We start from the raw sequence: 230,686 nt of genomic DNA, 5'->3' as shown, positions 1-230,686 counted from the left end.
AATTTTTACCATCGGTCAGAACAAATACGCTAAGTTCAATACCGTCCAAAAACTCTTCGATCACCACTTTTTCCGAAGCTTTTCCAAACTTATTTTTGGTTAGCATATGTTCCAACTCCTGCTGAGCTTCTTCAATATCACTTAAGATCAATACTCCTTTTCCTCCTGCAAGACCATCTGCCTTAAGAACATAGGGAGGAGTCATCGTTTTTAAAAAGGTTTTACCTTCTTCTAAGCTTGCTTGATCAAAACTTTGATAAGCAGCTGTAGGCACCTTGTGAGCTTTCATAAACTCTTTTGCGCGTTCTTTGCTCCCTTCAAGTTCAGCGCCTCTTTTAGATGGGCCAATTATCTTAAGGTCTGAGAATTCTGTAAGACTGTCGAAATAATCTTTTATGCCCTCCACAAGAGGAGCCTCAGGTCCCACAACCATCATGTCGATGTCATGTGTTTTGATGCAGTCTGCAACCTCTTGAAAGTTGAGAATGTCCAGCTGTAAGTTTTTAGCACAATGCAGTGTCCCCGCATTTCCTGGAGCCACGTATAAATTGTTACACTTTGTACTTTCTGAAATCTTTTGGGCTAAAGTATGTTCGCGTCCACCGCTACCTAGTATCAAAACGTTCATGAGATTGTAAGCTTAGATTAGGTGTCAAAAGTAAATGTTTGTAAATTGCTTCGCCAATGAAAGCACTGAAATTTCTGTGAATCGATTCAAAAAAATTTTAAGCCTCAAAGGATTTCCTATTCGTAAAGCTGAAAGAGAATTCAAATCTCTTTTAGCTATTCCAGATGAAGACATGGAGATGCATTTGAGATCGAGACGAAATGAAATTGTCAATTATCATTTAACTCATAATCCGAGTTACGCTGCTTTTGCCCAGTTAGAGTCCTTTGAGGACTGGAACCAATTGCCAATCATGACCAAAGCCGATCTGCAGAAACCCCTTAAAGACCGCCTAAGTAAGGACTTTAAAACGTCTAAGGTTTTTATTAATAAAACTTCAGGATCCAGTGGGAATCCCTTCATTTTTGCAAAAGACAAGTATGCACATGCTTTAACCTGGGCTCATATTATGTGGTTATACCAGCAACATGGAATAGATATGAATGCATCGCTTGAAGCTAGATTTTACGGGATTCCCAAAGGTTTTGTGGGTCACCAAAAAGAACGACTCAAGGATCTGCTTGCTAACAGGCATCGTCTAGATATTTTTGATTTATCTGTTGAAAACCTCCATAATTTTTTACAACTATTTAAAACAAAGCCCTTTGATTATATCAACGGCTATACCAGCTCTATTGTTTTGTTTGCTAAGTTCTTACGCGACCAAAATATCATTTTAAAAGACGTATGTCCCAGTCTAAAACTTTGTATAACTACCAGTGAAATGCTGTTTGATGATGATCGAGCGCTATTAGAACAACAACTTGGAGTGATGATTGTCAACGAATACGGTGCCAGTGAACTAGATGTGATTGCTTTCGAAAATACCACAGGAGAGTGGCTCCTCAATACTAAGACTCTTTACGTTGAAGTAGTAGACAACAGTGGTAAGGCTTTGCCCTATGGAGAAGAAGGTAATATTGTCATCACCTCACTTTACAACAAGGCTCACCCCTTTATTCGCTATAACATCGGTGATAGGGGAGTAATAGATGAAAAGTCTGCTCCTGGAAAATTGATTTTAAAATCGCTAACGGGTAGAACCAATGAGTTTGCTGTCTTACCAAGTGGAAAAAAAGTACCTGCATTAAGTTTTTACTATGTTACGAAATCGGTTATTGAAGATTCAGGAATAGTCAAAGAAATTAAAATAATTCAAACAGACTTGTCTAAATTTGTAATTCAATATAAGGCTGAAGTTGAATTAAGTTCACATCAAAAAGAAAATATTACTAAGGCCATAGAAACTTATCTAGAAAAAGGACTTGGTGTGTTTTTCGAAAAAAAGGACGAGCTGGAACGCTCAGAAAGTGGAAAGCTAAAGCAATTTACTTCCCGAGTGAATAGTTAATTCAAAAGTTATATTTCAAGTTTAATCCATTTAATACACTAATTTGAAACTCAACTACGGAGATCAAGAATTTATAATGCATTCAAGCGGTTGCTTATACTGGCCATCTCGAGAAGCCCTATTAATCGCTGATGTTCATTTTGGTAAAGTGGATCACTTTAGGAAAAACGGAAGTGCTTTACCAAGTCGGGTAGGGCTAGAAAATTTCAAAAAATTAAATATAGTTCTTAAAGAATTTGATCCCAAAGCCTTAATTTTTTTGGGAGATTTATTTCATTCTACCCAAAACAAAGACTGGGAACGCTTTAAAAATTGGGTTGAACATCAAACTGTAGATATGACTTTAATTGTTGGCAATCATGATATTATACCTCACTACCAGTTTGAAGATATCGGTTTTAAAGTTGTAAAAGAATTGTTTGTTGATGCCATATTCTTAACCCATCATCCTGAAGAAAAGCCAAATTTTTATAACATTTGCGGGCATTTACACCCTGGCTACAGGCTGGTAGGCATGGGCCGACAGCACCTTAAATTATCCTGCTTTTACAAGCGTAAATACCAATTGATTTTACCAGCCTTTGGGGCCTTCACCGGTCTTTTTCTCATCGAACCTGAGGAAGAGGAGAAGGTCTATGTTTTGTCTGAAGATGTTGTTCATTCTGTTAATTAAGTTACAAATGACCATCCCATTCTGCATAAAACTGCTCTAGATAATCCTCCATAAAGGCATGTCGTTTTTCAGCAATTTTCAGCGCAGATTTGGTGTTTATTTTATCTTTTAGGAGAAGGAGTTTCTCGTAAAAATGATTGATAGTTGGAGAATTTGATTTTTTGTACTCTTTTTTAGATTGATTTGACTTAGGCGGTACATCAGGGTCGTAAATAGGGTTGTTTTTAAAACCACCAAAATTGAAAGTTCTTGCAATTCCTATGGCTCCAATAGCATCCAGACGATCTGCATCCTGGACGATATCCAATTCTACAGAATGAAAACTAGAGGTATTATGGCCTCCTTTGTAAGAAACATTTTTAATGATGTTGATAACATGGTCGATAATATTAGGCTTTACCGACTGGCTTTCTAAAAAGTTTTGGGCGACACGTGGTCCAATACTCTCATCGCCATCGTGAAACTTAGAGTCTGCGATATCGTGAAGCAGACTGCTTAGCTGAACAATTAGAGCGTCTGCCTCTTCAGATTTTAAAATATGTAAAGCATTGTTGTAAACCCTCAAAATATGAAACCAATCGTGACCGCCTTCTGCATTTTTCAGTTTATCCTGTACAAATGATTTAGTATTCAATATGATCTGGTCTGTATCCATATATTAGTCGATTTTAACCTTAGAAACGATGCTTTTTTCAATTTTTGGGATAAGTTCCTCTACTTTGTAATGTTTTACCTCCAAGGGCTGTAAAACTTCGAGGTTTAAGAAAGCACCCATTCCCAGAGGGAACATACCAAAACGCTGGAGTTTCCAGGAACTATTCACACACACCGGTACAACAACAGCCTCTGGACAAGCCTCAAATAAAGTTTTTAGTCCGTTAAAAGCAAAACTTTTAGGAACTCCTGTTCTGCTTCTCGTGCCCTCAGGAAAGATGACAGCAGCGCGTTTGGTTTCTGAAATATACTGTCCCAATTTTTGAATTTGCCCAATAGCCTGTTCTGGATTCTTCCTGTCGATTAAGACTGATCCTCCGTGCCTCAGATTATAAGAAATGCCCGGGATCCCTTTTGCTAGCTCTTTCTTACTTATAAACTTGGGGTGCAATGCTCTCATGTACCAAATTATAGGGGGAATGTCGAACATGCTCTGGTGATTAGACACTATAATATGTGGCCTATTAAGGTCAAACTGATAGGTATTCTGATACTTGAATCTAGTTCCTACCAGATTAAGACATCTAAGGAGAAAGAAATTGAAAATATCGACGCTTTTCTTATGAGCTTGATATCCAAATAAGTTGAACGACAACCATTGTAAGATATGAAACACAACAAGAGTTAATCCAAAAAACAAGTAGAAAATTACCGAGAAAGGATATGACAGAATCTTTTTCATTTGTTTCAATTCAAAATTATTTGGAGGAGCAATTTACTTATTATTTTAATCCTTTTTTCAGTAGACTTAGGCAAAAAAAAACCGCTTTAGTTTAAAGCGGTTTTTTTTAAGTTTTCGTTCTGTTAGCAATGCTCATTATAAGCATCCATCAAGTTGTCTGCAATCATTTCAGCAGGTCTTCCTTCAATGTGGTGTCTTTCTAACATGTGGACCAATTCTCCGTCTTTAAAAAGTGCCATAGATGGCGAACTTGGAGGGAAAGGTACCATTCTGGCTCTAGCTTCATCGGTAGCTTCCTTATCTACGCCTGCAAACACAGTTACCATATGGTCTGGTTTCTTTGCATTTTCAAGAGATTTTATAGCTCCAGGTCTAGCATTAGCTGCAGCACATCCACAAACTGAATTTACTACGACCAATGTCGTTCCTTCCTTAGCTAAAGCAACATCAACATCAGCTTTGCTTTTTAATTCATCAAAACCAACAGCGGTTAATTCCTGCTGCATAGGTTTTACTAATTCTGGTGGGTACATATATTATAATTTTATTATTTAAACTGAATTTAAATACAAATGTATAAAAATGTCTTTTATCTGCTTTGCTCTTAACATAATGATTTCAATTCTGTTGGCTATCGTTTAATCTATCTTAAAAAGACATCGTTTTGTAAATTTTAAATAATGATGCCTTTATATTTGCAATTAAAATTATTGAATTTGAAGTGGATTGGTGCCATTATTGGCTTTTTTTATATGCGTTTTGGTGGAGCTATTTTAGGCTTTCTTTTAGGGTCCATTTTAGATCGAATTTTCAGGGGATCTACCTCAAGTTCAGGAGGTGGTTTTGGGCAAATTTTTCAGGAGCAAAAAAGTGAAGTTTCGCCTGGCGACTTTGAGCTCAACCTATTATCTCTGTCCTCCCTTGTCATCAAAGCCGATGGAAAGGTGACTCAACAAGAAATGGATTATGTGAGGATGTATTTCGTACAGGCCTATGGTAAGGAAAGAGCCAACGCAACATTTAGAACTTTTAATGATGTCATCAAAAATCGAGAGATATCTGTTGTTCGTATTTGCGCCTACCTAAGGCCAAGAGTTCGTTATGAAGTCAGGTTACAAATTTTACATTTTCTATTTAATATTTCTAACGCAGATGGTCATGTTTCCGAAGCAGAACTTCGGGTTTTACACACTATTTCTCAAAACCTTAGAGTTGGACATTCTGATTTTGAAAGCATAAAAGCCATGTTCTTAAAATCTGCAGATAATGCCTATAAAATTCTTGAAATTGACAAGTCCGCTTCAGATGCTGAAGTTAAAAAAGCTTATAGAACTATGGCTAAAAAATTTCATCCCGATAAGCTGCAACATATGGATGAAGTTTATCGAAAAGGGGCTCAGGAAAAATTCAATAAAGTGCAGGAGGCCTATGAACGCATTCAGAAAGAAAGAGGTCTCTAGGTACTCAAAAAATTTGTTGTAGGATTTCCAATGATTTTGGCTTTTTAAAGCCCTGCATATGCAATTCATAGTACAACATCATAAAGTCAAGAAAATTCTTTCTCCTCTCTTGATTGAGTTTTATTTGGTTGACTTCTTCAAAACCTGAGACGTTTAAAAGCTTTTTTAATAGACCTGAATTTGAATCGTTGAAGGAATAAGAATTGTATTCTTTGAGCTGGAAAACTCCATTCAGCATATCAAAAACAGGAAAATCTATACTTTGTTGATCAGGATAGAATCCTAAAAACTCAGTGAGTCTTACAATAAATAAGAGATGAAAATTTTTAAAAGTCTCCGACTGATCCAGATATAAAAAACTATCTTTTAAAAAATGAAATAAGGCTTGATTTTTTTCTTCCTCTTGTATACTTCCTTTTAAAACTTCAGCAAGAAACATAACCATTGTTGATTTGTAAACATTGGATTGAAGAGTTTGATAAGGATGAAAACTTCTTACTTCCTTCATATATTGAAGTTTCTTATTTTCTTTGTGAAACGCTTCAATTTCTAAAAGGGATAACTGTTGGAACATGGATACCCTCAACTTTCCACGCTTGGATTTTCTAATACCTTTTAGCATATAAGAAACGAGTCCTTTATCTAGAGTAAAACATTTCGCGATGAGGTCTGCTTCACCATATTTTAGGGTGGATATGACAATGGCTTTTGTTTTAAGTTGCATCAGCGAATAATCATTATTTTACCCACCTTTGTTTCGATTTGGTCTTCACCAGTAACTACTATAAAATACACACCAGAGGCTACTTTATGTTTTCCAAAAGCTCTGGTATCCCAAAGCAGCGTTCCGCCGCTTGCAAATTCTTCAAAAACAAGATTACCAGTCACATCGGTTATTTTAACATTGGCACCATCAATCAATCCATCAATAGTAACTAGCCCATTATAATTGGGTCTAACTGGATTTGGGAATGCCCTTAAGTTTTCCAAGGTGTCGTTTCCAGAAGTAATTCTGCTGGAATAGGATAATAAGCCAGCTGTAGTTCCTAAAAACACTTCTCCAGTGGTTGGGTTTATAGCAATAGTTCGCACACTGTTTGTGGGAAGCGGTGAGTTATTGACATTAAAAATATTTAGAATTTCTCTGCCATTTGGTGACACCTGAAAGACTCCAGAATCAGCAGTAGCAATCCATTTATTATTGGCACCATCAGTAGCGATATCAGTAATAAATTGTTCAAAAAGCAGTTCCTGAGGCAAACCGTCTACATCTTCGATAATAATAGGAAACACGTTGACATTTGCATTTTCATCAAATATAGCCGCAGGATTAGACATGACTCTTAGACCAGCCTGGGTACCAATCCATAAACGGGAATTCAAGTCGATTTCTAAGGCCGTTATATTTGGGTTTTCATTGAAAGTATCCGGGAAATCGACACCTTGAACATTACTAGAAATTAGGGCTGACTCACCGGTATTTGGATTGTAAGCCGGGATGCCTTCTCTTGTTGTAGCCACATAAATATTGTCATTATTGTCTGCTATAATTTTTGCTGAAGATGTTTCTGTAGGGTTTAAAAATCCATCAGAAGCCTCTACATTTTCAAAACTACCATTTGCATTAAGTCGCTTTAGCTGATTTTCAGAAAGTGAGTTGGTGAAATATAAATTTCCTTGAGAATCAAATACACTGGCACCAATTCTGTTGTCATTGACATTGCTTGGAACACCCTCAATTAAGCTATTTGAGGAATCATACTGCTGAATCAGCTCATTGTTTTCTATCTCTAATAACCCATCGAAAAAGCTACTGACAAAAACCCGCTCTGGATTATTAGGATCTATTGAAACATCCGATAATTCGGCTGCATTGTTCAGTTCATCTACATTAATATTGATCCAGTTTTCAAGTGTTAATCTGCTTAAGCCCCTTCTATCCAAAGGAAAGGGATTTAAAAACTGGTCGTATTCTCCAAAGGTGACCCAAAGGTCTGTTGAGGTGGCTTCCAGGCTAAATATTCTATTTAAAAGAGGTCCAGCTGGACTTAATTCAGAAAAATTCAGGTTACTATCAGATTCAAAGCCCAATAAACCCAAACTGGCGTGGCCCAGAAAGTATCCATCATTACTGGCTACAGAAGTGTTAATATTAAAATCTTCGTCCTGAATCTAGTTAAAAAATGCTTCTAAATTCAAATCCGTATTGTAAGCTAAAACTTGATTTGCTGCAGTGACTACTAATTGATTTCCACTTACATTGAAACCTGTAACATTGGAGCCTATTGATTCGAATAGACTTGCTACTCCATTTTCGAGCCTGTTGATGGTATTATTATTCCTAAGGCCAAATACTAAATTTGAAAAAGAAAGCACTCCATTCCAGTTACCAGGATATTCGGTTTGCCAATTCTGAAAATCAATCAGGTTGGGGTTATTAAAATCTGCTGTTTTGATGCCTTCTACACTAGTGGCCGCATAAATTTTACCTTCAGCTATTGTGATTTGGTTAATTTGGATTTGACTTCCATTATTACCGATAAAAAATGATTCTTCAAATTCTAAATTCTCAAGATTATACTGAGCTATCCCAAAATCTGTTGAGATATAAAGTATCCCTTCAAACTCAAAAAAATCATTGATGCGTTTATTCTCTGGTGAAATCGATACCTTATCTCTTATGTCTACAATCGTAAATACATTTTGATTGTTATCCATGACTATTTGAAGTAGTCCGTTTTCATAGCCTACACAAGTTAGTCCAAAGGCCTCTGAGTGGTAAATTTTAGAAATGGGGTCTCCAGAAAGTCCTTGAATTGAAGTGATGGTTTCTGTGGTCTGTGTCGCTATATCGTGGATAAAATAGGCGTTCTCTGATGCAGCATACACTTTGTTTTCGCTTTCATCTAAATCGGTAATATTATTGTAGGAGAAGTAGCCTTGCCAACGTTGAGAAAAGTCTTGTCCAATGAGCAAACTTGGATACAAAAGAATGAGGAAAACAAGAAATCTCATAGGTAGTTTTTATAAACTTAAAACTATTTTGACGTGAATTTATTATAAAATAAGTTCCTACAATCAAAAAAGTCAGTTGAAATATTTTCAACTGACTTTAATAAATTATGGTTATCGTTATTTATACAGCACCCTGAGCAATCATAGCATCTGCTACTTTTACAAATCCTGCGATATTAGCACCTTTAACGTAATCGACATAGCCTGTTTCATCTTTACCATAGGTAACGCAGGCTTCATGAATATCGGTCATGATTTGTTTAAGTTTATTGTCAACTTCTTCTGCAGTCCAGCTGTATCTCAATGAGTTTTGAGACATTTCTAATCCAGAAGTCGCAACACCACCAGCATTAGATGCTTTTCCAGGTGAAAACAATATTTTGTTGTTATGGAATACTTCGATGGCTTCTGGAGAACATGGCATATTAGCTCCTTCACCTACCAAAATACAGCCATTGTCCACTAGTTTTTTAGCATCATCTTCCAGCAATTCGTTTTGAGTAGCACAAGGCATAGCAATATGTCCTTTTTCACTCCATGGTGTTTTACCATCTACATATTTTGCGTCCGGGTATTGGTCCAGATATTCTTTTATTCTCCCTCTTTTCTCATTCTTCAACTCCATGATAAAGCTTAACTTATCGCTATCAATTCCGTCTTCATCGTAAATATACCCACTAGAATCTGACATAGTTAAAATTTTAGCCCCTAATTCAATAGCTTTTTCTGCAGCATACTGAGCGACATTCCCCGAGCCAGATATCAATATAGTTTTACCTTCTAAGCTTTCGCCTTGAGTTTCCAGCATGCTTTTGGTAAAGTATACATTTCCATATCCCGTTGCTTCTGGTCTTATAAGAGAGCCTCCGTAAGATTGTCCTTTACCAGTTAAAATACCGGTAAATTCATTTTGAATACGTTTATACTGTCCAAACATATATCCTACTTCTCTACCACCTACACCTATATCCCCAGCAGGAACATCAGTGTCATTTCCAATATGTCTGTAAAGCTCTGTCATAAAACTCTGGCAAAAGCGCATGACCTCATTATCTGATTTACCTTTAGGATCGAAATCAGACCCTCCTTTGCCACCACCCATTGGAAGTGTTGTTAGGCTGTTTTTGAAAACCTGCTCAAAGGCTAAAAATTTCAGGATACTTAAGTTTACTGAAGGATGAAATCTAAGCCCACCTTTATATGGCCCAATAGCAGAGTTCATTTGTACTCTATACCCTCGATTAACTTGGATCTCTCCATTGTCATCTAGCCAGGTAACTCTGAACATGACAACTCGCTCTGGCTCAACCATGCGCTCTAATAACTTGTAGTTTTTATATTTAGAATTTTCCTCCATAAATGGAATGATAGCTTCTGCTACTTCCTCCACAGCTTGTAAAAATTCTGGTTGATTTGGGTTTCTATCTGAAACGTAATCTAAAAATTCTTTTACCTCTTTATTCATTTGGTTATTCTTATTTATTAGACGTTTTTTTAAAACTTTCGCAAAGATATAATTTCAATTTTACAGATAACTTAAAAATTGATTAATATTTGTTTGAGTGCTAATCCCTTAGAAATCAAATTTTATTTTTTATAGTCGATTTATTTTTTTGTTTTTCTATATTTGTTCTGTTAACTTCTGTTTATGAAATTCAAGCACCTTCCTATTATAGCAACTTTGTTGTTTTCTTTAGGATTTCAAACTAGCGTCTCTGCTCAGATTTACCATGAGGTCAGTGTAATGGGTGGTTATATTTCATTTAGAGGTGACTATGGCCTTAGAGGCGACAGTGAAACTATAAGAAACAATTCAGGTATTGGTTTTGGGGTTAATCATTACCTTAACTTTGCTTATACTGATTTCATCTCTCGATATACAAGTCAACATTTCAAAGTCCGTTCAAGTTTAGTATATCATTCTACTGAACTTGGTCACTTCGGGGCTTTAGCTGATAAAGATAATCAAGCTGGATTACAACTTAGGTCCATGACCGGAGAAGCAAATGTTTTAGAGATTGGTTCGGGTATAGAATATTACTTGATGCGTATTAGAGATTACGAGAGGAATCCTGGCAGTTTTACGCCTTACGCAGGACTAGGACTTAACTTTGTATATTATTCTCCAGTTGCTCAAACGTCATTAGAAGGTGGACTAGGTTTACCTGAAACTACCTTTCCTACTTTTTTAGCTGACCCTGGAGAAGAACCAGCGTTTACTAATGAATCAAATATCACTCTATCAGCAAATTTTCAAGGAGGACTGAAGTATAAAATATCTCGAAAAACAGATGTCTTTGCTGAGATCCGCTGGCATTACTACCTTTCCGATTTTGTAGATGGGCTAGAACCTATCGGACCTCAAAATAAAAATAATGATTGGATGTTTTGGCTGGCCTTCGGATTTAATTATATCATAGATTAGGACTTTCAATTCCATCCCTTTATTTCCTGAAAGCGTTCTGTAAATCCTCGATTAAATCTTCAATATCTTCAATACCAACACTCAATCTTATTAGCGAATCTACTACCCCAGATTTTTCTCTTTCCTCTTTAGGAATACTACCATGAGTCATGCTTGCAGGATGACCTGCCAAGGACTCAACTCCTCCTAGTGATTCAGCAAGTGTAAATATGCATAATTTTTTTAGAAAGCTCATGGCTTCCTCGTATGAGTTTCCTTTCATAGAAAACGACACCATACCTCCAAAACCCTTCATCTGTTTTTTAGCGATCTCATGGTTTGGATGATCTTCAAAACCAGGCCAGTACACCTGTTGAACTTTTGGGTGCTTTCTTAAATATTGAGCTATAGCTTTGCCATTCTCACAATGGCGCTGCATCCTGAGGTGAAGTGTTTTAATTCCCCTTGAAACCAAAAAACAGTCCATTGGGCCAGGTACTGCACCACACGCCTTTTGTATAAAATACAATCGTTCAGCTAAAGAGTCGTCATTCACAACTACAGAACCCATAATCACATCACTATGCCCTCCTAAGTATTTTGTTGCGCTGTGCATGACAAGGTCTGCACCTAGTTCTAATGGTTGCTGCAAATAGGGAGTTGCAAATGTATTATCTACAGCCAGCAATATTTTGTGTTGTTTTGAAAGCATACTAATACTTTCAATATCGATAATACTCATCATTGGATTGGTTGGCGTTTCGACCCAGATCAATTTGGTTTTATCATTGATATACTTTTCAATAGACTTAGTAGTTTGCATATTAACAAAATGAAATCGTATTCCCATATCTTTAAAAACTCCATCGAAAAGCCTAAAGCTTCCTCCGTAAAGATCGCTTGTGGATATAACTTCATCTCCTGGTTTGAGCAATCTAAATATGGCATCTATTGCTGCCAAACCAGATCCAAAAGCTAACCCATATTTACCATTTTCTAAGGAGGCAATCGATTTTTCTAATGCTGTTCTTGTCGGATTTCCACTTCTGGCATAAGCATATCCTTTGTCTTTTCCCGGGCTAATCTGTTTAAAGGTCGAGGATTGATAGATTGGAGGCATTACAGCGCCATAAGCTGGATCTATATCCTCTTGTCCTCCGTGTATGGTTTTTGTATCAAATTTCATCTATTTATTTTTTAAACGAATTTATATCAAGATAGGCTTATGCTATCATCAGTCTTTTCAGTTTATCCTATTCTTAACAGGGATAAACTTTTTGGATTTCAAAAAGCTTTATTTTTGTATCTAAATAATTCACAATGAAAGATAAGTTTTATAACTATATCCAAAAACTTCAAGATCAGATTACTTCTAAATTAGAGTCTATTGATGGTTCGGCATCATTTTCTGAAGATATCTGGGAAAGAAAAGAGGGTGGTGGTGGAAGAACACGAGTCATAGAAAACGGGAATGTTTTTGAAAAAGGGGGAGTTAATATTTCAGCAGTTCATGGAGACCTGCCCGAGGCCATGCAAAATTACTTTAATGTACAAGACTGCGATTTCTTTGCTTGTGGTATCAGCTTAGTCCTTCATCCAAGCAATCCAATGGTGCCTACTGTGCATGCTAATTTCAGGTATTTTGAAATGTATAACAGACAAGGAAAAATTATAGACCAATGGTTTGGTGGAGGTCAAGACCTAACTCCTTATTACTTATTTGAGGAGGACGTTACTCATTTTCACCAGGTATCGAAAGAGGCATGCGATCCTTTTGGAGAGCAGTTGTACAATGATTATAAAGCCAACTGCGACCGTTACTTTTGGAATTCACATAGAGATGAAGCCAGAGGGGTAGGTGGATTGTTTTTTGATTACTTGAAACCAACTTCAGAAAGAAATCTAGAGGACATTTACAATTTTGTGACTCATGTTGGGGATAGTTTTCTAAAGGCTTATGTACCTATTGTTGAAAAACGAAAATCTATGGATTACACTTCAAAACATAGAGATTGGCAGGAAATAAGGAGGGGAAGGTATGTAGAATTTAACCTCGTTCATGACAAAGGAACTTTATTTGGTTTAAAAACAAACGGTAGGATTGAAAGTATATTGATGAGTCTACCGCCACATGTACAGTGGCAATACAATTATCATCCCAAAGACGGGTCTCAAGAGGAAAAGCTTATAAATGCTTTGAAAAGTCCTAAAGAGTGGGTATAAACAAAAATGGCTGCTTTAAGGCAGCCATTTTTGTTTTATAAAAAAGCATTTGTTTTAATCTTCGTCTTCTTCATCAATGATATCTTCTAATACAAAATCCTCCATGAACTTTGTAGTGTAATTTCCTTCCATATAATCTGGATGCTCCATGAGTTGCGCATGGAAAGGAATAGTAGTTTTGATGCCTTCAATCACAAATTCACTTAAAGCTCTCCTCATTTTATTGATAGCTTCTTCTCTCGTTTGAGCAGTAGCGATTAATTTAGCAATCATAGAATCATAATTAGGAGGAATGATATATCCACTATAGACATGGGTGTCTACGCGAATACCATGCCCGCCCGGTAAGTGTAAGGTTTCAATTCTGCCAGGTGAAGGCCTGAAATTATTAAAAGGATCTTCCGCATTGATTCTACACTCAATAGAATGTAATTTTGGATAGTAGTTCTTTCCGGAAATAGGGACACCTGCGGCTACTAAAATCTGTTCTCTAATCAAGTCATGATCTACCACTTCATCTGTAATAGGGTGCTCGACCTGAATTCGAGTATTCATTTCCATAAAATAGAAGTTTCTGTGCTTATCGACTAAGAATTCAATAGTACCAGCACCTTCATATTTGATATATTCAGCTGCTTTTACTGCGGCATTACCCATCTTTTCACGAAGCTCATCTGTCATAAACGGAGAAGGAACCTCCTCGGTAAGTTTCTGATGTCTTCTCTGGATTGAGCAGTCTCTTTCAGAAAGGTGACATGCTTTTCCAGTTTGGTCACCAACGATTTGTATCTCAATATGGCGGGGCTCTTCTATGAGCTTTTCCATGTACATGTCGTCATTTCCAAACCCTGCTTTTGCTTCTTGCCTGGCAGACTCCCAAGCGCCTTCCAGCTTGTCTTCACTATTTACAGCACGCATACCTTTACCGCCTCCACCAGCTGTAGCTTTAAGCATGACCGGATATCCGATTTTTTTGGCTGTCTTTTTGCATTCTTCAAAATCCTTCAAAATACCTTCAGATCCTGGAACACAAGGAACTCCAGCTGCTTTCATAGTAGCTTTAGCACTTGCCTTATCTCCCATTCTGTCGATCATTTCTGGCCTGGCTCCAATAAATTTAATGTCATGCTCTTCGCAAATTTTAGAAAAGGCAGCATTTTCAGAGAGGAATCCATATCCTGGATGGATAGCGTCTGCATTTGTTATTTCTGCTGCAGAAATTATGTTCGGAATTTTAAGATAGGATTCGCTACTCTGTGCGGGACCAATACAAACAGCTTCATCTGCAAATCTTACATGAAGGCTTTCCTTATCTGCCGTAGAATAAACCGCAACAGTTTTTATTCCCATTTCTTTACATGTACGAATAATTCGTAATGCAATTTCTCCGCGGTTGGCGATTAGAATTTTTTTAAACATGGTTGTTTATTTAAGTTAAAGAAACATCTAAAGTAAATAGATGTTTAAGAAGGATCCACTAAGAAAAGAGGCTGGTCGAACTCCACTGGTGAGGAGTCATCTACCAATACTTTTACAATTTTCCCAGAGACTTCACTCTCTATTTCATTGAATAGTTTCATTGCTTCAATCGTACATAGAACATCACCTTCTTTCACCTCACTACCAACTTCCACAAAAGCTTTTTTGTCTGGGGAAGGTTTTCTATAAAAGGTTCCAATAATAGGTGACTTGATGGTCACATATTTGCTATCCTCATTAGTTTTTGGAGCAGAATTTTCTTCTTGTGTAGCAGGCTGTTGAGCGGGCTGGCTTTGAACTGGAGCTTGCTGCATTTGTTGTTGAGGCATGTTCATAGGTACTTGTTGAACATAAGTTTTTCCATCATCTTCACTACCGGTTTTGATGGTGATTTTGACATCGTCCATTTCAAGTTTTACTTCACTTGCCCCAGATTTAGCAACAAACTTAATTAAGTTTTGAATTTCCTTTAAATCCATAATGTTTTGTTTTTAAGGAGGTTAAGAATTATAAGCCCATTTCAGATAAATAGATCCCCAAGAGAATCCACCACCAAAAGCAGCAAAAATAAGATTATCTCCTTTTTTTAGTTGTTTTTCGTAATCGCTTAATAATAAAGGTAATGTTGCGGAAGTGGTATTTCCGTAACGGTGAATATTCATCAGTACTTTTTCTGAATCCAAATTCATACGCTTATAGGTCGCATCGATAATTCGCTTGTTAGCCTGATGCGCTACAAGCCAATCAACATCTTTTCCTGTAAGATTATTCTTTTGCATTATTTCTTCACTTACTCCTGCCATATTGGATACTGCAAACTTAAACACAGTCTTACCATCTTGAAACACAAAATGTTGTTTATTTTTTACAGTTTCTTCAGATGCTGGTAATTGAGAACCTCCTGCATCAATTTTTAGAAATTGTCTACCAGTTCCATCAGTTTTTAAAATTTCATCCTGCAAACCGAGTCCTTCTTGATTTGGTGAAAATAAAACAGCACCGCCTCCATCACCAAAAATAATACAGGTACTTCGGTCTGTATAATCTATAATAGAAGACATTTTGTCTGCACCAACCAATAAAACATTTTCGTACTTACCAGATTCTATATAAGAAGAAGCCATTGACATCCCGTAGAGGAAACTTGAACAGGCCGATTGTAGATCAAATGAAAAAGCATTTACTGCTCCAATCTCAGTAGCAAGATAGGCCGCAGATGAGGCTACGGGCATATCTGGGGTTGCAGTTGCAAAAACCACTAAGTCTATTTGTTCTGGTTTTACTGATGTTTTATTGAATAAATCTTCGCAGGCTTTAATACCTAAATAAGAAGATCCAAGGCCTGGTTCTTTCAAAAGACGTCTCTCTTTGATTCCTGTCCTGGCTGTGATCCACTCATCATTGGTGTCTACCATAGTTTCAAGAACTTGATTGCTTAAAACATAGTCAGGCACATAACCGCCAACTGCAGTAATCGCCGCCTTTATATCACTCATATAATCGATATTATAGTCCTATTTTGAAAGTTTGACTTTCAAAATAGGTGTACATATAATTGCAAATTAAGTTGTTTTTTTGATGCTACCAAAAGCCAAACAAGTTTTAAAACACAAAATTCTTCCTTTACAAACAATGTATAGAGTTTTGTTTAAGCCTTATGGTTTTAGTATTAAACAAACTCACAAAAGGTAGTTAGGCTCCTCTTGTGAGTTTGCTTGTGGACTTTATAAATCGAATTTTATACCCTGAGCTAAAGGAAGGTCTTTGGTATAATTGATTGTATTTGTTTGTCTTCTCATATACACTTTCCAGGCATCTGAACCAGATTCTCTTCCTCCTCCTGTTTCTTTTTCACCTCCAAAGGCTCCTCCAATTTCTGCACCGGATGTACCAATATTAACATTGGCAATTCCACAGTCTGAACCCTCAGCAGAGAGGAATCGTTCTGCCTCTCTTAAATTATTGGTCATAATCGCGGAAGACAGTCCCTGTACCACACCGTTTTGAAGTTCTAAGGCGTTATCTACTTCCCCAGAATATTTCATGATGTAAAGAACTGGCGCAAAGGTTTCATGCTGGACGATATCAAAATGGTTTTCTGCTTCTGCAATAGCAGGTTTTACATAGCATCCGCTTTCATAGCCTTCACCTTCCAAAACACCACCTTCTACCAAAATTGTTCCGCCTTCTTTCTTCACTTCTTCTAAGGCATGTAAATAATTCTTTACTGCATCCTGGTCGATGAGTGGCCCTACGTGATTATTTTCATCCAAAGGATTTCCAATACGAATTTGCTGGTAAGCATCTACAATGGCATCTTTTACTTTATCATATATAGACTCGTGTATGATTATTCTACGAGTAGAGGTGCAGCGTTGTCCGCATGTTCCCACAGCTCCAAACACAGCTCCGATGACCGTGTTTTTGATATCAGCATCTGGTGTCACAATTATCGCATTATTTCCCCCTAATTCTAGCAAAGATTTACCGAGTCTTTTGGCGACTTCTTGCGCAACAATTTTACCCATTCTAATGGATCCAGTGGCAGAGATTAACGGAACACGTTTGTCTTGTGTCATGTATTCACCAACTTTGTAGTCTCCTGTAATCAACGACGAAATTCCTTCTGGTACTTTATTTTCAGCAAAAACTCTGGCAGCTATTTTTTGACAAGCCACAGAAGTAAGTGGAGTTTTTTCTGATCCTTTCCAGATACAGGCATCTCCACAGACCCAAGCTAATGCTGTATTCCAGGACCACACGGCTACAGGGAAATTAAAGGCAGAGATAATACCAACAACTCCAAGGGGATGCCACTGCTCATACATGCGATGTCCGGGACGTTCAGAATGCATAGTTAAACCGTGAAGTTGTCTAGATAAACCAACCGCAAAATCACATATGTCTATCATTTCTTGGACCTCACCTAGACCTTCCTGATAGGATTTTCCCATCTCATAAGAAACAAGTTTACCAAGCGGAGCTTTAAGTCTTCTCAATTCATCATTGAACTGTCGTACCACTTCGCCTCTAGCTGGTGCTGGCCATGTACGCCATTCTTTAAACCCCTCGTGAGCAGTACTGGCTACTTTATCATAATTTTTTTGAGTTGTCGCTTTTACTTTTCCAATTAAAGCCCCATCTACAGGAGAATAAGATTCAATCCAATCCCCGTCTGCAAAAAAATGTTCACCAACAGAAGTACCTTTGTTTTCAAATTCAATGTCTAGCTCTTTTAAAGCTTTATCTATTCCGAATTCTTTAGAAATATCACTCATAAATTTTATTTTTCTTGATTTTGAACGAATTTAGTAAAATTAAGTCAGTCCAATAATTAAGCTGTGAAACGTTCATCAACAGGCATAATTTCACCACAGTTTTTGCAAGTTCTCAGTTCTTTGCTGTTGTAAAAAGTTTTAAAATGCTTTAAAAAATCTTTTTCTATATCGTTTAGTGGAAAGTAGACTTCATGTAATTTATGATTACAGTGATCACAATACCATAATAAGCCATCTTTTCCTTCTAAGTTCTGCCGTTTCCTTTCAACAACAAGACCTATAGATCCATTTTTCCTAACTGGAGAGTGTGGAACTTTTGCAGGGTGTAAATACATATCACCTGGACCTAGAGCCATTGTTTTTTTCTCGCCCTCTTCTTGAATGTGAACTTCAATTTCTCCTTCCAGTTGAAAGAACAACTCTTCAGTCTCATTATAATGATAGTCTTTTCGTGCGTTGGGACCTCCAACAATCATCACTATATAATCTCCAGAATGCTTATATAAATTCTTGTTGCCCACAGGAGGTTTTAATAAGTCCCTGTTTTGTTCTATCCATTGGTTAAGGTTAAACGGTTTTGAAATGCTCATATAAATGTTTTGATCTAAAGTTAATACATAGAAAAGTAACGGCTATATCCTTAAGTTTAGATTAGCATTTTACTTCCATGTAGCTTTACCACCTTTAGCAGAATCTACTTCAATTTTATAATTTCTTCCACCAGATACAATCCATCTTACCTTAACTGTTTCCATTCCAGGAATATTAGACACACGAAGAGTTTCTGGGTTTTCCACCTGCTCATTAACCTTATTGAAATCTTCGTCCTCAACAACCATTCCTGCTACAACATTGGCGTTTGAAATACTGATTAAGTCGGGTCTTTCAATGTTGAATTTAAGATCCTGACTACTATGAGTAGGCATCAGGCGCTCGTTATAAATGGTAGCTGTAATTTCCTTAAGACCATTCCCTAAGCTTTTTTCTGACACATCTAGGATATTCAATTTTGGAGTCTGATACGCGTGATAAATAGTAAAAGCCATATTTCTATGAGCATCCTGTTCCAGTAAAAACCCGGGATGTGCACGGCTGAAGTTTTTCTTAAATCCTCCAATTTCAATTTTTCCATACTGAGGATGATCATATTCTTTCCAATCCACAAAAGCATCTCCAAAAGTGAGGTATTTATCTACTTTTAATTCTTCTTCTTGGTTTGCTCTGCCTTCATTTTTATGAAAATACAAATAAGACACCATCAACTCATTGGTGTAAGTGTAAATCCCTCTACCCCCATAAAACCAATCTAATTCACCTCCAAAAACAGAATATAAATCTTTGTAGACCGTGAGATATCTATAGCCAGGTATCATTTCTTCTCCTTTCTTTGCAATAGCATCATAAATGCGAACATCTTCCCTGTTGTAGGTGTCTTTATCTTCTTCTGCTCCTGGCCCCCTTAAAATCATACCTCCATAATTATGATAGCTTTGAGCTCCTGCAATATTTGGGTGCTTCAATACGAAATCTGCTACAGCCCTGGTTTCTGGTAAGCTGAAAGGATACTTATAAGCTCCTCTTTGGACGTAATCTGGTTGCCACTTCCAGCCCCAATCTCGATTGGGGTCATAATAACCTATACCGTCTTCGTTTACATTTCCGTCTCCATCTCTATCTATCCCCTCAAAACCCAGCATTTCATATTCGCCTTGTTCTTCTTCAGCTACTTGTATAAGTCTTCTATTATCTTGAGGGTCTTTTATGTATTGACCCGTTGGAGATTTTCTTATCATATAAGTGATATGATTATCCTCATTGAGATCATCATACCCGTCTTCTCCTGCTTTTCCGTCTCCATCGTTATCTAAGACCAGCATTCCAGATCTAGGAGAATGAGGGGTGTTGGGCTCTTTCATGTAATTGTCTCTAGCATCCGGATTGATTGTTGGAACGATATAGAACGTTTTATCCTTTAGCAGCTGATTGATAAAATCTAGCTCATTAAACATCTCTGTGAGGTACCAGGCCGTGTATAGAGAAAACTCAGCGCCTTGTATTTCGTTGGAATGAATATTCCCGTCGATGTACATCGCTGGTTTTTCATCTGGGTTTCCTGTATTAAAATCTGAAACGGTCAACATATAAATGTCACGATTTTCTACAGATTTCCCTATACTCTCCAGACGGGTTAACTTAGGATAAGCATCTGCAATTTGTTGCATTAGGTCTACGATACCATCATAAGTGTTATATCGATTCCAGCTAGCTTCAACTTTAGGCTGATGAGGCGTTCCAATAGCTCTGAAGAATTTTTCCTGTGCCTGAGTTACACTACTTAGAAGTAATAGAACAGCTGCACAAATAAAGGAGGTATATCTAAAATGTTTCATGACTTATAAGTTTATAATTATTTCTGCAAAACCCGAATGAGGAGCTCCAGCTTTCAAGGTGAGTTTACCATTTTCTTTAACTATCCAGGAAAACGATTTCGTTTCATAGGCATCCATTTTAGAAACCAGCTCGATTTTGTTGCCGGCTAAAATATTTTCCTTCGAAGTATTCAACTCTATTCTGATTTTCTGTAGCCAGCGTGATCGTTCTCCAAGCTGAGAGTGAGTAGGTAGGTTGGCGTTATTCAGCAGATCAACCGTAACTCTCTTTAAATTACCTTTCAGTTGTTCAACTTTAAGGTTATGGAATTCAAGTTTGGGTTGATTCTTAGCCAATTTCAAAATGAAATCAGTGTGCTCAATGGCGATACTATCCACTTTAGAAAATGGTGGATTTTCCATTACAAATGGTTTAACTCCACCTACTTCTACTGTTTTATTTTCAAAGTCTGGATGATTCACTTGCTGCCATTCTAAAAATACATCGTTTAAATTTTCTTGTTTCGCCCATTTTAAGAAATTTGATGCTTTGGTCTCCTCTAATGGAGATGTTGAGGTAGAATCTTTTTTAGCCTCTGGCACCCACCATCCAGGCGTACTAAAGCTTAATCTGCCAAAATGAAAATAAGCCCATTGAAAGAAGTCTCCGTCGCTACCTTGATTATCCTGCATAAAAGCCTTCTGTGAAATGCTTTCATTATAAAGGTCTGAAACCATTTTATTGATAGCAACATCTTGTTCTAGCGGGGATGCTACAATTCTTTTTTTAGCTTGTTGTGCATTGTATTTAAGTGGAGAAGATAAATTATTGGCAGGTCCAAAGCTAACAAATGCATAAATATTCCATTGCTGAAATAAATAATCTAATAAAGCTCTGCTTTCCTTTTGAGAAACTGCATAATCTCCAGCCAGAGGTTCAAACGCTGGAAATTGGTAGGTGAGACTTTTATTAAAAGCAACTCCTTCCAATAAGTCTTCGTTATACTTCCCATCCTTATCGTTATCTATACCTTCTGAATAGAGCATATACCGCTTTGCATTGGCCGAGGAAGTATCAGCTTCTATCATAAGCCTAGCATCGTCTGGATGAGCCATGTATGTTCCCAAAGGACTTTCGATACGGATTTGAGTGATAAACCCGTCTTTGTTTAAATCCTCATAAGGATCTTCATTAAGTTTTCCATCACGATCATGATCAATATCAGCAGAGTTTCCTCTTCGATTATACTTCAGCTTACTGTGGTATTGAACATAGGCGTCTGGAGCCATATTTGGAAACACGTAGAAGGTGGTCGTTTCCAGAATTTCAGAATGATTTTTTATTATCCGCTCAGAGATCTGTAAAGCGAGTTCTACGCCAAGGACATGATAACCTTCAACGCCCCCTACTATGGCTATGGCAGGTTTTTGGTCAAGGTCTCCAGTTCCCAGTTTTAAAGCATAAACCTCTTCACCACCTACAGTGGTGGTAAGAGTGGTTAAGCTAGCTTTTGAGTCTTTGTCTAATGCCTGTAGACGCTTTGATATTTCATTCAATTTTGGATAGTCTGCTTGAGCTAAAGCTGTGTATTGAGCCAAAATCAACAGCAAAAAAGGTATAAGTTGCTTCATTTTTAAAAAATTTTCATAAAAATAACTTTATTTATCTCTTAAAAAAATGAAAATTTGAATTGTTATTTATCTCAGTGTAACAGAAAGCAGAAAAACTTGACTAATCCATAAACCTCCTTATTATGACAACATCTCAGTTTTTGAGTTTAGAGTGGAAGCAATTCCGCAGGTCTTCTTTTTTTGAAAAAGGTCTGGCTATCAAAATATTGATGATTCTGGCAGCCTTATATTTCGCAGCTATAGCTATTTTCGCTGGAATTGGAGTGTTTTTCATTTTCAAAAAAGCACTTCCAGATCAAGATCCTTTCTCGATGATCAATAATTACATGATTTACTGGGTGCTTGGTGATTTGGGCCTTCGGTATTTTATGCAACAGTTGCCGGTCATGAATATAAAACCTATGCTTTTGCTACCGGTTCGCAGAAAATCTGTGATCCAATTTTTGCTATTAAAAACCTCCTTTTCTTTTTTTAACATACTTCCACTTTTATTTTTCATACCGCTTTCTATTGTATTGATAGTTCAAGGTTACAATCCTGTCATGATTGTAGGGTGGTTTGTAGGTGTACTTTCCATAAGTTTCTCAATTAATTTTTTAAACTTTATTTTAAATAAAAACAGTAAAGCCTTTTATGTTGTTATATCCATATTAGCTTTGTCTGTTGGACTACAATACTATGGCATCTTTGACATTACACCTTTTACAGGAGTGTTTTTCAATTCGCTTTATGAGCTTGGTTACACTATACTCATACCTCTATTTACGGTTGTTTTTTTATTTAAAATGAACTATAGATTACTAAGAAATAATTTTTACATCGATGGGGCTGTTAAGGCGAAAAAGGAAAAATTCAGAAACTATAATTTGGAGTTCTTAAATCGTTTTGGAACTCTGGCTACCTTTTTAAAAAATGATGTTAAAATGATTACTCGGAATGCAAGGCCAAAACAAGTATTGATGATGTCCTTTTTGTTTTTATTTTACGGATTGATTTTTTACACCCAAGATACTTATAAGAATATGCCTGTGTTTTTAGCCTTTGCGTCAATTTTTGTCACAGGTGGATTTCTTATCACATTTGGTCAATTGGTACCATCTTGGGATAGTGAGTATTACAAGCTCATGATGAGTCAAAACGTATCTTATAAAAAATATCTGGAATCCAAATGGTTGTTGATGGCACTGGCTTGCGTGGTTTCATTTATATTGAGTACTCCTTACATCTATTTTGGTTGGGATATCTATGCGATGATAGCTGCTGGAGCTTCATTTAATATTGGGTTAAATTCTTTCATCACTTTGTACGGTGGTGCTCTTAATCGCGTTCCGGTAGAATTAAATCAAAAAGCTAAAGCGTTTAGTAACACACAGGGTTTTAACCCTACCCAACTGCTTATAAGTTTACCCAAGATTTTAGGTCCAATGCTTATTTTCTATGTGCCCTACAAGTTAATTAGCTTCAATGCCGGGATCATCGCCTTGACTTTAAGCGGAATATTAGGTCTGACCTTTAAGTCGTATTTTTTAAGTTTTATAGAAAAAACCTACCAAAAAACAAAGTATAAAACAATCGCTGCTTTTTCAGAAAAAAAATAATCACATCGTATGGAATCAATCATAGACGTTCAAAACCTGTCCAAAAGTTATAATGGAGATAAAGTGCTAAATATAGAACACTTAACCATACCTAAAGGTCAGAGTTTTGGCCTTGTTGGAAATAATGGAGCAGGAAAAACTACCTTCTTTAGTTTACTGCTGGACCTGATACTCCCTACGAAAGGGCATATTGAAAACAAGGGCATTGTTGTAAGTCAAAGTGAAGATTGGAAACCCTACACCTCTTCATTTATTGACGAAAGCTTTTTGATTGGGTATCTCACTGCCGAAGAGTATTTTTATTTTATAGGCGACTTGAGAAATACTTCCAAAGCAGAGGTTGATGAACTTTTAGCAGAGTTTCAAGACTTTTTTTATGGCGAAATTTTGAATCAAAAAAAGTATTTAAGGGATCTCTCTAAAGGAAATCAGAAAAAGGCAGGTATAGTTGCAGCACTTATCGGAAACCCCGAGGTTGTTATTTTAGATGAGCCCTTTGCGAATCTTGATCCCACTACTCAGATTCGTTTAAAAAAAATCATTAAAGAACTATCTGTTAAAAAAAATGTAACCATTCTCGTCTCCAGTCATGATTTGATGCATGTTACAGAGGTTTGTGAGCGTGTAGTGGTCTTAGACAAGGGAGAGCTTGTAAAGGATATTCATACCAGTGAAGCTACTTTGAAAGAGCTTGAGTTGTATTTCGAAAGATGATTTAGCTTTAAGGCACCAAGTCAACTTTTTTTTGTTTAAAAACAACTATTTTTACAATGAAATACTTTTCTATACTTTTTTAAGTTATACATTTTAGATTCTACTTCATGCGTATAAATTATATTCTCTTAACTCTATTAAGCCTTGTCCTATTTTCGTCATGTTCCCGAAAAAAGGATAAGTTTCTGAATAAGAATTTCCACGCGATGACTGCCTACTATAACATTATTTATAATGGAAATCTAGAGTTGGAAAAAGGTAAAAGAGAAGTGGAAGCTGCTTATACAGAAGATTACTGGGCCATATTACCTATTGAAAGAATGGCTGTTGAAGAGAAAGAGAATCCCTTAAGTATTAGAAGGGATAGAAAAAATAAACCTTCCAATTCTTCAGAAAACAGCATATCCAGCTTTGAAGCAGCTGAAGAAAAAGCTACTAAGGCTATACAGAAACACTCCATGTTTATGGGAGGGAGAGAATATAATCCGCAAATAGATGAAGCCTTTTTATTATTAGGAAAGGCTAGATATTTAGATCAACGTTTTATTCCTGCCAAAGATGCCTTTAGCTTTATTTTAAATCATTACCCTGAAAGTTCTACCATCAATGAAGCTAAAATTTGGTTACAGAAGACCAATTTGAGATTAGAATATTACGACATGGTTATAAAAAATCTGCTTGAGTTGATTAACACTTCAGAGTTATCGACAGCAGAGCAGTACGAAGCCAGTTCAACATTAGCTCAGGCTTATATATATGAAGATCTAAAAAGGCAGGCAATCTCAACCCTTCAAACAGCAATTGCTTTTGCTCCAGATGAAGAGAAGAAAGGACGCTTACTCTACATAAAGGGCCAATTGCACTCTTTATTGAACGAAAAAGACTCAGCGCGAGTCAGTTTTAATAGAGTAATTGCCCTGAACCGAAAAACACCCCGACGGTATTTGATTCATTCAGAATTGGAAAAACTTCGTCTTAAGGGATATGAGGAATTGCAATGGTTTACCACAGAATTAGCCTTCAAGGAGATGGCTGAAAACCGAGAAAATCGACCGTTTCTTGACTTTATATATTACGATAATGCTGTCTTTAGGCGTGCTCAAGATTCTATTACTCTAGCTATTCAGTCCTTTAATAAATCGCTTAGAGAAAATCCCCGAGATCGATATTTGAAAAGTCAGAATTACCTCAATTTAGGTGAAATTTATTTTGATAAAGCTTCTTATGAAACAGCTGGAAAATATTACGATAGTACGTTAACCAATTTGGCTAAGCAAACCAGAGAGTTTAGACAAATTAAAAGAAAAAGAGATAATCTGGAGGATGTTATTAAGTTTGAAAGAATTGCCAAGACAAACGACAGTATTATTAATCTGGTAAATGCTTCAGAAGAAGAGCGTCTCAGGATTTTTAAGGATTATACAGAAAAACTAAAAGAAGAACAGAAAAGTGTGTTTGCCAAATCTCCCGCTTCTACATTAGGTAACTCAAGATTTGGAGCTCAGCGGAGTCAGATTGGAGGAAGGCAAAACAGCAGCTCTAAGTTTTATTTTTATGATCTTACCCAAAAGCAAAGAGGCGAAGAATCCTTTAGAAAGTTATGGGGCGATCTCGAGTTAACAGATGATTGGAGAGCAAATCCACAATTTGCTTCAGGTATCGATGAAGATGCTTCTGTAGCAAACGAAGATCAACCACTCAAGCCTGAGTACGATCCTGAGACTTACATCGCTCAAATTCCTACCGATGAAAAATTGATAGATAGTATCTATGATGAAAGAAATTTCGCTTACTATCAGTTAGGCATTATTTATAAAGAGAAATTCAGAGAAATGCAGCTTGCTATAGATAAACTCACTTCTCTTTTAAAAAGCAATCCTGAAAAGAGGCTCATTTTACCGTCTAAATACTACTTGTATAAAATATATCTGGAACTTGAAGATCAACAAAAAGCGAATTATTGGAAGAATGAGATTCTGAATCAACATTCTGACTCTAGGTACGCAAGTATTTTGAGAAATCCAGAGGCTTATAAATCGAATGCTAATAATCCACAAAATGTCTATAAAAGGCTTTACAATGAATACAAATCTGGTCAATACCAGGCTGTTTTAAGTGAAATTGAGCTTCATACTCAGGTCTTTATCGGCAACTCTATTGTTCCTAAATTGGAACTTCTTAAAGCCAGAGTACTTGCAAAACTTGAGGGGGCGGATGCTTATAAAGAAGCTTTAAATTATGTAGCCTTGACCTATCCACAATCAGAGGAAGGCAAATATGCTCAAAACCGCTACAGAGAGCTTGAAAGAAATCCGCTTTCCTCCCAATTCGATATGAAGCCAGACCAACAAGCCGATTACTTGTTGGTATTCGATTTTCATCAAGATAGCATAGCAGCAAATAAAATTCAAGAGGTCAAAGAAAACTTATCACAAGCTCTGCAAGAAGAAGAGGGGCTGGAGCTCAATTTAAATGAAGATATTTACGACCAAAATCAAACCTTATTAACTATTAATGGTCTTAAAAGTAAATTAGGAGCAGAAGGCCTAGCAGAAAAGTTTATCAAAAATGCTATTATTGATAAAAATTTGACTTATTTTGTGATATCACAGAAGAATTATAGGATTGCTCAAATCAATAAAAACCTTGATGACTACTTAGACAAAATCAAATAACATGTTTACAGAAAAAAATAAACCAGTGAATTCAGATTTAACAAAAGAGCAAAACAAAATAGCTCAAGGCACCGTTTTTAAAGGAGAGATTCAATCGCAAGGCAGCTTTAGAATTGAAGGGAAAGTGATTGGGGATATCAAAACTCCAGGAAAAATTGTCGTAGGAAAAACAGGCTACATCGAGGGCCTTATTGAATGTGAAAATGCTGATTTTGAGGGAGAATTTAAAGGAGAATTAAAAGTGTCTAAACTTTTAACTTTAAGAGCAACCTCCAAAATTGAAGGAGACGTTTTTACAGATAAACTTTCTATAGAACCTGGCGCTATTTTTAATGCGACATGTAGTATGAAAGGAGCTGTGAAATCTTTACCTGCAGATGCCAAAAAAGAAAAAACAGCCTAAACCCTGGTTATATTTTTCTGGTATCGCTCTTCAAATGGCCATTATAATTGCCGCTTCTGTTTTTTTAGGTAGGTGGCTAGATGCCAATTATACCGACTCTTCCAAAGTCTTTACTATAGTGTTATCTTTAGGGGGTATTTTTGTGGCCTTAGCTCACGTGATTCTTTCGTTAAAAAATTTTCAGGATTAAATTCAATATGAATTCTAAACTATTAAAGTCATATATCTCAATTTTATTATTTTCTGCAGTAGTTCTTTTGATTCATTGGCTACTGGACTATTTCTATGAGATCATCACTTACTATAGTTTGGGTTCTATCTACGCATTCCATATTCTATCTGCGCTAGTCGTTGCAGGAATTGTGTTTTGGGTGCAGTCTAATTCCAAAGACCACACTGGATTTGCTTTTATGGGGACCAGTTTATTAAAAATGCTTGCTGCTATTCTTTTTCTGCTGCCAGGTATGCTTTCAGAAGATAAACCTAACTTTAGTAATATTCTCAATTTTTTTATCCCTTATTTTCTCTATTTGATTTTTGAAGCTGTTCAGGTCATTAAATTAATCAACGCTCAAGAGCCTACTAAGACAGAATAGAGTTACAAAAATTCAGAGCTCCATCATATTAAATTATGGATTAAATATTTTTTCAAAGCTTTCATTTAAAATTAGAAAGGAAAAACTTACATTTGCACGAAATTTCTGAATTGATATTAAGTCAACTTTCTATGTCTACACAAAAATCTTTTAAGATTACAGTGGCTTTAATGCTTGTCCTTTTTTTGAATTCCTTTAATTCTGTTGCCAAAACTGATACTGATGAGGAATTAACAGAAGAATTTAATCCTACCGAAATGATCATGCACCACATTAGTGATTCTCATGGGTGGCATTTTTTTGGAGAAGGAGAAGATGCTTTTACGCTACCGCTTCCTGTTATTTTGTGGACAGATGAAGGTTTAACCACTTTTATGTCGAGTGCATTTCATCATGATGTCGAGGGAGAGCATGTCGTAGAGTCTAATGGACAAAAATTCGTGAATTATCATGAAAAAATTTATGTATTAGATGAGGGAGAAGAAGCTTTGAAGTTTGATGAAAAAACTCATGCAGCCCTAAATGCTAACAGGCCTTTTGATTTATCGATTACCAAGAACGTCGCTTCTATGTTGCTGTCTGCTTTGCTGTTGATTTTGTTATTCGTAGGATTGGCTAAGCATTATAAGAAGTCTAAAAACGCTCCGAAAGGATTTAAAAATATATTGGAAACTTTGGTTGTTTTCGTTAGAGATGAAATCGCAAAACCACAGATTGGTGAAAAGAAATATTTGAAGTATATGCCTTTTTTACTCACCGTGTTTTTCTTTATTTGGATTTCCAACTTAATGGGTCTATTGCCTGGGGCGGCCAACGTTACTGGTAATATTTCTATTACTATTGCTCTTGGTCTATTTACTTTGGTTTTGATTTTGGTCAACGCCAATAAAGACTACTGGCAACACGTTGTTTGGATGCCTGGTATCCCAACTTTTGTAAAACCAATTTTGGCTATTGTTGAAATATTAGGGGTCTTCATTAAACCTATCGCCCTTATGATTCGTTTGTTTGCCAATATCACTGCGGGTCACATTATAATTTTGAGTTTAATCGGGTTGATATTTATTTTAGAAACTGCAGGAGTAGCTGCTATATCTGTTCCTTTTGCTTTATTCATTACAGTTTTAGAATTATTAGTTGCATTTTTGCAAGCCTTTATATTTACAATGTTGTCCGCCTTATTTATTGGCATGGCAGTACAAGAACATGAACATCATTAATCTTTAATTTTTAATATTTATTTACTATGGAATTATTACACGTAGGTATCGCAGCATTAGGAGCTGGTTTGGCAGTTTTAGGAGCTGGAATTGGTGTCGGTAAAATCGGTGGCTCTGCCATGGAAGCTATCGCTCGTCAACCAGAAGCTTCTGGAAAAATCCAAACGGCAATGATTATTGCTGCTGCACTTGTAGAGGGTGTTGCTCTTTTCGGAGTTGTTGCTGCTCTATTAGGTGTATTGACCGCTTAAAATGATGAAAACCCTCACAGCCAACGGTTGGTTGGGTGAGGGTTTTATTTTTTGAATTAAAAACACAATTATAAATGGATTTAATTACTCCAGAATACGGTTTATTTGTTTGGCAAGTCGTTGTCCTTATCATTTTGATTTTTTTGCTAACTAAGTTCGCCTGGAAACCGGTGATGAAAGCAGTTGGTGAAAGAGAAGCTTCGATTAATGATGCTTTAGCTTCTGCAGAAAAAGCCAAAGAAGAAATGGCAAACTTGAAAGCAGATAATGAAAAAATGCTTCAACAAGCCAGAGCCGAACGTGACGAAATGTTGAAAGAGGCACAGGAAATGAAGAAATCTATCATTTCTGAAGCTACTGAAGATGCTAATGACAAAGCCGAAAGAATTTTAGAAAAAGCTCAAATCACTATAGAAAGTGAAAAAAAACAAGCTTTATCTGAAATTAAATCTCAAGTTGCAGAATTGTCTGTTCAAATTGCTGAATCTGTTGTTAAGAAACAACTTGATGATAAAAAAGAGCAAATGAACTTGGTCAATAAAATGCTTGATGACGTTAAACTTAATTAAGATTACCTCTTATGGGAAGTAGAGCAGGAAGACGATATGCAAAGGCGGTTATTGAGCTAGCTCAAGCTGAAAAGCTTGACGAGAAAGTGCTTAATGATTTTACTACGATTCGTTCTACAATTTCAGAACACAAGGATTTGAAATTGATGATGACAAGTCCTTTAGTGGAAGTAAGTAAAAAAGAAGCGGTGCTTTTAGAGGTTTTTAATGGGGCTCACGATCTGGTCAAAAAACTGATCAAAACGCTAGCTGCCAATAATAGAGTCGAAATACTAGACGAAGTTTCTGAAGCTTATATTTCACTTTACAATTCTCAGCATCATATTCAATCTGCAACTGTCATTACAGCTGTAGAGATGACTAAAGACATAGAAGAAAAAGTTCAAACTAAAATTAAAGAAATTACTGGCTTCACAGCAAATCTTACCAACCAAGTTGATGAATCTATTCTTGGGGGATTTATACTCAGATTGAAAGATCTTCAATTTGACGCTAGTGTGTCAGGAAGTCTTAACCGATTCAAAAGACAATTATCATAATACTAAACGGTATGTATATACCATTTAATGCACAATAAATTATGGCTGAAGTAAACTCTGCTGAAGTTTCAGCAATCTTAAAAAAGCAAATTTCTGGTTTCGAATCTGAAACCTCACTAGATGAAGTAGGAACAGTTCTTCGCGTCGGAGATGGTATTGCCAATGTTTATGGTCTTACCAACGCTCAGTTAGGAGAGCTTGTAGAATTTGAAGGAGGACTCAATGGTATGGTTCTTAACCTGGAAGAAGATACAGTAGGTGTTGTACTTCTTGGTAAATCTACCGATATCAATGAAGGGGATTCTGTAAAACGAACCAAAAAAATATCTTCAATTCAAGTTGGAGAAGGGATTGTAGGACGTGTTGTTAATACCCTTGGTGAAACTATCGATGGAAAAGGCGATATCGAAGGGGAAACCTTCTTGATGCCTATCGAAAGAAAAGCACCAGGTGTTATTTATAGAGAGCCTGTTACCGAGCCAATGCAAACCGGTATCAAGTCGATTGATGCGATGGTTCCGGTAGGAAGAGGACAAAGAGAGTTAGTGATTGGTGATAGACAGACTGGTAAAACTTCAGTTTGTATTGATACCATCCTGAACCAGAAAGAATTTTACGATAAAGGTGAACCAGTATACTGTATTTATGTTGCCGTAGGTCAAAAGGCCTCTACTGTTGCAGGTATTGCTAATCTTTTAGAAGAAAGAGGAGCACTTGCTTACACTACAATTGTTGCAGCTAATGCTTCAGACCCCGCAGCAATGCAGGTTTATGCTCCATTAGCTGGGGCGGCTATCGGTGAATATTTTAGAGATACGGGAAGACCGGCTCTTATTATCTATGATGATTTATCTAAACAAGCGGTAGCTTACCGTGAGGTGTCGTTATTGTTAAGAAGACCTCCAGGCCGTGAAGCTTATCCTGGTGATGTATTTTACCTTCACTCAAGATTATTAGAACGTTCTGCCAAAATCATTAATGACGATGGTATTGCCAGTCAGATGAACGATTTACCAGAAGCTCTAAAAGATAAAGTAAAAGGGGGCGGCTCTTTAACAGCGCTTCCAATTATTGAAACTCAGGCTGGTGATGTTTCTGCCTATATTCCTACAAACGTCATCTCCATTACAGATGGACAGATATTTCTTACTTCAGACTTATTTAACTCTGGTGTAAGACCTGCAATTGACGTTGGTATCTCTGTTTCTCGTGTGGGAGGTTCTGCTCAGATTAAATCCATGAAGAAAGTGGCTGGTACTCTTAAATTAGACCAGGCACAATATAGAGAACTTGAAGCCTTCGCCAAGTTTGGATCAGATTTGGATGCTTCTACTCAAAATACCATTGAGAAAGGTAAGCGTAACGTTGAGATTCTAAAACAGGCAGAGGCAAGTCCTTATGCAGTTGAAGATCAAATCGCGATTGTTTACGCAGGAACTAAAAACTTGATGAGGGAAGTTCCTGTTGAAAAGATTAAAGAATTTGAAAAAGATTATCTAAACTTTTTAAATGCTAAGCATAGAGAAACTTTAGATCAATTAAAAGCAGGTAAGCTTACAGATGAAATTACAGATGCGCTTACAAGTGCAGCCAAAGAAATATCTGCGAAATACAAAGCATAACCATTAACTTATGGCTAATTTAAAGGAATTAAGAAGTAGAATCACATCGGTATCATCTACCATGCAGATTACCAGTGCCATGAAAATGGTCTCTGCTGCAAAGTTGAACCGAGCTCAAAATGCAATCGAGGACATGCGTCCTTATGCAGAAAAGCTTACTGAGCTTTTGCAGAGTTTAAGTGCTTCTCTAGAAAATGATACGAATAGCCCTTATTCAGATCAAAGAGATGTGAATTCAGTTTTGATTGTTGCTATATCTTCCAATCGAGGACTTGCTGGTGCTTTCAATACCAACATAGTTAAGCGAGTAAGAAGCCTTGCGACAGAAACATACGCTGGTAAAGAGGTGAAAATTCTCAATATTGGTAAAAAAGCTGGTGATGTATTGAACAAATCACACGATGCTGTTGGAAACCATAATGAGATTTATGATGACCTCACCTATGAAGTTGTAGCTGAAATAGCTGAAGAGCTTATGACTCAATTTAAATCACATACTTTCGACAAAATAGAATTGGTTTATAATAGCTTTAAAAATGCAGCTACCCAAATTGTAACTACAGAGCAATTTTTACCGATCAAGCCAGCTAGCCAAAAAGAGGAAGGAAATTTATCTTCAGACTATATTTTTGAACCTAACAAGGAAGAGATTGTTGAAGAGTTGATTCCGAAGTCTTTAAAAATTCAATTGTTCAAAGCCATAAGAGACTCTGTTGCTTCAGAACATGGAGCACGTATGACGGCCATGCACAAAGCCACAGATAACGCCACAGAGTTGAGAGATGATTTAAAATTATCTTATAACAAAGCCAGACAAGCTTCGATTACTAATGAAATTTTAGAAATTGTTGCCGGAGCTGAAGCTTTAGCGGATAGTTAGATACTACCAAACCTATCAAAAAAACCTCTTTTTAGAGGTTTTTTTGATTACAAGCTTTCGCCAATTAAATTTGTTTTATTTTTTATACTAATATAATTTTTTGACGTTTTCAATTAAAACCTCCATGCAAAGACCCTTCAAGTTTCATTTCCTCTTAATAATACTAAGCTTTTTTATTTACTCTTGTCAGGATGATGTGAAACAAACTGTTCCGGAAAACGAACAAGTAAAGACCATTAAGCTTGAAACTAAGCCTAAAGTGTTTGGTTTCGACTTAAGTAATTTTGAGGTGGTTTTCGACACGGTAAGACGAGGAGAAACTTTTGGGACTATTATGGATAGTCACGGAGTGAGTCCAGCCAAAGTATATCAAATTACAGAAGGCATTCCAGATTCTATAATGAATTTTAGAAGAATTAACTCAGGTAAGCCTTATGTGCTTTTTAAAAGTAAAGATTCTACTCAGCGAGTTCAGCATTTTGTATACCAAAAGTCTTTAATTGACTATGCAGTTATTAGTTTGGATAGTTTGAAGGGTCAGGCTAAGTCTAAACCAGTAACGATTAAGCAAAAATCTACATCGGGTGTAATTTCTTCATCGCTTTCAGCAGCTATAGATGAAGCAGGCTTAGATTACTTGTTGACCAACAGATTTGCAGATATCTATCAATGGAGTGTGGACTTTTTTAGACTTCAGAAAGGGGATCAGTTCAAGCTGATCTACAAAGAAAAGTATATTGACGATACTATTTACGCTGGCTTAGAATCTATAGATGCAGCTGTACTGAAACACAGAGGGCGTGAATTTTATGCTTTTGAATTTGAGGTAGATTCCACAACCGGTCGTACTGATTATTTTGATGAAAACGCCAAAACCTTGAGAAAATTCTTTCTAAAAGCCCCATTAAAATTTAATAGAATCTCATCTAGATATACCAGACGACGTTTCCATCCCGTACAAAAACGATGGAAAGCTCATAAAGGGACTGACTATGCTGCAGGAACAGGAACACCTATCTGGTCTACTGCAGACGGAGTTGTCACTAAGTCTAGTTATACCAGAGGAAATGGTAAGTATGTAAAAATTAGACATACCAACAAATACTCTACGCAATACCTTCACATGTCCAGACGAGCGGTGAAGGTTGGTCAATATGTCAAACAAGGTGAAATCATAGGTTATGTAGGTCAGACTGGTTTAGCTACCGGTCCTCACGTTTGTTACCGATTCTGGGTTAATGGCAGGCAAGTTGATCCCTATAAGCAAGAACTTCCTGATGCAGAACCCATGAAGGAAGAATTAAAGCCTGTTTATTTCGACTTTATTGAACCCTTAAAGGTTAAAATAGACCAGGTGGACTACAAGTCTATTTTATAATAATAGCTGTTAATTTTTATCCGTTGCTTTAAGGTGTCAAGCCAAACCACAACTGGCTTGGCTTAAAAGTTTTTACTCTTTTTCTGACTCACCAAACTCCTTATGTAGATTAGTTTCATATTACTTTTTTAACAAGGTTTCTTAACCTTAGCTTAATATTAGAACTTTCAATCTGAGTTTACTTTGCAGCAAATTATAAACAAAAACATTTTCAAATGAAAAAATTGCTACTTGGCTTATTCTTAATGATGGGAGTAGGTTTATTTGCACAAGGGGTAACAACTTCCTCTATTAACGGTCAGATCACAGACAACAACGACCAGCCTCTTCCGGGAGCTAATGTTATTGCTGTGCATACACCAACTGGAACTCAGTACGGTGTTGTAACCGATTTTGATGGATTCTACAGAATACCCAACATGCGTGTTGGCGGACCTTACACTGTAAAAATTACTTATGTAGGTTTTGAAGATATTCTGTTAGAAGGAGTTTTTTTAAGACTTGGTGATGCTGAAAAAATTAGCAGACAAATGGCGGAGTCGAACAATGCATTAGATGAAGTCATCATTTCAGCGTCTAAGAATGGCATTTTTGATTCTGGCCAAACTGGATCCAATACTAATATTTCAAATAGAGAAATCTTAAATTTACCATCTGCTACAAGATCATTAGGAGACTTCATTAGAAAAACTCCGGAAGCTCAAGTTGGAGAGAGCGGAAGTATTTCACTAGGAGGGCAAAACAACCGTTACAATGCGATCTATATTGATGGTGCTGTAAACAATGATGCTTTTGGACTCTCTCCAACAGGAACTAATGGAGGGCAAACCGGTGTAAGCCCAATTTCTATTGATGCGATTGAGTCATTCCAGGTAAACCTTTCTCCATTTGATGTGAGACAATCCGGTTTTGCTGGAGGTTCTATAAACGCAATTACACGTTCGGGAACAAATAATACAGAAGGTTCGGCTTACTATTATTTAAGAAATCAAGATTTAGCAGGGAAAACTCCTACAGCCATAAGTGAAGAGAATAGAGAAAGGCTTGATGATTTTACTGCTGAGCTTTTTGGAGCAAGAGTTGGTGGAGCAATTGTAAAAGATAAATTATTTTACTTCATCAACTATGAAAGACAAGATGAGCAAACCCCTCAGCCTTTTAATGTTGCTCTTTATCAAGGAGCTTCTACACCATCAGACCTCGCAGCCCTTAGGCAAGGGTTAATTAACACATACGGTTATGATCCTGGTAGTTTTGATAGTAATACTAGTAGTCTGGTTAGTGATAAGATTACTACACGTCTTGACTGGAACATAAACAACAATAATAGCTTGACATTTAGAAATAACTATGTTGAAGCTGAACAAAGAGATCCTAGGTCTAGTACAATTTCGAATATCAATTATAATAATAGAGGGGTACTTTTCCCTTCACGATCAAATTCTTCAACTTTAGAGTGGAAATACACAAATGGTTCTGATATTTCAAATAACTTGATTGTGGCCTATACTGATGTTGTAGATGATAGAAGCCCAATAGGAAATCCATTCCCAGCAGTTAGAATTCAGGATAATAGACAAATTGGTGATGAATTCTTCTCTGGTAATATATTTTTCGGTTCTGAACCGTTTTCTACGGCTAACTTATTAGAACAAAAAGTGTTGAACATCACTAATAACTTTGAAGTGTATAGTGGTCGTCACAAGTTAACTTTTGGTGCAAACTTCGAATACTTTGATTCTAAGAATGTTTTCTTTAGACAGAATTTTGGAGATTACACGTTTAGATCATTAGCTGATTTCAACACTTATTTAGACGGTGTTGATGGAAATGAAGCACCAGCAAGATTTTTTAGAAGAGGTTATTCTTTATTAGGTGGTGTTGGTGACAATTCACAAGGAGCTGCAGAGTTTTCTTATTCTCAATTAGGATTCTATGTTCAGGACGACGTAGATGTTAGTGATGATTTTCGAGTTAGTTTAGGACTTCGTATTGATGTACCATTTTTTGAAGATGGAATTGATAATCCAGACTTTAATACAAGAACAGTTGCTCTTTTAGAAGCAAACGGAAAGGACCTTCAAGGAGCGAGAGTAGGAAAACCGATTGATGCTCAGATTCACTTTTCTCCAAGACTTGGTTTTTCCTGGGATGTAGGTGGAAACAAAACTACACAAGTAAGAGGTGGTGTAGGTGTATTTACCTCGAGAATTCCCTTAGTATGGCCTGGAGGCGCCTACAACAATACAGGTACTGTAGTTGGTGAAGTTAGAGATTTCCAATTACCTGGAGATGTTTTCTTTAGTGGCGATATAAATAATCAACCCGTACAGCCAGGCGCTGAACCTGGAACTGGAGGAGTAGGTGGTCAAATCGATTTATTTGCACCTGACATAAAATTACCTCAAGTGGCGAAATATAATATTGCTGTAGATCAAAAATTACCAGTATGGGGTTTAATTGCTTCTGGAGAGTTCCTTTACAATGATGTTCTGAATGCGGTATTTTATGAAAACCTTAATGTTAAAGGACCAATTGGACGCTTAAATGGAGCAGATGGTAGACCTTTTTATGATAGAACAGATGTAATAGATGATACTTATTCTGGTATTTATTTAGGAACCAATACAAATGAAGGCTACTCTTATAACGCGACGTTCAAATTAACAAAACCATTTGAAAACGGGTTTGCTGGTCAAGTAGCTTATACTTATGGAGATGCTTACAGTATTTTTGATGGAACATCCTCCCAAAATTCTTCTCAGTGGAACACACTTACAACTGTAAATGGAAAGAATGCAAATCCTGGTATACAGCGTTCAGGCTTCGCTTCAGGGTCCAGAATTGCAGCTAATGTTTCTTATGAGTACGAGTGGAATGATAACGTGAAAAGTACATTATCTTTATTTTATACTGGTCAGCAGGGTACTCCATACAGTTTTATTTATAATAATGAAGAGAATTTACTTAATGACGATGATAGAGATAATGCTTTAATTTATATTCCTAGAAACGCGAATGAAATAACTTTCATTGGTACTCCAGAGCAGCAACAAACACAATGGGAAAACTTTAATAGTTTTATTGAAAATAATGAATATTTAAGAGAAAGAAGAGGGCAATATGCTGAACGAAATGGTGATTTCGGTCCATGGAGTCATATATTGGATTTAAAATTTCTACAGGATTTTTCAATTCAAGCTTTTAATAAGAAGCACACTTTACAAGCATCTTTTGACATTTTTAATTTTACTAATCTAATCAATAAAGATTGGGGACGTAGGCCATTTATTTCTGGAGATGTGGAAGTATTAACTACTGAAGTAGCTGGTCCAAACCCAGAATTTTCTTTCAACAATCGTCTTAACGAAGAAGGTATACAAAACTTCGATGACTCAGGTATTTTATCTTCTAGATGGCAAATGCAAGTTGGTTTAAGATATATCTTTAACTAACAGTAGATAAGTTATAAATGCTCTAGACCTCACAGTCCCAAATTTTCGGGACTGTGAGGTCTTTTTTTTGTACTCATTTCAAACTGTGATCAAGACCAATTAAGATTTTTCTTGTAATTTTAGACAAGTCTATGATTAACAAGCGTCTACTTATTAAAAATCTGCTAGCTCACAATGGAGAAAATAGCTTCTATGATAAGAAGCTGCGAGTCGATATAGGTACCAAGGAAGGGAAAGCCAAATTTCTAAAGCATGTGTGTTCGCTTTCTAATACCAATCCAGATAACAACTCTTATATTGTCATCGGCATTCAAGATGAAAATAATGAAATTGTTGGGGTAGACTTTTTTGATGATAGTAAAATCCAGAATTTAATCAACGCCTATTTGGATCATCCTCCCGTGGTCTCCTATGAAAATGTTCAGTTTCCTCATTTACCAGAGGATAAAGTAGTAGGCCTGGTGAGTATTCGGCCTAAACGAGATAACAGCATCTGCTCATTGCGGAAAAATATCTGGAAGTACTGGGGAGGGACTGTATTTATGCGGGAAGGTAGCATCAGCAAGCCAAAGGTATTTGATATTGAAATCAAGGATATCAATTCAGAAATAGTTTCTGCGATAGAACAGAACTCCCAAAATAATATTGAACTCACCCTAGATGGCTTTCACGACTTTATATTAAAGAGTAAAGATTTTAACCCTCAATATAAAGTTTTTAAAGAGTATTTTGTCCTCTGTTGGGCGGCTAAACCCAAAACAGTTGGAGATAAAACCTTTTATTCCCGAGTCAACATTCAACTAATCAATGAACAGGTCAAATTGTTTTATTCTGATTTAGATGAAGTTGAAATTCAATTTGATGAGGACAAGTTTGAAATTTTGGAATATGTTCAGCTCGGTCTTCAGAATAAATTTAAATACTATCCCTTGGAAAAGGTGAGTATCAATTTTAGAGACAATATGAATTATGATATAGAATCCAAATTGGTATTTGAAGCCCCTCAGTTTGACCAAAAGACCTTAAGACATTATCTAAATCATAACGATAGTTTATTGCATAAGCTCAAAAAGAAATTGAATCTTAGCAATGCTGAACAAAGCGAAATGGTGAATCTCTCAACAATTTATCTTATTGCTTACCTCAATGGTTTCGAAAATTCATTAGGCAAGCTGGAAGAGGCAAAGCCTTTACTAAATCAAAGTCATCAAAAAGCTTATCAGAGGTTAAAAGACAATATGAGAATTTTACGAAAAATTAAATACAATTAAGATGAGCAGAACGCTGGTGATTGGTGATATACATGGAGGGTATAATGCTTTGGAGCAGGTGATGAAACGAGCAAAAGTAGAGAAAGAAGATCAATTAATCTTTTTAGGTGATTATGTCGACGGATGGAGTGGTACACCGGAATTACTATCTTATTTAATACAGCTGAAAGAGGAGCAGGATTGTATTTTTATAAGAGGGAATCATGATGCATTGGTGCTTAACTGGTTTAGAACGGCAGAATCTATCCCTAAATGGTTACAACACGGAGGAGATAGCACGATGAAAGCTTATCAGGATGTGAGTTCTACCATCAAAGACCTGCACCGTTTATTCCTTGAAAATCTAACTGATTACTATATAGATGAACAGAATAGGCTATTTCTTCATGCGGGTTTTGCCAACATGCATGGACCGACTTCAGAATTCTACTCGAATACGGTGTATTGGGATAGAACCCTTTGGGAAATGGTTTTGGCTATGGATAAATCTTTACAACCAGAGGATGATTTTTATCCTAGCAGACTAAAACTGTTTAAAGAGATTTATATCGGTCATACGCCTACCACTCGCATAGGAAAAACAGAGCCAGTTAATCTAGCCAATGTTTGGAATATAGATACGGGGGCAGCGTTTAAAGGGCCCATCAGTATTCTAGATATCGATACTAAAGAGTTTTGGCAAAGCGATCCAGTGTATGAATTGTATCCTAATGAAACGGGTAGAAATTAAGATCAACTTAGGATCGAAAGGATCTTCTCTTTGATTTGTCCTAAAGATATCCCAGCGATTTCATAGAGTTCATCAGTATCTCCGTGTTCTATAAATTGATCGGGTATTCCCAGTTTATGAATATCACCTTTATAGAGTTCAGCTTGAGCCAATTCCAGAACCGCATCTCCAAAACCACCTTTCACAGTGCCATCCTCGATTGTGAGTATATGGTCAAATTTTTCAAAAACAGAGTTTAGCAGGTCTTCATCCAAAGGCTTTAAAAACCGTAAATCGTAATGGGCTATGCTGAACCTGCCAGCGATAGCTTCAATACTTTTAGAGACATGGCTTGATATGCTTCCTAAGCTTAATACAGCCAGTTCTGAGCCTTCTCGTAAACATCTGCCCTTTCCTATGTCTAAAGCTTTAAAATTGGCTTTCCAGTCCAAAATTTCACCTCGTCCTCTCGGGTAGCGAATCGCCATGGGCTGTTGTAAATCTTGAGTAGCGGTATATAGAAGTAGTCTCAGCTCAATTGCATCGGCTGGCGCAGCGATGATCAGATTGGGGATACAGCGTAAATAGGCCAAATCGAAAACTCCATGATGAGTCGCGCCGTCGTTGCCCACCAATCCAGCTCTGTCTATACAAAAGATCACTGGAAGGCTCTGCAGAGCCACATCGTGAATCACCTGATCGTAAGCCCTTTGTAAAAAGGTGGAGTAGATCGCACAAAATACTTTATGGCCCTGAGTAGCCATCCCCGCGGCTAGCGTCACTGCATGTTGTTCGGCAATGCCCACATCAAACGCGCGATCTGGAAATGCTTCCATCATGTATTTTAAGGAGCTTCCTGTGGGCATCGCTGGGGTAATACCAACGATAGACTCATCCTGTTCTGCTAACTCCAAAAGCGTTAAGCCAAACACATCCTGGAATTTTGGGGGCAGGCCTTCATTGTTTTTAGGCAATACTTCACCAGTGGTTTTATCAAATTTTCCTGGGGCATGGTATTTTACCTGGTCTTCTTCCGCCTGCTTTAATCCTTTACCCTTTTTGGTGATCACGTGCAGAAGTTTAGGGCCTTTGATGCTTCTCAGCTTTTCAAAAGCTTTTAAAAGTTCTGGCAAGTCATGGCCGTCCACAGGACCTTCGTAATGAAAATTAAGGGCTTCAATAATATTATCATTCGGAGGTTTTTGACCGATTTTAGCTTTGGTTAAATAACTTTTGAGAGCCCCCACACTAGGATCGATGCCAATGGCATTGTCGTTGAGAACGATCAACAAATTAGCTTTGGTGACTCCGGCATGATTGAGGCCTTCAAACGCCATTCCTGAGGCAATGGAGGCATCACCGATGACCGCAACGTGTTGCTTATCATAATCCCCTTTCAGCTGTGAGGAAATAGCCATTCCTAAGGCAGCAGAAATCGAGGTGGAGCTATGTCCAACCCCAAAGGTATCGTAAGGACTTTCTTCCCGTTTAGGGAAGCCCGAAATACCGTTGAGTTTTCGGTTGGTTTCAAATATGTCTCGACGCCCAGTCAGTATTTTATGTCCGTAAGCCTGATGCCCCACGTCCCAAACCAAAAGATCGTCAGGCGTGTTAAAACAATAATGCAAAGCAATGGTTAATTCTACGACGCCCAGACTCGCTCCTAAATGCCCTTCTTTGGTCGCGATCACGTCAATGATAAAGGCTCTCAGCTCTTGAGCGACCTGGGTTAATTGATTCTCATTCAACTGTCTGAGATCTGCAGGGGAGTTAATCGTTGAAAGTAAAGTATTACTCATGACACAAAGTTAGCAATAGTCTTTGAGTTTGTTAGTTCTTTAGTTTTTTAGTTTTAGGAGTGAATAGTTGATGAGCCGCTTGGAAATAGGAGTTAGGTAGTAGGATTTTCTTTGTGTACTCTGTGACTTTGTGGTAATTGGGACACAGCTGAAGTTTTTATAATAGAGTTGACATATCAATAATTGATTACTTCCCATAGAGACTCAATATTAGCAGAGCTTTTCTCTGTGTTCTCTGTGGCTTTGTTGTTATTTTTTGTAAACTGAATATTTCTAACTTAGAAATTTTATTTTTGAGAATGCTGAACCCTTTCGACGATACTTACTTTATGAAAAAAGCCCTGGAAGAAGCCCATTTGGCTTTTGATAAGGGAGAAGTGCCAGTGGGAGCAATCATCACCCATAAGAATCAAATTATAGCCAGAAGTCATAACCTGACTGAAATCCTGGTCGATGTCACTGCTCACGCCGAAATGCAGGCGATTACAGCGGCAGCCAACTTTATCGGGGGAAAATACTTAAGAGATTGCACCATGTACGTGACTTTGGAACCCTGCCAGATGTGTGCCGGGGCTTTGTACTGGAGTCAGTTGTCGCGGCTGGTCTTCGCTGCCGAAGATGACGTGCGTGGTTACAGAGCTATGAATACGAAGCTGCATCCCAAAACCAAAGTAAAATCTGGAATTCTTAAAGAAGAAGCCTCCAAATTATTGAAGGCGTTTTTTATCCAAAAGCGGAATTTGAATTGATAATTCATAAAAAAATTCATCTTTATTACAGATCATTATGCTTTAACCGTAAATTTAGTTATATCATTTAAAATTTAACAGTTAGGTATGTAATAATTGATTTTTTTTTTCTAATTTAAAGCAAAATTAAAAACTATGAAAACACTTATAAAATTAAATAATGTCGTTGTTTTACTTCTAATTCTTTTCACATCCTGTGTAAAAGAAAAGAATGAAATTAAGAAAGATGAAGTTGGTAATGAAATCCTAGCTCTTGAAGAGGCAAGTTTTTATTCACTTTCTAATGATGATAAAGTGAATATGAAACTAAATGATATAAAAGAAAAGTGGGAAAGACGCTTTTTAGAAGAAGAAAATAAAAAAGTTGATTTGGCAGAATTTGAATTGATTAAATCTTACGATACTTTGAAAGATACTTATTACTATTTTCTTAAAGCAAAGGATAAAAAAGGGTTAGTCTCAACAGGTGAATTTCTTGAAAAAGATGATGAAGACCTAACTTTCAAAATAAATAGCAAATAATATTTTTTCATAGATCAACGCTAATCTATAATCTCAGGCTCTTGCTTGAGATTATTCTTTAAGTAGCTCCGCTAGGAATCCCCGCCCGCTTTCACGATCGGGCAGGGAACTTAGATCTAAAGTTTAGGAAACTTTTGTCTATCCATTGAACTAGGGAGCCTGAGTCTAATCGTCGTTGGGTTCTGGTCGATCTTCGTACCAATCTTTAAAGGTCTTTTCAGTCTGGTAATCATCAGTCAGAACTTTATAAACAGCGAATACAAGAGTAGCTTGCCCTGATACCGTCAGGTAAAACACCCAGGAAAAGGCAAGTCCTAAAGAGGCAAATATGGTAACTAGAATTAAAATTAAAGTGGTTAAAATCAGTAGAGGTATTCCTGGATTTTTCATTTTTTGATTAAAACTAACTAGATCCACTGGGAATGCCTGTCAAATAAATATTAAAATTAACTGAAGGTCAGCTCAATAGCTGCTTATTTCTTTTTAATCAGGTACAAATACACTGGAAAGTGATCGCTATATCCTCCTGTAAATCCACCATCTGCAAAGGCTCTGTAAGGATAGCCTTTATAACGTCCTTTTGGATTTTGTAGATAGTAAGGATTAAAAATGTTGGCTTGATATAGTTTATAGGAAGAATAATCATCTTTATCTGTAAGAGACTTAGTGACCAGTATCATATCAAAGACATCCCAGGTGTCTCTCCAGGCAATCGTTCCCACTCCTTTTTTATGGAGTTTTTCAAAAGGGTTGTAAAGGTCGGTAAGTCTCAAGTCTTCTGAAGATTCCTTGGCTTCTAGAACTCCTTTAATACTTTCGTTATAAGGCCCATCATTAAAATCCCCCATGACCATAATTTTAGCATAGGGTTCATGGGTTAAAATAGAATCTTTTATTTTTTTGGTCAGTTTAGCAGCATTCACACGATTAGGTCTGCTACGCTTTTCCCCGCCACTCCTAGAGGGCCAGTGGTTCACTATAAAATGTATATCTTCTCCATCCAATTTACCCTTAACGTGCAATTGATCTCTAGTGTATTTTCGCTTGCTTCTATCGGTATCGTCGTAAAGAACGAGTTCATGCGCTTTGGAATGGATAGGCTGAAACACTCGTTTTTGATAAAGCAGAGCCACATCTATACTTCGTGCATCTGGTGAATTGTAATGAATAATTCCATAATTGTAGGCAGATAAACGCTTATCATTCACCACGTCTTGTAAGACTTTAAAATTCTCAACTTCACAGACTCCAATCACAGCTGGTGGCAATCCAGTAGTTTCAGACCCAATGTCTGCAATAACTTTAGCCATATTGGCGACTTTCTTTTTGTAGATAGATTCCCGTTCTCCTTCTGCAATTTCCATAATAGGCGAAGCTTCATCAAACTTATCTGGATCATTTTTAGTATCAAAAAGATTCTCTAGGTTGTAAAATGCAACGGTATTAATCAAAAATTCATCCGAGCCTGAGGTATTATTCGTTGCTTTTTCTGTCGAGCTACAGCCTAAAACTAAAAAATAGATAATGATCCAATAGCAGGTAAATTTTTTTGATGAAAGTGTGGCCATATTAATTTATTGTAAACTCTTATCTCCGATTAGAATACAAAAATATAATTTAAATACATTTGCAATTCATTAACTTAATTATGTTAACATTAAGATAATATAAACGATATGCATAGGATTTATTATCTCCTTTTTTCACTTGTGTTTTCGGTTTTTAGCATGAGTAGTAATGCCCAAGACGCAAATGTAGTAGGTGTAATTCTGGATTTTAATACCGAAGAACCGCTACCAGGTACTGTCATAAGTATTGAGGGTTCAGGTTTAGAAGTGAGAACAGACGAAAACGGTAGATTCACCTTTTCTGGTTTAGATTTACCATTAGGCGAACAAGTGCTCGGTGTTACCAGATCCAACTATGAAGATAAACGTTTTCCTATTATCATAGAGGAAGGCCAAGAGCTTAATCTTGGAGACCTGTTTCTGGAGGTAGATATCAGCGAAGAAAATCGTCAAATTGGAACGATTTCATTATCAGAAGATGAGCTAGATGGCGATGATGCATCTTCCTTTAATATCTCAGGGTTGTTAGCTTCATCTCAAGATACTTATTTACGTGCTGCAGCCTTTGATTTTAGTGCAGCTTTTTTTAATCCCAGAGGTTTAGACAATGCCAATGGGAAGGTCCTTATTAACGGATTGGAATTGAACAAGCAATTCTCTGGAAGACCGAATTGGGCCAACTGGGGCGGTATGAATGACGTTCAGCGCAACCGTATTTTTTCAAAAAGTACGGAAGCCAATGACTATACTATTGGTGATGTTGCAGGAGTTTCTAACATCATCATGAGGGCTTCCAAAATGCGAAAAGGTGGTCGAGTGTCTTACGCCAGTTCTAATAGAAGCTATCAGGGAAGGGTCATGGGAAGCTATAATTCTGGACTTTTGAATGGTGGTTGGTCGTATTCTGTTTTAATTTCCAGACGATTTGGAGAAGAAGGATTTAGAGAAGGTACCCTCTACGATGCGAATTCCTTTTCATTATCTGTAGAGAACCAGATCAATGAGAAGCATAGCCTCAATTTTACAGGATTTTATGCACCCAACCGAAGAGGAATGGGAACTGCGGTAACTCAGGAAGCTGTAGACCTCAAAGGCATTGAGTACAATCCAAATTGGGGTCTACTCAATGGGGAACAGCGTAATTCCAGGATTAGGAAGACAGAAGAACCGGTTTTTATACTGAATCATTATTGGAAACTGTCCGATAAACTTTCAATTAATACCAATTTGGGTTATCAGTTTGGGTTTTTCTCCACTACCAGAGTTGATAATGGTGGAACACGTTTATTCATAGATCCCAATACAGGCGATCAGGCTTACCTTGGTGGCGCTAGAAACCCTTCCCCAATTTATTATCAAAATCTTCCAAGCTATTCTTTAAGAGATCCTAACCCAGGTCCCCTGGATTTTCAAAATGCCTTTTTAGCGCAGAGAGAATTTCAAAGAGACGGCCAATTTCCATGGGAAGAAGTCTATTTTGCTAATTTCTTAAATCAAAATCGAGGCGGGAATTCTACCTACGCTCTACAGTCTGATCGTGTCGAAGACAAGCAACTTATGATTAACTCAATATTAGATTATAAGCTAGCAGATAATATCACCATTAACGGAAGACTGAATTACAGGAAGCTGGAAAGTGAAAATTTTGCACAAATGGAAGACTTATTAGGTGGAGAGCGCTATCTGGATGTTGATTTTTTTGCAGAAGAAAGTACATTGATTTCTGGCTTAGGTTCAGAACTTGCCCAATCCGATCGTCGAAATCCAAATCGCACGGTTCAGGAAGGAGAACGTTATAAATACAATTACAAAGTAGACGCAGAAGTCTATGATGCCTTTGTACAATCTCAATTTCAATATAAAAGCATTGATCTCTATACGGGATTGAGCTTTGGAAAGACGTCATATCAGAGAACTGGTCTTTATGAAAACGGGTTTTTTCCTGGAGAACGCTCCTTTGGCCCGGGAGAAGAATTAGATTTTACAACATACGCCCTAAAAACGGGAGCGACCTACAGATTATCTGGACGTCATGTGTTTACCTTAAATGCAGCCTATTTTCAAAACGCGCCGACTATTCAAAACTCCTATAGCAATGCTAGACAAAATGGTGATATTGTTGAAGGTATTACAGAAGTTCAAATACAATCCGCAGACTTAAGCTACATCTATAAATCTCCTATAATTAGTGGGCGAGTTACAGGATTTTATACTGGTTTTCAAGACGAAACCAATGTTGGGTTTTATTACACAGAAGAGCTTACTGGCTTGCCTTCTGCCAATAATCAAAACAATGCCTTCGTACAGGAAGTGATGACTGGTATAGATCGACTGCATTATGGTGTTGAATTTGGAGTAGAAGCTCAGGTCCTTCCTACATTAAAATTGAAAGCTGCTGGATCTTTTGGACACTATATCTACAATAGTAATCCAGATATTTATCTTACCAGTCAAAACTTTCCAGAACTACAACTAAGGTTTGGCGATGGGAAAACAGAGCTAAAAAACCTGAGAGTTCCAGGAGGACCCGAACGTGTTTTTCAATTAGGTTTTGAATACAGAGATCCTAAATATTGGAATGTAGGAGTGACTGCCAATCACTTTTCACATGCGTTCATCAGTCCGAGTGGTCTGTTAAGGTCAGATAATTTTGCACTGGATACCGATGGTATAGTATACAATGATTACGACGAAAGCATAGCCAGAGATATCCTGCAACAAGAGCAATTCGATGATTATATGCTGGTCAATGTCATCGGCGGTAAATCCTGGAAAATCGATGATTATTTTGTCGGCTTTTTTGCCGTGATTAATAATGTGCTGGATCAAGAATTTAAAAGTGGTGGCTTTGAACAATCGCGTACCAGTAATTATAGAACCCGAGGTGAGGATCTGAACAGGGAATACGGGCCCTTGTTCGGAAACCGCTATTTCTTCGGATTTGGAACAACCTATTATTTAAGTGCCTATATAAGATTTTAAAACATGAATACGATGAAACCTTTAACTCAAAATTTATTATTCCTATTTCTTTTGGGAGTGTTTTTAACATCTGTATCCTGCGTGGAAGATGATGATTTTGATACTCCAGATTTTACTCAAACTCCCCCTGAGATTGAAGGGACGATTGTGAGTTTAGATATTTTGGAAGGCATTATAGACCAAAATGAAGGCGGTCCTTTCACTTTTGAAGGGACAGACAATGTAGTGGAAGCATACGTCGTTTCCAACGATGAATCTGGTAATTTTTTTAGAGAACTAATTATTCAGGATAGGCCTGAAAACCCAACTTATGGAATTGCAGTTCAAGTCGATGTCAATCCACTCTTTACAAAATTTGATTTTGGAAGAAAAGTTTACATCAGATTAGATGGCTTAGCCGTTGGTCAAAGAGAGGGGAATGAACCTAGACTAGGCATAGCAAGTGGGGAGGATATTGAAAGAATACCTGAGGCATTTGTAGATGAAACTATTCTTAGAGATACCTTAGTTGCTGATATTATACCTGTTCAAAAATCGCTTTCAGATTTACAGTTTTCAGATGTAAATACTTACGTAGAACTGACTGATGTTCAGTTTGCGAACATTTATTTTAATGAAGATTCAGCTGTAACCTATGCTTCAGAAGTAGGCGATCAGTTTGATGGAGAACGCCTCCTACAAAGTTGTTTAAGTGAAAGAGAACTGATATTTAGTACGAGTACATTTGCAGATTTCAAAGGTATAAGCCTGCCAGCAGGAAGTGGATCTTTGAAGGGAATTGTAAGTAGAGACTTCTTTGGAGAGTTCTTCACGTTTTACATCAATTCACCAGAAGATGTGGATATGACAGGAGAGCGTTGCGACCCCGTAGTGTTTTCATGTGGTTTAGCCTCAACTTCGGCTACAAATGAGTTTATCAATGTTGATTTTGAGGATCAAAATATCAACTCTCCTTTAGCTTTAACAGGTTGGACCAATTATATTGAAGCGGGTTCTGAAGCCTGGGAGGCATTTGTCGACAATGGGACTAATCAATCACTTGGTGTTTCGGCTAGAGTTGGGTCTTTTAATTCTGGTGATGACAGTACAGTTTCCTGGTTAATTTCTCCTGAAATACCAGTGGAGGGCAATTCAAAAATTACCTTAGAGTTCAAAACCTCCAATAGCTTTTCCGATGATAGTACCTTACAGGTTCTTTATTCTACCAACTGGGATGGTACCGAAGAAGGCATCACTACTGCGGACTGGGGTGAGATTGAAGATGCTACAATTGTTTCAGACGGTGTATTTTTTGCAGATTGGATCAGTTCTGGATTGGTGGACATGTCTTGTTTTGAGGCCAACGGTCATATTGCTTTTAAATATACAGGAAGTGGAGATCCAAATGAAGACGGTACCTATGAACTAGATGATATTTTTATCAACGTTGAATAAAAACATTTTGAATTAGCATAAACCTCCATTCTCAAAACTTATAAATTAAAAAGCTTAGGCCAAAACCTAAGCTTTTTGTTTATCAACGCTCGATGAACCAAATAAAACAAGAATACTAAGGATATTTATTCTAAAACCAAGCCTACTCCAATCTTCTCCAGTAAGTATGGATTATGCTCGATCACTAAAATATCATTATCAATACTAAGCTTTTTTAAAATTGAATAAAGCAAGTCAATATCAGCATAATGCAAACCAGTACTAGGTTCATCTAATACAAAAAGCTCATGTTTTGGTGCATTTTCAAGCCAGTTTAAGAGGAGTAGTCTTTGTTTTTCTCCTGAAGATAAGGATTGCACGGTTTGGTCTAATCTTAAATGTTCTAGCCCAATATCTTCCAAGTTTTCCATCAGTCTTAAAGCTTTATCAGGTATCTTAAATCCAGCTAACCAGTCTTTCAATTCCGTTAGGCTCATGGCTAGTACTTCAGCGATGTGCTTAGACTTTACGCTATGATTCAAAATATGTTCCTGATAACGCTGGCCCTGGCATACTTCACAGGTTTCAATGGAGTTAGCTGTAATATCCAGACTCATTTCCACAAACCCCTTTCCTTTACAATTTGGACACTGACTCTTTTTGGTTTTGTACGAAAAGTCCTTTGCTTTTAAAGGGGTTTCACTGGCAAAAACTTTCGTGATGAGGTTGAGAATATTCAGGTAATCTACTACCAAAGTACTAGCGTAGGTTCTTAGTCGTTTGGGTTCAAAATAATGTGCTCCATCATAGGTTTTAGGAAAATCTATAGCCGAGCAATTCACCGGTTGATTGGCCTTTATACTAGGAATCAGAATGTCTTTGACTAAAGTTGTTTTTCCCACGCCAGACTTCCCGGTTAAGGCCGTAATTCCACCAATAGGTAAGCTAAGGTTATCCTTAACCAAACTATGCCGGCAAAGGTTTTTTATGTCGACATGAGCTTTGCCAGGCTTAAGCCGTATGGTCTTTTTGGGGGCCTTCAGGAAAGGGTGAATCTGTTTATGTTGGAGTAGGCCTTCAAGGTCTCCCTGGTATGTTATATAACCGCCGAATTGTCCTGCTTTAGGGCCAATTTGTAAAATATGATTTGCTGCCTGAATGATGGATTTGTCATGTTCAATGACGATTACCGTATTTCCTTTATCAATCAGCTCTCTTAATATCTGAATGAGGTCGGGGATATTTCCTTGAGATAAGCCTGCTGAGGGTTCGTCCAAAATATAGGTGATCCCTTTTAAAGGGCTATTTAATTGCTTAATGAGCGCGATGCGCTGATTTTCACCACCCGAAAGCGTAGAAGATTTTCGGTTGAGCTGTAAGTGATTGATATGAAGTTCCTTTGCCCTGGTAATGGTGTTGATAAGGTGTGTTTCCATTTTGCCAAGTAATTTCCCATCGATTGTTTTTTCAGTAGTATGCTGGGATAACCATGTTTCTAGGGTACTGAAATTCATTGACTTTATGGTGTCTATCGATTTCCCTGCAATCTTAATGTTTAAGCGTTCAGGCTTCAATCCACTGGCATGACAATGAGTGCATTCACGATAAGAAAACAAAGCCGTCAACTGACTGATATTTTTGTTTTTCCTTGTTTTCAGATATTCCTCTTGCAAATAGCTGAAGAGACCATCCCAGGTCATGGATAGTGCCTGAGTTCCCTGACGTGTTTTAGTTTGATACACCCAGTCCGCTTCCCAGACCTTTTCTCCTGTACCATACAGCAAGACTTGCTTTTGTTGAGCTGTAAGCGCTTTAAAAGGAGTCTTCAGATCAAATCCATACTCAGTACCGACACGTTTTAAAATTGCCATATGCTGTCCTGCAGGATCTCCATAATAACCTATGGCTTTATTATGGGCAAACAATCCTGTGGCTATACTTTTATTTTCATCTAGAACAAGTTTGTTAAGGTCTGGAAGTAATTCCTGTCCAAGCCCTTCGCAAACTTCACATTTTCCTAATTCATGAGCATTTGAAAAGTGACTGGCAGATAATTCTTCACCTTTATACTGGGCTTTTCTGGAAAAAGCAAAACGCAAGAGTTTATCTATGCCTGTTTGTTTAGCTATATCTGAGCGCTGAGCCTGACTTTTTTGTTTACGGGTTATACAAATACTTGGTGTAAGTCCTTCAATATGATCTACTTCAAACTGAAAATTGACCCCAACCCTGGACTGCTGGTAAGCTGAGAATTGTTTAGTCATTTCCTGGAGGCCATAACCATGAAGGGTGTCTATAGCCAGAGAAGATTTTCCTGAACCAGAAACTCCCTTAATTACTGAAAGCTGATGCTTAGGGAAACTGACATCTATACCTTTTAAAGAATGAGTTCGCGCTCCTTTAATACTAATAAACTCTCGTTGCTGAGGTTGTTCTGATTTTAGTTGGATAGGTTTTACATCTAAAGCATTGTCTACCCAGACATCGCAGTCTTTTTGAAAAAGATGATGGTTTTCAAAACAAAGAATACCAGCAGTTTGCAGTTTCAGCTGATGTAAAGCCTTCAGCAATTGAGTCACATTTTGATAATGAAGCCCAATGCTGGGTTCTTCCAACACCAGCAACGTTTGTGTTGATTTTTTTGCAAAGTGTTTGGTGAGTTTTATACGCTGCGCTTCCCCTCCAGATAATGTATTGGAAGGCTGACCTAGTTTGATGTAGCCTAAACCCAATTGTAGCATCAAAGACAGAATGTCTGTGATCTTTTTTTCTCCCTTAAAAAAGCTGTAGGCCTCTTCGATACTGAGATTATAAATATCAGCAATATTTTTTTTATTGTAATGAACGGCAAGCACCTCAGGTTTAAATCGCTTTCCGTTGCAGACGGGACACACCTGATTGATGGTTCCCATCGCACTCATTGACAGAGTAATCACTCCTGCACCTTCACAAGTGGGACAACGTCCTTTTTTATTATTGAATGAGAAAGCACTTTTGGTAAGCTTCAGGGATTTAGCTTCTGCGGTTTTTGCCAAAAGGTCCCTTATTTTATCTGCTAAGCCAGTATAGGTCGCTGGATTACTCCGAGGAGTTTTACCAATGGGCTGATCTGTTACTTTTAGGAGATTTAAAGCCTTATCTTCACAGAATTCAGTGATACGTTTTACAAGCTCTGGTGTTTTTCGGCTAATGACTGATAGTGAATTTGGCTGAGGCTGAAATTTTCCAGAATCTATTTTTTTAGCCTTTCTTTTCGGCCCATTGCTGAAAGACTCCAAAGCAGATAAGGTCGGGCTGTTGAGGTCTTTTTCCTTAAGAAATTGTTCCTTGGTTCCATTAAAGATGACTTCTCCACCATGTACTCCTGCTTCAGGACCAAGCTCTACAATCCAATCGGCTGCTTGAATAAAATCCAAGTCATGTTCGACGACCATCACAGTATTTCCTCTGTGTATAAGTCGTTTAAGAATGTGGATCAGATAGTTTTGATAATCTGCTGAAAGACCGATAGAGGGTTCATCAAATACATATAAAATCCCTTGTAATCTGGAATTCACCTGGTTGATGAGTTTGATGCGCTGTCCATCTCCTGAGGAGATGTCTAGACTAGGTGTGCTCAGCTGATAGTCGCCCATTCCCAGGTGAATCAGGTCCAGTAGTTGAATCTGAATTTTATCAACTAAATGAGATTCTCCTTTGGAGAGTTTCAAAGCCTTCAATCGATCATATAATTCGTTCAAGGATAGATCCATCCAGGCCTTGAAGTTGAAGCCTTTCCACTTATATTTTAGATGCTCTGCTTTGATCCGTCCACCTTTACAGCTTGGACATACTCTAGAGCTTGCGAATTTTAAAATGTTTGGATTTCTATCTACTCTTAGTATATTCTGCATGATGGGGAGCATGCCTTTATAATAACCTTCTTCTCTAGGTTTAGCTTTAATACCAGACCATCTTAACCGGGATTCCAGACCGTGCTTTCCATAGAATACTTTAATGCGATTGCTGCCGTTTAAGACAACCTCTTTTTGTTCGTCCGAAAGGTCTTTCCAAGGGATATCTACATCAAATCCGTGAGCTTTGCAGACTTTATTCAACTCTTCTACGGTGATTTGAGAATACACGATATAGCCATTGAGCAGAGTGGTGGTGATAGCTCCCTCCCTCAACGTTTTAGATTCATCGCCTATAACTTTGTCCAAGTCGATGTATTCGGCTTCTCCAATACCACGGCAAACCTTACAGGCACCTTTGGGATGATTGAAAGAAAAAAGCGACTTACTCATAGGAGTTTCTCCGGCATAGCGAGCAAACAGAATCCTGAAGACGGAGGTTAATTCAGAAAGCGTTCCAAAAGTGGTATTAATGGATTGAAAGCGTTTGGATTGCTCCACTTTGATCACTGGCGGAAGATCCTGAATCTCATCGACCTCTGCCGTGGGAATGGCTTGCCCGTTTTGCTGATTGTAAGCTGGTAAACTTTCCAGGAAATACCGGTAGCCTTCATTGGCAATCACATTCATAGCCAGAGACGATTTCCCAGATCCAGATAAGCCAGTCAACACAATGAGCTGATGTTCTGGGATTTCTAAATCAATGTTCTTAAGGTTATTTTGATGGGCGTTTTTGATCTTCATTAAATATGATACTTTCTGTTTTGAATGCTAATAAAAAAATAACTGTCAAATGAAATTGACTTACAAGACCTCACAGGTATCAAAGACCTGTGAGGTCTGAACACTTTATAAAATGGTTGATCAGTGTTTAATTTCTAAGTCTTTTATTCTTTTATACCACAGTTTTAGAATTTGAAACCGTAAGATAAGAAGATTAATAAAGCTCAATTAAATAAAGATATGCGTTGGTTTAAACTTAACTTTTAGAACCAAAGTCAAATCTATTTTAGGAGCAGGGATTCATATTTTTTAAACAGGTTAGTGTAGCGTTTTTTGTTAGAAATGAAGAGAAGAACCCGTTCCCTTTTTTGATTTCATATTTTACTACATTTGAAAAATCAATTTCAATCTGTGAGTATCTACAAAAAACTTTTTCAAAACACGTTTATTTACGGTGTAGCTACAGTCATTCCCAGGATGCTTTCGGTGATTTTGGTGCCGCTGTACACTGGTGTTTTAGAAAACACATCCTTTGGAGATTACTCGATCATTTTTTCGTATTTCGTCATTTTTAATGTGATCCTGGCTTATGGGATGGAGACTGCTTTTTTTAGATTTTACAACAAAGAAAAAGACAAATCACAGGTGGTCTCTACCTCCACCTGGTCTATACTCGCGACCACTGCGGGATTTGTCCTATTGGCGTACTTAGCCTTTACAGAACTTCAGAGCTTTACCAGAATCGACTCACAAAACCTAAAGTTAATTATTTGGATTCTTGCTTTAGATGCTTTGGCTATTATTCCGTTTGCCTGGCTCAGAGCCAATTCAAAACCTATAAGATTTGCTGTGATTAAGACCATCAACGTAGCTGTTAATTTAGGTCTTAATGTATTTTTCTTGTTGTATTTGAAGGACCTTGCTGAGAGCAGTGCTTTAATGAATTCTATCTACATTCCCAATTTTGAAGTGAGCTACATTTTCATTTCACTCATTGTTGCTAGCGGGCTAACCCTTTTATTGCTTCTCCCATTTTATTCTCGAATTCAATTTCAATTTGATTGGAATCTTTGGAAATCCATGATGAAATACGCCCTTCCTGTTCTTGTGGCAGGGGTTGCTTTTTCCATCAATGAGGTGGTGGACCGTTTGTTTCTAGAGCGAATGTTACCCGAAGCCATCGCTAAAGAGAAAATTGGGATTTATTCAGCCTGTTATAAGTTAGGAATGTTTATGACTTTGTTTGCAACAGCCTTCAGGCTGGGAATAGAACCTTTCTTTTTTAGCCATGCCTCAAGTAAAAATCCTAAATCGGCCTACGCGATGATCACCAAATACTTCGTCATTGTGGGAACTGTGATTTTGCTTTTCGTCATTGTATTTGCGGATCTGTTCAAAATGCTTTTGATTACTAATGAAAGTTACTGGGAGGCGATGAAAATTGTTCCCATCATTCTACTGGCCAATTTATTTCTAGGCATTTATCATAACCTGTCCGTATGGTACAAAGTCACAGATAAGACTCACTATGGAGCCTATATTTCATCTATTGGAGCCGTTTTCACCATTGTAATTAATATCTGGTTGATTCCGATAATCGGTTATGTAGGTTCGGCAATAGCTACACTTACCGCCTACGGAAGCATGATGCTCCTCTCGTATTTTATAGGCCAAAAGCATTATGCGATTCCCTATAAATATGGTAAAATCCTAATTTACCTCTCAGTTTCCATTCTATTTTCTCTAATTTCGTTCTACTATTTTAGAGAAAACTACGTTATAGGTATAGCGCTCCTGCTCGTTTATTGTGGTGGTGTTTTTATGAATGAAAAAAAAGAATTGTACAGACTTATCAAAAGTGATTAAATTATGAAAGTGAATATCATTAACCGCTCCTCATTCGACTTACCGAAGTACGAAACTTCATCATCTGCAGGCGTCGATTTAAAAGCACATATAGATGTTGCAGTTCATCTTGAGAGCATGGAGCGTTGCCTGGTCAAAACCGGGTTATTTCTGGAACTTCCTAAAGGCGTTGAAGCGCAGGTGAGACCTAGAAGTGGTTTGGCCCTCAAAAAGGGGATTACTGTGCTGAATTCACCTGGCACCATTGATGCTGATTACAGAGGCGAGGTGGGTGTGATTTTAATCAATTTATCTAAAGAAAAATTTACAATACAACCTGGCGACCGCATCGCTCAACTCGTGTTTGCAAAGCACGAGCAAGCTGATTTTCAACTTGTAGAATCTCTTTCTGAAACCGACAGAGGAGAAGGTGGATTCGGAAGTACAGGACACTAATAAAAAACAACTTATGAAGATTATAGTACCCATGGCCGGAAGAGGCTCAAGATTAAGACCACATACACTTACCATCCCCAAACCTCTAATTCCTATTGCAGGAAAACCAATCGTTCAACGTCTGGTAGAAGGCATCGCTGATGTGTTGGAGGAAAAAATTGATGAAATTGCCTTTATCATTTCTGAGGATTTTGGCGCTGAGATTGAAGCTAAGCTAAACGAGGTAGCTGCTGGTCTGGATGCCAAGTCTACAATTTATTATCAGGATAAACCACTAGGAACCGGGCATGCCATCATGTGTGCTAAAGAGTCTTTACAAGGACCTGCGGTGATTGCTTATGCGGATACCTTGTTTAAAGCTGATTTCAAGCTGGACAAAGAAGCCGATGCAGTGATGTGGGTGAAAAAGGTGGATAACCCTGAAGCTTTTGGTGTGGTAAATCTTAACGAAGAGGGTCACATTACCGAACTGGTTGAGAAATCTAAGGATTTCGTATCTGATTTGGCAGTGATCGGTATTTACTATTTTAAAGAGGTAGCACAACTAAAAACTCAGCTGGAAAAAGTCATTGAAGAAAACATCATGCATGGTGGAGAGTACCAAATCAATGACGGGATTAAGAAGATGCGAGAGAATGGAGCGGTTTTTAAGCCTGGACAGGTCGACGAGTGGATGGATTGTGGCAACAAACACGTTACGGTAGACACCAATTCTAGGATGCTTAACTTCATTCATAAGGAGGGCAAGGAGAAACTCACCTCAGATTCTGTAAAAATTACAGATTCTGAGATTATTGAGCCTTGTTTTATAGGTGATAATGTGTTTCTGAAAAATGCAAAAGTCGGCCCTAATGTCTCTATAGGAGATGGCACGGTTATCGATAATAGTACTATTAAAAACTCTCTGATACAAGAACACGCTGAAGTCAAAAATGCCAAGCTGGATAAAGCCATGATTGGCAATTTTGCTAGGTTCGATGGAAATTTCACTTCTATAAGTATTGGAGATTACTCCGTTTTAGAATAAATAACATGTGTCATCGCTTACGTCTTTTTATTGTTTATTTCCTTTTGATCAGCCTTACCAGTTTGGCTCAGGACAAAAACAACCTTTCCGAAGATGTCAATGTAGATAATCTTGGAAACAATACAGATGAGTTTCAGGAGGTATTCTTTAAAGCGATTGCACAGCGAGCCGTAGAAAATCCAGACCAGGCTATTGAAGAACTCGAACGTTGTCTTGAGTTGAAACCCAACAACACAGCAGTGTTTTATGAATTGGCTAAAAACCACATTGATTTAAAGAATTATTCAAAAGCTGAAGAATTTCTTTTAAAGACTCTGGAGAATCCTAGGTATAAGAATAATATCAATATTCATAAGCAGGTGTTTTATGTGTATAACATGCAAAAACGCTATGAGGACGCTATTGAAAAAGCAGAGTTTATAGCTGAGGAGAATCCTGTTTATTTCCAGGAGCTTGCCAATTTACATTTGCTTAAAGATAACTATAAGGAAGCTTTAGTAGCCCTGGACCGCTATGATGCAGTAGAAGGCATTGATGAATTTAGAGATGATTTCAGAATGATCATTTATAAAGAAGGTTCCATGTTGAAAACTGGAATTAAATTTTTTAAAAACCGATTTCAGAATTCAATAGAAGATACAAGAGCAGCAACTTCATTGATGGAACTTTATCGATTAGATAACTCTCCTAAAAAGGCAATTGAAATAGGGGAAATTTTAGAAGAAAATCAAGTGAATGATCCTGAGCTTTATGTGGAAATGGCCATGGCCTATCTTGTTTCTCAAAATAGCGATAAAGCAAAAATTTATAGTAAGAAAGTTGTACAAAGCCTCACCCTTGAAGAGAAGGATAAACTCAAGGTCATCAATACTTACAAAGCTTTTGCGATGAATCATCCAGAAGTTCAGGATGATTTTGTAAGTGTTCTGGACTCGGCGCTGTCTTCAGAAAAGAGCTCGTCGAGTAAAGCAGAGCTAGGAGAGTTTTACAAGTCCAGAGACAAAGAAAAAGCTCTAAAAAATTTTAAATCTGCTTTACGTAACAAACCCAACGACTTTAAGTTAATTCAAAATATACTTCAGCTGGAGATGGAACTTGGGAATTATGAAGATGCCGTGGTAACTAGTTCCAAGGCCTTGCAGAGTTTCCCTGCACAAGGCTACTTTTATGTGATTAAAGGTCTAGCATTGATAGAACTTAAACAGCATAAAGAAGCAGTATCTGTGCTTGAAGAAGCTTTGGATTATATATTTGATGAGGATTTAGAACGAAATGTATTTTTGGCCTTGGCAAAAACTCACCAGGTTTTAGGAAATGTCGAAAAAGCTGCTGCTTACGACCAAAAACTTAAACAAAAATCGAATTGATGAAGATAAGATTGAAGACTTTAGGAGTGATTTTAGGAGTGTTAATGATCCTGTCTGGCTGCAAGTCAACCAAAACTGGAGCTAATGCAGATACCAAAGCGAAATCAGCTCGCATTGTGTTGAAAAATCTAGAAAACAGCCTTGCAGATTTTAATACGGTTAGTGGAAAAATGAAAGCTGGCTACAAATCAGAAGATGACTCGCAGTCCATTAATATCACCTATAGAATAGAAAAAGATAAAGCGATTTGGATGAGTGCCAAAGTCATGGGGCTTCTGCCCGTAGCTAAAGTATATATCACTCCAGATCGGTTTCAGTATTATGAAAAAATCAACAGAACTTATTTTGATGGAGACTATGCCATGGCAGAAGAATTTCTAGGTGTAAAGGTTGATTTCGAAAACCTTCAAAATCTTCTTATTGGTCAACCTATGTATGCCTTAAAGAAGAACGGAATGTTGTATGATAACAACACCTATGTGTTTCTTCAAAATATAAAATCTATCTTAGCTTATTCAGCAATTATAGACGAAAAGCAATTTCAGGTGAAATCTCAATCTTTAAGAAATCAAAATAATGAAAGCTTAACCATTGAATATGACAGATACCAGTCTGTGGATCGTCAAAAATTCCCATCCTCTATTAAGCTTACTGCCAAAAAAGATAATGAAGTGGTTCTGATTGATATCGAGTACCGATCTGTGGTTTTCAATGAAGAACTGGACTTCCCGTTCTCTATTCCAGATAATTATGAACTTTTAGGATTTTAATGAAGCGTCTTCAGTACATAACTTTTATCGTTTTACTAAGTTTTAATGTCGTTGCTGTGGCTCAAACTAGAAAAGAACTGGAAGCTAAACGCCAGGAAATTCAGCAGGAAATAGACGAGATCAACAGCATCATTAAAAACACGGAGTCCAAAGGGCAATCGGCTTTAGGTGAATATGAAGACCTTCAAAAACGAATACAAGCTACCGAGCGATTGATCCAGGTGAATAATCAGGAAGCCAATCTTCTCACCAGAGAGATCAATTCCAATGCTAATAAAATAGATCGCCTAAGGACTGAGCTGGAAAAATTAAAAGCAGATTATGAGAAGATGATTCAAAAATCCTATAGAAGCAAGTCCAGTAAAAGCAGAATTATGTTTCTATTTTCTTCAGAATCTTTCCTACAGGCTTATAAGCGCATTCAGTACATGAAACAATTTGCTCAATATCGAAAACAGCAGGGTGAAGAAGTGATGTTGCAAACCAAAACCCTACAGGAACTCAATTCGACTTTGTTTGAGCAGAGGAGAGATCAGGAGAAGATTTTGGCTCAAAATCGCAAAACTAAGGCCAATCTCGTCGGGGATAGGAATAACCTGGAGCAACTGCTTGCAAGTATCAATAAAGAAAAGCAAAAGTATGCTAAAGAGCTGAAACAAAAACAGAAGGAAGCCAGTAGAATCGATCGTGAAATTGATCGCTTAATTCGAGAAGCTATAGCGAGAGAAAATAAGAAGGCTGGTTCTAATGAAAAGACTACCTTTAAACTGACACCAGAAGCAGAGGCCTTGGCAGCAGATTTTGCTCAAAATAAAGGAAAACTTCCCTGGCCCGTGAGGTCTGGCGTGGTCTCGATGCGTTTTGGAGAGCGGCCTCACCCAATTGTAAAAACCATAAAGGTGATGAGTAATGGGGTGCGTATAGACACCGAAAAAAATGGAAAGGCAAGAGCTATTTTTGAAGGAGAAGTTAGCCAAGTCAGTAAAATCCCAGGAGCTAATATTGTAGTTATGATTAGACACGGAAACTATTTGTCGATTTATAATAATTTACAAAAGGTTTTTGTGAAAGCTGGTGATAAAGTATCTAGAGGCGAGGAAATTGGAGAGGTAGGAATCAATTCCTCTTCTGGAAAAACCACATTGATTTTTCAACTATTTAAAAACACGACTAAACTTAATCCGGAGCGGTGGATTTATAAAATGTAGATTGATTTTAGAAATTGGTTAAAAAATTAGACAGAAGTCATAAGCTTGTCGTAATTCCCTGATTTTTAACCAAGCCTTAACAACAGAAAATAGATTTAATTTTCATTTTGCATTCTATTATAAGAATAGGTTATAACGCTATAAGAATATTTCCATGGAACAAGATCAAGCCAATGTGGACATTGCCTCCATCAATGAGAAAATAGAAAAAGAAAGTGCCTTTGTAGACCTACTCATGAATGAGATGAATAAAGTCATCGTAGGGCAAAAGCACATGGTAGAACGTTTATTGATTGGTTTACTTGGTCAGGGTCATATTTTACTAGAAGGAGTTCCAGGTTTGGCTAAAACCTTAGCCATTAATACCCTTTCCAAAGCTGTACATGGCAGTTTTAGTAGAATCCAATTTACACCAGATTTATTGCCAGCAGACGTTGTGGGAACAATGATCTACAATATGAAAGAGAATTCTTTCAATATTAAAAAAGGCCCAATATTCGCCAATTTTGTGTTGACCGATGAGATCAACAGGGCTCCAGCCAAAGTTCAGTCTGCCTTACTGGAAGCCATGCAGGAGAAGCAAGTTACCATTGGTGATGAAACCTTTATGCTCGACAAACCTTTTCTGGTGATGGCAACACAAAACCCGGTGGAGCAGGAGGGAACTTATCCACTACCAGAAGCACAGGTCGATAGATTTATGTTGAAAACCGTTATCGACTATCCTAACCTCGAGGATGAACAGTTAGTGATGAGATCCAACCTTAATAGCAGTTTTGGAAAAGTTAATCCAGTAGTAACTACAGATCAAATACTGAGGGCTCAAAGTGCTGTAAGAGAAGTCTACATGGATGAGAAAATAGAAAAATATATTTTGGATATCATCTTTGCGACGCGTTATCCAGAGAAATATAAGCTTGCTGATATCAAGCCGCTCATTAGTTTTGGAGCTTCACCTAGAGGTAGTATCAATTTAGCTATTGCAGCTAAGTGCTATGCGTTCATCAAAAGGAGAGGCTATGTGATCCCAGAAGATGTGAGAGCTGTAGTCTATGATGTATTGAGGCACAGAATTGGAATTACTTACGAGGCTGAAGCAGAAAATATTAAATCTGAAGATCTCATTAGCAAAATCATCAATGAAGTAGAAGTGCCTTAGGATTTGAATCAATTATTCACTGAAATTATTTTATCATTTAAGACACGTTGCTTTACGATTTAGTTTCAAATCGAATAAGAAGTTTTTGCACACTATGGATACCAAATCACTTTTAAAGAAAGTAAGAAAAATCGAAATCAAAACGAGACGTTTGAGCGATCACGTTTTTGGTGGAGAATACCATTCTACTTTTAAAGGTCGAGGGATGACTTTTAGTGAAGTAAGAGCCTATCAATTCGGGGATGATGTAAGGTCGATAGATTGGAACGTAACTGCCCGTTATAATGAACCTTTTGTAAAAGTGTTTGAAGAAGAGCGGGAGCTCACTATGATGCTTCTTGTGGATATATCAGAATCTACTGCTTTCGGAACCAGAGAAACCTTCAAAAAGGATATCATCACCGAAATTGCAGCAACGCTGGCTTTCTCAGCAACCAAGAATAATGACAAAATTGGTTTGATGCTGTTTTCAGATCAAATAGAACTATACATTCCTCCTAAAAAAGGTAGGATGCATGTACTAAGAATTATTAGAGAGCTTATTGAGTTTCAGCCTTCCAATAAAACCACCAATTTGTCTAAAGCGTTTAGATACCTCATCGATATGATGAAGAAAAAAGCAATTGTTTTTGTGATGTCTGATTTTTTAACCGACGATTACGAACATACTTTGAAGATTTTAGGGCAAAAGCATGATGTGACGGGGATTAGGATTTATGATGAACGTGAAGAAAAGTTACCCAATCTAGGTATGGTGCAGATGAAAGACGCAGAAACCGGAAAATCGATGTGGGTGAATACTTCCAGCCGATCTACAAGGAATAACTATACAAAGTATTACAGAGAAAGAGTAGACTATTTTCAAAGAGCTTTCAAATTGAGTGGTTCTGGGATGTTAAGCACTCGAGTTGATGAAAATTACGTGGTTAAATTACTAGGGTATTTTAAATCTAGATAACTGATTAGAATGATAAGAAAACTACTTAGCTGTATACCTAAACTATCATCAAAAACCTATGTGTTCCTGATGATGTTCGTAGGCATTGGCTGTGGATATGCCCAACAAGTAAGTTTTGAAGTAGACAGGGACACGATTAAAATAGGCGAGCAGATTGATTATGTCATCAAAGTGGAAGAAGTCTCAGATACTGATCTTGTGACGTTCCCAAAAGATCAGACTTTTATTCCCTTAGAAATGGTAGAGGAGTATAAAATTGATACACTCAACCCACAGACCAAATCTTTTACTCTCACCAAGCTCTATAAACTTACACAATTTGATTCTGGAGCTTACACTGTTACGCCGCAGTTGGTAAAAATTAATGACAAAGCTTTTTATACAGATACGCTTAGGGTTAGGGTGAACGATGTTATTTTAGACACAGTCAACCAAAAGCTATATCCTATCAAACCTTCTATAGGGGTAGATAAGCCTTTTTCCCTTGGATCCTGGTTCTGGTGGTCTCTGTTGGCATTGGTTCTAATAGCTGCAGCTTCTTTATTATTCTTCAAATTGAAGAAAAAAAGCGACGAAGCCAAAAAAAGAATTCCACCTTATGAACAGGCTATAATCTCTTTGAAGGAACTTGATAAGTCAGAGGCTTTAGATAACCGAGATTTTAAGGAGTATATTTCTCAGCTAACTTATATTACCAGAAAGTATTTAGAGGAAAAAATAGACGTAAGAGCTCTAGAATATACCTCTAATGAATTGATAGCTGAGCTTAAATTTAAAAAAGAACACAAAAGCCTCTCGCTTAAAGAGGAAGTCATTCAAGAATACGACAAGGTTTTGAAACGTGCAGATTTAGCCAAATTCGCAAATAGAAAACCAGATCTAATCACTCTAAAATCTGACAGAAAGCAGGTAGAGAACTTCCTGAAACACGTTCAAAGTGCTATTCCTCAAATTACAGAGGAAGAAAAAAGAAAAGACAAAGCCTTTCAAGAAGCCCTCACTAAAAAGAGGAAGAAACAAAAATGGGCTGTCGGGATTATACTCGGCGTAATATTAGTAGCAGTGATTGGTACAGCTGTAGTGGCTACTAAAGGCTTTCAGTATGTGAAGGATAATATCGTTGGCAATCCTTCCAAAGAGTTATTAGAAGGAGACTGGATTACCAGTGAATACGGCTTCCCACCAGTAGGGATGACTACCCCAGAGGTTCTTGTTCGAGGAGAATTTAAGCTTGAAGAAAGTATTTCAGAAAATGTAGCTGATAAAGAAACCTACAGTTTTGGAACCTTATACCAAAGTATGTATGTGACCTTGAATCTAGTTCGGTTTAAAGAAGAACAAGAGGTTAATTTAGACGCTGTTGTAGAGGGAATTTACAGCAACCTCGAAAGTAAAGGAGCTTACAATATTATAACCAAAACAGAAGAGGTTGAAACTATTGGAGGAGTAAAAGGCACTAAAGTTTTTGGAAGCTTTTCTATTGAAAATCCTTTAACCAAGGAGGATATCAAAAAGGAATACCAGATTTTAAATTTTGGTAGAGGTGGATTTCAGCAAATTGTTATTTTCCATGATCGTGACGATGAGTACGGTGAGAAAATCACCAACCGAATCATAAACGCTGTTGAATTTAAAAAGGCGGGGCAATGATGTTTGAAAACTTTACTTTCGAAAATCCAAGTTGGTTTTGGCTGTTGCTCGCCATTCCATTAGCTATTTTTTGGTATTGGAATAAAAGAGGAAAGCAAACGGCAACTTTAAAAATATCGAGTACAAAAGGCTTCACCAAAAGCCCTTTAGCACAACTTAGACCTTTATTATTCATCTTAAAAATGTTGGCCTTAGTGTTCTTAATTATTGCTATGGCAAGACCCAGAACCGTAGATGTCACCACAAAAGTGAAAAAAACCGAAGGGATAGATATAATTATGGCGGTTGATATTTCTGCAAGTATGCTCGCCAGAGACTTACAACCTAACCGACTAGAAGCTTTGAAGGAGGTCGCTAATGATTTTGTGGTGGGAAGACCAAACGATAGAATTGGGTTGGTGATTTATGCCGGAGAAAGTTATACAAAAACACCTCTTACCAGCGATAAATCCATAATCATCAATGCAATTAATGATCTTCAGTACACTCAGGATATACAGGGAGGAACAGCTATTGGCATGGGACTGGCCACTTCTGTGAATAAGCTGAAAAACAGCAAAGCAGAAAGCAAAGTCATCATTCTATTAACAGATGGAGAAAACAATGCTGGATTTATAGACCCGGCAACGGCAACACAGTTAGCAACAGAATACGATATTAAAACCTATACGATTGGTGTAGGAAGTAATGGCATGGCGTTATCGCCTGTGGGGATAAAGCCCAATGGACAGTTTCAGTACAGAAACACCGAAGTTAAAATAGATGAAGATTTGCTCAAGACTATCGCTCAAAGTAATGGAGGAAAATATTTTAGAGCAACCGATAACGAGAAATTTCAATCGATTTATGAAGAAATTGATGCTTTGGAAAAAACAGAAATTGAGGAGTTCAAATTCTATAACTATGGAGAAAAGTATCGACTTTTTCTCTTGATAGCTGCAGGATTATTATTCGTAGAATTTTTACTTAAATACACACTTTTTAGAAGCTTTGTATAGATGTTTATAATAGAAGAACAGGTTTATTTTTGGGGATTTCTGGTACTGCCAGTATTGCTGGTCTTGTTCTTGATTTATGTGTTTTGGAAGAGAAAAACCCAACAGAAATTTGCGGAACGTCGTCTTTTCAAAAAGTTAGCCCCAGATCAATCTACCTTCAAATCTAATTTGAAGTTCATAATTTTGGCTCTTGCGTTTGCTTGTTTCGTAATGGCTCTGGTCAATCCTAAATTGGGAACCAAGATGGAAACGGTAAAGCGTGAAGGTGTAGACATCGTCTTTGCGTTGGATGTTTCTAAAAGTATGTTGGCAGAGGATATTGCCCCCAATCGTTTAGAGAAATCAAAACGAATCATAACTGAAATCATCAATAATCTCACCTCAGATCGAATTGGATTAGTAGGTTATGCTGGTAGTGCATTTCCTCAAGTGCCAATTACTACAGATTACTCTACCACAAAAACTTTTTTGCAGAGTATGAACACCGATATGGTCTCCAGCCAAGGAACGGCGATCTCTCAGGCTATTGATTTGGCTAAATCTTACTATAACGATAGTGACCAAACCAATAAAGTGTTGATTATTCTATCTGAAGGTGAGGACCACGATGGAAATGCTGAAGCCATGGCTGAGCAGGCAGCTGATGAAGGGATTAGAATATTTACCATTGGGGTAGGAACAGAACGAGGAGATCCTATACCTATAAAAACCAACGGCAGAATACAGTCTTATTTGAAAAATGATGCCGGAGAAACTGTTATCACCAAAAAAGACGCTAAAACCCTGACTGAGATTTCTGAAATTGGAAATGGTGCTTATATTGACGGTAGTAACACTTCTGATGCTGTGGAACAAGTGCTAAACGAGCTACAAAAAATTGAAAAAACAGAATTTGAGGCTAAACAATTTGCAGATTTTAAGAGTAAATATCAGTGGTTTTTAGGTTTTGGTATATTTTTGGTATTGGTAGATGTGTTGTTACTAGAAAGAAAAACGGCTTGGGTAAGACGATTGAATTTATTTAATGAGCGAAAGAAAGATGAAGATTAGAAAAAACTACGTTTTGATTGTTGTTTTGATGTTCGTAGCGGTTCAAGTTGCCGCACAAAACATCACTGATGCCCCTAAAAAGGCAAAGGCTCTCCTAGCTGAAGCTGAGTCTCCAGAACTCGATTTTGCTTCTTCCGAAGCTAAGATCAGAGAAGCTAAAGCTATAGATCAGAATAATTCTGACATCAGCTATAATTTTGGAAACTTGTACATCAAAAACAATGAGTTAGAATCGGCGAGATTGCGTCTTGTAGAATCTATAGAGAGTACAGAGGATAAATCCTTAAAGCACAAAAGTTACCATAACCTCGGTAATATTTTAATGGAAGAAGAACAGTATCAAATGGCAGTGAATGCCTATAAAGATGCCTTAAGAAATAATCCAACAGATGAGGAAACCCGTTATAACCTTGCTTATGCTAAGTCTAAGTTAGAAAAGGAAAAGAACGACGATAGTAAAGATGGGGATGATAATAAGGACAAAAACAAGGACGAGAAAGAAGATGAAAGTAAAAATAACAAAGAGGAGGGAGAGAATGAGGATAAGGAGAAAGACGATAAAAATAAGGACCAGGAAGATGATAATGGAGATCAAAATGAAAATGAAGACGATCAAAAAGATGAGCAGGGAAATAAAGATCAGCAGGAGAAAGAACAGGAAGGTGATGGAGGCGATCAAGAAAAACAACAACCTCAGCAACCTAAAAATAAAAAAGGACAGATCTCTCCAGAGCAGATTAAGCGTTTGCTAGAAGCGATTGAGAATCAGGAAAAAGATGTTCAGGAAAAACTAAATGCTCAAAAAGCAAAAGGTCAAAAATCTAAAACAGGAAAAGACTGGTAAAATGAGAAAGCTTATTTTTTTATTGGTTTTTCTTTGCGGCTTATCCTCATTGGCTCAAGTGTCGTTTACCGCAGAAGCCAGCCGATCTAAACTAGGAATCAATGAACGGCTAAAAGTACAATTTAAAGTGGATGCCAATGGTGATAACTTTAGACCACCTTCTTTCAATGGTCTGAGTTTGATAGGTGGGCCAAGTCAATCTTTCTCAGAACAATATATAAATGGTAAAAGCTCCTTTCAAAAATCTTACACTTATTTTTTTCAACCTGAAAAACGAGGTAAAATCACTATTGGTCAGGCCGAGATTACAGTAGAAGGGCAGGTGTATAAAACATCACCTATAGAAATTGAAGTCACTGCTGCTGTAGATCAGCCCAACCAGTCTAGAGCAGTAGCAGAAGCAGGTAGTGGTATTCATTTGGTAGCCGAAGTGAGCAAATCCAATCCTTACGTAAACGAAGGGATTTATGTGGTGTATAAGTTGTTTTTGAGCCCAACAGTTAATATTAGAAACTGGAGGCCATTAGACGATCCCAAATTTGAGGGCTTCTGGAGTCAAAATATTGATATTGAAAGACTGGAACTTAAAGAAGGAGAGTTTGGAGGTCAACCTTACCGTTATGTAGAGTTACGCAAAACCGTGCTTTACCCTCAAAAAACAGGCGAACTAAAGATTGAACCTTTATCTATATCTGTTTCAGTAGAAGTCCCTACGGATAAACGTGATTTCTTTGGTAGACGTTTGTATGACATCGTAGAAAAAAATTATTCTGCCAAAACGAGAACTATAGACGTTAAACCTCTACCTATAGCTGGAAAGCCAGATGATTTTTCTGGGGCTGTAGGGGAATTTGAATTTAAAGTTAAGACTAATAAAAATGAACTGGACGCTCAAACCTCTTTAGAATTAACAACTGAAGTAAAGGGTCGTGGAAATCTAAAACTTTTCAATCTTCCTAAGATCCAGACGCCTTCATCTTTCGAAGTCTACGAGCCAGAGCGCAAAGAAAACGTGAGGACATCCAGCTTAGGAATGCGAGGTAGCTTGTCTGAGACTTATACGGTCATTCCAGAATTTAAAGGTGACTATGTAGTTCAGCCCAATACCTTTACTTACTTCAACCCTAGAACGGAAACTTACGAAACCCTTAAATCTGAACCTATAGCCATTAAAGTGAATTCGGATCCAGAACGGCCAGCAGAAAGCCAGGTAGCGTCATCAGATAGGGATGATGCAAATCGCAATGTTATTTCTTCAAAAAATAACTTCAATTATATCAAATTGAATACCGATTTAAAACCAAAAGATCAGTCTCGGTTTTTTCAATCCCCTGTGTACTGGACTTTATTTTTTCTACCATTCTTGAGCATTCCTTTCATGTTGATTTTTGGAAAGGTGAAAAGCAGAGAGACAGATCAGACACAAATTCAACTTAAGAGAGCAAATAAACTGGCCAAACGTTACCTGTCTGAAGCCAAGAAAAACATTGGAGATTCCAAAATGTTTTATGAATCCCTAGAACGTGCTCTACACAACTATATGAAGGCAAGGCTTAAAATTCAAACCCTGGACATGCAGAAGGATAAGATAAGAGAATTACTAATGTCTAAAGGAGTTTCTAGTGAAACCATTTCGGAGTTCCTGGAGATTCTAAAAAGTTGTGAATTTGCAAGGTACACGCCGACAGTTACAGCAGATATGCAAAAAGATTATCAAAGGGCAGCTAAAGTGATTTCTGAAATTGATAAAGAGGTAAAATGATGAAATTATTAATTTATACTTTTGTTCTGTTACTCAGTTTCATGGGAACTTCTCAGGAAGGAGATGTATTTGAGCAAGCCAATTCGGCCTACGCAGATGATGATTTTGAGCAGTCTATAAAACTCTATAATTCTATTTTAGAGAAAGGCTTGGTATCTTCAGAATTGTATTTCAATCTTGGCAACGCTTACATGAAAGTCAATGATTTGGCAAATGCCATTTACCATTATGAAAAAGCACTGCAATACAATCCCTCAGATCCAGATATAAAAGAAAATCTTGCTATAGCGAACACCCAAACTATCGATAAGGTTAAAGATGCCCCAGAATCTAATCTGAAAAGCCTAGTACATACAATTACTCATGTTATGCAACTAAAGTCCTGGGCCTGGTTAAGTATCTTTTTCTCAGTGCTATTTGGAATTTTCATAGTCATGTATTTCAGATCCAGCACTGTAAGGGGGAAGCGCCGACAGTTTTCGTTTTCTATCGTATTTCTTGTATTAAGTCTTGCTAGTTTTATGTTTGCAAAGTTTCAGAATCAGTTGCAACAAGATCAAAACTACGCGATTATCTTCGAAAATCAACTTCCAGTTCTTGTGGAACCTAATCCAAGAAGTGATGTCAATTTCGAACTCAATAAAGGAACAAAAGTCAGTTTAGGATCTACGTTTAGAGATTACACAGAAATAGAGCTTTCAGATGGATCTGAAGGCTGGGTAAAAACATCTGCTTTTAAAAAATTATAGGATCCTGATTATTCTTATGAAGTAAGGCTTACCAATTCACTATCTTCCAATAGCTCTTGAAAGGAAGGTAATAAGGTTGCAGTTAACTCTCTTAGAATAGACACAATAACGGAATCTTCCAGCTTCGTTTCTGCAATAAATCTTCCATTGGTATTGACATACTCAAAGAGGAGCAGTAAAATGATTAAAAACAGAGCTGTTTTTATAACACCAAAAATAGCTCCAAAAATTTTGTTGATCAATCCCAAAGCTATACTGTTAATGATGGTAGTGAGAAGTTTAGCTAGGATAGAAACCAGAATCAATACTAACACAAACATGGCAAAAAAACCAAGAATTTCTACGGTAGAGGCAGACCAGTCTGTCCATCCTTCGATGTAGTGCTCGGCTAAATAGCCATAAGATAAACCGGCATAGATACCTAGTAAGAGGGCTAAGATTCCAGAAAGCTCAATTATAAATCCCTTTTGAAAGCCTCTTAAAAATCCAATAAGGAGAAAAACACCGAGGACAATATCTAATACATTCATGGTATCAAATATAAACATTTCGGCTAAAGCAATTACCTTTGCCACATGAGAGATGAGTTACTAAAAACACGCTGGGAAACCCTCCAAATTAAACTGTCTGATAGATTTGCAGACGGTGAATTAATGGATCTGGATGCCATCATATATCTAGTTGGAGTACAGGAACTTGGTCAGCCTCAAGCCAAATTCAAGAAAGACGATAAAGTGAACTTGATGCACATTGCTATTTGTACACTGTTGGAGCCTTACGGATTTTATGAGTTTGACTATATAGACAATGATGGGTGGCCGCATTTTAAGAATGTATCCAAATTACCAGCCCTAAAAGCGGGTGAACAAACGGTATTGATGAAAGAAGCTTTGGTAAATTACTTCCTAAAACGCGAGTATATAGAATAGAGGGTAATTCTTACTTATTATAAGTAGGAAACGACCTATTTTTTCTAAATTTGCCAATTCATTTTACTAAAGCCATGATAGATAAGATAAAGGGATATATCGATGAGGTTGAACGTTTTACAACAGATAAAGTTGAAGATGTTGAACAATTCAGAATTCAGTTTTTAGGAAAAAAAGGAATTTTGAACCAGTTTTTTGCTGAATTCAAGAATGTTCCTAACGAGCAGAAGAAGGAATTTGGTCAAACTATCAATCAGCTTAAAGAATCTGCTCAAAACAAGGTAGATCAACTGAAATCAGAAATCGCTTCCCAAGTAGAGGATAGGGGTATTTATGGAGACCTTACCAGACCAGGAGAACCTTTAGAAATTGGTTCAAGACATCCTATATCTTTGGTCAAAAACAGGATTACAGAAATATTTTCTAACATTGGCTTCAATGTGTCTGAAGGTCCAGAAATAGAAGACGACTGGCATAATTTTACGGCGCTTAATTTACCAGAATACCATCCTGCCAGAGATATGCAGGATACATTTTTTATACAGACCAATCCCGAAGATATTTTATTGAGAACGCATACTTCAAGTGTTCAGGTGCGTTATATGGAGAATAATAAGCCGCCTATAAGAACCATTTCTCCAGGGCGAGTGTTTAGAAATGAAGATATTTCTGCAAGATCTCACTGTATTTTCCATCAGGTGGAAGGTTTGTATATCGATAAAAATGTGTCTTTTAAAGACTTAAAGCAGACTTTGATTTATTTTACCAAAGAACTTTTTGGTAAGTCTAAAATCAGATTGAGACCCTCTTATTTTCCATTTACAGAACCTAGTGCAGAAGTAGATATCTATTGGGGGCTAGAAACAGAAACGGACTACAGAATCACCAAAGGAACGGGCTGGCTTGAGATTATGGGTTGTGGTATGGTAGATCCCAACGTACTTACCAATTGCAATATTGACCCGAAAGTATATAGTGGTTTCGCTTTTGGTATGGGTATTGAACGCATCGCGATGCTGTTATACCAAATAGGAGATATCCGTATGTTTTATGAAAACGATGTACGTTTCTTAGAGCAATTTAAATCTGCCTTTTAAGCTAATGCCATTAAGATTTCATTTCATGGAATTCGATGTTTATAATGTTTTAGCATCGAGCCTCTAGATTCTTCGAGATCTAAATGGTTCTCGGCTTAAGTTTATCCAGAGCAAGGTCGAAGGACTCGAACTTGAAACAAGATTTTGATAATAAATTATTTAAATAAAGACTTTATTGGTGGCGCAGCCGAGACAATTTCGTTCAATCAACACCTATAGATTTAATCAAACAATGGGACATGAAGAAAGACATCGATAAACAAATTCCTGAAGTTGAAAACGTTCATGTAGTAGCTGCTTTTGAGCATAATACTACATTTAAAGTGGATGAGTGGACAATCTATATCATTAATGAAAATCCAGAGGCCCTAGAGACTGTTCTTATAGTTTCTAAAGGTGAGAGTAAAACGAAAACCACTTCAGTCTTAAGAAAGAAATTAGATGTACTTCCGTCCATGGCTTTTGCAAAATTGGAGTTCCTCCACGATGATGTTCTTCAAGTCGATAATATTTTTCAAGTGACTTATTTCCTCGACGGAAAATTGATGCACAAAGACTTTAAGTTTCCAAAAGGAAGTTTAAAATCTAAAAACTTGAAAAGTCTACCCTTGCTGAGCTTAAAAGGAGTCGTTGCCAAGTAACTTTATTCTGGCTCCAGGGGCTCTTTCTTGACCTTTTTAATATTCATGAGCACAATAGAGGATAAGATCAAAAGTATGCCAATCCATTTATAGATGTTTTGATCTTCACCCAACACAAAATAGCCCATGAGTACTGCTACGGGAAGTTCTATAGAAGAAATGATAGCTCCTATACCTACGTTTATTTTGGGCATACCCGCCGTAAAAAACAGAGGAGGAAGAATAGTACCAAATAAAGCTAGAACAGGTCCCCAGAATGTAAATATTCCAAAATCCATGTAGTCGATCAATTCGGGCAGCGTAATTGCAGAAACGACCATAAGGCCCCCAAACATCATCCATTTGCTTCGAGTAATAGGGTGATATTGTATCCCTACACTATTGGATGTCATGATGGTGACGGTATAAGACAGGGCAGCAAGAATCCCATAGCCAATACCAATTAATTCTACGTGTTGCTCTTCAAGTAAAAGGTCGGCGGCCAATACGGTTCCAATCAAAATGAGAATGACTGATACAATTTTTAGTTTAGTAGGCCTTACCTTATTGATGATACTGTCCAGAACAACTCCAATCCATACGCTTTGCATTAAGAGTACGATTCCAACAGATACTGTGATATATTGCACGGCCAGATAATAGAATATACTAGTAAACCCCAAAGATGTGCCAGCCAGAACAAGGTAGAAAATAGTCTTTCTTCTCTTTTTAGGATTTGTAATTGGTGGAGTTTTCTTTTTTAGAAACAGATTTAAAATCACCAGAGCTAAATACCCAATTAAGATTTGTGCAAAAGTAACTTCATAGGCAGTATAGTGTTCTTCGTAAGCCAGCTTAACAAAGGTGGTGAGTAAACCATAACAAGAGGCTCCAAGGGCAACAAATAAGCCGCCTTTTAAGATTGAATTCATAGGTATTAATTGAGCTTATCTGCTAATTTGGCGAAGATTTTCTTAGGGTTTTTATTTTCGTATAAAACCTTATATACTGCATTGATGATGGGCGTTTTAGGTTTTTTATCACCAAAGGAATTACTGATTTCGTAAGCAGAATTGGTCGCATAATAACCTTCTGCAACCATACTCATTTCCATTTGAGCACTTTTAACGGTGTAGCCTTTACCAATCATATTTCCAAAATAGCGATTACGACTAAACACAGAGTAACCTGTCACCAATAAATCTCCAAGGTAGGCGGAATCGTTGATATTGCGTTTCATCTTAAAGCGCTTTTTAATGAAGCGTTTCATTTCTCTTATGGCGTTACTCATAAGCACACTTTGGAAGTTGTCTCCATAACCCAATCCATGAGCAATACCTGCTGCAATGGCATATATATTTTTTAAAACGGCTGCATACTCTGTCCCAATAATATCTTCAGAAACATTGCATTTGATGTATTCACTGCTTAAATGCTGGGCTAGGGTATTGGCATGGCCTTCATTGGCACAGGCTATAGTTAAGTAAGATAAACGCTCAAGGGCTACTTCTTCGGCGTGGCAAGGTCCTGTAATGACTCCAATTCGTTCAAAAGGTATATTGTATTTATGATGAAAATGCTCTCCGACCAGCAGTTGTGATTCTGGTACAATGCCTTTTATAGCACTAAAGATGATTTTATCTGAAATATCTACAGTCATCTTTTCGAGCTCGTTCATTAAAAAGGCAGAAGGCACCACAAAGATTAAAAAATCTGATTCCTGAATCACCTGGTTTATATTGTCTGATAGCCTGAGCTGCTTAGGATCAAACTCAACTGCACTGAGATAATTAGGATTGTGATACTCCTTTTCTATATGATCTATGACTTCCTTGTTTCTCATGTACCAATTGACTTGAGGAACGTTTTCACAAAGCATTTTTACAATTGCAGTAGCCCAACTGCCACCACCAATAACACCAAAGCTTGGATTAGGATTTGTCATTCTCTTTTTCTTTTAATTCAATTTAAGCAAATAATGTATAGTTTTTCAAAGCTTTATAGAATCATATCTTTTCGCATCCCGATTAACAAAGCTTTAAATAAGAGTAATAAACTTCTGAAAGGTTTAATTCACTTATTTGTAAAAATTCATCTCATCGATATATTCCCAGACTTTATGCTGAAGAAGTGGCCTTATGTTCTTGCCAGTTTTAATCATCTTTCTAATTAAAGTTGAAGAAATCTCCATCACTGGGGTGTCTGTCAGATGAATCTTTGTGTTATTTTTAAATTGCTGAGGGATCTCAACTTTAGTGATCCTGGGGCAGATATAGAGATCATGATGGTCTAAAATAGTTTCATAATTCTTCCATTTATGAAAACTCACCAGATTATCTTCCCCCATAATTAAGGCAAAGGCTTTTTCAGGATAGGTATCTCTAAGCTCAGCCAGGGTTTTAGAGGTATAGTTGGGCTGAGGTAATTTAAATTCTACATCGCATGGTTTTAATTTGCTGTAGTCTTCTGTGCCTCTGTAAACCAGCTCCAGTCTGTGATGATTTTCCAGCAGATTGTTTTTCTTTTTGAAAGGACTTTGTGGAGTAATGACCAGCCAGATTTCATCAAGTTCTGTGTGCTCTGCCAGATGATTGGCAATTACCAGGTGCCCGATGTGAAAAGGATTAAACGTCCCAAAGTATAGCCCTACCTTACGCATATCTAGTTAATAAATTGTTTGACCAACTGATGAGCTTCCTCTAGTGCTTTATCCAGGTTTTCGTTGACGATGATATGGTCAAACTGTGGTGCTGTAGCCATCTCGATAGAGGCTTTGGCAACCCGCATAGCGATGCGGTCTTCGGATTCTGTTTTTCGCTTTTTGAGCCTGATTTTCAGCTCTTCGATACTTGGCGGTTCTACAAATACAGCTAATGTACGGTCGGGATATATTCTCTTGATATCGAGACCACCAACCACGTCGATGTCAAAAACGACATGCTTACCCATAGCCCAAATCCGTTCGACTTCAGCATTGAGAGTACCATAAAAATTATCTTTGTACACTTCTTCCCATTCCAGGAAATCGTCATTTTTGATATGGTTTTTGAACTCCTTAAGGTCCATAAAGTAATAGTCCTTACCATCCACTTCGTTCTCTCTTGGAGCTCTGGAGGTTGCTGAAATAGAAAATTCCAGATTAAGATCTTCCTGCTTTAATAAATGCCTTACAATAGTTGTTTTTCCTGAACCTGAGGGTGCTGAAAATACGATTAACTTACCTTGATTTGAATCACTCATCTTTACAATACGTTGAGAAGTTGTTCCTTAATTTTTTCCAGTTCATCTTTCATTTGTACCACAGCTTTTTGCATTGGTGCAAAATTGGACTTGCTTCCAATAGTATTGATTTCCCTTCCGATTTCCTGACAGATAAAATTCAATTTTTTTCCATTAGAATCTGGAGAGTTTAAGGCTTTCAGAAAATAGTTTAAATGGTTATCTAGTCTGGTCTTTTCTTCGGTGATATCGTATTTTTCTATGTAATAAACCAGTTCTTGTTCAAAGCGATTTTCGTCTACCTTTTCTTTTAGCTCTTCAACTCCTTTCCTCAATCTTTCCCGAACCTGCTTGATACGCTCTGGATCAATCGCCTTGACTTCAGAAAGCAAGTCTGTTAAGTTAGCGATGCGTAATTCAAAATCGGTTTTCAAGACCTCACCCTCATCAGTTCTAAAGCTGTTGATCTGTTCTAAAGCTAGGTCTAGTACCTTATAAACAGCTTCAGCATCTTCTTGTTCTAGCTCATTTTTTTCAGAACTTAACGCGTTTGGTAACGTCATGGCTATCTGCAGTAAACGGTTATCATCACCCTTGTTGGCAGAGGGGAACTTCTGTAGCTGTTTGAGATAACTTTCTACAACAGCAGTATTTATTGTTGCAGTGCTTTCTTCATCATGTTTCTCTATTTGAATCGATAAGTCAATTTTTCCACGACCAAGTTGCTGCGACAGTTTGTTACGAATTGGTAATTCTAACTCTCTTAGCTCTGAAGGCATTCTCACATTGGCATCTACATTTTTACTGTTGAGAGATTTGATTTCAGCTGTAAATGTTTTTCCGGCAATTTCGACTTTGCTTTTGCCGTAACCGGTCATGGATTGAATCATATCTGTGTTGTCTTAAAAGATTCTGCAAATGTAGCAAATCCAAGAGGAACATGACTATCAACTTAGCGGTTAGCTTAAGGTCTACTGCTTTATTTGTTGTAATTTCGCTGTTAGAAAAGCTAAATTGATCTGATGAAATATTACATCATTGCTGGCGAGGCTTCCGGAGACCTCCATGCTTCCAATTTGATGCAGGCCTTACTTGAAAAAGATCCTGAGGCAGACTTTAGATTTTGGGGTGGAGACCTCATGGCTGCTGTTGGAGGTATTCTAGTAAAACATTATAAGGACCTTGCCTTTATGGGGTTCTGGGAAGTCATTACTAACCTCAAAACCATTTTTAAAAACATTACTTTTTGTAAAGAAGACATCGCAGCTTATAATCCTGACGCTATCATTTTTATAGATTATCCAGGCTTCAATATGCGTATTGCGAAGTGGGCTAAAGCAAATAGCTATGCTACTCACTATTATATATCACCTCAGATTTGGGCCTGGAAAGAGAACAGGATTCATGCAATCAAAAGAGATGTAGACCATATGTATGTGATTCTTCCTTTTGAAAAGGATTTCTACGAGGATAAGCATAATTTTAAAGTGCATTTTGTTGGCCATCCGCTATTAGATCAAATTGAAAAGCGAACTGAAATTAGTTTTAAAGATTTCAAAACCAAACATCAACTCGAGGATAAACCTATCATTGCCTTGTTGCCAGGAAGCCGGCAGCAAGAAATTTCAAAGATGCTTGCGGTTATGTTATCGGTAGTTAGTGATTATCCTGATTATCAATTTGTCATAGCGGGTGCTCCAAGCCAGGAAGAAGCCTTTTATGAATCGATTATTTCCAGTTTACCAGCTAAGGTGAAACTCATTCAAAACGATACTTATGATTTATTGAGCAAATCTCACGCAGCTTTGGTGACTTCCGGAACGGCTACTTTGGAAACAGCCTTATTCAACGTACCCGAAGTGGTGTGCTATAAAGGGAATTTAATATCCTACTGGATCGCAAAACAAATAGTGAAACTGGACTTCATTTCGCTCGTTAACCTCATTATGGATAGAGAAGTCGTTAAAGAGTTGATTCAGAATGAATTTAACACGAAGCAACTTGAGATAGAGCTGGATAAAATTCTTCAGCCAGACGGTCGAGAGAAAATGCTTGAGGACTACAAAGCTTTAAAAACTAAGCTCGGTGGTGTTGGAGCTAGCCAAAAAACTGCCGAATTGATCCTGAAAAGTGTTCAAAGCCATCTTAAATAATCTTCATCTGGCTAATTTACTTTCCATTTGCACAGATAAAACACTAAAATAAATCCTCTTTAATTATCCGTTGTAGGCAACCACATTATTGATTTTGCCCTGTAGCATTTCTTTAAGCATGGTCTCGATGCCATTTTTTAAAGTAATCGTAGAAGAAGGACATCCACTGCAGGCGCCTTGTAAAATAACTTCTACATCTTTAGAGTCCTTGTTGTAAGATTTAAAAACGATATTACCACCATCACTGGCTACTGCTGGCTTTACATACTCTTCAAGGATTTGTACGATTTCCTTGGAAACCTCATCTAAATTAGAAGTATCAATTTTTGGAGCAGAAGATTCTTCGGTTTGCTTAGTGGAAACAGAACCTGTTTTCAAAATAGGTCCACCTTCTTCGACATAGGCTTTGATGAAACTTCTCAGCTCGTTGGTGATCATATCCCACTCTGCCATATCGTATTTATTTATGGAGATGTAGTTTTCGTCCATGAATATTTCTTTGACGAATGGAAAGTGAAATAGCTTTTCGGCAAGAGGCGAGCGTTCGGTTTCATCAATGCTTTTGAACTCAGCAGACTCCAATACAAGCTTTTTATTGGCTACAAACTTCATCACTGAGGGATTGGGGGTACTTTCAGCATAAACGGTAACAGGAACCTTTTTGGTAGATTTTGCCTCCTCTTCATTTACAACTTTACCACCTTCGTTAAGGTGCTTAAGCATTTGTTCAGCCACTTCATCCTGTACATCTTCCCATTCCACAATATTAAAACGCTCAATAGCAATAAAGTTTTGTGAAATATACACTGTCTTCACGAAAGGCAAATAAAACAATTGAGAAGCAATAGGAGAGTTGGCAGCTTCTTCAATATTATGGTATTCATGACCTTTTTGTTTAGTTAGAAATTCATTGAATTCAAACTTTAGTATAGAAGGTTTATTGGTTGGCTTTATTTCTACAGTGTAATTGGACATAATGCAATTATTTTTTGCAAAATTACAAAACAATTGTCAAGCAGTATTGGTTTTGAGGTTCTCTTAGGATATTTATCTTTACTTCAATTCATCTTAAAATCAGGAAGTATTAGACTAATCTTATGAAGAAAAGGCTTTTAAATCTTATATTTGATATTCATTAGTTAAGATTTTGTTTTTTGAATTTTATCAAGTTTTCTTTCTCATACAATAGGCTATTTAAAATCCTGAGTTTTGTAATAATGATGATTGTGACAAAGCTCTCGTTTTCTCAGGGCTTGAGTTTACCTATCTATTCTGATTACTTGACCGATAATTACTACCTGGTTCATCCGTCCATGGCTGGAGCTTCCAATTTTAACAAAGCAAGACTTACAGCAAGACAGCAATGGTTTGATGTGGAGGATGCTCCTAGTCTACAAACTTTAAGTTTAAACGGGAGAATAAACGATAAAGTAGGTTTAGGAGGTATATTTTATAACGATTCCAATGGTCGATTTTCGCAACAAGCTGCTTATGCCACATTTGCTTACCATCTCATGTTTTCCAGGTCTACAGCAGATATCAACCAGCTTTCCTTTGGATTAAGTGCAGGTGTGCTACAAGATCGGCTAGATCAATCTGACTTAAATACCGTTGGGAATCCAGATCCAGCTATTGACGGTTCGCAACAATCTGAAACTTTATTCAATGTAGACCTGGGAGTTTCTTATTTCTTTTTAAACTTCTTTGCTCATGTTACATTCAAGAATATTTTGCCTCAGCAACGAAGAGTTTTTTCTGAAGTTTTTGAAACTAATAACCAACGCCAGTATCTGGCGTCTATTGGCTATACGATTAGTCCACTGGAATCACGCTGGTTATTTGAACCCTCAGTATTCTTTCAGCATAGGGAAGCTTTAAGTCAAACTAATATCGATTTAAATGCTAAGGCGTATTACCAGGTTGGAGTAGGGCAGGTCTGGGGTGGGATTTCCTATCGAAGAGCTCTGGACGGCATAGATTTTACTGCCCCTGGAGGTGAGGCTGAATCTCAAAACCTTCAGTACATTTCACCCTTTTTAGGATTTAACTATAATCGGTTTATGGTTGCTTACACCTATTCCCACCAGGCCTTTTCAGAAGTAATTTCTACCAGTGGCTTTCATCAAATTACTTTAGGTTATGATTTTGGAGAAAATAGGAAACGATATAAATGCAACTGCCCTGCCGTCAATTACTAAAACTCTTTTTTTGTAACTGAGATGTTTTCAAGATCGGGCACTAAGTTTCTAATGTGAGCTGTATTTTCAATATTGGTGAAGATTCTTATGAGGCCCTTTTTTCTGGAAGTATTTAAAATCTTGTTTTTCTTTAATACAGATTTAGTCTGTTTCGCCACTGCAAATCCAGAGTCAATAATTGTTATATGTTCTGGTAGTAGAATTTTCAGTTGCGGAATGATATAAGGGTAATGTGTGCAGCCCAACACAAGGTAATCTATTTCACTATCTTTAAAAGGCTTGAGTTGCTCACTGAGTTCAGATATAAATTTTTCATCGGTCGTCCATCCCCCTTCAACCGCTTCTACTATGCCTCGCCCAACCACTTCTTTAACATTGATATCCTTGGCATAGGTTTGTGAGGTTTTCTTAAACAATTCACTACTCAAAGTACCTTCAGTGGCTAACACACCAATTCTTTTAACTTCAGAACTCGATGCTGCTGGTTTAATGGCGGGTTCTATCCCTATAAACGGCAACTGATAATGTGATCTCAAATATGAAATGGCATTGGTTGTTGCGGTATTACAGGCTACTACAATCAACTTGGCATTATAGCTTAAAGCCAGATCGGTGTTTTTGACACTGAGTTGAATAATTTCTTCTGGTGACTTCTCCCCGTAAGGTGCATTTTTACTATCTGCTAAGTAAATAAAGTCTTCATAGGGTAATAAGTCAACAAGTTCCTTCAATATGGAAGTGCCGCCTACGCCAGAATCAAATAAAACTATAGGTTGTTGGGACATAATAAAAAAAAGACCATCACAAAGATGGTCTTTTTGTATGAATTATAATGAATGTTATTCTCCTATCGCAGCTTTTGCATCTGCCATTAGATTGTATCCATCTGCCATTAATACGCCTGCTCCAAGTGAAGAATCCAGTACATAATCATAACCTTTAGCTCTTGCTACTTCTTGGATAACTGTTCTAGCTCTTTCCAAGACCGGTCTCATTAATTCTTCCTGTTTCTTTTGAAGATCTTCAGAAGCAGTTTGTCTGTACTCTTGGATAGACTGTTGCATTTCCTGAAGTTCCATTGCTCTTTTTTGGTTTTCTTCTTCCGTTTTAGTGCTTGCTTCACGCTGATAACGCTCGTTAGTTTTTTGAGCCTCTTTCAAAAGATCATCAATTTCTTTACGATATGTCTTTTCACGTTGCTCTAGCTCCGTCATAGCAGATTTATAACTCGGTAAATTTTGTACAAACTCTTGTGAGTTAATATGTGCCACTTTAGATTGTGCATTTGTGCTTGCCATCAATCCAAAAGTCAATACCAAGGCTACTACAATTGTTTTTAGAGTTTTCATTTCTTAATTTTAGTTTAGTGATTATAATTAATTATTTTCTCTCGCGTTTTTTATAGAGTCTCGTTCTCTTTGTCGTTCTTCTCTTTGTTTTAATATTCGAGCTCTTCGCTCTTCAAATTGTCTTTGTCTGGCATCACGAAGCGAATCCCTCTTACGTTGTCTTTCTTCGATAAGTGCTTCTCTTTCATTTTTCTGTTCTTCTTCTTTGAGTGCCTTTTCTTCTTTTTTCAGTTCTTCATCTTTTGCTTTCTCAACCGATTTATAGTCCTCTACTTCCTCAAGTACATCTGCAGTATCTTTTTTTGCTCCTCTCGAATTCCTATTGATTAATTTTAAAATGACTTCACTAATATCATGCCTTCTTGCTGAAAACAAAAGTAAAGCATCTGCAGAATTTTCAAAAATAAAATCATAATCTCTATCCTGTCCTAATTCCTGGATAGCATTAAAAATCTGATCTTGAATAGGCTGTATCAATTGTCTTTTTTGAACTATAAAATCTCCAGAAACACCAAAACGCTGATTTCTAAACTCAAGTAATTGATTCTCCAGAAAGCTGATTTCATCTTCCATATCCTGAACTAAATCAGAAGTAAGCAACGGTCTTTCATTTTCTAATTCCGCTTTAAGCCTATCAATTTCATTTTGTTTACTTTCTATTTCTGTACGCCATTGCTGAGCTTTAGCATTGAGTTGACTTGAAGCTTGTCTATATTCAGGTAGATTATCCAAAATATAATCCATATCTACATAGGCAATTTTTAAACCAGCCTGACCGAAGCCAGAGAATGTAATTAAGCTAAGAAATAAAACGTACTGAAATAGTTTCATGATAAATTATGATTAAAAACCATGCCAAATTTAGAATTGTTGTCCAATTATAAAGTGAGTTTCCCAGCCATTGGCTCCAGTGTTACTTCCTGGGATAGGATCAAAACCATACCCAAAGTCGATTCCTAAAAGTCCGAAGGCAGGCATAAATATACGCAAACCAGCACCAGCAGAGCGACTCATCTCAAAAGGGGTAAAGTCCTTAAACTCGTCAAATGTAGCTCCACCTTCCATAAAGGCTAGACCATAAATAGACGCCGATGGTTTAAGCGTGATCGGGTATCTTAATTCCATGGTGTATTTATTATAAATCGAAGCTCCATCATTAAAACTCTCTTCGCCTCCTACGGTTCTGGATCTAGGCAATATCGATTGGTTTGGATAACCTCTTAAGGCAATAATTTCTCTACCGTCTAAAGCAAATCCTGCAAGTCCATCACCTCCTAAAAAGAAACGCTCAAAAGGAGGAATACCTCTGTCATTATTATAAGCCCCTAGGAATCCGTATTCAAATCGTGTTCTAAGAACTAATTTATCAAACAAATTATTGTACCAGTCACCGCTGAATTTCACCTTATAAAATTCCAGCCAATTGAATCGCTGTTGATCAATTCTTGCCAAAGCTTCGTTATCATTATTTTCAATAGCGACCCTTCGTTCGTCCCTTAATTCAGCATAATCAACATCGTTGAAGGCAGAATAAGGCAAAGTAAACTTTACAGAAAAATCAAATTCTGAACCTCCCATTGGAAAAATTGGGTTTTTGAACGTATTGTTTCTGTTTAATCCAACTGTAAATGACAAGTTGTTGGAGGTACCGTTAGGGAATCTAAATAAACCGATATTGTAATTGCTTAATTGAAAGTTTTGGTATCCAATCGCCGTAGACAAAGTAAAGTTTTGATCAGGTTCTCTCAATCGTTTTGCAAAACCTATGTTTATCCCGGAAATAGTAAAACTTCTGTCATTATCTGCTCTTCTTGTCAAGGGGTTGAACAGGAATTGAATGGTCTGCGATAAAGAAACCGAAAGCTGCACAGGCTTCTTTCCACCAAGCCAGGGCTCCACAAAAGATAAACTGTAATTCTGGAAAGCAATACTAGCTTGTGCTCTAAGAGATAAAGACTGGCCATCTCCCATTGGTACAGGTTTATAAGCTTCTTTATTGAATATATTTTTAATAGAGAAATTATTAAACCTTAAACCTAAAGTCCCAATAAATCCGCCGCCGCCATATCCACCTTGCAATTCAATCTGGCTACTACCTTGTTCTTCGACTACATACTGTAAATCCAAGGTTCCAGATTGAGGGTCGACATTTTCAAATTTCGGCTCAAGATTTTCTGCATTGAAAAAACCAAGTTGCCCCAATTCTCGAATGGTGCTCATCACATCCTGCTTGCTATATTGTTGTCCAGGACGGGTTCTTAAGTTTCTAAAGATGACATTGTCATTAGTCTTATCGTTTCCGTTGACAAATATTTCATTAAAATAAGCAATTTTACCTTCATTAATTCTAATCTCAAAATCGATAGTGTCGTTATAAATCCTGGTTTCTACTGGAGTGATATTAGAAAATAAATAGCCATTGTTTTGGTATAAGTTGGTAATGTCATTGGCGTCGGGTTTTTCAGTATTGGCAATTTTATTCTGAATTACCGTACCGTTATAAGGGTCGCCTTTTCTGATTCCCATCAATTGATTCAGTTGTGCGTCGGTGTAAGCAGAATTCCCTAAAAACTCAATATCTCCAAAATAATAACGATCTCCTTCATTCACTTCAATGTTGAGCGCTATCTCAGTATCCGATTTTACAATCATAGAATCGCTCACAATTCTCGCGTCACGATACCCTTTTTCTTTAAATTTTTTGACAATTCTTTCCTTGTCGGCTTCGTACTCATCTTCAATAAATTTTGAACGTTTCCAAAACCTCAGGAAAAATTTCTCCTTGGTTTTTTTCATCATTCGTTTCACCTTCCAGTCAGAAAAAACTTCATTCCCCTCTATATTTATTGAGCTTATTTTTACCTTATCTCCTCGCTCGATATTTACTGTCATATCTACAAGATTATCTGTGGAAGTAGTATCTACAGCAGGTCGAGTAGTGATGTTAGCTTTGGCATTGAGATAGCCTTTTTCTTTGTATTTATCTTCGAGATTATTACGTAGATTGATAATGAAATTCTCGGTTACTTTTGTGTTTTTTTGGAGTTGGTTATCCTTAACAATTTCAGAGCGTTTACGCTTCTTGACCCCTCTAATTTTTACTTCATTAAGCTTGGGGACTTCAACAATTTCAAGCTGCAAGTCTGCTGTGTCTCCGTCGACATTTTTGAGGTAAAAATTGATGTCACTGAACAACTTAAGGTCCCAAAGCTTTTTCAAAACTTTGCTAATCCGATCTCCTGGAATATAAATCTCTTCTCCTTTTTTAAGCCCTGTGAAGGCAATAACAGTTTGTTCATTATAACTGGAAGAGCCTATGACTTCTATTTCACCTAGTGTATATTTTTTACCTGCGGCTTGTTGAGGTGTATTTTGAGCCGTTGTGACTGCGCTAATCAATAAAAAGGCTAGAATAGATATATATCTTATTATTCTAGCAAACAATAAGGAGTACTTAAAGTTGTTCACTTGTTTTTCCAAATCTTCTTTCTCTTTTTTGGTATTCGTAAATTGCTTCAAAAAGGTTTTCTTTTCTGAAATCCGGCCACAACACATCAGTGAAATATAGCTCAGCGTATGCCATTTGCCACAATAAGAAATTGCTTATGCGCTGCTCACCACTGGTGCGAATCATCATGTCTACATCTGGCAAATTTTGGGTGTAAAGATGCTTATTTATTGTAGATTCATCAATACTTTCTGAATCTATTATATTATTTTTTACCTTATCACTTATTTTTTTTACGACCTGAATTATTTCCTCTCTCGATCCGTAGCTTAGGGCTAAAGTGAGTGTCATGTGTGTGTTTCGAGCTGTTTTGCTCATGACTTCACTCAATTCTTTCCTAGCCTTGGAGGGTAAATTCTCGATGCAGCCAATGGCCTGGAGCTTAATTTTGTTTTCCTGTAATGTTTTAATCTCTTTTTTTAGAGAAGACACCAGAAGCTTCATTAAGGTTTGAACTTCCAGTTTAGGTCGATTCCAATTTTCTGTAGAAAATGCATACAGCGTTAGGTTTTTAACGCCAAGTTCTGCGCAGCCTTCTACTGTATCTCTTACTGCTTTAGTCCCTCTTTCATGTCCTTTTACACGAAGTAAACCCTGGTTTTTTGCCCATCGACCGTTACCATCCATGATGATGGCAATATGTTTGGGTAGCTTTTCGACAATGATGTTTGACTTAAAATCCATTCACTAAAAATTGCAGTAACAAGGCTTACGACCAAATGTATAGGTTAGCGTTATTCCTGAAAAAATGTACCAATCGTTCATATTAGAATTGCCAAAGGTAGGATAATTTGTTTGACTGTTTATTTCTTCCGGGTTACTTCCGTCCAAATTGTCTGAAAAGGTGTAACGAGCCCCAAATTCTGCAGCTAAAATCCAATGTCTGCTAAGCGTTCCTTTAACCCCAAAAACCAGTGGTAACGCAAAACTTGAAGTCGATTCTCCTTCTACAAGCTCATTGTTTTCTAGAATAAATTCATTTGTGAAAAAGTAAGTAGGTCCAGTGTAGATGTAAGGAGTAAACAAAGGCCGTTTTAAGGCGTGAAGATCCCATTCCAAAAAATTAAATTCTAAGCCAAGAGATATTTCGTTAATCGAGGACTTAAAAGCATAACCCCTATTGAATCGTCTTGGCTCGTCAGATCTAAGATCATTTCCAAAGGTGTTAATTCTCATTGCGCTCAATCGAAACGCATGTCTTGGGCTTCGATTCCACTTAGCAATAGCTCCATAAGATATTTTATCTGTGCTTAGGTAATCCTTTGGGCTCATAAAAGATGCAGATCCAACATCGCCTACAAAATTGGTCCCGCCGAGCATTAAGCCTATCTCGTAGGTTTGAGCTTGAGAACGTTGAATCCCACATACTAGTAAGATGCCAATAAGAATATATCTCATAGATTTTCAAAAGTTTGCAAATATATAAATATTGAATTCAACACTCTGCGTTTTATACAGTTGTCTTCTAAGAACACTTTAAAGCTGTAATTATTGTTTTAATTTCGCTTATCTTGACCCCAAAGTAATTTCTTCCTTAAGGTGGTTATGAAGCTATCATTATGCAACCAAACCAGTTTTACATTAAAGTCTGCTTTTTTGATATGAACTGTGGTGTCTTTATCCAGGCTAGAAAGCCGAGAGTCCAAGGATATAAGGTACTGCTTATCTCTGCCGGATATCTTCAATTTGATGTTGAGATGATCTGGAATAACCAAGGGTCTGGCATTCAGATTGTGTGGGGCAATAGGGGTTAAGATAAAACTTTTGGTTTGAGGGGTAACTATAGGACCACCACAACTTAAAGAGTAGCCTGTGGATCCTGTAGGAGTTGAAATTATAATACCATCAGACCAATAAGAATTTAAAAACTCATCATCCAGCCAAGTCTCTATAGTAATCATGGAAGTGGTCTCTTTTCGGCTTATTGCTACATCGTTGAGGGCGTAAGAAAAATCTCCAAGAGTGGAGGTTTTAGAATCCAATTTTACTTCTAGTAGCGAGCGCTCAGATACTTTATAATGGCCCTCCAAAATGTCTTCAATACTTTTTTTAATCTCATCTTTATGAACTGTCGCCAGAAATCCTAGTCTTCCAGTATTGATTCCAATAATCGGTATGTTGAGATGCTTTACAAATTTTACAGCAGATAATATGGTACCATCGCCACCAATGGTAAAAAATAAATCTACTTTTTCATCTAAACTTTCAAAGGTATGGATGCCATCAAATCCAACCACCGAGTTTTGTTTTTCCAAAAGTTTGAAATATTCCTTTTCAATAACAACATCGATACGCTGGGTGCTTAAAACTTTCAAAAGCTGTATCAGGTACTTCTCAGTTTCAGGATAAAATGCCTGTCCAAAAATGGCGACGCGACTTACCATAGGTTTATATGTCAAGATATTTATTGAGGTAATCTGAATGTTCTTTTAAATCTTCAGCGAATAGATCTTCGGGATGCTCACTAAGGATTTGATATTCATAACGTCTAAACGTTTGTAAAATCTCATTGATGCCTTGACGCTCAATTTTTATGGTGATTTCTACAAAATCTTGTGTGAGTTGACTTACATACATTCCAGATACTCTAGCGTTTAGGGTTTCGACTAACTGGGCCACCTCACTAAAGGAAAAACTAGCTCTATCTTTTTTCAAAATAATAACTTCACCTTCGTTGGCAACAAAAGGGGTTTCTCCAAAAAGATCCAGAACATCTTCCAGCCTCATAGCACCAATGTAGTTTTTATTTTCATCGAGTATAGGCAGGAGGTTAGTTTGGTGATTGGCAAATTCGTGAATGAGGTCCAAATTCGATTTATGGGTTTCTACATAAAACAATTCTATGAGATACTTATGATCAGATAGTGTAGAACTTGGATCTAAATCAATAAGGTCATCTCTATTAATGCTGCCTTTAAAAATTCCTTTTTTGAAGACAGGTAAATGATTTAAGTGAGTGGATCCAAAAGCTTTTTTAAGGTCAGAAATCCTATCTGAAACTTCAATAGACTTTATACTGTGATTTATAAATTGTTGCCAAATCATATAATGATCTTTTCATGCAAAATACATAAAATAGGAGCAAAGTCTCTCTTTTGATTGTATTTTTGTTTAAAAACTAACAATGATTAGACTTAGTGTTAATATAAACAAAATCGCAACGCTTAGGAACGCAAGAGGAGGTAATATACCTAATGTAGTGGACGCTGCCAAACGATTAGAATCATTTGGAGCACAGGGAATCACCGTGCATCCAAGGCCAGACGAACGCCATATTCGTTATGCAGATGTGAGAGAGTTAACCAAAGTGGTGACGACTGAATTCAATATTGAGGGGAACCCCAATCCAAAGTTTATCGAACTGGTGCTAGAATCCAAGCCTGCACAAGTGACCTTGGTCCCCGATGCAGAGGATGTGTTAACCTCTAATGCTGGTTGGGACACTGTAGAACACAAAGATTTTTTAAAAGAAGTCATTGCTAAATTTAAAGCCAATGGTATCCGTACTTCCATTTTCGTAGATCCCCAGATTGAAATGGTAAGAGGGGCCGCTGAAGTGGGTACAGACCGAATTGAGCTTTACACTGAAGCTTTTGCAGAGGGTTACCCTGTAGATAAGATAAAGGCTATACAGCCCTACATTATTTGTGCTGAAGAAGCAAAAAAGTTAGGCTTAGGAATTAATGCTGGTCACGATTTATCTCTAGATAATATTGCTTTTTTTGCAGAAAAACTTCCCTTCATAGACGAGGTGTCTATTGGTCATGCACTTATTTCTGAAGCTTTATACGACGGACTCGAGTCTGTTGTAAAGTCTTATTTGAAAAAATTGAGCTGAATGAAACTACACTCTAAAATAAAAGGAAATGGAAATCCTTTAATCATTCTTCACGGATTTTTAGGCATGGGAGACAACTGGAAAACACTGGCCAATTCCTATGCTAAAGAAGGTTTTGAAGTGCATTTAGTAGATCAAAGAAATCATGGTAGAAGTCCTCATGATGAAGCTTTTAACTACGAGCTCTTGGCTGAAGATTTGAAAGCATACCTAAAAGAGAAAGACATCAAAAGCGCTTCAATTATAGGGCATTCTATGGGCGGGAAAACTGCAATGCGTTTTGCAACGCTTTATCCCAAGATGATAGATAAGTTGATCATTGTGGATATAGCGCCAAAATATTATCCACCTCATCATCAACAGATCTTAGAAGGACTTCAAGCCATAGCTGATTCAAAGCTTTCTTCCAGAACCGATGCCGATGAGCTATTAGCTAATTATATTACAGAATTACCGGTAAGACAGTTTTTACTCAAAAATCTATATTGGAAAACTCAAAATGAAATGGCTTTAAGAATGAATCTTAAAGCGCTTCAATCTAACATAGCAGAAATAGGTAAAGCCTTACCTTTGGGATCCACTTATTCAAAAGAAACCCTTTTTATTAGGGGTGGTAATTCCGACTACATAAAAGATAGTGATAAATCGCAAATTGCTAGTCACTTCCAAAATTTTACGATTGAAACAATTCCTAATGCAGGGCACTGGATTCACGCAGAAAAAAGAGAAGATTTTTTAAAATTAAGTCTTGAATTTCTTACCAGAGAATAGACAGATTTCAATTTTTTAACACAGTAAACGCGCTTAAGTTTCAAGGCAACTGAAAAAGGATGTCGTGTCCTTAACATTTATTAACTTCTAAAACAAAATTGAAGCCTCACAATTAGGTTTTGAAATGGACATTCGTAATTATTTGTTTAATTAATTGACGATTTATTAAAGTAATGCAGTCTAAAGTCATATTTATTTAAATCTGCATTGTTAATTAAATATTAATTATTTAGTTTAGCTTTAACTAAACAACAAATAACTATGAGATCAATATTAAATCTTCTTTTTTTTATCTTTTGCTTGTCCTCCTTTTCTCAAACTGTAGTCAAGGGAACCGTAAAAGATAATTCTGGTATACCCTTGCCGGGTGCTAACGTGTTAATAGCAAATTCCGACGTAGGAACTACCTCAGATTTTGAGGGTAGGTTTGAGTTAACTACCGATCAAGCGCCTCCTTTTGATATTGTTATATCATTTACTGGCTTTGAAAACTCAATCGTTAGAGTAGAAAACGCATCTCAGACCATTGATGTTGCTTTAAAATTAAGCAGTCAGTTAGATGAGGTAGTTATATCAGCTTCCAGAACGCCAGAACGGATTTTTGAATCTCCAGTTACGGTGGAACGTTTTGGTATCAAAGAAGTGCGTCAAACCGCCTCAGCAGACTTTTATGGAGGATTGGAAAATCTTAAAGGGGTAGACATCAATAAAAACAGTCTTACCTTCAAATCTATTAACACGAGAGGTTTTGCAGGATTTGCGAATGCCCGTTTTATGCAGCTTGTAGATGGTATGGACAATTCTGCTCCAGCTCTTAACTTTCCATTGGGTAATTTAATTGGTATGGTGGAGACAGATGTACAAAGTGTTGAAATTCTACCAGGAGCTTCATCTGGGCTCTATGGTGCTAATGCTTTTAACGGTATTTTATTTATGAGAAGTAAGAACCCATTCGACTTCTCTGGAATCAGTGGTTATGTTAAGCAGGGGATAACCTCTCAGGATGCCGCAGGAGACAATTCTTTTACAGATGTAGGAATACGAATCGCTCACAAGTTTAGCGATAAATTTGCCGCCAAAGTGAATCTAGGATATTTAAAAGGAACCGATTGGTGGGCGACCAACCAAGATGATAAACTGAATAGGGGTTTGACAAGAGCTGATACAGATTATGATGGAATCAATATTTATGGAGACGAGGTGTCTACCAATATAAGAACGGCCTCGGGTGGTCTTGGTATAATTCCAGATGTAGAAGTGAGTAGAACCGGATACGATGAAGTCGATCTTACTAATTATAATGCGGAAAGCTTAAAGGCAGACTGGGGCCTATATTATAGACCCTGGGGAGACGATTTTGAAATTCAATATGTGGGTAAGATAGGAAGTGGTAATACGATTTATCAGGGCGCTAACCGATACAATATCAAAAACTTTATTCTTCAGCAACATAAAATTGAAGTCAAAAACAACAATTTCTTTGTAAGAGCTTATGTTAACGAAGATGATGCTGGAGATTCTTACGATATGGTATTCACAGGGATTAACATCAACAGAGCCTGGAAAAGTGATGCCGATTGGTTTGGAGATTACATAAACACCTATGCAGGAATTGAGCTCTCTGGAAACCCTCAAGGACTCACCACACAGCAAAAACATAACGCTGCAAGGGCTGCTGCAGATACAGGAAGACTCATACCAGGTACTCCAGAATTTCAAAATGCCTTTAATGAGGTGACATCAAATCCGGATTTGAGTGAAGGATCACAATTTCAAGACAACTCCAGATTTTACCATTCGGATGCCAATTATAATTTCGGACATTTATGGGACTTTGCAGAAGTCCAGGTCGGTGGATCTTTAAGGGTTTACGAACTCAATTCCGGAGGAACTATTTATACCGATACCGATGGAAGCATAGGATATTCAGAATTTGGACTTTACACTCAAATTCAGAAAGATGTTGACATCTCCGATATGGTAAAGATGAAACTTACAGGGTCTTTAAGGTATGATAAATCAGAATTGTTCGATGGTTTCTTTTCTCCAAGACTTTCTGCAGGGTTTACTATTGCGAAAGATCACAACATTCGGGCTTCTTTTCAAACTGGCTTTAGAAATCCAACAACCCAAGATCTTTACATTGGTCTAGATGTTGGAAGAGCGGTGTTGATTGGTGGTGCATTTGATAACCCAGAAAGATATTCGAAGCAATTTAGTGTTGCCGATGGAAATTTAAGTCCATTTGGTGCTTCTATCTTAGGGTCACCTACTTTAGATTTAGACGGGACAGGAGCTTACGAAAATTCATTCACTGCAAACTCTGTGAACCAGGATTTCTCTCAGTCTGGAAATCCAGCTGATCTTGAAATTGGTAACTCAAGTCTTGCCACTCCAGAACAGGTTTCTTCATTCGAGTTAGGATACCGAGGCAAAGAAGGTGGAGTAGTATTAGATGCCTCTGTTTATTATAATATTTATCAGGATTTCTTATCCAATGAAAATGTCATCGCTCCATTTTACGGTGATGTTGAATTGACAGAAACTGTTCCCGGCACTAACACACCACTTGCGGTTGCAGCGATAGCAAATGGAGATTTTCAGGTGTTTCAAACCTATACCAACACAGAGCAAGAAGTAAGATCTTACGGAGGAGCGATTGGCCTTTCTACAAAGGTCTTTAATGGATTTGACTTAAGCACTAACTATACGTATGCTTTATTAGATTTTGATGTGGCTGCAAATCCTAATGTAAGATTAGGTTTTAATACTCCAGAACATCAGGTTAAAACCTCATTTGGGCACACAGACCTTTTTGAAAATTTTGGTTTCAATGTATCCTGGAGATGGAGAGATACTTACTTCTGGGAAGCGAGTTTTGGAGACGGTGTAGTACCATCATTTAATGTTTTTGATGCACAAGTTAATTACAGAATTCCAAAATATAAATCTACACTTAAGCTTGGCGCAGCCAACTTATTACAGGATGAATACTTTACTGCATTTGGTACAGGTTTTATAGGATCTCAATACTATATTTCACTAACCATTAATAACTTTTAAAAACTATTATTGATGAAAAATTCTAAATACTTTCTCTTTGCTCTTTTAATTATAGGCCTTTCAGCATGTGAAAACGATGCCTTTGAAGATTTAAAAGAAAGAGCTTCCCAGGATATTGAAGAAACTGAAAACTTTACAATTGGCGATGCAGACTTTACAACTTATGTATCGCTGGGAAATTCATTGACAGCAGGATTTTCCGATGGTGCTCTATATCGTGTTTCCCAGGAAAATTCAATGCCTTCTATATTATCAAGTCAATTTGCTTTTGTTGCAAACACAGAGCCATTTACTCAGCCTTTAATGAACGATAATATTGGAGGGCTTTTAGCCGGAGGTAATCCACTTCCAGGATTTGAACCAAGATTAGTTTTTGATGGTTCGGGACCTGTTCCGTTATCTCAACTGGTTGAAGGCATACAACCTACAACAGATATTTTAAGCAATAACCCTAGCGGCCCTTTTAATAATCTCGGAGTGCCAGGAGCAAAGAGTTTTCATTTATTAGCTCCTGGGTACGGAGATTTTTCGGGAGTGATTTCAAATCCGCCCACAGCAAATCCATATTTTGTAAGAATGGCAAGTTCACCACAAACTACCATTTTAGCGGATGCTATAGCACAGCAGCCCACATTTGTCTCTTTATGGATTGGTAACAATGATGTGTTAGGGTATGCACTTTCTGGGGGAGATGGTTCGGACCCTATAACACCTTTGGAAGGACCTCCAGGAGTTGGTTTTCAGCAAACTTATCAAGCTATTGTGGGTTCTTTGGTTGGTAATCTCCCTAATGTTCAAGCTGTATTAGGAAATATTCCCAATGTCACTGCAATTCCTCATTTTACAACCGTACCTCATAATCCCTTAGATCCTTCGAATCCTGATTTTGGTGACCAGATTCCCACTTTAAACTCAATTTATGGTGCTGTTAACCAGGTATTTCAGGCTTTAGGAGAGACAGAAAGAGTTATAGAATTTTCTGCTGAAGGTGCGAATGCAGTCGTTATCGAAGACGAAAACCTTACAGATTTATCAGCTCAAATTTCAGGAGCTTTGGCTCCAAACCCAGAATTTATAGCATTTGTGGTGAGTCTCGGGTTGCCGGAACAGGCTGCCCCACAGGTCGCCGGACTTTTGGGTGAAGCTTATGGACAGGCCAGGCAAGCTACCCCAAATGATCTTTTGGTTTTGCCTAGTAGTTCAGTAATTGGTACTGTAAATAGTTCAAGCGTTGCTTTCTTGGTCTCTCAAGGAATACCTCAAACCTTAGCGGGTCAATTTTCAGTAGAAGGGATTTCACTTCCTTTAGAAGATAAATGGGTTTTACTTCCAGAGGAGCAAGATGAAATCTTTAACGCCACAGTAGAATTTAATCAGGTGATTAGTGCTGCTGCCACAGCTAATGGCTTTGCTTTACTTGATGCTAATGCCTTACTGGATCAGATAGCTTCTGTAGGCGTAAGTCAAAATAACCTTATACTAACATCAGAGTTAGTAACTGGCGGTGCTTTTTCTTTAGATGGAGTTCATCCTACCTCTCGTGGATATGCTTTAATAGCCAACGAGATTCTAAAAGCTATAGATTCTGCATATGGAACAAACTTTGAAGCTTCTGGGAATTTAGTCGACATATCTGAATTTAATACAACCTATGCTCCCTCTTTGTTGAATTAACTTTGGCGTATTAGAATAACCAACTCATAGTCCAAAAAGCCAAAAAAACTTTTGTAAAAGTTTTTTTTGGCTTTTCAATTTTTAGAAATGAATAATATTATCATTTATCTAAGGCTCAACTAATTACTATAATCTTTTTTCCAAACCTTTTAAAGAATACAACTTCAATGTTGTGAGATTCCTAATTAATGATAAATTTGGCTTAGATTTTTTGAATTTCATAAACAAATATTGATAATATGAAGAACTTTTTAATTTCAGGATTGCTTCTTATGTTAGCTTCAGCATCAGCTTATGCGGGAGGTTACAGAGTAGCTGCGCAAGGACAAAGAGCTCTTGCTATGGGACATGCAGGCGTAGGTGTCGTGAATAGTGCCGAAACCGCTTTTTTTAATCCATCAGGCTTAGTGTATTTAGAAGATAAGTTTACAGTATCCGCTGGGATAACTGGGGTATTTTCTAATGTGAAATGGCAAAATACCTCGACTGGACAATTTGCAGAAACTCAGCAAGATCCAGGAACTCCTTTTTATTTTCATGCGGCTTATAAAGTAACGGAATGGATGAGCTTAGGCCTTTCTGTATCAACGCCTTTTGGAAGTTCTGTTGAGTGGGAGCAAGACTGGGCTGGGTCACACTTGGTGAATGATATTGAACTTTCAGCCATATTTATTCAGCCTCTTGTTTCGTTGAAATTATCAGAGCATTTTAGTATTGGTGGTGGGCCAATTTTTGTAACGGGTAATGTGAACTTTAATAGGAATGCTAACAGAACACTTACTGATGAACAGGGAAACAGATCCAATATCACCATAGACGATTCAGGGGTTACCAATACAGGCTGGAGTGCGAGTTTCATGTTTACTCCTGTAGAAGAATTGAGAATAGGTTTTAATTACCGTTCAGAAATTCTGCTCAACGCAGAAGGAGGAGAAGCCACTTTTGCGAATTTCCCAAATTCTACATTAACACCTCAAAACGGCACCACTGCTTTTGATGCAACACTTCCACTACCAGCAGAATTAACCATGGGCTTTGCTTATCAGCCCAATGAAAAATGGCTATTCGCTTTTGATTACCAACGTGCGTTTTGGGATGTTTACAATTCGCTAGATATCGATTTTGCAGATCCTAATGTACCAACTTCCATTAATCCAAGAAATTATAAAAACGCTTCTACTTATAGATTTGGTGCTCAATATAAAGCTACTGATGATTTAATGCTTAGAGTAGGCTATTACTTTGATGAGTCTCCAGTACAGGAAGGATTTTTTGCACCTGAAACACCAAGAAATGATGGTAACGGCTATACCGCAGGTTTATCTTTCCAGGTTTCAGAAAAATTAGCTATAGATGCTTCATTCTTGTACTTAAGGTTTAAAGAGGTAGATGCTTCTTATGATTCTTACGTTGAGAATGGTCAAAATGTTCCTTTTAGAGGAACTTATAAATCCAATGCACTATTGCCAGGAATTGGTGTAACTTATAAATTATAATTAAGACGATGAAAAACTATATAAAATACTTACCATTTTTAGCCTTGGGTCTCATGGCATGTGAGCCAGAGTTTGATAATGGAATCGAAGAAAATGAAGTGTATACCAATGGTGAAGCAGATTTCTCTAACTATGTTGCTTTAGGAAACTCACTAACTGCTGGATTTGCCGATAATGCACTTTACGTAGAAGGTCAACAGAACTCATTTCCTAACATTTTAGCAGGTCAATTTGAACTCGTTGGTGGAGGAGAATTTACTCAGCCCCTAATGGCAGATAATCTAGGGGGATTAAAATTAAATGGCAATCAGATCACTCAAAACAGATTAGTCTTATCATCGAATGCAGGACAACCTGTAGGTCCTCAGCCCTTAGCTGGAGATCCACAAACAGAAATCACTAACATACTTGAGGGACCCTTTAATAATATGGGAGTCCCGGGAGCAAAAAGTTATCATTTATTGGCTGAAGGCTATGGGAATGTCGCTGGAGTTTTAGCTGGACAGGCTAATCCTTATTTTGCAAGATTTGCTTCTTCACCACAAACCACCATCCTTGCCGATGCCCTTGCTCAAAATCCAACATTCTTTTCCTTATGGATTGGAAATAACGATATTTTAGGATTTGCAACAAGTGGTGGAACAGGAGTTGATCAAACAGGTAACTTAGATCCATCGACTTATGCGGGTAACGATATCTCAGACCCTAACGTTTTCGCTGGAGCCTACAGTGGTTTAATTGAAGGCTTAACAGCTTCAGCTTCAGGTGGCGTGGTCTATAACATTCCGGATGTGACAGACATTCCATTTTTTACAACAGTTCCATCGACTCCATTAGACCCTACTGATCCTGCATTTGCAGCTCAAATTCCAACTTTGAATATGGTATATGGCGCCATAAATCAGGTATTCGTTGCATTACAACAGCCTAGTCGCGTGATACAATTTTCAACCGACGCCGCTAGTGCGGTGGTAATTGAAGACGAATCTCTCACAGATCTTTCTGCGCAAATTGAAGGAGCCTTAGCTCCAAACCCAGAATTTATCCAATTGGTGCAAAGTTTTGGTCTTCCTGCAGCAGCAGCTCCACAAGTTGCAGCAGTTTTGGGAGATACTTACGGACAAGCTAGACAAGCTCAGCCTGAAGACTTGCTTTTATTGACCAGTAGTTCAGTGATAGGAAATGTAGATGCCGATCGTGTTGCTGCGCTTGTAGCACAAGGATTTCCTCAAGAAGTCGCAGGACAATTTTCTGCACAAGGTATTACTCTTCCCTTATCAGATCAATTTGTGTTAACAACAGATGAAATCAGTTTAATAGATAATGCAAGAACGTCTTATAACGCAACTATACAAGGTCTAGCGCAGGCTAATGGCTTAGCCTTCGTCGATGTTGACGGCCTATTACAAACCGTAAGTGAGGGCATCAGCTTCCCTGGAGGAGTTATTACTTCCACATTTGTGAGTGGTGGTGGATTTTCTCTGGATGGAGTGCATCTAACCCCTAGAGGCTATGCATTGGTTGCTAATGAAACCTTAAGAGCCATTAACATGACTTATGGTTCCGATCTTCCTGAAGTTAACTTAGGAGATTATGGAACCATCACATTAAGTGATAACGTCAACTAAAATTAACAAAAGATCACAAAAAAAACTGCTACAGCTGAAAGGTTGTAGCAGTTTTTTTATTTTTGATATCAACCTAAACCTATACTGATGAAAACCCTACTACAAATTATTTTGACAGGTATTATCGTTTTGATTTTATCTAATATCTTAGGAGGCGTTTATGTAGAAGATTTTTTTACATCTGTAGTTGTTGCTGCAATTTTAGCTTTACTTAATATTTTTGTAAAACCCATACTTCTCATTTTCACACTCCCCGTAACTGTTCTAACCTTTGGTTTGTTTCTACTAGTTATTAATGGACTCATCATTTTAATGGCCGATGGACTCATCAGTGGTTTCGAAGTCGATGGATTTTGGTGGGCAGTTTTGTTCAGTATTCTCTTATCCCTTCTGCAGTCTATATTCTTCTCTGTTGCAGAACGTTCGGGAAGACGATAATATATGATTTATCACGACACTAAGCCCATTTTAAATGGTTTTCTATCTATTTTCAAATTTTATTTAAAATGAAGCTGACTAAAACGGCCATGTTTTCTTTATCTGTGTTCACTCTGTTTGGGTTTAGTGGTTTCGCCTATCTGATCCTTGCATTTGTAGACGATGTAGATTACTTCGACATGTTTCAATATGATGAGTTGTTGCTCTCTGTTGCATCAGGTCTTGGGTTTGGTGGTTTAGCAGCTTTGCTGGGTTTTTTATTATTGAAACTGTCTTTTCTAAAGGAGACCAGTACTTTCTACGCTAGTCTGTTTAAAGATATAGAATTGCATTGGACAGATATTTTCTTTTATTCATTCTGTGCAGGAGTAGGCGAGGAAATCTTATTTAGAGGTGCGCTTCAACCACTTATGGGATTGTGGGTAGCAGCAATTCTCTTTGTATTACTACACGGGTATATTTCTTTAAAAGACTGGAAGAAATCTATTTATGGTTTTTTTCTAATATTGGTTTCAGCAGGATTTGGATATCTCACCTTGTATTTTGATCTCTACGCCGCAATGGCCGCTCATTTTATTTTTGATGTGATTATGTTTTTTAAATTAAAGAAAGATGCACACTTAAGTCCTTCAGAGAACGACTCCTGATTTTAGAATTATTTAAGGATTCTAAACCTTTGCCTGTTTATAAAAACTTGGTAAGCAGTGAAATAAATTGTAATTTTGCACTTTTAAAAAAATAATCCTTTAGAATGAATATAACGAGAGAAGACAAAGATCAACTGAATTCTGTAGTCAAAATTAATATTGAAAAAGAGGACTATAGTCCAAAAGTAGAAAAAGTACTGAAAGACTATCGCAAAACCGCCAATATTCCTGGATTTAGAAAAGGAATGGTACCTATGGGAATGATCAAAAAGCAATATGGTCAAGCTGTGCTGGTAGATGAGGTCAATAAGCTACTACAAGATTCACTTAATTCTTATATCACAGAAGAAAAGTTGGATATTCTAGGAAACCCCCTCCCAAAACCACAGGATGATCTTAACTGGGATGCAGATGATTATACGTTTGAATTTGAATTAGGATTAGCTCCAGAATTTGATGTCACTCTGGAAGGTGAAGGTCCGGTGACTTATTATAATATTTCTGCTGATGAAGAAATGATCGATAATCAGATCAAGACCATCCAGCGACAGTACGGTAAATTAGTTACTCAGGAAGAAGTTAAAGAAGAGTATACCGTAGTGGGAACATTCCATAATGTGGAAGAAGGCATTGAAAACGAAGCGACTTTTAAAGTTGAAGATATCGATGGTAAAACGAATAAAAAGGAACTCCTTGGTGCTAAAGTAGGAGATCAAGTCACCTTAAAGTCCAATAAGCTTTTTAAAGATGATGAGACTTTAGCCAGACATTTAGGAGTCGAAAAAGTTAAAGCTGAAGGGCTTAAAGTCGATTTGACATTCACTATCAAAGAAATTAATGAACAAATTTTAGCTGAACTTAATCAGGAGTTGTTTGATAAAGCTTTTGGCGAAGGTGAGGTAACTTCAGAAAAAGAAGCCAGAGAAAAAATTGCAGAGCAATCTAAACAAACTTTCCAACAGCAAGGCGATCAGCAGTTTTTCAATGACGTGACAGAGCATCTGATTGAAAAAGCTAATATCGACTTACCTTCAGAATTTCTTCAGAAGTGGTTGCAGACTCAAGGTGAAAAGCAACTGAATGAGGAAGAAGCTAAAGAAGAATATGAGAAGAGCGAAAAAGGCATCAAGTATCAATTGATTGAGGCTAAGATCGCAAAAGACAACGATCTTAAGGTTGAAGTTGAAGACGTTAAGAAAGTCGCTAAAGAAAAGATCAAGATGCAGATGATGCAGTTTGGTCAAATGGATTTCCCAGAAGATCAAATGGATGGAATTGTTCAAAACTTAATGTCCAATCAGGAGCAAGTGAGACAATTTTCAGAAGAGGTGATGGTACAAAAACTTTTAGAGCTCTATAAAGACAAGATGGAGGTAAAAGAAAAAGAAGTAACTTACAAAGAGTTTGTAGATACGATATACAAGTAGATCGATCTTACATAAGATAGAGCATATAGCTTGAAGTTAACATTTAGTAAAAGACGTATGCTAGAGTTTAGCTTCAAGCTATATTCGTTATAAAAACAGAGGATACTATGAATATGGATAAAGAGTTCAAAAAGTTTGCCACCAAAGATCAGGGTGTCAATACTAATTATTACGATAAAGTCATCACTAGTATGATCCCTACAGCGATGACACCAAATATTATTGAAGAGCGCCAGATGAATGCTGTAGCCATGGATGTTTTTTCCAGGTTGATGATGGATAGAATCATCTTCTTAGGCACCCCTATCAACGATCAGGTCGCGAATATCATTCAGGCGCAACTATTATTTTTAGAAAGTACAGATTCGTCTAAGGATATACAGATTTATATCAATTCTCCAGGTGGAAGCGTGTATGCGGGTTTAGGTATTTATGATACCATGCAGTTCATCAAACCTGATGTAGCAACCATCAATACAGGAATTGCTGCTTCTATGGGTGCCGTGCTTTTATGTGCTGGAACTGCAGGAAAACGAAGTGGTTTACCGCATTCCAGAGTGATGATTCACCAGCCTATGGGAGGCGCACAAGGGCAGGCAGATGATATTGAAATTACAGCCAATCAAATCCTCCTTCTGAAAGAAGAATTATATAAAATCATTTCAAAACATTCAGGGAAATCTTACGATGAGGTTTACAATGACGGAGATAGAGATTTTTGGATGAAATCTGAAGCTGCCAAAGATTATGGAATGATCGATGAAATATTGACAAGAGACTAAATTATGGCAAAGGAAGAGTTAGAATGTTCATTTTGTGGACGTAAAAAAGCAGAAACCAACTTGCTTATTGCAGGCTTGGATGCTCATATTTGCGACCGCTGTATTGAGCAGGCTCATGGTATTGTATTAGAAGAGTCAAAACAAGATAGTACAGAAGAGCTTACTACAGAATTGAAGTTAAGAAAACCAAAAGCTATCAAAGAATTTTTAGATAGCTATGTGATTGGTCAGGACCAGACCAAAAAGGTGATGTCTGTAGCTGTATACAATCATTACAAACGTTTGCTTCAGCCAAAATCCAATGATGATATTGAAATTCAAAAAAGCAATATCATTATGGCGGGTCAAACAGGTACTGGTAAGACACTAGTGGCCAAAACTATTGCTAGAATGCTCAACGTGCCTTTAGCCATTGTAGATGCAACAGTGTTGACCGAAGCAGGTTATGTAGGTGAAGATGTTGAAACTATTTTGACTAAACTTCTAGCTGCTGCAGACTATAACGTTGAGAAAGCAGAGCATGGTATCGTGTTTATTGATGAAATTGATAAGATTGCCCGCAAAAGTGATAACCCATCAATCACTAGAGATGTAAGTGGAGAGGGTGTTCAGCAAGCCTTACTAAAACTTTTGGAAGGGACTTCAGTGAATGTGCCTCCAAAGGGTGGAAGAAAGCACCCAGATCAAAAATTTATTGAAGTCAATACCGAAAATATTTTATTTATAGCTGGTGGGGCTTTTGATGGCATCGAAAAAAACATATCCAAGAGACTGAATATGCAGGCGGTTGGCTATGGAGCTTCCAAATTAGGGGAGAGTGTAGATAAAGAAAATATTCTGCAGTATATCATCCCTAAAGACCTTAAAGATTATGGCTTGATTCCCGAAATCATCGGACGTCTTCCCGTATTAACTTATATGGATCCGTTGGATAAAGAAACTTTAAGACTGATTTTGACAGAGCCTAAAAATGCTATCATTAAGCAGTACCAAAAGTTATTTGAAATGGATAATATCGATTTCCAAATTACGGATGGAGCTCTCGATTTTATTGTAGAAAAGGCATTAGAATATAAACTCGGGGCAAGAGGTTTGCGTTCGTTGTGTGAAGCCATATTCACTGATGCGATGTTTGATTTGCCAGAAAGTGATGAAACAGAATTTAAAGTCACCAAATCCTATGCTGAGAAAGCTCTGGAGCGGACAAGCTTAAGAAAATTAAAAGCAGTCAGTTAGATTGAGTATAAAACTTAAATCAAGCCTTAGCAAATTTATTGTTAAGGCTTTTTTTATGCTTATTATTCCTATTTTAGTGTTCAATAATTATTTAAGCATGAAATTAACAACTTTATTACTGGCTTTTCTTTGCACTTTATCTGTCTATTCTCAGGACTTTGCAATATTATCTCAGCAAGAACAATCTAAAGTGATTGATCGGTGGCTTGGCGAACGTTTGGACTCAATTTTACCTGAGGTGATGGATCGTGCAGATATAGATATGTGGCTGGTCATTTCCAGAGAGTACAACGAAGATCCTATTATTAAAACACTATTACCCAGCACTTGGCTTGCAGCTAGAAGGAGAACCATGTTGCTGATGTATAAACCAAATGGTAGTGATAAAGTTGAAACCCTTGCGGTAGCAAGGTATAATGTAGGAGATCGTTTTCAGAAAGCCTGGGATCCAGAAGAAGTGCCTAACCAATGGAAGCGATTAGTTGAGCTGATCAAAGAACGAAATCCAAAACGTATTGGAATCAATATTTCAGATGATTTTGGCCATGCTGATGGGTTAAATTACACTGAGCATCAGCTCTTACTTGAGCATCTGCCAAAAAAATATCAAAACCGACTGGTCTCTGCAGAAGAGCTCGCTGTAGGTTGGCTGGAGACAAGAACTGCTTCAGAAATGGCGACCTATAAACATGTGCAGAGCATAGCCCATAATATTATTCAGGAAGGTTTGTCTGAACAAGTCATTACTCCTGGCGTCACCGGTACCAGGGATGTAGTTTGGTGGTATAGAGATAAAATAAGGGCTTTAGGTCTTCAAGCCTGGTTTCATCCTACCGTCGATATTCAAAGGGCAAGCGCAGAAAGTAAAGAGCACTTAAGAACGTTTGATAAGAACCCAGATCCTGATGTCATTATGCCTGGGGATGTACTCCACATGGATTTTGGGATTACATATTTAAGACTTAACACAGACACCCAGCAATTGGCCTATGTTTTAAAGGCTGATGAAAAAGAAGTGCCCAACTATCTCGTTGAGGCTTTAGCTGTAGGAAATAGGCTTCAAGATATTCTAACGACCAATTTTAAAACGGGTCGAACAGGGAATGAAATTTTAAAAGCGGCCAGAACTCAAATGAAAGCTGAAGATATCAACGGTACCATCTATACTCATCCCATGGGTTATCATGGCCATGCTGCAGGACCTACTATAGGCATGTGGGATAACCAGGGTGAAGTTCCTGGGTCTGGCAATTATCAACTTTACCCCAACACGGTTTATGCAATAGAGCTGAATGCTGAAGTCTATCTTGAAGAATGGCAAAAACCATTTCGAGTGATGCTGGAAGAAGGGGCCTATTTTGACGGGGAAGAGGTGATTTATCTCAATGGTCGTCAGAAAGAATTTTTAACCATTCCAAGACAGGAATCTTACTTAAAAGATTAAATTATTGAATTTTATTCAGTTTTGAACTTGTTTATTCAAAATAAATTTTAATTTAGTCCATTATAATAGAACATATGTCAGCTCGTTTTTACTTTTATTACAACTTTTATTTTGCTATTCCAGCGAAACGAGGTTGATATGAAATAAATTCAGTGTCAAAATATACAAAGCCTCGTTTTATACGAGGCTTTTTTAGTTTATGAGAAATAAAGTCGCCATACAAGGAATTAAAGGATCTAACCATTACAAAGCTCTTACCGAGCTTTTTGAAATCGAGGATGTAGAGGTCTTGGAGTGTACTACATTTCAACGATTGACCCAGGCCGTAGTTTCAGGAGAAGCTCATAAGGCCGTGATGGCTATAGAAAATTCGATTGCAGGAAGCATACTGCCCAATTACAGACTTATTTTGGATCATCAGCTCCAAATTACTGCAGAGCATTATATAAATATCAGTCATAACTTAGTGGCACTTCCCGGTCAGAAATTATCAGATTTGCTTGAGGTAAGGTCCCACCAAATGGCGCTTCATCAATGCAGTAATTTTTTTTCAGAGCAGGTTCATCTCAATCTGATTGAAGATGTGGATACAGCGCTTCCAGCTCAAATTATTGCCCAGCAACAAATCTTTGGCGTGGGCGCTTTGGTTCCAAAAGGAACAGCAGAACTTTTTGATTTAAGTGTTATTGTGGAAGATATTCAGAACAATAGCCTGAATGAAACCCGGTTTGTCGTCATTGAAAATCAGGTAGAGATTCAAGCAGAAGTTAACAAAGCAACCATTCAGTTTGAAATTGATCACGAATCGGGGAGTCTTGCTAAGGTATTGAATACGATGGCCGAGCATCACTTAAATCTATCAAAAATTCAAAGTATTCCTATCCCTAACGATATATGGAGGTATTCCTTCATTGTGGATGTGAGTTTTTCTAATCCGATTCATTTTCAGAAGGCATTTTCAGAATTATCAAAAATAAGTATCAATCCGACCTGTGTAGGTCAATATAAAAGTGGAAAGTCATGATTTCAGTATCCAACCGACTTCAGGAAACCAAAGAATACTACTTCAGTAAAAAGCTGAGGGAAGTGGCACAGCTTAAGAAACAAGGCAAGCCAATCATCAACTTAGGTATAGGAAGCCCGGATTTGGCTCCGCCAGATGAGGTCGTCGAAGAGTTGATGAAAGCCACTCAGGCTCCGGGGGCTTATCAGTACCAAGCTTACAAAGGACTTGATGAACTTCGTGAGGCGATGTGCAATTTTTACTCAACCCATTATGGTGTTACTGTGGATCAAGATCAGGAAGTCTTGCCTTTGATGGGTTCCAAAGAGGGTATTGCTTTGATTTCTATGGCTTTTTTAAACGAAGGCGATCAGGTGCTGGTTCCCAATCCTGGGTATCCAACTTATCAGGCCGCTACTAAATTGTTGAATGCAGAACTGCTTTACTATGATTTGGTAGAAGCAAAATCTTGGCATCCAGATGTTGAAGCCCTGCAAAAGCTTGACTTATCAAACGTCAAAGTCATGTGGATCAATTATCCTAATATGCCTACTGGTGAACCTGTGAATTCGAAAAAGCTTCAGGAATTGATTCAATTTGCGAAGTCTAATGATATTCTTTTAGTCAACGACAATCCTTATAGCATGGTTCTGACTGAAGACAAATTCTCAATCTTTCAATTAGAGGGAGCAGAAGAGGTTTGTCTCGAGTTGAATTCCCTAAGTAAATCCTTTAACCTTGCCGGCTTCCGTGTGGGCTTTCTAGTCGGTAATTCTGAATTTGTCTCAGCAGTACTCAAAGTGAAAAGCAACATGGACAGCGGGATGTTTTTTCCCATTCAGAAGGCAGCTACTAAAGCCTTAAAATTGAATTTAGATTGGTTTGAAGCTCAAAACGACGTCTATAAGAAACGTCGAGCCATCGTGTGGGACATCTGCGAGTCGTTAGATTTAAGTGTCAATACGGATGCCGTAAGTTTATTCGTCTGGGCTAAAATTAATTCTGAGCATACTGCGGAAGAACTCGCGGATGAATTGCTCTACGATCGTGACATATTTGTGACTCCGGGAACGGTTTTCGGCTCTAATGGCGCAAAGTATCTTCGATTTTCACTTTGCGTTTCCGAAGAGGAGCTCAACGTGTGCAAACAAAGAATTTTAAAACCAAAAGCCGTATGAATGTAGCTATTGTTGGTTTAGGACTTATTGGAGGGTCTTTTGCTTTATCTCAAAAATTGAACTTTCCTTCTTTTAAGCGTTTTGGGGTTGATAATAATCCTGAACATGAAAAGAAAGCCCTGCGATTGGGAATTATCGAAAATGTATTAAAGGATGGTCAGATTTCAGAAATGGATGTTGTAGTGGTCTCTATACCCGTAGATAAGTCAGCTCAAGTGATTCAGGATATATTAAACCAAGTCCACTCCAAAGCTTTGGTGATCGATATGGGATCCACCAAAGGTCTGCTTTGTGAAGCCATAGCAAAGCACCCCAAACGCGATCAGTTCTTAGCAGCTCATCCCATCGCCGGAACAGAGTTTTCTGGCCCGGAAGCTGCATTTGCTTCCTTATTTGAAGATAAGACCATGATTTTTTGTGATGTTGAGGCTACAAGGCCAGAGCTTCATAAACGCGCCAAAGCATTGGTAGAGCCTTTACATATGAAATTGAAGTATATGACAGCGAGAGGTCACGATAAGCATTTGGCTTATGTGTCTCACTTGTCTCACATTAGTTCTTTTATGCTGGGGAGAACGGTGCTTCAAATGGAGCAGAACGATAAAACTATTTTTGATTTGGCTGGTAGTGGTTTTGCTTCCACGGTAAGGCTGGCTAAATCTAACCCTGTCACCTGGACCGCTATTTTTAAAGAAAATCGTGAAGAAGTAGCTCAGGCTTTAGAAGGTTATATTGAGAATTTGAAGGTTTTTAAAAGACAACTTGAAATCGAAAATTATTCAGATATACATCAGCAGCTGGCTGAAGTCAATTCATTAAAACCAATTTTAAACGGAATTTTAAACAAGTAAGATTATGGAAATTAACAACACACAGCGCCAATGGTTAGAAGCTTTAAATTTGGAGCACCCTTTGGTGATTGCTGGCCCATGTAGTGCAGAAACCGAGGAGCAGGTCGTTAAGATAGCGCAGCAGTTAAAAGATACCGATACCAGCGTAATGCGCGCAGGTATCTGGAAGCCAAGAACCAGACCAGGAAATTTTGAAGGTGTAGGCGCTATAGGCTTAGAATGGCTAAAAACTGCTAAAGCCGAAACTGGCATGAAGCTAGCAACAGAGGTTGCCAATAAAACCCACGTAGAATTGGCGTTGAAGGCAGACATCGATGTATTGTGGATTGGAGCAAGAAGCACAGTAAGTCCATTTATAGTTCAGGAGATCGCCGATGCGCTGAATGGAACCGATAAAACCGTGTTGGTCAAAAATCCTGTTAATCCAGACCTTTCCCTTTGGCTAGGAGCTGTAGAACGACTTTATGATGCGAACATCAAAAACTTAGGAGTCATCCACAGGGGCTTTTCTACTTATGAAAAAACCAAATACAGAAACAATCCAGAATGGCAAATTGCTATTGATTTACAGACCGAATACCCTGATTTGCCTATCATCTTAGATCCTTCTCATATTGCTGGACGTCGTGATATTATTTTTGACATCTGCCAGACTGGGCTAGATCTTAATTTTGATGGCATCATGGTCGAAACCCACTTCGATCCAGATAATGCCTGGAGTGATGCTAAGCAGCAAATTACTCCAAAAGCTTTAGACCAGATGACAATTGATCTTAAGATGAGGAAAGAGTTTACCGAAGCGACTGCCTTTCAGAATAAGCTCCAGACCTTAAGAACCAAAATAGATGTTGTAGATCATCAGTTGATTGATCTGATGGGAAAACGTATGGGTATTGCCGATGAAATTGGAGCTCTGAAAAAGAAAAACAATGTGGCTATTCTTCAGACCAAACGCTGGAATTTTATTTTAGACCGGATGATCGCCGCTGGAGAAGAGCATAATTTGAGTGAAGAATTCATCACCAAAATCCTAAAGGCGATTCATGAAGAATCCATCAGTCATCAGCATAAAATCATCAGTGAGTAGCTTCTAAAAATAATAATATAAATCTGCTTTTTAAGCACAGATTTAGTCGACTGATAATGTTTGATTTTTTCGAAATCGTAAATCAGATATCAGGACTAGGTCCCTACGAATTTTGTTATAGGTTAATATTTTATAAGGATTTCAGGACTACGCCCCTATGTGGAGATATTAGACTTTTGGCACGTCTTTTTAGGATCCAGATTTGGAACAATCAAATCTTCATAAATAGCGTAGGTCAGTTATTCTTGTAGCAATTTAAATTAAGATAAAGGAATGCCACTAAGGATGTAGTCTCCGAAAACACGATGTTTTGATATTTAATTGCCCCAATTTAAGGGTAAAGCTTTGTTATTTATTTTGTAATATTTCAGGTTCCCAGTCAAATGGCGTAGCCCCCTCTCTCTTCATCTAACTATTTATTTTTACAATCATTTTAGTATGAATGAAGGGGCGTAGCTCTGCAATCGTTGTAGATGATATGAATATATTGTAGGAAGAGGCATCGCCTTGACATCTCTATATCATTTTTTGATATATATTAGAGGTATATAGCTGTCATACTTAAAATAATGGCAAATACCTACACGCAATTATACATTCAATTTGTCTTTTCCGTAAAAGGAAGGCAAAACTTCGTTAAAGAATCTTTTAGGGAAGAATTAGAAAAGGTGATGTGTGGGATTGTAACTCATCATAATTGTAAAACTTATGCTATCTATTGTAATCCAGACCATACACATATCTTTATCGGAATGCATCCTAATATATCGCCATCTAAGTTGATGGAACAGGTGAAATCAGGTTCTTCGAAGTGGATAAATGAAAAGGAATTTATCAAAGGAAAATTCTGCTGGCAGAAAGGTTTTGGAGCATTCTCTTATTCCAAATCTCATATAGATCGAGTAGTCAAGTATGTGTTGAATCAGCCAGAACATCATAAAAAGCAATCTTTTAGAGAAGAGCATTTATTGTTTTTAAAAAAGTTTGAAGTGGATTATGATACAAAGTATGTGTTTGAGTGGTATGATGAATAAGGCTGTAAGTAAGATATCAGGGCTACGCCCCTTAAGAAAATAGTTTAGCATTGGACTTACTAAGATTTCAGGACGCTGTCCCTCAATTTCTGAAACATCTTTTTTTCTAAGATAACTTAAGGGCTACACCACTCTTAAAGATAATTTAGTTTTGGACTCACGATGATTTGAGGGCTCTGTCCCTAATCTTTTCGACCACAACTAATTTTCACGAAGACTTCAGAGCTCAGCTCTTTAATTCTAGCTTAAAACTTGAATTTGGATAGAGGCGCTTTAGCTCTTTAATTTTTCATTGATTTTGAATTTATGATTAATTGAGACTTTATGTCAGGCCTCTGTCCCTTAATCTCATTTATATCTGTCTTTACGATTTCAGGGCTTTGCCCCTGAATTTTGATATAAAATTGGAATGTAGAAAATGAGCTTTTCCGTTGATATCTTCGTAGTAATAATTTTGATGTAAACTAAAAAGTGGGACGTAAACCTAGTAATCTTTGCGCTTCGAGATATTTGATAATATGAGTTCTAGTTTGAATTAAAGTGACTCTTGCCTCTAGATTTTTATTTTAATAATTGTGAAATAAGTTTTAATTAGGGGCGAAAGCCCTGAAATCTTCGAAGAAAATAATTGTCACTCAAATTTCAATATAGGGGCGTTAGTCCTGACATCTTCATTGCAATGATTGACACGTAAATTCCAATGGAGGGGCGTTAGCCCTGAGATCTTGATAGATGGGTTGATGATGTTATGAAAAGGGGCAGAGCCCTGACATCTTTTACCCGAGTAAACAAAATAACTATTCTATTTCAGGATTTCAAGATCATTAGGGTATATAATTTAGCGTTTTTCTAAGCCTAAGACGCTAAATTGAAGTCAAATAAGGAATGAAAGCTTAGTGTCTAAAAGCATAAAATCTTTCAGACACAAATTCAGAATAAATCCTAATTTAACTTCTGTTTTTTGCTAATTTTATACCTCAAAACTTCGCTGCATGTATATCATTTTTGATACCGAAACCACAGGCTTACCCAAACGCTGGAATGCCCCTGTAACCGATACCGATAACTGGCCTAGAGCGATACAAATTGCCTGGCAGGTGCACGATGAATGGGGGAATTTGGTGGAAGCAAAGGATTATTTAATTAGGCCGGAGGGATTCGATATCCCTTACGATGCAGAACGAATTCATGGGATATCCACAGCCCTGGCACAAGAAGAAGGGGAGTCCTTAACTTACGTACTGGAGGAGTTTAATGAAGCCCTTCTGAAATCCAAATTTGTTGTAGGACAAAATGTGGGGTTTGATGTGAATGTGATGGGTGCTGAGTTCCATAGAACTCAGCTGGAATCGCCTATGGCCTCCATGCCTGTTTTGGATACCTGTACCGAGAAAACCGCACAGCTTTGTCAGATCCCTGGAGGTCGCGGAGGTAAGTTTAAATTGCCAACCCTCACCGAACTTCATCAATATTTGTTTGGGGAACCGTTTAGCGAAGCCCATAACGCTACAGCCGATGTGGAGGCAACAACACGTTGCTTTTTGGAGTTGATTCGTATTGGAAATTATAATGAAAAAGAGTTGCAGGCTCAGCCTGGTTATCTCCAAGAGTTTAAGGCTAAGTACCCTCAGCCTATTGAAAAAGTTGGTCTTAACCATGTCAATTTAAAAAAAGCGTCACAAAAGCTTAAGCAAAAGCAGGAGGCAAAATCAGAAGAAAAAACACCCTCTAAGGCGGAGCTTGATGAGAATCTGGTCCAGTTAAAAGAGTCGAGTTTTGTGCACTTGCATAACCACACACAGTTTTCGGTTTTGCAATCTACGACAGCCGTACCCGACCTTGTTTCAGCAGCAGCAAAGCACCAAATGCCGGCCGTAGCCATTACCGATCATGCCAATATGATGGGGGCTTTTCATTTTGTAAATGCTGTTAAAAAACACAATGCCAGCATTAAAGCTGATGAGGACAATGCCTCCCAGCCCATTAAACCCATCATTGGCTGTGAATTTTTCGTGTGTGAAGATCACCTGGATAAATCTCATAAAGACAACGGCTATCAGGTGGTCATTTTGGCTAAAAATAAAAACGGGTATCACAATCTAGCTAAAATGTCTTCGATAGGCTTTACCAAAGGTTTTTACTACGTTCCACGAATCGATAAAAAGGTCATCGAAACCTATAAAGAGGATTTGATTGTCCTTTCGGGAAGTATGTACGGAGAGATTGCCAGCAAGTTATTAAATATTGGAGAAAAGCAGGCTGAAGAGGCTTTGATGTGGTGGAAAGAAATCTTTGGAGATGATTTCTATGTAGAAATCATGCGACACGAGCAGGAAGACGAAGAAAGAGCTAATGAAGCTTTGATTCGTTTAGCCCAAAAGCATGATATTAATTTAGTAGCGACCAATAATACCTATTATGCCGAGCAGAAGGATGCCAATGCCCACGATATTTTGCTCTGTGTAAAAGATGGTGAGAAGCAGGCGACGCCCATAGGGCGAGGTCGAGGTTACCGTTATGGTTTACCAAACGACCATTATTATTTCAAATCTGCTGAAGAGATGAAATCCTTGTTTAAGGATTTGCCTGAGGCCATATCGAATACCGAAAAAATTGCAGAAAAGGTCGAAGCTTACGACTTAGCCAGAGATGTCTTACTTCCAGCCTTTTCAATTCCAGAGCGTTTTCTGGATGCTCAGGATAATGAGGATGGAGGCAAACGCGGTGAAAATGCGTATTTAAAACACCTCACTTTTGAAGGAGCCAAAGAACGCTACGGTGAGTTAAGTGAAGACATCAAAGAACGTCTGGAATTTGAATTATCGGTTATTGCCAATACCGGTTATCCTGGTTACTTTTTGATAGTTGAAGATTTTATACGGGAAGCCAGAAAAATGGGAGTCTCAGTTGGCCCTGGTCGGGGTTCAGCCGCGGGAAGTGCAGTGGCCTACTGCCTGAAAATTACCAATATTGACCCCATAAAATACGATTTGCTTTTTGAGCGGTTTTTGAATCCTGAGCGGGTGAGTATGCCCGATATCGATATCGATTTTGACGATGAAGGCCGGAGTAAAGTCATGGATTATGTCATCGATAAATACGGAGAGAATCAGGTGGCACAGATTATCACTTACGGTACGATGGCGGCCAAGTCTGCAATACGGGATACGGCCAGAGTTCTGGATTTACCTCTCTACGAGGCCGATCGTATCGCGAAGCTAATCCCGGACATGTCTAAGCTAGGGAAAATTTTTAGCTTGGATGAAAAGGGTCTTCGGTCGAAGTTTAGAACTGAAGACGTCGATAAGGTAATTGAACTGGTCGGACTTTCTGAGCAGGATTCTCCTGAAGCAGAAACAGTTAATCAGGCCAGGATTTTGGAAGGTTCTGTTCGAAACACAGGGATTCATGCCTGTGGAGTGATTATTACGCCAGATGATATCACCAAGTTTGTACCGGTTTCTGTAGCTAAAGATTCTAACCTATATGTCACACAATTCGATAACTCGGTAGTGGAAGACGCGGGTCTGCTGAAAATGGACTTTTTAGGTTTAAAGACGCTAACCCTTATTAAAGATACCGTCGAAATTGTAAGAGCTCGTCATGGCCTTGATTTAGATCCTGAAGCCTTTCCGCTGGATGATGAGAAAACCTACGAACTTTTCCAGCGTGGGGAGACTGTAGGGATTTTTCAATACGAGTCGCCGGGCATGCAAAAGCACATGAAAGATCTTAAACCGACAGTGTTTGAAGATTTGATTGCAATGAATGCCCTGTACCGACCTGGACCGATGGAATATATTCCTAGTTTCATTAAGCGTAAGCATGGAGAAGAAGAGATCACTTACGATTTACCTGTGATGCAAGAGTACCTGGAGGAAACCTACGGGATTACAGTATATCAAGAGCAAGTGATGCTATTGTCTCAAAAGCTGGCAAGTTTTACCAAAGGTGAGGCGGATGTCCTGCGTAAGGCCATGGGTAAAAAACTAAAGGATGTTTTGGCTAAACTGAAGCCTAAGTTCATCAATCAGGCGAAAGATAACGGTCATGATGAAGAAAAACTTGAGAAAATCTGGAAAGACTGGGAGGCTTTCGCCAGTTATGCGTTCAATAAGTCTCATTCCACCTGTTACGCCTTTGTCGCTTATCAAACCGCTTACCTCAAAGCCCATTATCCTGCTGAATATATGGCCGCCGTACTTTCTAATAATATGAATGACATCAAGAAAGTGACCTTCTTCATGGAAGAATGCAAGCGCATGGGCTTAGAGGTGTTGGGGCCAGACGTAAACGAATCCTATTATAAATTCTCTGTTAATAAAGATAACGCGGTGCGCTTTGGTATGGGAGCTATCAAAGGTGTTGGAGGCGGAGCCGTAAACACCATCGTAGAGCACCGAAAGAAGGATGGAGACTACCTGTCTATCTTCGATTTAGCAAAACGTATAGATCTGCGGGCAGCCAATAAAAAAGCTTTTGAAAGTCTAGCTTATGCTGGGGCTTTTGATAGTTTAGGAGAGGTACATCGTGCCCAATACTTCCAGGTGACTGATGGCGAACTCACGTTTTTAGAAAAGGTCATCAAATACGCCTCAAGATATCAGGACAATAAAAACTCGGCACAAGTGAGTTTATTTGGCGAATCCAGTGAGGTGCAAATTCCAGAACCGGAGGTGCCGCCTTGTGAGCCCTGGCATACTATGCGTACTTTAAAGGCTGAAAAAGAAGTAGTTGGGCTGTTTTTATCGGGTCACCCTCTGGACGATTTCAAGTTGGAGATCAAGTCCTTTTGTAATTCAGATTTAAGACAGATGTCTAGAATCGAAGAGCACATCAATAAGGAAATTAAACTCGCTGGAGTTGTAACGGATGTGAATCACAGAGTCAGTAAAACCGGAAAAGGCTTTGCGACCTTTGTCTTGGAAGACTACAACGAAAGTCATGAATTCTGGATTTTTGGGGAAGAGTACTTGAAATACAGACATTTCTTGATTCAGGATAATTTTGTGCACGTCAAACTCAAAGCGACTCAGTTTACGAATCGGGAGACCGGTGAACCAGGCCGAGTGCGCATTGGTTTTCTAGGCTTCAAACAACTCCAGGATGTGCTGAAGGAAAACGCTAAAAAACTGACCATTCAGATGGATGTCGCCGACTTAAATGAGGCTCAGGTGCTGGCTTTACAGGATTTATTTGCAAATCACACTGGAGACCATGTGCTGAATTTTGTCGTCTATGAAATGAAGGATAAAATTAAAATCCACATGCCCAGCAAAACTAAGAAAGTGAATATTTGCCCAGAATTGATTTCAGAATTGGAAGAAAATAAAATCAGTTACAAGCTTAATTGAAACCCTCGTTTTGTTGTTTACTTTAGTAAATGTCCTCCGGACAACCGGTATTCTAATTTGAACGTATATAGTTAAAATCAGGATTAACATATTTACTAATTATTGCTCTAGTTAACTTTTATTGCTTTATAAAGCTGATTTTGAATTAGATAGAGGCTTAAATTTGACCTTGTCGAGTTTAACTCAAACCGATTTTTCATATATTTGACCAAATTATCTTTAGTTATGACCAAACTACTACATCCTAGGCTTTTAGGCTTTTTCTTATTTTTCTTATTGGCTATTCAGTTTAATTACGCGCAGCAGGAAACTATACATTGTTGGGATTTTAATGGGACTTTTCCATTTACAACACCCGTAGGTACGGATAATAGGGTAACCGGTGATGGTTCAATCACTTATACTTTTAATCCTTTGAATATTGACGATTTTGGAGGGTCAACTACCAATGCTTGCTCCGGAAGTATTGCAGGAGAAGCTTTCGTTGTTAAAGATGATGAAGATAACGGCTCAACGGTGAGCTTTAATTTTTCCTCTGAAGGTTTTGAAGATTTAACTTTTTCATTTTGGACACAAAGAACAGGCACAGGCTTTAATAGCAATACGATTGAGTATTCTACAGGCGGTGCGTTTACAGAACTTCCAAGTGGCTCCCCTTATACACCTGTAACTTCCCCAGGTTCAATTTTATCTTTAGACTTATCTTCTATATCCAGTATTAATAATCAAAGTGATTTAGTTATAAGAATTACCTTTAATGGAGCTACTAGCGCTGGTGGAAATAATAGAATCGACAATGTTAAACTAGAAGGGTTTCCTATCAATGACGATGACTCTGTAGTGTTGGCTCCAACCACTCAGGAGCCCTCTAAGACTATTGTAGCAGCAGATGTTACATCTACAGTTTTGTCTGAGACCGTCTTAAATTTTGATATCCAAGACCTTGGAACGAGTGATGCTTTGTCGACAGATGTTGATCAAATGCGATTTGTTCCTGGACCTGATAACACGGCTAGTTGGTCAACGACTCTGCAAGATGTGATTGTGAGAGATGATTCAGGAGCAGAAATCCCTGGTTCTTCTACAATCACAGATATCGAAGTGATATTTACGCCAGACACCCCTGTAGAAGTTTCCAACGGAACCACTTCAAGCTTTTCGGCTGATATTGTTCTATCAACAGCAGGTGATATTGTAGATCAGAGCGTTATAGAGTTTCAAATAGAAGGTGAAAATTCTGGATTCACGTCCGATCCAGCAGGATCGCTGTTTAGTTCGTCTTTTACAGATATTACAGGTAATGAAGTAACCCTAGATGTGGTTTCTTCAGATCTTGCTTTCGCTCAGCAGCCTTCGGAAGTAGCGCTATTTGCTACCATGCAGCCAGATGTTGAGGTAGAATTTGTAGATGTGAATGGCAATCGAGATACAGACGCCACCGGAGCAGTAGAAATCACTTCCTCAGGTGATTTAAATGGAGTTACAGTGACTGAGTCTGCAGTGTCTGGAGTAGCGACCTTTTCAAGTTTGGTCCATAATACGTCTGGTACTGATTTAACTTTAACAGCAACTTCTACAGATCCATTTTCAGTTTTAAGTAATTTCTTTGATGTAATTTCCAACGATGAGACTTCTGAAGTTGTTTTTACAGGCACCCAAGTAGGAAGTGCAACTCTCATAGCAGCCAATTCTACAGTGAATTCTACACCTGTGTTTAATTTCCAGATTTCAGATTTTGGCAGCGGTGATGGCGTACCAACAGAAGTCAGCCAGATGCGTTTTGTGCCAGGCCCAGACAACACGGCCGACTGGTCCTCTACTCTTCAACAAGCAATTGTAAACGATAATACGGGTGCAGAAATACCAGGAACTTACAATATTACTGATTCAGAACTTATATTCACACCCGATGCATTTGTGACAGTTGGTGACGGAGCGACGGCTAATTTCTCTTTAGATATTATACTTGCTACGACTAACATTATTGATCAAAGTGTTTTGGAATTTCAAGTCAGCGCTGATAATACATCCGGTTTTATTGCGGATTTTACAGGTTCTCAATTCAATTCTAATTTTACAGGAGGTGATGTGATTGGAAATGAATTCACAATTGATGTTATAGCTACAGATTTTGCCATCTTACAGCAACCAACAGATGTAGAGGTGGATGCTTTTATCAATCCAGCGGTTCAGTTTGGTTATGTCGACGCCAACGGAAATATAGATACTTCAATTACCACAGATGTAAGTTTAACTTCTAGTGGAGGAACCTTAGTCGATCCACTGTCGCCAGTTCCAGCTGTGGCGGGTGTAGCGACCTTTCCGAATATTGCATATTCTGCAGTCGCTACCAACCTTTTCTTAACAGCAACGACTACTGAAGCTTCGGTGAGTCCATCCTCTTTAGATACTGATTTATTTGATGTGGGCACTCCAGTAATCGCTGTTCAGGATTTTGATGGCACTTCCCCTCAATGGAACTATTCTACCAGTATTCCAACCTTTGATAACGGATGGGGAAATGGATTTTTTGGAGTGATAAACTCTGGGGATGCTTCTCCTCTTGCAAGCGGTAGTTTTGTCGATAATATATTCGGAGAAAACGACCTAAATGATAACAATGGCGATGGCACTTCTGGTATAGCGACATTAAACTTTGAAACGGTTAATATTTTTGGGTTTACAGACGTTAATTTAAGTTTTGACTGGGAAGTAAATGGTTATAATGCCTCAAGTGACAGTTTAGCCTACGAGGTGTTTTTTGATGGTGTTTCTCAAGGTGAAGTTTTATTATATGAAGGAGGGGTAACGTCCCCAGATTCTGGCACAGTATCTATACCTGTAGACCCAGGAACAGAGGAAGTTTCGTTTATCTATTATATCCAAAATGACGGACTAACTGGATATTCTGGATTAGATAATGTAAAACTGACTGGAAACTCCAATGCCAGAGATTCTGACATAACGGCGCCTGGCACTCAAATACCTTCGGGAACACTCATAGCAGATCTAAATTATGAATTGGCTGAAGCTGAAGAGGTCTTTAGCTTTGACATTGTCGATTCAGGGAATTTTGATGCCTTACCAACTACGGTCACTAGACTTAAATTTGTAGCTGGAAGTCTTAATTCTGCTGACTGGTCTGATGTTATTCAGGGAATTTCAATTACAGACGGAAGCGTGAACAGCCTGGATTTAATTGAAAGTGATCCAAACTTAACTATTACTCCAACTGAACTCATAGTAGATATTGTAGTAGATCCTAATGATATATTTTTGGTGGCTGATGGCACCTCTAAATCCTATACTCTGAGTCTGTATTTAAACCAAAGTGGTATTACTGATGAAGAAGCGATTCAGCTGGCAATTGCTGAAGGAAATGAGGACCAGCTAGCCAGTAGCGATGGTTCAATCTTCTCTAACTCTATTTCTGCTTTTGAAGGCAATGACTTCTTAATTGATGTGGTTGGAGACGGGCTCGAATTTATTGTACAGCCTACAAATACAGTCTTAAATGAGAATATGGTTCCAGCGGTTAGAGTGGCCGATACTGACGCCAACGGTAACCTGGATCTTGATAGCGTAGGGGAAACTGTTTCCATTAGTTCCACAGGAAGTCTGATTGGTGACCCCGTGACCAATACAATTGATGCCGCAGGCTTTGCTAACTTCAATACCTTACAGCATGATGCGCTAGGATTTAATTTGACTCTTACAGCAAGTGTTACAGGATTCACCGATGTGGATAGTAACGAGTTCAATATTAGTTTTGAAACTGATCTGTTGATCTCTGAGGTGGCAGCACCTTTTGATAGCGGTTTTACAGATAGTAACTTAAGATTCGTGGAACTATTTAATATGAGTGTTGATACATTGGATTTTTCAGACAAGTCTTATTATTTGCACAACGCCATAAGTGGAAATAGTGTTCAATTAACAGGTATTTTACCTCCGAAATCTTATTATATCGTAAGCTTTGCAGATGCAACGACATTTTCTGGTGTTTATTCAGGCATAACACCAGATCTACAAAGCTCGAGTGTGATCACTTCAGATGGAGTTGATGCATATTACTTATCTGTTTTAAACACTGAGGCTTCCTTAGTGGATATTCACGGAACAATAGATAATAATGGAGGAAAGCCTACCTGGGATTACAGTGATGGAAGATACTACAGGGATATTCCCAACATCAGAAATTCCAATCCAATATATGATGAGGCTGGCGAATGGATAAAACAGGACCTTATAACTGAGGCAGATCCAACTCCTGGAGTAGGGGATAATGATTTTGTATATAGCAACGATACCGATACCTGGACCGCTGTTGGGGTTGGAGACTCTCCGGATAATGTAGACCTTGGTATCAATAATGCTAAAAGTATCTTTGTAGAAAATGGCACGGCTACTTTAACTGCCTTAAGCGAAATTTCCGATGTAGTGGTAAGAGAGGGGGCGACCTTAATTATTGAGGATGCGATAACACTCAACGGAGATTTTGCAAATTTTGGTAAGGTGATTTTTAGAAGCACAGAGAGAGAAACGGCTGCTTTAGGAGAATTTGACGCAGTCAATAGGAGTTTGGTAGGAACGAATTTTGAAATTGAACGCTTTATTCCAAGTAATAATAGAGCTTTCAGGTATTTATCTTCTTCTGTCATTTCTAATGAATCTATTAACGCTAACTGGCAGGAAGGAGTGAACAATACTCAGTCTGGCGACGTTAACAATATTGATCCAAATCCAGGTTTTGGAACCCATATTACAGGATCTACAGATGGTTCTAACGGGTTTGATGCGACATCAACTGGTAATGCCTCCATGTATGAATGGAATGCCACAGGACAACTTTGGAATCCTATTGCGAATACAGATGCTACAAATTTTACTCCAGGTAAGGCTTATGCTTTATTGATAAGAGGGGATAGGTCTACAACCTTAAATTCTAATACAGCTGTAGGTCCATCCACGACTTTAAGAACAACCGGCAGGCTTGTAGTAGGATCTAGAGGCGTAAACGATGTGTCTTCGGTTGTTGATGAGTTTAATTTTATAGGAAATCCTTATCAAGCTAAAGTTGATATGACTTCGCTTCTTGGAAGTGGAAACTCGTCTGGAGTCAATTCTCAGTTTGTTTATATTTATGATCCAACCTTAGGAGATATAGGGGGCTATGCTACTGTAGATTTGAGTAACGGTACACCAATTCCTTCAGGTTCTGATGCGGATCAATTTTTAGACCCTAACCAGGCCTTTTTTGTAGAAACAATAAGTTCTGGAGCTACCCCGGCTGTAGTCTTTAGGGAGTCTTATAAAACTACAGCAACAGGAAATAATGCAACATTTAGTCTTCCAGAAGATACCTCAGACCTGTCGATTAATCTGTTTTTTGATGATTCGGAAACTAAAGCTGTTGACGGAGTCAAGGTGAAATTTAGACCTGGAGCAAATAATGCTAAAGATACGTTGGATGCCACTAAAATTTGGAACTACAGGGAGTCAGTAGCGATTAACAGGAATCCAAAGTATATGGCTATTGAAACGAGAGGCATGCCAAGCGAACAAGACAGTATACCATTATATTTTGGGGGTGCTACAAAATCGGCTTACCGATGGGAAATTAATCCTAAGCACCTTACAACTGCTGAGGCCATCTTATGGGATAAATACTTAGAGACCGCTATAGAGCTAACAACTGATGAAACAACAATCTATTCATTCACTCTAGATAATTCCATTCCAGAGTCCACTGCGACCGATAGGTTTGTGATCAGGTTTGAAAATGTGACACTTGGAGATGATAATTTTGATTTTGAATCTTCGGTTGTAGTGTATCCGAACCCGATTAATAACAATCGATTTAGCATTTCTCAGAATATTTTTGAATCTAAAGCCGTCAATATTCAACTTTATGACCTTCAAGGCAGAGAGGTAATGAATCAAAGTTTAAACAATACTTCTACTATTGAAGTCAAATTAAACGAGGATATTTCATCTGGAGTTTATATCCTGAGATTAACAGATGGAATGTCCAGTCAATCTGTAAAATTAATTGTAGAATAATTTTGAAAAGGATGAAACTAAATAGGGCGTAAAGATTATCAATCTTTACGCCCTATTTAGTTTACTTACATCTCGAATTGTAATGCCGAATCATATCGGTAGTCGTGAGAATACCTACAAGTTTATCTTGATCCACGACGGGCAGGGCGTGAAATTTTTCTGAGATAAATAGATCAGCTGCTAATTCTATAGGGTCGTTTGCATTGACGTAAGCCACTTGTTTAGACATCACCTGTTCCAGAGTAAACATATTGTAAACGGTGGTTTCTATGACATCCCCAACGTCATCTGTAGCATCTGCATAAGAAATTCTCAAAAGGTCATTATAACTCAACATTCCTACAATATGATCACCATTAACCACCGGGAGATGACGAATATTATGTTTTTTGAATAAGGATTCTGCCTTAGTCAGTTCATCACTAATGTTGAGTTTGACGAGATTTTTAGTCATTAATTTTTTAATAGCTGTCGTTTTCATAATGATAAGTATTTGAAATCTTCTTAAAGATCTCAAACCCATTAATAATTAGCTATGACATTTATCAGTATTATGAGAATTTATGGGTTCCGGTTTAAGCGTATCTTCCTAATATTTAAAATGATACAAACAAAAAAAGCAAGACCACAAAGTCTTGCTTTTTCATTGGAACGGTCTCAAAATCAGATGAAATTTTGATACACTAGTTCATGGTTTAGTTATACAAATATCATTTTTTAATCTGACTTTGTATTACGGTTTAACCGTACAATTGGTACGGTTTTAGCTCTATTTTTGCGCTCAAATGTTAAAATTTAAAAGTCAAATTTTTCAATGATTTGTATTTCAAACTTATTTAAAGTGTTGTTTTATAGTTTTTTATACGTATAATTCTTATTGTTAATCGCGTCTTCAATCATTTTTGCCATATACTTATAATGTGCATTTAAGGCTTTATTTCCAGTATCGGTTTTGGAATTAAAATCAGATAACAGTTCTTGTTGTAGAGCCAAAGCATGACCTCTAAGCTCCAAGGCTAAGTCTTCATCCATTTCTAAAGTGATAAGCTGATGTACCATATGCTTTTGTAACTCGCGTTCAACAGCATCTGGTTCTGTTCTCGAAGTGATGATATCTTTAGTTAAGATGTCAAGCAGTTCTTTTGGCGATAAACCATTGCCAGGAAGCGATGAGTTCGCGTCCCACATGCTGTTCAGTTGATCGGCATCAGTCATTCGATTCAACACACCTTTAGTGAGCTGTATAAGCGTTTCTAATTTACCTGTTCTTGCAAACTTAGAAACTAGCTCTTCGTCATTTAGCCAATACTGTGGAGTCCACACATTTTCATTGATGAACTCTAAAGCCTCTAGCTGATCTTCTTTGGATACCACTTGATAAGGAATGCCTTCTTGTCCTTTGTGTAATAAGGTTTGATGTACTCCACCAACAGAAGCCACTACATGATAGATGTATCTTCTGTAAACCCCTAGTAATTCACCGTGAAGTTCCTCCAGGTCATCGTAGTTTTGCCCCGTAGGGGTCGTCCACTCTTCCAGGTTTTCAGCAACAATTTTCAAATTGCTTAAGCCGTAAGTACTTGCCTTTACAGAGTTGTCCCCAATGTCTTCCGTTTTGGCATCCGGATCGTTTCCACGACCACCAAACATATATAATGGGTCAGTACTGCGTTCATCTACGAATTTTTTTAAAATTTTCTGATCTTCTTCTGGTGAGCTATCAGGGAAATAACGATAGCCCCATTCAATGGCGTAATCATCGTAAGGTCCTAGCTGTCTGACGAAGCGAATGTTTTCATCACCTGGCTGGGCTACATAATTGTACCGGGCATAATCCATAATCGTGGCTGCAATCCCCATTTTCTGCGTGAATTCTCCAGACCTAAGGGACTCCACGTCATAAGCAGAACTGGCTTTCATATTATGAGGTAGTCCTAAGGCATGACCTACTTCATGAGAAATGACGCGACGCATCATTTCCCCGATTTCCTCTTCAGGTGTGTCTAAGGTTCTCGCTTTAGGATTAGCTGCACCAGTCTCCAATAGGTAACGATTTCGGTAAGATCTTAAATGATTGTGATACCAGATGATATCCGATTCGATGATTTCACCCGTTCGAGGATCAGAAACACTAGGTCCTGTGGCATTTCTAGTGGTAGAAGCAACATACCTAACGGTAGAGAATCTGACATCTTCCGGGCTAAAGTCAGGATCTTCTTCTGGAGTTGGAGCGACTTTCGCTTGGATAGCATTTTTAAAACCTGCTTTTTCAAAGGCAGTATTCCAGTCTTCAATACCCTGAATAAAATACTTTCTCCATTTTTTTGGGGTTGCTGGATCCAGATAGTAAACGATAGGTTGTTTGGGTTCGGTCAATTTACCTCTGGCATAAGCCTTTTCGTTTTTAGGTTTTAATCTCCAGCGTCTAACTAATCTGACTTCATCAGATTTTAGGGCGTCTGAGCTGTAATTGTATTTTCTTAAGCCAAACCAGCCCACTCTGGAGTCTTCGTAACGGACTTTCATAGGGTTTTCAGGTAAGGCAATGATCGAATGGTTCACCTGAAAGGTAAAGGTATTGGTAGAATTTCCTCGAGGTGGTTTACTTGTAGGAAACGTAAGGGTGTGCGTGATCTCTGTGTTACGTGGAAAACTTTTTACCGAATTGATACGGCTTCTTTTATCGTCTACCCTTCCAATTTTATATTCTGTTTTTAATCGGTCTGGAATAATATTGAAAGAAGGGGAGTCTGCATTAAAAAAAGAAGAGACTTCTATAACGATGTCCTTTCCTTCTTCAGATTTGATAGGGAAGGAGGCTAAAATAGGGTTGAGGTTATTTTGAGCCACACTTAAGCTAATCGGGTCTTCCTCGTCAGCCACATTGGTGGTTAAGACCTGCACCAAATCGATAGACTTGCCAACTTTAACAAAGTGAATCATCTGCTCCGAGGTCTTGGAGCCTGCGTTTCTGTAAGCTGAATAGTTAGCGGGCAGCTGCTTAAGGCGGGTCACCATAAGTAGGTCTTTTTCCAACACTTCTTCTGGGAATTTGAAATAGAGTTTATCATCTTCAAAATAAGAGGTGATAAGGCCTTCGCTTTTAGGCATGGTCTCTAAAATGGAATCTAATTTTTTAGCGTCTTTATCCTGTGCCACACCTACTTGAAGGCTCATGGCAAAGACAAATAGTAATATATATCTCATAAATCAATTTTTTTATAGGACTAAAGATAAGGCTTAAGGTTTAATTTTTGTCGGTTGTCTGTTTTTCAATTGACTGTCAACAGTTTACAGTTGACGGTTTGTAGAGTGTAGAGTCCTAAATAGAGTTGACTAGTAAACCGGTTGACTATTTCACAATTCAAAATTTACGACTACTCGATTACACGGATAGGTGAAAAGAGTTCGTGAGTTTATGAGTTCTTGAGTTTTTAAGAGGCTTAGAAGATAAGAATATCAATTAATAGTTCTTAATTCATAATTTAAAATTGATTAGTCTGTCATCCTGAAGGAAAAGCAACACAGTGAAGGAGCTATTTTATCGCAATTAGATTCTTGGCAATCAGTTTTTGAGGTGTTGAGTCCGCGAGTGGAGAGCAATAAAATATGAAATTCTAAATCTCAAATCTGATTTTTGAAATCCAAACTTGCCTACTTTTTTATGGAATTACCAACACTGATTAATGATTCACCATAAAAAAACTTTGTCTATCGACATTTCCCTCAGGGAAAACGGTAAACTAATATGAGGATAATCAATTCTTTGCCTCAACCCTAAAGGGTGACTTATAAAAGGTTTTAGGTGATAGGAAATAGGAATTAGTAAAAGTAGTTTTTGAGTCCGTGAGAGGTGAGACAGAAAATTTGAAATTCTAAATGTCAAATCTGATTTTTGAAATCCAAACGGGCCTATTTTTTATGGAATCACAACACTAATTAAAGATTCATCATAAAAACACCCTTAGTCTATCGACATTTCCCTCAAGGGAAAACGGTAAATTAATATTAGGATAATCAATTCTTTACCCAACCCTAAAAGGTATAATTATCTCTATGGATTTTTATTTATATCCAACACAAAAAGAATGACAGCAATAATCACATTGAAAGCTTTTAAGTGATAAATAAATCAAAAATAACTAAGGCGTTGAATTGAAAAAATAAAAGTATTAAGGTCATTTCGATACATCACGCAATAAGCGTGACACTCAATGACCAAAAACCATAAGTTTTAATTAATAATTTAGAATTAAGTTCAGACTCCCCACTTTACCACTTTACTATTCCACTACTATACAATTCATCGAAAAACGCTAAACTGTTGACAGAAAACCAAAAACTGATTTAACCAGTACACAAGTCTATTAGTCTACCAGTCCACCAGTCCACTAGTTACTATTTCACCCTCGACTCCTCGACCATTTGACTTAATCTCCCCAACTACACCATTACACTACTATACGACTACACGAACAAACGAGCAGATAAACTTCCCTGACTAGAGTTGACCAATATACCAGTCTGCCGATCTACCGATACACCAGCTCACTCCTTGACTCCAGACCCTTTGACTAAATCTCCCCAACGATACCATTACACGACTATTCGACTAATCGAACAAAAATACTTCGAAATTCCTTTGGTTTTTTTTAAGAAACTCACCTACTTTGCAATAGCCTATTTAATGATGTATTGAGTGCTAAAACCTAAGTGTTTCCCTAAAATATTGATTTAAAAAAGCTGTTCGTTGAATCGCTTTGAGACGGTTTTACGTAAATAAATTTAAAGTGCCACAGTGACCTTAAAATGGGACTCACTGCGGCGGAGCCGTACCATGAAGTGAGTAGCAATGAGTGAAAAGTTGGCCGTTGCCAGTTAACCGAAACGAAAAAAAAATGACCAGTCACAAATCACTATTCACTGTCAATTGAAGAGTGTAAACTATAAACCAAATTAAAAATGAAAACCATCCTTGTTACTGGAGCCGCTGGCTTCATCGGTTTCCATTTATGCAAAAAGCTTCTCGATTTAGGGCATAAGGTCATAGGTCTTGATAACATCAATGGATACTATTCCGTGCAACTTAAACTCGATAGACTGAAGGAACTTGGAGTAGAAGAGGTGTTTGAAGGGCATTTAGTTTCAAGTCATACTTATGAAGATAAGTTTCAGTTTATAAAATTAAATCTAGAAAATAGGAACGAATTACCAAGACTTTTTGAAAAATTTGATTTCAATGTGGTATGTAATCTAGCTGCCCAAGCAGGAGTTCGTTACAGTATCGAAAACCCTGAAGTCTATGTAGATTCAAATATTGTGGGGTTTCTTAATTTACTAGAATGCATGAGGCAGCATAAAGTTAAAAAATTAGTTTATGCTTCTAGTTCTAGTGTGTATGGGAATAATAGTAAAGTACCATTCGAAACTTCAGATTCGGTTGATCAGCCGATCAGCCTGTATGCAGCTACTAAAAAGTCCAATGAATTGATGGCTTATACTTACAGTCATTTATACGATTTACAGATTATAGGCTTACGCTTTTTCACGGTTTATGGACCGTGGGGAAGACCAGACATGGCTATGTTTTTATTTACAGACGCCATTTTAAAAAACAAACCCATTAAAGTATTTAATAACGGAAACTTATCTCGTGACTTTACTTATGTCGATGATATTGTAGAAGGTGTTCAAAAGACAATTTTACAAAATCAACCTAGTCAAAATAATTATAGCCTATACAACATTGGCAACGGCAGCCCGGTAAAATTATTGGATTTTATCAAAGCTATTGAAACCATAACTGGCAAAACGGCAAAAAAACAAATGTTCCCCATGCAACCTGGAGATGTTGCTCAAACTTGGGCAGATACAAGTGACTTTAAGAAAGATTTTAATTACGAGCCGAATACAGATATAAAAAAAGGAGTAGTTAGTTTCGTAGAGTGGTATAGAAAATATTATTTGTGAATTGAATACCTACAAAAAAGCAGCTCTTCTTTCTTATATAAAATTGAGTATAACGAATATTGGAGGAATAATTATAACCCCATATATTATCAAAATGCTTGGTAATGAAGAGTATGGGCTTTACACTTTAATTGGGGCATTTGTAGGATATCTATCAATTTTAGATTTAGGTTTAAATAATGCAATAGTTAGATATGTTGCTAAATATAAAGCACAAAAAGACAAGAAGGGAGAAGCAAATTTTTTAGCTATAAGTTTATTGATATACGCTGGTATAGGTGTATTATTAGTGCTTTTTGGTATCATTTTCTACTTCAATGTGGATAATTTATTTAGAGACACATTAAACTTTGAACAGTTACAGAAAGCTAAATGGATGCTTATTATTTTGATCATCAATCTTGGTTTTACACTACCTGGAGGAGCATTCACTGGAATTTGTACAGGTTATGAAGCTTTTGTATTTCCAAGAATACTTTCAATAGCAAAGTATGTACTTAGGGTGATAATGGTTGTTGCTATACTCAATCTTGGAGCTGATGCTTTAGGGATAGTAATCTTAGATAGCATCCTCAACCTAGGATTTATTCTTGTGACTCTATGGTATGTGCTTAAAAAGCTGGATGTAAAATTTAAATTGAAAAAATTTGAATGGGTTTATGTCAAAGATATTTTTAGTTACTCGATATGGATATTCATTTTTGGTTTGGTTTACCAGTTTCAGTGGAGGTCAGGACAGGTTATTTTAGGAACTCATCTGGACACAGTAACTGTGGCCATATTTGGCATCGGAGTGATGCTAGGAATTTATTTCACAACATTTGGGAATATAATAAACCGATTAATTTTACCAAAAGCAGTAAAAAGTGTTTTTAATAACTCCACTCCAAAGGTTCTTACTGAGCAAATGACAAAAGTAGCTAGAGTTTCACTCTTTTTATTATTGTTCGTATTTGGAGGCTTCGTGGTCATAGGAAAAGACTTTATTGAACTTTGGGTCGGCCAGACTTACCAAAATTCCTATTATATAGCATTGTTAATTATGGTAGTCTATATCATGCCTATAGCTCAAGGTTATGCACACAGTATTCTAGAAGCTAAAAAACTTTTGAAATTTAAAACATTGAGTTTTTTAATTGCTAGTGTTCTAGGTTTGATAATTGGAGGCTATTTATCCTATTCTTATGCCGAAATAGGCATGATTATTGGCTTAGTGATTCCACTATTTTTGTTACAGTGGGTAATAATGAACTTATATTATTTAAATAAAATTAATTTAAATATTCACAGCTTCTTCAAAGGAATATTTTCAATTTTACTCGCATTCACTTCGCTTATTTTAATCCTTAATTACATATATAGTATGTATGAAGTAAGCTGGTTAAATTTTATTCTTAAAGCTATTATATACTCTCTTTTTGTTATGATTATATCTTATCTATTAATGAATACATATGAAAAAAAAATAATTTCCAATAGATTGTCATAAATGAAAATACTTCATTCCATAGATGAATTAAAAATGGGCGGTGCACAAACTCACCTCTTAACTATTATAAAAGATTTAAAAAAACAATATCCAGAGGATAGTCATTATATATACGTGTTATTCGGAAAAAACGAATTTGAAGTTGAGACTGAAAAATTGAAAGTAGATGTAGTTGAATTAAATTTAGAAACCTTATTTCAAAAAAGACAATTTTTAAAAGCTTACAATAAAGTAAAGAGTCAATTAAAGATCTTAGAACCTGATGTAGTTGAAACGCATTTAACCTGGTCAAGATTATTAGTTAATACAGCAGCTTTTAGATTAGGTATAAAAAAACGAATTGGCTTTGAACAGGGTGATATCTATATGAATTCTCTAAAGATGAGATTTTTGAATTATTTCTCTCAATTCATTTTCAAAAAAATCATTGTATGTAGCGATGAATTGAAGCAATGGGTAATTAATGCACATAAAGTTAGTGCTTCAAAATTGAAAGTGATGTACAACTGTGTTGATTTATTCAAATTTAAGCCGGAATCAGATAAAGACCTAAAAAAATATCTAAATCTACAAAAAAAATTGCCTAATTACATGTTCATTACGGTGGGTTCAATGGGAGAAGGAGTCAATAAACGTATTGATGTAAGTATAAAAGCCATAGCTGAATTGAGAGAAAAGAATATTGACGCGGGATTAGTGATTTGTGGCGACGGTAAAAACAGGCAAAAACTAGAAAAACTTACAACAGAGCTTTGGATTGAAAACTCAATTTTATTTTTAGGAAATAGAAATGATGTGCATCATATAATGCCACATTGTTATGCATATGTGCATAGCGCACCTTATGAACCTTTTGGCATTGTATGTATTGAAGCCATGGCTAGTGGACTACCTGTTATTCTACCAAATTCTGGTGGCATACAAAGAATTATTACCAATTCAATTGAAGGTTATATTTACGAAGCTTTAAACCATAGTAAGTTAGCCAAGAAAGCAGAACTTTTAATTAATTCTGATGATTATAATTTGTTTTCAAAAAATGCTTTAGACAAGGTCAGCGAATACAGTGTGGAGAATTATACTAATAAATTATATAGGCTGTATGAATAAAAAGATCCTCATTATAACACCCTTTTGTGCTCCAGAATCTCATGCAGCTGTCTTTAGAGCACACAAACTTGCAAAATATCTTAAAAAAGAAGGCTGGAAACCACAAATATTAACAGTCGATACCAATTATAATTACAATGAAGATCCTGCACTCTTAAATGAACTTGAAGGAATATCGATTCATCGTACTAAATATATAGAACCAAGTCTTAGAGGATTGTATATGTGGTTCACTGGCAAAGACAGAACTTATAAAACTTTAAAATCAAAAGCGCATTATCAGAATAAACAAGATTTGAAATCTGATGAATGTCATGTTAAAAAAACATTCTTCAGAAAGACTTATAACTATTTATTAGAAAACTACCTAAAGAAACCTGATCGATTTTGGACTTGGAAAAAATCTGCAATCAAAAAAGCTAAAGAATTAATAGAAAAAGAAGGTATACAATTTATATATACAACCTGTTTACCTTTTACAACCAATCAAATTGGTATAGAATTAAAAAAAACAACAGATATAAAATGGGTTTCAGATTTTAGAGATCCTATTACTTATGCTAAAAGAATGCACTCTGATGTCTTTCATGTATATAAATTACAGAAGCAAATTCAAGACGATACGTTTAAATATGCTGATCATATTACGGTGTTGTCGTCGTCTTATGAATTAATTTTTAACGATCAATATGAAGGAGAATATAACTACAAAATATCATTTATACCTACAGGAATAGATGACTCCTATATACCTTCTTTAAACAATAAAAAGAAAAATGAAATTATTTTTGTTGGTGAATATTTAAAAGAATATGAAGACCATTTTTTTAGAATCTATAAAAAAGCAATTCAGGGTAACCAAGATGTCCCAAAGATTAGAATGATTGGAAATATCGAAATTAACAAAAAACAAGTATCATCATACATTAAAAAGCTCAACATTGAAGATAACATCATCTTTGAAGACCATATGCCACAAAATAAACTATACGAATTTATCAACAACTCCAGATACGCATTAATTCTAGTTGGTAATAAGACTCATTGGTGGAACAATTTTGCGAAGCTGGTAGATTATATTGCTCTTCAAAAACATGTTATTGCTTTAGTACCTAATATAAGTGAGGCAAAAAGTGAACTTGAAAAAACAAAATCAGGAATTTTTTTAACTGATAATGACACTAAAAATATAGGAATACTAAAACGAGTTTTTGATAAAGAAAATAGCGAAGAAGAAATTGATACAGATTATTGCAAACGCTATCTAGCCTCATCACAAACAAAATCGTTTGTTCAAATTTTTAATAGTTTATAATGCAAGGTTTTTCAATCATAATACCCACACTTAATCGTACGAAATACCTTCTTAATACATTAAAAGATTTAGTTGTTCAAGATTATAAAGATGAATTTGAAATTATAATTGTTGATCAATCTAAACAAAAAGATGAAGAAGTTATAGATTTTTCAATAAAACATGAATCTGTTAAGTATCACTTTGTTCAGCATTTTAAGGGTTTGCCTGAAGCTAGAAATTATGGAGCTAAACTGGCAAATTATGAATATCTTTTATTTTTAGATGATGACATATCCTGTGGTAAAAATCTTTTGAGTGAGCATTTAGAATCATTCATTAATAATAATGTAGGAATTGGAGCTGGTGGTATAACAGAAAAAAATAAACAAAATATAAATTGTAAAATCGGTAATTTTTCCTTTGTTACAGCAACACCAACAAGGGGTTTTCATTCTAAAAACTCTAAAGAAGTTTTTCATGCAGGAGGAGGTAATTTTTCTGTTAAAAAATCGATTTATTTTGAAGTAGGAGGTATAGATGAACAACTAACTAAAGGTGCAGCACTTTATGAAGAAACAGATTTTTGCTTAAGAGTAAGAAAAGCAGGCTATAAAATTTGGTTTAACTATGATGCACACGTTTTTCATCTAGCAGCAAAAACTGGAGGTTGTCGTGTTCCTGAAATTGATAAGTATATTTTTTCTCTGTCAAGGAATCGAAGTTTAATAATCAAAAGACATCTGCCCTGGTACAATCAAATGACCGCCAAGTTATTCTTACTCAAATTAGTATTAGCCTATATTAAAGCTTATAAATCAAAATCAATTTGGCAATCCTATTTATCGGGGAAAAAAGAAGGTCAAAAACTAAATCCAAAGGATATTAAAAATGAGCAGTTTGCCTAAAAAGTTGCTCATAATATCTTACGATTTCCCGCCATCCACAGGAGGAATCGCCAGACTATGTCATGAAATAGCGACACATATTCAAAGCAATTATGAGTCTGTTGAAGTCTTAACTTTAGAAAAAAATAAGGTATCAGTTCCTTATAATGATAATCCTGAAATTAAAATTAATTATCTGCCTAGCAAAAGGATTTTATCAGAAGTAAAAGCACTCCAATTTTTAAAAAAATGGAAACATAAACCAGAAACAGATGTTATTTGTGGAACCTGGCATCCGGATGCGGCGCTTTCGATTTTTTCAGGATTTAAAAATGTGTTTGCATTAGCTCATGGTACAGAATTACTTTATGGTCAAAGTAAGTTTAGAAAATACCTTTGGCTACCATTTTACGCTAAATGGATTTCAGGTAAATCAAAGAAAGTTATAGCAAATAGTCAGTATACCAAAAATCTAGTACTCAACATAAATCCCAAAGCCGAAGTGATAGCTTTACCTCTGGGTGTAAATCCTGAGTTTTTTTGCCCAAAGCCAAAATCCGATTTAGTTAATCACAAACTAAAAATCTGTACGGTGTCCAGAATACTTCAATTTAAAGGTCATGACTTTATTTTAAAGGCTTTGAGTGAACTTCCTGAGAGCTACAGAGACCAAGTAGAATGGCATATTGCGGGGAGTGGACCTTTTTTAGAGGAGCTTATAGAACTTGTAAATGAAAGCTCTATCAAAAACCAGATTCAGTTTCATGGTTTTGTCAAGGATGAAGACTTGCCTGCATTTTACAGTAATTCAGACTTGTTTATTTTAGCAACAAGAGAAACAAAAGAATCCACTCAGGTGGAAGGTTTTGGTTTAGTCTTTCTTGAAGCGCAAGCCTGTGGTACACCTGTTATTGGAACCAATACTGGAGGGATTCCCGATGCTATTGAATATAAAAATGGAGGTTGGTTAATAGAACAGGATAATCAATATGAATTATCTCAGTTAATCAAGCAACTTATTGACAACTCCGGCATACTAAAAGTGCAATCTAGATTAGCCAGAGAGCGAATCTTGCAAAAATGCAGCTGGCAAGTGTATGTTGATAATTTAAAGCAAATCATCCAGTGATTCCTGTTGAATATTATACAACTGCATATTATGTAACATTAAGCCTTGTGCTGTTGGTGTTTTTTTTACCTCGTCTAATTTTTAAACCAATCGATTTCAAAAGTGATACCTCGTTAAAAATTTTCACATTTATAATATTAGCAATATCTATTCTATTTATAGGACTTAGAGACCCTGTTGGTAATTGGCGTTATTTAGGTGATACTAGCACTTACACCAGAATGTTTGAGCAAATCAAAAATGGTAACCGAACAGAATTTGCAAAAGATATTGGATTTTACCTGTACATGAAACTGATTGCATCTTTTGCAAACATTAAAGTATTTTATTTGATTACTGGTTTTATTTACGTCTATTTGCCATATTTAACTTTTAAAAAGTGGTTTAAAGACAAAGCCATTTATGTATTAATTGCTTTTGTGGTCTCCATGTCCTTTTGGGCCTTTGGTATTAATGGGGTAAGAAATGGTTTAGCAACTTCTATCTTTTTGTTTTCATTGAAATATTATGACAAAAAATGGCTAATGTTTGCTCTTATGATTTTATCAGTCTTTTTTCATAAAGCTATGCTATTATCTTTTTTTGCTTATTTAGTTTCGGTCTTTATAATAAAGATTGAAAAAAAAGCATTAGTATTTTGGATAATATCCATACCCTTGAGTCTTTTATTTAGAAATCAACTTGAAAATTTAACCGAGTTTGTGTTTAGTACAGATTCTATAATTCAGGATGAAAGGGCTTCTACTTTTTTTTCAGATGAAGGTCAAAACCAACTTGTTTCTGGACAATTTAGAATAGATTTTATCATATATAGTGCTATCGCTATTTTTATTGGCTACTGGGCAATTGTCAAAAAAGAGTTTAGTAATACACTTTATAGGCTATTATTTAGAACTTATGTTATTGCCAACGGTATTTGGATTTTATTGATTTACGCTCCTTATACCAATAGAATTGCCTATTTATCCTGGTTTTTGATGCCAATAATTTTGACTGTTCCTTTTATAAGTGACTTAAGTATTGATATATTAAGGAATAAAGAAAAATTAATTTATGTTATTTATGGCAGTTTAGCTTTTACAATTTTTATGCAGTTTGTAATATGATTACAGTATTTACACCAACTTATAATAGAGCAAAACTTTTACCTAAATTATACAAAAGTCTTTTAAATCAAATCAATCAAAATTTTGAATGGTTGATAGTTGACGACGGTAGTTATGATGGAACAGAAGGTTTGATTAAGAGTTTTGTTAAGGAAGATAAAATTGAAATAAGATATTTCAAGCAGAAAAACTCTGGTAAGCATATCGCTATAAATAAAGGTTTAGATTATGCAAATGGAGAGTATTTTTTTATAGTAGATAGTGATGACTACTTAATTGATGAATCAATTGATAAGATATTTAAATGGTTCGAGAACGCCGAGAATAAAATAGCAGGCGTAGTGGGTAGAAAATGTTTTCAAAACTCTGAAAAAATCGGCTCAAAATTTCCTAACCGTAGTTTTTATTCTAACCACGTTCAAAAAACTTATAAAGACAATATTAAAGGGGATTTGGCAGAAGTTTATAAAACTGAAATAATGAGACAATATAAGTTTCCTTGTTTTAGAAATGAAAGGTATGTAGCTGAGGGGTTGATGTGGAATCGTATAGCAAAAAAATATAATTCTTTCTTTATTGACGAATGCATATATTTAGCAGAATATCAACTCGATGGATTATCATCAAATTCTGTAATGTTAAGACACAATAGTCCTCAATATTCGAACCTTTTCTATACAGAGCTTTTGGAATATAAAAGTTTACCATTTAAAATTAGAGTTAGGACGTATATTAATCTTTGGCGTTTTTCATTCAACAAAGTCTCTTTATTAAAGAAAAATATTAAGAGTATAACTTTAGTTTCTTTAGTTACTTTACCAATTGGTTTATTAATTTTTTTAAAAGAAAAAATCAATAATTATAAATGAAAATCGCTCAAGTCGTAAATTCGTTAGATACTGGTGGTGCGGAAAAGTTAACAATTGATTTTAGCAGACAACTTTTAGAAAAGGCTAAACATGTAGATTTAATTGTACTCAAAAAGACTAAAAGTATTTTTGATTTAAGAGGTTTAAACATTAAATTCCTGAGCAATCATTCACTTTACAACCCAATTTATATTTTTAAGTTAGTTAAACATTTAAAGAGTTACGACTTGATTCACGCACATTTGTTTCCAACATTATATTGGGTCGTATTAGCAAAATTATTCTCTTTCTCAACAGCAAAGCTAGTTTATACAGAACATAGTACAAGTAATAAAAGAAGGCATAAATTCATATTTAAAATCTTAGATCGTATTATATATTCCTTTATTGATGAAATTATTTGTATTACTGAAGCTTCCAGAATTGAACTCAATAAACATTTGAGCAGAACAAATAATATAGCAGTGGTTAAGAATGCCATTATTCTTGAAAACTATAGTAAACAAAGCAGTTATTTTGACTTTTTTAAAGATAGTTTTAGACTAATACAGGTTTCTAGCTTTAGAGAACAGAAAGACCAAATGACTGTTTTACGCGCTATGATGCTTCTGCCTAATTCAATAAAGTTAATTCTGGTTGGTGATGGACCTTTAAAATATTCACATCAGAAATTTGTTAAAGAAAATAATCTATCGGATAGAGTTGTTTTTTTAGGTAACAGAAAGGACGTCTCAGAACTGTTAGGTTATAGTGATATTGTTATTCAATCATCTCATTATGAAGGCTTTGGTTTAACTGCGCTTGAAGGGATGGCTGCAGGAAAACCTGTTGTAGCTTCAAATGTAGAGGGATTAAATGAAGTTATTGGTAATTATGGGATACTATTTGAAAAGGGAAATCATAGAGAGTTATCTAAGTTAGTTATGAATCTATATTCTGATAATGAGTACTATAGAAAAATCAAAACTAATTGTTTATTAAGGAGTAAACATTTTTCTATTGAAAAAATGACGGAAGAATACATCAAAATTTATAATAAAGCTTTTTCGGCTTGAAACTCATCCGCCTCACCACCGTTCCGCTCTCCCTTCAGTTTTTAATTAAAGGTCAGCCTAGGTTTATGAGTAAATGTTTTGAGGTTTTGTGTGTGTCTTCCGGTCCCAAAGCAGAGCTCGACCAAGTTGCAGTTAATGAGGGAGTCAAGGTCAAAGATATTGACATGACGCGCCAGATTACGCCGTTGAGTGATCTACTGTCTTTGGTTAAGCTCATATGCTTGTTCAGGAAGCAAAAACCAACCATCGTGCATACCCATACGCCTAAAGCAGGGATTTTAGGTATGCTGGCAGCTAACCTGGCTGGAGTGCCTATCCGTTTACATACGGTAGCTGGATTGCCACTCATGGAAACTAAAGGGGTAAAACGGAAAATTCTGGACGCCGTCGAGAAATTAACTTATACCTGTGCTACTAAAGTGTACTCCAACTCTAAGGGCCTGGAAAAATTTATTTTAAAAAATAATTACGCCAAAGCAGATAAAGTAAAAGTGATTGCTAACGGCAGCTCCAATGGCATCGATACCTCACATTTCGATCCAGAAAACTACAACCAGCAGCAAAACCATGCTTTACGTCAGCAATTAGGCATGCAACAAAAAGACTTTGTGTTCACTTTTGTAGGTCGCCTGGTTGGGGACAAAGGCATCAACGAGTTGGTTAAAGCTTTTTCAGTTATTAGTAAGCAGTCACTAGTGACTAGTCACGAATCACTTGCCACTAAAAACCAGTCACCAGTCACTAATCACAAGTTACTTCTTGTGGGCCCTTACGAATCTGAACTTGATCCCTTATTGCCCGAAACCTTAGTGGAAATCAATTCCAATCCCAACATCATCTCTGTAGGTTTTCAGGAAGATGTGCGGCCGTATTTCTCCATTTCAGATGCGCTTGCTTTCCCTAGCTACCGCGAAGGCTTTCCCAATGTGGTGATGCAGGCTGGTGCTATGGGCTTGCCTAGCATAGTGAGTGATATCAATGGCTGTAATGAAATTATAGAGAACGGAAAGAACGGTATTATAGTTCCCGCGAAGGTGGGAACCTCACCATCCAAGGCCTTGCAAAATGATTTACAACAAGCCATGCTAAAATTAATGCAAGATCAAGACCTATATCAGGAATTAAAAAGCAACGCCAGAGACATGATTACCTCAAGGTATGAGCAGCAATTGGTTTGGGAGGCCTTGTTGGAGGAGTATGAACGTTTATTAGTAAATAGTGACTAGTAAGTAGTAAACAGTCGCTTATCACCAATTACTTGTCACTCATTACCAGTCACTAATCACTTTAACATATGAAAACACACAAAAACTTAAAGGTTTGGGAAGAATCAATTCATTTAGTCACTGAAATTTATAAACAAACTGAAAACTTCCCTAAATCAGAAGGTCTTCAGTTTCAATTCCCTCAAATATTGCAGAAGGTGCCGCCAGACATTCACAAAAAGAATTCATTCAATTCTTATACATTGGACTAGGAAGTGCATCAGAGTTAGAGACTCAATTGATAATCGCTGAAAATTTAGGATTTATTGAAAGTAGCTCTAATGAGCAGCTAAAATCGAAATTAGATTCCATTTCAAAAATGTTATTCGGTCTCATAAAAAGCATAAAATTAAAGCAGTAAATAGTAACTAGTAAACAGTTATCATTAGCAAGTAACTTATTACCCAATTATTATTTACTCGTTACTAATCACCAGTTACTAGTCACTCCTCACCAGTCATTAAAAATGTACAAACCACTCATAAAACCCTTCCTCGACTTTCTCACTGCCCTCATCGGCTTGCTTGTGCTGAGTCCAATCTTTATTCTAGTAACGATAGGTTTAGCCATTGCCAATAAGGGCAAAGCGTTTTTCTTTCAAAAACGACCGGGGAAGAATGAGCGTATTTTCAGTATCATTAAATTCAAAACCATGAATGATAAGAAAGATGAAAACGGTAATTTACTGTCAGATGCTGAACGTTTAACCGCAGTAGGTAAATTCGTTCGAAAAACTTCTTTAGACGAGATTCCACAATTGATCAATGTAGTGAAAGGCGATATGAGTTTTGTGGGGCCACGGCCTTTGTTGCCAGAATACTTGCCACTATACAATGCTGAACAACAAAAGCGTCATCAGGTTAAACCTGGTATTACGGGCTGGGCCCAGGTAAATGGGAGAAATGCCTTATCTTGGCAAGGTAAATTTGAAAAGGACGTAGAATACGTCCAGAGACAAAGTTTTGCCTTTGACTTGAAAATTCTAATTTTAACCTTGAAGAAAGTCATCAAATCAGAAGGCATCAATCAAGGCGGACAAGCCACTGCAGAGAAGTTTGAAGGGAATTTCTAAGCAGGATATTCTACAGCCTAGACTTTTTTGATTCTTTTTTGGGCAATGCAAAAAAGAATAAGGACAATTAGTTCAATTACAAATTCGATATTAAAATGTTTAATCACAGCAGATGAACAATAAAGAATCAAGAAAAATCAATCTATACGGTGCCAGCGGCCACGCTAAAGTCATTTTAGACATTATTGCAAGCACAGGCGATGTGGAAGTCGCCTACTTTTTTGATGATGATGAATCGATCACCTCGCTTTTGGGTCATGAGGTGCTGTCACCTTCAGATCATCAGGACCAATTAAATCAGTATCCCCTCATCATTAGTGTTGGTAGCAATTCTGTGCGAAAACAACTAGTGAATCGACTAGAGTCAAACCTGTTTTCTAAAGCGCTTATTCACTCCTCTGCACAAGTTTCCGAAGCAATAGCTATAAAAGAAGGAAGTGTGGTGATGCCATTGGCAGTCATTAATACCTCTTCAATAGTTGGCAAACATTGCATTATTAATTCAGGAGCTGTAGTAGAACATGATTGTGAACTTGGCGATTTTGTCCATATCTCCCCAAATGCTACGATTTGCGGAGGAGTGCAAATTGGAAAGGGTACCCATATAGGAGCAGGAGCCATTTTGATTCCCAACATTTCAATTGGAGAAAATTGTGTGGTGGGTGCTGGCACAGTGGTTATAAATGATTTGCCAAACCACACTAAGGCGGTAGGAAATCCTGCAAGGCCAATTCAATAAATTATATTTTTTTATTTATTCTAAAATGAGGCTTAAAACTTTGTAGAATAATAGCTTAAGATAGTTATTCAGCAATTTTGAATCATACTTGGCAACTTCAAATAATATTTTTAACATTTCTTAAATTTTCAAATTAATTCTACAGAATTTTTAAAACGAAGACTATATATTTGCCTAGATAAAATCATGATTATGAAAAAAATTACATTACTTACATTAGCCTTTGCTGCTTTTTCTCTAAGCAGTACAGCTCAGGAAAGTCTTTTGAACGACTATAATAAGTGGTCTATTGATGTAGGCGTAGGGGTAGCCAAAGCTTCTTCTCCCATCACCCCAGCTACCGAGGGTGTTTTTTTTGATACTAAACTACAAGATGTTGCTTTTGAATTAGGAGCGCGTTATATGGTTAACGATAAATTTGGATTCAAGGCCAGTGGATTGTATTTCCAGAGTACAAACACAGGTGACCCAGCTTTTGATCTCGACACAGAGGTCTTCAGGGCTAACTTAGAAGGTGTTATCAATCTTGGTAATATTTTAGGATTTAGAGAATTTACTCAACGCGTCAATTTATTATTCCATGGTGGAATAGGGGCTACTAATGTATCCTTACCTGCTGATGCTGTTCTAGCTAATGAAAGCGAAACTCTATTGAACTTTATGGGGGGCTTAACGCCGCAAATAAGATTGACGGACAATATTGCCTTGAATCTTGATATTTCTGTGATAGGTAATCTCCAACAAGATTTAACTTATGACGGTCGTGCCAATGTCCCACAAACAAGAAACTTTGATGGGATGATTGTTACCGCCACAGGTGGACTATCTATCTATCTTGGTAAGCATGACAAACATGCCGACTGGGTAGACAATTCGCCTAAAAAATTATTTGGAGACCGAGTTCAGGAACTGGAGGAGCAGTTGGCTAAAGTTCAGCGTGATTTACAGGATACCGATAAAGACGGTGTTGCCGATTACCTGGATAGAGAGCCTAATACCACTTCAGGAGTTGCCGTCAATACCAAAGGAGAATCTATAGACATGAATAAGAATGGTATTCCAGACGAACTGGAGTCTTCTTTAGAAAAAATGTATGTCACCAAAGAGTATGCTAGCGAGACTTATTTCGCTGGTGGAGTTGAAGGCGTGAAGCCCGATGCAAATGATAACTTAATCAATGTGTATTTCAGGTTTGACAGCACACAACCAGAATATTATTCTTTGGATGCCATCAATCAAATCGTAAAATACATGAGGGCACACCCTGAGGCGGAAGCTGTGTTGACTGGTTATGCAGATCAGATTGGCAATACAGAGTACAACAATACCCTATCTGAAAATCGTGCTAAGAAAGTCTATGACATTGTGATTGCTTCTGGTATTGAAGAATCTCGCTTAAGTTATAGAGGTGGTGGTGTAGACAGCTCTGTAGACAAAAACTCTGAAGAAGCTAGACAAATCGTGAGACGAGTTTCTTTCGAATTGAAATAAACTTCTGGATAAAAACTTATATCAACTCCGAAAGAGTAATCTTTCGGAGTTTTTTATTGGCTCAGCTTTAGGTTCCTTAAGCCCGAGTAACGGCAGACTTGTGTATTTCTATAAATGCAATTGGTCTTTGTGTTTTCGACAGGAGAGATTCTTCATTCCGCTGCGCTTTTTCTAGAATGGCAGTAGGTACTTGTCATTCCAACAGAGAAGTTTTTAGCTTCAACGAGCCTGACTGCGCCTTCTTGTCGTGCCTTTGGCAGGCAGGTTTCTCTGATAAAGGCAAGGAGTCTCTATACTTTTCGACAGGAGGGATTCTTCAGTCGCCGAAAAGGCTCCTTCAGAATGACATTAAATTTTTGACCCCTGCCCTGTCTTTGGTCAATTTTACTTTGCCTTAGTCTTGTCATTTCAAATTTTTATTTTCAACTCACGACTCACGACTCACGACTCACAACAAACCACCTCTCGATACTTTTTCATTCTGTTTTACTACATAAAAGCACTCAAGAAGACATAAGAAAGCCTTAAGACTCCTCGACTATCCGAATAAACGACTACTCGAAAAACTGTTAACAGATGACCGACAATAAGTGACTGATAACAGACAACTAACTTAATCATTTGATAACAATAGACCTTTCATCATAAGCTAAGAATGTGTGATTTTTGCGCTTGATTTTTTCTGGATGGAAACGCTTTATATTTTCCTTATTGTAATTTTATTTCTTCTCGCTATTGCTGATTTGGTAGTGGGAGTGAGTAATGATGCAGTGAATTTTTTGAATTCAGCAATAGGCTCTAAAGCAGTTCCAATGCGTACTATATTGGTGGTCGCTGGACTTGGTATCTTAGCTGGTGCTGTGTTTTCTTCCGGTTTGATGGAAGTGGCCAGAAAAGGAATCTTCAATCCAGGCCTTTTCTTTTTTGATGAAATCATCATCATATTTTTGGCTGTACTCATTACCGATATCCTTCTCTTGGACTTTTTTAATTCTCTGGGTATCCCTACCTCTACAACGGTGTCTGTGGTTTTTGAATTGCTTGGAGCAGCAGTGGTGATATCGCTTTTAAAGTTAAATGAAACCGGCGCTGGCTTTGCTAATTTAGAACAATACATCAACGTTCAGAAAGCCTCAGAAATCAGTCTCGGCATCTTAGTTTCAGTTTTTATAGCCTTTGCCGTTGGGGCGATTGTACAATTTATCTCCAGGCTTATTTTTTCTTTTGATTATAAGAAAAAACTCAATTACATCGGAAGCTTATATGGAGGAGTATCACTTACTGCCATCACCTATTTCATTTTACTGAAAGGAACCAATTCCATTACTTTTCTTAATGAAAATTTTATTGAGCAAGTTTTAGAAAACAAACTTTGGATCATTGGCTTGAGCTTTTTGTTCTGGACCCTGATTTCTCAATTACTCATCCAGGTCTTTCGTTGCCATATCTTAAAAGTCATCGTGGTTATTGGAACTTTTGCCCTCGCCTTGGCTTTTGCGGGAAATGATTTGGTCAATTTTATAGGCGTAAGTATTGCCGCCTGGCAATCCTTTCTTCTTTGGCAAGAAGCCTTTTTAGCCTCTGGAGTTCTGCCTAATGATTTTTTAATGGATGGACTTTCAGGGGAGGTAAAAACCCCGGTTTATTTGCTCGTCACTGCTGGGGCAATCATGGTCATAACCCTTTGGTTCTCCAGTAAGGCCAGGTACGTTGTTCAAACTGGTGTCAATTTGGGTCGCCAGGGTGAAGGTCAGGAACGCTTTAAGCCTAATGCTCTATCCAGAACTGTGGTACGGTATTCTGTTTTTGTTGGTCAGACTTTTTCTCAAGTCCTTTCAGAACCTATTCAAAATAAAATCAATAGTCGATTTAGCTCTCCTGAGAAAGCCTTTGAATATAAAAAAGGGGTAGCGAAACCTGCCTTTGATTTGCTTAGAGCATCGGTCAACTTAGTTTTAGCCAGTATTTTGATTTCATTAGCTACCAGCTATACCTTACCCTTGTCTACCACTTATGTCACCTTTATGGTGGCAATGGGGACTTCCTTTGGCGATAGAGCCTGGGGAAGAGAAAGTGCAGTGTATCGAGTGTCTGGTGTTTTTAATGTCCTAGGAAGTTGGATAGCCACAGCAGCTATCGCTTTTACCGCAGCTGGGTTATTGTCACTTATCATTTGGTTTGGATCTTTTTATGCTATTGGCGGATTACTTATCCTTACTTTGTTTTCTATCATACGCAGTGGATTCCGACATTCCAAACGCGTAAAACTTGAACGCCAACATAAAAAATTCAACAAAACCGATATTATTACCATCAATGAAATTACTAAAGAATCTTCTGATAATATTGTGAAAATTATATCTGGTGTGAATCATCTTTTTCTTGATGTCATCAATAATTTGGGCTATCACGATTTAAGTAGACTCAAACGTAGTTTGAAAAGTCAGGAAGAGCTGGAAACCACTATCAATGAATTGAAAGATAATATCTTTTACTACATCAAATCTTTGGAAGACACCAACGTAGAGGCTTCTAAATTCTATGTATTGACGCTCGATTATCTTCAGGATATGGTTCAATCTCTTGCTTATATTACCAGAAGTAGCCATACGCACGTAAGTAATAATCACAAGAACCTGAAATTTAATCAAATTCGGGACTTGAAGAGTGTGCAGCAGGATCTGGATGAAGTTTATAGTGAATTAGTGAAGGCGTTTCAATCTTCTGAGTTTGATAGTATTGAAACCCTGATCAAGAATGAGCGAAAAGTATTAAGTAAGATCTCTGAATTGTTGCAAAAGCAAATTGAAAGAATACGAGAGACCGAAAACAGTCCTAAAAACTCTAAACTTTACTTTGGAATTTTACTGGAAACCAAAACACTAACCAAGACTTCAATTTCTCTTCTCGAGTTATTCAAAGCTTATTACGAAGAAGCCAGGCAGGAGTTTTGACTGACTTGACGGCTCATAGTTTTTAGCCTATAATTTGTTTCTTAATATCTAGAATTTTAAATTTTGACCAGTTGACCAGTTGACCAGTTGACCAGTTGACCAGTTGACCAGTTGACCAGTTGACCAGTTGACCAGTTGACCAGTTGACCAGTTGACCAGTTTCTATACCTTCTCTTCAAAATAACGAATAAGATTTATAAGACGTTTGCCTAATAATTGATTTTGTTTTTCTAAATATTGAAATTGTTCATTATATAAATATTCTAAGTTGTTAGCAATGATAAGTTGAGTCTCCACCTCACTATTGCTCCCTAAAGCGATATACATAAATCTAATTTTTTCTTTAAGGCCTTTTCTGGCAAAGCCTTCAGCAATATTTGAAGGAACCGACACCGCAGCTCTTCTTATCTGACTCGTTAGCCCATATTGTTCTGTTTTCGGAAATTTATTAGTCTTCTTATATAGTTCTGTAACAAAATCAATTGACTCTTTCCAAACTTTTAAATCTTTGTGTGTTTTCATAGCTCTATGTTTTTTTGAAATTCAAAATGCTTTAAACTTGTGTACTTATTCTGGAAAATTTAATTTTTTGACCAGTAGACCAGTAGACCAGTAGACCAGTAGACCAGTAGACCAGTAGACCAGTAGACCAGTAGACCATACACAATTTACTCAAAAACTCCCATCATTTAGAATCATTCACTTCATTGCGATATGATTATATTTGGCAAAAAGTATAAAAATGAAAATATACACCAAAACCGGCGATAAAGGCACAACTTCACTCTTTGGAGGAAAGCGCGTTGCAAAGCATAATATTAGAATTGACAGTTATGGAACCGTAGATGAGCTCAATGCTAATTTGGGTTTGGTTAGGGATCAGGATCTTGATGAGAAATCAAAAGCTGGCTTAGTTGTAATCCAGGAGAAATTATTTACCGTTGGAGCTATTTTAGCTTCAGATCCAGCCAAAGCTTCTAACGATGCTAAGGTTCCAAAACTAAAAGATGAGGATATCCAATTCCTAGAGGATGAAATAGATAGGATGAACGAAGAATTACCTCCTATGACACACTTTGTGCTTCCTGGTGGACATGTAGCAGTATCGCACTGCCATGTTTCCAGAACGGTTTGCCGAAGAGCTGAGCGTATCTGTGCAGCGCTTTTTAATCTGGAACCTTTCGATGATAGGGTTTTGAAGTATTTAAACAGGCTGTCGGATTATTTGTTTGTTTTAGCAAGGAGTGTTGCCAAGCAGAAAAATGCAGATGAAGTGAAGTGGATTCCAGATACCAGCAAGTAGTTGGAGAGTTTTAGAGTTACGAAGAAGTGAGTTCCAGAAATTAAAAATAACAAATTCGATTTTGATATTAAAAGTGCCTTTAACTTGCCGATTAATCTCAAGACATTTAATTTTTGACTCACGACTCACGACTCACGACTCACGACTCACGACTCACGACTCACGACTCGAGGGTAAACTGTTAATATCCTTTAACCAGTAAATTTGAAATCAGTGCCTTAGCAAAATTTTACAGTCAAATAATGCATAAAAATGTTGACTGTTATGTGAAAAAAATTACATTTGCAAAAATTAAAATTTCCTTACAATGTATTGGACTTTAGAACTTGCCTCTTACTTGAGTGATGCGCCTTGGCCTGCCACCAAAGATGAATTGATAGATTATGCAATACGGACTGGTGCGCCATTAGAGGTTGTGGAAAACTTACAATCCATAGAAGATGAAGGAGATACTTATGATTCTATAGAGGAAATCTGGCCAGATTATCCAACAGATGACGATTATTTATGGAACGAAGATGAATACTAACGTACTGCCTTCCCTAAAATCACACTGAAAGTCTCGTAAAGAGACTTTTTTTTTTCGTTACCTTTGATTCACTAAATTAATAAAGCCACTTATGGGTGTTTTAGATTCCGTTTTAAAAGTATTTGTAGGCGATAAGACCAAGAAAGATCTTAAAGCCATCATGCCGATTGTAGACCAAATAAAAAGCTTCGAAAGTCAATTTGAAGCTCAAAGTATAGATGAACTTCGCCAGAACACTACTCGTTTTAAAAACCAGATCAAAGAAGCTACAGCAGAACTTCAGTCTCAGATAGATGAGCTTAAAGAAAAAGCTGAGGCCGAGGTAGATATCGATGTTAAAGAGAATTTCTACGCTGAAATAGACGAACTAAACGATAAAATTTACGAAACCACTGAAGGAGTCTTAAACGAAATTCTTCCTGAAGCTTTCGCTACCGTTAAAGAAACTGCCAAGCGCTTTTTCCACAATACTACCCTTGAGGTAGAAGCCACAGAGTTTGACAGAACACTTTCTGCTGCTAAAGATTATGTGAACCTCGAAGGTGAAAAAGCCATTTGGAACAATTCCTGGGATGCCGCTGGAAAACCAGTGACCTGGGACATGATTCATTATGACGTCCAGTTGATTGGTGGTATTGCCATGCACCAGGGTAAAATTGCAGAGATGCAAACCGGTGAAGGAAAAACTCTGGTAGCCACCCTTCCGGTTTATTTGAATGCTTTAAGCGGTCAGGGCGTACACCTGGTAACGGTCAATGATTACCTGGCCAAACGAGATAGTGCCTGGATGGCCCCTATTTTTGAATTTCACGGTCTAAGTGTAGACTGTGTTGACTATTACAAACCCAATTCTGCAGAGCGAAGAAAGGCTTATAACGCAGATATCACCTATGGGACTAATAATGAGTTTGGATTCGATTATCTAAGAGATAATATGAGCCACTCCCCTGGAGATTTAGTTCAACGTCCTCATCATTATGCGATTGTGGATGAGGTAGATTCTGTATTGATTGATGATGCCAGAACACCACTTATTATTTCTGGTCCCGTTCCTAAAGGGGATGTTCACGAATTTGAAAACCTTAAACCTCAGGTCGCCAAAATTGTTGAGGTACAACGTAAGCATTTGACAGGCGTCTTAGCAGAAGCTAAAAAACTCATCAAAGAAGGTGATACCAAAGAAGGTGGATTCCAGTTGCTGAGAGTCTATAGAGGCTTACCTAAGAACAAGGCTTTAATTAAGTTTTTGAGTGAAGAAGGGGTGAAGCAACTCCTTCAAAAAACTGAAAACTATTATATGCAGGATAACAATAGAGAAATGCACAAGGTGGATGCCGAATTGTATTTCACTATTGAAGAAAAAAGCAACCAAATCGATTTGACTGATAAAGGAATCGACTACCTCTCTGGTGAAGACAATAAAGATTTCTTTGTGATGCCAGAAATAGGGATGGAAATCGCTCAAATTGAAAAAGAGGGGTTATCTAAAGAAGAGGAAGCGGAGAAGAAAGAAGAATTATACAGAGATTTTAGTGTTAAAAGTGAGCGCATTCACACGTTGAGACAACTCTTGAAAGCCTATACGCTTTTTGAAAAAGATACGGAGTATGTGGTCATGGACAACAAAGTTAAAATCGTCGATGAACAAACAGGTCGTATTATGGATGGTCGTCGTTACTCTGACGGACTCCACCAGGCGATAGAAGCTAAAGAGAGTGTAAAAATTGAAGACGCTACTCAAACTTTTGCTACGGTAACTCTTCAAAATTACTTCAGAATGTACAATAAGCTGGCCGGTATGACGGGTACAGCGATGACAGAAGCTGGAGAATTTTGGGAAATCTATAAGTTGGATGTGATGGAAATCCCTACCAATAAGCCAATTGCCAGAGACGATAAGCAGGACAAAGTTTATAAAACCAAAAGAGAAAAATATAACGCCATAATCGAAGAGGTGGCTCAACTTTCAGCCCAAGGCAGACCAATATTGATCGGTACAACCTCTGTTGAGATATCTGAATTATTGAGTAGAATGCTGAAATTGCGTTCTGTTCCTCATAATGTCCTGAATGCTAAGTTACACAAGCGCGAGGCCGATATTGTTGCTGAAGCAGGTAAGGGTGGTATAGTGACTATTGCTACCAACATGGCAGGTCGTGGTACAGATATCAAGCTTTCTAAAGAAGTAAAGGATGCAGGTGGTTTAGCCATTATTGGTACGGAGCGACACGATTCCAGACGAGTAGACAGGCAGTTGAGAGGTCGTGCTGGTCGACAGGGAGATCCAGGAAGCTCTCAATTCTATGTGTCTTTAGAGGATAATTTAATGCGTCTGTTTGGGAGTGAAAAAATCGCCAAACTGATGGATAGAATGGGACTAGAGGAAGGTGAAGTGATTCAGCACTCTATGATCTCTAAATCCATAGAGCGTGCGCAGAAAAAAGTGGAGGAGAACAACTTTGGTATCAGAAAACGACTATTGGAGTATGATGATGTGATGAACGCTCAGCGTGAAGTGATTTATAAACGAAGATATAATGCACTATACGGTGAGCGCTTAAGAATTGATATTGCCAATATGATATTTGATACAGCAGAGGTGATCACTTCGTCCAATGCTGCCGCTAATGATTTTGAGAATTTTGAATTTGAATTGATTCGATTCTTCTCTATGAATTCTCCTGTCACGAAAGCTGAATTTGATAAGCAGCCGGTTCAAAAAATTGCTGGTATCGTTTATAAAGAAGCTTACGAGAACTACAAAAATAAGATGATCAGTAATGCTGAAGAAGCTTATCCGGTTATTAAGCAGGTGTTCGAAAAGCAGGGAGATAAGTTTGAACGTATTGCTGTGCCTTTTACAGATGGCCAAAAAACTCTTCAGGTAGCCACCAATTTAAAAAAGGCTTACGAAACTGAAGGTAAAGAATTAATTACTGATTTTGAGAAGAATATTTCACTAGCTATAATAGATGAAGCCTGGAAGAACCATTTGCGTAAAATGGATGAGCTTAAGCAAAGTGTACAATTGGCGGTCCATGAGCAAAAGGACCCGTTGTTGATATACAAATTTGAAGCTTTTGAATTATTTAAGCTTATGATAGAAGAGGTGAATAAGGATGTGATTTCCTTCCTCTTTAAAGGTGAATTACCTAAACGAGAGCCAGACCAGATTACAGAAGCGAAGCAGCGTCGACCAAAAGAAGATCTCAAAACACAAAAAGATGAGATCCAGAATCTGGATGAACGTGCAGCTCAATCCAGAAGGGCAGGAGCACAGGCTAGTCAACAGCAGCAAGTTGTAGAGACTGTTGTGAGGGAACAGCCTAAGATAGGTAGAAATGATAAAGTCACGATCAAACATGTAGGAACAGGTGAGGAAAAAACACTGAAATACAAACAAGCTATTCCTATGATTGATAAGGGAGAGTGGGTGCTATTAAACCAGTAAAATTTTATCCCCATCATGAAGAAGTTTGAAATTGAACTGAAATGGGCGACTGCTTTTACAGCAATTAGTATAGCTTGGGTATATCTGGAAAAATTCCTTGGCTATCACGATGAGCATGTAAGTAGTCAAGCCGTTTTTTCCTTTTGGTTATTAGTTCCCCAAGCTTTGATTTATATCGTTGCTATTCGTCAGAAACGAGAAAAGTACTATGGTGGTGAAATTACCTGGCAAAAGGCTTTTATTTCTGGTGTGGTTTTATCTGCAGTAATCGCAGGATTATCACCTGCTGCGATTTATCTTATGACTGAATTTATTTCTCCACAATTTTTATCCAATATTGTGGAAGTGAGAGCTGAGCAGGGTATTCCCCGTGAAGGACTGGTTCAGATTTACAATTTGAACAGCATGGTTAGTCAGGCTATATTTAATAATTTAGCTACAGGAGTCTTCTTTTCAGCTGTAATTGCTCTTTTTTTGAAAAACAAAAAAGCCTAATTAAAAAGGAAAGATAACCTGCAATCTCCAACGGTTACCAGTTTCTTCAAAACTATTATTAACCCTGGCATAATCTGACTCCCAGTCATTACTTGTGAGATTTAATTCATAAGAGAGTTGAAATCTTAAATACTCTTCATTATCGTCTGAAGAATGAATGGAATAACCAAGACTTGGGCTAATGTAGAATTGTGAGTTATCCAACTTTGCCACATCTCCAAAGCTGCCAGGATCATTTAAATCAACACTGTCATTTTCATCAAAAAACTCCAGATCTTTGGTGCCTAACATCAGCCCTGAACCTACAAATAACTGATTATTATTTTCAAATTTCACGACTCGTCTAAGGTATCTTAAAGTCAGCTGTGTTGAATTCATTTTATGACCAAAACCATTGTCATCGCGTTCCTGATTGTAAAACCCAAATTCAAAATCAATCGTATTCTTGCCAAAACTTCCAGTCATTCCTACGGATAACTCAACAGGAAATCGTCTCACTGTAGGCACATTACTTTCGCTTAAAAACGGATTGATGTCTAGTGCATCTGTGTAGAGTAGTCCAACACCAAAGTAGTAATCCAGACTAAAACTTCTGTCGTCGCTATTCTCTATTAGCGTTTCTGGCTGAGACTGTTCCTGAGCCTGGCTAATATTAATAGAGATCACACATAGAGTAAAAAGAGAAAGGAAGGTTCTCATTGTCATTGTTTTTTATATGTTAAATATAATTTATTCCTGGTCAACGGCTGCTATGAGTTCATCGTTAATTTCCAGAGTATGATACACATTTTGGACATCATCGTCTTCTTCAAATCTATCGATTAAATTTAAAATTTGCTCTCCTTGATCTACTGGAAGCTCAGTAGTATTTAGTGGTATTCTTTGAATTTCTGCATTTTTAGGCTCGATGTTAAGCTCTTCCAGTTTAGCAGACATCTTGCCAAAATCCGTAAATTCAGTAAAGACGGTGATGAGCTCCTCATCTTTTTCAAAATCTTCTGCTCCGCCATCGATTAATTCCAATTCAAGATCTTCTAAACTTAACTCAAGTTCTGTAGTGTCCAGAACAAACACTCCTTTCCTGTCAAAAAGAAATTCTAAGGAGCCATTGGTGCCAAGACTTCCGCCATTTTTACTAAAAATGGAACGGACTGAAGCTACAGTTCGGTTGGTGTTGTCTGTAGTGCACTCTACAAAAATGGCGATGCCATGTGGTCCGTAACCCTCGAAGCTCACCTGTTCGTATTGATCTGCATCTGCTCCCGAAGCTTTTTTAATGGCCCGCTCTATTGTGTCTTTCGGCATATTAACTCCCTTAGCATTAGATATTGCATTCCTGAGAGTTGGATTGGTTTCTGGGTCTGCACTATTCCCCTCTTTAATAGAAACCGTTATTTCTTTGATTGCTCTTGTAAATTGCTTTGCTCTCTTTTTATCCTGGGCACCTTTTCTATGCTTAATATTAGCCCATTTGCTGTGTCCTGCCATTTGCTATGAATTAAAATTTAATTCAATATAATTAATCAAAATAATAGTGTCAAATTTTCTACACTATAACAACCGAATACCGAATACCGAATACTGAATATCGAATACCGATTATCGAATACTGAATATTAAATAATGTAATTATCATTTTAGACTTTCCTACAATTCTAACTCCTACAACCAAAATCCTGTTTATTTACTAACATACTCAAGAACTCCAAAACTCCCTTGTAAAAGGTTCTACCAATAAAGCTCAGATTCTATGGCCTGTGCTGTTTTTTGTTTGAGAAGTTTACGGTTGATGAGATTCAATTCAAGCCCTCTGGTCTCAATCAAAGGATGTACGATTGCTCTCAAAGTACCAGGGCTTCCTGAATCAAACCCATAGCGGAATCGCTTTTTACTATCTGGAAAGGAAATGGGAACGATAGGAATCTGATGTTCTATAGATAATCTGAAGGCACCGTCTTTGAATTCATCTAGTTTTTTATAAATATCATCTGGGACGCCGCCTTCCGGGAAGATACAAATACTAACACCATTTTTAAGACGGCGTTGAGCCTGCAAAAAGGCTTCTTTTCTGCTCTTTGCATTTCCGCGGTCAACTAAAATACAGGAACGCCTGTAAATCAAGCCAAACACTGGAAGCTTGGCCAGCTCTTTTTTACCTATAAAGACAAAAGGAGTTTTAGACACATAGATCATCATCATGATATCGATCATACTGGTATGATTGGCTGTGAGCATATAGCTTTTTTTACGGTCGAGTCTGGTATTATAGGTCACTTTTGGAATAAATCCCATACCGTATAACACGATGCTGGCCCATAGTTTACCAATAGCAAATGTGGCTGGGTACCACTTTTCTTTTGAGGTGGTCAAGAGAAGAAAAGGTAAAAGCAAAATGAGTGGAGTGATGACGATGAGATAAAACCAGAGTCGCCAAACAACTATAAAAAACTTCTTAATCCAATACATAGGCGGCAAATTTAATAAATTGAATGGGTCCACATAAACAAAACATTTATCTTTGATGCCATTTGTAATTTAACTCAACTTATGTCTAGAATTTTAACTGGAGTGCAAAGCACAGGTGTTCCTCATTTAGGAAATTTATTGGGAGCCATTATTCCTGCTATCGAAATGGCAAATTCACCGAAGAACGAGTCTTTTTTATTTATAGCTAACTTGCATTCGCTAACGCAAATCAAAGAGGCTGAAATGTTGAAAGAAAACACCTATGCTACTGCCGCCACCTGGCTGGCTTTTGGTTTGGATGTTGAGAAAACCACCTTTTATAGACAAAGTGATGTTCCTCAAGTTACAGAATTGACCTGGTATCTTAATTGTATGTTTCCTTACCAACGCCTGACCTTAGCTCATTCATTTAAAGATAAAGCCGACCGGTTGAGTGATGTGAATGCAGGTTTGTTTACCTATCCCATGTTGATGGCCGCCGATATTTTACTGTATGATGCGGAATTTATTCCAGTGGGCAAAGATCAATTGCAGCATATCGAAATGACCAGAGATGTTGCTGAACGCTTTCACGCTCAGTACGGAGATACATTTGTGTTGCCTGAAGCTAAGCTTTCTGATTCTTCAAAATATGTTCCTGGAACCGACGGAGCCAAAATGAGTAAATCTAAAGGCAATACAATTAATCTATTTCAGTCTGATAAGAAGCTGAGAAAGCAGATCATGCAGATTGAAACCGATAGTACCCCACTGGAATCACCCAAAAATCCTGATACTTGCAATGTGTTTGCTATCTATAAACTCATCGGGTCTGAGGCTGAAGTTGCCGATTTAAAATCTAAATACCTGGCTGGAGGTTTTGGTTACGGTCACGCTAAACAAGCCTTGTTTGAATTGATAAGAGACACTTACCAGGAAGAACGCGAAAAGTTTGAGTACTTCATGAACAATAAGCCAGAAATCGATAGATTATTGGGAATTGGTGCTGCTAAAGCAAAAGAAGTGGCTGATAAGGTTATGGGGAGGGTAAGAGTGAAGTTAGGGTATTGATTTTTAAGTCTTATAACCTAATCTTTTATTAACTTAAAAAATATAAGAGCAAGAGCTAAAACAAATTTAACGCTTCTTATATTCGAATTTTTATTAATTTTTTATGGTTGTATTATATTTTTGCTCTTGCTCTTATTAAAATATTTAGCTTTAGTCTATTAAGCTTTTCTTATGAGTTTAAAGACTCCGAAATAAATAGACAAAACTCCTAATAAAGCGATAGGAATATTGAGAATATAACTAAATTCATAAATTTTCAGAAAAGCAAACAATATCATTAGTAAGCAACCTATAGTAATGAATTTATGTTTGATAATTCTAACTTTCATAATTCTTTAATTTATAATTGCTGAATACCACAAGCTATACCTCCACCAATTACACACAATGGGCCAGTTAACCAACAAGAAAGCGTACCAGCTGGGTCATCTTCCCAATCATCATAAAGTCTATCTATGGCATCGTTCATGCAGGACCCCCAACTTTTATTCGTAGAACCAATAGAAATAACATTAGTGATACCAGAATCCAAATATTTTATCGTTACAATATTTTTTGAGATAACTTCACTAAAGTCTGCAACTAAATTTTGTGTTGAAACATCATTTATATTAAAGACAGATGCATAAACTTTTTTCCCATCATAACTTAGTGTAGCATATTCATCATTAGTAAAATAATAAATTGCATTTTCATATTCTGCATTTTTTGATTCATTGAATCTTAGGTTTTCAGAAATTAAACTAGAATTACCTAGTCTTGGGTGCTTTGATGTTACTTTTTCAATTTTAGTAACATTTTCTGGAAGCTCATTGAAATAGGTTTCTAAAACTTCAGCTTCCTCAATAATTGATCTGAATTGGTTTCATAAGCAAGTTCATCTTCATCTGAACAGGAAATTGATAATACTGATAATAAAAAAAGATAAATTGATAAAAATTTTGTTGTTTTCATAATTTAAAATTTAAGTTAGCAATACCCTACTCTTTCGCTTTTCGGTTTTATCTGCGTCTACTCTATTATTTTTAGTGGATTTTCGATTTCACATCCTCCACTGTATGGGTTGTCAGCACTTCAATTGACACCAATTTTTTAAAATTTTTCATGACAATTTAAGAGCCATTTTAGAAAATATGTCAAAATGTCATTTTCTGAACGTTTCGTTAGTGTTCTGCAATAACTTTTAAATCAAGTTGCTGTTTTGAAAATGAAAATGAGGGATCTAATAAACTAACAGATAATTTAGAGTTTTTCTCTTAATGTAGTCGCTCTATAACTTGGGTTAATCACATGAGAATAGGTGCGGGGTGGAATAATGAAATCTCTAGATCTGTTGTTATGCAATAACTACTAAGGTTACCAGGACTTAAACCTGTAAATGAACGCAACTCTACGCCGACTTCAGTCTTTCTATCATTTGTATTTTGGACTAAAACCTTCAGTAGTTCTAAATCCAAACACCAGAATTAAGTGATTTCATCGCCTCAAAGCAGAGCAACTTTCACAATCAATATGTATCTTAGAGCAAAATCAGAAGAAAAAGAAACATGAAAAACGTATTAGGTACAGAGCTACAAGCTTGTTCTTACGATCCTATGACGGGTATATTTCGAGATGGGTTTTGTAAATATGCGGAGCAAGATAACGGCCTGCACATAGTAGCGGCAAAGGTGACTGAAGGATTTTTGAAATGGAACAAAGCCAGAGGTAATGATTTGGTGACGCCGAAACCGCAGTGGAGCTTCCCTGGACTGAAGCCTGGAGACTGGTGGTGTGTCTGTATGGGAGTTTGGCTAAGGAGTAAGGAAGCTGGATACCCACTATACTTGAAATTGGAATCCTGCCACGAAAAAATGCTGGATTATGTCTCCATGGAGACTTTGAAAGAATGGGAATGTAAAGAAGGCTAAAAAAACTCCCTTCTAAATTTGATTTCGGAAGGGAGTTAAGAACTTTTTGTAGTCAATTTTATGTATCTCAATTTTTTAAAGATTGCATGTCAATCACAAATCTGTATTTCACATCTGAGTTGACCACACGATCGTAAGCGGTATTGATGTTCTGGATGTTGATCATTTCCACATCGGAGACGATATTGTGTTTCCCACAAAAATCTAGCATTTCCTGAGTTTCTTCAATTCCACCAATTAATGACCCCGCGAGTCGTTTTCTTTTCACGATTAAGGCTCCACCATTAACGCCTTTAAGAGGTTCTATAGCTCCTACTAAGCACATGGTTTTATCTCTTTTCAATAAATTGAGATAAGGATTAACATCATGACCAACTGGGACTGTATTCAGAATAAAATCAAACGAGTTGGCATGTTTTTTCATTTGCTCCTCGTCTTTGGAGATTAAAACTTCATCTGCACCCAGACGTTCTGCATCTTCGCTTTTTCCTGGAGAGGTCGTAATCATCACGACATGTGCTCCAAGGGCGTGAGCAAATTTAATCCCCATGTGACCAAGTCCGCCAAGACCAACCACACCGACTTTATCTCCTTTTTGCACGTTCCATTGTCTTAATGGTGACCAGGTGGTGATTCCTGCACAAAGCAATGGCGGTACTCCCTTTATGTCTAAGTTTTCTGGAACATTTAAAACAAATTTCTCATCAACAACTACGTATTCTGAATAACCTCCGTAGGTGTGTCCTCCAAGATGTTCATCTTTACCATTATAGGTGGCCGTCATGCCGTTTTCACAGAACTGCTCCAAACCTTCTTCACAGGCATCGCACTTTTGGCAGGAATCCACCATGCAACCAACGCCTACTTTTTGTCCCTTTTTGAAGTTGGTCACTTCACTACCAACTTCTACTACATGACCTATAATTTCATGTCCAGGAACCACAGGGTATTTTGAATTGCCCCAGTCATTTCTGACTTGGTGTATATCACTGTGGCAAACACCACAATAATCTATTTCTATATGCACGTCGGTTGGTTGAAGCTCCCTTCTTTCAATCTTTAACTGTTCTAAATCGGCGTCGCTTGCTTTGGCGCCGTATGCTTTTACTTCACTCATAATTTCAATTTTTTTAAAAGTAATTTATTAGGAACGAAATAAAGACTTTTTTGACATCACTTTAACCCTAAAGCTTGTCTATTTGCTTTTGTAATGAACGCTCAGCATTTTAGAAAAAAAACTTTGTTGAAGTTTTAATTTGTAAAGGGTTATTCTTTTTTTGTAGTGGTAAATCAAACAGTACTTTACTTAAAAGCAGAAGCTTATTGATTATGAAGTCAGAACTTGTATTGTAGTATTATCTGACTCTACAATATTCCAAAAACTTTAGCAGAAGTAAGGCGAATATTAGAAAATCTTTTCTATTTTGCTAGACAAAGAAAAATTAATGAAGTCAAAAACTTTTCTGCTTCTTATCACTTCTGTATCTGCTCTTGGTGGTCTACTATTTGGTTATGATACAGGGGTTATTAATGGTGCTCAGTATTTTTTGAGTCAGTATTTTAATTTAGAACCTGCTATGAAAGGCTGGGTTGTAGGATCCGCGCTTATAGGATGTTTGGTTGGGGCAATAAGTGCTGGCTATTTAAGCATGAAGCTGGGGCGGAAGAATTCATTGATTATTTCTGCTGTTTTGTTTACGATTTCAGCCTGGGGTTCTGGACTCCCTTCATTTTTACCAGAATCTGTTAGTCTTTTGGTCATGTTTAGAATTCTTGGAGGCCTAGGTATTGGTATAGCCTCTATGAGTGCACCCATGTATATTGCTGAGATTGCTCCTTCTCATAAACGTGGTAGTCTGGTTACTTTTTATCAATTAGCAATTGTAATTGGTTTTTTTGTAGTGTTTTTGGCAACTTATTTTATTGGTCAAAACTTAAGTGTAGAGCAAAATATAGCCTTTGGATGGCGACGTATGTTTTGGTCCGAATTGATTCCGAGTGGACTATTTTTAATTCTTTTATTTTTTGTTCCTAAAAGTCCGCGTTGGCTCTATCTAATGGAACGACCTCAAGAAGGTTATGGTACTTTAGTTAAGATTCATGGTGCAGAACTTGCGAAGAAAGAAGCTAGTCAAATACAAGATTCTCTCAATCAAACCTCAGATAAGCCTAAGGTGAATTTCTTTTCTAAAACCATTTTAGGTATTATTATTATAGGAACCCTCTTTTCAATGCTTCAGCAGTTTACTGGAATTAATGCTGTACTTTATTACGGCGCGGATATTTTTGAAAAAGCTTTAGGTTTTGGTAAAGATGATGTCTTACTCCAACAGATTCTTTTAGCATTCATCAATCTAATTTTTACATTCATAGCAATGTTTTCAGTCGATAAATTTGGAAGAAAACCCCTAATCTACATTGGATGTGTGGGGATGATTTTAGGGTTTGCTTTGTTAGGAATCACCCTTCAACAGCAATCGGTTGGTGTAATCTCCCTAATAGGGGTTTTGCTTTTTATCGCTTCGTTTGCCATGTCCATGGGTCCTGTCGTTTGGGTGTTATTGTCTGAGATGTTTCCCAATCGGATCAGGAGTACAGCAATGTCCATCGCTGTTGCTGCGCAGTGGGCGTCAAACTATTTAGTTTCTCAGTTTTTCCCAGTGGTGTCTGAAAGTGAAACCAATATGAATAGCTTTTGGAATGGTTCTTTACCCTATTTTATCTTTATAGGTTTCATCATCGTAATTATTTTATTCACTTATAAGTTTATACCCGAAACCAAAAATAAAACCCTTGAAGAACTTGAAGATATATGGGATCAAATGTAAAGCAAATTGCTTTTCATTTTTAATGCTATGGAGTATTCTTACTTCTATAGTTGCTCATTCACAAGAGCTTCCCCCTGTATCTAACTTTTCTCCAAAAGATTATAAAGCGGATAATCAAAACTGGTCGATCACCCAGGCAGAAGATGATAAAATTTTTATTGCGAATAATAAAGGTCTTCTCCAATATGATGGAGAAGCCTGGACCCTCTATCCTTCCCCAAACCAAAGTATTCTTCGTTCTGTATTCTTTCATGAAGGTAAACTTTATTCTGGTAGCTACAGAGAGTTTGGGTATTGGGAAAAAAGTCTCACAGGACAACTTAAGTATTTTTCATTATCTGAAGATATTATCAATTCTATTGGGACCGATGAACAATTTTGGACCATAGATCGACTTGAACATTGGATCATTTTTCAATCTTTAGATAATATTTATTCCTACGATACCAAAAACCATAGCCTGAGAAAAATCGAGATTGATGGTTCAATAACCAAAATGTACAAACTCGATAGTGATTTGTACTTTCAGATCATCAATAAAGGTTTATTTAAAATAAGAGACGGGAAAGCAACTTTAGTTTCAGATCATCAGCTTTTTAGGGATCATTACATTATAAATTTATATACCAATGACTCTGATATACTCGTCCAGATGGATACTCAGGGAATAGTGACACTAGCTACGCAGCCCAGGCCATGGCCTGATTCAACTAGCTCTTTAAGTGATTTCACAGTATACACCAGTTTGCAGAAGAAAAATGGACAGATAGTTTTAGGGACAATTTCACAAGGAGTTGTTTTTCTATCGGCCAATGGAACGATAGAAAGTAACATTACGCAGCAAGAAACACTGGAGAACAATACTGTGCTTTCCATTTATGAAGATAACGACGAAAATATCTGGCTGGGCTTAGATAATGGTATTAACTGCATACATTCCAAAGCCCCGCTTCGTGTGTTTAAAGATGATAAGGGCGTTTTAGGTACCGTTTATACTTCAGTAGTTTATCAGGATAAACTTTATTTAGGCACTAATCAGGGGCTTTTTTATAGACCACTACCCCAAACAGCAGAAGAGTTTAAGCTCGTGGAGGGGTCAAATGGACAAGTATGGAATTTAAAACTAATCGGTGATGATTTGCTGTGTGGCCATAATAATGGAACCTTTATCCTAAAGGACAACAGACTTGAACAAATTTCTAGACTCCAAGGGACTTGGTGTTTTAAAGAAATCCCAAATAAACCTAACTTGCTTTTACAAGGAAATTATAAAGGCTTGAGCGTTTTAGAACGAAAACAAGACAACTGGCAACTCAGAAATAGATTAGAGAATTTTGAACTTTCTTCGAAATTTGTGGAATTCTCCTCTTCCAACCAAGTCTTAATCGACCACGAATACAAAGGAGTTTATAAAGTGAAACTAGATTCTAATTACACTAGAGTAGAATCAGTACAACAATTTGAGGAACTTAATAAGAGTTTGTATTCCAGTATTCTAAAGTTTAACGATGAAATTTACTACGCTCAGCAAAATGGTATTTCCAAATACAACCCTAAGCTTAATCAATTTAAAACAGACACTTTATTAAGTAAAATGTATGATAAAAACTCATATTCTTCTGGTAAACTAGTCATGACTGATGGCGAGGTCAGTTTATGGAGTTTTAATGAGAACAGCATCAACATCACCTTACAAGGAAAAATTGACAACCGATTTAGATTAACCTCTATACCCATCTCATCGGGTTCTAGAAATACAATGTCTGGCTATGAAAATGTTCAGATGTTAGACAATAATCAATACCTCATTGGATCAACACAGGGGTATATGATATTAGATTTTGATCAATTCCTAAAGACCCGAATTGAAAAAACTTTAGCTATTAATTCAGTTTCATATTGGGAAAATGGAGAGCCTCATCACCAATTAAATCTGGAAAACCCCTCAGAATTAAAAAATAAGACCAATAACATCAGTTTTAGGTACTCCATTCCTTATTACAATAATTATTTTGCTCCAGAATACCAGTATCGTTTAAAGGGGTTCTTGGAAGAATGGTCTGAATGGTCGAAAACCCACGAATCCTCTTTTAATAATCTTCCTTTTGGGGATTATGAGTTTCAGGTAAGAGCGAGAGTGGGTGAGCTCTACGAATCTGACCTTAAAACATTTGAGTTTAAAGTCAAAAGGCCATTCATAGTATCAAACTCTATGATTATCGTTTATGTTTTTATTTTTATCATTCTGTCCTTTTTGGTTCACAGTGCTTATAAACAGTACTACAAAAGACAAAAGGAAAAGCTAAAGCACCAGGCTAACCGAGAGCTAGAATTAAAAGATTTGGAAAACCAAAAGGAATTGATGCAGGTCAAAAATGAAAAGTTAAAGCAGGACATCGAAAATAAGAGTCGTGAGTTGGCAGTCTCCACCATGAGTTTAATTAAAAAGAATGAATTTCTTGGATCTATAAAGGATGAGTTGCAAAAAGCTAAGCCTGTTCCCGCTAATGCAAAAAAGGTCATTAAAATCATTGATAAAAACATCAATAATACAGACGATTGGAAAATGTTTGAAGAGGCCTTCAACAATGCTGATAAAGACTTTTTGAAAACCATGAAAACCAAGCACCCATCCTTAACTCCAAACGACTTAAGACTTAGTGCTTATTTGAGACTTAATTTATCTTCTAAAGAAATAGCTCCGTTGTTTAATATATCAACTAAGAGCGTTGAGGTGAAGCGCTATCGTTTGCGTAAAAAAATGGACTTATCTCGTGATGTTAGCCTAACAGATTATATTTTGAATATTTAAGAATTAGGTTATTCTAATTATGTAATTTTCTTAGTTGAAGAAGGTGCTTTTAAATTTTACATTGATGGAGATTTTAATGCTGAACTTTTTCATCTTTTCAAATTTTAGCTTGCCCTAATTTCTAAACCATTTACTGAAACCTTTTTACTATAAATCACTATATCGATTGCGTAATAGTCTTATGAACTTTAAAAAAGGATACTACACTTTAACCCAGTACCTCTACAAATAATTTTTAAAACTATACATTAACAATACACTTCCTAGTAATTCTATGGTTTACTCAAATCTAAATCCCTATAATTCTAGGGTTTAAGCTTATTTTTATAGAATCCTCAGAAAATTATCACCTTTTATGTCATGTATATTTTTTGTAGTGTATTTTATTAAGGATTTGTTAATTAAATCCGCTAAGTTTGATAGTACAGTTTTCAAAACTATGACTTATGAAAAAAACTCTATTACTAGGTATTTTATCTCTAGTCACCTTCTTTGGGTATTCTCAAGCTCAAGAGGTAGAAGTTGTAACTACGGCTTCAGGGACTAAACTACAAGTGGACGGCAAAGATTTCATTGTTAATGGTATGAATTGGAGTTATGTTCCTATTGGTCAAAATTTCAATTATAGTCTCTGGGAGCAACCAGATGATATTATCAAAGCTGCTCTTGATGATGAGATGGGATTGCTTAAAAATATGGGTGTAAATACCATAAGGGTATATACTGGAATACAGCCTAAATGGATTCAATACATTTATGAAAACTACGGAATCTATACGATGTTGAACCATTCCTTTGGTCGGTATGGCTTAACAATCAATGGGACCTGGACTCCGGTGACCAAGTATGATGATAAGGCCACAAAAGACTTATTGATTTCTGAAATCACTGCTTTAGCCAATGACTATAAAGGAACTCCCGGACTTCTGCTTTATCTTTTGGGGAATGAAAACAATTATGGTTTATTCTGGGCTGGTGCTGAAACTGAAGACTTTCCAGATGAAGAAGACCAGATCAATGCTATTGGTGAAAATAGAGGAAGGCCGATGTATAAATTGATGAACGAAGCCTCCAAAGAGATGAAAGCCATTGATGGATCTATACCTGTAGCTATTTGTAATGGAGATGTGTTATTTCTGGAAATCATCGCAGAAGAATGTCCTGATGTAGATATTTATGGAACCAATATGTATAGAGGAGCATCGTTTGGAGATGCCTTTCAACGGGTCAAAGATGTCTATGGTAAACCTATACTATTTACAGAGTTTGGTGCAGATGCCTTCAATGTGTTAGATAACAAGGAAGATCAAAAATCACAGGCTTACTACATGGTAGAAAACTGGAAAGAGATTTACCAGAATGCTGCCGGCCTGGGTAAAGCAGAGAACTCTTTAGGTGGATTTACCTTTCAATTTAGTGACGGCTGGTGGAAATTTGGACAAACGACCAATTTAGATGTTCACGATAGTAACGCTTCATGGTCTAATGGTGGCTACGAAAAGGATCATGAAGAAGGTAAAAACAATATGAATGAAGAGTGGTTTGGAGTCTGTGCTAAAGGCCCAACCAATGAAAGAGGTTTATATGATTTGTATCCAAGAGCAGCTTATTACGCTCTTCAAGAGGCACACAAGCTCAACCCGTTTGAAGATGGAGTGGATTTAGCTTTTGTGAATAATTATTTTGATAATATAGCGCTGATGGATGCCGTTCTTAGAGCTAGAGGTGACAAGGCAGCGATGGGAGGTGGAGAATCCCAAAAAATAGGAATTAGTAGATTGTCTGCTCACTTGTCGACATTTTACACTGGAGGAAGCTTAATTACGACTCCGGATAATCCGGATCCTAATGAAAATAACTTTCCAAATCAATTAGGCTTCGATCAAATGCAGTCTTATTTCATAGGAATAGGTGGTAATCCTTCACCCAATGTAAGCTTTAATGTAGACTTCAATATTGTGGGAGATGTTGCGCAAAACCCAATCAACGAAATCTTTTACGAAAATCGAAATCGAGTGGTGACCATTGAAACCGATCAAGGGGAAGTCACTCTTGAGGATATCAACAGATTAAACCTCTATCAAGCTGAGTTTGAATGGAATCATGATAATTTTGATTTGAGAGGATTTTACAGAACAGGTCATTATCACTGGGGGTATGAAGGAGATATTTTTGGACTTTATCCAGAAGCCAATTATGGACCTAACTTAGATATCTATGGTGGTATAATTTCTGGTGTAGAAATAGATGCAAAAGGAGAACTTGAAGGCTTAAAAGCCGCTTTAGGACCACAATTGTGGTGGGGAGCTAACCCAACCATGCTGTTTAAATACACGAAGAACATTGCCAACTGGAATGTTACTGGTATTTATAACCGAGATATTGAAACCGACTTAGAATTTGATGAAAATGGGAGACGTGTCTTAGATCAAAATCAAGTTCGAAGTGGTGTTATTCCACCCTGGCCTATGGAAAGAGCTACTTTAGCATTTGAAAGGGATTTTGGAAGCTTTGGGTTAACCTTTGGTGGGATTTGGGCAGGACGACCACTTAATGGGAGTACTTATCAGGATATTAACGATGCAGGCGAAGTTGTTGTAGATCGAGTTACTTCTGATGATAACTGGGGAGGTAAAGCTAAAATCACCTACGCTGGAGGTAAATTTAACTGGTATGCTCAGGGTGCTGTTATGGGAATTGTAGCGAATGGTAGCGCAGATCCTACCTTAACGTTTACCGGCTGGAAACTAAAAGATACTGGTAGTGGTAATCAATCTAATTTTTTATCTGGATTTACTTACAATGTAGGAAAGTGGCAAATTGCTCCTAACTTTTTATGGCAAAAGCCACTGGTTGACCCTATGCCAAATAATGGAGACGCACCGGGGAGACTTAGAAATTTCATCGATGATCCATTTGCAGTGCGATGGAATAGAGAAACCACAGCTGGAGAAATCTTATTTACTTACGACCCTACGCCTGGGACTTATATGTACAACTGGGATAATAACAAAGCAGAAGATGCAGAATTTGCGATGAGTGCCGGGTTTGTTTATAGACACCTTCCAACAACAATGGATGCTCACATTGGTTTTCTGGACACTCGTGAATTTTTTGCCTTTGCGAGCTCTGCTCCTGCAGAAGATCTTTGGGAAGCTCATGCCAGAATAGTCTCAAAATTAAGTCCAGACCTTGGCATTGTTGGTACTTTTTACTACGGTAATGGTCAAGGTCAGGGAGACTCAGAACGATTGGTCACCGATCGTTTCGGAGCTAATTTGGATGTGAGATATAAGAAATTCTGGATTCAATCAGATGTGAAAGTAAATGATTGGGGGCCTTACGATTATCACAGGGATTTCAACTTAACCTTCCCTTTGCAAACCATGATCGATTTATCCACAACACTTGGAAAACCAGAATGGTATATTCTTCCAACGACCCAAATTGGAATTAGAGGAATTTGGAGGTCTTTAAATGAATTTTCTCCTCGATACGCTCCTAATGCAACCCCAATAGGGTCCTTCGATACCGAACCACGAATAAGTCCAGTTGGGTTTCCAAATGGGTCGGAATGGGAAATCATGACATACATTAGGTTTAACATAGGTAAATAATATTTGAAATGATACATAAACTAACAAATTCGATTCGGTGGATAGGTCTTGCAGGATTATTTGCAATGGTCGCTATAAGTTGCGAAAGAGAAGTGTCTGATGATGCTGTTTTAGCCACTTTTCCTAATACAGCAGAAGTGTATACAGATAACCCGGTTGGGCTTACTGATCAATTTTTTGAATCCTTCAATCCTGCTGAAGGGTATAATCCCGAAGCTTTTGATACAGACGATACTGAAGCTTATTTAGGATCATCTTCAATTCGTTTAGATATACCAGCTCCAAATGACCCAGACGGTGGTTTTGTTGGAGGTGTTTTTTCAGATCGAGGCGAAGGAAGAGACCTTTCTGGATATGATGCGTTAACCTTTTGGATTAAAGCTTCTCGAACTGCAGTATTTGATGAAGTAGGATTTGGAACTACTTTTACAGGAGAGAGATTTGCAACTAAACGATTTGGAGTGCCATTGTCTACTCAATGGAGAAAAATTATAATTCCTATACCAGATCCTTCCAAACTCACCCAGGAAAGCGGATTATTTTCATTTATTACTGGTTCAGAAAGTACTGGTGGTGTTGGCTTTACGATTTGGATTGATGAAATTAAATTTGAAAGCTTGGGAACGCTTGGTCAATATAGACCAGCAATTCTTGACGGGGATGATATAACACAAGAGGGTTTTTTGGAGGTTCCTTTTCAACTGTCGGGATTAACTCAAACAGTCAATTCAGAGTCTGGCGAAGATATTACTGTGTTAGCTTCCCCTTCTTATTTTAATTTTGAAACTTCAAACTCAGAAGTTGCCACTATAAATGAAACTGGCCTTGTGTCTGTAGTTGGTATTGGTGAAGTAGAAATAACTGCAAGTATTGGAAACGATGTGGCAGCGGGATCTTTGACACTAAACGTTGATGGGGGCTTTAACTTTGCCCCAGGTCCTACAAGACCTGCAGAAGATGTAGTTTCTCTATTTAGTGATGCTTATGATGATATACCTGTTTCAAGATATAATTCTTTCTTTGAACCATTTCAAACCACTTTAGGAGGTGTGGTACAAGTTGGTCCCGAATCAATTATTCGGTATACAGATTTAAACTTTGTTGGTATTGTGTTTAATGATGTGACATTTCCTGCAGAAGCTGTACAACCTGTAAATGCAACTGGATTAACCCACTTGCATCTTGATATTAATGTTCAAGAGGAGTTACAGCCTGGTGATCAAATAAAACTAGAATTGACCAACTATGGAGCAACTGAAACTGTTGGCTCATTCACTATAACAACAGATGATTTAGTGTCTGATGATTGGGCTAGTTTTGATATTCCTCTTTCAGATTTTTCCGGCTTAACAGATAGAAATCGCATAGGACTATTGCTTTTTAATTCTGAGGTCGGAGCCAATAATCCAACAATCTCGACTATTTTTTTAGATAATATTTATTTCTATACAGAGTAATTCTAAAACATAAATCATGAAAAAAGTAAAATATAAGCTGATATTAGGTTTACTTACCTTAAGTTTTTTCAGTTGTGATCTCGACGAAACTCAAGAAGTAGTTACCAAAAATAACCTGGTCTGGTCTGATGAATTTGATCAAGATGGTGCCCCAAATCCAGAAAACTGGAAATTTGATATAGGAGACGGTACAGAGCAAGGCATACCTGGGTGGGGTAATAACGAACTTCAGTTTTATACCGATAGACCAGAAAATGCCAAAGTGGAAAACGGGGTTTTAGTCATCACAGCAAGACAGGAAACTTTTCAGGGAAATAACTATACCTCTGCAAGGTTAACCACTCAAGGCTTGTTTGAAAAGGAGTACGGACGCTTCGAAGCTCGCATTAAGTTGCCTTTTGGCAAAGGTTACTGGCCGGCATTTTGGCTACTAGGTGTACCTAAAACTATCAATGTAGATGGCGAACAAGTACTGGAAGAGTGGCCTGCTGTTGGTGAAATCGATATCATGGAATACCTGGGTGATGAGCCAACAACTGTATTTGGAACCCTTCATGGTCCAAATTTTTCCGGAGCAGAATCTATTTCCAAAGATTTTAGTTTAGAAAATGACAGGTTTGACGAAGATTTTCATGTCTTCGGAATCGAATGGTCGCCAAACCGTGTCAATTATTATGTGGATGACGTATTATACCACTCTCTAACTCCTGAAGATGTCGACGAAGAAACCGATGGTGAAGGTGAATGGGTGTTTAACGACAGACCTTTTTACATCATCCTAAACGTGGCTATAGGAGGGAATCTACCGGGGAATCCTACCCCAGAAACTGAATTTCCACAGAGGATGATTGTAGATTATGTAAGAGTTTACGAATAACTAAAACGCATTAAAATGAAACTACTTAAATCAGTTTTTTTTATCATAGTAGCTATAGTCTTTTCTTTTATCCAACTGTCCTGTGAAGACAACGATAGCGGAATTGACTTTGTGGGTTTCGAAGCCAGGTTTATTTCTGATATCGATAATAGAACAGTCACCTTTACCAACTTGTCTACTGAAGCCTCTTCTTTTCAATGGGACTTTGGTGACATGGGCGTATCGTTATCATCAGATCAAAATCCGACTTATACCTATGAAGAAGACGGAACTTATACCGTGACTCTTACCGCAACTAATGCTAATGGACAAACCGATACATTTCAGGCCGATGTGGAAGTGGAACTTATCTTGATCACCAATGGTGATTTTGAAAATGGTTCAGAAGGATGGATTGTAGGGGTGAATGATAATGCCCCAGCACCAGTGGTGACCGAAAATGGAAATTCATTTTATCAGGTCAACATTACCAATCCAGATCCTAACCAACCTTTTTTGGTGAATCTAAGTCAGAAATTACCGATTACTCAGGGAGAAACTTATATCCTTACTTTTGAAGCTTGGTCCGATACCAATAGAACATTGATTGCTGGGATCGGTCTTAGCGGAGGGGATTTTTCCAATGATGTACGAACCGTCAATTTAACCGATACTCCTCAGGTATTTGAATTGACTTTAAGTTCGCAGGAATTTGGTGCCCCAGATGCCAGAGTTCTATTTGACTCTAATGGAGATGCCGGTCTGGTAAGAATCGATAATGTGTCTCTAGAATTACTATAACCTTTATATTTTTTTAAAAACTCATCTCAATTAATAAGTTACAACGAATAGAAACGAACTAAATATTTATATGATTAATACGACTAAAAGTTCAGCAGAGGAACAATTAGAAATAATGAAAATCAATGGTGAAAAATTTTTAAAAATCACCAATAATGATGCGATGAGGCCTTTTTTTATGAGCATCGTCAGTGATTCTAATCACTGGATGTTTATTTCTAGCAACGGCGGCTTAACAGCAGGTAGAAGAAATGCTGAATTTACTTTATTTCCTTATTATACAGATGATAAGATAACTGAGTCTGCACACTATACAGGAAGTAAGACTATATTTAAAGTGCATTCTACAGACAATATTCATTACTGGGAACCTTTCTCTAATCGGTTTGTAGAACAGTATCAAATTACAAGAAACCTTTACAAAAATATCTATGGAGATAAACTGATTTTTGAAGAAGTTAATCATTCTCTGAACCTTAAATTCACTTACCGCTGGTCTACCAGCGATCAGTTTGGTTTTGTCAAAGAAGCTCAACTCCATAACCTAAACGATACTAAGCTGAATGTTGAAATGCTGGATGGGCTTCAAAACGTACTTCCTGCAGGAGTCGTTAGTGATTTGCAAACACAAAGTAGCAACTTGGTAGATGCATATAAAAGAAGCGAGCTCGATAAACCACATGGCCTTGGTATTTTTGCGCTTAGTGCTGTTCCTGTAGATAAGGCAGAGCCAAGCGAGGCACTCAAAGCCAACGTGGTTTGGTCTTTGGGATTCGAAAACCCTACCTATTTGCTATCTTCTTTACAATTAGAAAACTTTAGAAGCGGTAAACCCATCAGTCAGGAGGAAGATATCAAAGCCGAAAAAGGAGCCTATTTTATCAATACTCAGCTTCAACTGGATGCTGAAGAGACTAAAACATGGCATATTATAGCTGATGTCAATTATAACCAATCAGCCGTTGTGAAACTTCAACATCAGATCAAAGACAAGAAGGTTCTTAATTTGATCCAGGAAGATATCAAGCAGGGAACCGAAAAACTAAAACGTTTTGTAGGTGCAGCAGATGGTCTTCAACGTACAAATGATAATTTAAGGGATATCCGGCATTACTCCAATGCGATGTTTAATATCATGCGGGGAGGTATTTTCGATGATAACTATCAAATTGAATGCTGGGATTTCAAAAAATACATCAAGAAAGCAAATACTTCACTTTTTAAAAAGGTCTCTTCAAAAATTGATGCCTTACCAGAAGTTTTTACACTTTTTAAGCTTCAAGAACTCTGTTTGACCATCAACAATGATGATTTTACAAGATTGTCTCTAGAATATTTACCTCTGAAATTTAGCCGTAGACACGGGGACCCTAGCCGACCTTGGAATCAATTTTCTATCAATACCAAAGACGATGATGGGTCTAAGATTTTAGATTATGAAGGTAATTGGCGTGATATTTTTCAAAACTGGGAAAGTTTAGCTCACTCTTACCCGGAGTTTATAGAGAGTATGATCTATAAATTTTTAAATGCTACCACTTTTGATGGTTATAATCCTTATCGTGTCACTAAAGACGGGTTCGATTGGGAAACCATAGAACCAGACGATCCCTGGTCTTATATCGGTTACTGGGGTGATCACCAAATTATCTACTTGCTAAAGTTTTTAGAATTTTGTGAGGATTACAAACCCAATAGTTTATCAAAACTATTTCATAAGTCAGAATTTGTTTACGCTAATGTTCCTTACAAAATCAAGCCTTATCAAGACATCCTAGATGATCCTAAGGACACCATCGACTTTGATCATGAGGCTGATGCTGAAATTCGAAAGAAAAGAAAAGAAATTGGAGCCGACGGTGCACTGCTTTTCTCAAAATCTGGTGAAATTCTTCACGTCAACTTTATCGAAAAGATTTTAGCAACAACCTTGGCAAAGCTTTCTAATTTTATCCCTGAGGCTGGTATCTGGATGAATACGCAACGTCCAGAATGGAATGATGCCAACAATGCTTTGGTAGGGAATGGCGTGTCCATGGTAACCTTATCTTACTTAAGACGATTCCTGTCTTTTTTTAAGTCTATTTTCAAGGATATAGATGCATCAGAAACTTATGAAATTTCAGAAGAACTTGTTGAGCTGTTTCATAAGATCAATAAAACTTTCGAAGCTCATCAACACTTAGTTAAGTCGAGTTTTAGTGATCATCAACGTAAAGAGATTTTAGATCAATTAGGTGAAGCAGCTAGTACTTTTAGAACTCAAGTATATACTGGTGGATTTTCTGGAATAAAGTCTACAGTTTCTGCTCAGGATATCAACCAGTTTATCGATTGCAGCTTGCCTTATTTAGAACAAGCCATCGACGCCAATAAGCGTACGGACAATTTATACCATGCTTACAATTTGATGACTTTAGATGATGATAAAGTATCTATAGATTACCTTTCTGAAATGCTCGAAGGGCAGGTGGCTGTTTTAAGCTCAGGATATTTAAATTCAGAGCAAGCGTTAAGCACGCTTGATGCTTTAAAAAACAGTGAATTGTTTAGGTCCGATCAATATAGTTATTTGCTGTATCCTAATAAAGAATTGAAAGGATTCCTGGAGAGAAATCATGTCCCTGAGGCTTCGGTAAAAAGTTCAAAGTTACTCACAGAATTGGTCAAAGCTGGACGAACGGGTATCATCGAAAAAGATGTGGAAGGCCAGTATCATTTTAATGCAAAATTCAACAACGCGAAAAAACTTAGTGAGGCTTTAGAGGCTTTAGAAGATGAACCCTATTCTATTTTAGCAAAAAAAGAAAAGAGTCTTGTGCTTAAAGTCTACGAAGAGGTCTTCAATCATAAATCGTTTACTGGACGTTCTGGCACCTTTTACGGTTATGAAGGTTTAGGATCGATCTATTGGCATATGGTATCCAAGCTACAATTAGCTGTCTTAGAAACTTGTTTAAAAGCTATTGAAGAAGATGTATCTGATGAAACTTTAGGCCGCTTGCTCGAGCATTATTATGAAATCAATGAAGGTATTGGTGTTCATAAATCCCCAAAACTTTATGGAGCATTTCCAACCGACCCCTATTCGCATACGCCATTAGGTAAGGGTGCTCAGCAACCAGGGATGACTGGACAAGTTAAAGAAGACATCCTGAGTCGATTTGGTGAATTAGGAGTTTTTATCAAAGAAGGAAAATTAGAGTTTCAACCACATCTGTTAAGGCGTTTGGAATTTTTAGATAAAACTCAGGTGTTTAGATTCGTAGATTTAGATAATCAAAAACAACAGCTAGAGTTGGAAAAAGACAGCCTAGGTTTTACCTTCTGTCAGGTTCCTATTATCTATAACAAATCAGATCACAGCCAGATTGAAGTTATTTTTAAGGATACTGATCAACAACTGTTTGAAGGCCTTCAATTGCCTGACTCAATAAGCAAGGAGGTGTTTAAAAGATCTGGGAAAATTAAACGTATCCAAGTTTCCATAGAAAATTCCATTTTAAAATAAAATCATATGAAGCTGATAATCCAAAGTATTCTACTTCTAAGCCTTGCCTTATTGGCTTCATGTGAACCATCTCAAAAAGAGAAAAAATCTATGCAAAATAAACGCAATTTAACTGCAGAGGAAATCCTTAAGAAGCCAGATTACCTCGCCATATCTTACGGTGGATATAGAGAAAATACTCGAAATGTGCAACCCACGGTAAGCCAATTGAAACAAGATTTAAAAATATTGCAGGCTATAAATATTAAGATCTTAAGAACCTATAATGTTCGTCTACCACATGCCGCAAACGTTTTGGAATCGATAAAACAGCTTAAAGAAGAAGATCCAGAATTTGAAATGTATGTGATGCTTGGAGTGTGGATCGATTGTAAAAATGCGTGGACCGAACTTCCTTTAAACCACAATGAAGAAAGTGAATACAACGCTTCAGAAATTAGCCGTGCTGTAGAGCTGGCGAACAAATATCCTGATATCGTGAAAATCATCGCGGTTGGTAATGAAGCTATGGTGAAATGGGCTACGGCATATTACGTTCAGCCTCATATTATTTTAAAGTGGGTGAAGCACCTTCAGGAGCTTAAAAAAGAAGGTAAATTGAATAAAGATTTATGGATCACCAGTTCCGATAATTTTGCATCATGGGGAGGAGGAGAGCATGAATATCATACACCAGAACTAGAAGAATTGGTGAAAAGTGTAGACTACCTGTCTATTCATACTTATCCTATGCACGATACGCATTACAATCCGATTTTCTGGGGAGTGCTCCATAAAGAGCAAGAGTTAAGCAATACTGTAAAAATTGATAAAGCTATGAATCGTGCCTTAGGATACGCTATTTCGCAATATGATAGTGTGGCGAGTTACGTGAAGTCTTTAGATGTAGAAAAACCTATTCATATTGGTGAAACCGGATGGGCTAGTTTTTCAGACCGTCATTATGGTCCTAAGGGCTCTAAAGCTACAGACGAATATAAGCAGGCACTTTATTATCATAAAATGAGAGAATGGGCTACAGAAAATAAGATCAAATGCTTCTATTTTGAAGCTTTTGATGAGCCTTGGAAAGATGCTCAATACCCAAACGGCTCCGAGAATTTTTTCGGCCTTTTCACTGTAGATGGTCAAGCCAAATACGCACTTTGGGATGAGGTAAACGAAGGAACCTTCAAAGGATTAAAACGTGGAAAGAAAAGCATTAAAAAAACCTATGACGGAAAACTTAATGACCTTCTATTAGATGTGGATATGCCACCCGTTAAAAAAGAGATTACGCTTAATCATTAGACTAATCATGAAAAGCAAACCTTATGAAACAGCCTATGAAACTGATAATCGCAAATTTGATACTACTTATGATCATTAGCTCTTGCGCTCAAAAGCAGACCACTGCTGAAACTCAAATCGATGTTTTTGAAACGTCCAGAAGTGGAAATCAATTGACTAAGGTAGATAGTTTTAGTCAAAAGGAATCTACATCTAAAATCATACTTAACCCAAAGAAAACTTTTCAAACGTTTACGGGTTTTGGCGGATCTTTTACAGAGGCTTCAGCTTATTTACTGAATCAGTTAAGCCCAGAGAAACGAAAAGAGGTTATCGAGGCTTATTTTTCTGATGCTGGAGCACGATATTCTTTAACCAGGACACATATGAATTCAAGTGATTTCTCACTTGGTCAATATTCCTATGCCCCGGTGGAAGGAGATACGCTTTTGAAAAATTTTAGTATAGAGGAAGATAAAGATGATATTATTCCTATGATCAAAGACGCAATGCAGGCTTCTTCAGAAGGTTTCAATATTATTGCTTCACCATGGACAGCCCCACCCTGGATGAAAACCAACAATGATTGGGTAGGCGGTGAACTGAAGCCAGAGTATTATGATACATGGGCTTTTTTCTTTTCTAAGTATGCAGAAGCTTACTCAAAAGAAGGAATTGATATTTGGGGCTTTACCGTTGAAAATGAACCTCATGGTAATGGCAATAACTGGGAAAGTATGCACTATACTCCAGAGCAAATGACCGATTTTGTAAGAGAGCATCTCGGCCCACAATTAGAAAAGGATGGAAAAGGAGACTTAAAAATTTTAGGATACGACCAAAATCGAGGAGGCATCAAGGAATGGGTGGACGAAATGTATAAGAATGAGGCCAATGCCAAGTATTATGATGGTACCGCCATCCACTGGTACGAAAGCACCTTTAAAGTTTACGAAGAAGCTCTTCAATACGCTCATGAAAAAGCACCCGATAAATACTTAATCCAAACAGAAGCCTGTGTTGATGCTGAGGTGCCAAAATGGAAAGATGACGACTGGTATTGGCAAAAAGAAGCTACAGACTGGGGCTGGGACTGGGCTCCAGAAGACCAGAAACACCTGCATCCAAAATACCGTCCTGTATACCGATATGCCAGAGATATAATCGGCTGTATGAATAACTGGGTCGATGGTTGGGTCGACTGGAATATGGTATTAAACAGGCAAGGAGGGCCCAACTGGTTCGAAAACTGGTGTGTAGCCCCTGTCATTGTAGATCCAGAAGCAGATGAGGTTTATTATACGCCTATTTATTATACTATGGCTCACTTTAGTAAGTTTATCAGACCTGGAGCGAAACGTATAGATTTCAACTCTACTGATGAGGAGTTACAGGTGAGTGCCGCTACCAATCCAGACGGAAGTCATGTGTTGATTGTTTTTAACCCATCGGAAACTGAAAAGGTTTTTGAGTTGGATATCGAAGAAACATCTCAGCAGATATCTATAAATCCACAGGCTATTCAAACCATCACTATAGCTAAATAACTGAATATGTATGGCTGATATTAAAACTCCAGAAAAAGATAAAGTACCAGTAGGTCAAAAAGCGGCCTTTGGTGCAGGACATTTTATTTTAAATGTATTGCCAGGTACACTTGGCGTTTTTATTCAGTTTTTTTTACTTACGGCCTGGGGAGTTGATCCTTTATGGGCTGGTTTATTAGGCGGATTACCGAGAATATTTGACGCCTTTACGGATCCCATCATGGGATTTATTACCGATAATACAAAATCCAAATATGGGAGACGACGGCCTTATATTTTCTTTGGCTCTATTCTAAGTGGTATACTATTCTTCTTGATGTGGCAACTCGATGATAATGCTTCTCAGACTTATATCATCTGGCATGTCATGGTCCTTCAACTTTTATTTTTGATCGGTAATACCATGTTTGCAACTCCTTTAGTTGGTTTGGGTTATGAAATGACCCCAGACTATCACGAGCGTACCCGATTGATGGCTTTTTCCAATACAATGGGTCAAATCGCATGGATGATCGTACCCTGGTTGTATGTGATTATTCCAGACGCTGAAACGTTTAACACTAAACAAGAAGGTGTCCGGACGATGGCGCTTATAGTAGGAGCAATGACCATTCTTTTTGGAGTATTACCAGCCTTGTTCTGCAAAGGAATGGATGCTGGGAATATGGAGAACAGGGAACGTATCAGTTTCAAAGCCTTAGCAAAAAATCTAAAAAAATTATACCAAGGTATTGTTCAGGTCTCCAAAAACAAGCCTTTCATGAAACTTTGCGGGGCTACATTTTTAGTATTTAATGGATTTCAATTGGTGGCGGCCTTTGGTGTCTTCATCATTGTCTTTTACATGTACAATGGTAGTTATGATACCGCAGGAACTTGGCCTGCCTGGTTCAATACTATAAACGCTATTATTACAGCCTTCATTGTCATACCGATAATCTCAAAAATTGCTACTAAAATCGGTAAGCGTAAGGCCTTTTTGTTATCCACTTTTTTATCGATTGTTGGTTATGTATTGAAGTGGTGGGGGTTTGATTTAGAATTAAATGCAAAATTTAACGAGACAGCCCTTGGTGAATCCTTAACTGCTGGTCTTGGGAAGGTGTTTAATTTTCTAAATCCATATTTGGATAGCATAGGAGCCTCCTGGTTTACCATTAATATAGAGGATGGAGTACCCTGGCTCATCTTCGTTCCTATTCCATTGTTTGCCTTTGGTATGGGTGGTTTATTCACATTGATGATGTCTATGACTGCAGATGTTTGTGATTTGGATGAACTTGAAAATGGATTGCCTAGGAAAGAAGGGACTTTTGGAGCTATTTACTGGTTGATGGTAAAAATCGGTCAATCTATCGCTTTGGTTTTGGGAGGTGTGATTTTAAGCATTGTTGGCTTTAATCCAGATGCCCCAATACAGACGTTAGAGACTATGAATAATCTGAGAATCGCCGATATTATTGTTCCTGCTGGAACAGCCGCTTTAGCTTTTATGGTGATGTGGGGATATAAATTAGACGAGGATCGAGTCCGTGAGATTGGCAAAGAACTAGAACGAAGAAAAGTAAAACCAAAAGTTTTATCTTCAAGTGGATATTTGGGCCAGGCGTCCTTCCCAATGGCATCTTTAGGTCTTAAACCTGACTTGAAATACGATTTAGATTTTTCAACTAAATCTAATCATGATATTTCGAAATTGTTTAAATCCTATTTAAACAAAGGCTTGCATGGCATTTGTTTTAGCCCTTATGAAGAGGGACAAGATCTCAATGATGTCCTTTCTGAAAAACAGATAAGCAGAAGGATGAAAATCATAGAACCCTATACCAAATGGGTGAGATCATTTTCCTGTACTAATGGAAATGAATACATTCCAAAAATTGCAAAGCAGTATGGCCTAAAGACTGTAGTTGGAGCTTGGATTAGCAATGATAAGTCTAAAAACAACGCAGAGGTCAACAACTTAGTTAAACTAGCTAATGAAGGTATGGTGGATATTGCTGTTGTTGGAAATGAAGTTCTTTTGAGAAATGAATTATCAGAAGCTGAAGTTCTAGCCTTCATTCAAACCGTCAAAGAAAAACTTCCTTCTCATATACCGGTTACCTACATCGATTCCTACTATATTTTTGATCAGTATCCGGAACTTATCAAAGCCTGCGATTTGCTCTTGATTAATTGTTATCCGTTCTGGGAAGGGGCAGATATTGAAGTAGCTACAGCTTATCTGCGTTATATGTATAATCTTGTACTTCAGCAAGCTGATGGAAAACCAGTGATCATTTCTGAAACAGGATGGCCAAATGATGGCGAATCTACAGAGGATGCCAAACCCTCAAAAACAAATGCCATGAAGTACTTCATCAATGTGAATCATTGGGCTGATAAGGAAAATATAAATGTATTCTACTTTTCATCTTTCGACGAGTCCTGGAAAATTCATCATGAAGGTGATGTAGGGCAGCGTTGGGGGTTATGGGATAAAAATGAAAAATTAAAATATTAACTAATTACTATGTCTTATAGAAAAGAACAACTTTTAACTGAACGTCAACAAGATTTCTTGGCCTCCCTGGAACATCATGATTTTATCCCAGGACAAGCTAGTAAAGAAGATTTGGCAGCCATGCTTAATGCCATTCTTAAAGAGAGCATTCATGGTATTTGCTTTAGTATGTATGAAGATGGACAAGAACCTGGAGATCATATCACAGAAGAGCAAGTAAGAAGACGGTTGAACATCTTAAAACCTCATATCAAATGGGTGCGTTCTTTTTCTTGTATTGAAGGAAATGAATTTGTACCAAAAGTGGCTAAAGAACTAGGCATTAAAACACTTGTTGGAGCCTGGATAGGAGATGACCCTGAAAAGAACAGAGAGGAACTCAACGCTCTTATTGAATTAGCCAACAAAGGACTGGTAGATATTGCAGCAGTAGGAAATGAAGTACTGTATAGAGATGACATTCCTTTAGAAGACTTGAAAGACCATTTAAGAGAGGTAAGAACTGAAGTTCCAAACCATATTCCAGTTGGGTATGTTGACGCCTATTACGAATTTACCGTTCATCCCGACCTTACAGAATTATGCGACGTTATACTTTCTAATTGTTATCCCTTTTGGGAAAGTTGTCATATTGATTACTCCCTAGCTCATATGCAGCAGATGTATGGACAAGCTCTCAGTGCAGCTAATGGTAAAAAAGTAATTATTACAGAAACTGGCTGGCCGAGTAAGGGTGAAAATTTAGGAGCTGCCCAGCCTTCAGATGAGAATTTCTTAAAGTTTTTTATTAATACACAAAACTGGTGTAAAAAGGCAGGCATTGAAAGTTTCTATTTTTCATCGTTTGATGAATCCTGGAAGGTTGGAGATGAAGGTATTGTTGGCGCTTATTGGGGAATTTGGGATAAAAACGAAAAATTGAAATACTAGACACTGGTAATATGTTATTTCAACAAACAATACATCACCCATACACTATTTTTTGCACAGGCCTTATTTTATTGATACTCTCCGTCTTAAAGCGAAATTAATAGTTAAGATCTGCTTTTACATTTTTGTATGTTTTTTGTATTGGTATTATTTGTCAAATTAATAGAAATTTATATTTATTTTTATCAGTAATTAAAATTTGTAACCTTAAAATTAATATTATGACAAAAATTACTACTTTATTTATGATGTTGCTAATGGTGACATTTGGATTTGCTCAACAAGAGATTATTCAAGATTTTGAAGAAGATGGGTTAGGTGGTCCTTTTGGTGGTGCTTCTGCAGCACTTGTTCCCGATCCTGAGACAGGAGGAACTAGAGGACAAGTAGCAGAATTGACTTCAGATCCTGGAGGCCAAGTTTTTCAAGGTATCAACATTTTCTTTTTCTCTGGTATTCAGGTGGAATTGACCACTGATAAAAGTATGGAAATGGATGTATATTCTTTGGAACCAATAACAATAGCACCGAAAGTGGTTGCTGGTGTTGATGGTGCTCCAGATTCAACTACTTCCGCAAGTCATTCTGGTAGTGGTTGGGAAACTTTATCATTCACATTTGATGATGGTTTTGATAATACTACAACTGCAGACGGTGAATATGGTGCTTTTGTAATCTATTACAATTGGGATTCCAATACAAATGGATTCGGAACACCAGATGACAGGGTGTTTTATGTGGATAATATATCAGGAATCTCTGTAGAAGCTCCAGTAACTCCTGTACCAGATGGACCTGCCCCTGTACCAACAGCTCCTGATGCAGAAACTTATAGTATTTACAACGATACAAACGGCTACAGCACGGTTTTTCCTATCGCTTATGACTTTGGAGGAGGTCTAGTAAATCAGCCAGATTTAGATGAGTCTGCAGCAGAAAATATTGCATATCAATTCAATTTTGGAGCTGGTGGATATGGTCAGGGTGAAGGAGGTCCAGATGATGTTTCAGCTTATGATTTTGTATCATTTGATTATTGGGCTGAAGATAATGCTACATTAACTGGATTTAGATTTGTTTTAATTGACAATCAATCTGGTGCTATTGAAGAATTTAATTATGAAATTGGAACTAATGAAGCTTTAGTATCAGGAGAATGGACTAAAGTTGAAATTCCAATGTCTTATTTTACTAATCTAGGTTTTGACGATACAGTTCTATTCCAATGGAAAGTTGATCCATTTCAACAAAGTGTCGATAATGCTGGAACAGTATACATAGACAATATTCTTTTAACTCAGAATTCTACTTTAAGCAACGATTCATTTAGTCAAGCAGAATTTAAAGCTTACCCTAACCCAACTCAAGATGTTTGGAACATCAGAACCTCTGAGAACATTCAGAAGGTTGAAGTTTATAACATTACCGGACGTTTGGTAAAAGAAGTCAATGTTAACGCTTCTGAAGCATCAATCAACGCTAATGATTTATCAAGTGGTGTTTATTTAGCCAAAATTTCTAATGAATTTGATCAAACCAGAACGATCAAATTAATCAAGGAATAAATTTTAATCTTTATACAAATAGCGTATGTTTGAGTTATTCAAGCATACGCTTTTTTAATTACTATGATTACATTAAAAGAACTTGCTAAGCAACTCAATGTTTCGGTCTCTACGGTTTCCAAAGCTCTTCATGATGCTAAAGATATTGGAGAAGATACCAAAAAGCGTATCAAAGAAGCTGCAGAGCTATACAATTACAGGCCTAATAAAACGGCTCTGGCTTTAAAAGTAAATAAGACTAATACGATAGGTGTTGTGGTCCCCGATATTTTGAATTCTTTTTTTGCTAAAGTATTGCATGGGATTGAAGAGTATGCCACAACTAAAGGTTACGATACCATTATTTGCGTAAGTCATGAACAGCTTAAAAAAGAAGCTAAAAGTGTTGAATTGATGCTTCAGGGTCGTGTTGACGGATTTATCATTTCTTTATCATCAGAAACGCTCTCTACACAGGAATATTCACATTTAGATCAAATCAATCTTAATAAAAAAGGACTGGTATTATTTGATAGAACGACTTCAGAAATCGATTGTGATAAAGTCGTAATTAATGATCAAAAATCCATTTACGATGCCACTCGCATTTTGATATCCAAACAAAAAACTAATATTGCCTTTGTAAGTAATATTGAAGACCTTTCCATCGGTCAACTTCGTAAAGAAGGTTACCAACAAGCGCTTATTGAACACGGGCTGGAACCAGACCCGGAACTTGTTTTGAACTTAACGGGTTCTCAACATCCTCATGATTTGATCAAGACCTTTATATCTTTACACGAATTTGATGCCGTCATCTCTGCAGATAATACCTCATCATTGATGTTTCAAAGCATAGTCAAGTCAGAAAGCCCACAACTGATGAAAGATATCATGCTCATTGGGTTTTCAGATGAAAAAAATGCCTTACTGAGCTATCCTAGAATCAATTACATCGATCAAAAAGCCATGAAAATTGGTGAGAAGGCAGCAGAATTACTTATTCAACGTTTAGAGAATAAAGATTCGAACAATAAGCCTCAAACGTTCGAAATGCCTTTTGAAATTCATATTGCCTAGAACATGGATAAACTAATCCAAATACGATGAAAATAATCAAAGAATTCAAAGAGTTTGCCGTTAAAGGCAATATGTTCGATATGGCCATTGGAATCATTATTGGAACAGCTTTCAGTACCATTGTTGATTCATTGGTAGGCGATCTCTTAATGCCACTTTTTAGCTATGTCACAGGCTCTATCAACTTTGAAGATTTAGTGGTTGTAATGAGACCAGAAACAGCAAATCAAACTTCAGTTGTATTAGGTTTTGGATCCTTCCTGAAACATACTATCGATTTTATAGTGATTGCGCTTACTATTTTCTTAGTAATTAAGGCCATCAATAAACTTCGAAGTAAGGCTGAAGACGAAACCAATCCCACAGAAGTGACGCCTAAAGACATACAGTTGCTTGCTGAAATTAGAGATCTTTTGAAGCAAAATCAATCTTAGGTTTAAAAATATCTCTTGCAGACTTACTTCTACAATTTGAAACAAAATCCTAAACTTTAGTATATTTACTCCTTAAAATACTAGTATGGGGTTTATCACGGCTGCTGAAATTGCCAACGGTCTCAATTTATCAAAATTTGGTATTCTGGGTAATGTTATGGGAAGTTTCATCATGCAAACTACCAGAATTTCTGAGCTTAATGACATCTATGATCAATATGCTCATCTGGACGGTTTAGAGTTTATCAATGCTGTATTACTGCATCTTGATGTTCATTTTGAAATTCCTGAAAAAGACTTCAAACGTATTCCAAAGTCTGGCCCCTTTGTGACTGTTTCTAACCACCCACTGGGAGCTGTTGACGGCCTAATACTTTTGAAACTTCTTATAGAGCAGCGCCCAGATTATAAAGTGGTGGCTAATTTTCTGTTGCATCGGCTCGAGCCCTTGAAGCCTTATGTTATGCCAGTAAACCCTTTTGAAACCAGAAAGGATGCAAAGTCAAGTGTTGGTGGGATTAAACAGGCTTTGTCTCATATTAAATCAGGCTCTCCTTTTGGAGTATTTCCTGCAGGAGAGGTATCTACCCATGTGGAGAACAGAAAGGTAGTAGATCGCCCCTGGTCTTTAGAAGCAATTCGCCTAATCAAAAAAGTAAAGGTGCCTGTAATTCCCGTCTATTTTCATGCTAAAAACTCAGCTTCATTTTATAGATTGGCTAAACTAAATGAGACCTTGAGGACGGCAAAGCTTCCCGGGGAGATGTTAAAACAAGGGCATAGAACAATTGGGGTCAGAATTGGAAATTCAATCCCCTTAAAAGATCAAGATGCGTATGATAATTTGGAAGAGTATTCCAATTTTTTAAGGCAAAAGACCTATTTCCTGGCCAATTCTTATGAGACAAAGAAGCTTTTAGAACATTTCCCTAAGCAGATTAAGTTTCCGATTAAAAGGCAACCCAAATCCATAGCAGACGAAATCTCAACAGAGGCACTCCAAAAGGAAGTACAAGGATGTCGGGATGAAAGTAGACGGCTTCTGGTAAGTAATAACTATGAAGTATTCATTGCTGAGCGAAAACATATCCCTAATATCGTTCTTGAGCTTGGCAGGCTCCGAGAAATAACCTTTAGATCCGTGGGCGAAGGCACTAACAAATCACTGGACTTAGATACCTATGATGATTACTATCAACATATGTTTCTTTGGGATAATCAGGCTAATAAAATTGCTGGTGCTTACCGAATGGGTCTAGGCCAAAATATTTTTAAGGCGCACGGTATTGAAGGGTTTTATTTAAACGAATTGTTTCGTTTTGAACCAGAACTCAATAAAATGCTAAGTGAATCTATTGAAATGGGACGTGCGTTTATCACCACAGACTATCAACAAAAACCAATGCCATTGTTTTTACTCTGGAAAGGCATTGTACATTGTACGCTAAGGTATCCTGAGCACAAGTATCTTATTGGGGGAGTAAGTATTAGTAATAAGTTTTCAAATTTTTCTAAATCGATGATGATTGAATTTATGAAATCCAATTACTATGATCCTTATGTCGCACAGTTTGTAAGACCGAAAAAGGAATTTAAAATAAAACTCAAAGATTCGGATAAAGACTTTGTTTTTGATGCCACTAAAGCAGACCTCACTAAATTTGATAAGATCATCGATGAAATTGAGCCCGATAATCTAAGGTTACCAGTGCTGATCAAAAAATATATCAAGCAAAATGCCAAAGTGGTGGCCTTTAATGTAGATCCGCTTTTCAATAATTCTGTAGATGGATTGATGTACATTCGAATTGAAGATATTCCAGAAAGTACAGTAAGACCAGTGATGGAAGAATTCCAGACTGAACTCGAACAACAAAATAAATTCTAAACTATGGCTACCCTTTTTACTAAAATTATTTCAGGAGAAATTCCTTCTTATAAAGTCGCTGAAACCGATAATTTTCTAGCGTTTCTAGACATAAATCCTAATGCTAAAGGTCACACCTTATGCATCCCTAAGAAAGAAGAAAATAAACTATTCGATTTAGATGAGGAAACCTATCTGGAATTGATGAGTTTCTCCAAAAAGGTAGCTCATGGCCTTGAGTCTTCTATAGATTGTAAACGAATTGGAATGGCAGTAGTTGGTTTGGAAGTGCCTCACGTGCATGTACACCTCATTCCTTTACAAAGTATGGACGATATGCGTTTTGAAAAAAAAGAATCTTTTACTGAAGAAGAGTTTAAAGCTCTCGCCAAAACTATAAGTAATAAGGTGTCTTTGTAATGCTTGAAATTGAACGGAAATTTTTGGTTAATTCGAAGGACTTCAAAAAGCAAGCATTTAAGCAATCAAAAATATCTCAGGGTTTTTTGAATTCGGATAAAATGAGAACGGTGAGAGTTCGTCTTACTGATGAACAGGGTTTTTTAACTATTAAAGGTAAAAGTTCAGCTTCTGGGACTTCCAGATTCGAATGGGAAAAAGAAATTTCAACGCAAGAAGCTCTAGACTTATTAAGGCTATGTGAGCCTGGGAAAATCCTAAAGACAAGATATTATGTATCTGTAGATAAACATACTTATGAAGTCGATGAGTTCTATGGAGAAAATGAAGGCTTAATCATCGCTGAAATCGAACTCAATTCTGAAGACGAACACTTCACTAAACCCGATTGGCTGGGAGAGGAAGTTACCGGACAGGTAAAGTATTATAATGCGATGCTCTCCAGAAATTCTTTTACCAAGTGGTAAAAACTATTTATGAAGCAATTGGAGTAGCTATAATGGTCATTACGCCAAGAGACAATTTTTTTTCTAAGATTCGTTTAGGCAAAAAGCTTATCATTCCGGTGATGAATGGTACAATTTCTTTTTCCATGTTTTTATCCCATTCTATTCCTCTTTTTTCCATTTTACTCATCCAGTAGATAAGGTATGGGTCCATAGTTCCGTAATTGAGATTCTGTTCTACTTTCCAATTACTTTTTTTGAGTAGTAATTCAAGGTTGTAGTGAGAGAATAATGAAGGATGTCTCGGAGTATGCCATCCTGCCCAATGCTGGCCAAATTTCTTTCTACTGGAGGAATCAAAATTAGGAACCTCAATGATAAGCTTGGTGGTAGATTTAGATATAGACCTTAAATATTTCAAGTTTTCAAGAGGAGTGTAATCGTGTTCTAAATAATGCCACATGGTAATGACATCTGGCTTTAGATTTTGGGACAGATCTGAAATTTCGCCTACTTGAAGACTTAATGATTCGTATTTTCCATTATGCTTTCTCCAGCCATTATCAGAAAAATCAAGACCTAAGGTCCTGCAACCTTCTTTCTCTTGGCACAGCTTCAAAAAACTGGGTTGACCACAGCCAATATCTAAGACCAAAGAATCTTGGGTTAGAGGTTGAGAATGTTTTACTGTGTTCAGTTTTCTAGAATCTAATTTCTTAAAGCTTCCATCGACAAGCTTTTTAAATTTCCCCCAGGCTTCTGGACCACGGTAAGGAAGATAATATTCTGTGTAGTAGGCTTCTAATTGATTAGGATCGACTTTTGGATTTAGAAAAACATACTTACAATTTTCACATTGGTCAAACTTAAAAGCCTCCTTATCAGGATGCATCTGAGCTGAGGTGGTTATAAAGTGTTTAATCTTACTTGAGTCGCAAATCGGACAGCTTTCAATTTTTTTCATCTTGGCAAACATAACCTATTACAAGACCATCACTATTTAAACAGTTTGTAAAATCTGCTTTAAACCCAACATAAAAGGCATAGTCACAAAAAGCTTCTGTAAATGATTTAGAAGTTTTAGAGCTATTGATTAATCAAAAAACTCCCTCAAAAGGGAGTTTAAATTTTATTTCTGTTTGTTTTTAGCTTCAATACTCAGAGTAGCATGAGGAACAAGGATCAACCTTTCTTTACGAATAAGTTTGCCTGTATCACGACATATTCCATAGGTTTTATTCTCGATTCTTATTAAAGCATTTTTAAGATCACGTATAAATTTACCTTGTCTAATGGCTAATTGTGAATTAGCTTCCTTACTTAAGGTGTTGCTACCATCATCAAAAGACTTAAACGTAGGAGCTGTATCTTCTGTGTCGTTACTGCTTCCATTCCTGTAAGCATCCTCATAAAGTTCTAATTGTTTTTGAGCCTTTTCAATTTTATCAAGAATCAATTTTTTGAACTCAGCTAAATCTTCATCAGAGTAACGTTCTTTACTAGTTGTTGTTTTGTCTGTCATTTTAGTTTTGTTTTTCAATTGCTAAGACGGTATTAACATCATCAAATTCTATCTGTATTCCGTCTTTAACGTTCGAAGTTAAATTAATAGTATTAGTTAGTGTTTCTGTTTTAATATAGTCAAGATTCTGAAGAACAGCCTTAGATAGCACATCACTTTCTTGCAGTTCCACATTAATTCTATCGGTGACCTCCAAATCAGAATCTTTTCTTAGATTCTGTATTCTGTTCACAAGCTCTCTGGCGATTCCTTCGTTAACTAGCTCCTCGTTGAGCGTCACATCTAAAGCTACAGTTAAACCATTTCCAGTAGCCACGAGCCAGCCTTCAATGTCTTGAGATAAAATTTCTACTTCTTTTAGACTGATTTGGATAGATTCCCCATCAACTTCTAAGGATATAGAATTGTTTTTTTCAAGTTCTGCAATATCTTTTGGTTCCATCTTTTGAATGGCTTGAGCAACATACTTCATATTTTTCCCAAACCTCGGTCCTAAAACTTTAAAATTAGGTTTGATGTCCTTCACAAGAATTCCAGAGGTGTCATCAATAAATTCGATTCCTTTAACGTTGATCTCAGATTTTATCAATTCTGCCACCTCTGCAATTTGTTCCTTTATAGAGTTATCCAAAACTGGAATCATTATGCGCTCCAGCGGCTGTCTAACTTTTATCATTTCTTTTTTCCTTAATGATAAAGCTAGCGATGAGATAGTTTGTGCCATCTGCATCTTATGCTCCAGCTCTTTATCGATTAAAGCTGCATTTTGCTCTGGGAAATCGGCCAAATGTACGCTCTCTTTTTGATCCCCCACACTGGTTGATGTTAAATCTCTAAAAAGACGGTCCGAGAAAAAAGGCGCTACAGGAGCAGAAAGTTGCGCTATGGTCTTAAGGCAGGTGAATAAGGTCTGGTATGCCGATATTTTATCGGTTTTGTAATCGCCTTTCCAAAATCGTCTTCTGCTTAATCTCACGTACCAATTACTCATATTTTCCTGAACAAAATCGGAGATTGCTCTAGTTGCCTTTGTTGGCTCATAACTAGCGTAAAACTCATCTACTGATTTAATTAAAGTGTTTAGCTCTGAAAGAATCCATCTATCGATTTCAGGTCGCTTTTCTTTTTCAATATCAGCTTCTCTGTACTGAAACTGATCCAGATTGGCATACATCGAAAAGAATGAATAGGTATTGTAAAGAGTCCCAAAAAATTTTCGTTGAACCTCGCCAATACCTTCCAGATCAAACTTTAAATTATCCCACGGGTTAGCATTCGAGATCATATACCATCGAGTAGCATCAGGTCCATAGGTTTTTAAAGTTTCAAATGGATCGGCTGCATTGCCCAAACGTTTAGACATCTTTTGACCGTTTTTATCTAAAACCAGTCCATTGGAGACCACGTTTTTATAGGCGACATCGTCAAAAGTCATAGTCGCTATGGCATGAAGCGTGTAAAACCATCCTCTGGTCTGGTCGACACCCTCTGCAATAAAGTCGGCAGACCTCCAGGTAGTTTCGACTTTTTCCTTATTCTCAAAAGGATAGTGCCATTGGGCATAGGGCATAGAGCCAGAATCAAACCAAACATCAATCAGGTCTGCTTCACGTTTCATGGGTTGACCTGTAGCTGAGACTAAGGTGATCTGATCAACAGTGTTCTTATGAAGATCGACCTTATCATAATTCTCTTCACTGTAGTTATCCACTTCAAAACTTTCAAAGGGGTCTTGAGTCATGACTCCAGCTTCTACAGCTTTATGTATTTCATGTTTCAGCTCTTTAATTGAGCCTATAATAATTTCTTCTTTACCATCTTCAGTTCGCCAAATTGGTAAGGGGATACCCCAATAGCGGGATCTGGACAGGTTCCAGTCATTGGCATTGGCCAGCCAGTTGCCAAAGCGTCCTTCACCGGTTGCCGCAGGCTTCCAGTTGATGGTTTTGTTAAGTTCATGCATTCTGTCCTTAAACTCAGTGACTTTGATAAACCATGAGTCTAATGGATAATATAAAATCGGTTTGTCTGTTCTCCAGCAGTTAGGGTAGGAATGAACGTATTTTTCTACCAAAAAGGCTCTGTTTTCTTCTTTAAGCTGAATCGCCAGTTCTACATCTACAGATTTTTCTGGAGCTTCGCCCTCTTCGTAGTACTCGTTCTTGACGTATTTGCCAGCATAAGGGCCTACTTCCTTTCTAAATCTACCTTTTAGATCAACAAGAGGCACAAGGTTATCATTGTCATCTTTTACAAGCAGACCGGGAACTTCAGGTTGAGCCTGTTTACAGACCATAGCATCGTCTGCTCCAAAAGTGGGAGCCGTGTGTACAATTCCTGTTCCATCTTCTGTCGTGACAAAATCTCCAGCAATCACTCTAAAGGCATTTTCTGGAGTATGATAGGGTTGAGCAAACTGAAAGAGTTGTTCATATCTGGACTCGATAAGGCTCTCTCCCATAAATTCATCTTTTATGAAGTATGGGATCTTTTTATCACCTTCTTGATAAGCCTTAAGCTCTTCTTCAGACTCTGTTTTCACAAACTTCTTTTTGAACAAAGAAGGAATTAAAACTTTAGCAGCAATGACATTGATAGGTTCGAAAGTGTACTGGTTGTAAGTTTTAACTACGACATAATCTATCTTTTTACCAACGGTTAAAGCGGTGTTACTAGGCAAGGTCCACGGCGTAGTGGTCCAGGCTAAAAAGAACACCTCACCATCGATGGACTGAAGCTGTTCTGGAAGCGTCTCTTTGATGGCTTTAAACTGAGCAGTCACCGTTGTGTCTGAAACATCCTGGTAGGTTCCAGGCTGATTTAACTCATGAGAGCTCAATCCCGTGCCGGCCTTTGGAGAGTAAGGTTGTATAGTGTAGCCTTTATAAACTAAATCTTTTTTATAGATTTCAGACAATAGCCACCAAACGGTTTCCATGTATTTGGACTTGTAGGTGATATAAGGATTTTCCATATCCACCCAATAGCCTATTTTTTTGGTCAGATCGTTCCATACATCGGTGTAACGCATGACGGCCTCTTTACAGGCTTTATTATAATCTTCTATGGAGATTTTGGTCCCGATGTCTTCTTTGGTAATGCCGAGTTCTTTTTCAACTTTTAGCTCTACCGGTAGGCCGTGAGTATCCCAGCCTGCTTTACGCTTCACTTGAAATCCCTTTTGAGTTTTATAGCGACAAAAAATATCCTTGATGCTTCGAGCCATGACATGGTGAATCCCTGGCATTCCATTAGCAGATGGCGGGCCTTCGAAGAAAATGAAAGGCTCTGCCCCTTCGCGCTCATCCATACTTTTATCGAAAATGGCATTTTCATCCCAAAAACTCATGATGTCTTCTGCTACCTTTGGGAGGTCAAGTCCCTTATATTCAGGAAATTTCTTGCTCATTTTTGCTATTTTTCAAATGATTTGCGAAAATAAGTAATTTATCTAAATTGACCTCTAGTCTCATGAAAATCTGGAATGAACTTAGCGTTAAATTCTTAAAGAAAAGTTGTTTTTTGCCTTTGGTTTAAATTAAATTTTAGATCTTAAAATTCCCAAAGCTTTGGGGACTGTGAGGTCTTCAGTACAATTTAAAAAATGGCTTATCTATTGGTAGTGAACAATTTTACGTTGAATATGTGTTCGCTAAACTTAATGCCTCAAGATACATTTCTTAAAGCTTTTTGGCACTCTTAAGCATCCACTTTGGTTTTGAACACCAACTGAAGTCGATGATGTAGATTGGGACTGGTAGGTTGTTTTTAACTATAAGTCAATAGATTTTGCAGGAAAGAGATTCTTCACTCCTCTGCGCTACGAGTAGAATGACAATGTTATGCTGGTGATCTCTAAGGAAATACAGAGACAAGAGATCTATATTTCATCTTAATTTAAAATCTTCTCCAAAACCTTCAGTATTTCCAACGAAAACCCGTCCCTGCTCATTAAACTAACTTATACCGTTAAGCAATGTATCGTTAAACTTAAAAGGAAACGGGAGCAAATTCAACAAAAACCTAAAAGAGAGCATCCACGACATCTTCAATTTTGGCAACGCGAATCACATTGATCTTATAGTTCTCTTTGGGTAATTTGCTTTGCTTGGAAATGAGTATGCTGGCAAAGCCCAGTTTTTCGGCTTCCATTACCCGTTGTTCTACCCGTGTTACAGGTCGTATTTCGCCTGCTAAACCTACTTCTGCTGCAAAACAAATGTCCTTGGGAATAGATGCATCTTCGCTAGAGGAAAGGATGGCAGCCACCACAGCTAAATCGATGGCAGGATCGTCTATACTAATGCCTCCCGTGATGTTGAGGAATACATCTTTGGCACCCAAGCGAAAACCTGCGCGTTTCTCCAGTACCGCCAGAATCATGTTAAGCCGCTTGAGGTTATAGCCTGTGGCAGAGCGCTGAGGGGTACCATACACCGCTGAGCTTACTAAAGCTTGAATCTCTATCATCATGGGGCGCATCCCTTCCAAAGTGGCCGCAATGGCAGTTCCACTTAAGTGAGTGTCGGTTTTGGAAATCAATAAATCTGACGGGTTGGAAACTTCTACCAGACCTCCTTCCTGCATTTCATAAATGCCGAGTTCGTGGGTGGACCCAAATCTATTTTTATGCGCTCTTAAAATTCTATAGGCGTAGTTTTTGTCACCCTCAAACTGAAGAACCGTATCCACCATATGTTCCAAAACTTTGGGGCCAGCAATACTTCCTTCTTTATTGATGTGACCTATAAGTATAATCGGTACATTGGTTTCTTTGGCATATTTGATGAGCTCTGAGGTACATTCCCGAATTTGGGAGACGCTACCAGGAGAACTTTCCACATAATCGGTATGTAGGGTTTGAATAGAGTCTACAATTAATATCTCAGGCTCCAGCGATTCGATTTGCGAAAAAATAAGCTGAGTTTTAGTTTCTGATAGAATATAGCAATTGGATTCTTCCTTTTGGATGCGTTCTGCCCGCATCTTGATTTGTTGCTGACTTTCTTCACCAGAAACATACAACACTTTGTGCTTAAAACTGAGCGACAACTGAAGTAGAAGGGTACTTTTTCCTACCCCTGGTTCGCCACCTAAAAGAGTTATACTTCCTGGTACAATACCACCACCAAGCACACGATTGAATTCCTGATTGGAGGTAGGAATTCTAATTTCCTTTCCGATTTTGATCTCATTAATGCGTTGAGGTTTGGATATGCGTTTTGGTGAATTAGAGCTAGCAGGTTTCCATGTTTTTTCCGGCTTTGTGTCTATCACTTCTTCTACCAGAGTGTTCCATTCTTTGCAGGCATTGCATTGGCCTTGCCACTTAGCATATTGAGCGCCACAATTTTGACAGAAAAATGTAGTTTTAGTTTTAGCCATAAATTTTAGTATCCGAATGTTGCATTGAGTTCATCTGCTTTTCCTAGCAATACATCACTATTTAAATAACCTGCACTCTCGAGGCCGTAAGCAGATTGGTATTCTTTGATAGCGCGTTTAGGTTGACCTAGCTTTTCATAATACATACCAAGGAAATAGTGGTGTAAAACCGTGTTTGGGGATTCTTTTCTTGCCAGCTTACTCAGGTTTTTATAGTCTTCCCACAGCTCTTTTTCTTCGATAGCATCTGCTGTTTTTAAAAAGTCGATGTTTCGAATAGGAATTTTGATGGCGTAAAGTTCCTGTATGGTAAGGTATTTATCCTCAAGTGTGTTTGATGGTGAGGTTGATGAAAGAAATTTATTCTCATATTCAGAATCCGAAATAGGGCCGTAGGTTTCAAAAATAGAAAGCAGTCCGTTGGGGATAGCACTGGAAACAAAACTAAAATGATCTTTGTTTTCAAAAGTCTCAAAACGATAACTCACATTAGGATTATTGCAAATCGAAAGATAAGAATCTAAAGTCTTAATTTTGTTTTTCAATTCAGGGATATCACGTTCTGCGGTAGCTAGATAGTACCAAATTTTTTGATTGACTTTATCCAATTTTCGTTTAACCCGCTCTGGGAGCTTAGGTGTCACATCTGGACTTAAATTGATATATCCACTAAAAAGCGGGTTTTCTTTAAGTAAAAAGAAGTTAGAAAAATTAGCCATATAATCGAGACCTGAGATAATAGCGAAAGGGGTCGTTCTGTAATTATTTTCGATATAGCTTAGGACCTCATAGCCGATAAATTCAAAAAAATCCGCTCCGCTGGCATCAGGCAGCTCGCTATCAGGGTCTATTTTTCCATCTTTCTCTCTGTATCCAGCTTGATTTATCCCGACAACAATAGACTCTGGAATGATTTCCCAATAGCTTAAATAGTCAGTATTCCCAGCAAAAGGTTCAAATAAATAATCTCCATCTAAGACAATAATTACTGGATATTCTTTTTCGCTAGAGTCGTAATTTCTGGGCAGCTGAACCTTAATCTGCCTCGTTTGTTTTAGAATTTTTGAGTTGACTTCAATGTATTGGGTCTGGGAAAAACCTTCAAGTTGGCTTAAGTAAAGGCATAAAAAGCTAAGTAAAAATAACCTCATAGTTTTTGATTTTCTTGCTAATGTACTAAAATTATTATCTTTTGTTAAGCAAGGGTAATACAAGGAAAGACAGGCCTCCTAGTATGATCACTAATCCGGTTTGTGTACCCCACATGACCCAGCCAAAGGCTTCGCCTGTTGAGGAAGAAACACCAAAAGCATTAAAGGCAAGACCGATGGCTACAGGATATAGTCCAATTCCACCGTTGGTTACCGACATGGCGAAAGCTCCAAAGATGAAGGCTACTATCATGGCTTCAAAGCCTAAGGTATGAGTGTCTGGAAATGCAAATTTGAGAATGTAAAACATTCCGATGTAAAGCCCCCAAATCAATAATGAGTGCAATAGAAAATAAATTTTTTTTTTCATTGTGAAAACACTCTTCATGCCTTTAAAAAGCTCTTCCATGAAGTTTTTAATTTTCATAAAAAAAGGAAGTTGACTTCTTCTTACTATTCTAAAGCCGATGATAAGCAGTAGAATCAGACAAAGTATAATTAAGCCTCCAAAAAAGGGGTTGATATCCTGGTCCTTTAAAAAATCAAAAATCTTATCGCTTTGTGAGATTGACGCAAGCCCAAGCACTATCAGCAGCATACTTAAGTCAACCAGGCGTTCTGTTATAATTGTACCAAAGGTGTTTTCAAACTTGACGTCCTCATAAGATGCTAGAGTAGCTCCTCTTAAAACCTCCCCAGAGCGTGGAATACCTAAATTGGCTAAATAGCCCAGCATCAAAGAAAAAAAGCCATTATAAAACTTTGGAAAAATCCCTACAGGCTCCAGTAAAAACCTCCATCGATAAGCTCTGGATAAGTGAGAAGCAATGCCCATGGCAAAGGATATGATGACCCAAACGAGATCTACATTCTTGATATTGAACCATAATTGTTGGAGCTCTTCAGAAGAAAATTTAGAGAGTGAAAACCAGATAAAAAAGATACCTAACCCCATTGGCCCTAAAAGACGTATCCATTTTTTCAGGCTTTTATTCATAAGAAGATTTTACTTAAGTAAGTTTTTCTCGTTAGGAAATACGAGTTTCGGCTTGAAGGTTTTTGCTTCTTCGGGTGTCATGACCGCATAGGCCATTAAAATTAATATATCGCCTGGAGATACCTTTCTCGCGGCCGCACCATTAAGCGTGATTTCACCACTCCCTCTTTCGCCAGGAATAGCATAAGTTTCCAAGCGCTCACCGTTAGAGTTATTTACTACTTGGATTTTTTCACCTTCAATAAGGTTTGCAGCATCCATCAGATCTTGATCTATGGTAATGCTACCGATATAATTAAGATCTGCACCTGTTACGGTAACCCGGTGAATTTTTGATTTTACGAGATGTATTTGCATGTTGAATTAATTGATAGCTATGTTGTCTATTAACCTTACCTCACCAAGGTAGGCTGCTATAAATGCTCTATATTTTTGCCCGCTTTCCTTGGTTTTTGTAGGAATGAGATCGCTTACTTTAGCAATACTAAAGTATTCTAAATCAAAGGAAGCATGCTCTTGAAACATCGTTTTGACTTGGTTTTCGATGTTTTCTATCGAGTTGGAGGCAAACATGTTTTTTGCTTTTGAAAGCGCTTCGTGAATTAGTTCAGCTTCCTTAAGTTCTTGTTTGGTCAGCCTGAAATTTCTAGAGCTTTGAGCTAAGCCAAATTCATTTCTGCTTGTTGGACAACCTATGATTTCTACATCTTGTCCTGTGATATTGACCAGGGATTTAACAACCTGGAGCTGCTGGAAATCCTTTTCTCCAAAAAATGCCTTGTCTGGCTTTGTGATAGTAAATAGTCTCTTCAGTACGCTACCCACTCCGTCAAAATGTCCTGTTCTAAACTCTCCTTCCATATATTGAATAATAGATCCAAATTCAAAAGATTCAGATTCTACTTTATCATTATATATTTCAGAAACTTCTGGAGTAAAAATGATAGTTTCCGGCTGATGGTTAGTTAAAAACTTAGCATCCCCTTCTATATCCCTTGGATATTTTTCAAGGTCTGAGGCATTATTGAATTGAGTAGGATTTACAAAAATGCTAACTACAACCTTATCACAATAGGAATAAGCGAAATCTATTAAGGAAAGATGACCATCATGAAGAGCTCCCATCGTGGGTACCAATCCTATTGTTTTTCCCTCTTTCCTAAATTCATCTAATCTTTGCTGGAGAGATAATTTTGAATCTATAACCACGTGTTGCGTATCTAATTTGAAATTGCAATATTAATATTTTCACGGGAATCCGCATAAATTTTTATAAATTTGCGAACTTTTTGCCATTAATACTTAATGTAAAAATTTATGAAAGATAAGCGCATACTATACGTTTCATCTGAGGTAGTTCCTTATTTACCAGAAAACGACATTTCTTCAGCGGCCTTTGAGGCTCCAAAATTGATTAATACAGCGGGTGGACAAACCCGTATTTTTATGCCTCGTTTTGGTAATATAAACGAGCGCAGACATCAACTTCATGAAGTTATAAGACTGTCTGGAATGAATCTCGTTATAAACGATTTAGATATGCCACTTATCATAAAAGTAGCTTCCATTCCAAAAGAGCGAATGCAGGTTTATTTTATAGATAATGAAGATTATTTTAAGAGAAAGGCCACTTTTTCTGATGAAGATGGAGAGTTGTTTGATGATAATGATGAAAGAGCTATTTTCTTTGCTAAGGGAGTTATAGAGACCGTTAAGAAATTAAACTGGTCGCCAGACATCATTCATGTTCATGGTTGGATGTCTTCTCTGTTACCTATGTATTTAAGGCATTATTATGGTAACGAACCATTATTTTCTGAAGCTAAAATTGTGACGTCATTATACAATCAAAGTTTTGAAGGAACGTTAGATGAGGAAATGAAAAAGAAAGTTTTGTTTGATGGGATTGAAGATGATGCTGTAGCTCATCTAGATCATCCTACTCACGACAACATCTTGAAAGTTGCTATAGACAACTCTGATGGATTAGTGATAGGAAGTGAAGAAATTTCTGAGGATTTAAAAGTCTACATGGAAAATTCTAAACTACCCACACTTCCTCATGTTAAGCGTGAAGAAATGGCCAATGCGTACCAAACATTCTATCTAAGAGATATTTTAAACGAAGAAGAAGAATAATTTTATGTCAAAATTCGCACTAAGAAGCCTGGCTTCTTTGATCCTCCTTGTCTTACTGTTTTCTTGTGAAAATGATTTTTCTGAAGTTGGTACAGACTTTATCAACAGTATAGAATCACAACCTACTTATGAAAGTGAAAATATTATAGCTTATAGTGAAAAACATAACTCCATAAGAACTAATGGTGGAACTAATTACTTTTTAGGTCGTTACGCTGATCCTGTTTTTGGTTTATCTGAAACCAAGATTCTGACTCAAGTCAATTTATCACAAACCAATCCCAGCTTTGGTGAGGACCCCATTTTAGATTCTGTGGTGATGACACTTCCTTTTTACAGTAGCCCTGTTAATGAAGATGAATTTGCTCTAGACTCTGTTTATGGAGAAGGAAGTTTTAAAGTTAAGCTTTATGAATCCAATCAACTTTTAAGGGATATTGATCCTGGTGAAAATGGAGATTTTGATAGTGCTCAACTTTACTATAGTAATCAATTAGACGAATTCAGGCCTAATATCTCTTCAGTTCCTTTTTATACTTCAGATGTAATAAAGCCTACAGAGCTTACAGAGCCTGTAACAGTTTATGACAGAAACTCACAGGGTGAGGTAGACACTTTAAGCCTTTCACCAAGGTTAAGATTGAAATTGCCTAATGACTATTTTCAAGAAAAAATTATTGACCTAGAAGGATCTGAAGTTCTAGCAAGTAATTCTGCTTTCAATAACTTTTTGCGAGGCTTTCTAATTGAAGCGGAACAACAGCAGCCTGTATCTAGCATGAGCTTATTCAATATGCAAAATGAGGATGCAAACATTACAATGTATTACAGGAATATAGAGGTGGATTCAATTGGAAACCCATCGGACACGCTTTACAATCAATATAATCTGAACTTCAACGGCATTAAGCTTAATTTGTATGAAAATAATTTTAATGTAGACCTTACCAATCAGGATACTATTGCTGGAGAAGAAAATATTTACTTAAAAGGAGGAGAGGGTTCTTCGGGAGTTATCGAGCTTTTTGCTGGACCAGATTCAGATGGAGATGGTGTCTCCGATGAACTTGAAGAATTAAGAGAAAATAATTGGCTCATCAATGAAGCTAGTTTAGACCTTTACATCAATGAGCAGATAGCGCCATCTTCCAAAAACAGAATTAACAGGATATTTTTATTTGATCTCGAGAATGAGCAGGTGTTAGAAGATTTCGTTAGAGATCCATCTGCGGTTCAAGGAAACCCATCGGTTTCGAGGGTAATTCATTTAGGTCCCTTGAGTGAGGACGAAAACGGAGATCCGTTTTATAGAATTCGATTAACCTCTCATATCAATTCGATACTCAATAATGAGAATTCAACGGATAGTACCAATGTGAAGTTAGGAGTTTATGTTACTACTAATGTTGACGCATCAACATTAGTAAAAACAAGAGATCCTGAACTTGGTCTTTCTGAAAATGTTCCTCAAAGTATGCTGGAAACGCCACGTGGAATTGTAATCCACGGGAATCGTTCGGCAACAGAAACGAAAAAGATGAAGTTAAAAATTATTTATACTGAAACTAACTAATACTTTATTATGTGTGGAATTGTTGGATATATTGGTAAGCAAGAGGCTTATCCAATAGTGCTAAAAGGGTTAAAGCGTCTGGAGTACAGAGGCTATGATAGTGCAGGTATAGCCATATATAATGGTAGTGAGCTCAATATTTGTAAAACAAAAGGTAAGGTTGATGATTTGCAAAAAAAGTGCGAATCTGAAATTGCGCTTCAAGGAACAGTAGGTATAGGTCATACAAGATGGGCAACACATGGCGAGCCCAATGATATTAATTCTCATCCACATTATTCCAATTCTGGAAATTTAGCAATTATCCATAATGGGATTATAGAAAATTACGAGTCTCTAAAGCAGGAGCTTCAAAATAGGGGTTATTCCTTCACTTCAGATACAGATACGGAAGTCTTAGTCAACCTTATAGAAGATATTAAGACCAATGAAGAAGTAAAGTTAGGTAAAGCTGTTCAAATTGCTTTAAACCAAACAGTTGGTGCTTATGCTATTGCTGTTTTTGACAAAACAAAGCCCAATGAAATTGTTGTCGCTAGACTAGGGAGCCCATTAGCTATTGGTGTAGGTGATAATGAATATTATATTGCTTCAGATGCATCCCCATTTATTGAATATACTAAAAAAGCTATTTATCTAGAAGATGGTGAAATGGCCGTAGTTAGACTTGGTAAAGATGTAAAAGTAAGGAAGATTAAGGACGATTCACTAGTCGATCCCTACGTCCAGAAATTACAACTGAACTTAGATCAGATTGAAAAAGCGGGTTATGAGCATTTCATGCTTAAAGAAATTTACGAACAACCCAGTGCCATCAAAGACACTTACAGAGGAAGAATGTTGGCCGATCAAGGCATTATTAGAATGTCTGGGGTCGATGATAACTTGCAAAAGTTCCTGAATGCTAAGCGAATAATTGTAGTGGCTTGTGGAACTTCCTGGCATGCAGGCCTCGTTTCTGAATATATTTTTGAAGATCTTGCCAGAATTCCAGTGGAGGTAGAATATGCTTCAGAATTCAGATACAGGAATCCAGTTATTAATAAAGATGACGTAGTTATCGCCATTTCTCAGAGTGGAGAAACGGCAGATACGATGGCGGCAATAAAGCTTGCTAAAGAAAATGGCGCATTTGTCTTTGGAGTTTGTAATGTAGTTGGCTCATCTATTTCCAGAGAAACTCATGCAGGAGCCTATACACACGCTGGGCCAGAAATAGGTGTTGCTTCGACGAAAGCCTTTACGACTCAGATTACTATTCTAAGCTTAATCGCTTTGAAACTTGGTAAAGCTAAAGGATCCATTTCAAATTCTGATTACCATTTATATTTGAATGAAATGGAATTGATTCCTTCTAAAATTGAAAAAGCCCTGGAGTCTAATAAGCACATTATCCAGGTTGCAGAAGTCTATAAAAATGCAAAAAATTGTCTTTATTTAGGTAGAGGATATAATTTTCCAGTCGCTCTGGAAGGAGCCTTAAAGTTGAAAGAAATTTCCTACATCCATGCCGAAGGTTATCCCGCTGCAGAAATGAAGCACGGTCCTATTGCACTCATTGATGAACAGATGCCTGTTGTCGTGATTGCCACCAAGAAAGGCCACTACGAAAAGGTAGTGAGTAACATCCAGGAGATCAAATCAAGAAAAGGTAAAATCATTGCGGTAGTAACACAAGGTGATACATCCGTTAAAGGTATGGCAGACCATGTGTTTGAAATTCCTGAAACTTTTGAGGCCCTAACGCCACTCCTTACGACTATTCCATTACAATTATTTTCTTATCATATCGCAGTGATGTTAGGAAAAAATGTAGATCAACCAAGAAACCTTGCCAAGTCGGTAACGGTTGAATAGTTAAAATCAATTATCTATAAAAAAGCATATTGCAATAAAAGATTTATTTAAATAATGTATATTTGCAAAAATTTTGAAATAGAATTTTTTTTAGAAAATCCAATTAAAAAAGCCCTTACATAATGTCTCAAGTTAAAGGTAAAATTACTCAAATCGTCGGTCCAGTTATCGATGTTGAATTTGACAGCGCTAAAGACTTACCAAAGATCTACGATTCTTTGGCAGTAAAACGTGAAAACAAATCAGATCTTATTTTAGAAGTCCAGTCTCATATTGGTGAAAACTCGGTAAGAACCATTGCGATGGACTCTGCTGATGGTTTAAGCCGTGGTGTAGAAGTTTTGAGCACTGGTAGCCCAATTCAAATGCCTGTAGGTAAGGATATTTACGGTCGTTTGTTTAACGTTACTGGAGACGCTATCGATGGACTTGGTGAACTACCAAAGTCTGGTAAAGATGGCATGTCTATTCACAGAGATGCCCCAAAATTTGAAGACTTAGCAGTTTCGACTGAAGTGCTTTTTACTGGAATTAAGGTGATCGACTTAATTGAGCCGTACTCTAAAGGAGGTAAGATTGGTCTTTTTGGTGGTGCTGGTGTTGGTAAAACGGTATTAATCCAGGAGCTGATTAATAATATAGCGAAAGGTCACGGTGGTCTTTCTGTATTCGCTGGTGTTGGAGAACGAACTAGAGAAGGAAATGACTTACTCCGTGAGATGCTCGAGTCTGGTATTATTAAATATGGAGATGATTTCATGCATTCGATGGAAGAAGGTGGATGGGACTTGAAAAAAGTCGATAAAGCCGGGATGAAAGATTCTAAAGCAACTTTCGTGTTTGGGCAAATGAACGAACCGCCAGGGGCACGTGCTCGAGTGGCACTTTCTGGATTAACTATTGCTGAATATTTTAGAGATGGTGCTGGTGAGGCTCAAGGTAAAGACGTTCTTTTCTTTGTCGATAATATATTTAGGTTTACGCAAGCCGGTTCTGAGGTATCAGCTCTTTTAGGTCGTATGCCATCAGCAGTAGGATATCAGCCCACACTAGCTACAGAAATGGGGGCTATGCAGGAGCGCATTACGTCAACTAAAAAAGGCTCTATTACTTCTGTACAAGCTGTTTATGTTCCTGCAGATGACTTGACGGATCCTGCACCAGCTACAACTTTCTCTCACTTGGATGCTACAACAGTACTTTCTAGAAAAATTGCAGAGTTAGGTATCTATCCAGCAGTGGATCCTTTGGATTCCACATCTAGGATTTTAACCAGAGATATATTAGGTGACGATCATTATGAGTGTGCACAGCGAGTAAAAGAGCTATTGCAGAAATATAAAGAACTACAAGATATTATTGCTATTTTGGGTATGGAAGAACTATCAGAAGAAGATAAGCTCTCTGTATCTCGTGCAAGAAGAGTACAACGTTTCTTGTCTCAACCCTTCCATGTTGCAGAACAATTTACAGGACTTAAAGGTGTTCTTGTAGATATTAAAGACACCATTAAAGGTTTTAATATGATTATGGATGGCGAATTAGATCACATTCCAGAAGCTGCTTTTAACCTTAAGGGGTCTATAGAAGATGCAATTGAGGCAGGTGAAAAAATGTTGAACGAAGCTTAGTCAATAAATAAAAGTTTATGCATTTAGAAATAGTAAGTCCAGAACAAATTATTCTTAGTGACGAAGTTAGCTCCGTGAGTGTTCCAGGCATTAATGGTGAATTTCAAATGTTGGATCATCACGCACCAGTAGTCTCAGTCCTTAAGAATGGTGCAATAAAGCTTGATAAAACAGTTGACTTACCAAAAACATCAAAGGACTTGTTTTATGAAAAAGAAGCTAAGCTTAATTTTGATATTACAGGAGGTGTTATTGAACTGAAAGATAATAAAGTGGTAATTTTAATCGATTAATTAGCATTTTCATATAAATAAAAAGGGCAAATCTACTGATTTGCCCTTTTTGTTTTATATAGATAGGTATTGATTAAATCTTCATTTCGGGGATATCACCTTCAATAATGAGATCACCTTCTGTAGCTTTTTGTATCTCTTCAACACTTACTCCAGGAGCTCTTTCTAGAAGCCTAAACTTTTTATTCACAATATCGAGTACAGCCATATTGGTAACAATTTTGGTTACACATTCCACACCTGTAAGTGGTAGCGAACAAGATTTTAGAAGTTTGGAGTCTCCAACTTTATTAGTATGCATCATTGCTACAATAATATTTTTAGCAGATCCAACCAAATCCATTGCTCCACCCATTCCTTTTACCATTTTACCTGGTATCTTCCAGTTAGCTATGTTTCCATTCTGAGCTACTTCCATAGCTCCTAAGATGGTTAAATCTACATGTTGTCCACGTATCATTCCGAAACTCATGGAGGAATCAAAAAAACTGGCGCCTGGCAAGGCAGTTATAGTTTGTTTTCCTGCATTAATCAAGTCGGCATCTACTTCCTCTTCAGAAGGGAAGGGTCCCATACCTAATATACCGTTTTCACTTTGAAATTCTAATTCTATATCGTCACGAACATAATTGGCTACAAGTGTTGGGATGCCAATACCAAGATTCACATAAAATCCATCTTCTACTTCTTGCGCAATGCGTTTTGCTATTCCGTTTTTATCTAACATAATTTTTTTATTTCGAAAGTCAACACCTATGACTTTACAGTTCGTTGTTCAATTCGTTTTTCAAATTTTTCCCCTTTAAATATGCGTTGCACAAATATGCCTGGAATATGGATAAAATTTGGATCAAGCTCTCCTGGTTTTACCAATTCTTCTACTTCAACAACTGTAACTCTTGCAGCTCCACACATCAGAGGATTGAAATTCCTGGCAGTTCCTTTAAAAATGAGATTTCCCGCTTCATCACCTTTCCAGGCTTTTACAAAAGCAAAATCAGCTTCAAAGGCCTTTTCCATTATATGTGGCTTTCCATCAAAGTCTCTTACTTCCTTACCTTCGGCTATTTCTGTTCCATAGCCAGCTGGGGTAAAAAAAGCTGGAATCCCGTTTTGAGCAGCTCTGCAACGTTCTGCTAAGGTCCCTTGTGGAATAAGGTCAACTTCGAGTTCACCGCTGAGCATTTGTCGTTCAAATTCAGCATTTTCTCCAACATAGGAAGAGATCATTTTTTTGATTTGCTTTTTCTTAAGTAAAAGACCCAAACCAAAATCATCAACTCCAGCATTATTAGAAATACAAGTAACGTCTTTGACATTACGTCTGACCAGCTCTTGTATAGAATTCTCTGGGATTCCGCTGAGGCCAAAGCCACCAAGCATAAAGGTCATCCCATCTTCAACGCCATCTAAGGCTTCTGACACATTATTTACAGTCTTATTAATCATTATCTTTTAATTTAGGTTGAAAATACTGAATTTTGAAACGCTTTCCAATTTTATCAATAAGGTAAAACACATATTAGATTGCCATCATCATTCATTTTTTTACTTTTAAGAGGGAATTTATACGACATAGATTACTAAAGACCTATTTTCGAGAAAATGATTAGTTATGGAAGAGAATAAGAACCAACTTCAACATGCAACCAGCCCTTACTTGCTTCAGCATGCAGATAATCCTGTGCATTGGATGGAGTGGAGTCCAGAGATTCTAGATAAAGCAAAGCTTGAACAAAAACCAATATTGATAAGTATTGGATATGCAGCCTGCCATTGGTGCCATGTAATGGCCCACGAATCCTTTGAAGATGAAGAGGTTGCGGAAATTATGAATAAAAGTTTTATTTGTATTAAAATCGATCGGGAAGAACGACCAGACATTGATCATATTTATATGGAGGCCGCTCAAATGTTGACCGGTAGGGGAGGCTGGCCACTTAATGCTTTCGCCCTGCCCGATGGCAGGCCATTTTATGCAGCTACTTATTTTCCAAAAGATAACTGGAAGAAAGTGTTAACCAATGTTTCCAAAGCTTTCTCCAATAGTTATGATCAGCTTGAAGAAACTGCAGAAAAACTAACCGCAGGAATACAAAATGCTCAGGAATTTTCTTCTTTAGAATTAGACACGGACTTTAAAACTTCAAATTACCAAGATTTTATTGTATCCTGGCAGAAGTACATCGATTTAAAATCTGGCGGATTGAAAGGAGCTCCAAAATTTCCAATGTCTAATTCTTGGCAATTCCTCCTCCAATTTTATGACTTGACGTCAAATCCTTTTGCAGCAGAAGCAGTAACTATTACTTTAAAGGAAATGGCATTAGGTGGAATTTACGACCAGATAGGAGGTGGATTTTCAAGGTACGCTGTAGACGATCAGTGGTTTGCACCTCATTTTGAGAAAATGCTCTACGATAATGCTTTGTTGGTGAAATTATATGCTAGGGCTTATAAATCATTTCGTTATTCTCTTTATAAAAAAGTAATTCATGAGACTATAGAGTTTGTAAATAGAGAGCTTTCAGACCCTCAAGGAGGGTTTTATGCAGCATTAGATGCCGATAGTGAAGGTGAAGAAGGCAAATATTACGTTTGGACGTACGAAGAGTTATCTCAATTGCTTTCTAAAAAAGAATTACTGATAGTGAAGGAATATTACCACTGCACAGAAAAAGGAAACTGGGAGCCATCTAAAAATATTCTATACGCTAAAAAAACACCAGTTGAGCACGCAGAAGATAATGATCTAGAGGTGAGTGTATTTGAGTCAAAGCTAGATAACTTAAAGTCGAAACTATTTAGGTACAGAGAAGAGCGAATCAGACCAGCTTTAGACGATAAAATAATAACAGCATGGAACGCTATGATGATTTCCGGTTTAGTGAATGCCTATATAGCATTGCAACGTCAAGACTATTTAGTCCAAGCAGAGGAAGCTATAGAATTTCTCCTGAGGACCCGTCTAACCCGAGATAAAAAACTTTATAGAACGATTAAAAATGGAAAATCAATCGATGGGTTTTTAGATGATTATGCCTTTATGATTGAAGCTCTCATTGATTTATACCAAGCTACTTTTAAGCTGGATTATCTTAATAATGCCAAACTATTGATAGAAATTTGTTTTGATGATTTTAAAGATGAAGATATGGTAATGTTCCAGTATTCTTCAAAACAGGGGGAAACTCTAATTTCTAAAACTTTTGAAACTAACGATAATGTAATTCCAGCCTCCAACTCTTCTCTGGCAAAATCTTTATTTCAATTAGGTAAATTATTTGATGAAGAGCGCTACCTCAATGCCTCTAAAATGATGCTACTCCAGGTCGAGACCAAACTCTACAAGTCAGGACCTTATTTTGCGAATTGGCAAATCTTATATGGTTGGTTGACCTATCCTTTTTTCGAGGTTGCCATTATGGGTGCAGAAGCTCAAACCAAAGGGCTTCAGCTGCAATCTAAATCTAAAAACAACTGTATATTCCTGGGAGGAAAAGAAGAAAATCTAGAATTATTAAAGCAGAAATCACCGAAGAAGAGTTCAGAAACCTGGATTTACGTTTGTGAGAATAAAACTTGCCAACGTCCAACTCAGAATGTTGAACAGGCAAGAAATCTAATGAAAGTTAGTCATACTTAATTAATACATCTTTAGAAAATAATTAGACCTCTAAAATTCACATAAAGAACTTTAGAGGTCTGTTTTATCTTACAACATATATAGTAAACAGAGTCTACTAGTATTATATCAGTCTTTATACATTTTAATTTCAGTTTCGCCTTTTACATTTTTAGTAGCCCTAAACATCCCAGGGGTATTAAATTCCATAATCACTTTTCCGTTCTTATCTATACCTACAATACCACCGGTACCGCCTAAATCGGTTAGCTTTTTTTGGATCACCCTCTTAGCCGCCTGTTCTAAGCTTATGCCCTGGTATTCCATCATTGCAGAAATATCGTGAGCAACTACGTTTCTTATAAAATATTCGCCGTGACCTGTAGCTGAAATCGCACAAGTTTTATTATTGGCGTAAGTCCCAGCGCCTATGATTGGAGAGTCGCCAATTCTACCGTACTTTTTATTGGTCATTCCCCCTGTTGAGGTGCCTGCAGCTAAATTTCCATCCTGATCTAAAGCAGCACAGCCCACGGTTCCATACTTTTCATTACTTAGAAAGAACTCACTGGAAGAGATACCTTTTTCTCTGGCTTTAGAAGCCTCCAAGGCTCTTTTTCTCCTTTTAGTCATAAAGTAGGAATTCTCTACAAATTCTAAATCGTGAAGCATGGCAAATTCTTCAGCACCTTTGGCACTTAACATCACATGTTCCGATTCTTTCATGACTTTATAAGCCAAATTAATTGGATTCTTGATGTGTTGAACTCCGGAAATGGCTCCAGCATTCTTTGTTTTTCCATCCATAATCGAAGCATCTAGCTCTGCAATACCTTCAGCATTCAATACAGCTCCTTTTCCGGAATTGAATAATGGCGAATTTTCCATGACGTTGATGGTTTTTTGAACAGCTTCCAAGGCTGTTCCTCCTTCAGATAATATTTTGTGACCAACATCAATTGCTTCTTGTAGTTTCTCTTCATAGGCCTTTTGAAGAGAATCGGTCATGTTCTCTTTTTTGATGACTCCTGCGCCACCATGAATTACAATTCCAAATTTTGGAGTTTTAGGTAAGTTTTTTTCCTTGCTTAGTTTTGGAGAATCATGACAAGCAACGAACAGTAAACTGATTAAAAATAAGGTAATAGGTTTCATAGTTATAGGTTTAAAAGATAGTCTAGAGAGGATTTATCTAAAGTTATTAATTCTGAGTCAGGGAGTCGTTTTAAAAGCCTTTGCCAGCGTTGATCATTCCTGAACAAGCGCTCAAAAATAGGAACTGATAATTTTACCTGATCAGAATTCACTAAAGCTACAGCTTTCCAAAATTTTATTTCATTGTTATCTGGTAAAAGTTGTTCTGCAGCATTATAAGCTTCTAAGGCTGCTTCTGCATTTTTGTTTTCCATAGCGATGTCTCCTTTTTCCATCAACTTATAAGCTCTATGGCTATTGAGGAGCCTGGATAATTCTTCTACGGGAGTGTTATGGTCTTCAATTCTTAAATCAATTTTTTTATCTTCCCAAGGGTGCTCTGGAGTTTCATCACCTACAACAATAAGTGCAGCAGATTGTTTTCCTCTTATATCGCCACCACTTTCCTGTGCGGCTTTCATAGCTGCTACCACACGTTCTGCTAAGTCGAGGTGTTCATTTTCTTCGTAAGCTTTTCTCATCGCATATACTACATTTTTATTTTCCATCATATTGGCTTGAATACTGTAGTCCCTTTCAATAAGATGTAAAGCTGCTTCTACACATTTATCACCTGTGAAGGCAGCAATTGATCCATCATGAGACAACATAGCGACTTGTCTGTAAGCAGCACCAGAATCTTGGCTTTTGAGTTGTTTTAAAGTTTCTTCTGCAGATAAGCCTTTTTTCATGAGTTTAAGGCCTTCATACCCATATGCTTGGTTCACAAAGGATTGCGTAGCCACGACACCAACTCCAGATTCTCCCCAGGGCACAGACGTGCCAACCGAAAACCAATGGCTTTGTACGCCAACTGCCATGTCTCCTGTCTTTGGATCTTTAGCGATAATGGAAAAGGTATGAGCAAAGTCTTTAGCATTACCAGGTTTTTGAGCAAAATTTGTGGCACTAAAGAATAATGAGAGCAGTAATAGGTAAGAGTATTTCATATTTATTCTTTATATTAGAGGGTAAAGATTTGAAAACTTTTTGGTTTTTAACTTTAAATTTAAGTTCTTTCCTGCTAAGGTAAAACTAATCTAAAAACTCAACACATGTCACAAGGAATTTCAAAGTTACTTCAAGTACTGGATTGCTATGAAATGCCTACTTTTTTAGTGTCATATTTCAACAGTGAGTTATTGGTACAAGGGTGTAATTTAAAGTTTAAGGATTACATTTCGACGGATATTGAGGCTGAAATGCCGATAAAGTTAAACGAGTTTTTTGCAACGTTTTCGTCAAAAAGTGATGTCTTAAGTAAAAAAGTAAAAAAGCATTTAAACATAACTCAGAAAGATCAGTCCTCGACCTTTAGCTTCGATTTTAATGGTTCTGATCAAAGTCCAAGAGCTCATTTTAAAATAATGAATCTTACTTCAGGGGGTGTCAATTTATATCTTTTTCATCTCCGTACTCTTCAAAAGGAAGACAAAGACTTTCAAAGCGACTCCAGTCAAATTAGTTTTTACAAAAAGCTTTTTGAATCCTTACCCATAGGTTTAGGCGTTACCAGAATTGATGACGATTCTATAGTTTTTGCAAATCGAAGACTTGAAGAAATATACGGATGGCCTATTGAAGATATGAAAAATGTTTCTTCGTTTTTTAAAAGGGTTTATCCAGATAAAGACTATCGGGAAAAAATATCCAAAATGATTCTTGAGGATATTGCCTCAGGAGAACCTGAACGAATGAATTGGAAAAATATTACTATCACCACAAAAGGGGGTAAGCAAAAAGTTGTGAACGCCAAAAATATTCCGCTTTATGATGAGAATTTAATGATTTCTACAGTCTTAGATATGACCGATTCTTTTATAGCTCAGAAAGATTTACAGATTGCAAATGAAAGATTGGATAAAGCCTTCAAGGCTACTTCGGATGCACTTTGGGAATGGGAACTTAGTGAAGATGAGTTATATTGGGGGGACGGTTATGATCGTTTGTTTGGATATGATGTTAAGGGTAATAAAGTCTCAAAGGCATTCTGGGAATCTAAAATTCATCCTGGTGACTTCGATCCTTTTTTCAATAGTTTAAATGCTGCCTTAGAAGATAAGAATACTAGCAAATGGTCTTTTGTCTATAGGTTTTTAGATTCTGAGAATGAATATGCTAATGTTCGAGAAAATGTGATCATCATAAGAGATGATAATGGTGAGCCTATTCGTCTTATCGGAGCATTACAGGACATAACCAAAGCAATAAAGCGAGAGAATCATCTTAACCTTTTAGAAAAATTAGTTGCAAATGCCAGAGATGCTATTTTGGTCACAAAAGTAGAAAGTAATAGTTTTTTAGAGTCCGAAATTATATATGCCAACCCGAGTACAAAATCTCTTTTTGGTTTTGATGTGTCAGAACTTGTTGGAAGAACAGCGAAGTCTTTTTTGGTAACCCCCAAAAATGAGCCTGAGTTTGTGGAAATGGAGCAGCATTTAAGTCTGTGGGAATCTGTAGATAAAGATGTGTTAAGTCTTACAAGAAATAATACGGAATTTTGGAATAATGTATTCATTTCACCAATTATGGACGATGAAGGATGGTACACCCATTGGATGGTTGTGAACCGTAATGTGAACATAGAGCGTACCAATGTAGAAAAGCAAGAGCTGATTACCTTCACCCATAAAGCTTTTCAAGATGAAGGTCCTTTAGAAAATTCTTTCTGCAAACTGGCATTAAAGATGGAAAACCTTTTTAGAAATAATTTGACTGAATTCTGGTTAAAGGATACAAATTCAGAAAAATTAGAAAAATGCTTTAGATTCAAAAATGGTAAGCGGCTCGATGTAGATATCCAAAAGGAAAACACAGCGCATAAACATTTCTTGTCCTCTATATTAAAAAGTGAAAACCCTCTCGTGTCCTTACATGAACTTGAAAATGAAGCAAGTGTAAAATTGAGCTACGGCTTTAAAGTTCAAGATCAGTCTAAGGCTATTGGCATAGCTATTTTATGTTTTCCAGACACTTACTCTGAAAAGTCAACTTTGGATAAAATCTTTAATGAATTTTCCATCCAGCTTGGCACGGAATTATCGAGAAAACTTACGGAATTCAGGATAAGTTCTTTCTTTACCCATACGCCAGATATCTTGTTTATCATCAAAAAAGATAATCACATCAGAAGGATCAATCAACGTGCAAGCGATATACTAGGCTATAAAAAAGAAGAATTTTTCGAACTTGACTTCACGAATTTTGTGATTGAGAAGCATAAAGAGAAGTCCATAGAAATTATTGATAAAGCAAGAGAAAGTGAGGAGTATTTTTCAGAAGAAATAATCATGAAAGCTAAAAGTGGGAATAGAATTGATATGGACTGGACAGCTTTTAGTCTAAAAGGTAGCAACGAGATCTTTTGCGTCGCGCGCAATATTAGTGAGTACAAAGCAAATCTTAGAAGTTTGAAAACTCAAAACCAAAAATTTCAAATCATCAATAAGACTGTGAAGGATGCGATTTGGGATTTTGATTTGATAAAAAATGAGATAGAATGGGGAGATGGGCTTCAAAAGTCCTTTGGTTATGATCCCGATAATTTTGGAGTGGCAGGTGAGGTTTGGGCTGGAAAGGTGCATGAGAAGGATAGAGCAAAAGTCTTGAAATCGTTCAAATCCTTAATTTTGAATAAAAAAGAGAATAACTGGAGAGAAGAATACAGCTTCCAAAAAAACGATGGGACCTATGTCAATGTCCTCGACAGAGGGACCATCATAAGAGATGAAAACGGAAAAGCTATTAGAATGGTAGGGAGTATGCAAGATATTTCTGAATTGAAAAATTATAAAAAATAGAAGGTTACATGTGAATATTATATTTCAGAATTTTAGGTTTGCCAATATCCTAAAGAGTTTAAAAACGCGATCTATTTGCTAATTAAATGAAGCTATTATAAATTAAAAACAATTGAAAGGCGCATTTCTGATGCGAAAACAGATTTGAAGACAAATGCAAAGTAAACTTGCTTATGAAAAAACCACCTATTCCTCCAAATGAGCTGGAAAGGCTAAAAGAGCTAAATAGTTTTAAGCTTTTTGATAATCTTCCAGACGAAGATTTAGATTTGATTACTAAGCTTGCCTCAGACATTTGTGGTACCAAGGTATCATTGGTGACCCTCATTGATGCAAAACATCAATTATTTAAATCTAAATATGGAATAGAGTTAGACCACACCAGTAGAGACGTTGCTTTTTGTGCTCATGCTATAAATGATCCTGATAAAATGCTAATTGTGAATGATGCAAGAGAGGATGAACGATTCAAAAATAATCCACTAGTCACTGGACAACCCAATATTGCTTTTTATGCAGGTATGCCAATTTCCTCCAAAGGTGGATATGCACTTGGAACTTTATGTGTGATTGATTCTAAGCCTAAAGTTTTATCTACCTCACAAATAAATGCCTTGAAGAGCTTGTCAAAATTGGTTCAAAAGCTCTTTGAGTCGAGAAAACAAGCCTTAGAGCTTGAGCAAACTAAAGAGCAGCTAGACCTGCATAAAAGCCAGGCCGATGAAATAGCTTATTCTATCGCACATGACCTTAAAAATCCTTTAGATAGTATTCAAGGGTTTTTGGAGCTTCTTCAGCATGAAAGTGCTACTAAACTAGGAAAGGAAGCTATGGAGTATATCAATTACGCTAAACAGAGTACTCAGAAAATGACTGGCTTGATTTATGAAATCTTAGCCTTTGCAAAATTATCTAATACGACCATCGAAAAGGAAATGGTTGAAGTGGAGCCTATTATTCAAAATATTATTGATTTGAACCTCCCTATTATAAAGTCTGAAAATATTAGCTTGAAGTATAAAGATTTACCAAACGTAAGGACCTCAAAACTTTTGTTCTCCGTCATTTTGCGAAATCTTGTTGGTAATGCAATAAAATTTAGATCACCAGAGCGAAACCTTGTCATTACGATAGATGTGAAAGAAAGCAACAATGATTGGACGGTTAGCGTAAGTGATAATGGTATAGGCATACAGGAGCAAAGTCTTACAAAGATATTTAGACCGTTTTACAAAGAAGATAAGAGTAAAACTGATGGCGTAGGTATGGGATTAGCCACTTGCAAAAAGGCCGTCCTCAATTTGGAGGGAAACTTTGATGTTAAGTCTGAGTATGGAAAAGGAAGTTGTTTTAGTTTTACTATACCAAAATAACTTTAAAGAATAGAATAATGAAACTTTTGAGCCCTATGGCGTTAAACTATTTCGTCTAGCAATCATAAGCACAGAAGACCGACCGTAAGCAATAAATTTTTAAATGCGACCAGATATGAACGTAGAAGTTTTAAATGTAGATGATGATAAAATGGTACTTTTTATTCATCAAAAAATGATGGTCAACGCTCAATTTTGTGATTCACCAAAATCTTTTGAAGATGGGTATGAAAGTTTAGCCTATATTGAGAAAGAAAAAAATAATAACAAACATTTCATCATATTTTTAGACGTGAATATGCCAAAACTTGATGGTTGGGCGTTTTTGGAATTATTAGGAAATAAAGGGCTATCAAGTTATTGCTATGTATTCGTCATTACATCCTCAATAGATCACACCGATCAGGATAAAGCTGAAACTTATCCTGCTGTAATAGGTTTTGTGGAAAAGCCATTGAGCATAGAAAAACTTAAGAATTTAAAAACAATTGAAAAGCTAAAGCCTTTTTTTAATTGAATTTCTCATCGTTTTCTACCTCACCTGTATAGGCATCATATTCTGGATATAAAAAGTTGTTGTAAGGAAATCGAGTGATGTGTATATCTCTCACTGTGTCATAAACTTTTTTTCTGAATTCTTCAATGTTCTCTTTCTCTGTAGCAGAAATGAATAAAACATTATCGCCTTCTCTCTGCATCCAGGTTTTTTTCCATTCTTCTAAACTGTAGTGCTCATAAGATCGTTCTGTCATCAAATCTTCCTTGTCGTAGTGTTCTGGTTCATAGCTATCAATTTTATTGAAAACCATTATACAAGGCTTATCTCTAGCATCTATGTCATCTAATATTGAATTAACAGACTCTATGTGATCCTCAAAATTTTCGTGAGAAATATCCACGACATGCAAAAGTAAATCTGCCTCACGCACTTCATCTAAGGTCGATTTGAAGGATTCTACCAATTGAGTAGGAAGTTTTCTAATAAAACCTACAGTATCTGTGAGTAAAAATGGAAGATTTCTAATTACAACTTTCCTTACCGTAGTGTCTAGAGTCGCAAAAAGCTTATTTTCAGCAAAAACTTCACTTTTACTGATGACGTTCATTAGCGTCGATTTTCCAACATTGGTGTATCCTACCAAGGCAACCCTGACCAAGCTGCCTCTATTTCCACGTTGGACGGCCATTTGCTTATCAATAGTTTTAAGCTTTTTTTTGAGCAGGGTAATTTTATCTCTTACAATACGTCTATCGGTCTCAATTTCGGTTTCACCTGGTCCACGCATTCCTATACCTCCACGTTGTCTTTCTAGGTGAGTCCAGAGCCCAGCCAGTCTTGGGAGTAAGTACTCATATTGTGCGAGTTCCACCTGTGTACTAGCGTAACTCGTCTTGGCCCGTTGTGCAAAGATATCTAAGATGAGGTAGGTCCTGTCTACTACTTTACACCTCAAGATCTTTTCTATGTTTTTTTGCTGCGCAGGAGATAATTCATCATCAAATATAGCGGTGCCAATTTCATGTTCTTCTACATAATCTCGAACCTGCTCCAATTTCCCTTTTCCAATAAAAGTCTTTGGATGGGGAACATCAAGCTTTTGCTGAAATCTTTTTTTGACTTCACCGCCTGCTGTGTAGGTAAGAAATTCTAACTCATCTAAGTATTCCTTGGACTTTTCTTCATCTTGATATTGATTGATGATTCCAATTAGAACTGCAGATTCGTAGGTAGTAGTTTTAGCGTCTAGCATATAATAGTTTAAAGTTCAAAATTATGAAAAATACTTCAGTTCTATTCTTACTTTAAGATTTCAAATACTACATCTCACAGAGTATTAACGAAGACCTCCATAAGAAAAGCATTAGTAAAGCAAGGTTTTTTATTTTAACTTTTATACCTATGTTTGAATAGTTAATACTAAATAATTCTTTAAGTCGTTTATTCTATTAAATTAAGTTTTTATGAAACTCAAACCATACTTTATGGCCTTTAGTTGTCTGTTACTTTGCCTATCCTGCAGTTCAGATGACTTAAATAGGGATGAGATTTTGCAAAATGATTGCAGAATCACCCAAGGTATTTCTCCAAATCAGGATGGACTAAATGATAATTTTGATTTGTCTTGTCTTGCCGATCGCTCCGGAATATCCATACTGGAAATTTTTGATAGGAACGGTATTAAAATTTATGAGCAAAATGACTATAGAGATGAATTCATTGGCCAGACTGATGATGGAGAAGATTTGGTAACGGGCACCTATTTCTATGCTATTACTTTTGAAGCCGAAGATCCCGAGTACGGTACGTCAACAGAAGGCTCGCTTTACATAAACGTCGAACAATAATTGAAATAGTGAACAAAGAAATTTTTCTATGAAAACGAGATACTTATTTTTATTTGCTGCTCTATTGATGCTTGCGAGTTTTGATTTATCGGCACAGCAAGACCCTCAATACACCCAGTATATGTATAATATGAATGTGGTCAATCCAGCTTATGCAGGTTCTAAAGAAAATTTATCTGTAGGGGCCTTATACCGTAATCAATGGTCTGGCCTTAATGGTTCACCACAAACCCTAACTTTTAATGCCCATACTCCGTTGGATGAGAATTTTGGAGTTGGTCTTTCAGGTATCAATGATCAAATTGGACCCGTAGATCAAACAAACGTGTTTGCGGATTTGTCCTACACTATTGAGGTTGGTAAAGAAAGTAAACTTGCTTTTGGGATTAAGGCTGGGGCTACATTTCAAAGTATAGGATTTTCAGATCGTTTTTTTCAAGACGATATGGATCCTGCTTTTCAAGATGATGTGGACGAAACCTACGCTAGTGTTGGCGCTGGTTTGTTGTATTATACTGATAAATTTTACGTGGGCTTATCGGTCCCCAATTTTTTAAAATCTACCCACCTAGAGGTTAATAATACAGAATTTGGCTCTCAGGAAAGACATTTCTTTTTTACAGCAGGCTACGTATTCAATGTGAACGACAATATCAAATTGAAACCTTCAACGTTTGTAAAATCAGAATTTGGTTCAGCGATTTCATTTGATTTGAATGCAAACGTCTTATTTTACGATAGGTACGAGGTTGGTGCTTCTTATAGATATGAAGATGCCATAAGTGGTTTAGCAAGTGTGAGAGCGACTGATTGGATGCAGGTTGGTTTTGCCTACGACGCAACACAATCCAACCTTAATGAGCCTTCTTATGAAGCATTCATTATTCTGGATATATTCTTTAAGAAAAAGACTTATGTATCACCTCGTTATTTCTAATTTGAAATCATCTTAAAATGAAAAAAATATATATTCTTACTATCCTTTCTTTGGTGTTATCGATGAGCGCCTTGTCTCAGAATAGCGATACCAAGAAGGCAGATCAGCTTTTTAATCGTTTTGACTATGTAGATGCTATTGAAGCCTACGAAAAATTAATTCAAAAAGGGAAAGGGAATAGCTACGTCTATAAACAACTTGCTCTAGCAAATTACAAAACATCAAATTTCGAAAAAGCAGAGCAATTCTACAGACGCTATCTCAGAAGCAACAGAAATCCAGAAGCTTTAGATTATTATAATTATGCTCAAACACTTTTAATTAACGAAGATATTGATGATTATAAACAGGCAATGCTCGATTTTGTAGAAAAGGCCCCACAAAATCCAAGAGCTAAAGCTTTCATGGAAAATCCAGATTACCTAGAAGACTTACAAGCAGTCCCTCCAAGATTTCAATTGAATAAAATGAGCTTAAATTCAGATTATTCAGATTTTGGAGCTTATGAAAATGATGGGAGGCTATACTTTGTTTCCGCTAGAAACGAGTCTGGAAAAACTTATGGCTGGGACAACGAGCCGTCACTTGATATTTTTGTAGCAGAGAATGTTGGTGGAACATTCAAAGATGAAAAAGAAATCACAGGAGATATCAATACTCAGTTTCATGAAGGTACTATAGCAATTACCAAGGATAAGTCTACCATTTACTTTACAAGGAACGATTTTCTCAATGGCAACTATCGAAAAGATGATGAAGGGGTTAATCATTTAAAAATTTACAAAGCGACCTTGGTAAATGGGATGTTTCAAGATGTGCAGGACCTCTCTATAAACGACGTGTCGTTTTCTAATGCTAACCCAGCCTTAAGTCCTGATGAAAGCCAGTTATACTTCTCTAGTGACAGACCCGGAGGCTATGGCTCTTCAGATTTATATGTAGTAGACCTTAACGATGATGGGACTTTAGGCAATCCAAAAAATCTAGGAGGCATCGTTAATACAGAAGAAAGAGAAAATTTTCCTTTTATAGATGATGAAGGAACTCTCTATTTTTCCAGTGATGGCCACCTTGGTTTCGGTGGTTTAGATGTTTATTATTCTAAAAGAAGTGATGGAGATTTCTTACCACCACAAAACTTAGGAACTCCGCTAAATAGTAATGCAGACGATTTTGCGTTCACCTACAATGGGAACGTAGAAAAGGGATATGTATCTTCCAACAGAACTAAAAAGAAGGGAGAACGAACAGATAACATTTATAGAGCGAGTCTAATCTATCCATTGGAACAAACTTCGATTGTGGTGGAAGTAGTCGACGCTAAAACCGATAGACCACTGGGAAATGCTCAGGTTTTATTTTATGGAAATGATCAAAAGGAGGCTTCTCGAACTAGAACTGACTCAAATGGATTGAGTAGTCAATTCTTACCCACTGGGCAGGCCTTTGATTTACAGGTAAACATGACCGATTATGAGAGCTATTCTAGTTCATTGGTAATTCCTGACACTCAAATGTATATGAAAGTAGCTTTGGAGCCAGAAATGACAGCGGCAGAAGCCGAAATGCTAATTCTGCAGGAACGCATTTTCTTCGATTATGATAAGTCATCAATAACACCAGAAGCCGCACTAGAACTCGACAAATTAATAAGTATTCTAAATGAAAATCCAGAGTTGAACATAGCTATTGTGAGTCACACCGATGAAAGGGGTTCTAAAGCTTACAATATGAAATTATCTGAAGATAGAGCAGAAAGTACATTGAATTATCTTGTTGAAAATGGAGTAGAGTCTTCCAGATTATCAGCAGAAGGCAGAGGTAAAACTGAACCTATAAACGATTGTGAATTTGGATGTACAGATGAAAAACACGAGGAGAACAGGAGATCTGAATTTAAGGTGGTAGACTAGAATTCTAAATTGACTAAAAAAATCCCTTCAACTTTTGTTAAGGGATTTTTTTATATTTACTAGACCGTAAATAACCAATTATGGAAAAAACAAAATGCCTTTCTTGCGGAGAACCGGTATCCGGACGAATTGATAAGAAGTTTTGTTCAGACTATTGCAGGAGCACCTACAACAATAGGTTGAATAGTCAGTCCAATAAAATCGTTAGGAACATCAACAACAAATTGAAAAAAAACTATAGAATTTTAAAAAGCATCAATACCGATCAAAAAACAAAAACGACCAGAGAAAAATTAATTGAAAAAGGCTTTGATTTTAAATATATAACCAACCTTTACACCACCAAAAATGGTCGTGTATATTACTTCGTCTACGATCAAGGCTACTTACCACTCGAAGATGATTTTTATGCCTTAGTAAAACGAGATAAATGAGAAAAAGCGCTTATAAAGCCATTGTTAGCTCACTAGTTATAGCAGTTGCCGTATGGTATATATTTTACGATTTATACCCCTCAGAAATTACAGATAAATCCACTCAATCTACAGAGTTTTCTACTTTAAGAGCATTTGACCATGTTAAGAATATAGCCGACGAGCCACATTATATAGGTTCTGAAGCTCATAACAGAAAACGAAATTATATTGTTGAGGCCTTGGAAGCTTTGGATCTGGAAGTGCAAACCCAACAAGGATTTGTTTTCAATCAGGACGGAGCTCTCACTATACCAGAAAACATCATTACCAGAATACCAGCTTCAGACCCAGCCCCAAATTCTAAGGTCTTATTGCTGCTGGCCCATTATGATTCAGCGGTTCATTCCAGCTTTGGAGCAGCAGATGCAGCATCTGGAGTGGCTACGATTCTGGAAGCTGTAAGAGCGTTTAAAGCCGCTGGTTCTTCATTTCAAAATGACATTATTATTCTGTTTTCAGATGGTGAAGAAGTAGGGCTTACTGGTGCAGAACTTTTTGCGAGGGAACACCCCTGGATAGATGAGGTTGGGTTGGTACTTAATTTTGAATCAAGAGGGAGTGGAGGACCCAGCAATATGATTGTTGAAACCAATTATGGCAATTCCAGTCTCATCGAGCTCTTTGGCAACGCGCAAGGTGAGCATCCTCTTGCCAATTCATTAATGTACAGCGTTTATAAACTTTTGCCTAACGATACAGATTCTACGGTCTTCAGAGAAATTGCAGATGTACCAAGCTTTTTCTTTGCTTTTATAGATGATCACTTCGATTATCATACCGCTAAGGATATTCCAGAGCGACTGGACAAACGATCTTTGGCCCATCAAGGGGATTACTTGACTTCTGCATTAGCGAAGTTTTCTAATGCCGACTTAACAGACTTGACATCCAAACAGGACCAAGTATACTTTACAGTTACAGGTTTAGGCTTGTTTTACTACCCTTTTTCTTGGATTTGGATACTTTATGGTTTGGCTTTTCTAGTTTTTTTAGGCATTACAACTTATGGTTTCAAAATCGATTCGCTTTCAAGAAAAGAGGTTTTTCTTGGTTTTGTGCCCTGGTTCTTAAGCTTGATTATATCTGGGCTATTTACTTATTTTGGATGGCAGCTTATTTTAAGATTATATCCTGAATATACTTCTATTTTACAAGGATTTACCTATAATGGTCATGACTACATTGTTGTTTTTGTCGCTCTCACTCTGTTTTTTTCATTTGGTATTTATCAATTTTTCGAGGAAAAGCTCAATCCTAAAAATGCGATGATCGCACCATTAATAACATGGTTCATCATCTTGTTTATACTCAATATTTATCTCACAGGAGCTGCGTTCTTTCTTGTGCCATTGGTTTTTGTTTTATTAGCCTTTTTCTTTATGATAAGATTTCAAATTCCATCTTATCTCTTTTTGCTGATTTTGATCCTACCTTCCTTAAGTATGATTGCCCCTTTTATTAAATTTTTTCCCGTTGGGCTTGGGCTAAAAATGAGTTATGTAAGCGCTATTTTTACAGTTTTACTTTTTGGAAACCTACTTCCAGTATTTGGTTACTTCTCAGTTAAAAAAGGGGTATCTGCATTGGCTCTTGTAATTGCTATTGCATTTTTTATCAAAGCCCATTTCAATGCTGAATTTGATTCAGAAAGCCCTCGGCCTAATAGTTTAGTGTATACTTTAGATGCAGCCTCCAATACAGCTCGATGGAACACATACGACCAGACGTTGGACCCTTGGAGCTCTCCTTATTTTGCGACCTATGATGATTTAAGCGATGCTTCAGATTACCAAAGTAAATATAGTACTGCCTATTCCAAATCCTCAGAGGCTCCAGTAACAGAAATACCTGCTTCACGAATTAGTGTAGATACACTAAATGCTTCAGCTCAGGGATTGAAGAAGTTTCGGGTAAAACTAAATTACAGAAGAAATTTAAATCGTATCGTCGTCTCAGAAACCTCCAGGATTAATTTCAAATCATTTACTGTAAATACTAAACAGGCCGACGCCTTATCTGATGCCGAAAATGCTTACCATGTTCATACAAACCGATATAAAAATAATTTGATAGATTATTATGTCGTTAACCAGGAACCTCTGTTCTTTGAATTTGAGGTTGACAAAAATCAATCGGTTGAATTTATTATTAATGAGATCAGTTTTGACCTTTTATCTCATCCTAAATTTTCAGTAAAACAGAGACCTAAGGAGATGATCCCCAAACCTTTTGTAGTCAATGATGCTATCATCGTAAAGCAAAAACTAAGCTTATAATGGGAAAGCAAGTTTCTATCTTAGGCTGCGGATGGTTAGGGTTTCCTTTAGCAACGAATTTGATAAATGAGGGCTGGACTGTAAAAGGTTCTACGACTTCGACATCCAAATTAAAAAAGCTTAATGCTGCTGGGATTATTGCGTATAAGATTGAGCTTGAAGAAAATCAAATAATTGGGGATATCCAAGAGTTTTTGAATGGATCTGAATTGTTGATAATTAATATCCCTCCAGGTTTAAGAAAGGATCCAGAGAGTGATTACGTGGCTAAACTTGAATTTTTGATAGAGGCTATTAAGAATACTTCAGTTTTAAGGGTGATATATGTTAGCTCAACAGGAGTTTTTAAGGATCATGAATCGATACCCACTTATACAGAGCATTACAGGTTTACTTCTCAGGAGCAAGAACAAAGTCAGCTTATTCAGTCAGAGGATTTAATTTCAAAAGAAAAAAGTTTTACAACTACTATCATAAGATTTGGTGGCTTAATAGGCAAAGACAGGTATCCTGTAAAATACCTCGCAGGGAAGACAAACCTTAAAAACAATGAAGCTCCCGTCAATCTGATTCATTTGAATAATTGCATTCTAATGATTTCTGAAATTATCTCTCAGCAGAAATTTGGAATGGTATTTCATGGAGTTGAAGATGTTCAACTTTCAAAAGAAGAGTATTATTCCCTAAGAGCTAAAGAAATGAATTTATCTTCACCAGAATTTGATAATTCAGAATCTACAGTAGGTAAGTGTATCCACATGGGATGGACGGAAAAAGAGTTGGGTTTGAGTCTCAAGAAAATGGTCTGAGAGCAAAGCCTACAACAAATGCATTAGACTATAGTTAAGACCAGCATTTGCTTAGAAAGTGCTAGAGCCATTCTTACCTTTCAAACCTTCCTTTAAAGGTATTACAGGCAGTTTCACAAATCAAAAATCAATACTATCGGGCGTAGGTTCAATCCAATCATTATGAAAGAAATAATCCCATTCAATGGTGGTAAGATCGAGTTGAGGGTCAACAAGATAGCTTGGCTTTCTGCCATTTAAACTTACTCTCACACGAGCATAAATTTCAACAGGGATCTCCTTCTCTTTATATTCTTTTTTCAGATGCTGTGTAAATTGGTAGATACCGTCAGGTTTCAAAAGGGTTCTTTTTTGTTTTTCGGTAAGGTATTCGTTTAGTTTAACGTAATCAGTTTTACCAGTGATGAGGTTTTTGACTTTAAAACTCACAGAGCCTCCCTTGGATCTTAGCATCATTCTCCAACTTAGTCTATGTCCTTCTTCAGTCCAAAATACATTCCGTTCGATGAAGTGATGCCTTACTGGTAATAACAATTGTATTATGAACCATAAACCAAGGCCTATTTTAAAAAGTTTAGTCTGCTTAGGAGCATTAATTTCGTTGCCCTTGTAAAAAGGTTTAAACTTCAAAAACTTTCTGTTGATGTACTCTTTAGGAAAGAAAAAAACGGTAAAGGCTAAAGACATGTAGGGAAAAATACCAATGTGGAGAATAAAGCTGTTGAACAGATGGAAAAAAATACTGAAGATAAACATCGCCTTTCTGGTTCGTTTCCAAAGTAGAAATGGTATGACGAGCAGGTCAAACAAAATCCCTACGTAGCTAATACTCATATGGACCCAGTAATCTTGCAAAAGATCGCCGACTAACCAAAAATGCTGTCGGCTACTCATCAATATTCTTGGAAAGGTACCGTCTAACCAATCAGGATAAAGCTTTGCCAGACTTGCGTAATTATAGACGATCCAAAGCTGAACAATAATAAATACCACTACCCAATTTGGCATTTTAATCGATTTTAGCTTTGGATTAAGCTTAGTATCTAGTGAAAAATTTCGATGAGCAGGGACTATACTCATAAATAAGAGCAGAAGGACAAGCAGGTAATAATGATTATTGTAGGATGTCTTTTGCATAAGATAGACGCTAGTCCAAAGCAAAGTGTAAGCAATAATACTCAATCTGTATTTGAAACCTAGCATTACAAAAACACCAAACAACCCCATGATGGCAAAATAAAAATACATCCCATTTCCAGGTAGAGGCTGTAAAAATTCGAAGCCAATAAAATTGAAGGTAAATTGAGGTTCTATAAGGGTACGTTTCACCCAGCCTGTTGCAATGGCACCCCAGGCTTCTAAAGCAATAAGCAAACCGAATAAGACCCTAAATACAATCAGAGGAGAATTATCCACTTGCTTAAAAAGAAGCTTATTCATTTTGTAAAATCTTAATGTAATTTCTGGCAAATATTTCATCAGCTTTCATGGCTTTGATCAATGCTTCTAGACCATCAAACTTAACTTCACTTCTGATTCGCTTCAACAGTTGAATCTGAAGCTGCATCCCATAAAGATTTTTGTCCAGATCAAAGAAATAGGTTTCTATGCTTTGTTTTTGCCCTCCCACAGTAGGATTGGTGCCAATGTTCATCATTCCAAAACGTTTTTCTCCATCAATCACAGAAGCGGCAACATAAACCCCTTCTCGGGGAATTAATTTATAAGATTCCTCAACCTTGAGGTTTGCAGTAGGATACCCCATGTTTTTACCTAAACCTTTTCCTTTAACGACCTCACCAGACAAGAAAAAGGGTTGAGTCAGGTATTCATTGGCCTTTTCCAGGACACCTTCTTCCAAAGCACTTCTAATTTTGGTTGAGCTCACAGCCACATCTTCAATATCCTGTTTTGAAATCTCATCCACTTCAAATCCAAACTCTTCACCATAGGCTTTTAAATCGTTGATATCTGCGGTTCTGTTTCTGCCGAAATGATGATCGTAACCAATCACAATTTTTTTGGCATTAAGACCTTTTACCAAAATATCTTCTACGTATTCTCTGGCGGTTAATCTTGAGAATTCTAGCGTAAAAGGATGCACAATTAGATGTTCAAGCCCAGTTTCTTTAAGAATCATCTTGCGTTCAGCTATGGTATTGATCAGTTTTAAATCTGAGCTTTGTTGTAGAACCATTCTGGGATGAGGATAAAAAGTGAGTAAAGCAGTTTCCAGCTTGTCTTTTTTTGCAGAATCGATTAATCGCTTGATGATCTTCCTATGCCCAAGGTGAATACCGTCAAAAGTACCAATAGTAACTACCGTAGGCGTGGCAGTGTCAAATTCCGAAACATTATTGTAAATCTTCACGCGTTTCTATTTTCCGTTAAAGCTGTTCATCGTATTATGAATTCCAGCTGTTCCAAATGAAAGAATCAATTCTGACGAGGTGTCCAAGCGCTCTTCAAGTTGTTCCTGCTCCTTAGAAGTCCATTCGCTCAATACATAATCGACCTGTTGTCCCTTAGAAAACTCATCGCTTATTCCAAAACGAAATCTCGGATAGGCGGTGGTTTGTAAAATATCTTGGATATGCTTTAAACCATTATGACCTCCATGGCTTCCTTTAGCTTTAAGCCTCAAGGTTCCAAATGAAAGATTCAGGTCGTCTGTGATGACCATGAGGTTCTGAATAGAAATTTTCTCTTTCTCCAACCAATAGCGAACAGCTTTACCGCTAAGGTTCATAAACGTGCTAGGTTTTATAAGAATAAACTTTTTCCCTTTAAAATTGAATTCTGCCTTATCTGCATAACGATCTGCTTCAAAAGTAAGTTCTCTTTTTTCTGCCAGAGTATCCAGAATTTTGAAACCGATATTGTGTCTGGTATTCTCATACTTCGGTCCTGGATTTCCAAGGCCAACAATCAAAAACTTCTTCATAGGATCTATCTCTTCTGGTTTTGATTTGGATAAAAGTTTAGCAAAAAAAGCTCTCATCTAGAATTTTTTATAAAAATAAAAAAGCATCCTGAAAAACAGGATGCTTTAAGTAAATTATAAATCTGAGATTTACTCTTCGCTTTCTTCAGCAGCATCATCGCCACCCTCAGCTGGAGTTTCTTCTCCTTCTTCACCTTCAGTTGCTTCATCGTCTTCATCTTCGTCTTCATCAACGCCGATAAGCGATACATTTCTAGAAGTTCTTACCTGACAAATTACAGTATTGTCTGGGTGCATGATTTTGTAATCTTCACTTGCAACTGCAGTAACGTAAAGCTTTTGTCCAATTTTAAGTGGAGTTACGTTAGCAACAATATAATCTGGGAGGTTTTTGGCAAGACCTCTTACAGTCATACGTCTTAAGTTGAATCTCAAGACACCACCATTTTTAACACCTTTAGGAATACCTTCAGAGTGAACAGGAATTTCCATAGTAATTTCTTGTCCTTCGTGGAATTCATAGAAATCAATGTGCAGAATTTCATCTGTCACAGGGTGGAATTGGATGTCTTGAAGCACAGCATTGGTCTTGTTGCCATCAAGGTCAACAATTACAGTGTGTACATCGGGAGTGTAAATCAACTTGTTGAAAGACACTTCTGGCGCAGCAAAATGCACGATATTATCCCCCCCGTAAATAACGCAAGGGACCTCTCCAGCATTACGTAAGGCTTTCGTAGCTTTCTTGCCTACGCTTTCTCTTTTAGATCCTTTGATCGTAATCGATTTCATAAAAAAATTAAATTAAATTAAACTACATTAAAAACTTACCGCTGATAGACTTGTTATAATGGACGGCTTTCATCACATCTGCAAACAAATCTGCACAGCTTAATACTTTTATTTTAGGACTGCTTTGTTTTAACGGAATACTATCCGTCACAATCAATTCTTCTAATTTAGAGTCTTCGAGCTTTTGATAAGCACCACCAGATAATACCGGGTGAGAACAAATCGCTCTTACGCTTTTCGCGCCACGCTCCATCATGAGGTTAGCGGCGTGGGTTAGTGTCCCTGCAGTATCTACCATGTCGTCGGCTAAAACAACATTCTTACCAGTCACATCACCAATCAATTCCATATGTGATATTTTATTGGCCTTGGCTCGTTGCTTGTAGCAAATAACCACATCACTTTCTAAAAACTTAGAGTAGGCGTAGGCTCTTTTGGAACCCCCCATGTCTGGTGAAGCTATGGTTAAATCATCGAGATTCAAACTTCTCAAATAAGGTAAAAAGACCGTAGAGGCAAATAAATGATCGACTGGTTTTTCGAAAAAGCCTTGTATTTGGTCGGCATGCAGATCCATAGTAATAATCCGTGTCGCCCCTGCTGTTTCCAGCATTTTAGCCACCATCTTGGCAGCAATAGGAACTCTGGGTTTATCTTTTCTATCCTGTCTGGCCCAGCCAAAATACGGCATCACTGCTGTAATATGTCTCGCTGAGGACCGCTTAGCTGCATCCAGCATAAGCAGCATTTCCATCAAATTGTCTGAGTTTGGAAACGTAGAGCCAATGATGAAAACACGAGAACCTCTTACACTTTCTTCAAAAGAAGGTTGAAACTCACCATCGCTAAAATGCAGTGTATTGACATTTCCAAGAGGGATGCCGTAAGACTTAGCAATTGCTTTAGCTAATTCTGTGCTTTGCGAACAAGCAAAAATTTTCGCGACCTTTTCTACGTCTGCCATAACTTATTGACCTTTTGAGGGATATTCATTTTTATGGAGTGCAAATTTAGATAAATAAATCAAGTTGAATATAATTTACTTCAATATTTTACTTTACAGAAGAAATAATTTTATATTTTTGCAACTCCAAAATGCCTAGGTGGCGGAATTGGTAGACGCGCTGGATTCAAAACCCAGTATCTTACGATGTGCGGGTTCGATTCCCGCCCTAGGTACTAAGCCTCCGAAACACTCGGGGGCTTTTTTTATGCGAATGAAAACCATATACTTATTATTATGAGTTATTACGTATATGCTATATCAAGTTTGGAGCGAAATTATATTTATGTGGGCCTTACTTCTAACTTTCTACAAAGATTCTGGAGTCACCAAAGTGGATTAAATAAAACCACTAAGCCTCCGATTCTCTCGGAGGTTTTTATGGAAATAAAGATGTTATAGGTTATAAATAAGTCATGAGGTTCATCCTAAATACACCTCTTATGCCAAACTTCAATAGAGATAGCAAGTACAATCAGAAACCTTAAAATAATGCTATCTTTCATTCTACCAAATTAAATATAATTACTTTTCAGCTTTGCTTGATTATCTTAAGGATCATATTGCTGATATTCAGTATTTAAGAACTAATAATGAAATCAATAACTATTTTTTTATTTTACTTATTCATTGGCTTAGCTACCTTACTTAAGACTCCTGCGTTTGCCCAGGATACTCTTCAGAAGAAAGGAATAACCAAGGAGAGTACCATAAAAGATTCAACAGATTTTTCCAATAGAAATATCGAATCTTATAATGAAGCTTATTTTGTCCTAGAACGTCAAAATGAAATTTTTAATCCAAGAGAAATCACTGTTAATCGGTCTACTCCCCAGGCTACATTAGAAAACTTCATTTTAAGTGCCAGGAATGATGATTATCTTCAGGCAGCTAAATCGTTCAATTTTAACTTATTACCATCGTCAACTACCAAAGAACAGGTGGCTATTCTAGCACAAAAACTCTACACGGTCATCAATCAAAATCTTAATATTGACTGGGATAAAATACCAGACCGGCCAGACGGACAGCTGGACATTGCTTTCCAAACCAACAATGCCTTGGTTGGTGAGCCCAGGCGAAGTATTGCTTTTGGTCGTCTTAAAATTAATGATAGAACAATCGATTTGCGATTGCAACGCGTCAAATACAGAAATGAATCGCCCTTTTGGTTGATTTCTTCCAATACAGTAGATAATATTGATGCCTTGTACAGTAAATATGGAACAAGACAAATTTCAAAAAATTTGCCAGATTGGGCTGTAGATGAAACGTTCCTGAATATAGCCATATGGAAATATTTAGCTACAATTATCGCACTGATCTTTAGCATTATTTTAGGCTGGTTAACCATGTTCATCTTGAAACGTGTCTTTGGTCAATCATCTATAGTTTGGATATCTTCTACATCTTTTAGGCTGGCACTTCCAGCGTCACTCTTTGTGGGAACTCTTTTATTTTATGTGCTGCTGAATAATTTTATTTCCTTCAATGGAGACTTTGCAAACAGCTTTTATAAACTGCTTTTAATATTAGCTGTGATCTTCGGGACCTGGTTTTTTATGCGTTTTGCAGATGCCTTTTTGTCCTTTATTGCCAAAAACAGCACTGAAGATATTTATACAGAGAAAAGCCTAAAAGAAAGACGAATTCTTACGCATCTTTCAGTAGGTCGACGTATAGTGACCTCAATAGTTGTGCTTATAGGAGCTAGTATTATTTTATCACAGTTTGAAGCTTTTAAGAATCTGGGCATCTCTCTATTTGCCTCAGCTGGAGTAGCTACTATAATCGTAGGTATTGCTGCCCAAAGTACCTTAGGAAATATAATTGCCGGAATCCAGATTGCTGTCACCAAACCAGCTCAGGTGGGGGATATTGTAATTTTCTCAGGTCAGTGGGGGCAGGTTGAAGATATTGGATTTGTCTTCATGGTGGTAAAAACCTGGGACAAAAGAAGAATTGTAATCCCATTAAAATCTGTGATTTCTGAATCCTTTGAGAACTGGTCGATGAGAGGAGCAGGTCAGATCCGGTCGATTGACATTTATACAGACTACCGCATTGATGTAGAGAAAGTTAGGAAAAAATACAAAATCCTTGCCGAAGCTTCAGATAAATGGGATAAAGCAAAACAACCTACTGTTCAGGTCGTGGAATCTACCGAAAAAGCAATTAAACTAAGGGCACTTTGCAGTGCCAAAGATCCCTTCACTGCCTGGGATTTACAATGTGAACTACGTGAACAACTTATCGCTTATATCTGCGAACTAGAAAATGGTGTAGGCTTATCCAGATTAAGAATACAAACGGATAAACAGTGAGAGTCAACTGGTAAATCACCTTAAGTTTTAGCCTAATTTTAATACCAATCCAGAAATTGTTCCTGTAATTTGAATCAGAAAAAAAATAAATCATGAAATCGACTAATACCATTAACCTAAAAAACAGACCACAAGGAAGACCTAAGTTATCTGATTTTGAATTTACAACGACCGAACTTCCACAATTAAATGAAGGGGAAGTTTTACTTAAAATAACCTATGTTTCTGTGGATCCTTATTTAAGAGGGAGAATGATGGATGCTAAATCTTATATTGATCCCTTCGAACTTGACCAGCCTATTGTATCAGGATGTGTGGCCGAAGTCCTAGAATCTAAGTCCTCCAATTTGAAAGCTGGCGACTTTGTGACGGGAATGATGGAGTGGAAGGAATACCAGGTGTTGAATACAGATAACCTTAAGAAAGTTGATTCTGATAAAGCGCCTTTATCTGCTTATCTCGGAATTTTAGGGATGACTGGATTAACAGCCTATTTTGGTCTAACTGATATCGGAAAACCTAAAAAAGGGGAGACGCTTTTAGTCTCTGGTGCTGCTGGTGCAGTTGGAACCGTGGTGGGTCAAATAGGAAAAATCTTAGGCATGCGCGTGGTTGGAATAGCGGGAACAGATGAAAAAATAGAACTGATTAAATCTGAGTATGGCTATGATGAAGGTATCAACTATAAAACCACAGACAATATGGTTCAGGCTATCGCAAAAGCATGTCCTAATGGAGTAGATGTCTACTATGATAATGTGGGAGGAGAAATTTCTGAAGCGGTGTTGTACAACATCAATAAATTCTCAAGAACTATTGTTTGTGGGGCTATTTCTGTTTATAATAAAACTGAATTGCCAAAAAGTACAAGCGTTCAACCCTTTTTGATTAAAACTAGTTCTTCCATGCAAGGCTTTATCATTTTCGATTATAAAGAAAGGCATCCCGAGGGTATTCAACAATTAGCGCAATGGCTTCAAGAAGGCAAACTTCAATACGAAGAAACTATTCAAGTAGGATTTGAGACCATTCCTCAAGCCTTTATCGATCTTTTCGACGGTAAAAACAAGGGAAAAATGTTGGTTAAGGTTTGACTTTGAATCCTAAGAATTAACATGCCTACGTACTTATAAATGTTTTATGGGAAGCATTAAAAAAGTAAATGTTTTGCATTTCTTTTTTTGTTAAATATTTGCAGCAAAATATTAACATTAGGATTTATGGATTTGAACCTGCTGCTGGATAATTTAACCAACCCTGCATTATTGTTCTTTTGCTTGGGAATATTTGCTGCTTTTATAAAAAGTGATTTAGAAATCCCTGCAAATTCTTCAAAATTCATCTCCTTGTATTTAATGTTTTCCATCGGTTTTAAAGGTGGACAAGAGTTAGTTCACAGTGAGTTTGGAGGTGAAATTATCTGGGCGTTTGCTATTGGATTGCTCAGTGCAATTCTTATCCCGCTTTATACATTTTGGATCGCAAAAAGAAAATTTGGAATCTATAATGCCGCGGCGGTAGCTGCAGCCTATGGTTCCATCAGTGCGGTCACGTTTCTAACTACTATTTCTTTTTTAGACTTGCAGGGAATAGAATACGATGGTTTTATGGTAGCGGTAATGGCTTCCATGGAAGCTCCTGCTATTGTGATGGGTGTCCTCTTACTAGCCGTCTTTGCGAAATCTTCTAAAGGAGCACCAAAAATTAATTTCAGTTCAATTATAAAACACTCCTTGAGCAACGGCAGTGTAGTTTTATTAGTAGGTAGCTTGTTCATAGGATTTATGGCTAGTGATGAACAGGCAAGAGGTATCGAGCCTTTTACGACAGATATTTTTAAAGGGTTTCTGGCTGTGTTTTTACTAGATATGGGACTTTCCAGTGGTAAACATCTCAAAGTTTTTAAAAGTAATGGGCTTTCTGCTTTTTTGTTTGCGGTTCTGATTCCTCTAGTTAACGGATGCTTAACTGCTCTAATTTCTGGACTTTTCCTGGAAAGCGAAGGGAATAGCTTGCTTTTGGCTATACTGGTAGCTAGTGCTTCTTATATCGCGGTGCCTGCTGCAATGAAATTAGCAGTCCCGAAAGCCAACCCAGGGCTTTACTTGCCTATGGCATTAGCAATTACCTTCCCCTTTAATATCACTTTTGGGATACCAGTATACCTTGGAATCATTAATTACTTTTAAAAGTTGAGTTGCAATGGTCGAAAAACATAAATATTAATTCAGTTGAGATGATGCAAAACACGTTGATTAAAAACATTCAAATCGTCAATGAAAATGAAGTCAAAGTTGCTGATATCCTAATCAGTGAGGGATTGATTGCTAAGATTGGCCAGATTGAAGAAGATAATGATATTAAGGTGATCGATGGTTCTGGGCTTTATGTGCTCCCCGGAGTTTTAGATGGTCAGGTTCATTTTAGAGATCCTGGTTTTACCTATAAAGCAGATCTGTATACTGAAAGCAAAGCTGCTATTGCCGGAGGAGTTACTTCGTTTATCGATATGCCAAACACTTCTCCCAATGTCATGGACTTAGGCAAGCTTAATGAAAAGTATGAATTGGCATCTCAAAAATCACTGGCTAATTTTGGTTTTTTTCTAGGAGTCAATGCCGATAATCTCGAAGAGATAATCAAGCTTGATACGTCAGGACTACTTGCAGTCTCAGATGACGGACTTTATTTTACGAAAAAAGGTAACTTAATCGCAGACCGGCCGGAAATGATGGAAAAGCTTTTCGCTCATTGCAAATCTATCATCGCCATTCATTCTGAAAAAGAAGAGATGGTTGTAGAAAATGAAAAGCTTTTTAGGAGTCGTTATGGCGACGATCTTTCAGTTAAACATCACCCTTATATAAGAAGTGAAAAGGCATGTTTTGAAGCAACAGAACGTGCCATCAAATTGGCTAAAAAGCATGATGCCAGATTACATATTCTTCACCTCACCACCGAAGCAGAAACACATTTGTTTGATAACTCCAAACCACTAACCGAGAAAAAGATTACTACCGAGGTTTGTGTACAGAATCTTTGGTTTTCTGAAAAAGATTATGAACGGCTTGGGACCTTAATCAAATGGAATCCGGCTATTAAAACTGAAAAAGATCGGCAGGGACTTTTCAAAGCTTTGCTCGAGGATAAAATCGACCTCATTACGACCGACCACGCTCCGCACCAACTGGAAGAAAAAGAAAAACCCTATTTTGAATCGATGTCTGGAGCTCCTATGGTGCAACACGGATTCACAGTTATGCTTGAATTTTATAAAAAGGGACTTATCTCTTTGGAAAAGATTGCAGAAAAAATGTGTCATAATCCAGCAATACTCTATAATATAGTAAAAAGAGGCTTTATAAGAGAAGGCTATTTTGCAGATCTTACCATCGTCGATATGGATAAGCCATGGACCGTTAGTAAAGATAATATCCTCTACAAATGCGGCTGGTCACCCTTAGAGGGGGAAACGTTCTCAACTAAGATCACTCATACTTTCGTCAACGGAAATCTGGTTTACGCCGATGGGATTTTTGATGAAAAATACAGGGGTCTAGCTTTAAAGGTGAAACAATAAAATTCAATTTTTTGATGATCACAAAAGATATAGAGCCAGCAGTACAGGTTTTAAATAAGAATGATTTGGTAGCTATTCCCACAGAAACGGTATACGGTCTTGCTGGAAACGCTCTAAGTGAAATTGCAGTTTCAAAAATCTTTGAACTCAAAAAGAGGCCTCTTTACAACCCCTTAATAGTCCATATAAAATCTTTGGAGTATCTACCTCAAATTACAAGGAACATACCTTCCAAAGCTTATAAGTTAGCAGAAGATTTTTGGCCTGGTCCCCTTACTTTAGTGTTAGAAAAAAGTCCTGAAATTTCAGATTTGGTCACCTCTGGAAAGTCTACATTGGCAGTAAGAGTACCTAATCATCCGTTAAGTTTGGCTCTTCTTAAACAATTGGACTATCCTCTGGCAGCCCCGAGTGCTAATCCTTTTGGCTCCATCAGTCCAACCTCAGCAGCGCACGTCGACCACTATTTTCATGATAATCTTCAAATTATTTTGGATGGTGGTGATTGTCAGCGTGGAATAGAGTCTACTATTATCGGTTTTAAACAGGATACTCCAGTAGTTTATAGATTGGGCTCTTTACCTTTAGATGATATTCAAAAGTCAGTTGGAGAAGTAATAAGCTTAGATACAAATGCCATAATAAACCCTCAAGCACCAGGCATGCTTTCCAGACACTATGCTCCAAAAACAGACACTTTTCTTACAGAAGATGTCCGAGAGTTAGCTAGCTCTTTTCCTGGAGAGAAAATTGGAGTTCTTCTTTTTCAGCATAAGATTACAGATTTTCCAGTCTACAGCCAGGAAATCCTTTCACCAAGCGGAGATTTAAATGAAGCGGCGAAAAACCTTTATGCTGCAATGCATCGCTTAGATCAGTTAAATTTAGATAGAATTATAGCCGAGAAACTCCCAGAATTTGGACTTGGTCTTACGCTGAATGATAAATTGACCAGAGCAACTAAAAAAGTATAATTATCAGGTCAAATTGAAAATTAATTAACTTAGGTAATCTTGAATTTATAAGGTGATGTTTCAAAATAGAAGGTTAATCATTGCTACAAAGCATAAAAAGGAAAAGGTAATTGCACCTCTTTTAGAAAGTGCTTTCGGAGTAAAATGTTTTACAGACCAGTCTTTTGATACGGATTCGTTTGGATCGTTTTCTGGTGAAATTGAAAGAACTCATGGTCCTTTAGAAACGGCTAGGCAAAAATGTTTGGCTGCGATGAAAAAAAATAATTGCGACTTGGGGATTGCCAGTGAGGGCTCTTTTGGTCCTCATCCTTCTGTTTTTTTGATTAATGCTGATGATGAGTTTATGATTTTCATCGATAAGAAAAATAATATCGAAGTCATAGCTAGAGAGTTGAGCCCTTCTACAAATTTTAATGGAAAAACTGTGTCATCTAAAAAAGACCTAATAGAATTTGCAGACAAGGTTGACTTTCCAACACATGGTCTCATTTTACGTCCTTCAAAAGATGACAATTCAGAAGTGTATAAAGGTATTATAGATGAAGAGTTCCTCAAAAATCAGTTTGAAAGTTTGAAGTCAAAGTATGGTAAAGCTTACGTAGAAACCGATATGAGAGCCATGTATAATCCAACCCGGATGCAGGTGATTGAACAGCTGACCAAAAAATTGGTCGACCAGATCAACTCTAAATGTCCTGAGTGTGAAATGCCGGGTTTTACTGTTTCTGAAGTAATTAAAGGACTCAAATGTAGTCTGTGCGGTCAGCCTACAAATTCCACTTTGAGTTTTATTTATTTGTGTAAGCATTGTGAATTTAAAAAGGAACAACTTTATCCTCACCAAAAAACCACTGAAGATCCTATGTACTGTGACTTCTGCAATCCTTGATTGAGAATTGAGCAAATGGTGATTTAAACTAAGATCAATAGGCTTTAGGCCCTTTTTAGGATTTCAGGTTAACAGAAAAGTTGTAGTATTGACTTCTGTAGCTGATTAATTTTCAAAAGTGAAATCTGACTTTACTCTTTGTTTTAGGACGACTGTTCTTCGACTTACACTTGGTTTCTGGTTAATATTCAAGGCCATGTCAGTGAAGCTTTGGTGGTCATGGAATAGAACTTTCCCAGAATTACCAATTCATGATGCTTTGCTTAACACGCCTTCTCAAGTTTCAAATAGCATTTCATTTTTGAGTGTGGTATTTATGATTCTAGCTTTGATCAAGCCAAAACAAATTCTTTTAGTTTCTATTCTAGTCTTAGAACTTTTTTTGATGGGATTAGATCAGGTGAGATGGCAACCTTCCATATTTCAATTTATGGTTACGCTTAGTTTAGGGCTTCTTAGCCCTAGATTATTTAAAAGCTATTTTTTTTTCTTACTCTCAGTTACTTATATATTTAGCGGGTTACAGAAACTGAACTTGGGTTTTATTAATTTTATCTGGGGTAAATTTTTTCTCATTGATTTTTTGAACATCGCCCCTGAAATTGCTTTTCACCGAGCGGTTAAGGCAATAGGCTTTGCTCTGCCGCTCACTGAAATATCTTTAGGACTTATCCTCTGGACCAAATTCAGAAATTGGGCATGGTCGTTTATCATTGTCATGCATTTTCTCTTGCTTTTCGCTTTAGGTCCATTCGGAACAAATTTTAATTCTATCATATGGCCATGGAATGTACTGATGATTGTTTTTGCAGCTCTATTTCTCGAAGATCGCTGTAGTGATTATAAGTTGAATCATTTTAGAAATGTCTCCTTCATAATTTTGGGCATAGTAATAGTGATTTTACCCGTCTTTAGCTTTTTTGGAAAGCATTCACCACTGATGTCATTTAGCCTTTACAGTGGAGGTACCGATTTCTTGTACGCTTATTCACCTACTACTCAACCAGACTTTAAAACCTTAACTTATAAAGGTAAAGAGTACATCAGCGTGTTTGACTGGTCTATGAAAGAATTGAACGTACCAATGGTGCCCTACCTTCCCGTATTCGAGGAGTTTAAAACTCGGTTTAGAGACGAATTCTCTAGTGAATCTCAATTCTTGATCAGGAGTTATCCTTATAAACGAGATAACACCCTTCCCTTCGATAAATAGATTAATAAACCTGAAACTCCTGTTAACGAAATAGTTTGGTCTCAATTTTTCTACAAAATGGATTGGTGGTTTTGGCATATTCAAAACCCATTTTCCACCAGGCCTTCATCTTTTCTGAATCAAAGATCAAAGAATTTTTAGTAAGCATTTCTGGAGGATGATAAAAATTGAGATTTACCTGTTCGTATTGGCTTCTCAGTTTCCCAATCGTGAGATCATTGGTGATGATTTGATCGAGTAGAAAATCAAACACACGTGTAGTGAGATCCAAAACATTCTGAACTGGTTGTTTTTGAAGTTGCTTATCGGTCTTTAAAACGATGACATCTACCTCGCTGGCTCCTCGGTTAATAGCTTCTGCTATGGGAACAATATTGCTTAACCCACCGTCACCATAATCGAAACCATTTTTTGTCATCAAACTCATAAAAGGAATAACGTTGGAGGATGCCCAAATCCAGTCACAAAACTCCTCTCTTGAGTAGTCTTTTATAGACTTATATTCTACTCCGCTTAGACTTATGTTAGAAACTGTAATCACAACATCGTTGTCCTGCTGCTGCATGCGGTCAAAAATTTCGGTGGTAATGCTATCCGAAATCAATTTTCTTAAATTTTTACTTTCACCAAAAGTCTTAGAACCTTTGAGAAACCCTATCAGAACATTTAAATGATTGATTTTTATTTGAAACTCTTCAT

At 37.2% G+C, this 230,686-nt stretch carries 189 protein-coding genes and 1 tRNA gene (2 of these 190 only partly in view); 126 read left to right on the top strand and 64 right to left on the bottom strand.

The features are described from left to right. A protein-coding gene (gene purD / locus F598_RS0101190) for a phosphoribosylamine--glycine ligase (RefSeq protein ID WP_019037183.1) crosses the window boundary here: on the bottom strand, nucleotides 1-628 show its beginning. Its footprint begins 647 nt before the window's first position; the window shows 628 of its 1,275 coding nt (coding positions 1-628); it begins with the start codon at nucleotides 626-628; its stop codon lies beyond the left edge, outside the window. A 34-nt stretch (nucleotides 629-662) separates the two neighbouring features. Between purD and F598_RS0101185 the strand changes: the two genes are divergently transcribed. Continuing rightward, nucleotides 663-2,018: a phenylacetate--CoA ligase family protein gene (locus F598_RS0101185; protein ID WP_019037182.1), complete on the top strand. Its 1,356-nt coding sequence runs from the start codon at nucleotides 663-665 to the stop codon at nucleotides 2,016-2,018. Nucleotides 2,019-2,061: 43 nt separating this feature from the next. Beyond that, complete coding sequence (gene pdeM / locus F598_RS0101180; RefSeq protein ID WP_026302439.1) at nucleotides 2,062-2,691, top strand: ligase-associated DNA damage response endonuclease PdeM; 630 nt, start codon at nucleotides 2,062-2,064, stop codon at nucleotides 2,689-2,691. Nucleotide 2,692: 1 nt separating this feature from the next. Here the strand turns inward: pdeM and F598_RS0101175 are convergent, their stop codons facing one another. The 3 genes from F598_RS0101175 to F598_RS0101165 all read right to left on the bottom strand — a co-directional run bounded on the left by F598_RS0101175 (nucleotide 2,693) and on the right by F598_RS0101165 (nucleotide 4,620). After that, complete coding sequence (locus F598_RS0101175) at nucleotides 2,693-3,346, bottom strand: HD domain-containing protein (protein ID WP_019037180.1); 654 nt, start codon at nucleotides 3,344-3,346, stop codon at nucleotides 2,693-2,695. A gap of 3 nt (nucleotides 3,347-3,349) precedes the next feature. Beyond that, on the bottom strand, nucleotides 3,350-4,087 hold the full coding sequence (locus F598_RS0101170) for a lysophospholipid acyltransferase family protein (protein WP_019037179.1): 738 nt from the start codon (nucleotides 4,085-4,087) through the stop codon (nucleotides 3,350-3,352). A gap of 122 nt (nucleotides 4,088-4,209) precedes the next feature. After that, nucleotides 4,210-4,620 carry a BrxA/BrxB family bacilliredoxin gene (locus F598_RS0101165; protein WP_019037178.1) on the bottom strand — a complete coding sequence of 137 codons (411 nt, stop codon included), beginning with the start codon at nucleotides 4,618-4,620 and terminating at the stop codon, nucleotides 4,210-4,212. A 150-nt stretch (nucleotides 4,621-4,770) separates the two neighbouring features. On the opposite strand from F598_RS0101165, the gene F598_RS0101160 reads away from it, so the two are divergent. Then, on the top strand, nucleotides 4,771-5,547 hold the full coding sequence (locus F598_RS0101160; protein ID WP_019037177.1) for a TerB family tellurite resistance protein: 777 nt from the start codon (nucleotides 4,771-4,773) through the stop codon (nucleotides 5,545-5,547). Between the two features lie 4 nt (nucleotides 5,548-5,551). On the opposite strand, the gene recO is transcribed toward F598_RS0101160, so the two are convergent. The 4 genes from recO to gdhA form a co-directional block, all read right to left on the bottom strand. Further along, nucleotides 5,552-6,271, bottom strand: coding sequence for a DNA repair protein RecO (gene recO / locus F598_RS0101155; protein WP_019037176.1), 720 nt, complete (start codon nucleotides 6,269-6,271; stop codon nucleotides 5,552-5,554). Continuing rightward, the gene (porZ, locus tag F598_RS15565) at nucleotides 6,271-7,698 is read right to left on the bottom strand and encodes a type IX secretion system anionic LPS delivery protein PorZ (RefSeq protein WP_483826374.1); all 1,428 of its coding nucleotides are present in this window, start codon (nucleotides 7,696-7,698) and stop codon (nucleotides 6,271-6,273) included. Before porZ ends, recO begins: the two co-directional genes overlap by 1 nt. A 21-nt stretch (nucleotides 7,699-7,719) precedes the next feature. Next, nucleotides 7,720-8,562, bottom strand: coding sequence for a PorZ beta-propeller-like domain-containing protein (locus F598_RS15560; protein ID WP_019037174.1), 843 nt, complete (start codon nucleotides 8,560-8,562; stop codon nucleotides 7,720-7,722). Nucleotides 8,563-8,683: 121 nt separating this feature from the next. Continuing rightward, entirely contained in the window at nucleotides 8,684-10,027 is a 1,344-nt protein-coding gene (gdhA, locus tag F598_RS0101145) for an NADP-specific glutamate dehydrogenase (RefSeq protein WP_019037173.1), read from the bottom strand. A gap of 183 nt (nucleotides 10,028-10,210) precedes the next feature. Here gdhA and F598_RS0101140 point away from each other — a divergent pair, with 183 nt between their 5' ends. Continuing rightward, nucleotides 10,211-10,987, top strand: coding sequence for a THC0290_0291 family protein (locus tag F598_RS0101140; RefSeq protein ID WP_019037172.1), 777 nt, complete (start codon nucleotides 10,211-10,213; stop codon nucleotides 10,985-10,987). Nucleotides 10,988-11,006: 19 nt separating this feature from the next. Here F598_RS0101140 and F598_RS0101135 read toward each other — a convergent pair whose 3' ends face one another. After that, nucleotides 11,007-12,152: a cystathionine gamma-synthase gene (locus F598_RS0101135; RefSeq protein WP_019037171.1), complete on the bottom strand. Its 1,146-nt coding sequence runs from the start codon at nucleotides 12,150-12,152 to the stop codon at nucleotides 11,007-11,009. Between the two features lie 134 nt (nucleotides 12,153-12,286). Here F598_RS0101135 and hemF point away from each other — a divergent pair, with 134 nt between their 5' ends. After that, the gene (gene hemF / locus F598_RS0101130) at nucleotides 12,287-13,189 is read left to right on the top strand and encodes an oxygen-dependent coproporphyrinogen oxidase (RefSeq protein WP_019037170.1); all 903 of its coding nucleotides are present in this window, start codon (nucleotides 12,287-12,289) and stop codon (nucleotides 13,187-13,189) included. Nucleotides 13,190-13,243: 54 nt separating this feature from the next. Here hemF and accC read toward each other — a convergent pair whose 3' ends face one another. The 7 genes from accC to F598_RS0101095 form a co-directional block, all read right to left on the bottom strand. Continuing rightward, a complete protein-coding gene (gene accC, locus F598_RS0101125; protein WP_019037169.1) occupies nucleotides 13,244-14,608 on the bottom strand; it encodes an acetyl-CoA carboxylase biotin carboxylase subunit in 1,365 nt (454 codons plus the stop codon). Between the two features lie 44 nt (nucleotides 14,609-14,652). Beyond that, entirely contained in the window at nucleotides 14,653-15,147 is a 495-nt protein-coding gene (gene accB / locus F598_RS0101120; RefSeq protein WP_019037168.1) for an acetyl-CoA carboxylase biotin carboxyl carrier protein, read from the bottom strand. Between the two features lie 21 nt (nucleotides 15,148-15,168). Next, nucleotides 15,169-16,164 carry a beta-ketoacyl-ACP synthase III gene (locus F598_RS0101115; RefSeq protein WP_019037167.1) on the bottom strand — a complete coding sequence of 332 codons (996 nt, stop codon included), beginning with the start codon at nucleotides 16,162-16,164 and terminating at the stop codon, nucleotides 15,169-15,171. 228 nt (nucleotides 16,165-16,392) lie between these two features. Next, nucleotides 16,393-17,946, bottom strand: a complete 1,554-nt coding sequence (gene amaB / locus F598_RS0101110; RefSeq protein ID WP_019037166.1) for an L-piperidine-6-carboxylate dehydrogenase — start codon at nucleotides 17,944-17,946, stop codon at nucleotides 16,393-16,395. 56 nt (nucleotides 17,947-18,002) lie between these two features. After that, nucleotides 18,003-18,536 carry a 3-hydroxyanthranilate 3,4-dioxygenase gene (locus tag F598_RS0101105; RefSeq protein WP_019037165.1) on the bottom strand — a complete coding sequence of 178 codons (534 nt, stop codon included), beginning with the start codon at nucleotides 18,534-18,536 and terminating at the stop codon, nucleotides 18,003-18,005. Nucleotides 18,537-18,605: 69 nt separating this feature from the next. Beyond that, a complete protein-coding gene (locus tag F598_RS0101100) occupies nucleotides 18,606-20,336 on the bottom strand; it encodes a M14 family metallopeptidase (RefSeq protein WP_019037164.1) in 1,731 nt (576 codons plus the stop codon). 3 nt (nucleotides 20,337-20,339) lie between these two features. Further along, nucleotides 20,340-21,947, bottom strand: a complete 1,608-nt coding sequence (locus F598_RS0101095; protein WP_019037163.1) for a M14 family metallopeptidase — start codon at nucleotides 21,945-21,947, stop codon at nucleotides 20,340-20,342. Nucleotides 21,948-22,069: 122 nt separating this feature from the next. On the opposite strand from F598_RS0101095, the gene F598_RS0101090 reads away from it, so the two are divergent. The 16 genes from F598_RS0101090 (at nucleotide 22,070) to F598_RS0101015 (ending at nucleotide 39,848) form a co-directional block, all read left to right on the top strand. Then, the gene (locus tag F598_RS0101090; protein ID WP_019037162.1) at nucleotides 22,070-23,545 is read left to right on the top strand and encodes a DUF5687 family protein; all 1,476 of its coding nucleotides are present in this window, start codon (nucleotides 22,070-22,072) and stop codon (nucleotides 23,543-23,545) included. Between the two features lie 9 nt (nucleotides 23,546-23,554). Continuing rightward, a complete protein-coding gene (locus tag F598_RS0101085) occupies nucleotides 23,555-24,259 on the top strand; it encodes an ABC transporter ATP-binding protein (RefSeq protein WP_019037161.1) in 705 nt (234 codons plus the stop codon). 107 nt (nucleotides 24,260-24,366) lie between these two features. Next, nucleotides 24,367-26,934 carry a type IX secretion system periplasmic lipoprotein PorW/SprE gene (porW, locus tag F598_RS0101080; protein WP_026302436.1) on the top strand — a complete coding sequence of 856 codons (2,568 nt, stop codon included), beginning with the start codon at nucleotides 24,367-24,369 and terminating at the stop codon, nucleotides 26,932-26,934. A 1-nt stretch (nucleotide 26,935) separates the two neighbouring features. Next, on the top strand, nucleotides 26,936-27,337 hold the full coding sequence (locus F598_RS0101075; RefSeq protein WP_019037159.1) for a bactofilin family protein: 402 nt from the start codon (nucleotides 26,936-26,938) through the stop codon (nucleotides 27,335-27,337). Beyond that, nucleotides 27,312-27,527 (top strand): AtpZ/AtpI family protein, encoded by a 216-nt coding sequence (locus F598_RS0101070; RefSeq protein WP_019037158.1) that lies wholly within the window; start codon nucleotides 27,312-27,314, stop codon nucleotides 27,525-27,527. The genes F598_RS0101075 and F598_RS0101070 overlap by 26 nt, the downstream gene beginning before the upstream one ends. A gap of 7 nt (nucleotides 27,528-27,534) precedes the next feature. Continuing rightward, a complete protein-coding gene (locus tag F598_RS0101065) occupies nucleotides 27,535-27,933 on the top strand; it encodes a DUF6168 family protein (protein ID WP_019037157.1) in 399 nt (132 codons plus the stop codon). A gap of 131 nt (nucleotides 27,934-28,064) precedes the next feature. After that, nucleotides 28,065-29,153, top strand: a complete 1,089-nt coding sequence (atpB, locus tag F598_RS0101060; RefSeq protein WP_019037156.1) for a F0F1 ATP synthase subunit A — start codon at nucleotides 28,065-28,067, stop codon at nucleotides 29,151-29,153. A gap of 26 nt (nucleotides 29,154-29,179) precedes the next feature. Next, a complete protein-coding gene (atpE, locus tag F598_RS0101055) occupies nucleotides 29,180-29,404 on the top strand; it encodes an ATP synthase F0 subunit C (protein WP_019037155.1) in 225 nt (74 codons plus the stop codon). Between the two features lie 74 nt (nucleotides 29,405-29,478). Further along, complete coding sequence (locus F598_RS0101050; protein WP_019037154.1) at nucleotides 29,479-29,973, top strand: F0F1 ATP synthase subunit B; 495 nt, start codon at nucleotides 29,479-29,481, stop codon at nucleotides 29,971-29,973. Nucleotides 29,974-29,984: 11 nt separating this feature from the next. Further along, the gene (atpH, locus tag F598_RS0101045; protein ID WP_019037153.1) at nucleotides 29,985-30,512 is read left to right on the top strand and encodes an ATP synthase F1 subunit delta; all 528 of its coding nucleotides are present in this window, start codon (nucleotides 29,985-29,987) and stop codon (nucleotides 30,510-30,512) included. 41 nt (nucleotides 30,513-30,553) lie between these two features. Continuing rightward, entirely contained in the window at nucleotides 30,554-32,134 is a 1,581-nt protein-coding gene (atpA, locus tag F598_RS0101040; protein ID WP_019037152.1) for a F0F1 ATP synthase subunit alpha, read from the top strand. Between the two features lie 10 nt (nucleotides 32,135-32,144). After that, nucleotides 32,145-33,014, top strand: a complete 870-nt coding sequence (atpG, locus tag F598_RS0101035) for an ATP synthase F1 subunit gamma (protein WP_019037151.1) — start codon at nucleotides 32,145-32,147, stop codon at nucleotides 33,012-33,014. Nucleotides 33,015-33,138: 124 nt separating this feature from the next. Further along, on the top strand, nucleotides 33,139-34,392 hold the full coding sequence (locus F598_RS0101030) for a peptidoglycan DD-metalloendopeptidase family protein (protein ID WP_019037150.1): 1,254 nt from the start codon (nucleotides 33,139-33,141) through the stop codon (nucleotides 34,390-34,392). A gap of 215 nt (nucleotides 34,393-34,607) precedes the next feature. Continuing rightward, on the top strand, nucleotides 34,608-37,847 hold the full coding sequence (locus F598_RS0101025; protein ID WP_019037149.1) for a TonB-dependent receptor: 3,240 nt from the start codon (nucleotides 34,608-34,610) through the stop codon (nucleotides 37,845-37,847). Nucleotides 37,848-37,978: 131 nt separating this feature from the next. Then, complete coding sequence (locus F598_RS0101020; RefSeq protein ID WP_019037148.1) at nucleotides 37,979-39,118, top strand: ATP-binding protein; 1,140 nt, start codon at nucleotides 37,979-37,981, stop codon at nucleotides 39,116-39,118. Nucleotide 39,119: 1 nt separating this feature from the next. After that, nucleotides 39,120-39,848 (top strand): metallophosphoesterase, encoded by a 729-nt coding sequence (locus F598_RS0101015; RefSeq protein WP_019037147.1) that lies wholly within the window; start codon nucleotides 39,120-39,122, stop codon nucleotides 39,846-39,848. 2 nt (nucleotides 39,849-39,850) lie between these two features. Here F598_RS0101015 and F598_RS0101010 read toward each other — a convergent pair whose 3' ends face one another. Next, a complete protein-coding gene (locus F598_RS0101010; RefSeq protein ID WP_019037146.1) occupies nucleotides 39,851-41,626 on the bottom strand; it encodes a 1-deoxy-D-xylulose-5-phosphate synthase in 1,776 nt (591 codons plus the stop codon). A 299-nt stretch (nucleotides 41,627-41,925) separates the two neighbouring features. On the opposite strand from F598_RS0101010, the gene F598_RS0101005 reads away from it, so the two are divergent. Beyond that, nucleotides 41,926-42,375: a nucleoside deaminase gene (locus F598_RS0101005; RefSeq protein WP_019037145.1), complete on the top strand. Its 450-nt coding sequence runs from the start codon at nucleotides 41,926-41,928 to the stop codon at nucleotides 42,373-42,375. A gap of 135 nt (nucleotides 42,376-42,510) precedes the next feature. Then, a complete protein-coding gene (locus F598_RS0101000; protein WP_019037144.1) occupies nucleotides 42,511-42,897 on the top strand; it encodes a hypothetical protein in 387 nt (128 codons plus the stop codon). Nucleotides 42,898-43,062: 165 nt separating this feature from the next. Here the strand turns inward: F598_RS0101000 and F598_RS0100995 are convergent, their stop codons facing one another. Next, nucleotides 43,063-43,287, bottom strand: a complete 225-nt coding sequence (locus F598_RS0100995) for a hypothetical protein (RefSeq protein ID WP_019037143.1) — start codon at nucleotides 43,285-43,287, stop codon at nucleotides 43,063-43,065. A gap of 83 nt (nucleotides 43,288-43,370) precedes the next feature. After that, nucleotides 43,371-44,465, bottom strand: a complete 1,095-nt coding sequence (locus tag F598_RS0100990) for an endonuclease/exonuclease/phosphatase family protein (protein ID WP_019037142.1) — start codon at nucleotides 44,463-44,465, stop codon at nucleotides 43,371-43,373. A 108-nt stretch (nucleotides 44,466-44,573) separates the two neighbouring features. Between F598_RS0100990 and F598_RS0100985 the strand changes: the two genes are divergently transcribed. Together F598_RS0100985 and F598_RS0100980 are read left to right on the top strand one after the other, a co-directional pair. Continuing rightward, complete coding sequence (locus F598_RS0100985; protein WP_026302435.1) at nucleotides 44,574-47,447, top strand: TonB-dependent receptor; 2,874 nt, start codon at nucleotides 44,574-44,576, stop codon at nucleotides 47,445-47,447. Between the two features lie 12 nt (nucleotides 47,448-47,459). Further along, on the top strand, nucleotides 47,460-48,881 hold the full coding sequence (locus tag F598_RS0100980) for a DUF5689 domain-containing protein (protein ID WP_019037140.1): 1,422 nt from the start codon (nucleotides 47,460-47,462) through the stop codon (nucleotides 48,879-48,881). Between the two features lie 125 nt (nucleotides 48,882-49,006). On the opposite strand, the gene F598_RS0100975 is transcribed toward F598_RS0100980, so the two are convergent. Further along, nucleotides 49,007-53,497 (bottom strand): AAA family ATPase, encoded by a 4,491-nt coding sequence (locus tag F598_RS0100975; protein ID WP_019037139.1) that lies wholly within the window; start codon nucleotides 53,495-53,497, stop codon nucleotides 49,007-49,009. Nucleotides 53,498-53,887: 390 nt separating this feature from the next. Here F598_RS0100975 and F598_RS0100970 point away from each other — a divergent pair, with 390 nt between their 5' ends. The 14 genes from F598_RS0100970 to F598_RS0100905 all read left to right on the top strand — a co-directional run bounded on the left by F598_RS0100970 (nucleotide 53,888) and on the right by F598_RS0100905 (nucleotide 69,319). Next, the gene (locus F598_RS0100970; protein WP_026302434.1) at nucleotides 53,888-55,342 is read left to right on the top strand and encodes a lipopolysaccharide biosynthesis protein; all 1,455 of its coding nucleotides are present in this window, start codon (nucleotides 53,888-53,890) and stop codon (nucleotides 55,340-55,342) included. 3 nt (nucleotides 55,343-55,345) lie between these two features. Beyond that, nucleotides 55,346-55,777 carry a dUTP diphosphatase gene (gene dut, locus F598_RS0100965; RefSeq protein WP_019037137.1) on the top strand — a complete coding sequence of 144 codons (432 nt, stop codon included), beginning with the start codon at nucleotides 55,346-55,348 and terminating at the stop codon, nucleotides 55,775-55,777. Between the two features lie 13 nt (nucleotides 55,778-55,790). Next, a complete protein-coding gene (locus F598_RS0100960) occupies nucleotides 55,791-56,804 on the top strand; it encodes a sugar phosphate nucleotidyltransferase (RefSeq protein WP_026302433.1) in 1,014 nt (337 codons plus the stop codon). Nucleotides 56,805-56,866: 62 nt separating this feature from the next. Next, nucleotides 56,867-58,171: a tetratricopeptide repeat protein gene (locus tag F598_RS0100955; protein WP_245539734.1), complete on the top strand. Its 1,305-nt coding sequence runs from the start codon at nucleotides 56,867-56,869 to the stop codon at nucleotides 58,169-58,171. Continuing rightward, nucleotides 58,171-58,941, top strand: coding sequence for a lipoprotein insertase outer membrane protein LolB1 (lolB1, locus tag F598_RS0100950; protein WP_019037134.1), 771 nt, complete (start codon nucleotides 58,171-58,173; stop codon nucleotides 58,939-58,941). The genes F598_RS0100955 and lolB1 overlap by 1 nt, the downstream gene beginning before the upstream one ends. Next, nucleotides 58,941-60,149 (top strand): murein hydrolase activator EnvC family protein, encoded by a 1,209-nt coding sequence (locus tag F598_RS0100945; protein WP_019037133.1) that lies wholly within the window; start codon nucleotides 58,941-58,943, stop codon nucleotides 60,147-60,149. Before lolB1 ends, F598_RS0100945 begins: the two co-directional genes overlap by 1 nt. Before the next feature lie 154 nt (nucleotides 60,150-60,303). Further along, nucleotides 60,304-61,308: an AAA family ATPase gene (locus F598_RS0100940; protein ID WP_019037132.1), complete on the top strand. Its 1,005-nt coding sequence runs from the start codon at nucleotides 60,304-60,306 to the stop codon at nucleotides 61,306-61,308. A gap of 94 nt (nucleotides 61,309-61,402) precedes the next feature. Next, on the top strand, nucleotides 61,403-62,266 hold the full coding sequence (locus tag F598_RS0100935; RefSeq protein WP_019037131.1) for a DUF58 domain-containing protein: 864 nt from the start codon (nucleotides 61,403-61,405) through the stop codon (nucleotides 62,264-62,266). 9 nt (nucleotides 62,267-62,275) lie between these two features. Then, complete coding sequence (locus tag F598_RS0100930; protein WP_019037130.1) at nucleotides 62,276-63,916, top strand: hypothetical protein; 1,641 nt, start codon at nucleotides 62,276-62,278, stop codon at nucleotides 63,914-63,916. After that, a complete protein-coding gene (locus tag F598_RS0100925; RefSeq protein ID WP_019037129.1) occupies nucleotides 63,916-64,914 on the top strand; it encodes a vWA domain-containing protein in 999 nt (332 codons plus the stop codon). Before F598_RS0100930 ends, F598_RS0100925 begins: the two co-directional genes overlap by 1 nt. After that, nucleotides 64,915-65,964 carry a VWA domain-containing protein gene (locus F598_RS0100920; protein ID WP_019037128.1) on the top strand — a complete coding sequence of 350 codons (1,050 nt, stop codon included), beginning with the start codon at nucleotides 64,915-64,917 and terminating at the stop codon, nucleotides 65,962-65,964. Further along, entirely contained in the window at nucleotides 65,939-66,808 is an 870-nt protein-coding gene (locus F598_RS0100915) for a tetratricopeptide repeat protein (RefSeq protein WP_157594924.1), read from the top strand. Before F598_RS0100920 ends, F598_RS0100915 begins: the two co-directional genes overlap by 26 nt. Before the next feature lies 1 nt (nucleotide 66,809). Continuing rightward, complete coding sequence (locus F598_RS0100910; protein ID WP_026302431.1) at nucleotides 66,810-68,570, top strand: BatD family protein; 1,761 nt, start codon at nucleotides 66,810-66,812, stop codon at nucleotides 68,568-68,570. Beyond that, on the top strand, nucleotides 68,567-69,319 hold the full coding sequence (locus F598_RS0100905) for a tetratricopeptide repeat protein (RefSeq protein ID WP_245539733.1): 753 nt from the start codon (nucleotides 68,567-68,569) through the stop codon (nucleotides 69,317-69,319). The genes F598_RS0100910 and F598_RS0100905 overlap by 4 nt, the downstream gene beginning before the upstream one ends. 14 nt (nucleotides 69,320-69,333) lie before the next feature. Here F598_RS0100905 and F598_RS0100900 read toward each other — a convergent pair whose 3' ends face one another. Further along, nucleotides 69,334-69,894, bottom strand: a complete 561-nt coding sequence (locus tag F598_RS0100900; RefSeq protein ID WP_019037124.1) for a CvpA family protein — start codon at nucleotides 69,892-69,894, stop codon at nucleotides 69,334-69,336. Between F598_RS0100900 and F598_RS0100895 the strand changes: the two genes are divergently transcribed. The 3 genes from F598_RS0100895 to F598_RS0100885 all read left to right on the top strand — a co-directional run bounded on the left by F598_RS0100895 (nucleotide 69,895) and on the right by F598_RS0100885 (nucleotide 71,986). After that, the gene (locus tag F598_RS0100895; RefSeq protein ID WP_019037123.1) at nucleotides 69,895-70,248 is read left to right on the top strand and encodes a hypothetical protein; all 354 of its coding nucleotides are present in this window, start codon (nucleotides 69,895-69,897) and stop codon (nucleotides 70,246-70,248) included. 74 nt (nucleotides 70,249-70,322) lie between these two features. Next, nucleotides 70,323-71,345: a phenylalanine--tRNA ligase subunit alpha gene (gene pheS, locus F598_RS0100890; RefSeq protein WP_019037122.1), complete on the top strand. Its 1,023-nt coding sequence runs from the start codon at nucleotides 70,323-70,325 to the stop codon at nucleotides 71,343-71,345. 239 nt (nucleotides 71,346-71,584) lie between these two features. Then, a complete protein-coding gene (locus tag F598_RS0100885) occupies nucleotides 71,585-71,986 on the top strand; it encodes a hypothetical protein (RefSeq protein WP_019037121.1) in 402 nt (133 codons plus the stop codon). Nucleotides 71,987-71,988: 2 nt separating this feature from the next. On the opposite strand, the gene F598_RS0100880 is transcribed toward F598_RS0100885, so the two are convergent. The 5 genes from F598_RS0100880 to F598_RS0100860 all read right to left on the bottom strand — a co-directional run bounded on the left by F598_RS0100880 (nucleotide 71,989) and on the right by F598_RS0100860 (nucleotide 76,074). Beyond that, on the bottom strand, nucleotides 71,989-72,897 hold the full coding sequence (locus F598_RS0100880) for an EamA family transporter (RefSeq protein ID WP_019037120.1): 909 nt from the start codon (nucleotides 72,895-72,897) through the stop codon (nucleotides 71,989-71,991). A 5-nt stretch (nucleotides 72,898-72,902) separates the two neighbouring features. After that, nucleotides 72,903-73,910: an NAD(P)H-dependent glycerol-3-phosphate dehydrogenase gene (locus F598_RS0100875; protein WP_019037119.1), complete on the bottom strand. Its 1,008-nt coding sequence runs from the start codon at nucleotides 73,908-73,910 to the stop codon at nucleotides 72,903-72,905. Between the two features lie 132 nt (nucleotides 73,911-74,042). After that, a complete protein-coding gene (gene nadD, locus F598_RS0100870; RefSeq protein WP_019037118.1) occupies nucleotides 74,043-74,624 on the bottom strand; it encodes a nicotinate (nicotinamide) nucleotide adenylyltransferase in 582 nt (193 codons plus the stop codon). Between the two features lie 2 nt (nucleotides 74,625-74,626). Beyond that, nucleotides 74,627-75,205: a guanylate kinase gene (gmk, locus tag F598_RS0100865; RefSeq protein WP_019037117.1), complete on the bottom strand. Its 579-nt coding sequence runs from the start codon at nucleotides 75,203-75,205 to the stop codon at nucleotides 74,627-74,629. A 2-nt stretch (nucleotides 75,206-75,207) separates the two neighbouring features. Beyond that, nucleotides 75,208-76,074, bottom strand: a complete 867-nt coding sequence (locus tag F598_RS0100860; RefSeq protein WP_019037116.1) for a YicC/YloC family endoribonuclease — start codon at nucleotides 76,072-76,074, stop codon at nucleotides 75,208-75,210. Nucleotides 76,075-76,206: 132 nt separating this feature from the next. On the opposite strand from F598_RS0100860, the gene lpxB reads away from it, so the two are divergent. Further along, entirely contained in the window at nucleotides 76,207-77,337 is a 1,131-nt protein-coding gene (gene lpxB, locus F598_RS0100855) for a lipid-A-disaccharide synthase (protein ID WP_019037115.1), read from the top strand. A gap of 63 nt (nucleotides 77,338-77,400) precedes the next feature. Here the strand turns inward: lpxB and F598_RS0100850 are convergent, their stop codons facing one another. Further along, nucleotides 77,401-78,312 carry a NifU family protein gene (locus tag F598_RS0100850; RefSeq protein ID WP_019037114.1) on the bottom strand — a complete coding sequence of 304 codons (912 nt, stop codon included), beginning with the start codon at nucleotides 78,310-78,312 and terminating at the stop codon, nucleotides 77,401-77,403. A 179-nt stretch (nucleotides 78,313-78,491) separates the two neighbouring features. Between F598_RS0100850 and F598_RS0100845 the strand changes: the two genes are divergently transcribed. Continuing rightward, on the top strand, nucleotides 78,492-79,535 hold the full coding sequence (locus F598_RS0100845; protein WP_083925426.1) for a PorP/SprF family type IX secretion system membrane protein: 1,044 nt from the start codon (nucleotides 78,492-78,494) through the stop codon (nucleotides 79,533-79,535). Here F598_RS0100845 and murI read toward each other — a convergent pair. The 8 genes from murI to F598_RS0100805 form a co-directional block, all read right to left on the bottom strand. Then, on the bottom strand, nucleotides 79,532-80,320 hold the full coding sequence (gene murI / locus F598_RS0100840; protein WP_019037112.1) for a glutamate racemase: 789 nt from the start codon (nucleotides 80,318-80,320) through the stop codon (nucleotides 79,532-79,534). The two genes, F598_RS0100845 and murI, sit on opposite strands and share 4 nt — an antisense overlap. 54 nt (nucleotides 80,321-80,374) lie before the next feature. Further along, nucleotides 80,375-80,884, bottom strand: a complete 510-nt coding sequence (locus F598_RS0100835) for an OmpH/Skp family outer membrane protein (RefSeq protein ID WP_019037111.1) — start codon at nucleotides 80,882-80,884, stop codon at nucleotides 80,375-80,377. A gap of 27 nt (nucleotides 80,885-80,911) precedes the next feature. Continuing rightward, a complete protein-coding gene (locus F598_RS0100830; RefSeq protein WP_019037110.1) occupies nucleotides 80,912-81,715 on the bottom strand; it encodes an OmpH/Skp family outer membrane protein in 804 nt (267 codons plus the stop codon). Nucleotides 81,716-81,745: 30 nt separating this feature from the next. After that, entirely contained in the window at nucleotides 81,746-84,403 is a 2,658-nt protein-coding gene (locus F598_RS0100825; RefSeq protein ID WP_019037109.1) for a BamA/OMP85 family outer membrane protein, read from the bottom strand. Then, the gene (locus F598_RS0100820; protein ID WP_019037108.1) at nucleotides 84,339-85,076 is read right to left on the bottom strand and encodes an undecaprenyl pyrophosphate synthase; all 738 of its coding nucleotides are present in this window, start codon (nucleotides 85,074-85,076) and stop codon (nucleotides 84,339-84,341) included. The genes F598_RS0100825 and F598_RS0100820 overlap by 65 nt, the downstream gene beginning before the upstream one ends. Before the next feature lie 3 nt (nucleotides 85,077-85,079). Then, complete coding sequence (gene porG / locus F598_RS0100815; protein ID WP_019037107.1) at nucleotides 85,080-85,790, bottom strand: type IX secretion system protein PorG; 711 nt, start codon at nucleotides 85,788-85,790, stop codon at nucleotides 85,080-85,082. A gap of 98 nt (nucleotides 85,791-85,888) precedes the next feature. Beyond that, nucleotides 85,889-86,776 (bottom strand): NAD kinase, encoded by an 888-nt coding sequence (locus F598_RS0100810; RefSeq protein WP_026302428.1) that lies wholly within the window; start codon nucleotides 86,774-86,776, stop codon nucleotides 85,889-85,891. 4 nt (nucleotides 86,777-86,780) lie between these two features. Beyond that, nucleotides 86,781-87,437, bottom strand: coding sequence for a CBS domain-containing protein (locus F598_RS0100805; RefSeq protein WP_019037105.1), 657 nt, complete (start codon nucleotides 87,435-87,437; stop codon nucleotides 86,781-86,783). 79 nt (nucleotides 87,438-87,516) lie between these two features. Between F598_RS0100805 and F598_RS0100800 the strand changes: the two genes are divergently transcribed. From F598_RS0100800 to F598_RS0100710, 19 genes are all read left to right on the top strand, one after another. After that, entirely contained in the window at nucleotides 87,517-88,230 is a 714-nt protein-coding gene (locus F598_RS0100800) for a pyridoxine 5'-phosphate synthase (RefSeq protein WP_019037104.1), read from the top strand. After that, nucleotides 88,231-89,001, top strand: a complete 771-nt coding sequence (locus tag F598_RS0100795) for an alpha/beta fold hydrolase (protein WP_019037103.1) — start codon at nucleotides 88,231-88,233, stop codon at nucleotides 88,999-89,001. It abuts the gene before it with no gap. A 261-nt stretch (nucleotides 89,002-89,262) separates the two neighbouring features. Beyond that, a complete protein-coding gene (locus tag F598_RS0100790; protein ID WP_019037102.1) occupies nucleotides 89,263-92,064 on the top strand; it encodes a TonB-dependent receptor in 2,802 nt (933 codons plus the stop codon). Between the two features lie 12 nt (nucleotides 92,065-92,076). Continuing rightward, the gene (locus tag F598_RS0100785) at nucleotides 92,077-93,738 is read left to right on the top strand and encodes an SGNH/GDSL hydrolase family protein (RefSeq protein ID WP_019037101.1); all 1,662 of its coding nucleotides are present in this window, start codon (nucleotides 92,077-92,079) and stop codon (nucleotides 93,736-93,738) included. A 239-nt stretch (nucleotides 93,739-93,977) separates the two neighbouring features. Then, nucleotides 93,978-95,234, top strand: coding sequence for an OmpP1/FadL family transporter (locus F598_RS0100780; protein WP_019037100.1), 1,257 nt, complete (start codon nucleotides 93,978-93,980; stop codon nucleotides 95,232-95,234). An 8-nt stretch (nucleotides 95,235-95,242) separates the two neighbouring features. Further along, entirely contained in the window at nucleotides 95,243-96,862 is a 1,620-nt protein-coding gene (locus F598_RS0100775; protein WP_026302427.1) for an SGNH/GDSL hydrolase family protein, read from the top strand. An 87-nt stretch (nucleotides 96,863-96,949) separates the two neighbouring features. After that, complete coding sequence (locus tag F598_RS0100770) at nucleotides 96,950-97,300, top strand: phage holin family protein (RefSeq protein WP_019037098.1); 351 nt, start codon at nucleotides 96,950-96,952, stop codon at nucleotides 97,298-97,300. Nucleotides 97,301-97,368: 68 nt separating this feature from the next. Beyond that, nucleotides 97,369-97,947 (top strand): CPBP family intramembrane glutamic endopeptidase, encoded by a 579-nt coding sequence (locus tag F598_RS0100765; RefSeq protein WP_019037097.1) that lies wholly within the window; start codon nucleotides 97,369-97,371, stop codon nucleotides 97,945-97,947. A gap of 104 nt (nucleotides 97,948-98,051) precedes the next feature. Further along, on the top strand, nucleotides 98,052-99,374 hold the full coding sequence (tig, locus tag F598_RS0100760) for a trigger factor (protein ID WP_019037096.1): 1,323 nt from the start codon (nucleotides 98,052-98,054) through the stop codon (nucleotides 99,372-99,374). A gap of 107 nt (nucleotides 99,375-99,481) precedes the next feature. After that, nucleotides 99,482-100,156: an ATP-dependent Clp protease proteolytic subunit gene (locus F598_RS0100755; RefSeq protein WP_019037095.1), complete on the top strand. Its 675-nt coding sequence runs from the start codon at nucleotides 99,482-99,484 to the stop codon at nucleotides 100,154-100,156. Between the two features lie 3 nt (nucleotides 100,157-100,159). Further along, on the top strand, nucleotides 100,160-101,392 hold the full coding sequence (gene clpX / locus F598_RS0100750; protein WP_019037094.1) for an ATP-dependent Clp protease ATP-binding subunit ClpX: 1,233 nt from the start codon (nucleotides 100,160-100,162) through the stop codon (nucleotides 101,390-101,392). Between the two features lie 97 nt (nucleotides 101,393-101,489). Then, complete coding sequence (locus F598_RS0100745) at nucleotides 101,490-102,836, top strand: M24 family metallopeptidase (protein ID WP_019037093.1); 1,347 nt, start codon at nucleotides 101,490-101,492, stop codon at nucleotides 102,834-102,836. 199 nt (nucleotides 102,837-103,035) lie between these two features. Then, complete coding sequence (locus F598_RS0100740) at nucleotides 103,036-103,860, top strand: prephenate dehydratase (RefSeq protein ID WP_019037092.1); 825 nt, start codon at nucleotides 103,036-103,038, stop codon at nucleotides 103,858-103,860. Next, a complete protein-coding gene (locus F598_RS0100735) occupies nucleotides 103,857-105,017 on the top strand; it encodes a pyridoxal phosphate-dependent aminotransferase (protein WP_019037091.1) in 1,161 nt (386 codons plus the stop codon). Before F598_RS0100740 ends, F598_RS0100735 begins: the two co-directional genes overlap by 4 nt. After that, on the top strand, nucleotides 105,014-105,868 hold the full coding sequence (locus tag F598_RS0100730; RefSeq protein ID WP_019037090.1) for a prephenate dehydrogenase: 855 nt from the start codon (nucleotides 105,014-105,016) through the stop codon (nucleotides 105,866-105,868). The genes F598_RS0100735 and F598_RS0100730 overlap by 4 nt, the downstream gene beginning before the upstream one ends. A gap of 4 nt (nucleotides 105,869-105,872) precedes the next feature. Beyond that, nucleotides 105,873-106,955, top strand: coding sequence for a bifunctional 3-deoxy-7-phosphoheptulonate synthase/chorismate mutase type II (locus F598_RS0100725; protein WP_019037089.1), 1,083 nt, complete (start codon nucleotides 105,873-105,875; stop codon nucleotides 106,953-106,955). A 569-nt stretch (nucleotides 106,956-107,524) separates the two neighbouring features. Next, nucleotides 107,525-107,989, top strand: a complete 465-nt coding sequence (gene tnpA, locus F598_RS0100720) for an IS200/IS605 family transposase (RefSeq protein ID WP_019037088.1) — start codon at nucleotides 107,525-107,527, stop codon at nucleotides 107,987-107,989. Between the two features lie 992 nt (nucleotides 107,990-108,981). Next, nucleotides 108,982-113,343 (top strand): DNA polymerase III subunit alpha, encoded by a 4,362-nt coding sequence (dnaE, locus tag F598_RS0100715; protein ID WP_019037087.1) that lies wholly within the window; start codon nucleotides 108,982-108,984, stop codon nucleotides 113,341-113,343. A gap of 225 nt (nucleotides 113,344-113,568) precedes the next feature. Then, the gene (locus F598_RS0100710; protein WP_019037086.1) at nucleotides 113,569-119,406 is read left to right on the top strand and encodes a T9SS type A sorting domain-containing protein; all 5,838 of its coding nucleotides are present in this window, start codon (nucleotides 113,569-113,571) and stop codon (nucleotides 119,404-119,406) included. 61 nt (nucleotides 119,407-119,467) lie between these two features. Here F598_RS0100710 and F598_RS0100705 read toward each other — a convergent pair whose 3' ends face one another. Next, nucleotides 119,468-119,887 (bottom strand): CBS domain-containing protein, encoded by a 420-nt coding sequence (locus F598_RS0100705; protein ID WP_019037085.1) that lies wholly within the window; start codon nucleotides 119,885-119,887, stop codon nucleotides 119,468-119,470. A gap of 368 nt (nucleotides 119,888-120,255) precedes the next feature. Continuing rightward, nucleotides 120,256-122,613: a zinc-dependent metalloprotease gene (locus F598_RS0100700; protein WP_026302425.1), complete on the bottom strand. Its 2,358-nt coding sequence runs from the start codon at nucleotides 122,611-122,613 to the stop codon at nucleotides 120,256-120,258. Nucleotides 122,614-124,368: 1,755 nt separating this feature from the next. On the opposite strand from F598_RS0100700, the gene F598_RS0100695 reads away from it, so the two are divergent. The 16 genes from F598_RS0100695 (at nucleotide 124,369) to F598_RS0100625 (ending at nucleotide 141,836) form a co-directional block, all read left to right on the top strand. After that, entirely contained in the window at nucleotides 124,369-125,376 is a 1,008-nt protein-coding gene (locus tag F598_RS0100695) for an NAD-dependent epimerase (RefSeq protein WP_019037083.1), read from the top strand. 1 nt (nucleotide 125,377) lies between these two features. Continuing rightward, the gene (locus F598_RS0100690; protein WP_019037082.1) at nucleotides 125,378-126,865 is read left to right on the top strand and encodes an oligosaccharide flippase family protein; all 1,488 of its coding nucleotides are present in this window, start codon (nucleotides 125,378-125,380) and stop codon (nucleotides 126,863-126,865) included. Continuing rightward, nucleotides 126,866-127,975, top strand: a complete 1,110-nt coding sequence (locus tag F598_RS0100685; RefSeq protein ID WP_019037081.1) for a glycosyltransferase family 4 protein — start codon at nucleotides 126,866-126,868, stop codon at nucleotides 127,973-127,975. Further along, on the top strand, nucleotides 127,968-129,290 hold the full coding sequence (locus F598_RS0100680) for a glycosyltransferase family protein (RefSeq protein ID WP_019037080.1): 1,323 nt from the start codon (nucleotides 127,968-127,970) through the stop codon (nucleotides 129,288-129,290). Before F598_RS0100685 ends, F598_RS0100680 begins: the two co-directional genes overlap by 8 nt. Further along, nucleotides 129,290-130,177: a glycosyltransferase family 2 protein gene (locus F598_RS0100675; protein WP_019037079.1), complete on the top strand. Its 888-nt coding sequence runs from the start codon at nucleotides 129,290-129,292 to the stop codon at nucleotides 130,175-130,177. The genes F598_RS0100680 and F598_RS0100675 overlap by 1 nt, the downstream gene beginning before the upstream one ends. Continuing rightward, nucleotides 130,161-131,285 carry a glycosyltransferase family 4 protein gene (locus F598_RS0100670; protein WP_019037078.1) on the top strand — a complete coding sequence of 375 codons (1,125 nt, stop codon included), beginning with the start codon at nucleotides 130,161-130,163 and terminating at the stop codon, nucleotides 131,283-131,285. Before F598_RS0100675 ends, F598_RS0100670 begins: the two co-directional genes overlap by 17 nt. Then, complete coding sequence (locus F598_RS0100665) at nucleotides 131,282-132,391, top strand: EpsG family protein (protein WP_019037077.1); 1,110 nt, start codon at nucleotides 131,282-131,284, stop codon at nucleotides 132,389-132,391. The genes F598_RS0100670 and F598_RS0100665 overlap by 4 nt, the downstream gene beginning before the upstream one ends. Continuing rightward, nucleotides 132,388-133,260: a glycosyltransferase family 2 protein gene (locus F598_RS0100660; protein ID WP_019037076.1), complete on the top strand. Its 873-nt coding sequence runs from the start codon at nucleotides 132,388-132,390 to the stop codon at nucleotides 133,258-133,260. The genes F598_RS0100665 and F598_RS0100660 overlap by 4 nt, the downstream gene beginning before the upstream one ends. Next, nucleotides 133,257-134,315 (top strand): glycosyltransferase family 4 protein, encoded by a 1,059-nt coding sequence (locus tag F598_RS0100655; protein WP_019037075.1) that lies wholly within the window; start codon nucleotides 133,257-133,259, stop codon nucleotides 134,313-134,315. Before F598_RS0100660 ends, F598_RS0100655 begins: the two co-directional genes overlap by 4 nt. Nucleotides 134,316-134,380: 65 nt before the next feature. Beyond that, complete coding sequence (locus F598_RS0100650) at nucleotides 134,381-135,541, top strand: glycosyltransferase family 4 protein (protein WP_083925440.1); 1,161 nt, start codon at nucleotides 134,381-134,383, stop codon at nucleotides 135,539-135,541. A gap of 68 nt (nucleotides 135,542-135,609) precedes the next feature. Beyond that, the gene (locus F598_RS15780; RefSeq protein WP_425413754.1) at nucleotides 135,610-135,792 is read left to right on the top strand and encodes a four helix bundle protein; all 183 of its coding nucleotides are present in this window, start codon (nucleotides 135,610-135,612) and stop codon (nucleotides 135,790-135,792) included. After that, complete coding sequence (locus F598_RS14715; protein ID WP_425413757.1) at nucleotides 135,717-135,941, top strand: four helix bundle protein; 225 nt, start codon at nucleotides 135,717-135,719, stop codon at nucleotides 135,939-135,941. Before F598_RS15780 ends, F598_RS14715 begins: the two co-directional genes overlap by 76 nt. 105 nt (nucleotides 135,942-136,046) lie before the next feature. Further along, complete coding sequence (locus F598_RS0100640; protein ID WP_019037073.1) at nucleotides 136,047-136,652, top strand: sugar transferase; 606 nt, start codon at nucleotides 136,047-136,049, stop codon at nucleotides 136,650-136,652. Nucleotides 136,653-136,764: 112 nt separating this feature from the next. Further along, on the top strand, nucleotides 136,765-137,391 hold the full coding sequence (locus F598_RS0100635) for an acetyltransferase (RefSeq protein ID WP_019037072.1): 627 nt from the start codon (nucleotides 136,765-136,767) through the stop codon (nucleotides 137,389-137,391). Between the two features lie 192 nt (nucleotides 137,392-137,583). Beyond that, nucleotides 137,584-138,882: an OmpA family protein gene (locus F598_RS0100630; protein ID WP_019037071.1), complete on the top strand. Its 1,299-nt coding sequence runs from the start codon at nucleotides 137,584-137,586 to the stop codon at nucleotides 138,880-138,882. Nucleotides 138,883-139,568: 686 nt separating this feature from the next. Continuing rightward, nucleotides 139,569-141,836: an inorganic phosphate transporter gene (locus tag F598_RS0100625; RefSeq protein ID WP_019037070.1), complete on the top strand. Its 2,268-nt coding sequence runs from the start codon at nucleotides 139,569-139,571 to the stop codon at nucleotides 141,834-141,836. 162 nt (nucleotides 141,837-141,998) lie between these two features. Here the strand turns inward: F598_RS0100625 and F598_RS0100620 are convergent, their stop codons facing one another. Both F598_RS0100620 and F598_RS15685 read right to left on the bottom strand, forming a co-directional pair. Beyond that, nucleotides 141,999-142,358 carry a four helix bundle protein gene (locus F598_RS0100620; protein WP_019037069.1) on the bottom strand — a complete coding sequence of 120 codons (360 nt, stop codon included), beginning with the start codon at nucleotides 142,356-142,358 and terminating at the stop codon, nucleotides 141,999-142,001. A gap of 31 nt (nucleotides 142,359-142,389) precedes the next feature. Further along, entirely contained in the window at nucleotides 142,390-142,512 is a 123-nt protein-coding gene (locus tag F598_RS15685) for a hypothetical protein (protein ID WP_281163560.1), read from the bottom strand. A 66-nt stretch (nucleotides 142,513-142,578) separates the two neighbouring features. Between F598_RS15685 and F598_RS0100615 the strand changes: the two genes are divergently transcribed. The 4 genes from F598_RS0100615 to F598_RS0100600 all read left to right on the top strand — a co-directional run bounded on the left by F598_RS0100615 (nucleotide 142,579) and on the right by F598_RS0100600 (nucleotide 147,614). Continuing rightward, nucleotides 142,579-143,139, top strand: a complete 561-nt coding sequence (locus tag F598_RS0100615; RefSeq protein WP_019037068.1) for a cob(I)yrinic acid a,c-diamide adenosyltransferase — start codon at nucleotides 142,579-142,581, stop codon at nucleotides 143,137-143,139. A gap of 307 nt (nucleotides 143,140-143,446) precedes the next feature. Then, nucleotides 143,447-143,668 (top strand): DUF2795 domain-containing protein, encoded by a 222-nt coding sequence (locus F598_RS0100610; RefSeq protein WP_003441576.1) that lies wholly within the window; start codon nucleotides 143,447-143,449, stop codon nucleotides 143,666-143,668. Nucleotides 143,669-143,759: 91 nt separating this feature from the next. After that, on the top strand, nucleotides 143,760-147,119 hold the full coding sequence (secA, locus tag F598_RS0100605) for a preprotein translocase subunit SecA (RefSeq protein WP_019037067.1): 3,360 nt from the start codon (nucleotides 143,760-143,762) through the stop codon (nucleotides 147,117-147,119). Between the two features lie 15 nt (nucleotides 147,120-147,134). Then, a complete protein-coding gene (locus F598_RS0100600; protein WP_019037066.1) occupies nucleotides 147,135-147,614 on the top strand; it encodes a DUF4199 domain-containing protein in 480 nt (159 codons plus the stop codon). Here the strand turns inward: F598_RS0100600 and F598_RS0100595 are convergent, their stop codons facing one another. The 3 genes from F598_RS0100595 to F598_RS0100585 form a co-directional block, all read right to left on the bottom strand. Further along, nucleotides 147,615-148,313 carry a hypothetical protein gene (locus F598_RS0100595; RefSeq protein WP_019037065.1) on the bottom strand — a complete coding sequence of 233 codons (699 nt, stop codon included), beginning with the start codon at nucleotides 148,311-148,313 and terminating at the stop codon, nucleotides 147,615-147,617. Nucleotides 148,314-148,343: 30 nt separating this feature from the next. Continuing rightward, entirely contained in the window at nucleotides 148,344-149,102 is a 759-nt protein-coding gene (locus F598_RS0100590; RefSeq protein ID WP_019037064.1) for a YebC/PmpR family DNA-binding transcriptional regulator, read from the bottom strand. A 240-nt stretch (nucleotides 149,103-149,342) separates the two neighbouring features. Beyond that, nucleotides 149,343-150,080, bottom strand: a complete 738-nt coding sequence (locus tag F598_RS0100585; protein WP_019037063.1) for a lysophospholipid acyltransferase family protein — start codon at nucleotides 150,078-150,080, stop codon at nucleotides 149,343-149,345. A gap of 81 nt (nucleotides 150,081-150,161) precedes the next feature. Here F598_RS0100585 and trpS point away from each other — a divergent pair, with 81 nt between their 5' ends. Further along, entirely contained in the window at nucleotides 150,162-151,130 is a 969-nt protein-coding gene (trpS, locus tag F598_RS0100580) for a tryptophan--tRNA ligase (RefSeq protein ID WP_019037062.1), read from the top strand. A gap of 340 nt (nucleotides 151,131-151,470) precedes the next feature. On the opposite strand, the gene F598_RS0100575 is transcribed toward trpS, so the two are convergent. Then, nucleotides 151,471-151,662 (bottom strand): hypothetical protein, encoded by a 192-nt coding sequence (locus F598_RS0100575; RefSeq protein WP_019037061.1) that lies wholly within the window; start codon nucleotides 151,660-151,662, stop codon nucleotides 151,471-151,473. A 293-nt stretch (nucleotides 151,663-151,955) separates the two neighbouring features. After that, nucleotides 151,956-152,084 (bottom strand): hypothetical protein, encoded by a 129-nt coding sequence (locus F598_RS15680; protein WP_019037060.1) that lies wholly within the window; start codon nucleotides 152,082-152,084, stop codon nucleotides 151,956-151,958. Nucleotides 152,085-152,677: 593 nt separating this feature from the next. On the opposite strand from F598_RS15680, the gene F598_RS0100565 reads away from it, so the two are divergent. Beyond that, complete coding sequence (locus F598_RS0100565; RefSeq protein WP_019037059.1) at nucleotides 152,678-153,040, top strand: DUF2237 family protein; 363 nt, start codon at nucleotides 152,678-152,680, stop codon at nucleotides 153,038-153,040. 67 nt (nucleotides 153,041-153,107) lie between these two features. Here F598_RS0100565 and F598_RS0100560 read toward each other — a convergent pair whose 3' ends face one another. Beyond that, nucleotides 153,108-154,157, bottom strand: a complete 1,050-nt coding sequence (locus tag F598_RS0100560) for an NAD(P)-dependent alcohol dehydrogenase (RefSeq protein ID WP_019037058.1) — start codon at nucleotides 154,155-154,157, stop codon at nucleotides 153,108-153,110. Nucleotides 154,158-154,485: 328 nt separating this feature from the next. Between F598_RS0100560 and F598_RS0100555 the strand changes: the two genes are divergently transcribed. The 17 genes from F598_RS0100555 (at nucleotide 154,486) to F598_RS0100475 (ending at nucleotide 180,986) form a co-directional block, all read left to right on the top strand. Then, complete coding sequence (locus F598_RS0100555) at nucleotides 154,486-155,868, top strand: sugar porter family MFS transporter (RefSeq protein WP_019037057.1); 1,383 nt, start codon at nucleotides 154,486-154,488, stop codon at nucleotides 155,866-155,868. Between the two features lie 22 nt (nucleotides 155,869-155,890). After that, nucleotides 155,891-158,680: a triple tyrosine motif-containing protein gene (locus F598_RS0100550; RefSeq protein ID WP_019037056.1), complete on the top strand. Its 2,790-nt coding sequence runs from the start codon at nucleotides 155,891-155,893 to the stop codon at nucleotides 158,678-158,680. A 446-nt stretch (nucleotides 158,681-159,126) separates the two neighbouring features. After that, the gene (locus F598_RS0100545; RefSeq protein ID WP_019037055.1) at nucleotides 159,127-162,297 is read left to right on the top strand and encodes a glycoside hydrolase 5 family protein; all 3,171 of its coding nucleotides are present in this window, start codon (nucleotides 159,127-159,129) and stop codon (nucleotides 162,295-162,297) included. Between the two features lie 8 nt (nucleotides 162,298-162,305). After that, nucleotides 162,306-163,754, top strand: a complete 1,449-nt coding sequence (locus F598_RS0100540; protein WP_026302423.1) for an Ig-like domain-containing protein — start codon at nucleotides 162,306-162,308, stop codon at nucleotides 163,752-163,754. Between the two features lie 16 nt (nucleotides 163,755-163,770). Further along, nucleotides 163,771-164,631, top strand: a complete 861-nt coding sequence (locus tag F598_RS0100535; protein WP_019037053.1) for a glycoside hydrolase family 16 protein — start codon at nucleotides 163,771-163,773, stop codon at nucleotides 164,629-164,631. A gap of 15 nt (nucleotides 164,632-164,646) precedes the next feature. Next, the gene (locus F598_RS0100530) at nucleotides 164,647-165,411 is read left to right on the top strand and encodes a PKD domain-containing protein (protein WP_019037052.1); all 765 of its coding nucleotides are present in this window, start codon (nucleotides 164,647-164,649) and stop codon (nucleotides 165,409-165,411) included. A 70-nt stretch (nucleotides 165,412-165,481) separates the two neighbouring features. Then, nucleotides 165,482-168,922, top strand: a complete 3,441-nt coding sequence (locus F598_RS0100525) for a hypothetical protein (RefSeq protein WP_019037051.1) — start codon at nucleotides 165,482-165,484, stop codon at nucleotides 168,920-168,922. Nucleotides 168,923-168,928: 6 nt separating this feature from the next. After that, on the top strand, nucleotides 168,929-170,212 hold the full coding sequence (locus F598_RS0100520; protein ID WP_019037050.1) for a glycoside hydrolase family 17 protein: 1,284 nt from the start codon (nucleotides 168,929-168,931) through the stop codon (nucleotides 170,210-170,212). Between the two features lie 35 nt (nucleotides 170,213-170,247). Beyond that, entirely contained in the window at nucleotides 170,248-171,738 is a 1,491-nt protein-coding gene (locus F598_RS0100515; protein WP_033408295.1) for a glycoside hydrolase family 30 protein, read from the top strand. A gap of 10 nt (nucleotides 171,739-171,748) precedes the next feature. Then, entirely contained in the window at nucleotides 171,749-174,244 is a 2,496-nt protein-coding gene (locus F598_RS0100510; RefSeq protein ID WP_019037048.1) for an MFS transporter, read from the top strand. 9 nt (nucleotides 174,245-174,253) lie between these two features. Next, a complete protein-coding gene (locus F598_RS0100505) occupies nucleotides 174,254-175,174 on the top strand; it encodes a glycoside hydrolase family 17 protein (protein WP_019037047.1) in 921 nt (306 codons plus the stop codon). Between the two features lie 221 nt (nucleotides 175,175-175,395). Then, the gene (locus F598_RS0100500) at nucleotides 175,396-176,739 is read left to right on the top strand and encodes a T9SS type A sorting domain-containing protein (protein WP_019037046.1); all 1,344 of its coding nucleotides are present in this window, start codon (nucleotides 175,396-175,398) and stop codon (nucleotides 176,737-176,739) included. Nucleotides 176,740-176,802: 63 nt separating this feature from the next. Next, on the top strand, nucleotides 176,803-177,798 hold the full coding sequence (locus F598_RS0100495; RefSeq protein ID WP_019037045.1) for a LacI family DNA-binding transcriptional regulator: 996 nt from the start codon (nucleotides 176,803-176,805) through the stop codon (nucleotides 177,796-177,798). A gap of 26 nt (nucleotides 177,799-177,824) precedes the next feature. Beyond that, nucleotides 177,825-178,232: a large-conductance mechanosensitive channel protein MscL gene (gene mscL, locus F598_RS0100490; RefSeq protein WP_019037044.1), complete on the top strand. Its 408-nt coding sequence runs from the start codon at nucleotides 177,825-177,827 to the stop codon at nucleotides 178,230-178,232. 85 nt (nucleotides 178,233-178,317) lie between these two features. Then, nucleotides 178,318-180,120 carry a GNAT family N-acyltransferase gene (locus tag F598_RS0100485; protein WP_019037043.1) on the top strand — a complete coding sequence of 601 codons (1,803 nt, stop codon included), beginning with the start codon at nucleotides 178,318-178,320 and terminating at the stop codon, nucleotides 180,118-180,120. Nucleotides 180,121-180,123: 3 nt separating this feature from the next. After that, complete coding sequence (locus F598_RS0100480; protein ID WP_019037042.1) at nucleotides 180,124-180,519, top strand: HIT family protein; 396 nt, start codon at nucleotides 180,124-180,126, stop codon at nucleotides 180,517-180,519. Further along, nucleotides 180,519-180,986, top strand: a complete 468-nt coding sequence (locus F598_RS0100475) for a CYTH domain-containing protein (RefSeq protein ID WP_019037041.1) — start codon at nucleotides 180,519-180,521, stop codon at nucleotides 180,984-180,986. Before F598_RS0100480 ends, F598_RS0100475 begins: the two co-directional genes overlap by 1 nt. Before the next feature lie 7 nt (nucleotides 180,987-180,993). On the opposite strand, the gene F598_RS0100470 is transcribed toward F598_RS0100475, so the two are convergent. From F598_RS0100470 to panC, 8 genes are all read right to left on the bottom strand, one after another. Continuing rightward, nucleotides 180,994-181,929 carry a class I SAM-dependent methyltransferase gene (locus tag F598_RS0100470; RefSeq protein ID WP_026302422.1) on the bottom strand — a complete coding sequence of 312 codons (936 nt, stop codon included), beginning with the start codon at nucleotides 181,927-181,929 and terminating at the stop codon, nucleotides 180,994-180,996. A gap of 165 nt (nucleotides 181,930-182,094) precedes the next feature. Further along, nucleotides 182,095-182,487 carry a TraR/DksA family transcriptional regulator gene (locus tag F598_RS0100465; protein ID WP_026302421.1) on the bottom strand — a complete coding sequence of 131 codons (393 nt, stop codon included), beginning with the start codon at nucleotides 182,485-182,487 and terminating at the stop codon, nucleotides 182,095-182,097. A 1-nt stretch (nucleotide 182,488) separates the two neighbouring features. Then, nucleotides 182,489-185,896, bottom strand: a complete 3,408-nt coding sequence (gene ileS / locus F598_RS0100460) for an isoleucine--tRNA ligase (protein WP_019037038.1) — start codon at nucleotides 185,894-185,896, stop codon at nucleotides 182,489-182,491. Nucleotides 185,897-186,510: 614 nt separating this feature from the next. Then, on the bottom strand, nucleotides 186,511-187,872 hold the full coding sequence (gene radA / locus F598_RS0100455) for a DNA repair protein RadA (protein WP_019037037.1): 1,362 nt from the start codon (nucleotides 187,870-187,872) through the stop codon (nucleotides 186,511-186,513). A 5-nt stretch (nucleotides 187,873-187,877) separates the two neighbouring features. Beyond that, entirely contained in the window at nucleotides 187,878-189,023 is a 1,146-nt protein-coding gene (locus tag F598_RS0100450; protein WP_019037036.1) for an alpha/beta hydrolase, read from the bottom strand. 34 nt (nucleotides 189,024-189,057) lie between these two features. After that, nucleotides 189,058-190,020, bottom strand: a complete 963-nt coding sequence (locus tag F598_RS0100445; RefSeq protein ID WP_026302420.1) for a lysylphosphatidylglycerol synthase transmembrane domain-containing protein — start codon at nucleotides 190,018-190,020, stop codon at nucleotides 189,058-189,060. A 9-nt stretch (nucleotides 190,021-190,029) separates the two neighbouring features. Next, on the bottom strand, nucleotides 190,030-190,377 hold the full coding sequence (gene panD / locus F598_RS0100440) for an aspartate 1-decarboxylase (protein ID WP_019037034.1): 348 nt from the start codon (nucleotides 190,375-190,377) through the stop codon (nucleotides 190,030-190,032). Nucleotides 190,378-190,383: 6 nt separating this feature from the next. Further along, a complete protein-coding gene (gene panC, locus F598_RS0100435; RefSeq protein WP_019037033.1) occupies nucleotides 190,384-191,229 on the bottom strand; it encodes a pantoate--beta-alanine ligase in 846 nt (281 codons plus the stop codon). 108 nt (nucleotides 191,230-191,337) lie between these two features. Between panC and F598_RS0100430 the strand changes: the two genes are divergently transcribed. The 5 genes from F598_RS0100430 to F598_RS0100410 all read left to right on the top strand — a co-directional run bounded on the left by F598_RS0100430 (nucleotide 191,338) and on the right by F598_RS0100410 (nucleotide 197,513). Next, entirely contained in the window at nucleotides 191,338-192,159 is an 822-nt protein-coding gene (locus tag F598_RS0100430; RefSeq protein ID WP_019037032.1) for a glycogen/starch synthase, read from the top strand. A gap of 4 nt (nucleotides 192,160-192,163) precedes the next feature. After that, nucleotides 192,164-193,732 (top strand): BamH family beta-barrel-assembly machinery protein, encoded by a 1,569-nt coding sequence (gene bamH / locus F598_RS0100425; protein ID WP_019037031.1) that lies wholly within the window; start codon nucleotides 192,164-192,166, stop codon nucleotides 193,730-193,732. A gap of 9 nt (nucleotides 193,733-193,741) precedes the next feature. Continuing rightward, nucleotides 193,742-195,589: a glutamine--fructose-6-phosphate transaminase (isomerizing) gene (glmS, locus tag F598_RS0100420; protein ID WP_019037030.1), complete on the top strand. Its 1,848-nt coding sequence runs from the start codon at nucleotides 193,742-193,744 to the stop codon at nucleotides 195,587-195,589. A gap of 122 nt (nucleotides 195,590-195,711) precedes the next feature. Beyond that, nucleotides 195,712-197,220, top strand: coding sequence for a F0F1 ATP synthase subunit beta (gene atpD / locus F598_RS0100415; RefSeq protein WP_019037029.1), 1,509 nt, complete (start codon nucleotides 195,712-195,714; stop codon nucleotides 197,218-197,220). 17 nt (nucleotides 197,221-197,237) lie between these two features. Continuing rightward, entirely contained in the window at nucleotides 197,238-197,513 is a 276-nt protein-coding gene (locus tag F598_RS0100410) for a F0F1 ATP synthase subunit delta/epsilon (protein WP_019037028.1), read from the top strand. Between the two features lie 73 nt (nucleotides 197,514-197,586). On the opposite strand, the gene F598_RS0100405 is transcribed toward F598_RS0100410, so the two are convergent. Together F598_RS0100405 and F598_RS0100400 are read right to left on the bottom strand one after the other, a co-directional pair. Beyond that, nucleotides 197,587-198,240, bottom strand: coding sequence for a 3-oxoacid CoA-transferase subunit B (locus F598_RS0100405; protein WP_019037027.1), 654 nt, complete (start codon nucleotides 198,238-198,240; stop codon nucleotides 197,587-197,589). A gap of 26 nt (nucleotides 198,241-198,266) precedes the next feature. Continuing rightward, nucleotides 198,267-198,962 (bottom strand): CoA transferase subunit A, encoded by a 696-nt coding sequence (locus tag F598_RS0100400; protein WP_019037026.1) that lies wholly within the window; start codon nucleotides 198,960-198,962, stop codon nucleotides 198,267-198,269. 166 nt (nucleotides 198,963-199,128) lie between these two features. On the opposite strand from F598_RS0100400, the gene F598_RS0100395 reads away from it, so the two are divergent. Further along, on the top strand, nucleotides 199,129-201,159 hold the full coding sequence (locus F598_RS0100395; RefSeq protein ID WP_019037025.1) for a thioredoxin domain-containing protein: 2,031 nt from the start codon (nucleotides 199,129-199,131) through the stop codon (nucleotides 201,157-201,159). Nucleotides 201,160-201,267: 108 nt separating this feature from the next. Here F598_RS0100395 and F598_RS0100390 read toward each other — a convergent pair whose 3' ends face one another. Together F598_RS0100390 and F598_RS0100385 are read right to left on the bottom strand one after the other, a co-directional pair. After that, complete coding sequence (locus F598_RS0100390; protein WP_019037024.1) at nucleotides 201,268-202,293, bottom strand: isoaspartyl peptidase/L-asparaginase family protein; 1,026 nt, start codon at nucleotides 202,291-202,293, stop codon at nucleotides 201,268-201,270. Nucleotides 202,294-202,295: 2 nt separating this feature from the next. Next, nucleotides 202,296-203,282, bottom strand: a complete 987-nt coding sequence (locus tag F598_RS0100385; protein ID WP_019037023.1) for a DUF1028 domain-containing protein — start codon at nucleotides 203,280-203,282, stop codon at nucleotides 202,296-202,298. A gap of 105 nt (nucleotides 203,283-203,387) precedes the next feature. Here F598_RS0100385 and F598_RS0100380 point away from each other — a divergent pair, with 105 nt between their 5' ends. The 3 genes from F598_RS0100380 (at nucleotide 203,388) to F598_RS0100370 (ending at nucleotide 208,025) form a co-directional block, all read left to right on the top strand. Next, a complete protein-coding gene (locus F598_RS0100380) occupies nucleotides 203,388-206,135 on the top strand; it encodes a PAS domain-containing protein (RefSeq protein ID WP_019037022.1) in 2,748 nt (915 codons plus the stop codon). Nucleotides 206,136-206,308: 173 nt separating this feature from the next. Next, entirely contained in the window at nucleotides 206,309-207,508 is a 1,200-nt protein-coding gene (locus F598_RS0100375) for a GAF domain-containing sensor histidine kinase (protein ID WP_019037021.1), read from the top strand. Nucleotides 207,509-207,623: 115 nt separating this feature from the next. Beyond that, complete coding sequence (locus tag F598_RS0100370) at nucleotides 207,624-208,025, top strand: response regulator (protein WP_019037020.1); 402 nt, start codon at nucleotides 207,624-207,626, stop codon at nucleotides 208,023-208,025. On the opposite strand, the gene hflX is transcribed toward F598_RS0100370, so the two are convergent. Continuing rightward, nucleotides 208,018-209,259 (bottom strand): GTPase HflX, encoded by a 1,242-nt coding sequence (hflX, locus tag F598_RS0100365; RefSeq protein WP_019037019.1) that lies wholly within the window; start codon nucleotides 209,257-209,259, stop codon nucleotides 208,018-208,020. The genes F598_RS0100370 and hflX overlap by 8 nt on opposite strands. A 211-nt stretch (nucleotides 209,260-209,470) precedes the next feature. Here hflX and F598_RS0100360 point away from each other — a divergent pair, with 211 nt between their 5' ends. The 6 genes from F598_RS0100360 (at nucleotide 209,471) to F598_RS0100335 (ending at nucleotide 216,265) form a co-directional block, all read left to right on the top strand. After that, a complete protein-coding gene (locus tag F598_RS0100360; protein ID WP_019037018.1) occupies nucleotides 209,471-209,854 on the top strand; it encodes a T9SS type B sorting domain-containing protein in 384 nt (127 codons plus the stop codon). A gap of 28 nt (nucleotides 209,855-209,882) precedes the next feature. Continuing rightward, nucleotides 209,883-210,791 carry a PorP/SprF family type IX secretion system membrane protein gene (locus F598_RS0100355; RefSeq protein WP_026302419.1) on the top strand — a complete coding sequence of 303 codons (909 nt, stop codon included), beginning with the start codon at nucleotides 209,883-209,885 and terminating at the stop codon, nucleotides 210,789-210,791. Between the two features lie 17 nt (nucleotides 210,792-210,808). Next, nucleotides 210,809-212,704 carry an OmpA family protein gene (locus F598_RS0100350; protein WP_019037016.1) on the top strand — a complete coding sequence of 632 codons (1,896 nt, stop codon included), beginning with the start codon at nucleotides 210,809-210,811 and terminating at the stop codon, nucleotides 212,702-212,704. An 80-nt stretch (nucleotides 212,705-212,784) separates the two neighbouring features. Continuing rightward, the gene (locus tag F598_RS0100345) at nucleotides 212,785-213,138 is read left to right on the top strand and encodes a hypothetical protein (RefSeq protein WP_026302418.1); all 354 of its coding nucleotides are present in this window, start codon (nucleotides 212,785-212,787) and stop codon (nucleotides 213,136-213,138) included. Then, nucleotides 213,135-215,456 (top strand): M28 family peptidase, encoded by a 2,322-nt coding sequence (locus F598_RS0100340; protein WP_019037014.1) that lies wholly within the window; start codon nucleotides 213,135-213,137, stop codon nucleotides 215,454-215,456. The genes F598_RS0100345 and F598_RS0100340 overlap by 4 nt, the downstream gene beginning before the upstream one ends. After that, the gene (locus F598_RS0100335; protein ID WP_019037013.1) at nucleotides 215,456-216,265 is read left to right on the top strand and encodes an NAD(P)H-binding protein; all 810 of its coding nucleotides are present in this window, start codon (nucleotides 215,456-215,458) and stop codon (nucleotides 216,263-216,265) included. The genes F598_RS0100340 and F598_RS0100335 overlap by 1 nt, the downstream gene beginning before the upstream one ends. Nucleotides 216,266-216,385: 120 nt before the next feature. Here F598_RS0100335 and F598_RS0100330 read toward each other — a convergent pair whose 3' ends face one another. The 5 genes from F598_RS0100330 to F598_RS0100310 form a co-directional block, all read right to left on the bottom strand. Next, nucleotides 216,386-217,705, bottom strand: coding sequence for an HTTM domain-containing protein (locus F598_RS0100330; protein WP_033408180.1), 1,320 nt, complete (start codon nucleotides 217,703-217,705; stop codon nucleotides 216,386-216,388). After that, nucleotides 217,698-218,636: a bifunctional riboflavin kinase/FAD synthetase gene (locus F598_RS0100325; RefSeq protein WP_019037011.1), complete on the bottom strand. Its 939-nt coding sequence runs from the start codon at nucleotides 218,634-218,636 to the stop codon at nucleotides 217,698-217,700. Before F598_RS0100325 ends, F598_RS0100330 begins: the two co-directional genes overlap by 8 nt. A 6-nt stretch (nucleotides 218,637-218,642) precedes the next feature. Then, nucleotides 218,643-219,266 (bottom strand): aminoacyl-tRNA hydrolase, encoded by a 624-nt coding sequence (pth, locus tag F598_RS0100320; RefSeq protein WP_019037010.1) that lies wholly within the window; start codon nucleotides 219,264-219,266, stop codon nucleotides 218,643-218,645. A 72-nt stretch (nucleotides 219,267-219,338) separates the two neighbouring features. Continuing rightward, complete coding sequence (locus tag F598_RS0100315) at nucleotides 219,339-220,001, bottom strand: 50S ribosomal protein L25/general stress protein Ctc (protein ID WP_019037009.1); 663 nt, start codon at nucleotides 219,999-220,001, stop codon at nucleotides 219,339-219,341. Between the two features lie 22 nt (nucleotides 220,002-220,023). Further along, nucleotides 220,024-220,965, bottom strand: coding sequence for a ribose-phosphate pyrophosphokinase (locus F598_RS0100310; RefSeq protein ID WP_019037008.1), 942 nt, complete (start codon nucleotides 220,963-220,965; stop codon nucleotides 220,024-220,026). 133 nt (nucleotides 220,966-221,098) lie between these two features. Between F598_RS0100310 and F598_RS0100305 the strand changes: the two genes are divergently transcribed. The 9 genes from F598_RS0100305 to F598_RS0100270 all read left to right on the top strand — a co-directional run bounded on the left by F598_RS0100305 (nucleotide 221,099) and on the right by F598_RS0100270 (nucleotide 229,987). After that, nucleotides 221,099-221,180, top strand: a tRNA-Leu gene (locus F598_RS0100305). Nucleotides 221,181-221,241: 61 nt separating this feature from the next. Then, entirely contained in the window at nucleotides 221,242-221,406 is a 165-nt protein-coding gene (locus tag F598_RS15010) for a GIY-YIG nuclease family protein (protein ID WP_083925424.1), read from the top strand. A 191-nt stretch (nucleotides 221,407-221,597) separates the two neighbouring features. Continuing rightward, nucleotides 221,598-223,328 carry a mechanosensitive ion channel family protein gene (locus tag F598_RS0100300; protein WP_019037007.1) on the top strand — a complete coding sequence of 577 codons (1,731 nt, stop codon included), beginning with the start codon at nucleotides 221,598-221,600 and terminating at the stop codon, nucleotides 223,326-223,328. A 92-nt stretch (nucleotides 223,329-223,420) separates the two neighbouring features. Then, on the top strand, nucleotides 223,421-224,422 hold the full coding sequence (locus F598_RS0100295) for an NADP-dependent oxidoreductase (RefSeq protein ID WP_019037006.1): 1,002 nt from the start codon (nucleotides 223,421-223,423) through the stop codon (nucleotides 224,420-224,422). A 126-nt stretch (nucleotides 224,423-224,548) separates the two neighbouring features. Further along, on the top strand, nucleotides 224,549-225,517 hold the full coding sequence (locus F598_RS0100290; RefSeq protein ID WP_026302416.1) for a sodium-dependent bicarbonate transport family permease: 969 nt from the start codon (nucleotides 224,549-224,551) through the stop codon (nucleotides 225,515-225,517). A 47-nt stretch (nucleotides 225,518-225,564) separates the two neighbouring features. Further along, entirely contained in the window at nucleotides 225,565-226,908 is a 1,344-nt protein-coding gene (locus tag F598_RS0100285; RefSeq protein ID WP_019037003.1) for a dihydroorotase, read from the top strand. Between the two features lie 14 nt (nucleotides 226,909-226,922). After that, complete coding sequence (locus tag F598_RS0100280; RefSeq protein WP_019037002.1) at nucleotides 226,923-227,882, top strand: L-threonylcarbamoyladenylate synthase; 960 nt, start codon at nucleotides 226,923-226,925, stop codon at nucleotides 227,880-227,882. A 55-nt stretch (nucleotides 227,883-227,937) separates the two neighbouring features. Next, a complete protein-coding gene (locus tag F598_RS0100275; RefSeq protein ID WP_019037001.1) occupies nucleotides 227,938-228,774 on the top strand; it encodes a DUF6671 family protein in 837 nt (278 codons plus the stop codon). Between the two features lie 196 nt (nucleotides 228,775-228,970). Continuing rightward, entirely contained in the window at nucleotides 228,971-229,987 is a 1,017-nt protein-coding gene (locus tag F598_RS0100270; RefSeq protein ID WP_019037000.1) for a hypothetical protein, read from the top strand. 22 nt (nucleotides 229,988-230,009) lie between these two features. On the opposite strand, the gene F598_RS0100265 is transcribed toward F598_RS0100270, so the two are convergent. Beyond that, nucleotides 230,010-230,686 carry the 3' portion of a patatin-like phospholipase family protein gene (locus F598_RS0100265; protein WP_019036999.1) on the bottom strand. It continues 235 nt past the right edge of the window, so only the last 677 of its 912 coding nucleotides appear in the window; the start codon falls outside the window, past its right edge — the gene reads right to left on this strand; it ends in the stop codon at nucleotides 230,010-230,012.

This window comes from Psychroflexus tropicus DSM 15496, assembly GCF_000378765.1.
In the GTDB taxonomy this organism is placed as follows: Bacteria; Bacteroidota; Bacteroidia; order Flavobacteriales; family Flavobacteriaceae; genus Psychroflexus; species Psychroflexus tropicus.
Note: the sequence above shows the minus strand (reverse complement) of the source record. Positions and strands in the feature narration are given on the sequence as shown.

Bases quoted from the DNA above. Each gene is read 5' to 3' on its own strand.
- F598_RS0101185 (WP_019037182.1), top strand. From the start codon at position 663: ATGTTTGTAAATTGCTTCGCCAATGAAAGCACTGAAATTTCTGTGAAT.
- F598_RS0101175 (WP_019037180.1), bottom strand. From the start codon at position 3,346: ATGGATACAGACCAGATCATATTGAATACTAAATCATTTGTACAGGAT.
- F598_RS0101170 (WP_019037179.1), bottom strand. From the start codon at position 4,087: ATGAAAAAGATTCTGTCATATCCTTTCTCGGTAATTTTCTACTTGTTT.
- F598_RS0101165 (WP_019037178.1), bottom strand. From the start codon at position 4,620: ATGTACCCACCAGAATTAGTAAAACCTATGCAGCAGGAATTAACCGCT.
- F598_RS0101160 (WP_019037177.1), top strand. From the start codon at position 4,771: ATGCCTTTATATTTGCAATTAAAATTATTGAATTTGAAGTGGATTGGT.
- recO (WP_019037176.1), bottom strand. From the start codon at position 6,271: ATGCAACTTAAAACAAAAGCCATTGTCATATCCACCCTAAAATATGGT.
- F598_RS15560 (WP_019037174.1), bottom strand. From the start codon at position 8,562: ATGAGATTTCTTGTTTTCCTCATTCTTTTGTATCCAAGTTTGCTCATT.
- gdhA (WP_019037173.1), bottom strand. From the start codon at position 10,027: ATGAATAAAGAGGTAAAAGAATTTTTAGATTACGTTTCAGATAGAAAC.
- F598_RS0101140 (WP_019037172.1), top strand. From the start codon at position 10,211: ATGAAATTCAAGCACCTTCCTATTATAGCAACTTTGTTGTTTTCTTTA.
- F598_RS0101135 (WP_019037171.1), bottom strand. From the start codon at position 12,152: ATGAAATTTGATACAAAAACCATACACGGAGGACAAGAGGATATAGAT.
- hemF (WP_019037170.1), top strand. From the start codon at position 12,287: ATGAAAGATAAGTTTTATAACTATATCCAAAAACTTCAAGATCAGATT.
- accC (WP_019037169.1), bottom strand. From the start codon at position 14,608: ATGTTTAAAAAAATTCTAATCGCCAACCGCGGAGAAATTGCATTACGA.
- accB (WP_019037168.1), bottom strand. From the start codon at position 15,147: ATGGATTTAAAGGAAATTCAAAACTTAATTAAGTTTGTTGCTAAATCT.
- F598_RS0101115 (WP_019037167.1), bottom strand. From the start codon at position 16,164: ATGAGTGATATAAAGGCGGCGATTACTGCAGTTGGCGGTTATGTGCCT.
- amaB (WP_019037166.1), bottom strand. From the start codon at position 17,946: ATGAGTGATATTTCTAAAGAATTCGGAATAGATAAAGCTTTAAAAGAG.
- F598_RS0101105 (WP_019037165.1), bottom strand. From the start codon at position 18,536: ATGAGCATTTCAAAACCGTTTAACCTTAACCAATGGATAGAACAAAAC.
- F598_RS0101100 (WP_019037164.1), bottom strand. From the start codon at position 20,336: ATGAAACATTTTAGATATACCTCCTTTATTTGTGCAGCTGTTCTATTA.
- F598_RS0101095 (WP_019037163.1), bottom strand. From the start codon at position 21,947: ATGAAGCAACTTATACCTTTTTTGCTGTTGATTTTGGCTCAATACACA.
- F598_RS0101090 (WP_019037162.1), top strand. From the start codon at position 22,070: ATGACAACATCTCAGTTTTTGAGTTTAGAGTGGAAGCAATTCCGCAGG.
- F598_RS0101085 (WP_019037161.1), top strand. From the start codon at position 23,555: ATGGAATCAATCATAGACGTTCAAAACCTGTCCAAAAGTTATAATGGA.
- porW (WP_026302436.1), top strand. From the start codon at position 24,367: ATGCGTATAAATTATATTCTCTTAACTCTATTAAGCCTTGTCCTATTT.
- F598_RS0101075 (WP_019037159.1), top strand. From the start codon at position 26,936: ATGTTTACAGAAAAAAATAAACCAGTGAATTCAGATTTAACAAAAGAG.
- F598_RS0101070 (WP_019037158.1), top strand. From the start codon at position 27,312: ATGCCAAAAAAGAAAAAACAGCCTAAACCCTGGTTATATTTTTCTGGT.
- F598_RS0101065 (WP_019037157.1), top strand. From the start codon at position 27,535: ATGAATTCTAAACTATTAAAGTCATATATCTCAATTTTATTATTTTCT.
- atpB (WP_019037156.1), top strand. From the start codon at position 28,065: ATGTCTACACAAAAATCTTTTAAGATTACAGTGGCTTTAATGCTTGTC.
- atpE (WP_019037155.1), top strand. From the start codon at position 29,180: ATGGAATTATTACACGTAGGTATCGCAGCATTAGGAGCTGGTTTGGCA.
- F598_RS0101050 (WP_019037154.1), top strand. From the start codon at position 29,479: ATGGATTTAATTACTCCAGAATACGGTTTATTTGTTTGGCAAGTCGTT.
- atpH (WP_019037153.1), top strand. From the start codon at position 29,985: ATGGGAAGTAGAGCAGGAAGACGATATGCAAAGGCGGTTATTGAGCTA.
- atpA (WP_019037152.1), top strand. From the start codon at position 30,554: ATGGCTGAAGTAAACTCTGCTGAAGTTTCAGCAATCTTAAAAAAGCAA.
- atpG (WP_019037151.1), top strand. From the start codon at position 32,145: ATGGCTAATTTAAAGGAATTAAGAAGTAGAATCACATCGGTATCATCT.
- F598_RS0101030 (WP_019037150.1), top strand. From the start codon at position 33,139: ATGCAAAGACCCTTCAAGTTTCATTTCCTCTTAATAATACTAAGCTTT.
- F598_RS0101025 (WP_019037149.1), top strand. From the start codon at position 34,608: ATGAAAAAATTGCTACTTGGCTTATTCTTAATGATGGGAGTAGGTTTA.
- F598_RS0101020 (WP_019037148.1), top strand. From the start codon at position 37,979: ATGATTAACAAGCGTCTACTTATTAAAAATCTGCTAGCTCACAATGGA.
- F598_RS0101015 (WP_019037147.1), top strand. From the start codon at position 39,120: ATGAGCAGAACGCTGGTGATTGGTGATATACATGGAGGGTATAATGCT.
- F598_RS0101010 (WP_019037146.1), bottom strand. From the start codon at position 41,626: ATGAGTAATACTTTACTTTCAACGATTAACTCCCCTGCAGATCTCAGA.
- F598_RS0101005 (WP_019037145.1), top strand. From the start codon at position 41,926: ATGCTGAACCCTTTCGACGATACTTACTTTATGAAAAAAGCCCTGGAA.
- F598_RS0101000 (WP_019037144.1), top strand. From the start codon at position 42,511: ATGAAAACACTTATAAAATTAAATAATGTCGTTGTTTTACTTCTAATT.
- F598_RS0100995 (WP_019037143.1), bottom strand. From the start codon at position 43,287: ATGAAAAATCCAGGAATACCTCTACTGATTTTAACCACTTTAATTTTA.
- F598_RS0100990 (WP_019037142.1), bottom strand. From the start codon at position 44,465: ATGGCCACACTTTCATCAAAAAAATTTACCTGCTATTGGATCATTATC.
- F598_RS0100985 (WP_026302435.1), top strand. From the start codon at position 44,574: ATGCATAGGATTTATTATCTCCTTTTTTCACTTGTGTTTTCGGTTTTT.
- F598_RS0100980 (WP_019037140.1), top strand. From the start codon at position 47,460: ATGAAACCTTTAACTCAAAATTTATTATTCCTATTTCTTTTGGGAGTG.
- F598_RS0100975 (WP_019037139.1), bottom strand. From the start codon at position 53,497: ATGAAGATCAAAAACGCCCATCAAAATAACCTTAAGAACATTGATTTA.
- dut (WP_019037137.1), top strand. From the start codon at position 55,346: ATGAAAGTGAATATCATTAACCGCTCCTCATTCGACTTACCGAAGTAC.
- F598_RS0100960 (WP_026302433.1), top strand. From the start codon at position 55,791: ATGAAGATTATAGTACCCATGGCCGGAAGAGGCTCAAGATTAAGACCA.
- lolB1 (WP_019037134.1), top strand. From the start codon at position 58,171: ATGAAGATAAGATTGAAGACTTTAGGAGTGATTTTAGGAGTGTTAATG.
- F598_RS0100945 (WP_019037133.1), top strand. From the start codon at position 58,941: ATGAAGCGTCTTCAGTACATAACTTTTATCGTTTTACTAAGTTTTAAT.
- F598_RS0100940 (WP_019037132.1), top strand. From the start codon at position 60,304: ATGGAACAAGATCAAGCCAATGTGGACATTGCCTCCATCAATGAGAAA.
- F598_RS0100935 (WP_019037131.1), top strand. From the start codon at position 61,403: ATGGATACCAAATCACTTTTAAAGAAAGTAAGAAAAATCGAAATCAAA.
- F598_RS0100930 (WP_019037130.1), top strand. From the start codon at position 62,276: ATGATAAGAAAACTACTTAGCTGTATACCTAAACTATCATCAAAAACC.
- F598_RS0100925 (WP_019037129.1), top strand. From the start codon at position 63,916: ATGTTTGAAAACTTTACTTTCGAAAATCCAAGTTGGTTTTGGCTGTTG.
- F598_RS0100920 (WP_019037128.1), top strand. From the start codon at position 64,915: ATGTTTATAATAGAAGAACAGGTTTATTTTTGGGGATTTCTGGTACTG.
- F598_RS0100915 (WP_157594924.1), top strand. From the start codon at position 65,939: ATGAGCGAAAGAAAGATGAAGATTAGAAAAAACTACGTTTTGATTGTT.
- F598_RS0100910 (WP_026302431.1), top strand. From the start codon at position 66,810: ATGAGAAAGCTTATTTTTTTATTGGTTTTTCTTTGCGGCTTATCCTCA.
- F598_RS0100905 (WP_245539733.1), top strand. From the start codon at position 68,567: ATGATGAAATTATTAATTTATACTTTTGTTCTGTTACTCAGTTTCATG.
- F598_RS0100895 (WP_019037123.1), top strand. From the start codon at position 69,895: ATGAGAGATGAGTTACTAAAAACACGCTGGGAAACCCTCCAAATTAAA.
- pheS (WP_019037122.1), top strand. From the start codon at position 70,323: ATGATAGATAAGATAAAGGGATATATCGATGAGGTTGAACGTTTTACA.
- F598_RS0100885 (WP_019037121.1), top strand. From the start codon at position 71,585: ATGAAGAAAGACATCGATAAACAAATTCCTGAAGTTGAAAACGTTCAT.
- F598_RS0100880 (WP_019037120.1), bottom strand. From the start codon at position 72,897: ATGAATTCAATCTTAAAAGGCGGCTTATTTGTTGCCCTTGGAGCCTCT.
- F598_RS0100875 (WP_019037119.1), bottom strand. From the start codon at position 73,910: ATGACAAATCCTAATCCAAGCTTTGGTGTTATTGGTGGTGGCAGTTGG.
- nadD (WP_019037118.1), bottom strand. From the start codon at position 74,624: ATGCGTAAGGTAGGGCTATACTTTGGGACGTTTAATCCTTTTCACATC.
- gmk (WP_019037117.1), bottom strand. From the start codon at position 75,205: ATGAGTGATTCAAATCAAGGTAAGTTAATCGTATTTTCAGCACCCTCA.
- F598_RS0100860 (WP_019037116.1), bottom strand. From the start codon at position 76,074: ATGATTCAATCCATGACCGGTTACGGCAAAAGCAAAGTCGAAATTGCC.
- lpxB (WP_019037115.1), top strand. From the start codon at position 76,207: ATGAAATATTACATCATTGCTGGCGAGGCTTCCGGAGACCTCCATGCT.
- F598_RS0100850 (WP_019037114.1), bottom strand. From the start codon at position 78,312: ATGTCCAATTACACTGTAGAAATAAAGCCAACCAATAAACCTTCTATA.
- murI (WP_019037112.1), bottom strand. From the start codon at position 80,320: ATGTCCCAACAACCTATAGTTTTATTTGATTCTGGCGTAGGCGGCACT.
- F598_RS0100835 (WP_019037111.1), bottom strand. From the start codon at position 80,884: ATGAAAACTCTAAAAACAATTGTAGTAGCCTTGGTATTGACTTTTGGA.
- F598_RS0100830 (WP_019037110.1), bottom strand. From the start codon at position 81,715: ATGAAACTATTTCAGTACGTTTTATTTCTTAGCTTAATTACATTCTCT.
- F598_RS0100820 (WP_019037108.1), bottom strand. From the start codon at position 85,076: ATGGATTTTAAGTCAAACATCATTGTCGAAAAGCTACCCAAACATATT.
- porG (WP_019037107.1), bottom strand. From the start codon at position 85,790: ATGAGATATATTCTTATTGGCATCTTACTAGTATGTGGGATTCAACGT.
- F598_RS0100810 (WP_026302428.1), bottom strand. From the start codon at position 86,776: ATGGTAAGTCGCGTCGCCATTTTTGGACAGGCATTTTATCCTGAAACT.
- F598_RS0100805 (WP_019037105.1), bottom strand. From the start codon at position 87,437: ATGATTTGGCAACAATTTATAAATCACAGTATAAAGTCTATTGAAGTT.
- F598_RS0100800 (WP_019037104.1), top strand. From the start codon at position 87,517: ATGATTAGACTTAGTGTTAATATAAACAAAATCGCAACGCTTAGGAAC.
- F598_RS0100795 (WP_019037103.1), top strand. From the start codon at position 88,231: ATGAAACTACACTCTAAAATAAAAGGAAATGGAAATCCTTTAATCATT.
- F598_RS0100790 (WP_019037102.1), top strand. From the start codon at position 89,263: ATGAGATCAATATTAAATCTTCTTTTTTTTATCTTTTGCTTGTCCTCC.
- F598_RS0100785 (WP_019037101.1), top strand. From the start codon at position 92,077: ATGAAAAATTCTAAATACTTTCTCTTTGCTCTTTTAATTATAGGCCTT.
- F598_RS0100780 (WP_019037100.1), top strand. From the start codon at position 93,978: ATGAAGAACTTTTTAATTTCAGGATTGCTTCTTATGTTAGCTTCAGCA.
- F598_RS0100775 (WP_026302427.1), top strand. From the start codon at position 95,243: ATGAAAAACTATATAAAATACTTACCATTTTTAGCCTTGGGTCTCATG.
- F598_RS0100770 (WP_019037098.1), top strand. From the start codon at position 96,950: ATGAAAACCCTACTACAAATTATTTTGACAGGTATTATCGTTTTGATT.
- F598_RS0100765 (WP_019037097.1), top strand. From the start codon at position 97,369: ATGAAGCTGACTAAAACGGCCATGTTTTCTTTATCTGTGTTCACTCTG.
- tig (WP_019037096.1), top strand. From the start codon at position 98,052: ATGAATATAACGAGAGAAGACAAAGATCAACTGAATTCTGTAGTCAAA.
- F598_RS0100755 (WP_019037095.1), top strand. From the start codon at position 99,482: ATGAATATGGATAAAGAGTTCAAAAAGTTTGCCACCAAAGATCAGGGT.
- clpX (WP_019037094.1), top strand. From the start codon at position 100,160: ATGGCAAAGGAAGAGTTAGAATGTTCATTTTGTGGACGTAAAAAAGCA.
- F598_RS0100745 (WP_019037093.1), top strand. From the start codon at position 101,490: ATGAAATTAACAACTTTATTACTGGCTTTTCTTTGCACTTTATCTGTC.
- F598_RS0100740 (WP_019037092.1), top strand. From the start codon at position 103,036: ATGAGAAATAAAGTCGCCATACAAGGAATTAAAGGATCTAACCATTAC.
- F598_RS0100735 (WP_019037091.1), top strand. From the start codon at position 103,857: ATGATTTCAGTATCCAACCGACTTCAGGAAACCAAAGAATACTACTTC.
- F598_RS0100730 (WP_019037090.1), top strand. From the start codon at position 105,014: ATGAATGTAGCTATTGTTGGTTTAGGACTTATTGGAGGGTCTTTTGCT.
- F598_RS0100725 (WP_019037089.1), top strand. From the start codon at position 105,873: ATGGAAATTAACAACACACAGCGCCAATGGTTAGAAGCTTTAAATTTG.
- tnpA (WP_019037088.1), top strand. From the start codon at position 107,525: ATGGCAAATACCTACACGCAATTATACATTCAATTTGTCTTTTCCGTA.
- dnaE (WP_019037087.1), top strand. From the start codon at position 108,982: ATGTATATCATTTTTGATACCGAAACCACAGGCTTACCCAAACGCTGG.
- F598_RS0100710 (WP_019037086.1), top strand. From the start codon at position 113,569: ATGACCAAACTACTACATCCTAGGCTTTTAGGCTTTTTCTTATTTTTC.
- F598_RS0100705 (WP_019037085.1), bottom strand. From the start codon at position 119,887: ATGAAAACGACAGCTATTAAAAAATTAATGACTAAAAATCTCGTCAAA.
- F598_RS0100700 (WP_026302425.1), bottom strand. From the start codon at position 122,613: ATGAGATATATATTACTATTTGTCTTTGCCATGAGCCTTCAAGTAGGT.
- F598_RS0100695 (WP_019037083.1), top strand. From the start codon at position 124,369: ATGAAAACCATCCTTGTTACTGGAGCCGCTGGCTTCATCGGTTTCCAT.
- F598_RS0100685 (WP_019037081.1), top strand. From the start codon at position 126,866: ATGAAAATACTTCATTCCATAGATGAATTAAAAATGGGCGGTGCACAA.
- F598_RS0100680 (WP_019037080.1), top strand. From the start codon at position 127,968: ATGAATAAAAAGATCCTCATTATAACACCCTTTTGTGCTCCAGAATCT.
- F598_RS0100675 (WP_019037079.1), top strand. From the start codon at position 129,290: ATGCAAGGTTTTTCAATCATAATACCCACACTTAATCGTACGAAATAC.
- F598_RS0100670 (WP_019037078.1), top strand. From the start codon at position 130,161: ATGAGCAGTTTGCCTAAAAAGTTGCTCATAATATCTTACGATTTCCCG.
- F598_RS0100660 (WP_019037076.1), top strand. From the start codon at position 132,388: ATGATTACAGTATTTACACCAACTTATAATAGAGCAAAACTTTTACCT.
- F598_RS0100655 (WP_019037075.1), top strand. From the start codon at position 133,257: ATGAAAATCGCTCAAGTCGTAAATTCGTTAGATACTGGTGGTGCGGAA.
- F598_RS0100650 (WP_083925440.1), top strand. From the start codon at position 134,381: ATGAGTAAATGTTTTGAGGTTTTGTGTGTGTCTTCCGGTCCCAAAGCA.
- F598_RS15780 (WP_425413754.1), top strand. From the start codon at position 135,610: ATGAAAACACACAAAAACTTAAAGGTTTGGGAAGAATCAATTCATTTA.
- F598_RS0100640 (WP_019037073.1), top strand. From the start codon at position 136,047: ATGTACAAACCACTCATAAAACCCTTCCTCGACTTTCTCACTGCCCTC.
- F598_RS0100635 (WP_019037072.1), top strand. From the start codon at position 136,765: ATGAACAATAAAGAATCAAGAAAAATCAATCTATACGGTGCCAGCGGC.
- F598_RS0100630 (WP_019037071.1), top strand. From the start codon at position 137,584: ATGAAAAAAATTACATTACTTACATTAGCCTTTGCTGCTTTTTCTCTA.
- F598_RS0100625 (WP_019037070.1), top strand. From the start codon at position 139,569: ATGGAAACGCTTTATATTTTCCTTATTGTAATTTTATTTCTTCTCGCT.
- F598_RS0100620 (WP_019037069.1), bottom strand. From the start codon at position 142,358: ATGAAAACACACAAAGATTTAAAAGTTTGGAAAGAGTCAATTGATTTT.
- F598_RS0100615 (WP_019037068.1), top strand. From the start codon at position 142,579: ATGAAAATATACACCAAAACCGGCGATAAAGGCACAACTTCACTCTTT.
- F598_RS0100610 (WP_003441576.1), top strand. From the start codon at position 143,447: ATGTATTGGACTTTAGAACTTGCCTCTTACTTGAGTGATGCGCCTTGG.
- secA (WP_019037067.1), top strand. From the start codon at position 143,760: ATGGGTGTTTTAGATTCCGTTTTAAAAGTATTTGTAGGCGATAAGACC.
- F598_RS0100600 (WP_019037066.1), top strand. From the start codon at position 147,135: ATGAAGAAGTTTGAAATTGAACTGAAATGGGCGACTGCTTTTACAGCA.
- F598_RS0100595 (WP_019037065.1), bottom strand. From the start codon at position 148,313: ATGAGAACCTTCCTTTCTCTTTTTACTCTATGTGTGATCTCTATTAAT.
- F598_RS0100590 (WP_019037064.1), bottom strand. From the start codon at position 149,102: ATGGCAGGACACAGCAAATGGGCTAATATTAAGCATAGAAAAGGTGCC.
- F598_RS0100585 (WP_019037063.1), bottom strand. From the start codon at position 150,080: ATGTATTGGATTAAGAAGTTTTTTATAGTTGTTTGGCGACTCTGGTTT.
- trpS (WP_019037062.1), top strand. From the start codon at position 150,162: ATGTCTAGAATTTTAACTGGAGTGCAAAGCACAGGTGTTCCTCATTTA.
- F598_RS15680 (WP_019037060.1), bottom strand. From the start codon at position 152,084: ATGAAAACAACAAAATTTTTATCAATTTATCTTTTTTTATTATCAGTA.
- F598_RS0100565 (WP_019037059.1), top strand. From the start codon at position 152,678: ATGAAAAACGTATTAGGTACAGAGCTACAAGCTTGTTCTTACGATCCT.
- F598_RS0100560 (WP_019037058.1), bottom strand. From the start codon at position 154,157: ATGAGTGAAGTAAAAGCATACGGCGCCAAAGCAAGCGACGCCGATTTA.
- F598_RS0100555 (WP_019037057.1), top strand. From the start codon at position 154,486: ATGAAGTCAAAAACTTTTCTGCTTCTTATCACTTCTGTATCTGCTCTT.
- F598_RS0100550 (WP_019037056.1), top strand. From the start codon at position 155,891: ATGCTATGGAGTATTCTTACTTCTATAGTTGCTCATTCACAAGAGCTT.
- F598_RS0100545 (WP_019037055.1), top strand. From the start codon at position 159,127: ATGAAAAAAACTCTATTACTAGGTATTTTATCTCTAGTCACCTTCTTT.
- F598_RS0100540 (WP_026302423.1), top strand. From the start codon at position 162,306: ATGATACATAAACTAACAAATTCGATTCGGTGGATAGGTCTTGCAGGA.
- F598_RS0100535 (WP_019037053.1), top strand. From the start codon at position 163,771: ATGAAAAAAGTAAAATATAAGCTGATATTAGGTTTACTTACCTTAAGT.
- F598_RS0100530 (WP_019037052.1), top strand. From the start codon at position 164,647: ATGAAACTACTTAAATCAGTTTTTTTTATCATAGTAGCTATAGTCTTT.
- F598_RS0100525 (WP_019037051.1), top strand. From the start codon at position 165,482: ATGATTAATACGACTAAAAGTTCAGCAGAGGAACAATTAGAAATAATG.
- F598_RS0100520 (WP_019037050.1), top strand. From the start codon at position 168,929: ATGAAGCTGATAATCCAAAGTATTCTACTTCTAAGCCTTGCCTTATTG.
- F598_RS0100515 (WP_033408295.1), top strand. From the start codon at position 170,248: ATGAAACTGATAATCGCAAATTTGATACTACTTATGATCATTAGCTCT.
- F598_RS0100510 (WP_019037048.1), top strand. From the start codon at position 171,749: ATGGCTGATATTAAAACTCCAGAAAAAGATAAAGTACCAGTAGGTCAA.
- F598_RS0100505 (WP_019037047.1), top strand. From the start codon at position 174,254: ATGTCTTATAGAAAAGAACAACTTTTAACTGAACGTCAACAAGATTTC.
- F598_RS0100500 (WP_019037046.1), top strand. From the start codon at position 175,396: ATGACAAAAATTACTACTTTATTTATGATGTTGCTAATGGTGACATTT.
- F598_RS0100495 (WP_019037045.1), top strand. From the start codon at position 176,803: ATGATTACATTAAAAGAACTTGCTAAGCAACTCAATGTTTCGGTCTCT.
- mscL (WP_019037044.1), top strand. From the start codon at position 177,825: ATGAAAATAATCAAAGAATTCAAAGAGTTTGCCGTTAAAGGCAATATG.
- F598_RS0100485 (WP_019037043.1), top strand. From the start codon at position 178,318: ATGGGGTTTATCACGGCTGCTGAAATTGCCAACGGTCTCAATTTATCA.
- F598_RS0100480 (WP_019037042.1), top strand. From the start codon at position 180,124: ATGGCTACCCTTTTTACTAAAATTATTTCAGGAGAAATTCCTTCTTAT.
- F598_RS0100475 (WP_019037041.1), top strand. From the start codon at position 180,519: ATGCTTGAAATTGAACGGAAATTTTTGGTTAATTCGAAGGACTTCAAA.
- F598_RS0100470 (WP_026302422.1), bottom strand. From the start codon at position 181,929: ATGAAAAAAATTGAAAGCTGTCCGATTTGCGACTCAAGTAAGATTAAA.
- F598_RS0100465 (WP_026302421.1), bottom strand. From the start codon at position 182,487: ATGACAGACAAAACAACAACTAGTAAAGAACGTTACTCTGATGAAGAT.
- ileS (WP_019037038.1), bottom strand. From the start codon at position 185,896: ATGAGCAAGAAATTTCCTGAATATAAGGGACTTGACCTCCCAAAGGTA.
- radA (WP_019037037.1), bottom strand. From the start codon at position 187,872: ATGGCTAAAACTAAAACTACATTTTTCTGTCAAAATTGTGGCGCTCAA.
- F598_RS0100450 (WP_019037036.1), bottom strand. From the start codon at position 189,023: ATGAGGTTATTTTTACTTAGCTTTTTATGCCTTTACTTAAGCCAACTT.
- F598_RS0100445 (WP_026302420.1), bottom strand. From the start codon at position 190,020: ATGAATAAAAGCCTGAAAAAATGGATACGTCTTTTAGGGCCAATGGGG.
- panD (WP_019037034.1), bottom strand. From the start codon at position 190,377: ATGCAAATACATCTCGTAAAATCAAAAATTCACCGGGTTACCGTAACA.
- F598_RS0100430 (WP_019037032.1), top strand. From the start codon at position 191,338: ATGAAAGATAAGCGCATACTATACGTTTCATCTGAGGTAGTTCCTTAT.
- bamH (WP_019037031.1), top strand. From the start codon at position 192,164: ATGTCAAAATTCGCACTAAGAAGCCTGGCTTCTTTGATCCTCCTTGTC.
- glmS (WP_019037030.1), top strand. From the start codon at position 193,742: ATGTGTGGAATTGTTGGATATATTGGTAAGCAAGAGGCTTATCCAATA.
- atpD (WP_019037029.1), top strand. From the start codon at position 195,712: ATGTCTCAAGTTAAAGGTAAAATTACTCAAATCGTCGGTCCAGTTATC.
- F598_RS0100410 (WP_019037028.1), top strand. From the start codon at position 197,238: ATGCATTTAGAAATAGTAAGTCCAGAACAAATTATTCTTAGTGACGAA.
- F598_RS0100405 (WP_019037027.1), bottom strand. From the start codon at position 198,240: ATGTTAGATAAAAACGGAATAGCAAAACGCATTGCGCAAGAAGTAGAA.
- F598_RS0100400 (WP_019037026.1), bottom strand. From the start codon at position 198,962: ATGATTAATAAGACTGTAAATAATGTGTCAGAAGCCTTAGATGGCGTT.
- F598_RS0100395 (WP_019037025.1), top strand. From the start codon at position 199,129: ATGGAAGAGAATAAGAACCAACTTCAACATGCAACCAGCCCTTACTTG.
- F598_RS0100390 (WP_019037024.1), bottom strand. From the start codon at position 202,293: ATGAAACCTATTACCTTATTTTTAATCAGTTTACTGTTCGTTGCTTGT.
- F598_RS0100385 (WP_019037023.1), bottom strand. From the start codon at position 203,282: ATGAAATACTCTTACCTATTACTGCTCTCATTATTCTTTAGTGCCACA.
- F598_RS0100380 (WP_019037022.1), top strand. From the start codon at position 203,388: ATGTCACAAGGAATTTCAAAGTTACTTCAAGTACTGGATTGCTATGAA.
- F598_RS0100375 (WP_019037021.1), top strand. From the start codon at position 206,309: ATGAAAAAACCACCTATTCCTCCAAATGAGCTGGAAAGGCTAAAAGAG.
- F598_RS0100370 (WP_019037020.1), top strand. From the start codon at position 207,624: ATGAACGTAGAAGTTTTAAATGTAGATGATGATAAAATGGTACTTTTT.
- hflX (WP_019037019.1), bottom strand. From the start codon at position 209,259: ATGCTAGACGCTAAAACTACTACCTACGAATCTGCAGTTCTAATTGGA.
- F598_RS0100360 (WP_019037018.1), top strand. From the start codon at position 209,471: ATGAAACTCAAACCATACTTTATGGCCTTTAGTTGTCTGTTACTTTGC.
- F598_RS0100355 (WP_026302419.1), top strand. From the start codon at position 209,883: ATGAAAACGAGATACTTATTTTTATTTGCTGCTCTATTGATGCTTGCG.
- F598_RS0100350 (WP_019037016.1), top strand. From the start codon at position 210,809: ATGAAAAAAATATATATTCTTACTATCCTTTCTTTGGTGTTATCGATG.
- F598_RS0100345 (WP_026302418.1), top strand. From the start codon at position 212,785: ATGGAAAAAACAAAATGCCTTTCTTGCGGAGAACCGGTATCCGGACGA.
- F598_RS0100340 (WP_019037014.1), top strand. From the start codon at position 213,135: ATGAGAAAAAGCGCTTATAAAGCCATTGTTAGCTCACTAGTTATAGCA.
- F598_RS0100335 (WP_019037013.1), top strand. From the start codon at position 215,456: ATGGGAAAGCAAGTTTCTATCTTAGGCTGCGGATGGTTAGGGTTTCCT.
- F598_RS0100330 (WP_033408180.1), bottom strand. From the start codon at position 217,705: ATGAATAAGCTTCTTTTTAAGCAAGTGGATAATTCTCCTCTGATTGTA.
- pth (WP_019037010.1), bottom strand. From the start codon at position 219,266: ATGAGAGCTTTTTTTGCTAAACTTTTATCCAAATCAAAACCAGAAGAG.
- F598_RS0100315 (WP_019037009.1), bottom strand. From the start codon at position 220,001: ATGAAATCGATTACGATCAAAGGATCTAAAAGAGAAAGCGTAGGCAAG.
- F598_RS0100310 (WP_019037008.1), bottom strand. From the start codon at position 220,965: ATGGCAGACGTAGAAAAGGTCGCGAAAATTTTTGCTTGTTCGCAAAGC.
- F598_RS15010 (WP_083925424.1), top strand. From the start codon at position 221,242: ATGAGTTATTACGTATATGCTATATCAAGTTTGGAGCGAAATTATATT.
- F598_RS0100300 (WP_019037007.1), top strand. From the start codon at position 221,598: ATGAAATCAATAACTATTTTTTTATTTTACTTATTCATTGGCTTAGCT.
- F598_RS0100295 (WP_019037006.1), top strand. From the start codon at position 223,421: ATGAAATCGACTAATACCATTAACCTAAAAAACAGACCACAAGGAAGA.
- F598_RS0100290 (WP_026302416.1), top strand. From the start codon at position 224,549: ATGGATTTGAACCTGCTGCTGGATAATTTAACCAACCCTGCATTATTG.
- F598_RS0100285 (WP_019037003.1), top strand. From the start codon at position 225,565: ATGATGCAAAACACGTTGATTAAAAACATTCAAATCGTCAATGAAAAT.
- F598_RS0100280 (WP_019037002.1), top strand. From the start codon at position 226,923: ATGATCACAAAAGATATAGAGCCAGCAGTACAGGTTTTAAATAAGAAT.
- F598_RS0100275 (WP_019037001.1), top strand. From the start codon at position 227,938: ATGTTTCAAAATAGAAGGTTAATCATTGCTACAAAGCATAAAAAGGAA.
- F598_RS0100270 (WP_019037000.1), top strand. From the start codon at position 228,971: ATGTCAGTGAAGCTTTGGTGGTCATGGAATAGAACTTTCCCAGAATTA.